This window comes from Halorussus salinisoli (assembly GCA_005239435.1).
GTDB lineage: Archaea > Halobacteriota > Halobacteria > Halobacteriales > Haladaptataceae > Halorussus > Halorussus salinisoli.
On sequence record SZNP01000001.1, the window covers coordinates 1120047 to 1342662 of the forward strand.

Sequence of the window (222616 nt, forward strand, 5' to 3'; positions counted from 1 at the left end):
GCCCCCGTGGCAGTTGGCACTACAGTTTTCCGAGGGAAACCGCGGCGTTGAATGTCCTCCCCGAGTAGGGTACGGTATGAGCGACGACTCCTCCGACGAGTCTCACGACCATCACGACGAGGAACACCACAAACCGCACCGCGAGGAGTTCCACCACGACCCCATCGCCCACGCCGAGGTCGGGTCCGGGATGACCGTCGGCGAGTTGGCCGACTCCTACGGCGACGCGGGCATCGGCGCGGCCGACGTTCACCGGGCGGTGGACATCTACGCCGAGATGCTCGGCGACGACGACGTGACCAACTTCTTCGGACTCGCTGGCGCGATGGTACCGACCGGAATGCGGAAAATCGTGGCCGACCTCATCCGGGACGGTCACGTCGACGCGCTGGTGACGACCGGCGCGAACCTGACCCACGACGCCATCGAGGCTATCGGCGGCAAGCACCACCACGGCACCGAAGACCCGGGCGAGGACCGGAGTCTCCGGGACCACGACGAGCAGTTGCGCGACGAGCAGGTGGACCGCATCTACAACGTCTACCTCCCCCAGGAACACTTCGCGCTGTTCGAGAACCACCTGCGCTCGGAGGTCTTCCCCGCAGTCGAGGGCGACGGCGCGGTCAGCATCCAGCGCCTGACGGAAGCGTTGGGCCGAGCGAACAGCGAGGTCAACGAGCGCGAGGGCGTCGAAGAGGGCGCGGGCGTCGCGGCCGCGGCCTACGAGAACGACGTGCCCATCTACTGTCCGGCGATTCAGGACTCCGTCCTCGGGTTGCAGGCGTGGATGTACTCCCAGACCGCCGACTTCACGCTCGACGCGCTGGCCGACATGACGACGATTACCGACCAGGCGTTCGAGGCCGAGAAGTCGGGCGCGATGGTGGTCGGCGGCGGCGTGCCGAAGAACTACGTCCTCCAGACCATGCTGGTCTCGCCGGAGGCCTACGACTACGCGGTCCAGTTGACGATGGACCCGCCACAGACCGGCGGTCTCTCGGGCGCGACGCTGGACGAGGCCCGGTCGTGGGGCAAACTGGAGAAGGCCGCACGGAACGCGTCGGTCTACGCCGACGCGACGATTACGCTCCCTCTCGTGGTCGCGGCGGCCCGCGAGCGAATCGAGACCGAGGAGTGAGCGGTTTTCGTCGCTCGTTCGCTCGGGGCGACGAACTCCGAGTTTGCGCTCGGTAACACGAACACCGACGACCGCCCGGGGACACGAAGCACCGTCCGGGGACTGAAGGGGCTAGATCGGGTCGTCTGGGTCGTGTTCGTCGGCTATCCGCGAGGCCTCGGCCGCGTACTGCTCGCGCTCGTCGGGGTCGTCTACGCTCCCGAGGTTGTCCTCCGACACGTCGAGCGCGGCGGTAGTGTCGCGCTCGTCCGAGAAACTGGTGAGCGCGCGCTCCTTGCGGAAGTAGCGTTTCCCGTCGGTCGTGGCGTACACGAGGATGACGAGGTTCTGCTCGTCGTCGGAGTAGGTGCGCTCGACCAACCAGACTCGGACCTCCTCGTCGGCGTCGTCGTCCGCGTCGACGTCTGTCGCCATGACTGACCGGACGACCGACGCGTGCTTAGTCGTTCGGGAAACCCTCATGAGGGAGGCGTTCGTCGGGGCCGCCAAGGAGACTCCAGCGTGTCCGACTCCCACCGTCTCTCGCCCGACGACGGCCCCGAGAAATCGCCGACGGTCCGGGCGCTGGCCCACGCCGAGACCCACGAGGAGTTGATTCTGGGGTCGCGGGCGTACTGTCGGGAGGCGGCCCGCAGGTACGACTTCGACGTGGAGTTCACGCTGGTCGAGTGGGACGTCTCGACTCGCGCGAAGCGCCGGGCCGCCGCGGTCAAGCGCCCGAAGATTCCTGACGCCGAGGTCGGCGACCCGGTGGACTGGCGGGCCGCGGCCGAGCGCGTGGGGACCACGCCGTCGGACCTCCGGACCTGCACGCTCTCGCTGACGTGGGCCGCCTTCGACTCGTTCGACGTGGGCGAGTGGACGACGACGCTCCGTCACGAACTGATTCACGTCGAGCAGTTCCAGCGCTACGGCACGACAGACCACGGCCCGGCGTTCCGAGAGCGCGCCGAGACGGTGGACGCGACGGTTCGATGTCCGCCGTTCGCCGACCCGAAGTACGTCCTGACCTGTGCCGACTGCGGTGCGGTGGTCGGACGGCGCTACCGCGACTGTAAACTGGTCCGGAAGCACGACCAGTATCGGTCGTCGTGCTGTGGCGCGTCGGTGGCGTGTTCGGGACCGGACGGCGAGTGACAAATGTATTTATGTCTTAAAGACGTATTCTTATTTCTTTAGGTATCTCGAAGATTGTTCTAACTACTCCGGCGCGTGCTGTCGCGGCGCTCACGAGCGCCGCGCCAAGGCGCGCGAGGGCCGAGGACCGCAGCGTAGCGAGGACCGCAGGCGGTTGGGGAGGCGTGAGGTCCGCGGTCGCGGTTGCGGTGCTGTGCAGTGCGGGGCCGTGCGGGAGACTCCTCGGTTCAAGAAGTAGCTAGCTTCTCGCTACCTTCGAACCAGTGTCACAAGCCAATAGCTACAGAAGTAGCTTCTCCCTCTCCGTCACGACTCCCCGTCAGTAGTCCGCCCTGAGCCGCCGCCAGTCCAGTCGCAGGTAGTGATACAGCGTCCCCGTCAGTCCCGACTGCGCGACTCGCCGTCCGGAGGTCTTCGCCAGCACGTCCGGATGGTAGTCCGTCGCCCACTCCCGGCCCAACTCCCGACTGAACGCGGTGTCCTCGTTCGGGACGTTCGGAAAGCCGCCCGCCGCGAAGTAGGCGTCCCGGCGGACGAAGCAGTTGAACCCCGGCAGGACCGGCCGGTCGAGTCGCGGGAACGCGTGGTTGATGGTCGCTTCTACCAGTTTGGCCCGAATCGGGCCGACCATCCGACACCGCGAGGACGCCGCGGCGAGGTCCTCTCGGCGCGCGAACTCCAGCATCGAATCGAGGTACTCCGGCCGGAGTACGGTGTCGGCGTCCACGAACGCCAGCCAGTCGCCGTCGGTCCGCTCCGCGCCGCGATGGCGTGCATCGCCGATGTTCGGCACGAAGTCGTCGCCGCCGTCGGCGGCGGGCCGGGGTTGGTGGACCACTGCGGCGTCGTAGCGCCGGGCGACTGCGGGAGTGGCGTCGTCGCTGTCGCCGTCCACGACCACTACCTCGTAGTCGCGGGCGGTGCGCTGGTCGCGGATGCTCTCCAACGTCGCGGGGAGCGAGGCCTGCTCGTCTTTCGCGGGCACGACGAAACTGACCGCAGGGTCTGGCATGATTGTCGAGAGGCAGACGTTTTACCGAGTCGTGGTGTTCGCCGGGAAGGAGTAAGGGTCTTTTCACCGGAGCCGATAGGTCGAGGTGGCCGATGACGAGGCACGCGCTCCGAACTGGTCTCGGCAACCAGTCGTGACGAGCCCTATGAGTGCCGAGGCCCCATCTTTGGTACCAAAGACCATCGGGTGCGCCCCCGACCTCGTATCTAGTAAAACTAACTGTTCTGGAACAGTGCGATCTCGTGACTTCCATCGAACTCCTGCTCGCGTGGGTGCTCGTCGCTGGACGCCTAGCAATTACACGGGATTACGTGGACAGAGTACAAGCCCAATGCAGTCTGGCTCTCGAAGCGTGTCCGCCGCAGCAACAAGCCATCCCGGGAATTCGAAGACTACGCTCTGGAATTCCTCCACGACTGGCTCTACTCAAATCCCGATTCACTCGTCGATAATGGATGACTCGAGAACAGGAGCTGAACCGCCGCAACAATACTATGACGTCGCGGGTTTCCCGGGGCGCGCCCGTGGTCGCCGTCACGGACGGTCAAACTGATGTGAGTCAGTTCACCGACCACGTCCTTGATACCCCCGCGACCCTCCCCTGACGCACGCCAATCCTCGTTTCCTTCAATACTGAATCTAGATTCAGTATAGTAAAAATATAAGTGGGTGATGTGGCTAGTAGAGTCCGACATGGAGGATGAATCTGGAGACCAAGTGAACTCGGTCAGCCGTACGTTTGATATTATCGAGGCACTGAAGAAGTTGAACGGTGCTGGCGTTTCCCAAGTCGCTGAACATGCGGGGATTCCGACGAGCACCGCCTACAACTATTTAAATACGCTTCAAGCCCGGGAGTACGTCGTGAAAGAGGGTTCGGAATACCATCTCGCGAACCGTTTTATTCATTTGGGAGATTTCGCAAAGAACCGTTTGCAGCTCGTCAACGTCGTCAAACGGGAAATCGAACCCCTCCTTGAGGAGACCGGTGGGACTGTGAACGTCGTTGTTGAGGAGTTCGGCCTTGGTATCTACGCCTATAGTCGTACGGCGGCTACCGGTCTCCAAAACTTTGCACACGTCCGAAAGCGAGAGCATTTGCACAGCACCGCTGCTGGTAAGTCGATACTTGCAAATCTGCCCGACGGGCGCGTCACGGAGATCCTTGAGACGAGAGGCGTCCCTCAGAAGACGTCGAGCACAATCGTGGACGAGGAGGAACTCTATGAGGAACTAGCGAGGATCGAAGAACGCGGATACGCGCTCAATGATGAGGAGAATACGCCGGGTATCCGGGCTGTCGGCGCACCTATTAGGACCGGCGAAGAGACGTGTGCAGCGGTGAGTGTCGCTGGTCCCCTCAACCGGTTCACGGACGAAATGTTCTACGAGGAATTGCCGGGTCTCGTCCGGAATACGTCCAAGTCTGTCGAGGTTGACATAATGAGCTAATCTGAATCCGCATCCAGATATGCGAAAAGCTGTTTCAGCACTTCTACCCTCTGTTTTCGGCGTTTAAGCGGGTTGTTATACCGCCAGCTTTATTAATGAAATAGCTGGACATGTGTTAGCATGGGATTCGGTGACTATGCTGCAAAACGGCTACTGTTAGCAATCCCCGTGTTACTGGGAGTTTCAGTAGGCGTATTCCTCCTTATCAAGCTCTCGCCGGGGGATGTCGTATCCGCAATACTGCCGCCACAACAACGCACCCCCGAGAACATCCAGCGACTCCAGGATCGACTTGGATTAGGACAGCCGTTGTACATCCAGTACTTCGAGTGGCTGAAACATGCACTCCAAGGCGACCTCGGACAGTCGTATGCGCTTAACAATCAGGTGACGGAACTGATCCTTGATCGCGTCTGGCCCACAGCGCAACTGGCCATCGTCTCTCTGCTCATCGCTATGCTGATCGCCGTTCCTGCTGGCCTTCTTAGCGCCGTCTACAAGGATACGTGGATTGATCACGGGAGCCGGATCTTCGCATTTCTTGGTATCAGTATCCCCCCGTTCTGGCTGGGAATCATGCTCATCATGGTGTTCGTTCTCTTCTGGAAGGGATGGTTTGGCGCACCATTACTCCCAATCAGTGGCTACGTAGCGCCAACCGAGCAGCCGGTGCAATGGGCGAAGAGCATTATCGCTCCCGGGATCACGCTCGGCGTAGGGTACGCTGCGCTCACTGCGCGGATGACCCGTTCTGCCATGGTCGAAGTGATGAACGAGGACTACGTGCAGACCGCTCGGTCGAAGGGCGTGAAAGAAAGCGTGGTAATGCTTGTGCACACCTTTCGGAACGCTCTCATTCCGGTCGTCACCGTGCTCGGACTCCAAATCGGGTTCCTGTTCAATGGCTCTATTGTCGTTGAACAGATCTTCAAGTGGCCAGGTATCGGACGTCTTCTCTATAACGCTGTGTTAAACCGTGATTTGCCATTAATCCAAGGAATCATCCTATTCGTAGCCATGGTGTTCGTGCTCGCAAACCTCTTTGTGGATTTACTCTACGCGTATCTGGATCCGCGAATCAAATACGAGGGATAACAATGGCAGCTGAATCACAGACATTGGCTCGTGACGACATCGCAGATCGACTAGCGTGGCTGGAGAATCTGTACGGGCGATTAGACCTAGCCGCACAGATCTCCCTTTGGGCTATCATCAGTCTCATACTCATCGCCGGTGCGGCCCCCATTATCACGCCGTACAGTCCATCGGCACAAGATTACGACGCCTCACTGGCCGGGCCGTCGATCGACCATCCGTTCGGGACGGACCTCACTGGCCGTGACGTCTTCACTCGACTCGTCTTTGGTGCACGTGCGTCACTCCTCGTCGGTCTCGTTGCTGTCGGGTTGGCTATCGCTGCGGGAGTGCCGCTTGGAAGTATCGCCGGCTACACCGACCGATCTTGGCTTGACGAGTCGATCATGCGGCTGATGGACATGATTATATCGGTACCGGCATTGGTTCTTGGACTGGCACTTGTCGGAACACTCGGGGCGAGTCTGGAGAACGTAATCCTCGTTATCGGCATTGTCTACGCCCCTCAGTACGCTCGGGTAATCCGGGGGCAAGTGCTGAAGGTGAAAGAAGAGGAGTACGTAGAAGCAGCGAAGAACACCGGCCTCGGCCATATGACAATCCTCAGAAAGCACATCCTGCCGAACGCATTCGCGCCCGTACTGGTACAGGCCACGTACCACATCGCGACCGCGATCATTATCGAGGCATCACTGTCGTTCCTTGGCCTCGGTGTTCAGCCACCGACTCCAACATGGGGACGAATGATCGCGAACGGTCGTGGCTACCTCCCGGACGCTTGGTGGATTTCAACCTTCCCTGGTCTCGCCATTATGATCACCGTCCTCGCATTCAACCTACTGGGAGACGGCCTCCGCGATGAGTTCGATCCGCGGTCTGTCACGGAGGAGGGTAACGCATGAACGAACACGCAGACGCCACGTCAGTCAGTAACGACGCATCGAACGAACCCACTGATGAAACGGAATGGGAGTTGATTCGCCAACACGAAGAACCACTGCTTTCGGTGGAGAATCTCCACGTCAGATTTGACACCGAGGAAGGGGCTGTGCAGGCAGTTGACGGCGTGTCACTTGAGATTCAGGCGGGCGAAATAGTCGGCCTCGTTGGCGAAAGTGGATGTGGTAAAAGCGTAACCAGCCTCTCACTCATGGATCTCGTTGAGTCACCCGGAACCATCCAAGAAGGGTCGATCCAGTTCAAGGGTGACGAACTCTTGGAGATGTCTGACGAGGAGATTCGGTCCGTCAGAGGTGACGAGATATCGATGGTCTTCCAGGAGCCGTCCTCCGCGCTTAATCCCGTGTTCGATGTCGGGTGGCAAGTCGGTGAACCGCTCCGCGTCCATCGAGGGCTCAGCGAGAGTGCCTCCCGGCAACGGGCAGTCGAACTAATGACCCGTGTTGGGATACCGAGTCCCGAAGAGCGGGTCGACGATTATCCCCACCAGTTCTCCGGTGGGATGAAACAGCGCGCGATGATTTCGATGGCGCTCGCGAACGAACCCGATCTCCTCATTGCGGACGAGCCGACGACAGCGCTGGACGTGACCATTGAGGCGCAAATCCTCGATCTGATCGAGGAACTCAACGAGGAGATCGGAATGGCGGTGCTTCTCATCACGCACGATCTTGGCGTCGTCGCGGAGATTTGTGACCGCGTCGCGGTGATGTACGCAGGTCGGATCGTCGAGTATGGCGACGTTGAGGATATCTTCCTGGATCCCCGCCATCCGTACACGAAGGGACTCGTAAGCTGTGTCCCTGACCCGACGACGAGTGAGAAGGACCTCAAGCCAATCGAGGGACAGGTTCCAGACCTTGCGAACACACCGGATGGCTGTAATTTCGCGCCACGGTGTCCGTATGCCACCAAGGAGTGTACGGTCGATGATCCACGGCTTCGCGATGTCGCAGATGACCATTTCAGCGCCTGTCTCTGGGAGGATCCACAATGAGTAGCGACACATCTACGGACGTCGAACAACCGGCTATAGAACTCACCGGATTGGAGAAGTATTTCACGGAGAACGACACGGCCCTGAACCGATTGCTCCCAACCCGTAAAGTGAAGCAAGTGAGGGCTGTCGATGGAGTCGATTTGACGGTACCGGAAGGGGAAACAGTCGGACTCGTCGGTGAAAGTGGCTGTGGCAAGAGCACGCTCGCTCGGACGTTGCTCCGACTCCTCGAACCGACTGGCGGGTCTGTTCACATTGAGGACGAGGAGGTGACCGACCTCTCCACCCAAGAGCTCAAGGAACTTCGCGGCACGGCCCAGATGATATTTCAGGATCCATTCTCCTCGCTCAATCCCCGGTACACGGTGAAAGAGACACTTGTCGAACCCATGAAAGTCCATGGTATCGGCGAATCTGCCGCAGACCGTGACAAACGCGCCCGGCAACTCCTTGATCGCGTTGGTCTAGGAGACGAACACCTAGAGCGGTACCCGCACGAATTCTCGGGCGGGCAGCGTCAGCGAGTGGCGATTGCGCGTGCGCTCTCCGTGGAACCGGATGTCATTGTGGCGGATGAACCGGTATCGGCACTTGACGTCAGCGTGCAGGCTCAAATCCTCAACCTCCTCAAAGAACTCAAAGAGGAGATGGACCTAACGATGCTGTTCATCTCTCACGACCTCTCCGTTGTCCGTCAAATATGCGATCGGGTCGCTGTCATGTACTTGGGGAAGATTGTCGAGGAAGCGCCAACCGATCGACTGTACGAGAACCCACAGCATCCCTACACGGAGGTGCTTGTTTCTAGCATCCCGACACCGGACCCGACAGTTGAGCGTAACCGGATGCGCCTCGAAGGGAGTGTTCCGACGCCCATCGACCCACCGAGTGGATGTCGGTTTCACCCTCGGTGTCCGAAAGTGATTCCTCCAGATCGGTGGTCCGGAGGACAATCCGCTTGGCGGCGAGTCCTGCAATTGAAACATCGGGTTTCGAACGGTGAAGTCGCTCCGGACGCGATGCGCGAGCAACTTCAGGAGGAGACCGACGGTTCCGTGTCCGACGACGATGTCGTTGAGGAACTCTACAAAGAGCACATTCTCGCGCCTGAGGTGGCTCAAGCCGAGGATGTCAGCCTCCCCCCGGAACACGACGAGGAGGTTCGCACCGCGCTCGAACGTGTTGTGAACGGGAACCGGTCCGAAGCTATCGAATTCCTCGATGAGCGGTTCCCGACGGTCTGTGAGCGTGAATCTCCCGAGCGAGTCGGAGTCGCTGCAGACCACCACGCAGTTTGCCATCTCAACGAGTCAGGCCAGTCGTGTCATGGGTTGGCCAGTTCGGAAACTGCAATGAGGGGGCGTGATTCATGAGTACAGCCTCACCAGAAGTCGCCCGTTCGCTCATACTTAACGGATTGCGAGATGTGGTATATGATACAGATTTAACGGTGGAGAGTGATTCACGTCGTGAGCTTGAGTCGGCGTTCTATGAGGGGACGGAATCTGTCGACCGGGGCAATTTCGTGACTGCCCTGTCTGAGCTCGAAGAGGCTGCTCCTGAGGATACACTCGACCAGGACACCCATCGGACACTTCAAGAGGTGGTCGACGACGTACTTGCCCAACTTCAGGATTCTAACACCCACCTATCAGTTACACACGAAACCGGGGTTGAGCTCCCAGAACAGGACGTAGCTCTTTACAACTTTGCACACTCACGGGACTACGAGTCGGTGGCCTCCCTTGCATTCTCCGATTCGGTTGCGGACGAGGTTCATCACGGTGCTGAGCACGCAACTAACAATGCGTTTGAGCGTGCAACGGACGCGTTTGAGCGTGCGGTGGATATGAGCGAAACCACTGAAGAGGTGGTTGCGACTCGAGTACTTGCTGCGTGGGCAGCGCATTGGTCAGGGGACGACGAACGGGCTCTCGATTATGCCGAAGAGGCGAAGCACTTCAAGATGTCCTCCTGGTCGATAGAGATGGTTCGATCTGCTGCCAGCGATGCGTCGAGTGATGCATTCCGCCGTGGTAGCCTCGAGATCGCTGCGTACCTCCGGGCTCGTGTCTCGATTCCAGAGAATGCAAATCTCAGGGTCCGTGTGGGCCGTGGGGAAATCAATTCTACAGAGTGGGGCACCTGGTCGAGGGAATTCGAATGTCTTCCGGTGAAACCTCTCGATTCCCACGTACGTGTCCAGTTCGAGCTTACCGGGCCAGTGCAGTTTCTCCCAGTTCTCCACACATATTACTGCGCGTTGGGGACTATAGAGCCGAGGAGTGCAGTTCCTCGGACGACGGATACGATACTCTTTGACGGGCCAGTGACTGCGGATGCGAGCGAATTGTTGGAGCTTGACTTACCCGACAGCTAAGGATTCGGTTTTTGTCCAGTATATCTTTTTCCCCTAATAATTTCAATTGAAATTACGTGAAAATCATAGGAAGTGTTAAGTGTGTTGTGTCCGTTGGCGAGTGTGTATGGCAAGCAATCGCAACAATCGCCGGCGCTTCTTGCGCATGGCTGGTGGCACTGCGGTGGCCGGTGCAGGATCAATGCTAGCTGGTTGCTCCAGTAGCGGCGGAAATACGAATCAAACAACAACTACTGACGAGGGACCGAAGACCGCGAACAACGTTGAAACCACAACAGCAGACGCCGAAATTCAAACTGGTGGTGATCTTGTCGTCGCGATGCAGTCCGATTTCGAGACGATCCATCCTCACAAGATTCCCGGGACAACTGGCACAACAATAGTCGAAAACCTCGGAAATGCACTTGTCAAAGCAACCCCCGAGGGTGAAGTCGTGCCTGATCTCGCCCGTGAAATGCCGGAAATTTCGGACGACGGACTGACCTACACCTTCAAAATCCATGAAGGGGTCAAATTCCACCCGCCCTACGACCGAGAAGTCACCGCAAAAGACGTCGTAGAGAATTGGCGTGCCATCCTCGACCCTGAATACGGAGCGTACGGCCGGAGTACCTATAAGGGGATCCTGACTGGAGAGAACACCTCTCCCCAAGAAGCTATCAAACAGACCGGAAAACACGAGATTACGTTCAATTTGACGGAACCCTTCGCACCGTTTCTCATCAAACAAGCGAAGATGTCGGCATTCGGTTGGTTCAACATTGTGCCGATGGAGGCAGTCGAGGAACACGGCGACAATTTCGGAACTCCCGACACTGGCGTCTGGTCGACTGGACCGTTCATGTACCAGCCTGAGGAGTCGACTGCGGGGTCAAAGTACGTCTTGAAGAAAAACCCGAACTACTTCAAGGAAGGCGAAGGTGGACAACTCCCGTATCTCGATACTCTTACTTTCCAGATCTCCCCGGAGAGTACAACGCGGACGTCGTCACTGAAGGCCGGTGAAATAGAAATTGACGAGTCCACCGCCGCGACAGACATTCAGGACCTTAAGAAAGCGGACGGTGTCAACGTCGTCTCAATGCCGAGTTCGGCGAAGACAAGTCAGTGGGTGAACCGTCGGAACTACGAACCCTTAACGAAGACGAAGGTCCGGAAGGCGCTCATGTATGCTGCTAACCGGAGAGCAATCGTGGAGACTAAGTTCCGTGGCTACGCCACAAAGGCGCACAGTCCACTCCCACCGTGGCACTGGGCCTACGACAAGGACGCCTGTGTTACGTACGACCATGATGTTGAAAACGCCAAACAACTCCTCGAAGACGCTGGTGAAGGTACCTTCTCGTTCAAGTGTGAACCTACAAATCAGCCGAAATTCGTAGACGTCGCGAAGATTCTTCAGCAGAATTATAAACAGGTTGGTGTCGACATGAGCATCAAGCCCGCTTCGAAAGGGACGACGTGGTCTCCTCTCGTTGGCGGCTGGGAAGACGAATCGGTTCCACCCGAGAGTTGGCACTCAATGATCGAGAACTACACGTGGGGGTTCTCGGCCGACGACTTCACTTACGCGACGTTCCACTCCAACCAGCCGTTCAACTACACCTACTACTCGAACGACGAGGCGGACAAGTACATGGAGAAGGCGCGAAAGACACGCGACCGCAAGGAGCGTAAGGAACACTACGCGAAGGTTCAGGAACTCATCACAGACGATATGCCAAAACTGTTTCAAGTCTGGAACAATGTGAGTCACGGCTTCCGCGACCGAGTTCACAACTTCGACGTCTACCCGACTGCCTACATGCTCTTCGAGGACGTTTGGGTGGATCCCGAATGATAATCGAGTTCGCACCGACAGCTGATCGCTTGTCAACTACCCTCCTATAGTCCAGACAATGAGTGATACTACGAACCTGAGTGACGTGCGTCGGCATACGAATCTCCGTATCCCAGTCCATGGCGATACTGTAGCAGCCACACGGTACCAACCAGTCGAGGAGACAGAGCCATCTCCTGCACTCCTGATGTACGTCCCGTACCATCAGGACGACGGAATCACATACGGCGCGTACGACCCCTTGAATCGGTATCTTGCTAAACACGGGTACGAGGTCGTCGTCGCGGATATGGCGGGGACTGGAGCCTCCACGGGATTCATCGGCGAACCGTTTACCCGTCGTGAAGGCACGGAACCCGCTGAAATCGTCCAATGGCTTGCCGACCAGCCATGGACGACAGGTCGTATCGGTATGTTCGGAAAATCCTACGGCGGCATCACTGCACTCGATGCCGCTGGCCAACAACCCGATGCTCTTGAAGCGATTGTTCCCATTCATACCCCGTATCAGGGGTTCCGGAACGCCTACACCTACGGTGGGCTCTTCGAGTTCTTGACCATCGGGATGGATTGGTTGACCTTGATGCAGGCGCTTGATGCTAAACCGTCGAGTCGGCTAGACGACGAAGGGCAGTGGAAAGACTCTTGGCTGGGGCGCCTCGAACGGATGTCCGACCGGGAACCCTGGTTGTTCCAATTTATGGAGAACAATCCGGAGGAGTCCTACTGGGAAGACAAGAATATCCCCGTGGATAACATCGAGACGCCAACACTTGCAGTCGGTGGATGGCGCGATCCATATACGGAAGATACGCTCCAATATTTTGAGGCGATAGATGCACCTAAACGCCTCCTTCTCGGCCCGTGGCGACACCAGATGCCACACCGCGGACGTGAGAGCGCTATCGACTTCCGAAAACAAGTCGTTGAGTGGTTCGACCACTTCTTAAAGGACAAAGACAACGGCGTCCTTGCCAGCCCGGAAATTCAAGTGTGGACCGAACTCGACGGTGGCGGCACGAACGCAGGTCAGTGGCGTGGTTTCTCTCAGTGGCCGACCGTCGATGATTCGTTGTCCGAGACCGTTGCATTTGCTGTCACGCCAGATGGTCTAGAATCCCCAGATACTTATCATGGGGACGAAGTGAACACCACCTACGAATTCGACCCGACGGTCGGTATTTCCTCAGCAGACCCGTACGGTGTCACGTTCGAGCCACCCGCTACGAACGACGACGATGCTCGCACGTTAACCTTCGAAACCGACCGGCTTGACAACCCAGTCGAACTTACCGGAACAGGTGAGGTCACGGTTCGCGTCCAGTCCACCGTCGCTGACCCGACTGTAGTGGTCCGCGTCGTCGATGTTGATCCAGACGGACAGGGAACGCTCGTCACAACCGGCGCTGTCAGAGGGCGGTATCGTGATGGGCTTGATTCACCCGCGGACATGGAACCGGGGAAGGAGCACGAGTTGACGATCCCACTCGAGCCGAAATCTCACATCTTCGAGGAGGGACATCAGATACGTGTGGCTATTGGGTCGTCATTCTTCCCGGTATGGCTTCCGACGCCTGAACGGGGGTCATTCACTCTCCGGTCAGATCCTGAAAACCCGACCGTCGTTCGGTTCCCTGGAAGGGCCCGAAAAGATGTTACCTTTGATGATCCGATCGAGATGGACCAACCTGACGATGTCCTTCCGACAAGTCCGACGCGAGCCGCTGGAGAGTCGTCATGGGAGACCAGTAGAGAGCGCGTTGAGGGAGAGGCTCGCGCGACGAAAGCCCACGATATTCAGGTCTCCCTTCCCCACGGAGCACTCTCTAGGGAGTCAACACACGAGGCCTCGGTCAAGGTGGACGACCCCGCCAGTGCGTCGGCACGTAACGAGATGCGGATTGAGTTCACCAATGACCTGGGCGACTTCGAGGTGGTCGCCAGTAATTACATCTCTCATTCGCTATGTCGGCTGAACACGACTGTCAAACTGGATGGTGAAACGGTGTACGAGGAGTCTTGGACAAAATAAGACGGGGTTGGACCATCCTTTCGACCGAAGTGAGAGCCGACGTATCGACAAACATTCGCCAACGTATTCAGGACCAGTAAATGACGTCTACGTACACGCCGATCCTCTTCGCGACAGTCGCGATGACGTGCTATGCTGTCTGGGCACTCTCCGCCAAAATCGCTACGCGGACACTCTCAGCAGAGATAGCCGCAACGACTACGTACTTCTCTGCTGGCGTTCTCGCGCTAGGATATGCTATGGCCAACGGTAGAACGTTGATGCCGCCGGAAAGAGGGTTCGGGGCCGCTCTTCTGGCTGGACTTTTCCTTGGAGCTGGAACGATCGGTTACTACATGGCGCTCCGCGTTGGAACAGTCAGCGTAGTGACGGCTATTAGCGGCCTCTACATAGTCCTAACAACAGTGCTCGCCGTCATCTTCCTGAATGAATCGCTCGAGTGGTACAACCTCCTTGGCGTGGGATTTGCCACAGTAGCGATTGTCTTACTCTCCTATTGATGATATCAGAATATTATGATTAGAATTGTAAATATATATTCTTATTACTTATATTTTATCTATGAGTGCCGAGGCCGGAAATCCACGACCGGATTTTCTGGGAGTTCAGTTCAGAACGCCACGCAGAGTACCACGGCGACACCGAAAGCGGGCGAGAACCGACGGGTTGGCGCGTCAGGCCAGTAGTGAACGGTTGACTGCCCAGACAGAGAGTCGAAATGATGGTTGGGATTTGTATAGAATATCAATCGTATTTCTTCGTGGGAACGAGGTGAACAGCCATGCCTTTGCCACAACGACCGGCCAGTTCGTGGACCCAAGGTCTCGATTTCCCGAGCCGACTGTTCGAGACCGGAAGCAACGATTACGAACTGTACGAAGAAGACGGCGAGTTCGTTCTGAACGGCGAAATGCCGGGTTTCGACCCCGAAGATATCAGCGTCACGTGGGACGACGGCGTGATGAACATCGCGGCCGAGAGAGACGACGAAACCCGGGGCCGACGGCAAACGTACCACCGTCGGTTCCGCTTCCCGAAGGACATCGACGACGCCGCCATCACCGCCGAGTACACGAACGGCGTCGTCGAAGTCCGCCTCCCGGCGCTCGAGGCGACGACGCGCGGTAAGACCACTCCCGTCGAAGGCTAAGGCGTCGTCGTGGCGACCGAGTCGGTCCTGATCGTCGTCGATTCCTCCGTTCGTCCCCGTTTTTTCGCGGTAGTTGCGGTGGTCGCTAGATAGACCCCCACCGACTGCGATTTTCTTGTCTTCCCCGTCGTCTTCGAGTACAGCGGAATCGATTCGAGGTGTGCACGGCGACGACGGACGAGCGCGACCGCGAGAACTTCCCCCGGTACCGGCGGGTCGCCGAACCGCTCGCGGACCGCCTGATACCCCGAGCGCCGGACCGCGTCGCGGCCGTCGCCCGAAGAACGAACCGCTTTTCCCACCATTGCGCCCAACACACTCCATGGACCGACTGCGAGAGTCCCTGCACGACGCGCCGATTATCGACAAGGACGGCTATCAGTACCTCGTACACCCCATCAGCAACGGGGTTCCGATGCTCGAACCCGAACTCCTCCGCGAAGTCGTCGTCGGCGTCACCCAGGCCGCGGACCTCGACGTTGACAAAATCGTCGCGCCCGAGGCGATGGGCATCCACATCGCCACCGCGCTCTCGCTCCAGACCGACGTTCCGCTGGTGGTCATCCGCAAGCGCGAGTACGGACTCGACGGCGAGGTGGCGCTCCACCAGACTACCGGCTACTCCGAGTCGGAGATGTACATCAACGACGTCGAGGAGGGCGACCGCGTCCTCATCGTGGACGACCTTCTCTCGACCGGCGGGACGCTGGCCTCCATCTGCGACGCGATGGGCGAAATCGGCGCGGAGATAGCCGACATCGTGGTCGTCATCCGGAAGGTCGGCGAGACGGCGCTGGACGACACGGAGTACGAGGCGACGAGTTTGGTGGACATCTCGGTCGAGGATTACGAAGTGACGATTCACTAGCGCTCGTCGGGTTCGGTTGTTCGCTCTCCACCGTTCTCGGCTGTCGATTCGACAGCGAACGATACAGCGCGTGAGTCGTACGGAACAGTACGTAGGACACCGACGACGTAAACTGGAAACCGGTAGCTACTGTGGCTTCCGACGCTTTCGATTCGCACCTCGCGTTGGGCATCCCGAGAGTCCCGCCCGCTAACGGTTTTCGGAGTCGAGTCACAGCAATCACGACGAAAACTGTGTAGAAAGCCCCGCTTATACGTAGCTGGAGGGCGACACCTTCGCGCTTTACCACACCTCACGGCACCGGCGCGGATAGAGGTCGCTCAGGCGGCTACATAGCACGCGAGCGGACGGTCCCTTTCTGCCCCCGGTAGTCTGTGTCACCGCGTGCGCTCCGGTAGTTTGCGTCACCGAGCGCACGCTGGCGTGGTAATGGTTCGGCGGGCGCGACCCCACACGTAACAATATATATCTATTCGATAGATGTAGAAAAGCGTCTAAAATACTGTTATATATTGCTTTGACCTCCTTCTGCGGAGGAACGCGCGAACGGGGACTCCTTTCCCGTTCAACCCCACAGGTCGTGCCGCACGTCTCCCTACCAGTGCGACTCTATTACACAAACTTGTATATTATGCCATCAGTGACGGCGTATATACACTCGAACGCGAAACTATTATTGAAGGGGACCCACACGTCCGGGGTATAGAATGACGACCGAAACGGACGGGGAGATCGAACTCGAATACGAACTCGACGACAAGCCACCGTGGTTGAAGTCCCTCCTGCTGGGGGTCCAGCACGTCGCGGTGATGATAGTTCCGGCGACGGCGGTGGCGTACATCGTGGCTGGCGCGGTCGGCCTCAGTGCGGCCGACACGGCCTACGTCGTCCAGATGGTCCTGCTGTTCTCGGGGCTGGCGACGGTCGTGCAGGCGTACACCGTCGGTCCGGTCGGCGCGAAACTTCCCATCGTGATGGGGACGAGTTTCACGTTCGTCGGCGCGGCGACGACCATCGGCGCGAACGCCGGACTCGCGGCCGTCTTCGGCGCGATACTCGTCGCCGGGTTCGTGGTCGAGGGACTCATCGGCTGGCAGTTCGAGCGCATCGAGCCCTTCTTCCCGCCGCTGGTCACCGGACTGGTCGTCGTCATCATCGGTCTCTACCTGATTCCCGTCGCCATCGACTACTCGGCGGGCGGGGTCGGCGTGGACGACTACGGCGCGCTACACAACGTCGGACTCGCCGCGCTCGTCCTGTTCGTCGCGGTGGTCCTCAATCTCTTCTCGTCGGGCATCACGAGGCTCCTGAGTACGCTCGTCGGCATCACCGTCGGCTACGTGGCCGCCGTCGCGTTCGGTCTCGTGGACTTCCGACCGGTGGCCGACGCCTCGTGGCTGGCGGTTCCGCGACCCGGCGCGTTCGGCGTCGCGTTCGAACCGGTTCCCATCGTCACGTTCGCGTTCCTGTTCCTGGTGTCCGCGATGGAGACCGTCGGCGACATGTCGTCCATCACGGCCGCGGAGGGTCGAAATCCGACCGACGAGGAGTTCCGCGGCGGTCTGTTCACCGACGGCCTGCTGAGTTCGGTCGGCGCGGCGTTCGGAGCCTTCCCAGTCACCTCGTTCTCGCAGAACGCGGGCATCGTCAACTTCACGGGCGTGCTGAGTCGCCACGTCGTGGGCGTCGCTGGCGTCATCTTGGCGCTACTGGGCTTCAGCCCCAAGGTCGGTGCCGCGGTCGCCACCATCCCGAGCGCGGTCTTCGGCGGGGCCGTCCTGCTGATGGCCGGGATGGTCGCCGCGAGCGGGATGCGCCTCATCTTCCTGCACACCGACCTCGACCGCCGGAACATGGTCATCGTCGCGGTCTCGCTGGGTCTGGGTCTCGGCATCGCCACTCGCCCCGAGGCGCTTCAGGGGCTCCCGGACGCCGCCCGAACCTTCTTCGGCGAACCGGTCATCTTGACCGCGCTGACCGCGCTGGTCCTCAACACGCTCACGCCGGGCGAGCAGAGTCCCCTGTTCGACGCCTCGCCCGACGGGACGCGCGCCGACTCTCGGGACCTCGCGGCCTCCAGCGAGGACTGAGAGCCGCGTGTCTCCGACTCCGCCTCGCTACTGAATCGCGTCCGTATCGACCAGTCGCTTTCCGTGATGCTCCCGGAAGTGACGGACTCGGAGTTTCCACGCGTTGTTCTCGTCGGGAGACGGCAGTTCCATCCGACAGAGCGAGCAGACGTGGGTTCCGTCCTGCCGGACGGTCACCAGCGACTCGTCGTGAATCATCTCGTAGTGGTGGAACAGCGACCGAACCCGCACGTCACGACTGCACTGTGCGCACGGATACATTCGGTCGCGGAAGGGCGTCCGACTCATATCTACTCGTTCGGGCCGAACGAGTAGGAACGTTGCGCCCGATTCCGACGACGACTCGGTAGCGATAGTCCGGTAGCGACAGTTGCGTGTCGGCCCAACTTCCTACCGGACGAGGGTCCGGAGGAACGATGCGACCCGGTAGAGGAGCGTGTCGTCCTCGTAGTGTCGCCAACCGCGGAATCCTCCCGAGAGGGTCGCCGCGTCGTAGCCCTCCTCGCGCAGGCGACTCGTTGCTTTCCTGGCGACGACGCCGGCCTTGCAGACGGTCACCACGTCCGCGTCTTCCGGAATCTCGTCCAGATGGTCGTCGAGCGCGGTCGAGTCGCCCTGCCGCAGGTCGCCGTAGACCGGTGCGTTGTAGCTCCCCTCGATGTGACGACGGTGGTAGTTTTCCCGGGGCCGAACGTCGAGAACGAACACGTCGTCGTCCGAGAGTCGCTCGCCGAGTTCCGAGGGACCGATGTTGTTCACGTCGCCCACTACTCCACCAGTCCACTTAGCACCCTCGTTGCCACGCTCGCTCGACGGGGGTTCCGGTCGAGGGCCTACACGTCGTAGAGCGCCGCCGCGACCAGCGCGACGGTGCCGACGAGTGCGAACCCCACGAGGGCGTAGTACATCGTCGGGTCGGGCGGGGCGAAGGGAGCGACACCCGCGAGCAGGCCGACCGCGGGAATCAGCGTGAGGACGACCACGAACGCGAGGAAGGCGACCCAGATGATCGTCGCCGCGGTGTCGAGTTTGTCGGCCAGCGACGACGAGTCGTCGGAGGGCGCTGTATCGGACGACGCAGTGTCGGCGGTCGAACTCGTTGCCATGGGCGGCGTAACGTGACGGAGGAAAATCGGTCTGTCGGTCGGGTCGTCGGTCGCCCCGGTCACGGTCGGGCGGGCGCAGTCGGGAGAGTGCGGTCGCGTGGGTGCAGTCGGATGGGCCCGGTCACGGCCACGTAGGCGCGGTCGAACGGTCCGGCGGCCACACGACCTAACCGCACGGCTACCGTCTGTCGATTCATGACAGAGTCCTACGAGCGACTCGGCGGTGCATCGGTCAGCGGCGACTCCTACGAGGTCCCGGTTCCTCAACAGGCCATCAACATGGAACTGCTGAAACTCGACGGCGAGGCCTACTGGGCCGTCCGCGAGGACGACGGCGCGGTACTCGTCTCGTACCTCTACGACCCACTGGAGGACGCAGAGGGCGTCCGGTTCCTCGCCAGTACCGTGGTGGACGACGAGCGACTCGTGCAGGTTCCGGACGCGGTGTTCGACCACTGGGAAGACGTGTACGGCGGTGGGACCGCGGTGGCGGGCGGCGACCGCCTTGAATTCGTGACGACCGACGAGATGGCCGACGACGAGCAGATGTTGGTCCTGCCCGAGTGGCAGGTCGAGGACGTGCTGGGAGACGAAGCCTAATCCGGACGACCCGCTCCTCGCGCTTCTCTCCGCGTTCCTCCTACTTCCCTCGCCCGTTCCGTCGCGCCCGGCCGTGTTCCTCGCAGAGAACCTCGCCGGTCTCGGTGTCGAAGAAGAACTCCTCGCCCGCTTCGATTTGCTCGTCGCCCTCGTCGCATCCGTCCTCGTGGTTCAGGAAGTACTTGCCCTCCGCGCGGCCGGTTTCGAGGCGGTCGGTCCGGCGAGCGAACTTGACGAGCGCCTCGCCGATTTGGGTGCGCTCGGGACCGTCGGCCTCATCGAAGTGGATAATCGGCATACCTGGACCCGGAGTACCACAGCGACTCGAATAAACTCTCGGCCCAAACCCTCAATCGTCCGGGCGGCGTACTCGACTTCGAGTACGGGGGTTTCCATCGCTGGCGACCCCGTTCCCGGCCCTGCCGGAACTGCTCGACCCACCAGTATCACTCGGCCCTGCCGGAACCACCCCGCCAGCGACCACTCTAAACGATGGACATCGAATCCTACGAACGCCACGAACGAATCGAGCGCGTCGAGAGCGCCGAAGCGACCGAAAACGACCTCGTGACCGTCGCGATCCCGCCGGACAAACCCATCGGCGAAGCCTTAGAGCGCGTCGAGGAGGACCGGGCGGAGGCCAAGTACATCGACACCGAGGGCGAGGACGCCGCGTATCTGGACGCGCTCGAAACCCTGCGACAGGTTCTCCAGCATCACGAGACCACGCCCGAAAACGGACTCGTCGCCTACGCTGGCGTCGTAGACGGCGAGGTGGTCGAGTACGTCTTCGACGACCTCCCGACGCCCGTCTCGGAGTTCGTCTACGAGCGCGACAACGAGTTCGAGACCGAACTCCTGGAGGGAGTCGAACGCTCGGGAAAGACGTTCGGCTTGCTCGTCGTCGAACGCGGCGGGGCGGCGCTCGGCCTGACCGAGAACGACGACGTGCAGGTGGTCGAGACGTTCGACAGCGACGTGATGGGCAAGACCAAGGCTGGCGGCCAGTCGGCCCAGCGATTCGAGCGCGAGCGCGAACGCCAGAAAGAGGAGTTCTTCGAGTCGGTCGGCGAGGAGGCCGAGCGCGCGTTTCTCGGCGAACACGACGCCGAATCGTCCAGCGCGACCACCGACGTAGACGGTCTGCTGTTGGGCGGAACGACCGTCACGGTCGAGGACTTCTTGGAGGGCGACCACCTCGATTACCGCCTCGAAGAGATGCTGGTCGGGAACCCGGTTTCGGTCGAGTACGCCTCCGAGCAGGGGCTTCGTCAACTCGTGGAGAAGGCCAGCGACCGCATCGAGGACGAGGAACGCCGGGAGATGCAGGCCACGCTCGACCGCTTCTTCGACGCGCTCGGCGTCGGGAGTTCGGGCGGCGAGGGAGGGAGCGAAACCGCCCGAGGCGACGACGAGGTGGTCTACGGCCGCGAGTCGGTAGAGGAAGCGCTGGAGTACGACGCGGTGGAGACGGTGCTGGTCTCGGAGGGACTCCCCGTCGAGGAGGTTCGGGACCTCCGAGAGCGCGCCGAGGCCGAAGGCGGCGACTGCGTGGTCGTTCCGACCGACTTCGCGCGCGGACAGCGTTTCCACGAGGCGTTCGACGGCGTGGCCGCGATACTTCGGTTCGCCATCGAGTAGCTCAGTACGTCTGATAGCTCGCCGACCCGACGTCCATCCGGACCAGCACGTTTTCGGGGTACTCGTCCGGCTCTGCGCCGTACTTCGGATTGATGCGCCCGGCGGCCTTCCGGCGTTCCTCCACGTCCTCGACCACGGTCGCGGTCCCGCGTAGCGTGACCATCCACTGGGCCTGCCCGCCCTCGTCCTTCTGGACCGACACCGCGACCCGGGGGTTCTGGCGGACGTTCGCCAGTTTCCGACCCGTGGTCAGGACCTCGATTGCTCCCTCGTCGTAGTGGTACCAGACCGGCGCGACGTGGGGGTCCCCGTCGGCGCAGGTGGCGAAGTGGGCCATCAGAGGCTCGCTGGTCAGCAGTTGCTCGGCTTCGGGTGGGACGGCACTGGTCATGGGGGAAATCGGGTCCGTGTGGTGGAAAGCGTTTCTGCCGAATCTGCGAATCCGGCTACAGTACCAGCCACGCCACCAGCGCGACGATGATCAGTTTCTTCACGACGACGACGGCGAGTATCAACTGCTTGGTCGTCATCGTGCGCGGGACCCGGACGAGTCGCCGGAGCGCCTTCGGCGACCGGGCGAGTTCCCGGGCCAGCAGTCGGAGTTCGGTCAGGAACGTCCGGCGCACCGACCCCTCGCCCTCGACGTGCGCGAGGGTGGCCTCCGGCACCCACTCGCCGCCCGCGTAGACGACCGTCAGCGTCTCGCCCTCCAGAAACGACACCTGCTCGAAGTCGAAGCTCTGCGACTCCGCGAGCGCCTCCAGTTCGAGTACGTCCCGGTCGCTGTCGAGGTCGTAGACCAGTCGCTCGGCGTCGGTCGTCCACTCGAACCCGACCGTGAAGACGACCCGACGTTCATCGACGAACACGTCCAGAATTTCGGCCTGCTCCGCGTTTCCCTCCCGCTCCTTCTTCTTGGTCCGGAGTCGCTCGTACTCGGTCTGCGTCGCGTCGGATTTGCTACCCCCCGAAGCCGATTCTCCCGCAGTCGTCCCGTCGCTGGCGGTTCGACTCATCGGTTCTCGTCCCGAAGTAGTCGCCCGACCGCCATAAGTGTGATTCGCGGTAGCACGAGTCACGCCGACCGTGGGCTTTCGAAGATAATCGGCTATTTCACCGACCCGGATGCCGTTTTCTCGAACCACTCTGACACTCGGCCCGAACGCATTCGGACGAGGCGACCCTACCCACGACCATGGCCGACTACTTGGACGATCAAATCGGCAAGCGGGTCGTCGCCCAGAGCGGCGTCGAAATCGGTTCCGTCGAGGAGGTCCGAAACGGCGACCTGTACGTGGGAGTCGAACCGGACGCCGACGACGACGCGGTGTCGGAACTCGGCTGGGACGGTCCGGTCACGCAGGACGTCCATCGACTCCCCGACGAGTACGTCTCGAATCTCACCGAGAGTACGATTCGGCTTCGGGTGTAGGTGTCTCCAGACGAACTGTATTCGGTGGTGGAGAAATAAATACCTATCTTAGATAACGGTATATGGTCCTAGTAGAATTGTATTCGTTTCTGAAAATATTCAGAATATTTCCAAGCCGGCGTTGCCCGCGAACGGAAGTGCGTCGGTTGCCGTGCCGGCGGTCCGGACGCGAAACGTCGGGTGGGCTCGCGTTTTCACGTCCGGAGTTAGCTATCCGTCTTCCTCGAAGTCCATCGCGGCCGAGTTGATACAGTATCGCTTGCCGGTCGGTTCCGGACCGTCCTCGAAGACGTGACCGAGGTGGCCGTCGCAGTTCGCGCAGACCACCTCGACGCGGTCCATCCCCTTGCTGGTGTCCCGGCGAGTCTCGATGCGGTCGTCGTCGGTGTCGTAGAAACTCGGCCAGCCACACCCGGAGTCGAACTTGGTCTCGGAGTCGAACAGTTCCGCGCCGCATCCCGCACAGACGTAGGTGCCGTCGTCCTTGCGGTCTACGTGTTCGCCCGAAAACGGTCGCTCGGTCCCGGCCTCTCGGAGGACGCGGTACTCCTCGTCGGACAGACGGTCACGCCACTCCTCGTCGGTCTCGGGCACGTCGTCGGCTTTCTCGCTCATAGCGCCGACTTGGGTCTCGGCGGGGTTATGAGTTGTGCGCGGGTTCAGTCGGTCTGCCGCCCGGTCACTTCGTCCATCACTAGTTCGTAGATGCCAGCGTCCACCTCTTCGATGGTCTCGCCGAACAGCCGAAACGGCTCGAACTGCTCGTTGATTTTCCGGTCGCGTTCCGGCGGGAGTTTCCGGAGTGCCCCCCGGACGAGGACGCTCCACGACGACCGTTCGCTCTCCTTCTCGTAGACGACCAGCGTAGCGGTCTCTGTCGATTCGAGGTAGTCCATCTTCGTGCTGTCGTCGCGCTCGCCCAGTCTGACCAGCAGTCGCTCACCGTCGTAGTGATAGCCAACCGGCACCGCGTAAGCGTCGCCAGCGTCGGCCAGCGAGAGGACGCCGACCGCGTCCTCCCGGAGGTACTCGTCCAACTCCTCGTCGGTCATCCCGAAGGTGTGGACGTACTCGACGTGTTCCATAGGCGAAGAGACGACTGCAACCGTGATAACCGCTTCCGACGGTTCACCCCAACGCGATGTCGAGATATAGCATCACGGCGACCCCGACCATCGTTCCGAGGGTCGCCACGCGCTCGTGGCCGCGGGCGTGGGTCTCGGGCACGATTTCGTCGCTGATGACGAACAGCATCCCGCCCGCGGCGAACCCCATCGCGTAGGGGAGAATCGGCGCGGCGATTCCGACCGCGAGCGCGCCGAACACCGCCAGCGGAATCTCCACGAGTCCGGCCCGGACGCCCGCGAGCGACGCGTAGAACAGCGACCCAAACCCGGCGTTGGCGGCCGCGACCGACACCGCCAGACCCTCCGGGACATTCTGAACCCCGATAGCGAGCATGAGCGCCAGCGCGTCGCTCAGGTTCCCCGACCCAAAACTGACCCCGACCGCGAGTCCCTCGGGCATGTTGTGGAGCGTGATTGCGACGATGAACAGCAGGACCGAGGCGGTTCGTGCGTCGTCGGGGTCGAGGCGCTCCCGGCCGGTCGCGGTGTCCGTCTCGACGCGGGGGTCGCCGTCGGTTCTCGTCTCGTCGCCCGCCGTCGCGTCCGCGCTCGCTTCGCTGGCCCTCGCTTCGCCGACCCCGACGCCACCTCGTCCGGTGATGACTACGTGAACGTGCGGCACCCACTGGTCGGCCCGGTCGAGCAGGAGGACGCCGAACGCGAACCCGACCAGTACGGGCCAGATGCCGCCGATTTCGATGCCCGGGAGGATGAGGCTGGTGAAACTCGCCGACAGCATCACGCCCGCCGCGAACCCCAGGGCACCGTCGAGCGCCTGCTCGGAAGGGTCGGGCCAGACGACGACCAGTGCGGCCCCGAGGGTGTTCATCACCGCGATGACGATTCCGCCGGCCAGACCCTGCATCACGGGGTCGTGGCCGACGATTCGGACGAACCACTCGGACAGCATACGGACACGGTCGTACGGCGAGCCTAAAAGTCCGCCGCCCGGAAACGGCCCCAGAAGAGCGAAACGACCGGGAGATACGCCCGAGACATTGAAACCCTCGCGTAGTCAATAGCCAGTATGCGCACCTGTGACATCTGTGAGCGGCAGAAACCCGGCGGGACGCGACTGGTCTCGCGCACCGGCGGCGACATGTGGGTGTGTCGGGGATGCATGATGCAGGCCGTCACGAACAAAGCCGACGAACTGACCTACCGAGACTGGTGAACCCCGGGCCGCCCGCCGTCGAGTCCGGGCCGCCTGCCGTGAAGTCCGAACCGCCCGGACTACCCGCACCGGCACCTCCGTCGTGTCGGTAGTCGGTCGTTTATTTCGAACCGCCGTATCTGAGAGGAATCTGCGTAGATTTATGCCACAGGTGTGTGAACGTATACCGAGGCCATGAGTCAGGCACCTAATGATTCGACGGGGGAAGAGACCAGGAACACACCACCCGGGGACGACCATGGCTCGCGCGTTCGGTCGCTCGACGCTATTTTCGAGATACTCGTGCCGGAGCGTCGCCGTCACGCACTGTACGTGCTGTACCGTCGTGGAGAACCGATTACACTCCTCGACCTCGCAGACGAGGTGGCCGCGCTCGAAGACGCCGACGTCGAGCGCGTGGCCACGTCGCTTCACCACGTCCACCTCCCGAAACTCGCGGAGACGGGCGTCGCCGACTTCGACGCCGAAGCCGAGACCGTACGTCTCGCCGACGACTCCGACCGATTCCGGAAGTACCTCACCGCCGCTGCCGAGGACGAACGCCGACCGCTCCGACGGTCGTCCGAGAGCGCCAGGCTCTCGGAGTTCTAATCGGTCCTCTTTCGGTCGATTCGCCACTCGCCGTCGTCTCGCTCGACGCTCGATAGCGCCGCCAGTGCCGGGCGAATACAGGTGTTCCACCACGTCTCGGCGTCGTCGTGCCCCGCGGGATACGTCGGATACACCTCCTCTCGAAGCGTCTCGGGGGTGGCCGGGCCGTACTCCGACACGTAGTAGCAGGTCGCGTAGATGGCGGCCCGTTCACGTTCGTTGGGGGCCGAGAGCGTCGAAATCTCGTTTTCGAGTTGCCGGGAGAGACCGCCCTCGTACTTGTAGGCCGTGCCCGGGCGCGGCCCGCTCCGTTCGTCGGTTCCGGTGTGGCCCGGCAGCCACCAGACGGTCTCGTCGCCGACCGACTTGCGTTCGAGGACGCCCTCGCTGGCGAGTCGTTCGAGTTCCTCGGCGGTCGGGATGCGCCCGAACGAGACCGTATCGCGGACCTCCTCGGTCGTCAACACCGGGTCGTCGGTCTCGCGGAACGGCGCGAGGAGCGCGTCGTCGGCGAGGGAGGGGATTCCCTCGCGCGCGTCGAGCGTCGAGTCGTTGGAGTCCCGAGTCACATCGATAGCAGGGTCGTCACGGGCAAAAGGACTGGTGGCCCTCCGAAAACCGCCACACTTCGCCACAGTTACGTCGTCGCGGCGTTCACCGTCGGGCATGTTCAGGCCCGGTCACTACGGCGTGGCGCTCGCGCTGTACGCCCCCGTCGGCGGCTGGCTCCTCGCGCTCGGCCACCCGACGGCCGCCGTCGCGGGCGGTGCGGGCGTCCTCTGGTTGACGATGCTCCCCGACTGGGACACACGGATTCCGTTCGTCTCTCACCGCGGGCCGACGCACACCCTACCGTTCGCGGCGCTGGTCGCGGGCGGCGCGTGGGCGGTCGCAAGCGCGGCCGCGACGGCGACCGGTCTCGGCGGCCACGCGGTGGGGCCGGTGTCGCTCCCGGCGTTCGCGGCAGGAATCGCGGCGCTCGCCGTCCTCTCGCACCTCGCGGCCGACGTGCTGACGCCGATGGGCGTTGCGCTGTTGTGGCCCGTCTCGGGCCACCGCTACACGCTGTCGGTGACGCCCGCCGACAGCACCCTCTGGAACTACGCGCTGTTCGCGCTCGGTGTCTTCGCAACCGCCGTGGCGGCGTCTCTCGGCGTGGAACTGCTGACCGGCGCGTCGGCGTCGTTCTGAGTTCTCGACTGACGTTCGCCCGTCGCACGCAGAAACCGGTTTGGGTTCGGAGACCTTCGGAGGGAGTATGGACGGACAAACTGCGGTCGTGACCGGCGCGAGTCGCGGCATCGGCGAGGCGGTCGCCCGGCGGTTCGCCGCCGAGGGCGCGCGGGTCGTCGCCTGCGCACGCGAGCAAGACGCGCTCGACGAGACGGTCGAGAGCATCGACGCCGACGGTGGCGACGTCGAAGGCATGCGGGCCGACGTGCGCGACGAGTACGACGTGGAGCGCCTGATGGAGACCGCGGCCCGGGGGAGCGACGGCGGCATCGACGTCGTGGTCGCCTGCGCCGGGGTGTACCACGGCGACCCCGGCGAGACGCCGCTGGCCGACGACGCCTACTCGGCGTTCGACGACTCGTTCCGGACGAACGCTCGCGGCGTCTTCGTCGCGGTCAAAGAGGCCGTGCCGCACCTCGCCGACGACGCGCGAGTGCTGGTCCCCTCCGGGTCGGTCGCGCGCGACCCGAAACCGGGCTACGGTTCCTACGCGGTCTCGAAGGCGGCGGCCGAGGCGCTCGTCCGGCAGTTCGCCACCGAAATCGACGCGACAGTGGGCGTCGTGGACCCCGGCACGGTCGCCACCGACCTGACCGGCGGGCAGGGTCGGGACCCCGCCGACGCCGCGGACCTCTTCTACTGGGTCGCCACCGACGCGCCCGCCGAGGAAGTCGACGGCGTCGTCATCGGCCTGAAGGAGTTCAAGAAAGCGACCGCGTGAGTCGGTAGCGTGGGCAATCGAATCCGCGATTCGGAGGAGGACCGAGCGCGTATCTATCGGAACGGAGGCCCCCGAAGCGGTTCGGAACAGGCCTCCTTTCGGTGCGGAGGTTCAGTCCCCGCCCGTAGTGACGCTGTTGGGCCGAATCTTCAGAATCACTCTCGCGCCGTCCTCCTCGCCGAGTCGGGGGTACTCCTCGACGCCCATGTAGTGCCGGGCGAGTCGGTTGACGTGTTCGACCGCGCCGTCCTCGGTCAGTTCGACGACCTCGCCGCGGACCGTCAGGAATCGGTAGGGATCGTCGGGGTCGGTCATCGAGACGGCGACGTGGGCGGTCTCGCGGACGTTCTGCTCCTTGCGCGACCCCCTGACGGTGTTGACGAGCAGGTGGTTCTCGTCGGCGTCGTAGTCTATCCACACCGGGACGGAGTGAGGCGTCCCGTCGGGCAGGAGCGTCGAGAGGTGGGCGAACGTCTGCTTCTCGAACAGGTCGCGGAACTCCTCTGGTATCGTCGTCACGACTCGTCCCACGACGGCCAGTCTGAAATCGCTACCTGCTCTCAGGCCCGGAACGGCGACCGAACCGTGAGCGTCGCGCTCGGCGTGTACCGGACCACGGGGTCCTCGGCGGGCGCTGGCAGGCCGACCGACTCCAGCAGGGCGACGGCGTGGACCGTCGCCTCGGCCGGACAGAGTCGCCATGGGTCGTGTTCGACTCGTGCGCACCAGACCGTCCGAGTGCCCGCGTCTCCCCTCCCCGCGTCGCCTCCGCTCCCATCGCCTCCTCCACTCTCGGCGCTCCCACCTCGGACGAGGTAGAGTCGGTATCGCTCCGCGAGGAACGCCGAGAGCGAATCCGGGTCGGCGTGGGTCGGCCTGCCAGTCGGCCGGTACTCGGCCGCGAACCGGGCGGGCGACTCGTCGGTGTGGACCCGCTGGCAGTCGAACCGGCGAACGTCGCCCGCCGTCTCGAAGTCGATTTCGGCGCGGTGGTACGGCAGGCCCCAGAGCGCGCGGGCGACCCGAACGCCGAGCGCGGTCGCGGCGTCCAGACTCAGGAAGTAGACGCCCGGCCGATTCTCGTGGCGGACGTAGGTCCGGAGATTGACCTGCGGGAAGGTCACGCCGACGCGCTCGGGCAGGAACCACGGCCGACTCGCTTCCACGACCGACGGGAGGGCCGACACCCACGCGGTCCCCTCGCGGGTGTCCACGTCGAGTTCGTCGGGGACCAACGGTCGGACCCTGGAGGGGTCGAGCGGCCAGTGGGCGAACAGGCCCTCGCGCCACGTGAGCGACAGTACGGGAACATCCCTCATACCGGAGACAGACGCGCTCGACCGGCATATACGCCGGGGCGGAAGCTCCGGCGATTCGGATGCGCGAGGGCTGGCCGACCACTCCACCGCGAGCGCGCGGGGCTTTCTTCCCCGTTTTCCAGCATCGAGTCCCGCACCGACTCCATCGATCGAATTCGCAGAAACGCGGGCGACCGACGGACTTATTAACTGGAACAATCTCGTTAACAACATGCGCCTCTCCCGTCTCGGACTGCTCGGTCCGGTCGCACTCGTCGCACTCACTCCGTTCGCACTCCGGGCGGGGTTGACCAAGGTCGTCGGCATCTCGTGGGTCGCGTTCGCCGCGATGGGTGGCGCGGCGTTCGTCGGCGAGCGAACCGGAGCGTCGACCGACGCCGGACGCCTCGTTTGGGGCTACGGTCTCGCCAGCGGCGCGATGATAACCAGCGCGGCCGTCTTCATCGTACCGGGGGCCATCGGCCACCATCCGAAGTTCGGCGGGTTCGGCATCGCGTTCGGCGTCCTCGCAGGTTTCTCGGCCCACACCCTCGGCCACCGAGCGATGCACACCGACCTGCCGTTCGACCACACTGCGGTCGAACTGACCGCCCACTCGTTCGCGGCGGGAGCCATCATCGGTATCGTCTACGGCAACATGCCGAGTCTCGGACTCCTGCTCGGACTCGCTATCGTCTCCCACAAGGGACCGGCGGGCTACGCCGCGGCCGACCGACTCCGACGGGCCGACAAACCGGTCTCGGTCCTCCTGCTTCCGGCCGCGGGCGTCGGCATCACCGCGCTTCCGGCGTCGCTCCTGACGCTTCCGAGTAGCGACCCCGTGAACGCCGTCGTCTTCGGGTTCGCGGCGGGCGTCTTCCTCCACGTCGCCATGGACTTCCTCCCGCGATGCGAGCTGGGCGGCGAGGTCTACGAGGTAGCCCAGATCACCGACGACGCTCACGCCCTGCTGGACCGCCTCCGCGCACAGGCCGTGGCGAGTACGGGTCTCGGTGCCGTCGCCGTGTTCGTCGCGTGGCTGATTCTTCGCGGTAGTGCGTGACGCGGGGTCGAGCGGAAGCGTTAGACGCCGGGACCGACGAACGGGCCGCTGGAAGTCGGAGACCGACGAGACCGAGTGAGCCGTCTGCCGGGGCCGACCGAGACTCGATGAACACTTTACGCTCCGACCTAGTAGCATCGCGTATGGAACCGGCCGACAATCACGAGTACTGGGCCAATCGCTCGAAGGAGTTCTCGCCGTCCTACTACGCGGACATCGGACAGAACGAGGTGACGGAAACGCTCGCCGCCGTGTTCGACCACTACGCCGCCGACGACGCCGCGATACTCGAAGTCGGCTGTAGCTCCGGTCGCCACCTCGCTCACCTTCTGGACGACGGGTTCGAGGACCTGACCGGAATCGACATCAACGAGGATTCGTTCGACGTGATGGCCGACCACTACCCCCGACTCGCCGAAACGGGGACGTTCCACGCCGGTGCTATCGAGGACATCGTCCCCGATTTCCCCGACGACGCGTTCGACGTCGTCTACTCGGTCGAGACGCTCCAACACGTTCACCCCGAAAACGAGTGGGTGTTCGAGGAGTTAGCTCGCGTCACCTCCGACCTGCTGATTACTGCCGAAAACGAAGGAAACAGCCCCAAACGCGGCCGCAAAGGTGCCGAAGTGAGTTGCGTCCACGACGACTTCCCGCTGTACCACCGCGACTGGAAGCAGGTGTTCTCTGATCTCGGGCTCGCCCAACTCCTCTGTGAACCGGGCAAGCGCGACACGGTTCGCGTGTTCCGCGTTCTCTGATAGTTCCGGCCGGGTCCGCTACCCCGTCCTTCGACGCACCGCTGGAAAGTGCCCTCGTCGGCCCAAATTGATAACCGCTCGTTACTCCTCTAGCGAACATAGTGTTCACCGTCGATCTACACTCCCACACCCGATTCTTCCACGGGTTCCCCGGTCTCGGACGCGCGTTCGACCCCGTAGGCGCACGCCTGCTCGCACGGACGGCGGAGTACCGCGGTCTCGACGGGGTGGTCACGACCAACCACGACTACTACCGCGACTTCGGACTCGGCGACGAGTCGTTCGCGGTCCTGCCCGGCATCGAGGTGACGACGACGAAGGGCCACGCGCTCGTCGTCGGCCCGAATCCGCCCGAGCGCACCCCGAAGGGCGAACTCACGCCCCAGCAGGTGGTCGAGATGGCCCACGACCGCGGGTGTGCCGCCATCATCGCCCACCCGTTCCGCAACAGCACGGTCCGCGAGGCCGACGCCGAGTTCGACGCCATCGAGGTCAACGGCAAGGGGACCGACCCGGCCGAGTGGGTCGAGCAGTTGGCCCGCGACCGTGACCTCCCGCTCGTCGGCGGGAGCGACGCTCACTACCCGGTCGAGGTCGGCCGAGCGTACACCGAAGTCGAGGCCGACGAACTCACGCCCGAGAGCGTCGCGGCCGCGATTCGGGACGGCCGAGTGACGCCCAGAGTGGACCGGAGTCCGTCTCAGCAACTGCTCCGCCGGGCGTACGCGGCGATTCACAGCCAGAAGGGATGGTTAGAACACCCCGCGCCCGAACCGCCGGGACTGGGGACGCCGCCCGGCGAGGAGGAGAACGCCCCGCCGCCGCGCGAGGCGGAGACACGTGATTCTAGCCGTTAACATATTTTCTTTCGTTCCTAAAGAAAGAATTCCGTTTCCTAAAGACATATAATTCTATTCCGCCGCCAGTCCCGATTGCCTCGCTTCCGTCACGACTGGGAGTCACACACGGGGGATACTTTTTTGTCACTATCGGCGGAAGTCGGCGACGCATGTCGAACACGGCGTGACGCTCCGACCGTAGCCCCGACGACGCGGTGCCGCCCAGTGGCGGGTCCGAGACCGGCGACTCCCGCGGCGGCGACCAGCGTTGCGACTGTTTCCCACGTCACGCCAGATGTTCCGACACTCCACTCGCAGTTCGGACCGACAGCATCGATTCGCTAATCGACCGCCGAGTGGCTTCGTCCGTCGAGCCTCGGGTCACTCCACTTTCCGATTCCCGCGCCAGTCCGCCCGTCGGCACCGCCTCGGGAGGCGATTGCGGTGAGCGACCTCCGCCGGGCGGTGTTGACCTACTACGCCTACCGCTGTATCAGTGCCATCGGCTTCATCGCACCGTTCCTGAACGTCTTCCTCGTGAGCCGCGGCGTGACCTTCACCGACCTCGCCTTGGGCGGGTCGGCGATGGCCGCCGTCACCGTCCTCGGCGAGGTGCCGAGCGGCTACGTCGGCGACCGTCTCGGCCGCCGCCGGAGCCTCCTGCTCAGCCAGACGCTGTTCGCCGTGAGCATCTCGTCGTGGGCGTTCGCGCGTTCGACCACCGCCGTCGTGAGCATCTTCGTCGTCTCCGGGGTAGCCTCGGCCTTCCAGTCGGGGAGCACCGAAGCGTGGCTCTACGACGTGTTGGACGAGGCCGACGAGGCCGAGCGGTACACCGAGATCGAGAGCCGCGGGTCCGCGCTCCGGCTCTGGGTCACCGCGACGACGATGGTCGCCGGAGGTCTGCTCTACGTCGTCGGCCCGATGATTCCGTTCGCCTGCGCGGCCGCGCTGAGCTGGTCCGGGGTAGGAATCGTCGCTTCGCTCCCGGCGAACGCCCGGTATCGGGGCCGCGACGGTCGGGCCGACGACGATGACGCCCCGCTCGACCCCCGGCGCGCGCTCGCGGTCGTCCGGCGGTTCCTCGCGCGGCCCGGCCTCCGGGTCGTCGTCGGCGTCGTCGCGGTCTACACCGGGGCCTCGGTCGCGGCGGGCGACTACCTCCAGCCGGTCGTGGTCGCTGTCCTGCCCCGGACGACCGCGACGGTCGCCGGGGTCGCGCTCCCCGAGTTCGTCGTCCTCGGCTGTCTCTACGCCACCTTCACCGCGTTGTCGGCGGTCGTAGTGGACCGGGCCGACGCTCTCCGGAACGCGCTCGGGGCCACTAACGCGCTGCTCGCGCTGGTCGGCCTCGGCGGGGTCGCGATGGCGGTTCCGCTCGTCGCCACCCGCGCGCTCGGCGGGTCGGCCGTGGTCGCCGCGACCCTGACCGCGGTCGTCGGATTCCGGACGTGTCAGGACGTTCTCCACCCGATTCACAGCGCGTACCTGAACGACCGCGCGGAGTCGGTCGGCCGGGCGACGACGCTCAGCGCGGTCGCGTTCGCCTACGCCCTCGTCCGCGTCCCCTTCCTGCTGGTCGGCGGCCGGGTCGCGGACGCGACCGAACCGGTGGTGGCGCTCGCGCTCGTCGGAGTCGTCGCGGTCGCTGTTGCGGTTGCAGTCGGCATCGCGGTCCTGTCTCGGCGTTCCGAGTCCGAGGCGTCGGCGACCGGAACAGCAGACGACTGATTCAGTTGCGATTTCGGCAGACACCAACCTTTCCGCCATACCGAGATTTATACCCCCGTATCGCTACGCTCTATCCATGAAAGTCGCCGTACTCGCACACGAGAAGTTCCCCGACCGCGCCAAGACTGCCGTCGGCCTGTTGCGCTACTCCGACTACGAGGTCGAAGCGGTTCTCGACCGCGACAACGCCGGCAAGCGAGTGTCCGACTTCCTGCCCGACGTGCAGGACGCTCCGATCGTCGCCGAGATGGCCGACGCGCCCGACGTGGACGCCCTTATCGTCGGTATCGCGCCCATCGGCGGCGGGTTCGACGAGTCGTGGCGCTCGGACGTGACCACCGCCTTGGAGCGGGGTTGCGACCTGATTTCGGGCCTCCACTACTTCCTCGAAGACGACGCTGAGTTCGCCCGACTCGCCGACGAGAACGACTGCGACGTCTGGGACGTGCGCAAGCCCCCGGAGGACCTGACGGTCGCGCAGGGCGCCGCCGACGAGGTGGACGCCGAGGTGATTCTGACGGTCGGCACCGACTGCTCGGTCGGGAAGATGACCGCGACCCTCGAGCTCCTCGAAGCCGCCCGCGAGCGCGGCGCTGACGCCGGTTTCATCCCGACGGGGCAGACCGGAATCATGATCGAAGGGTGGGGCAATCCCGTCGACCGCGTGGTCAGCGACTTCACCGCGGGCGCGGTCGAGGAGATGATTCTGGAGCGCGGCGACGACTACGACTACCTCTTCGTGGAGGGACAGGGGAGCATCGTCCACCCCGCCTACTCCGCGGTCACCTGCGGCATCCTCCACGGGTCGATGGCCGACAAACTCGTCCTCTGCCACGAGGCGGGCCGGGAGGTAGTTCACGGCTACGAGAGCTTCGACCTCCCGCCGATTGGCGACTACGTGGACCTCTACGAGAACCTCGCTCGGCCGGTCCACGAGACCGAAATCGTGGCCGGGGCGCTCAACACCAAGGAAGTCGCCGACGACGCCGCGGCCCGCGACGCCGTGGCGACCTTCGCCGACGAACTCGACGCGCCCGTGACCGACCCCGTTCGGTTCGGCGACCCCGACGGCGACGAACTCGACGCGGTTCTGGAGGCGATTCTGTGAGCCTCGAAACCGACTTCGAGCGCGTCTCGCTCCCGCTCGAAAACGCCTTCACCATCTCGCGGGGCACCCAGGAGACCGCCGAGAACGTGGTCGTCCGAATCGAGGACGACGAGGGCACGGTCGGAGTCGGTGCGGCCGCCCCGTCCGAACACTACGGCGAGACCGCCGCTACCGTGGAAGCCGTCCTGCCCGACCTGCTCGGAGTCGTCGAGCAAGTCGGCGACCCCCACCAACTCGACCGCATCGAGCGCCGACTCCGCGAGACCGTCGAGCGCAACCCGGCCGCCAGATGCGCGGTCAGCGTCGCGCTCCACGACCTGGTGGCCAAGCGCACGGACCTGCCGCTGTATCGCTACTGGGGACTCGACCCCGAGGAGGCCGTCCCGACCTCCTACACCATCGGCATCGACTCCACCGAGCGAATGGCCGAGAAGACCGAGACCGCGGTCGAACGCGGCTACGACGTGCTGAAGGTGAAGGTCGGCACCGACCGCGACGAGGAGATAATCTCGACGGTCCGCGAGCACGCGCCCGGCGCGACTATCCGCGTGGACGCGAACGAAGCGTGGTCGCCGCGCGAGGCGGTCCGGAAGATAGACCGCCTCGCCGAGTACGACCTCGAGTTCGTGGAGCAACCGGTCTCGGCGGACGACCCCGAGGGACTGAACTTCGTGCGGGACCGCGCGGTGCTCCCCATCGCGGCCGACGAGTCGTGCGTCACGCTCCCGGACATCCCCCGAATCGCCGACAAGGCCGACATCGCCAACCTGAAACTGATGAAATGCGGCGGCCTGCGCGAGGCCAAACGGATGATTCACACCGCACGCGCCCACGGACTGGAGGTCATGCTCGGGTGCATGATAGAGACGAACGCCGCCATCGCGGCGGCCGCCCACCTCGCTCCCATGTTGGACTACGCCGACCTCGACGGGGCGCTCCTGCTCGAATCGGACGTCTACGAGGGCGTCCCGATGCCCGAGGGAGACATCGACCTCGCCGGACTCGACCGGCCCGGAACCGGCGCACGGGGCGGGTAGTGCCGTTCGGTTTCGCCGAGAATCTCCTGCCCTCCTCCGTTCGGTAACGCCTGAGCGATACGTATCAGACGATTTTCTGTAATAGGATGCAGATAACACCTATTGCGGTTCGGGTGCAGATAATTGACGCATCTGTAGCAGGTTCGTCGGCTATGCGACGCGTAGTGGATGCACCAGCGGAATGGGGAGATACCGATGCCAGCACCTGATGCGGAGACGACCGACGAATCGACCAGTAAATCGTTCACCGAACGGCTCGGCGTCGAACGACGACCGCTACTGAAAGCACTCGGCGTCGGGGCCTCGATTCCGTTCGTTAGCGGCGTTACGGTCGCTTCGGGCGAGGAGTCAGACGCTCAGGACAGCGCGGAGGCCGCTCAAGAGATCGAACCGATGATAGACCCGGTCTTCGGACATCCCATGAAGGAGGCCGAGAACGTTCCGGACATCCTCGGACCGGACCACGAAGTCGAGTTACACAGAGATTTTCCCGAAGATATTCAGAATCCAGACCATCCGTCGTTCTTCCACTTCGAACCGACCGGGCTTCGGGTAGACTCCGGGGACATCGTGCAGTTCACGTTTACCAGCCCCAACCACACCATCACGGCCTACCATCCGGGGCACGGCTTCCAGCGGCGAGTCCCCGAGGAAGTCCCGGCGTTCTCGTCACCGCTCGTACAGAAGGACGGAGCGTGGCTCTACCAGTTCATGCACGAGGGGCTCTACGACCTGTACTGTGGCGTCCACTCGGTGCTCGGAATGGTGATGCGAATCGTCGTCGGCGACTTCAGCGAGGAGGACGTCCCGGACTACGCGGACACGTTCGAGGCCGAGCCACCGCTCTTCGCGCCGGTCAGCGAGCAGTTCCTCGAACACGAACTCGAGGCGACGAGCGAGCAGAACGAGAACGTCGATTGGACCTGGCTGACAGCACCGCAGGTCCTCAAGACGGATGCACTGGATCCGATGAGGATTCAGGAGGCCGGTACGGTGTCGTTCGAGACGGTCGCCGACGAACTCGGAGTCGCCTTCGACCCCGAAGACGGCGAGTAGCGGTTCCCCTTTTTCGCCGGTAGAGGTGAACAGTTACCTCAGTGTCGGGCGCGCCGAGCGCGAGCGAACTTCGCCCGGTGCGTTGGCCCGAATTCCTATACCCAGTTATCTGTAAGTAAACGTACGGATGAGCAACGGGGAGACACCTACGGAAGCGGCCCGCGAGACGGGTGAGTCGGTGTACGACGAACTTCTGAGCGTACTGATAACTGGTATCGCCATCATCGTCCCGCTCGTAGTGACTATCTGGGTGCTGGCGACGATAATCGACTTCATCGCGGGGGCGTTCGCGCCGGTCGTCGCGGTCCTGGAGTGGACCGGCCTGGTCGATTTCCTCCGGTCGCTGTGGCTCGCCGGGTTCTTCGCCGAGCTAGGTATCTACAGCGAGGTGTTCGAGTTCGTCCCGGAACTCATCGCCGCGACGATTCTGGTGGGAAGTATCGTGGGCGTCGGTACCCTCGCCCACGTCAGATACGGCGAGCGTCTCGTTGTCGCCATCGACGCCGCGCTCGCGGACATTCCGGGCGTCGGCACGGTGTACAAGAGTTTCCGGCGGGTCGGTGACGCGATGCTCGGGAGCGAGGCCGAGAACTTCGAGGACGTGAAGATAGTCGAGTACCCCCGCGAGGGGTCGTACATCCTCGGCTTCGAGACGGCCGAGTCCCCCTCGGCTATCGGCGAGGCGGTCGGCGAGGACGACCTCGTGGCGATGTTCCTCCCGTTCGCGCCGAACCCGGTGATGGGCGGCTATCTCGCCCACATCCCGGCGGATAGAGTGTACGACGTGGACATGACCGTCGAGGAAGGAATCCGAACCATCATCACCAGCGGCATCGCCTCGGGCGAGGACGACGGCGACTTCGCGGTGGGGAACATCCCCGGCGTGGAACACGACCGCGACAGTCCGGCGAAGGCCGATTGAGAGAACGTCAGTCCGTGCCGGGACTGGACAGACGGATTCAGTCGTCGGCCGACGTGGCCGTCGGTGCGTCGGCGGCGTCCTTCCGGGTCGTCGCGTGCCCGGTCAGCGCCATGGCGAACAGGATGAGCGGCGAGAGGAAGGCGAAGAAGTAGAACGGGAAGTACGCCATGGTCGAGACGCCGAAAACGCTCGCCATGTAGACTCCGCCCGCGTGCCACGGGATGAGCGCCCCCGTGGGCGTGCCGGCGGCCTCGACCGCCCGCGAGAGGTCACTGCTCTCCAGGTCGTACTCGTCGTAGAGGTTCCGGAGCGTCATGCCCGGTACCACGATAGCCATGTACTGCTGTGCCGAGAACAGGTTGACCAGAATCGCCGAGATGCCGGAACTCACGACGAGTCCGGTCGCGCTTCGGACGCCCTGCGCGAGGTAGTGAGCCAGCACCGCGAGGACGCCGATTCCTTCGAGGAGACCACCGAGCGAGAGCGCGGCGACGACGACCGCGATGGTCCACGCCGACCCCGCGATACCCCCGGCGGCCAACAGGTCGTTGACGAGTTGGGTTCCGGTCTCCGGGGCGGTCCCGTTGAGGAACACGCCCCACGCGGCCGTGAAGGCGACTCCCTGTACCGCGATGGTGGTGAACACGCCAGCGAAGACGCCCGCCACGAGCGACGGGAGCGCCGGATAGCCGTAGAGCGCGAGACCGAAGGTGACGACCAGCGGGAGGAAGACCAGCGGTGAGAGGTTGTAGGTGCCCGCCAACGCACCCTGAATCTCGGCGACCTGGCCCTGCGGAATCGCTCCGCCCGCGCGGAGACCGAGGAGCGCGTAGAGGACCACCGAGATGCCGAGCGCGAGGGCGGTGCCCGTCCGCATCGCCCGGATGTGGTCGTAGAGGTCGGTGTTCGTGACCGCGGCCGCGAGGTTGGTAGTGTCCGAGAGCGGCGACTGCTTGTCGCCCGCGTAGGCACCGCTGAGTATCGCTCCCGCGGTCATGGGTTCGGGGATGCCGAGTCCCGACCCGATGCCGATGAAGGCGACCCCCAGCGTCCCGGCGGTGGTCCACGACGACCCGATGGAGAAGGCGACGACTGCCGCCAGAATCGCGGTAGCCGGGAGGAAAACCTCGGGCGTGAGTATCGACAGGCCGTAGTACATCAGGCCGGGAATCGTGCCGGAACTGACCCACGTGGCGATGAGCGCGTAGATGGTGAACAGGATGAGAATCGCCTGCAACCCCATCAGCAGGCTGTCGGCGATACCGTCGTAGAGGTCGTCCCACGAGAGGCCGATCCAGTAGTAACCGACCAGTCCGGTCAGGACGATGCTCCAGAGGAGCGGGCCGTGAGGTGCGAGTTTGAGATACCCCGACCCGATTCCGAGGAAGACGATGACTCCGAGCACGGGCACGAGCGCCTGTGCGAGCGTCGGTCGTCGCTCGGGTTTCAGTTCCCCGTACGTGAGCGGTTCGAAGTCGAGTGAAGCCATGTGCCCCGAGATATTACCTGAGCGTATTAAACATCCACGATTTTATTCGTATAAGGAATATTCAAAATGCGGTTTGGTATCAGCAGTCACGGACGAAGACGGTCGAGAGAAGCTGTAGGCGGAAAATCGGAAAGTTCGGCCGACGCCTCGGTTTCGGTCGGCGAAGTACGTCCTACCGACCCGTGAAGTGTGGGTGCTTGCTGACGTGCTTCGGCAGGTATCGCTTCTTCTTCGGCAAGTCGCCGACGTCGGCAATAACTGCCTCCTGCAACTCCTCGAAGGTCATCTCGCGCTCGTCGCCCTCGCCGCGGACGGTGACCTTGAAAGCCTCTTCGTCGTCGCCGTCGTCTGCGTCCATCTCGCGGTCGCCGACGACCACGTAGTAGGGCACCCAGTCGGTCTCGGCTCTGGCGATTCGCTTGCCGACCGACTCGTCGCGTTCGTCCACGTCGGCCCGGACGCCCTCGGATTCGAGGTCGTCGGCGAGCGCGTCGCAGTACTCGACGTGGTCCTCGCCGACGGGGACGAACCGAACCTGGGTGGGCGAGAGCCACGTCGGGAGGCGCGGGGTCTCGCGCTTGGCGGCCGCCTCCAGCAGGGCGGCCAGCACGCGCTCGATACCGCCCGACGGCGAGTAGTGCAGGATGGGCGGGTGGCGGGTCCCGTCGCCCGTGCTGTACTCGATGTCGAACCGCTCGGCGCTCTCCACGTCGATCTGGACCGTCGGGTTCTCGATGGGTCGGCCGAGTTGGTCGATGGCCGCGAAGTCTATCTTGGCCGACCAGTAGTGGTGGCGCTCGGGCAGGATTTCGAGCAGTGCGGGCTTGTCGAGGTCGTCCACGAGCGACTCGACCCACTCCCGGTTGTCGTCGTAGAACTGCCGAGTCATCCGAATCGCCGGCTCGTAGTTCAGGCCGAGGTCCTCGCTGGTCCGGAGGGAGAGTTTGGCCTGGGCTTCGAGTTCGTCTTTGGCCTGCTCCAGGTCCCGGGTCGCGGTGTGCATGTCGGGCATCGTGAACGCGCGCTGGCGCTTCAGTCCCATCACTTCGCCTCGCTGTTCGCGCCGGAACGAGTAGGTGGACATCTCGTAGATGCGAAGCGGGAGGTCGCTTTCGGCGACGTGCATGTCCCGCATGATGGAGAACTGGCCGAAGCAGGCCGCGAACCGCAGCATCATCCGGCGGTCGCCCGACTCGAAGCGATACTGGCGCTCGCCGAACTCGTCGGCGTGTTCGCGGATTGCACGCACGCCGAGGTCGTACATGACGGGCGTCTCGACCGGCATCCCGCCGTAGTCGACCACCAGGTCGTTCACGTACTCCATCAGCGAGTCACGGACCAACTTGCCGCGAGGGTACCACCGGAGGTTGCCCACGTCGCTGAGTTCGTCGTAGCCGACCAGTTCCTTCTCCTGCATGAGTTCGACGTGCGGCGGTCGTTCGCCCTTGCTGGCGGTCTCGCCCTCCACCTCGTCGGTGACGAAGGCGCGCATGTCGTCGCTCACGCGGTCGGCGTCCTCGGCGTCGAGAGACGAGATGGCGTCGGTCTCGGGGAGGGGCACGGTTCCGCCGTCGGGAAACGACAGCCGCCAGTCGCTCGGCGCGCGTTCGGCCTCGGCGGCATCCTCGCCGCGGTCGGGCGTGACGTGCCGGGAGAGTTCCGAGAGGGGATGGCCCTTACAGGAGACCTCGAACGCCTTGTACCAACCGAAGGGCGCGCGCAGGACCTCGAAGTCGGCTTCGAGTTCGGATTCGAGATTCCGGAGGACGGTCTTGGCGCTCTCCGGCCCGGCGAGGTCGTCGCTCAGGTGGGCGTAGGGGTAGAGGACGACCTTCCGGGTGTTGAGCTGTCGGGTCACGTCCCGGAGTTCGTCGGCGGCGTTCTCGACCACGGCGTCGAGGTCGGTCTCGTCCTCGCTCTCGACGCTGACGAACGCGGTCACGCAGTCCTCCATCCGGCCCTCCATCGGGACGCCCTCGGTCTCGGCGAGTCCCTCCCCGGCCTCGGTGGTCGTCTCGAATTCGAGGTGGTCGGAGTGGACGAACAGGAGTCGCATAGGGTGATTGACCGTTTCTGCGGTGAAAAGGATGCCGGGACTCGGGGGTCGTTCGCGCTCGGGTGTCGGCGGATTCCGGACTCTCGGACGATCCACTTCGCTTGCCGGAACGATTTCGTCGGGCTTCGAACTCACGCGGCCGGGCTCGACGCCGTTAGTGTCGCGCCAGTACGCGCCGGGCCAGAGATAAGAATATTTCTTATACCCATACGTACACACTTTTAGAAATTGTTTAATTAGGTCTTCGTCAGACCACTTCCGACTGTCGGCGCTCCGACGATGCGCCCTCCGGTCGCGCGACGGCCGACCAACCGCTGTGACGCCCTCTATGGCTTCGTGGAACGGACCACGCGCGGGTACGCTCGGTGAAGTAACCGCCGCGGGTGGCGCGGCGGTTGGTGGATACCGTGGCCGCGCGGGGCTTTCGTGACGTTCACAGTCTCGGTTACTGTCGGACCTGTAGCAATGCAGAGCGAACAGACGAAGATTTCACCGATTTACGACTCGGAGAACACCAAATCTGCGTAGCAGTAGGCACCTAAAGCGTTTTACGGCGTGAACGACTATTCGGAGGCAAGAACGAACTGATGTTCAAGCGCGCACTGATAGCACTCCTACTCATCCCGCTCGTGGACGCGCTGTTCCTCGTCTTCGTAGCGACGCAACTCGGGGCCGTCCTCACGGTCGCGCTCGTCGTCCTGACCGCGCTGGTCGGGACGCTGTTCGTCCGCGCCGAGGGCCGCCACACCGTCCGGCGACTCCAGGAGACCCTCGGCGAGGGCGAGGTCCCGGCCGACGAACTGACCGACGGCGCTCTGCTCATCGCGGCGGGCGCGTTCCTGCTCACGCCCGGTCTCGTCACCGACGCCGTCGGGTTCCTGCTCGCGTTCCCGCCCTCGCGCATCCTCGTGCGCGAGGCGGTCCAGAAGTGGGTCGTCAAGCCCTACGTCGAGAAGAAGACCGGCGGGTTCGCCACCGGCAACGTCTACACCTTCGGGTTCCCGAACGCCGAGGACGTGGGCGCGAGCGGGTCCGGTACCGGCGCGGGCGCAGGCGGGTCGGGCGCAGGCGGGTCGGCGACGAGAAGCCAGTCCGACTCCTCCGACGACACCTACCGCGTGGACGACGACTCCTACGACATCGAGTTCGAGGACAGCGACGACGACGATTAGTCGGCCCGAACCGGTGGAGTAACCGGACGCTTTCGCCGGGAAACTCCGTGAGGGCGTCCCGAACCGCCGTCGAAAGGAAACGCTTAAACATTCAAGGGCGCAAGCAGTGAATGCGCCCGAACGGGCCAATAGCTCAATCAGGTTGAGCGCTCGGCTGATAACCGGGAGGTTCGCGGTTCAAATCCGCGTTGGCCCACTTCCTTTGCGATTTCTGTGAGGGACTTGGACTTTCCTGGCGCTATATTTTCGTCATTTCGTGGTGGTGATGAACAACCGGAACAAAGGCTCGCAGTAACGTTCGGATTACTCCCCGGCCAACTCTCGCACACTCCACGAAATCCCGATTCCCGCGACCAACAACACCACCAGATTGAACGCCGCCCGGAACAGCGGCCGATACTGGTGGGAGATGAACGTGTTGATGGTCGCGTTCACGCTGGCGTACAGTTGAATCACCGCGACCACAGCCAGCAGGGTGAACAGCCCCAGCGCGGCCCGGTAGAGGTTCGTCCGAATCTCGAAGTCGGTGGTCGATTCGTCGGGTATCTCGGCGTCGGTGTTGGCTTCGCTCATGAGTTGCTCCGTCTTCGTGCGAGGAGTAGCGCGCCGGCCAGCGCGAGGGCGGCCACGCCCGCGCCGAATCCGGGCACGCCGCCGTCGGCCGCCGCACCCTCCTCGATGGTCGTCTTCTCGTAGTCTCGCTGTTCGTCCGCGCTGTCGCCTTCGAAGTCGCTGACCTCCAGACCGACCTCTCGGACGGTCTCGTTGGCTTCGACGGTCTCGGTCGGGTTCAGGTTCGCCACGCTCCGGGCCGTGCCGACGATGACGCCGTCCTTCCACAGCACCGCGTCGAGGTAGTAGTTGTAGCCGTCGGGCACGTCGAGTTCGACGCTCGGGGTGGCGGTCCGGCCCGGTCGGACGGTGCCGACCTCGGCCGAGGCGCGGTCGGCGACGATGTTCGAGTCGGCCTGCCGGGCGGTGAACACGACTCGCAACTCCTCCGAGGCGGCGTCGCCCTCGTTGGTGAGGAACGTCGAGACGTCGAGGGTCGTCCGGTTGTCCGAGGCGCTCTGGACGGTGTACTCTATCGGCGGGAGACCGTCGCCGCCCTGCCAGTGGAACCGGACGCTGGTCTTGGCGTACTCGGGCGTCAGGGTGCCGACGCCGCTGACCTCTTTGCTCCCCTGAGCGATTCGCTCGTCGTCGCGGTACACGATGGTCTCGACGCGATAGCCGCCCGCCCGTTCGACCGAGACGTTCTGGAGGACCGAGACCTCTCGGTCGCCCGAGACGGGCGGGACGGCGGTCTGTTTCGTCGTCTCGACCAGTCCGGATTCGAGGTGGACCGCCCGAACGAGGACGGTCACGTTCTCGGAGTGACCTCTGGAGTGGGCGAGGCGGGTGTCGACTTGCAAGGTCGCGGTGCCGCCCGACACCGTGCCGGGCGCGATGGACACCTCCTGGATGTCGAGGTGGCCGGGCCGAACTGGGTCGGGTTCGGAGTCGGCTATCGCGCCGGGGACCGCGGCGACGGCGAGGACGGACACCGCGACGACGAGGGCGATTCCGCCGGCCAGCATCGTCTCGCGGTTCATGTACCGTAGCTCACAGGTGGGTATAAAGTGTTTTGTGGTGTGAGGCGTTTCGACGATGAGGATTTCGACCGCGCGAATCGAGACACATCGACGCCGTGAAGCGCCCCGTAGTCCGTGACGGGTTCTGAAACTCGAACGGTTCCGCCCGCGAGTCCCGACTGCGAACAGACCCAAGGTGACCGAGTCCTAACGCTTCGTCGATGTACGCAGGCACGATCGAGACGCCCTGCTGTCTCCGTAACGACGTCACTCGTACCACCGACTCCGCGGACGGTACCGGTTCGGCGCGCCCGGCGGAGGCGAGCGACCGATGACGGTCCGAAGCGTCGTCCTCGACGCGGACGGCACCCTCGTCCGCGGCGACGAACCGATACCGGGCGCAATCGAGGCGGTCGACCGACTCCGCGAGCGCGGCCTCGACCTCCTCGTGCTGTCGAACAATCCGACTCGAACTCCGGCCGACTACGCCGACTGGCTCGCCGAACTCGGGTTTGCCGTCGGTCCGGACGACGTGGTCACGTCGGGGTCGCTCACGGCCGACTACGTGGCCGCCGAGTATCCCGACGCTGCGACCTACCTGCTCGGTGAAGCGGGCCTGCGGGAGATGCTGGCGGCCCGCGGGGTCACGCTCGTCGCCGACCCCGACGCCGCCGAAGTCGTCGTCGCCTCCATCGACCGCGAGTTCACCTACGACCGACTCCGGGAGGCCCTCTGGGCGCTCGACGGTTCTGCCTTCGTGGCGACCGACCCCGACCGCACGATTCCCGCGCCGGACCGACCAGTGCCGGGGTCGGGTCCCATCGTCGCCGCCGTCGCGGAGGCCGCGAACCGCGACCCCGACGCGATGCTCGGCAAGCCGGCCCAGACCGCCGCGGAGGCGGTCGAATCCCGGGTCGCCGGACGGGGCAGGGAGGTTCTGGTCGTCGGCGACCGACTCGACACGGACGTCGCCTTGGGCGAGCGCGCGGGCATGGCGACCGCGCTCGTCTGCTCGGGGGTGAGTACGCGCGCGGACGCGGAGGTCTCGGACGTAACTCCGGATTACGTGATCGACTCCGCGGCGGACGTGGAGTCGCTGTTGTAACTCACCGCGCCCGGCCAGTCCTCGGACTTCTTCGATGCGCCCGCGGCGTCCACCACGCGGGGTTCGTCGTCGGAGGCGTCGACGTGGTCGGTGAATGCACCTCCGACGGTCGCCCCGTCGGTAACCGTGAACCAACCGCCAGAGGCGATGCGGAACGGTCTTTACCGGTACGGCCGGAAACGGGCCATATGGACACCTACGAACTGGACGAGGTGGACAAAGGCATCCTCTACTATCTCCAGCAAGACGCGCGCAACACCACCAGTACCGAGATGGCAGAGGAGTTGGACATCACGGCCAGCACGGTCCGTAATCGGCTCACCAACTTGGAAGAGGAGGGCGTCATCGAACAGTACGTCCCCCAACTCGACTACGAAAAGGCGGGGTTCCAACTCAGAGTGTTGTTCGTCTGTACGGCACCCGACGAACCCGAGAACTTCGCTCAGGACGTGCTCGAACAGGAAGGCGTCGTCGCCGTCCGCGAACTGCTCGCCGGGGCCGAGAACCTCCACGTCGAGGCGGTCGGTACCGACACCGACCACCTGACCGAAATAGCGGACTCCCTCCGCGAGATGGGTCTCGAAATCGTCCGGTCGGACGTGCTGAAAGCCCAACTCCACCAGCCGTTCAATCACTTCGGGACGTCCGTCAGTGACGACTAGAGTCGGACGTGACGAAGTTACGGATACGTTTCACTTCTGCTAACGTAGCAGTTCCACGAGGAGTGGTAATAGCAGTCCCTGGGTTGCCAAATTAGCAGTGAACTCTCATTCTAGAGGACATGAGGATATTCTTTCCACCATATTTTTGCGTCTATGTCCGCATTTCTCGTCCAGATGAGCGACGAGTCACGCCCGATCAGCGAAAAAGTAATCGCGGAAATTGCGGACCGAAAGAAGGTAAAGTCGACGGAATTGCGCCCGCCGCTCTACGAGACCATCGATTTGGAAGCTTTGGACGCCCTCTTCTCGCCCGGTCACGACGGTGGAGTAAGGGACTGCGACGGACACGTCGAGTTCACGTACGATTCGTATCGGGTTCGGGTCGAAAGCGACGGGTCCGTCGTCGTCAGTTCGGGTGAAGCGTAATGACGCGGTTTCGATTCGACTGCGCGTACTGCGACGAACTCGTCGTGACCGATACCGTCGATGCGGTGAAACGGGAGGCTAAAGCGCACCTCGAAACCCACCGTACCGAACTGAAAGAGGTGTTTACCGTCGCGTTCGGCGGGACTAACTGCTACAACGACTGCGGATTCGTCTTCCCGGAGGAAGTCGACGACGAGGTCGGCTTCGACTGTCCCGCGTGCGGTCACGACAACTTCCCGCCGTTCGTCCATCAGTACGTCTACTGGCGGATAGAGAAGACGCCTCGCGTGACTTCGTCCGAAGGCGAATCCGACGGTGGGCGTTGAGTGCACCCCTCCGACGTTCGGCACGGTCGCTACTCCTCGACGTCGCGCGCGACCGACTCGCGGCGCTCGCCTGCATCGCCGTCCTCGACCTTCTGCCCCCAAAAACCGGGATACTTCACGACTTCCACGTCGCCCTGCACGCGAGTTTGACACGAGAGCCGAAGCCCCGAGTCCACGTCGTGGGGCGGTAGGGAGAGGCGTCTGCGCTCGTCGTCGTCCATCTCGCTCACGTCGCCACGAACCTCGACTGCGCAAGTCCCGCAGGTCGCGTGTCCCCGGCAGTTGAGGTAGTCGGCCGTCCCGTTGTGCGGGGACAGACCCGCGTCGAGCAGGGCATCTCGTAGTATCTCGCCGTCTTCGCACCCGATTTCGTTCCCCCGGAAGTGAATCGTCGGCATGCCACCGACGTACGACGGGAGAGTTGTTAGGTGTTAGCACTCCAAGAGCGGTCGGACGCGCTTGGCGGGCGGGCCGTCGAACGAGTAACCGCGACGGCAACGAGACGATGCAGACACATTGGAGAAATATATACTTTGGTTTAGACAATATGCATACACGAAATGTAATTCTATACTTCGTCCGTCGGATGCAGGAACGTCTGGAACTCCACCGCGCGCCCGTCGGGGTCCTCGGCGAAGAACTGGTATATCTCGTACCGTTCGTTCTCGTGGGGTTCGTCGCGGGCGCGCTCGGACAACTCCTCGTACATCGCGTCCACGTCCTCGCGGTCGGGGTAAACGAAGGTCACGATGCCCTCGGTGTCGGCCTCGTCGCGCTCACAGAAGCCGAGAAGTTGGTTGTCGTACTTCAGAATCGTGCAGTCGGGTTGTTCGAGCCACACGTCCGCGCCGACGGTCTCGGTGTAGAAGCCGACGACGCGCTCCAGGTCGGTGGTGGCGAAGAACGTAATCGCGCTCACGGCCGGGTAGTCGGAGGCCGACGGCAAAAAACCGCCGCTCAGACGAGGTGGCCTGCGACCACGGCGACGACCCACAGCGCCGCGCCCGCCCGGAGTACGGGCGTCCACCGACCCGCTGTCGGTTCACCGGCCGTGGAGTCGCCGCGCGACCCCGCTCCGGCCGCGAGCAGACCGACCGCGGCCACGACGACCGCCCTGTGGGCCGCGACCGGAATCGGGAGGACGGCCACTCCGAGGGAGGCGTAGTCGAGAACGAGTCCGGTTCCGAACCCGACCGCTGCGAGCGCACCCGCCTCCGCCGCGGGAAGTCGCCGACCGAACAGGTAGGCCGCCAGCGGGACGCCGCCGACCAGCACCGGATACCACAGCGCCACCACCGCGTCGGGCGACAGCCACGGGAGATGTCGCTCGCAGAGGATACCGCCGAACCGAACGACGAGCGGGAGCGCCGCGAGCGTCCCCGCGAGCGTCCCTCGTCGGCGATTCCGTCCGGCAGCGAGCCTTCTAAGGAAACTGCGCGCGTTTCGGCCGAGGAGAGGTGCCAGCGCCATCACGACCACGGTGGTCCAGCCGTCGGCGTCGTAGGTGTCGCCGTTGGCGTAGTACACCCGTTTGACCGCGAACTCTGGTTTGCCGAGGAACGCCGCCTCGACCCGCCGCTGGGCGTCCTCGACGCTATCGACGGTGTGGGTGATGGTGAACCAGTCCCAGTGTTCGGCGTGGGCTTGCACTGCGGTCCAGTCGCCGTCCGGGGGACCGTAGGCCCGGAGGTGGTCGCGCGCACCGAAGTAGCTCCCGTGGTGGAGTTGATACCGTTCCGACACCCAACCTCGGTCGGCGACGTAGGCGTAGCGCGACGCACCGGGCGCGTCACGCCACGGGACGCGCTCGTCGGCGACCACGGTGGTCTCGTCCGGTGCGTTCTCGACCCACTCGGCGTCGCTCCGGTTCCACCCGTGCCGACGTGTCAGATACCCCCGGACGCGCTCGGGGTGGTTCCGAACGACGACGTTGATGGAACTCGCCCGCCGGTCGAACGACCGGTCGGGACCGACGTACGGCCATATCTTCGCGTCGCCGACCCGAACCAGCGTCGGGTCCGCAGAGTCGGCCACCACGCTCGCGCCCGGTCCGACCAGAATCGCCACGAACGCGAGCGCGACGAACGTCGCGGCCGCGATATGTCGCATATCCCGGGGTTCGCAGGGGCCGAATAAGTAACTGTGGTCGGGTCGTGGAGGGTGTTCGGAGCAGTGGGGAGGATTCCGTACGAGCGATTTACAGTTCGCGGACGGCCCGAAAACGAAGACTGAAGCGGTAGAGTCGGGGTTTCAGTAACTGTACTCCGTGTGTAGGCTTCCGGTGTCGTCGTAGAGGTAGCAGGTGTCGCCGTCGTTGTTCCAGATATAGGAGTCGCCCCAGTAGAGGTCGGTGCTGGAGTCGGTGCCGTCGCCCGAGTGGAGACGTACCGCGTCGCCCGCACCGAGCGAGAAGCCATCGGGGAACTGGTAGCTGTTGCCGGCCTCGTCCTCGACGGTCCACCCGGTCAGGTCCTCGCCGCTCGACCCAGTGTTCTCGAAGTCCACGTACTCGTCGTTGAGGGTCGAGCCATCCTCACTGAGTGCCTCGACGACGATTTTGCTCTCGGAACCGTCGTTGTTCGGGTAGCTCTTCTCGGCGGCGAGATTCGAGTTGTCGTCGTAGAGGTAACAGGTGTCGCCGTCGTTGTTCCAGACGTAGGAGCCGCCCCAGTAGAGGTCGGTACTGGAGTCGGTACCGTCGCCCGAGTGGAGTCGCACCGTCTCGCCCGCGCCGAGCGAGAAGCCGTCCGGGAACTGGTAGGTGTAGCCCGCTTCGTCCTCGACCCGCCAGCCGGTCACGTCGAGACTGCTCGACCCGGTGTTCTCGAAGTCCACGTACTCGTCGTTCAGCGTCTCGCCGTCCGGGCTGATGGTCGGGATTGAGACCGAGTAGTCAGAGGCCGTGCCGGGTGTGTAGGCGTCGAACAGCGGGAAGGAACCGTCGAAGACGGTCGTCTCGGGGACCTCCTGGCTACTGCCGACGTTGTTTGTGTCGTCGACCACCCAGTCGGCGTTGACCCGGAGGTCGGTGCCCAGTCCGCTGGCGAGGTCGTTGATGTTAGCTCGCGCGTCGGCCGTGGTCTTGCCGCTACCTGTCAGAATCACTGCCCCGCCGTTGGCGGCGAAGGTGTCGAGCGCGTCGATTTCGCTCGTGGTGAACGCCTCGGGCGGCGTCGTGACGACGACCGCTCGCGCGCCGTCGAGGGTCGCGCTGGTGAACTCGTTGACGCCTTCGAGGCCGACGTCCTGTCCTTCGAGGTAGCGCATGTAGTAGGCCGTGTCCTCGGCGGAGAGACCGTAGTCTGCGCCGAACTGGCCGTGGCCGCCGTCGATGAGCACGTCGCCGGAGGTGTCGGCGAGGTAGTCCACGAGGTTCGTCAGGAAGGGGAAGTTACCGTAACTCGACGTGTCGGTGCTGTAGCCCTCGTTCGACTCGTAGCTCTCGTCGATGAAGGGAGCGCCGACCACGCCGACGTTGGCCGCCTCGTCCACGGCCACGAGCGGGACGTCGCCGCTGTAGCTGTAGCCGCCGTCGAGAGACTGGGTCGCGGTGGACTCGGCGTAGACCGGGACCTGCGAGTCCGGAACGCCGCCGGTCGTCGTCCGGACGCTCGCGGTCTCCGGGAAGAAGAGGTCGTCGACCGGGTTATCTCGTATCTCCGAGGAGTTGTCGGGGTCGCTTTCGGCCCAGACCTGCGTCCCGTTTGCTCTCGCGGTCTCCTCGGAACTTCTGAACGCCGTGTGCTTGGCGAACGACGAGTCGTACACGCGAGCGTGGCCCTCCTCGACGAGTCGATGGTTGTAGTTTGCGTCCCGAGCGCCGTCGCCGTCCGCGTCGTAGTAGAGATAGCCCAGCACGCGGCCGAAGGCGTCACGAACTGGCTCGTCGTCGTCGAACACGAGGTTCACGGTCTTGCCGCCGAGTTCGTCCTTGCCGAACTGTGTGGCGTCGTCGGCCTCGGCTTCGAGGTAGGTGTTGGACTCGATGCCCTCCCACTCCTGGACGCGCTCGTACTGGCTGTTGGCCGACTTCTCGGGCGTGTCGGTCCCGAGGACGCGGACGTTCTCGGTCGTGCCGTCGTCGAACTCGACCGTCACCGTGTCGCCGTCGAGAACCTCCGTGACCCGCACCGAGTACGTCTCGTTCGGGTCGAGACCGAGACCCTCGCGGTCGCCGAAGTAGGGGAACGCGGTGTTGAACTGGGTCGTGACCGGCTGATAGGGTTCGCCCCCGTTCTGGTACTCGTCGGTCACCTGGTCGTCGTTGAACCGGAACGCGAGTTCGAGGTAGCCCGCGAGGTCGTTGAGATTGGCCGTCTCGTCGTAGTCTCCGTAGTCCGACTGGTCGTGGAGGAACAGCCACCCGCCGTTCGACACGAAGTCGCCGATGGCCGAGAGTTCGCTCGACGTGAACGAGTCGCTGGGCGAGGTGACGACCGCGGCGTCGGCACCCGAGAGGTCGGACGCGAGCGAGGTGGTCGCGTTCACGGTGTAGCCGTTGTTCTCGGCGTAGCTCTCGAACTTCGAGAACTCCGAGAGGGCGTAGTACTGGCTGTGGCCCTCGTCCCAGAGGACCGTGCCGGACCCGCCGAGTGCGTCGTCCCAGACGTTGAGGACGAACTCCTCGTTGCCGGTCTGCCAGTTGGCGTCCGAATCCGTGACCAGCATCGACCCGAATCCGACGACGTGCCAGTCGGTCGCTACGACCGGAATCGGCGCGTTCTCGCCGTACGAAACCGCGTCGGAACTGCTGTCGGCGTCGCCGTTGGTCGCCGTGTCCTCGGCCCAGACGGCGACCGAGGAGTCGTCGGTGAGCGGTTCGTAGTCGTAGTTCACCAGACTCGACGTGGAGTACGCTTCGAGTTCGGGTATCTGGCCGGACGCCGCCCGAGTTCGGTCGGTGAGTTCGATGCCTGCGGCCGAGCACCCCGCCGCAGTCGTAAGTGCTGACAGGAACGCGCGTCGATGCATGCAAAAGGACCTCCGTTCGCACTATATAAATCAAGGCATTCGTCCCATATTGTTACTGATAGAGTTAGTAAATAAAATCGGTTGACAGGTCTCTCAGGATTCGCCCGTCGGCCGACCGGAACCGAGCGTTTGACCTTGGTCGAGTCCCTATTCGGGAGCATGTCCCTACGGAACGACGGTGGTCGCTGATGGGCCGCGGCGAGAAGGTCCGGTTCGGGCTGGCGCTCGCGCTCGGAGTCATGGTACCGGGACTGCTCAAGTACGCGCTGAGTACCAACGGGTACGAGGCGCTCGGGACTGCAGTCTGGGTCAGTGGCTACCTCACCGCCGTGCTGGTCATCTGGTACATCTGGGTACGGCCGCTCGACCTCCAAGGGGCGGGCGGCTGAGTCGGCGCGCGGACGACCGCGGCATAGCGGAACTTTAAAGGGTATTTCGCGGCGACTTTCGAACAACGATGATAGAGTTCGTGCCAATGCCCCTCATCGACGACTTCCTGCTCAACTACAACGTCGGGCAGGCGCTACTGCTGTTATTCGTCCTGTCGGTGCTGGGGGCAATCCCGCTCGGCTCCCGGAAGGTGTTGTCGCTGAACGCCATCACGTTCGGACTGCTGTTCGTCCTGACTCCGGCGAGTCTCGCGCCGCTCCACTACAAGTTCCTCGGTATCGCCCTGCTGGTCGTCGCGCCGTTGCTGTACGTCACGGCGAGTCGATAGAACTACGATTCACGCACGAGCGCGACACTCAACAGTTTCTCACCGCCGGTCACGGTCGCTTCTCGGGTCAGCGAGTAGAGGATACCCCCGCGGTCGGTCTCGACTTCCTGTAGCACCTCGTAGGTCGTCGGGTCGTAGAGCGTCCCGATCCGCTCGCCGGGTTCGACGCGTTCGCCGACTTCGCGGTCGGGGTCGGCGTGAAACAGGCCCGACTCGTCGGCCGTGACCCGGCCGAGGTGGTTGCGCGCCAGCGTCGGGTCGACGTCGGTCGGTTCGCCCGCGAGCAAACCGAGGTGCCGGAAGGCGTCGAGCGTGCCCGACACGCCCGCCTCGATCGCGTCCTCCACGAGTTGCTTGTTGTGCGCCAACTCGGGCGTGATGGTCGGGATACCCTCGCGGGTCGCCGCGACCCGGAGTTTCCCGCCGAAGTCGCGCTCGGCCCACTCGGTGTCGGCGTCGTCGCCCGCTTCCTCGGAGAGCAGGAGGTCCGTGCCGAACGCCTCCGCGAGCGCCCGGGACTCCTCGTGGCCCTCCATGAACACGACGTGGGTCAGCATGTCGGCGCTCCCTGTGTGGAGGTCGAGAACGGCGTCGGCCTCCTCGACGTACTCCCAGAGCGTGGCGGCCATGCGCTCGTGGAGCGTCCCGTCGGCGTCACCCGGCCAGACCCGGTTCATGTTGGGGTTCACGCTGTCCAACTGCTCGGGCGTCGTGTACGACACCCGGTCGAACGTGAGAGGGTCGGCGACCGGCACGGCGACGACCCGGCCCGCGAGGTCGGCGTCCCCGACCGTGAGGTGGTCGTGGACCCGCCGCAGCGTCTCGGTCCCGTTTATCTCGCGGCCGTGCTGTGCGGCCTGCACGTAGACGGTCGGGCCGTCCTCCGCGCCGTCGTAGGTGTGGACCGTCGTCTCGATTTCGACGCCCGAGGGGAGTCGCGCGAGCGTGACGCGCTCGGTCGTGTGGTTCATGCGTGTTTCTCTCGGGCGCAGAAGTTGAAGCTACTGCCTCCTTCACTCGGTCGATACGAATCGTGGACGACCGGAACGGTTGGTCTTCTCGTTTCCGCGGCAGTTGTCGTGAAGAACGGGTAGAAAGCCCCCGCCCGCTCGACGGCCGGGACTCGCTGCGCTCCTCGGCAGGGTGCAGAGCGCCCTGCCTGCGGTGCTTACGTCGTCCGGGCACGGTCGAGCGGTCACCGGAAGACGTTCCTGCTCGGCCTCCGGCCTGCGCGGGCGTGCGACTTCCGAGGTCACACTCGCTCGTCCGCGTGACCGGCCCCTTTCAGTCCCACCCCGTCGGTTGTCGCGCCGAGCGCGTTCTGGTTGTCTGTGGGGCCGAGCGCAGTTCCATGGGTACAACGCCCGTTTGACCCACCAGTGGGTACTAGTACGGCGCGCGACACACGTCGGGTATATGACCAGTCCCTCCAGTTCGCGCAGTTCGACCCGACGTCAGGTCCTCGCTGCTTCGGGCCTCCTCGCCGGAGCGGTCGGAATCGCGGGGTGTCTCTCCGGCCCGAGTAGCGAGAGTCCGACGAGCGACGACACGGCAAACGAGACCGAGACGACCGCCAGCGACTCGGCCGGCGAGACGGCCGACGAAACCGCCGAAGCGAACGCGGTGGGGTCGGCGTCGTGGACCCAGTTCGGGTACGACGCTCGCAATTCGGGCCACGCGCCGTCGGCCAGTGGACCCGCGTCGGACGCAGAAGTGTCGTGGCGGTTCGACGGAGGGACGCCGACGATGAACGCCTCGCCCGTGGTCGCCGACGGTACCGTCTTCGTACCGGGGAGCGGCGACCCCGGGTACGTCCACGCAATCGACGCCACGACCGGCGAGTCGGAGTGGCGATTCGACCCCGACGGCTACGCCGCGTCCGCCCCGGCAGTCGCGGATGGCGTCCTCTACGTCGGGACGTGGGGCAAGAAGTTCTACGCGGTGGACGCCGAGACCGGCGAGAAACTGTGGGAGAACGACGTCGGCCACCGATTCGGGTCGTCGTCGCCCGCCGTGGCCGACGGCACGGTGTACGTCGGGACGAACGGCGACGGCCCGCTGGTCGTGAGCGGTTCCGAGGACGAGGAGCAGTACGAGTCCTGCGCGGTCCTCGCACTCGACGACGCGACCGGCGACGAGCGGTGGCGCTACGACGACTTCGGCGAGAAGGACAACGTCGATTCCTCGATAGCGGTCGCCGACGGCCGGGTCTACTTCGGCGGTGAGTCGGCCGTCTACGCGCTCGACGCCGACTCGGGGTCGGTCGCGTGGTCCCGCGAGATCTCGACCCACCCCGACTCGTCGCCCGCGGTCGTGGACGGCACCGTCTACTACGGCGCGCCGTTCGACGGCGGCGAGGGCGGCGACCCCGCCCGCCTCTGGGCGCTCGACGCCGCGACCGGCGAGACGAGTTGGACCGCCGGAATCGAGGACGCGAACCTCCGGACCTCGCCCGCGGTCGCCGACGGCACGGTGTACGTCGCGGCGTCCTCGATGCGCGTCTGCGCTGGCGTCGGCGGCACCGGTACCGAAGACGGCGAGTCGAACTGCTCGGGTCAGAACCGCGGCCAGCTCTACGCCGTCGACGCCGCGTCCGGCGACCGGCAGTGGACCGCGGAGTTTCGGACCGACGCGCGCTCGTCCCCGGCGGTCGCTGGCGGCGCGGTCTACGTGGGCAACGACGACGGCATCTCTGCGGTGACGACCGACGGCGAGAGCCTGTGGCGTATCTCCTTCGAGGGCGACCGCGAGGACGGGCCGTACGTAGATTCCTCGCCCGCAGTGGCGGACGGTCGGGTCTTCGTCGGCGCGTCGGACGGCCACCTGCGCGCCATCGGTGGGAAATAATCTCTTCGTTTAGAGAACTAATTTCATTTCTTTAGAAAATGTATATATTTCCGGCAATTGTATCCGAATTGCCGTCCGTCCGCGAAAGCCTCCGCGACCGTCTCGACCTCGTCCGTCCCGCTTCGAGTCAGGTGGGCATCCTGAGCGCGTAGAGGATACAGCCGAGTCCCACCAGCGTACTGCTGTTCGAGACGACCACGAACACCGTCGCCGCGGCGGGGTCGTCGCCGAGCAGAAGCATCGGACCCAGTAGCACGAACGGGAGACCGACGGTGAGCGCGAACCCGATCGCGATGAACAGCATCGGTCTGCTGTCGTTTCGTCGGTAGCCCCGGTAGGCCTGATACGCGATGAGGAGACCGACGAGCGCGGCGACGAGGTTCATTCCCTGCGACAGCAGTCGCACCCAGTTCGGCACGTCGGGCGGCGTAATCTGGAGCGGAGTCGGTATCGCGGGGAACACGTCACATCCCCTCCACGAGGTCGGTGAACCTGTCGGCGATGTCTTCGTGACGTTTCACCTCGACCGTGAGCGACCCCTCGACCAGTTCGACGGTCACGCGCTCCAGTCGCGGGGAGTACACCTTGTGGTGGTGGCCCGCCGTCGGATCGAGTTTGGTCCGTTCTTCGAGGAGGTCGCACGCGCGCAGGTCCTCCAGTCGCCGGTAGATCGTCGGCTCCGATGCGCCGCATCGTTCGCTCAGTGCGTTGGCTGACATGGGTTCGATACTCGTTTCTGTGAGGATCGTGCGGACGGTCTCGTCTTCGAGGAGCGCGGCGATGTCCTCGACGTCACAGTCCTCACTCACTGTTGCCAGTTTAATTACGGAACCGATATAAAAGCGTATCGACAGCTTCAGCGCGTGAAGCTCCGGGTCCCCGGCTAATAGTGGCGGTGTCGTAGCCGAAACCAAGATGACGACTTCGTTCACCGCGCCCGAGATTCGCTCGCCCGACGTGACCGCGCTCGCGCTCCTCGCGCTCACCATGGCGGTCGGAATCGCCTCTTACGGCGACCTCCCCGCCGAGATGGTCGTTGGTTGGCACGTCGGACTCGACGGGGACGTTCGACTCACGCACGCCCCGCGGCAGGTGGCCGCCTTCGCAGTTCCCACCGCGGCGACCGGCACGTATGCGGTCCTCCGAGCGGTCGAATCGGTCCTCGATATCCGCGAGGAGTTGGCCGATTTCGAGTCCGTCTACGACGTCGCCGTCCACCTCCTACTGGTCGGCCTGTTCGCGTTGCAGGCGGTGGTCGTCGCGGCGAACCTGTGAGGGAGGAAAGGCGGAGAAGAGCTAGCTTACTCGTTCTGCTGAGCGTCGACCACCGCGACGCCCGCCAGATTCACGATGTCCTTGACCTCGTCACCGCGCTGGATGACGTGGACCGGCTTGTCCATGCCGACCAGCATCGGGCCGATGGCGTCCGCGCCGCCCAACCGCTGGAGGAGTTTGTAGCCGATGTTGCCCGCTTCGAGGTTCGGGAAGATGAGGACGTTCGCGGGGTCGTCGAGTTCCGAGAACTCGTAGGTGCCTTCGAGGATGTCCTCCACGACCGCGGTGTCGGCCTGCATCTCGCCGTCGACCGGGAAGTCCACGTTGGGGTCCGCGCGGAGCGCCTTGGCGGCCTTGCGGGGCTTGCGCGTGCCCTCGTTGTCCACGCTCCCGAAGTTCGAGTACGACAGCATCGCCGCACGCGGGTCGACGTTGAACCGGCGGGCGAGGTCGGCGGTGTGGCGGGTGATTTCGGCCAGCACGTCCTCGTCGGGGTCCTGATTGACCGTGGCGTCGGCACAGAAGATGACGCGGTTCTTGAACGTCAGCATGTAGACGCCCGCGGCGTAGTCGGCGTCGTCGGCCGTGCCGATGACCTGTAGCGGCGGTCGGAGCGCAGATGGGTAGTGGTGGGTGAGACCGGTCAGCATCGCGTCGGCGTCGCCCTGCTCTACCATCACGCTCCCGAAGTAGTTGCTGTCCTTGTTCACGAGGTCGGCGGCCTCGCTCTCGGTGATGCCTTTCCGGCGGCGGAGCTGGTAGAGTCGTTCGCCGTACTCCTCGTAGTCGCCGTTCGTGGGGTCGGCGATTTCGGGGTCGAAGTCGAGTCCGAGGGATTGGGCGGTGGCCCGAATCGCGTCGGTTTCGCCGATGAGGACCGGGTTGGCGATGCCCTCCTCCTGCATCTGGTAGGCCGCCCGAATCATCTTCTCGTCGTCGCCTTCGGCCAGCGCCACGCGCTTGGGGTCGGACTTGGCCTTGTTGAGGACCACCCGCATCATCTCGCGGGACTTGCCGAGGCGGGCTTCCAGCGTCTCGACGTACTCGTCGGTGTCGAGTTCGCTCCGGGCGACTCCCGACTCCATCGCTGCGTCGGCGACGGCGGGCGCGACCTGGAAGAGGACGCGGGGGTCGAGCGGTTTGGGGATGATGTACTCCGGACCGAACTGGAGCGGTTGGTCGCCGTAGGCCTTGACCACGGCGTCGGGCACGTCCTGCTTGGCGAGATCGGCGAGCGCCTCGGCGGCCGCGATTTTCATCGCCTCGTTGATTTCGGTCGCCCGCACGTCGAGCGCACCGCGGAATATGAACGGGAACCCGAGGACGTTGTTCACCATGTTGGGGTAGTCCGAGCGCCCGGTCGCCATGATGACCGTGTCGTCGCGGGCCTCCTTGGCATCCTCGTAGCCGATTTCGGGGTCGGGGTTCGCCATGGCGAAGATGACGGGGTCGTCGGCCATCGACCGGACCATCTCCTGGGAGACGATGCCACCGACCGAGAGACCGACGAACACGTCCGCTCCTTCCATGGCGTCGGCGAGGTCGCCTTCGGGCACGTCGCGGGCGAACTCCGACTTGTACTCGTTGACGCCACCGTGTTCGGCGCGGTTCTGGGTGATGATGCCCGAGGAGTCGCACATCAGGATGTTCTCCTTCTTCGCGCCGAGCGAGACGTAGAACCGGGCGGAGGCGATCGCCGACGCGCCCGCGCCGGAGAAGACGATTTTCAGGTCTTCGAGGTCCTTGCCGTTGATTTCGGTGGCGTTCAGCAGGGCGGCCCCGGAGATGATGGCCGTGCCGTGCTGGTCGTCGTGGAAGACAGGAATGTCGATCTCCTCGCGGAGGGTCTCCTCTATCTCGAAGCATTCGGGCGCTTTGATGTCTTCGAGATTGATGCCGCCGAAGGTGGGTTCCATCGCCTTCGTCGTCCGGATCACGTCCTCGGCGTCCTCCTGGTCGAGTTCGATGTCGAACACGTCGATGTCGGCGAATCGCTTGAACAAGACGCCCTTGCCCTCCATCACGGGCTTGGACGCCTGCGCGCCGATGTTACCCAGTCCCAGCACTGCGCTCCCGTTCGACACGACGCCGACGAGGTTTCCCTTCGCGGTGTACTTGTAGGCGTCGTCGGGGTTCTCGTCGATCGCGCGGCAGGGCGCGGCCACGCCCGGCGAGTACGCCAGACTCAGGTCTCGCTGGGTGTTCGTCGGCTTGGTCGTCGAAATCTCGATCTTCCCCGGCGGTTCTTCGCGGTGATAATCGAGTGAATCCTCGTCTAGTCCCATGGTCGGGGCAACCGTCCCCGAGGGTAAAAAGCTACTCGAACGCGTCGAATTTAGCTTCGACAAACGACGAAACTACCTCGGCTCTCAGGCCTCGTCGTCTTCCTGCACCAGCACGTCGGGTCGCTCCAGCACGGCGTCGTAGTCGTAGGCGTCCACGGCGGTCGTCGGCCACCGACCGGTGTCGGTCAGTACCTCGAACCCGTCCTCGGTGACGAGCACGGTGTCCTCGCTCTTCGCGCCCTGCACGGTCGGATTCCACGCGTAGGCCATCGGAGTCGTGACCTCGGCCGCGTCGTCCATCTCGGGTGTGGCTATCCACTCCCGGCCCGCGAACCCGGCCGCACCGCCCTGATGGTGGCGCTTCCACTCGTCGGCGTAGCCGAGATGTTCGTAGGCGGCCTGGATCGCCTGAAAGACGCTGGTCGGGTCGCCAGAGAGGTCCGCGATAGTCCGGGTCGCGCCGAGCGCGGTCGTCTCCACGGTGCGGGCGGTGTGGTGACGTTCGCCGAGTTCGTTCAGGTCCGCGTCGTCCATCTCGGACTCGAACGCGACGGTTCGGGTCGTGCTGGCGTGGAGTCCGTCGCGCTCGGCCGTGACCGAGACCAGCGCGTACTCGCCGAGTGGCGCGTCGGTCGGCGTGTAGTGGCGATACTTCCGGGCGCGGTCGGCCCCGCCGACGAGCGCCACGGGAACCTCGATACCTCGCGCCGAGAGCGCGACCCGGAGCGCGGACGCGACCTCCGACTCCGCGTCACCGGGTTGGAGTTCCCGGCAGACCGCCTCGACCGCCTCGGCGGTCTCCCGACCCAGTTCCCGGTACGTCTCGACGTCTTCTTCGGTCAGCGGTTGGCGGAGTGGCGAGGCGTCCAGCGATTCCATCCCGGGCACCTCGAAGTCCGCCGCGGCGGCGTCGGGACTGTGGTCGCCGACCGCCTCGGCCAGCGACTGGTCGTGCCAGTCGAACTCGGTGACTGTCACCTCCTCACGCAACTCCTCGTCCCGAAGGCGGTCGGCCTCGATGTTGTTCGTCACGACTTCGAGACCGTCCCCGTCGTAGCCCACCGCCGCCACGCCCACGTCGCCCTCGCGGTCCACGACGTTGTTCCCGCCGGTCAGCCACGCGAAGGAGTTGGGTCGCGCGAACCAGACGGCTTCGAGGTCGTTCGCCGCGAGGTAGGCGTCGAGGCGCTCCTGCTTGGTCATGTCTGGTGGGTCGTGGCCGATATCCTTGAAGGAGACGGATTCGGTGATTCTTCGTCCGACCGATCGTTCGTTTCGTGGGACTCACCAGGTCAGGGGATGCGCGGGCGCCGGCGTTGAGGTTCAGGGGCGGGGTTGCGGTGCCCTGCGGTCTTCGTTGGCGTCGGCAGTCGCTCGCTTCGCCGCAGTTTTCGTCACGAGTCGGGTCGCCGCCGTTCCGTCGCTCTCGCAGAGAAGCAGTCGAACAGACCTAAGTACGACCGGCCGAAAGCACCGTTAAGGGAGTTCCAACCGTGCAAAACCACACGCTCCGACTCGCGTCGGGAGGTGCGCGCTGATGGTCCGATTCCGTCACCTCGCGGCCACGACTACCGCCCTCACCTTCGCGCTCATCCTGCTCGGGGTCTACACCGCCGCGATGGGTGCGGGCCTGTCCTGCTCGGCCCAGTGGCCCTTCTGCGACGGCGGCCTGATTCCGCAGACGTTCCCGAGTTTCGTGGAGTGGTTCCACCGCCTGATAGCGATGATAACCGGCTTCTTCATCCTCGGGACCGCCGCCGGGTCGTGGAAGTACCACACCGAAAGGCGGATTCGCGGTGCGGCGACCCTCGCGCTGGCGGTCACGCCGCTCCAGATAGTCCTCGGCGGCGCGACGGTGTTCGTCTACACGCCCGCCGTGCAGGTCGCCCACCACGCCGCCGCGCTCGTCATCTTCGGGTCGCTCGTGGCGACGACGCTGTGGTCCTACGAGGCCGAACGCGCGCCCGACGCTCGCGGGGCCGACGCGACGACCGGCTATCCGAGCGACGACTGACCCTGATTTTAGCCGCTCTATCCCCCAAATATGGGCGCTTCGAGCCAACGATTATATGCTATCGCGTAGACGTGACGTTGGGGGAAAACACATGGACATCGACAGGCGGTCGTTTGTCAAGGGGAGTGCAGGAATCGTCGGCGGTCTCGCGCTGGGGGGCGTCTCCGCAGCGCAGGACGAAGAAGTGGTTCGTATCGGGTCGGACATCCCGTACAAGCCGTTCGAGTACCGCGAACAGGACGGAACGTTGGTCGGGTTCGACGTGGACTTGGCCGGAGCCATCTTCGAGGAGTTGGGCCGGGAGTACGAGTTCGTGCAGACCGGGTTCGATACCATCATCCCGAGTCTCAACAACGGTAACTTCCGAATCATCATGTCGGCGATGACCATCAACGACGAGCGCGCCGAGAGGGTCGACTTCTCGAATCCGTATTTCCTGGCGTACCAGACCGTCGCTATCCTGGAGAACAGCGACATCAGTCAGGTCTCCGACCTCGAAGGTCAGACGGTCGCGGTCCAGAAGGGCACGACCGGCGAGGCCGCGGCCGAGCAACTCAAAGAGCAGTTCGACGGCAACCTCACCATCGACAGCTACGACCTGATTACCGGTGCGTTCAACGCACTGCTGAACAATCAGGCCGTCGCGGTCATCAACGACAACACGGTCAACGTCCAGTACTCCCAGGACAACGACAACGTCGTCCTGCTGGAGGGTGAGGGCGTGGCCGCAGACGAGTTCGAGAGTGCCCCGCCGTATCTCACACTCACGGTCGAGCGATACGGCATCGCGTTCCGGAAGGACGACGACGAGTTCCGTCAGCAGGTCAACGAGGCGCTCGATGCGGTCATCCGGAGCGGTCGGTACGAAGAGATATACGGGGAGTACTTCAGCGGGCAACCGCCAGCGAGCATCCTCGAACGCGCCCAACGGTCGGGCGGCGAGACGACGACCGGGAACGGAACCGCGACGGGCAACGCCACCACGACCGAAGCGGCGAACTCGGTCGACTTCTAAAACTTTCGCAATTTTTGCGCGTCTCGGGACGATTCGTGCCGAGAGAACGGTGGCAGCTAGTTGAATGGTTAGAACGCTTGCTCAAATACGTGCGAATCAAAAAGAGTAAAGCCGCCTACGGCAAACGTGCCCTTATTACACCTATGAAAAGGCGCACGTTCGTGAAAGGAAGTGCAGGTATCACTACGGGACTGACCCTGGCTGGCTGTATGGGTGGTTCCGGCGACGAGCAAGACGACGAGACCACCGAAGCGAGCGAAACCACGTCGAGCGGAACCACGGCGTCCGAGACTTCCTCGGAGGAACTCAGCGTCGAGGAACCGGTCGTCATCGGTTCGGACATCCCGTATCCGCCGTTCGAGTACCGCAAGGAGAACGGCGACCTGACCGGATTCGACGTGGACATCGCGGAGGCGGTGTTCAAAGAGGAGATGGGTCTCGACTACGAGTTCAAGAAGACCGGCTTCGACACCATCATCCCGAGTCTCAACAACGGCAACTTCCGGACCATCATGTCGGCGATGACTATCAAACCCGAGCGCGCGGAGAAGGTGGACTTCTCGGACCCCTACTTCACGGCGTATCAGACGGTCGCCATCCTGGATAACGGCGAGATCAGCAAACTCGAGGACATCAAAGGCAAGACGGTCGCAGTCCAGAAGGGCACGACCGGCGAAGGCGCGGCCGAGCAACTCAAAGAGCAGTTCGACGGCAACCTCACCATCGACAGCTACGACCAGATTACCGGTGCGTTCAACGCACTGCTGAACAATCAGGCCGTCGCGGTCATCAACGACAACACGGTCAACGCCAAGTACGTCAAGGAACAGGATAGCGTGGTCTTCCTGGAAGGCGACGGCGAGGCCGCCGACCAGGGCAAGAACGCCCCGCCGTATCTCACGCTCACGGTCGAGGAGTACGGCATCGCGTTCCGGAAGGACGACGACGAGTTCCGGAAACGGGTCAACGAGGCGCTGGCCGCTATCAAGGACAGCGGTCGGTACGACGAAATCTACGGCAAGTACTTCGAATCGTCCAGCAACTGACGACCGAGGCAGGATTTTTGGTCGTTGACGACTCCGTGATACACATCGATAATGGCGGGAACATACTCAGACGAAACGACCGTCGAAGAACCCCAGACCGACGACGGGCTGCTGACCGACCAGCGGGTCAAGTGGTTCGGCATCGCAGTCGCTGGACTGTTCACTTTGGCGGTTCTCTACCTGTTGTACCGAATACTGACCGACTTCGTGGACTACGAACTGATGAGGGCGGTGTTCCCGCGGTTCGTGGACGCCTACGTGCTCGTACTCCAGATTTTCCTGATATCGAGCGTGCTCTCGCTCATCGCTGGCACGTTGGTCGGTCTCGGACGAGTCTCCCGAACGTCGTTCACTCGCTCGATAGCGACGAGCTACGTCGAGTTCTTCCGCGGAACACCGCTTCTCTTCCAGCTTTTCATCATCTACCTGGGTATTCCGGCGTTCTGGCGGAGTTCGCCGCAACCGTTCCCGATCGAAAACTGGAGTTTCGCGGCGGCCATCATCGGCTTGACGCTCAACCACGCGGCGTACTCCGGCGAGGCCATCAAAGGCGGGATTACGTCTGTCCCCGACGGTCAGATGGAGGCCGCCCGGTCGCTCGGCATGTCGTACATCGACTCGATGCGCGAGGTCATCTTGCCCCAGGCCGCCCGAAACGCGCTCGCGGCGCTCGGCAACGACCAGGTCATCCTCGTGAAGGACACCTCGCTGTTGACCGTCCTCGCCGTGCCCGAAATCATGAGCGTGTTCCGGAACGTCAACAGTAACACGTTCGACGCCTGGACGCCAATCATGCTCGTGGCCGTGGCGTACCTCGCCATCACGCTCCCGCTCGGGAAAGTCGTCCGCTACTTCGAACGCCGATCCGAATGGGGTGAGACCGATGCGTGACGTTCCGGCCGTGGAGTTCGACGGCGTGGACAAGTTCTTCGGCGAGACCCACGTCCTGAAAGACATCGACCTCTCCATCGAGGAGCAGGAGGTCGTGGTCATCATCGGACCGAGCGGGAGCGGGAAATCGACGCTCCTGCGGTGTGTCAACCGACTCGAAGAGATTCAGGACGGCGAGATTCGAATCCAGGGGACGCCCATCACCGACCCCGACGTGGACGTGAACCGCCTACGCCAGCGCATCGGGATGGTGTTCCAGAGCTTCAACCTCTTCCCCCACAAGACCGCGCTCGAGAACCTCACGCTCGCGCCGACGAAAGTGCGGGGACTGTCGAGTTCCGAGGCCGAGGACCGCGGACTCGACCTGCTCTCGGAGGTCGGACTCGCCGACCAGGCCGACTCCTACCCGAACCAACTCTCGGGCGGCCAACAGCAACGGGTCGCCATCGCCCGGGCGCTGGCGATGGACCCGAGCGTGATGCTGTTCGACGAAGTGACCTCGGCGCTGGACCCCGAACTCGTCGGCGAGGTGCTGTCGGTGATGCGGACGCTCGCCGATGAGGGGATGACGATGCTGGTCGTCACTCACGAGATGGGCTTCGCCCGCGAAGTCGGTGACCGAATCGTGTTGATGGCCGACGGTAACGTCGTCGAGACCGGACCGCCCGAGGAGTTCTTCGAGAACCCGTCGACGGACCGCGCCGAGCAGTTCCTGACGCGAGTCGAGTAGCGACTCCCGGCGACGTCGAAGTCGGATTTAGGTGGTCTTCTCGCTCGAATTCGTTCTCCGAAACGCTTCGAGGCCGTCCGCGACCGAGCGCGCGTCGATTCTTTTCCGTTCGCAAGCGGTGCCTATCCCGTATAAGACGGGGTTTGCGAAGAACCCGTATCGCGGGCTAACCTTCCGTCGTTAGACAGTTTCTGTATAACTAAATGATATAAAGTTGGTGGCCGATGTATGGGCAGTCGTCGAACCAGATCAGAACCGAAGGTGGTCGTCCCCGCCATCGATACGGCGAGTAGCACCGCCGCCCTCCGTTCGCTCGGTCAGCGAGGCGTTCACACGATTGCGATTTCGGAATTCGAGACGCCACCGGGGTATCGTTCGAAGTACTGTGACGAGGTCGTCACCGTTCCGGACCCGACCCAGGACCTCCCGGCCTACGAGGAGACGCTACTCGCGCTCGCTCGACGCGACGACGTGGAGACCGTCCTCCCGTTTCGTGAATCGGACGTGTACGTCCTCTCCCGGAATAGGGAGGCGTTCGCCGACCACGTCGGAACGCCGTGGCCGTCGCTCGACGCCCTCCGAACGGCCCAGGACCGCGTCGAACTCTTCGACGCTGCGAGCGCCGCCGGCGTGGCCGCTCCCACGACGAAGCGACTCGACGACTGGGACGACTGGGACCGCGAGGTCATCGTCAAGCCACGGTACACGGTCCACGCGACCGAGTACTCCGACCGGTTCGACGAGAGCCACACGCAGTGGAGTTCGACCCGATACGTCGCCTCGGACGAGACGCCCGACCGGGACGAACTGGTCGGCGAGATAGGCCACGTCCCTCTCGTTCAGGAGTACGTCCCCTCGGCGGACGAGTACGGGTTCTTCGCGCTGTACGACCACGGCGAGGCGGTGGCGACCTTCCAGCACCGCCAACGACGCGGCTGGAAGTACTGCGGCGGGCCGAGCGCCTACCGCGAATCGGTGGATATTCCCGAACTGAAAACGTCGGGCCGGCGACTGCTCGACGAACTCGACTGGCACGGAGTGGCGATGGTCGAGTTCCTGCGCGACCCCGAGACCGGCGCGTTCGAACTCATGGAGGTCAACCCCCGGTTCTGGTCGTCGCTCCCGTTCACCGTGCAAGCGGGCGTCGATTTTCCCTCGCTCTACTGGCGGCAAGCTACCGGAGACCCGATAGAACGTCCGCCGGACTACGACGTCGGGAGGGCCGGACACCTCTTGCGGGGCGAACTTCTCCACCTCCACAGCATCCTGTTCGAGGACTACCCGCTGGTCGAGCGCCCGTCGTTCGCCAGAACCGCGTTCGACGTCGTCACGTCGGTCCTCCGCGACCGGCGATTCGACTACCTCGACCCGGACGACCCCGGCCCGTTCGTCCGTGACGTTCGAAACGCGCTCGACGGACCGTACGGCGAGCAAGCGGTGGCGTCGTCCGAACTGTCGAGACTCCGCGCGACACTCCAGACGCTCCTGACGTGGCGGTGAGAGCGTCGCGTTCTCGCATCACGTTACGTTTCTTTCGGCCCGCTAAACGTTTTCAAAGCACCTAATTTCGTTTCTGAAGGAAACGAATACGTTCCTCAGTGCGCCTCGTTCGACTTCGGGTTTCGGCTCGCGTTCGACAGTGTGCTCTCGTTAGCCAGCGCCTCGCTGGTCAGCGTCTCGTTGGCGACTTCCCGTCCGATTTCGGTCTCGAACTGGTAGAGGTCGTGGGCCTGCTCGCTCAGGTTTCGGACGTGGGTCACGTTGACCCCGTTGCGCTCGCGCACCCTCGGCGACAGGTCCGTGGCCGCTCGCGCGGTCTGGTTGGCCCGGCGTTCGACGGTTCGCGCCCGAATCACGAACTCCGACACCGACGCGCGATACTCGCCCTCCGACAGTTCGCCGTCGGCCCACGCGTCGGTGAGATTCGTCCGGACCGCGGCGAGACCGTCGAGGTACGCTTCGAGCGTCTCCGTCTCGTCGGCGACCACCTCGGCGCGCTCGGCCGTGGTGGTCGCCGCCGCCAGTCGTTCCGAAAGCGTCCGGTTCCAGAGGTCGCCCTCCAACGACGCGCCCTGTGCGCCGACCGCGCCCGCGAGTCGTTGGCCCGGCGAGACGGTCGTCGTGTTGCTCTCGTTGGCCGTCGTGGTGTCGTCGCCCGGCCACGTCGGGCCGCTCTGACCGCCGTCGGCCGCGACCACTCCCGTCGCGCCGAGGAGGGCCACCGCGACGAGTAGCAGGACGAAGGTGGGTTTCATCTACTCGTTTCCACGCGCTCCACGGGCAATAAGCCGCCGTTACTGAACCCGGATTCAGCCGAATTAAGGGGGTTTCAGGGCTCTTGTTGCTCCTTCGGAAGCGCGAGTACGTTCTCCCTACCGAGCCTGAAGCTCTCTATCTTGCCCTGCTCGCGGAGGCTCCCGACGACCTGACTCGTCTTGGCCTCGGTCCACCCGAGTTCGTCCACCACGGCTTTCTGCTTGACACGACCGCCGCGGCGTTCGAGCAGTCGGAGGACGCGCTCCTCGTTGCTCAGCAGACCCTCGGGCGGTTCGTCGGTCGGCCGGTCGTCGCGCTCGTCGCGGTTGCGGTAGAGCCACGCGACGATGCCGACGATGGCGGCGAGAACCGCGAGCGCGCCCGCCGCGGCGGCGACGGCGTTCCACGGAACGTCCGGCCCACCCGCCCCGGGCGCGTCGAGGACGATTCGGGGTTCGTTGCCCGCGAACTCGATGGGGCCGTTCCAGACGACCGCCTGGTCGCGCTCCTCGTAACCGGTTTCGGGTTTCGGCTGTATCGTCGTCGCCTCGTACTCGTCGGGCCACTTGACCAGCAGTCTGGTCTTCTCGTTGAGAATCAGTCCCGACAGCGAGTCGCCGATTCGGATCTCCCCGTCCGAGACGGCGGCGAACCCGTGCCACTCGAACGAGTAGACCACCACGCCGTATCGCTGGGGGAACTCCCGGATTTCGGCCCGAACGGAGTAGTTCCTCCCCGCCATCTCCCGGCCCGTCGACTGCTCGGCGCTCCGAAGCGTGCTGTTCATCCGGCCGACGAACTGCTGGCTGTACCGGGTCGAGTTGTTCTCGATGTCGGACTTGTACCCCCGGAACGCCGCGGTCGTCTCGGAGTCGTCGAGGCGGGTTCGGTAGACGACTTGCCACTCCGCGGTCCCGTTCCCGTGGACTCGAACGTCGAGAACGACAGTGTCGGGCGTGACCTGTTGCATCTGGGCCTGGGCCGTCGCGCGGTCGGTCGCCCGCTCGGTGAGGTCGGACTCCGCTTGCGCCGCGCCAGTGGCGCTCGTCGCTACACCGGCGGCTGTGCCGACCGCGGCCACGAGACAGAAGACCGCGGCGAGCATCGCTACGAACTGTCGCGGCCCCATTCGTCCGTACGTCCGACGCGCAAGGAAAAAGGGGTTGCGTCGTTTTGGGTCGTCTTACCGCGTAGGCGACCGTTCCACGGCTCGTTTCTTCGGCGTAGGGCATCGTTACTCGGGTTACGACCGACTTGCGACGTTTAACTCGGATTAATTCGGTCCCAACCCGTCCTCAGGCCCAGCAATCGGCTTTCAGAGTTTGGGGGCTTGAAGCACCTGTCCGCCCTCGTGAGAGGTGGCGAGATAGCATGTCGAAGACGGAAACGCACACGGTCGACGCGGTGGAGTACGAGAGCGAGACACCCCTGCGCGTGCAGGCAGACTGGTCGGGCACCGAGACCCTGGATTCGGCGATAACCTGCGCGATTTCCCGGGCGACCGGAGTCTCGGTGACCGAACTCGCACCCCTCTACGAGTACATGGACCCCGACGCGCTCCACGAGTTCGTCGCGTCAATGCGCGACCGCGAGACGGAGACGAGTATCACGTTCCAGTACGAGGGCCACGACGTGACCGTCCGAGGAGACGGCGAGATACTGGTGTGGCCGCCGCGGTAGGCGGGTCTGGGCGTTGCGGTCCGGCGAGTCGGTCGGCCCCCTTCGTCCGGAGTCGGCCGATTCAGCCCTCGTCCGGAATCTGTTTCCCCGGCCTTCCTTCGAAGTCGGCCCAGCCCTCGCTCGAAATCGGTCGGTCCGGTCCTCACCCGAAGTCGGCCAGTCCGGCCTGACTGTCGTCGGTGTCGTCCCCGCTGGCCTCGGCCTCCGAGTCCCGGTCCCCGTCCGCTTCGGCCTCCGAGTCATCTTCGGCGGTCTCTCCGCCGTCGTCGTCGCGCTGGGACCCGAAACTCCCCTCGAACGCGCCCCCGGAGTGTTCCACGGCCGCCTCCTCGCGGAGGTTCTCGGCCTCCTCCACGACGTTCTGAACCTTGTTGGTGTCTTTCCCCGACCCAGTGACGAACGAGACGTGTTCGGCTTCGAGGTCGTACTTCGCGGCCATCGCTATCGTCATCTCGCGGTTCTTGCAGTGGTGGGTCATCGCCGCGAGGAACGGGAGTATCTCCCGGCGGGCGGTGGACATGCTCACGCCGTCGGTCTCGGCGATTTTCCGAGCCACGTAGTCGCGCTTCTTCCGGTTGCCCTTCGAACTCCCGAGCTTTCGCCAGTAACTCGGCGGGCCGTACCGGGTCCACCCGCCCTTGTCGCCCTGCCGAGACGCCGCGACTCCGGCCGCGATGTTGTCGGTGGCGTAGCGCCACATCGAGTAGTCCTGCGTGGCCCGAACCCGACCCAGCCACTTGTCGGCGTTCGAGAGGAAGTCGTAGGCAGTCGCGAGTTCCGCGCCCTCGTAGTCCTTGGGCACGTTGTCCTCGACCCAGTTCAGCAGGTCGTCGGGCGTCTCGTCTACGTCGTAGGACTCCTGGAGCGCGCCCTGGGCGTCTTCCTCCTTGAAGAGTGCGTCGAGGAAGTCGAAGATGCCGCTGGTCCGGTCGCGCTCGCCCGTGACGGTCACGTCGTCCTCGGTGAGTCGCTCGCTGGTCTCGGCGATGGCTTGCAGGTCGTTGACCGCCGACCGGAGATCGCCGTCGTTCTTGTCGGCGATGGCCCGGAGCGCCGCTTTCTCGTACTCGACGCCCTCCTGCTTGCAGATGTGACGGAGGGCTGGCACGATGGACCGGGCGGCCACGTCGCGGAACTCGATGGTCTCGCAGTTGTTCCGCAGGGTCTTCGACATGTCGTAGAACTCGTTGGCGATGAGAACCATCGGCTGTCCGGCGTCCTTGACGACGTCGGTGATGGCCTTCGACCCGCCCCTGTCGACGTTGCCGTGGAGGTTGTCGGCCTCGTCCATGATAACGAGTTGCCGCCCGTCGGCGTTCCCGGTCAGCGCCTGATTCTGGGAGGCTCCTCCGGCGAGTTTCTCCACGACGTCCGCGGTCCGAGTGTCGCTCGCGTTCAGTTCGATGGTCGGCCACCCCATGTCGTTGGCCAGCGCGTGGGCCGCGGAGGTCTTTCCGACGCCAGGACTGCCGTGGACGACGACGGCGTCTCGGTGGTCGTCCCACGTCTGGGCCCACTCCCGCAACTGGTCGCGGGCCTTGTTGTTCCCGCGAATCTCGGAGAGGGAGGAGGGCCGATACTTCTCGGTCCAGTCGGTCATTGTGCGTCAGTAGGGGTGAACGGCGTTTAGTGGTTGCGGAGAACTACTCGTCTTCGACGAGCGACTCGTCCGGAAGTAGCGCTCGGATTCCCCGGTCTCGACCCGGACGACCTGACCGGTCGGAAAGAGACGAACGCGGGTACTGGACGCTCCCCGCGACCGGTTCACACGCGCAGGCAACGTTTTTAGGGTGAGCCTACGATGCTCCTGACATGTTCCCGGAGCGAATCGAGACCGACCGATTGGAACTGACCGCGCTCACGCCCGAGAACGTGGACGTGTTGGAGTACTACGACATCGCCTCCGGGAACTCCGGCGACGACGTCGAAGCCATCACCGAGTACCTGCCGTGGGAGCCACACCACACCCCCAAGGAGACGAAGGATTTTCTCGAAGGCCTCGCCAAACGGCGCGAAGCGGGCGAGAACGCCGAGTTCGTCGTTCGACCCGAGTCGGACGACCGCATCGCTGGCGCGGTCGGTCTCTGTCCCGACTGGGACCGCCGGACGGCCGAACTCGGTATCTGGCTCCGCGAACCCTTCTGGGGCCGGGGATACTACGCCGAGGCGTTCGGCGAACTCGCCGGAGTCGCGTTCGACAGCCTCGACCTCCAGGTAGTCGAAATCGTCCACCGCCACGGCAACGAGAACTCCCGGCGCGCGACCGAGAAGTTCGTCGAGCGACTGGGCGGCAGACACGAGGGCCGCCTCCGGAACTACTGGGTCGGTCCCGGCGGCCCGGCCGACGCCCATCGCTACACCGTCACGCGGGCCGAGTACGAAGCGACGAAGGGGGACTGACGAGAACCGACCTCACATGACCGACGAGCGATTCGACGTTCACGACCATCGACACGCACTGAAACTCCACAGAGACACCGGCGAGACCCAACTCTGGGAGAATCGGAAGGGTCTCGACTGCCCGGCCTGCGAGGAGTCGTTTTCGGACCTCCTGGTCTCCGAGAAGCGGTACAACGGCTTCAACCCGCCCGACGGCCGGTTCTGCGTCGTCCGAGAAGAAGGTCGGATTCTCGTCTTCACTCACTGAGTTCGCCGACGCCGCCGACGCCGAACGCTTCTCCCGCGACGACTTCGCCGCCCTTGACGACCGTCTCCGGGTCGCGGAGCGTCCCGAGGTCTTCGAGCGGGTCGCCTTCGACCACGAGGAAGTCGGCGAAGGCTCCGGGTTCGAGGACTCCCGTCTCGTCCAATCCGATCACCTCGGCCGCCCGGCCGGTCATGGCGACGAGCGCGTCGTGAGGGTCCATGCCGTACTCGACCATGAACGAGAGTTCGGTCGCGTTCGCGCCGTGGTAGTTGAAGGGCGTCCCGGCGTCGGTGCCGCCGACGATTTCGACGCCCGCTTCGACCGCGGCCGCGAACGAGTCGAGGTGACGCTCGTAGACGTCGTTGGTCTTCTCGAGCGCCTCGTCGGTCGCGTGGTCGGCGTTCCGGACGATGTGGTAGGGTGCCGAGAGCGTCGGCACCAGCACCACGTCCTCGGCCACGAGCAGGTCGATGGTCGCCTCGTCGAGGAAGGTGCCGTGTTCGACGGTGTCCACGCCCGCCTCGACCGCGGCCTGCACGCCCTCTGCGCCGTGTGCGTGGGCCGCGACGTGGACGCCGCGGCGGTGGGCCTCGTCCACCAGGGCGTCCATCTCCTCGTCGGTGAACGCGGGCGAGTTGGGGTCGGTCCCGGGCGTCGTCACCCCGCCGGTCGCCATGAACTTGATGAACTGCGCGCCTCGCTTGACCTGCTCGCGGACCGCCTTCCGGCACTCGGTCGGCCCGTCTACTTCCCGACCGAGGTGGTGGCCGTGCCCGCCCGTGATGGTGATGGAGCGACAGTTGGCGGCCATCCGCGGGCCGGGCACGTCGCCGCGCTCGACGTGTTCGGCCAGCACCACGTCGAGGTCGCGCGCGCCCATCGCCCGGACGCCAGTGACCCCGGATTCGAGGGTCTTGCGCGCGTTCTTCGCCTCGGTCAGCATCAGTTCGGCGTCGCTCGTCGTCACGACGTCGGCGACGCTGGCCTCGCCGGACAGCGAGAAGTGGACGTGAGCGTCCACCAGTCCCGGTACGACGGTCTTCCCCGAGAGGTCGTAAATCGGTTCGTCGTCTCTGGAGTCGGCGTCGCCGACGGCCTCGACCCGTCCGGAGCCGGGGTCGAAGCGGAGCGAAGCGTCCTCGAAGCGTTCGCCGGTCCCGTCCAACACTCGGACGTCACGTAGAATCATTTGGTGGACATTCCCATTCTGCTCCCTTGAATCCCGCGAATACGCTCTCCGTCGGGCGCGGCGTCGGCCGAGGTGTCGCCGCGCAGTCGTCGGGCCACAAGATACTCTAATCGGCAGTGGGTCGCTCCGGACATGACCACGGCAGAAGAAACGACGCTGGCGAGCGGCGGACTCGTCCGCCGCGCTACGCTCGCCCGCGGCGCTATCGCGGGCGTCGGCGCGTGGTTGCTCGGCTATCTGGTCGCCTACGTCTGGAAGTCCGAAACCGTCGTGGAGGCGTTGGAAGGCGTCGGTTTCGTCTCTCGACTGCTCGGCGGCGAGGCGATTCCGGCCTGGAAGGGCGTGACGTGGCTGTTCCTGAACGCTCACTTCGTCGCCACGCGGTTCCCGACCATCGCGGGCGGAACTCGCACGACGAACGTCGTAACCGGCGAAGAGGGTTCGACCCTCCTACTCGCGCTCCCGGCGCTGCTGTTGGTCGTCGCGGGAGTAGTTGCGGCTTACGGCCGCTCCGGACTCGCCGAGCGAGTCGCGGCAGGTGCGTCCGTCGCACTCGGCTATCTCCCACTCTCGGCCGGGGCCGCGTTCCTGACGTCCCACGCCATCGGCGACACCGAGGCGGCTATCTCGGCCGACCCCGTGACCGCGATTCTGCTCGCTGGCGTGGTCTATCCGGCAGTTTTCGGGGCATTCGGCGGGGCCGTCGCCGGGCTACTGGAGTAACCGGCGCTGGCCGAGACGGATTGATTGCGCCACGTCACCGACGAATGATACTGGCGTTTCGAGGTTCTAGTCCGCCGTTTAGGACGGTATTAGCGTTTTGTAGTCGGTGGGGCAGTTCTAACAGGACGTTAGGAGTCGAAGGCGGCGTGCGATTGGATATACGGAGTGGCTTACGAACGGCGAGGAGGCGATTACCGCTCTGGAGGGACGGCTTGGAGGTGGAAACAGTGCAAAACGTTCGCACGCCTCAAAAGGTTCGGGAGCCAACTAATTTTCGATGGAAGATTGGTATGACTTCTGTGGGCAGGAACAGCGAATCGTGAAAACAGTCTCGTGGCAACCGAACATGTGCCGCGAGTGCGGGAACTCGATAGAAGCGACGTAGCCGCGTTTCGCTGGCTTCGTTACTCCAACTTCCGGGCGACCATCTCGCCCCAGTGTTCGAAGCCGTGACGTTCGTAGAAGGACCGGGCGCGGTCGTTCTCGCGGTCCACGTCGAGGATGAGTCGGTCGAGCGGCAGGTCCTGGTCGTGGGCGAACGCGACTGCGGCGTCCATCAGGTCGTCCGCGACGCCGGCCCCGCGGTACTCCGGTCGGACGTAGATTTCGTTCAGGACCGCGGCGTCCCAGATCATCGCCAACTGCTGGGGTAGGACGAAGACGTAGCCCGCGAGCGCCGGGCCGTCCTGCTCCTCGGACTTATTTCCGTTGCTTTCAGCACTACTTGTATTTCCCTCCGGAATGTCTTCGTTGCTCTCTGCGACGTTCGAGTCCACGTCGTCGGGCCGGACCTCGGCCACGGTCAGACACCGCGGGTCGTGCTTCGTACACCAGAACACCCAGTCGAGGTATCGCTCGCCGTACTCGTCGGTGAGTTTCCCCTCGTAGGTCGCCTGCTTGTCGTCGCCGCCCGTTCCCGACCCGAGACCCAACTCGAAGCCTCGTTTGAGGTCCCACAGGTCGCGGGGGTCGCGGTCGGGGTCGTAGGGTCGAAGTCGGATGTCGTCGCTCATACCCGGCGCTTGGCGGACCGGGATGTTAGCGGTTGCGTGTTCGGTCGTGGAGCGAGCCTCGGAGGTCGACGTGGAACCGGCCGTGAGTTCGGGAACCTCCCGGTTCGACTTCCTCCGGTTCGACTCCGACCGTCTCAGTCGCGGCGTTCCATCCAGACCCGGAGACCGACCACCGAGTAGCCAGTCAGCGCGAGCAAGGCGCGCTCGCCGGTGTACGCGATGGGGAAGAGTCGCTCGACGCTCCCGTCCTCCGCGCCCTTCTGGGGGTCCACGCCGGTGCTGTAGTGGGTGTTCTCGGTCGTCGGCGCGGGGTCGGAGTCGCCGCCGGTCGCTCCGTCGCCCGACTCCGCTCCGCCGCTCGCCTCCGGCCCGGGGTTCGCGCCGTCGGCCGGCAGGAGGGCGTCGGTCAGTGCCTCGAAGTCGAGGCTCACGAGCGTCTGGACGAACCCTTCTTCGGTCGAGTAGAACACCTTCCCCGAGAGGTCGTAGAACCGGTCGTGGACCGGGTAAAACAGGTTCACGCCGTTGAAGAAGGCGTCGAGACCGATGCCCGCGAAGGTGACGGCGACGATGCTGACCCACGCGACTCTGACGCCGCGCGCGCCCCACCGCGAGCGCACGAGCGACCGGTCCCGCCGTTTCACGTCCCACCACAGCACGACCCCGCCGAACAGGGGCAGGAGGAGGGTGTGGAACGCCGCCCGATGGGCACCGTCTATCCAGAAGCCGACGAACACGTCGAAGTCCACCAGCGCCACGGCCGCCATCACCACCGCCACCGCCTTCCCGTCGAACTGTTCGGCGAGCAGCGCCGTCCCGACCAACCCCGCGAGCGCGACGTGAACCACCGTCGATGGCATGGATGGTATTTGGGACCGATAGGCATTATCAGTTTCCCGGCGTGTTCGGCGAACGTCGAACCCCGATTTCGATACGTTTTTCCGAACGACCCGCCCACTCCGGACCATGACCGATGCGACCGACCCCCGCGAGGACCTCGCCGAGCGCATCGCGGGCGAGATAGCTCTCAGCGACGACCCCGGCGCGACCCTCCGGAAGTGGCGGACCGACTTCGGCGTCTCCCAGACCGACCTCGCCGACCACCTCGAGGTGTCGTCGTCGGTCGTCAGTGACTACGAGAGCGGGCGGCGCGAGAGTCCGGGCATCGGCGTCGTGTCCCGACTCGTGACCGCCCTGCTCGACATCGACGAGCGCCGCGGCGGCGACCGAATCCGCCAGTACGCCCGGGTCCTCTCGGCGGGATTCGAGAGCGACATCGTGAACGACCTCAGAGAGTACCCGACTCAAGTTTCACTCGACCGATTCTACGACGCGGTCGGTGCCACCGAACTCGCGGGCGGCGAACAGCACCACGTCACCGGACACACCGTCATCGACAGCATAGAAGCCATCACGCGACTCTCCAGCGAGGAGTTCTACCGACTCTACGGCCAGAGCACCTCCCGCGCCCTGATGTTCACCAACGTCACCCGCGGGGAGTCGCCGCTGGTCGCCATGCGCGTGGTGAATCCCACGCCGAACGCGGTGGTCCTCCACGGACTCGAACGCGACGACCTCTGGGACCACGCCGAGAAGATGGCCCGCCTCGACGGGTTCTCGCTGGCGATTACGAACGAACCTATCGACGACGTGCTGAAGGCGCTCCGGGAGTTCCCGTAGTTTTCCCCCGATGGTCTCGCCGATTTCCGTCGGACGCTAGTCGGACCTTCGGTCCGCACCCTCGGCTAAAATATATTTTAGCTAACACTTTTCGGTGGCTGGCCCCTACGGAAGTTCGATGTCAGACGCCAACTCCCAATCGACGTTCGGCGCCGGGAACGGCCCCGGTTCGTCGCCCGAGTCAGACCCCGAACTAACGAAGACCGGAACCACGACCGTCGCAGTCGCGGCCGAGGACGGCGTAATCGTGATGGCCGACCGGCGCGCGAGTGCCGGCGGTCGGTTCGTCACGAGCAAGAACACACAGAAAGTCGAGCAGGTCCATCCGACCGCCGCCGTCGCTCTCTCGGGCGCGGTCGGCAGTTTACAGGACTACACCCGACGACTTCGCTCCCACGCCGACCAGTACGAAATCCGGCGCGGTCACCCGCCGAGCGTGGACGCATTCGCCACGTTCGCGGGTAATCTCCTGCGCCGCGGCCAGTACCGGATGGTCCGGCCGGTTCTCGGCGGCGTCGATAGCGAGGGACCGCACGTCTACGACCTCGACGGCGGCGGTGCGGTCATCGAAGCACCCTACGCCGCGAAGGGGAGCGGGACCCAGTTCGCGCTCGGCGTCCTCGAACGCGAGTTCCGACCCGGGTTCGGCGCTGAGGCAGCGACCCACGCCGCGGCCCGTGCCGTCGAGAGTGCCATCGAGCGCGACACCGCCAGCGGAAACGGCGTCACCGTCGCCGAAATCACGGCCGAGAGCGTGACCATCGACGCCTACGACGACCCCGCCGAAATCTACGGGAGCGGACCGAACGCGACCGAGGACGCCGGCGACGGGGAGGTGGCCTGATGCAGGGCGACCAGCAGGCCTACGACCGGGGCACCAGTATCTTCTCGCCTGACGGTCGGCTCTACCAGGTCGAGTACGCTCGAGAGGCGGTCGAACGCGGGAGCGCCAGCGTCGGGGTTCGGACCTCCGAGGGGGTCGTCCTCGCCGCCCGGCGACGAGTCCGTTCGCCGCTGATGGACCCCGAGAGCGTCGAAAAACTCCACCAGGTAGACGACCACCTCGGAGTCGCCTCGGCAGGCAACGCGGCCGACGCCCGCCAACTCGTGGAATTCGCGCGTCAGACCGCCCAGCGCGACCAACTGACCTACGACGAACCGATGGGCGTCGAACCCCTCACGAAGGAGGTCGCCGACCACGTGCAGGACTACACCCAGTCGGGCGGGGCGCGACCCTTCGGGACCGCCCTGCTCGTCGGCGGCGTCACGGACGGGACGCCCGCGCTCTACGAGACCGACCCCTCGGGGACGCCCTCGGCGTGGGACGCCGCGGCGGTCGGCCGCGAGAGCGCCACGATCCGGGAGTTCCTCGAAGCCGAGTACGTCACGGACGCCGAGCTCGATTCCGGCGTGGACCTCGCGCTCGCGGCGCTCGCGGCCCCCGACGAAGCGACGTTCGCTGAGGCGGACGTGACGGTCGCCACCGTGACGGAGGACGCGGGCTATCGCGCTCTCGCGGCCGACGAGCGCCAGAACGCACTCGACGCGCTCGGACTGCTCGACGAGGGCGGCGAACCGCAGGCGTCCTGACCGACCGCCGCACGAGTAGGGTCGCGGCAACAAGCTACTACTGTCGGCCTCCTGTACTTGATTCGGAATGTACACAAAGGTACTGACAGGAGCGGCGACCGCAGCGAACGCACCACCGGAGCGTGGAAGGGATGGCTGACGAACAGTCCCCGCTGAGCCAGGCCGACATCGAGGAGCGAATCGAGCAGATCGGGCGGTATTCGAAGGTCGTCAAAACCGGCCTCGGCGTGATCGTGGGCGCGTTCGTGCTGGCCGCAGTCGCAGTTCTCCCCGCGAATCTCGACAGCGTCACCTCGGCCGTCGACGCGATACTGCTCCCGCTCATCTTCGTGGGGATGGGGCTGTTGCTGTTCGGAATCGGGATGCACCTCCACCTCCTCCATCTCAACCTCGTCCACCAACTCCGCAAGCAACGCGACCAAGCCCCGCACGCGACCGAACGGGACGCCGAATCGCAGTCGTAAATCGGGGTCGGTCGGGAACCGGTTCGATTCCGGTTCGGCGTCGTTCTTCGCGGAGTCCGGGCGCCCGGTCCGACGGTACCGGCGCGCCGTTCGTCCGGTCCGAGTATCTTCGTCGCTCGAAGACTGGTCGAACCTTAATTTGATATCGCATATATCGGTTTACTGCGAGATGTTCGACGACTCTCTCCCTTCTCGAAACAACTCCGAAGTCGTTCGTCGCGGCGGAAATCACCTGAATCGGTAGTCGAACGAAAATCCGAGAGGGACCGTCCGGAGTTACGACGCCTGCCGAATCTCGTCTGCGGACCGCCGCCGCGTCCCGGCCACCGAGCAGTCCCCGGCGACGAACAGGTCCAGCACCTCGTCGCCCAGTTCCACGCTGACGCGGACGCACCACGGGTCCTCGGAGACCACAGTCTCGCGCCACTCGTCGCCGACGTTCCAGATTGGTCGGTCGCGCACGTTCGACGCGTGGTCGTGGAACAGCGAGACGACGGCGGGGTGTTCGAGAACCGCGAGAGTCACCGGAGCGTGGAGACGACAACCGCACTGCTCGCAGTCGAGGCGGACCTGCGCGCGCCGGGCATCGCTGTCGGGGAGTCGCTCGGTAACGGACGCCGGAGGACGCGCCAGTGTGGCGTCCATCGTCGCGGCGCACTCGGGGCAGACCCCGTCGGACATCACCGAGAGGCGGTGGCGGTGGTGACGGTCGAACGCGTCGAGCAGGCGCTCGGGGTCCCGGCCCCGGCGCGCGCCCGGCGGGAACGGGAGCGTGAGGACCCCGCGCTCGCAGTCCTCGCAGGCGACGGTGACGTAGTTAGCTTCGCAGGTCGCCGTCAACTCGCCCGACTCGCAGAGCGGGCAGGGGTCGCCGGTCGGCACCGGACCGAAGGAGACCCGGTCGGTGTAGGTCCCGGCGACGATGGCGCGGGCGACCTCCAGTCCGGCGTAGGTCAGGGCGTACTCGTCGTCCTCGTCGCCGGTTTTCCGGAGGAACAGCCCCGTCAGTTGACGGAGGTGGTAGGCGAACCCAGCGCTGGTGTCGGCGGGACTCGCCTCGAACAGTTCCGAGAAGGTCATGGTTCGGCCCGCGAGGGGTTCGTCGCCTCCCTCGCCGCCGGAGTCGTCCACGAGCGCACGGAAGACGGCCATCCGGACCTCGTTGCCGAGCGCCTCGAAGGCGTCGCTGGCCTCGCTCGACTCGACTTCCGGGTCGAGCGCGGCGGCCTCGGAGTCGTCGACCGCGGAACTCTCGGACTCCGACTCGGCGACCTCGACGCTCTCCGGTGGTTCGGCCGGAGTTGCGCTCCGGGTGGGGTCGCCCGCGTCCTCCGTGCCAGCGTCACTCATGCCTGGCTAGTCGGTGGTCCTCGTTTATAAGCTCTCGGACCGAGACGGGTTCGACCGTTCTCCGGTGTTCCCTGCTCGGGCGCACGGTGAAATACGTCTCTTCGCGGTGCTTGCTCGGTGCGACCAGGCGACGAAAACACTGCTCGCCAGACAACGGAAAACCCGCGAAAACGATAAAAAACCCCGCTTCGGGCCGGTTATGCCACGTAATCGTAGAGGCGCTCGTTCATCCGGCCGCGACCCGTGAAGACGAACTCTTCCTCCGGCACGGTGAAGTCCTCCATCTCGATGGTCTTGTCGTGATTGTGGCGGTCGTGGACGTTCTCGTACTCCTCGAACGAGAGGTCGTAGCGACTGTCGATCTGGTCGTCGACGTTGAGCTGTTCGATTTCGTCTTTCCAGCCGTCCTGCACGGTCTCGGCGTGGATTTCGGCCTGCGCACCCGAGCCGTAGGAACCCACGAGCAGGCGTTTGTCTGCGAGGTCGAGTCCGGCCTCGGCCGCGCTCTTGAGCGCGGAGGCGCGGGCGATGTGGACCGACCCGGTGTACCAGTTGCCGACCTGTCGCGCGATGGAGAGGGTCGGCTCGATGACTTCGCCGTACCACTCGCGGTACTCGGCGGTCGATTTGAGGTCGTCCATGTGGTCCCGGATGGCCTCCTCGTAGGCCTCGCGGTCCTCGTAGTCCTCTTCGCGGGGCTGGAGACCGATTTCTTCGGCGAGTTCCTCCTCGACGGTCGTGTTCCGAATCATGTGACGGTAGCCCAGCAGGCCCGCCTTCCGGACCATGCCGGGGAAGGGCGTGTGGAAGGGGATGTAGGCGAAGTCGTCGGGGTGGGAGGCTCCCGCGACCGACTCGTAGTCCTCCAGCGCCTCGCGCATCCGGGCCAGATACACCTGCATCGAGCGCTTGCCGTCCACGCTCGGGAACTGCTGGTTGGGCTTGAGGAAGTCGGTCTCGTCGGCCGACCCGTAGCCCTGATCGGTCGAGAGTTCGACGAGGCTCGGGTCCTCGGAGATGAGCATGGCGACTGCGCCCGCGCCCTGCGTGGCCTCGCCGGGGTCGCCGCGGGCGTAGAGCGCAGTGTCGGTGGCGACGACGAGCGCCGACCGGCCGCGATTCCGCCCGGCCTTGATCCAGTTGTAGGCGTCGTCCAGGCTCTGGGTACCTGCGATGCAGGCGAACTTGCGCTCGCCCTTGTTGGCGTGGTGGAAGTCGCCGTCGTAGACCTGTTCGAGACACCCCGCGATGTAGGTCGAGACCGGCTTGGAGTTGTCGAACGCCGACTCGGTGGCCACGTCGATGCGGCCGATGTCGTCGGGGGTCAGCCCTTTGCGGTCCATGAGGCGCTTGGCCGCGTTCGCGCCCATGGTCACGATGTCCTCGTGGGCGTCCGGGAACGAACTGGCGTGCAGTCCCAGTCCCTTGGTGTACTTCTCGGGGTCCTCGCCCTTCTCGGGCGCGAACGTCTCCGCGAGGTCGAGTTTGAGCTTCCCCGTCCAGATTTCGATGGCGTCGATACCGACGGCTGTCATGTCCCACACTCGGACGACGGGCTATAAGGTTTTGTCGATAGCCGTTTCGACGCACGTCGAAACAGAGTCGTCAACAACTACTGACTGTCTCGTCGTCGTCGCCGTTTGCAGGTCCGACGGCTTTCTTGCAGGCCTCGTTTCCGCTGTTGTCGGTCGCGACGATTTCGATTTCGTAGGTGTCGTTGTACGTACCCTCTTCTTCCTGCTCGAATTCGACCTCGCCATCGGCGGGTTGGTCGGTGTAAGTCGTTTCCGCGCTGGTGTTCGTGTTCGTCACGGTGACGGTCACGTCCTGTACGTTACCTTGGGGGTCGCTCGCGCTCCACGAAATTTTATATCTCACTTTGTCTGGAAGGGGCACACTCTGGTCGTCGATGCTCACCGACGAAATTGTCGGGCCGGTGTTGCCGTTCCCGGGTTCGCCTTCGTTCCCGTTTCCCGGACCGTTCCCGTTGCCCGGCCCGCCCACGCTGTAGACCTGCAGGTCGAAACTCACGTTCTCCTTGGCCGCGGCGTCGAAGTCGCTATTCGGTACGTCTTCGATGCTCACGTTCACTTGCTCCTCCCGGGTGTTCCCGTCGAATTCACCTGCCTCGAACTGGACCGCGACCCGCCCCTCCGAGTCGGTACGGAGGTTCGAGAAGCTATCTTCGGACTCGCCGAGGTAGGTGAGTGTGTCGTCGGGTTCGTCGGAGTTCAGCGAGAGGTTCACTCGCGCGCCCGAGACCGGGTTGTTGTACCGGTCTCGAACTTCCACGACGACCTTCTGCGTTCCGCCTTCGGGAACGCTGGCGTCGTCGCCCTGAACGTCGGTGGCGTAGTGCGGTTCGACCCCGCTGACGTCGGTCCCGACGCCGACCTTCGCCAGACGCAACTCGTAGACCCCCGGTTCGAGCACGATGCGGACGGCCTCCCGCCCGTCGACGTCCTCGACTGCCGAAACGTGGTCGCCGCGGCTCGTCCCCGACGGGTCGAGTTCGCTTTCGAGCAGTCCCTCCCATTCGGCGGCGCTCAAGTTCGTGGGGACGACCAGCGTCACTTCGTCGTCGGGCGTCTCGTTGCGAACGGTCACGGTCCTGGTCGCGGGACTGACCGCCCGCAGGCCCACCGAGGCGGTTCCGCTACTCGACTTCGAGAGACTCCCGTTCACCGCGACGAGCGAGATGGTGTTGCCCCGCACGAGTCGCTGGCCCGCGACGACGCGGTCGGCGTCGTCGAACCGGTTGTAGAGGACGCCGTTGCGATAGACGGTGGTCGGCGGGTTCTGATAGACGTGGTAGACCGGGTCGTAGGTCAGTCCGCGGGTTCGGAACTCGCGGGGACTCCCGTCCCAGTAGTCGCCGGTTTCACCCACGGCCTCCGCGTTGTGGAGGCTGACTTTCGCGGGCGGCGTCGTCCGGAGCGTCCCCGACGGCGGCGCGGGGTTGACGAAGAACGCCCGGACGGGGTACCGGGTTCCGAGCGCGACCGACGACGACCCGTCGCTTCCCGTGACGGCGGTCCGGAGGAGTCCGTCCCGGAGGTCCTGCAACTGGCTCTGGACCTGCTGGTTGTGGTTGAACTCCACCTGCTCGTTCTGTTGGGGGACGACCGAGGCCTGATACGTCGAGAGCAGGACGACGAGTACCGCGAACAGCAGTACCGTCCCGATCTGGACCGTCACCCCGCGGTCGTCGGTTCGCAGTCGCACTACCCGGTTCCTTTCAGGGATGGAAGTTAAAAATAGCGCCTGCGAGGTCCTACTCGTCGGCTTCGTCTTCCTCTTCGACCACTTCGGGGTCGCTCATCGCGCTCTGGAGGCTGTCGAGTCCGTTGACCCACTCGGTGACGAGACCGTATTCCAGTTCCTCCGTGACCTCCATGTCGAGTTCCTCGCCGTCGATAATGCGCGTTCCGGCGGCCGCGACCAGTCCGAGCGCGGAGTCGAGGTCCTCGGCCTCCTCCGCGCGACCTGCTTCCACGACGTACTCTTCGACGGCGGCCTCGTCGGCCGGGCCGTCGGCGACGTACTGCTCGGCCGCGTAGAAGACGCAGACGAGACTGGTCTGGACGCCGTCGATGAGCATCGCTTTCTCGTCGTTCTCGAAGGCGACTTCGTCGAGAACGACCTCACGAATGTCGGTGAGTTCGTCCAACGCTTCCTCCTCGTCGATGTCGCCGTCGTCGTAGGCGGTCACTATCTTGGCGACGGCGATTGCGACGTCGTCCTGCAAGTTGAGGAGTAGGCGGGCCGAGTCCTCGTCCTCTGGGTCGATCTCTTCCTCCCGGATTCGGTCGAGCCAATTCTGCCAGCGTTCGTCGGAGTAGAATTCCTCCGGAGGCGCGCTCATGTCTCTTCGGAGTGTTGCGCGCTTCATAAATCCTACGAGGCGGCTTTCGTGTCGGGAAACGGCAGTTTCGGGAGCCGTACCGCCTCGTCCGGGCGACTCGGCGGTCAAGACGTCCGACGAAGTGACGTATTTAGTATAGCTTTCGGTTCGCGTCCTCGAATCGACCGAGCGCCGCCGAGGCGTTCGCTCATCGCTGGAGGGTCGCCTCGGTGTCGAGTCCGTACACCAGCTGTGGCGTCTCGACGTGCGCGTTCCGAATCGCCTCGTCGTAGCCTGCGTCCCGCATCCACCGGACGCGCCGGGGCACCGTCTTGGGCCCCATGACCGCGCCTGGTCGGTCGGGGTCGTCCACGAAGTCGGTCTCCATCAGGAACGGGTCGCCGCCTTCGGCCGCGACTTCGAGGCGGTCTTTCTCGCTCATCACGCTCGGCGTCGGTCCCGCGAGCGACCCGCCCGCGTAGTGCTTGACGACTCGCTGAGGGTCGAGTCCGGCGTCCTCGGCCCACGCGGCGATGTCGGTCAGGTCCTCGCTGGCCTCGGTGTGGAGTTGGACCGCGCAGTCGTTCGCCGCGCCCAGCGCCAACCCGTGCCGGAGGACCGCGTTCGAGGCGTCCCACACTGCGTCGGTGGTGTCGTAGTGCGGGCGGCCGGTCTTGAGCGCGACCGCCTCGCCCGGTTCGACGGTGTCGCCGTCCGCGACGTACTCCGCGGCGAGGTCCAACCCGGCCTGCATCAGGTCACGGGCCTCCGCGGGCGAGAACCCGCGGTCGTCCACCAGTTTCGAGACGAGACCGGGGTGGACCCCGAGGACGGGCCACGCCCGACCGTCCAGTATGTCGTTCGTGCGCGCGACTACTTCGAGAGTCGTCTCGAAGACGGGGCGGAACTCCTCGCCGGTCTCGGGTTCGACGCCGAGCAACCACGAGGGCTTGTTGACCACGAGCAGGTGCGTGCCGCCGCTCCGCGCGAAGTCCTTCACGGCCTCGATGCCCCGTCCGTGGTCGGGGTCCAGATGCAGGTGGTTGTCGAGTACCGGCGTTCCGAGGTCCTCGCTCATGGTCGTCGGTTCGCGTGAGAGCGAGAAAACGTCGGCGGTTCGCACTCGGCCAGTACTCGACAGTGGTCGTCGCGGTTGCGGTGTCGGTCGGTGTCGTGCGTTGCCGTGCGGTGTAGTTCGGCGACGCCGGGCGAATCGAACAACGCCGCGACCGACCGTCCGATTTCGAGCGCGGCGCGAATTTGAAGATGGTTCGCCTCCGAGGGTCTGCTATGGCGGACGACCCGCGAGCCATCCAATCACTCGCAGTCACGGCCGACGACGTCGTGGCGGCCTACGAGGCACGGCGTCGGAGTTCCCGCCGACCGGTCCTCCGGGTGACGGCGCCGTTCTCGGGTCGAATGCGGGCGCGACTCCACGACCCCGGCCCGTCGGCGGTCGAGTCCTCCCCATCGGCGGTCGAACGCGAGGAGGGCGAACGGGGGACGGACGACGAACGCGGAACGGACGACCTAGACGCCGAGACGGGCGCGCTCCACGTTCCGCCCGCGCGGTTCGTCGCCGAGGAGGACGTGCCCGCGTATCCGACGCCCGACGAGACCGAGGACGCGCTCCGCGAGGACCCAAACGTCGAGTTTTCGGTCGAACGCCACCGCGAGCGCCACGTCGAGGCGGTCGAGGCGTGGCGCGCGACGGTTGCGGACGCTATCGAGGAGACGGCGGTGCTTCGCCTCGGCGAGGAGACCCACCGGGTCGAAGTCAAGACGTTGGCTGGTTCTTCCGACGGATAGTTTCGGTGGCGTCCGAAGCGACCTACTTTTTCGGGAGTCGAGTGGGGAGAGCGAGGGAGGTGTTCCCGGCGCTCACTCCTCTACGACGAAGGCGTCGTGGGCCGCGTTCCGGAGGGCGTCCGACCGGCCGTACTCGCCCGGTGCGACGGCGACCGTTCGGACCCCGTTCCGGGCGGCTTTCTCCAGCACGGGTTTGAAATCGGTGTCGCGGGAGGCGACAGCCAGCACGTCGATGTCGTCGGTCAGCGCGAACTCGGTCGCGTCCACCGCGAGTTTCACGTCCACGTCGCCGCTGGTGATGGTCACCTCGAAACCGCGGGCCTCGGCCGCCTGAATCAGTCCCGGCGTGGCGTGTTCGTCGAGATAGAGTCGCGCCACCGAGAGTTGGCCGAGGTCCTCGGCCACCGAGCGCACGTCGTCCAAGTCCACGTCGAACTCTTCGCGTAGAACGTTAGGACCGTCCACGAACAGCGCGACGGTCGTCTTCCCGTCGAAGAGCGAGCGCAGCGATTGCATACCCTGCCGTAGCGGACGTCTCGGTTTAGCCGTGCCGGTCCGGAACGCGCTCCAAATTTCCACTCTTAGCAACTATCTTCTCGTTTGTGAACGAGGTAACTATAACCAAATAACACTTTATTACAGAGAGAAACTAAGGTTTAAATAACTCCTCCACATGGAATAGAATGTAGCATGTCAGACGACAGCACGCAACGATTCAACCGTCGTACGTTCCTCAAGGCGACCGGTGTGGCTGGCGCAGCCGCCGCCACTAGTGGTATTACAGCAGCGACTCCCGGTCGGGAGCCTGGTCCGAAAGAAGACGAGGTCCTCGTCGGCGTTTCCGCCGGTAAGGGCGACATCGAGCAGACGGTCTCCCAGTACGTCCCCGGCGACGCCGAGGTCGTTCACAAGAACGAGAACCTCCGCTACGTCGCAGTCAAGTTCCCGAGCGCGAACTCCACGGCCCAGCAGAACTTCATCGACGCCGTCACGAAGAAGGACGGCATCAAGTACGCAGAGGTCAACGAGACGCTCGAAAGTCAGTACACGCCGAACGACCCGCAGTTCGGCGACCAGTACGCGCCCCAGCAGGTCCAGTCCGACGACGCGTGGGACACCACGCTCGGTGACTCCAGCGTCACAATCGCGGTCGTGGACACGGGTGCCCAGTACGACCACCCCGACCTCTCGGGCAACTTCGAGTCCGACCCCGGCTACGACTTCGTCGACAACGACTCGGACCCGTACCCGGACGTACCCTCGGACGAGTACCACGGTACCCACGTCTCCGGCTGTGCCGCGGCCGTCGTCGACAACGACACGGGCGTCGCCGGTCAGGGTAACACCTCGCTCATCAACGGTCGCGCGCTCGACGAGGACGGCTCGGGTTCGACCTCCGACATCGCCGACGCCGTCGAGTGGGCCGCAGACCAGGGTGCCGAGATCATCAACATGTCGCTCGGTGGCGGCGGTTACACCGACACCATGAAGAACGCGGTCAGCTACGCCAGCGACAACGGTTCGCTCCCCATCTGTGCGGCGGGTAACGACGGCACTAACTCCGTCTCCTACCCCGCGGCCTACAGCGAGTGTGTCGCCATCTCCGCGGTCGACTCCAGCGAGAACCTCGCGTCCTTCTCGAACTACGGCGACGAGATCGAACTCGCAGCGCCCGGTGTGGACATCCTCTCGACCACGACCGAGACCCGCGGCTCCTACGAGAAGCTCTCGGGTACCTCGATGGCGACCCCCGTCACGTCCGGCGTCGCCGGTCTGACTCTCGCCAAGTGGGACCTCACCAACTCCGAACTCCGCAGCCACCTCAAGAACACGGCGAAGGACATCGGTCTCTCCTCGGACAAGCAGGGCAGCGGCCAGGTCAACGCCTACAACGCGGTCACCACCGACCCCTCGGACGGTGGCGGCGGTGGCGGCGACGGCGACTCCACGACCAGTAGCGTTTCCGGTACTCTCGATGGCTACTGGGACTACGACGACTACTCCTACGGCTGGGAGTACAGCAGTCCGAGCAAGGTCGAGGTCGTCCTCGACGGCCCCTCGGACGCCGACTTCGACCTCTACATCAACACGGGCACTACGGAGAACGCCTCCCCGAGCAACTACGACTACTCCTCGACCAGCACGGACAGTCAGGAGTCCATCACCATCGACAGTCCCGACGACTCGACGGACATGCAGATCGACGTCGACTCCTACAGCGGGTCTGGCGACTACACCCTGACCGTCACCGAGTACCAGTAATCCGACCGTTTCGGTCTAGTTGCTCGTTTTTCTTTCGACCACCCGGAGTGAAGTTCGGGGCGGCTTTCGACGTGCGAGGGCCGTGGACGTTTAATGGTCGCACGCGCCTATTCGATATCATGGTCGCAGCGACTGGAATCGCGGCCGAACTCATCGACTTGCTCTCGGTGTTCGTCATCGCGGCAGGCGTCGGCGTCTTCGTCGCCAAAATCGGCCGATTTCCCTACACGATTGCGCTCCTGCTCGCCGGACTCGCGGTGTCCGTTCTCGGCATCACCATCGACATCGAACTCTCCCACGACCTCATTCTGCTGGTGTTCCTCCCACCGCTGTTGTTCGAGGGCGCGGCGACGACCGACCTCGAACACTTCCGGTCGAACCTCTCGCACGTCCTCGTCCTCGCTGTAGTGGGGCTGATATCCGCGATTCTCTTGCTCGGGGTCGTCGGCCACTTCGTCTTCGGCTTCCCGTTGCTCGTCTCGCTGCTGTTCGCGGCGATGATTCTCCCCACCGACCCCGTGTCGGTGCTGGCGCTGTTCGAGGAACTGGGCGCGCCCGACCGTCTCTCGGTGCTGGTCGAAGGCGAGAGCCTCGTCAACGACGGCGTGGGTGTGGTCATCTTCTCGACGCTGTTCGCGCTCGTCCTCGAATCCACCGAGGCCGGGACCAGTCTCGCGGAACTCGCCACGCTCGGCACTGTCGCCGACGCATCGATAGACATCGCGGTCGCGAGCCTCGGCGGAGCGGTCGTCGGACTGGTCGCGGGCCTCGCGGTGTATCAGGTCATGTACCGACTCGACGAGCACACGACCGAAATCGTGCTGACGCTCGTCCTCGCGTACGGGAGTTTCCTGCTGGCCGAACACACCCTGAGCGGCGTCGTCGGCGACTTCTACTTCAGCGGCGTCATCGCGACGGTCACCGCTGGCCTGCTCATCGGGAATCCGGGTGCCGAGTACGCGATGAGCGCCCAGACCAAGATTTCGGTGTTCAACACGTGGGACACCGCCGCCTTCCTCGTCAACACGCTCATCTTCCTGCTCATCGGCGCGAAGACGCCGATACATCAGGTACTGACCCACGGCCGACTCATCCTGCTCGCCATCCCGCTGGTCGTCCTCGCACGCGCGGCGGTGGTCTACCCCATCACGTCGCTCGTCAACCGATTCGCTCCCGTACCCGTTCCGTTCGACTACCAGCACGTCATGGTCTGGGGCGGTCTCCACGCCTCGATTCCCATCGCGCTGGTGCTGGGGCTTCCGCCGAACTTCCCCTTCCGAGAGGAACTTCGAGCGATGGTGTTCGGCGTCGCGGCGTTCAGCCTCGTCGTGCAGGGACTCACGATGGGCCGGGTGATGAACGCTCTCGACATCGTGACTCGCTCGGAGGCCGAGGAACTCTACGAACTGCTCGTCGGTCGCGCCCGCGCGGTGGACGCCGCGCTCGAATCGGCCGACCGACTCCACGACGCCGGCAACCTCTCGCCGTCGGTCTACGAGGACTTCCGCGGCGAGTACGAGCGCGAGAAGCGGGACCTGAGCGAAGCCATCTCCAACCTCCTCGAGAGCAACCCGGAACTCCGACGCGAGGAGTTACTCATCGGCGAGCGTCAGGTCCTCAAACAGGAGAAGAGCGCCCTACTGGACGCGATGCGGACCGGCACGGTCAGCGACGACGTAGGCCGTCGTCTGATGGAGGAGGTAGACCTCAAACTCGACCGCGTGCAGTCGGGCGAGAGTACCGTCACCGACCGCCCCGAACAGGAGGGGTACGAGGAGTTCTGGCGCTCGCGCGCCGCGGAGTTCGGCCTGGAGATGAAACTGGAAGCGCAGGAAACCGGCGACGACTGAGGGCGCGAGACCGACCTGCTCGAGCCCGTCGGCGGATTCGACCGGGCGTGTCGTCCCGAACCACCCTCCGGCGCGCTTCTCCGAACTAACTACCCGGCGCGTGCTGGCGCGGCGCGACTGTGCGCCGCGCCAAATGCGCGCGAGGGACGAGCGAAGCGAGTCGGTTGGGGAGGGTGTGGCCCGCTGTTGCGGTGCGGGGCCAGGTGCTGTGGAGCGGTTGCGGTCCTCCTTGGTTCAATAGGTAGCTAGCTTCTCTGCACCGAGGGAACGAAATATACCATTATGATAATCAAATTTATAGCTCGAAGAAATAAAAAACCACTTCTACCAAGGTTCAAATACGATAGCGCACCAGTTCTGCCCGACCGGCGCGCCGAACGCACCTGCCGGTCCAACGACCATGACGCACTGCTACAACTGCGGTCACACCGGTACGTTCGTACTGCTCGTCCAACTCGCGCTCGCGGTTCCCGGTCCGGTCGAGAACCGAGACGCGGACGCATCCGTCGCGGACTGCGACTCCGAACTCGATCTGGCGTCGGGCGACTGCTCGCTGGCGGTCCAGTGTCCGGCCTGCGACAGCACCGACGTCGGCGTCGCGGCCAGCGACCTGCTGGCGCGTTACGGGTCGAGTACCACGTCGTAGCGGTCTTCGACCGCCTCGCTATCTCCGCCAGTACCGTCGTCTTCGCTCGCCCAGACGACCAGCCGTGCGGACGCACGGCACGCAGTGGCGGCGAGTCGGCGTTCGAGCAGGTCGACCACGCCGTCGCCCCACCACGACCGAATCTGGTCGCGCCCGCAGAGCCACACCGCTCGGGGGTCGCGGTCGGCGGTCAGGTCTGCCGCGCAGTCGGCGACCGCGCTGACGTCCGGGCCGTCGTACTGCCGGACGGTCCGGCTGCTCGGTGCCTCGGCGGTCACGTACAGCGGCGCGCGTCTTCCGTCGGGACCGACCGACGCGGCGACGCCCGGTTCGACCGTCACGGTCTCGGGCGGCCGCGGCGGCGGGGCCGCGCCGCGGACGAGCGCGGTCCGCGAACCGCTTTCGTCCAAGCGCGAGCGGAGTTGGTTCATCTCCACTGTAGCCATTTTAGTCAATATAGTCGAAATAGCTAACAGTCCATAATAGTACCGGTATCGGTAGCGTGCGGGGCTACTCCCGAGCGAACGGTCCGCCCGTCTCACGACCGGGTACAATCCGTGGGTTCGAGGACCCGACGGCACCCGATGACCCTGAACAGGCATCGAACTGTCGGAGATGCCGACGAGGAGTTAACTACCTCACTTCGTTAGTCGAGATAGTCGAAATAGCTAAGAATCCATAACAACACCGATACCAAAGACGGCCGTAGATGAGTTCAGACGAATCAGAAGAGAAGATACTCGGCACGACGACAGTCACCCAGCGATGGCGAATCAGCCTGATCAAGGCCGTCCGCGAGGAGTTCGCCGAAGACGGACTCGACGTGGAGGAGGGCGACCGCCTCGTCTACAAACTCCGCGACGGTCAGATCGTCATCGAACCGGCGTGAGCGCGAGAATCCGCCGGTTCCGGCTTCCGCCCGCAGACGCTCGTTTACTCCAAATCGAATACCAATGAAGCGTCCGGAAGACAAAGCATTACGTGCCGGGCGTCCAACCGTCCTATCATGACGCTTCGGAAGCCGCCACTGCGCGACGTTCACGCCGGTGAGGGAGCGACGTTCACGGAGTTCGGCGGGTGGGACATGCCCGTCGAGTTCGACTCCATCAAGGCCGAACACGCCGCGGTCCGCGAGGAGGCGGGCATCTTCGACGTGTCCCACATGGGTCAAATCGAGGTGGCCGGACCTGACGCCGACGAACTGATGCAGAAACTCACCACCAACGACGTGACCGAACTCGGCCACGGCGACTCCCACTACTCGATGATAACAGACGAGGACGGGACGATTCTCGACGACACCGTGGTCTATCGGCTCCCCGAAGACGAGAACACCGAGTTCCTCTTCGTCCCCAACGCTGGCCACGACGAACAGATGTACCGGCGGTGGACCGACTACCGCGACGAGTGGAACCTCGACGCCACCGTCGAGAACGCCACCGACGAGTACGCGATGTACGCGGTGCAGGGTCCCGACGCGCCGGACCTCGTGGCGGACGCCGCCTCCGACTCCGTAACCGACCTCTCGAAGTTCGACGGCAAGTACGCCGAGTTCGAGGGCGTCGATTGCTGGACCGCCCGAACCGGCTACACCGGCGAGGACGGCTTCGAGATTATCGTTCCCACCGAGGCGGCCGAAGCGGTCTGGGAGTCGTTCGACTGCCAGCCCTGTGGTCTCGGCGCGCGCGACACCCTCCGCATGGAGATGGGTTTCCTGCTCTCCGGGCAGGATTTCGACGCGGAGGACAATCCCCGGAACCCCTACGAGGCGGGCGTCGGGTGGACCGTGAAACTCGACACCGAGTTCGTCGGCCGGGACGCGCTCGAACAGGTCGACGCGGAGGGAACCGACGAGGAGTTCGTCGGCATCAAACTCGTGGACCGCGGCGTCGCCCGCCACGGCTACGACGTGACCGACACCGACGACCACGTCATCGGCGAGGTGACGAGCGGGACGATGAGTCCGACCCTGAACGAACCCATCGCGCTCGGCTACGTCCCGACCGAGTACGCAGACGCCGGGACGGTCGTCCGCGTGATGGTTCGCGGCCAGTCGAAAAAAGCAAAGATTGCGAACACGCCATTCCTGAGTGACTAACAATGAGCTTCGAAGTTCCCGAAGACCGGAAGTACAGTAGCGAACACGAGTGGGTAGAGACGACCGACGGTACCGCGAGAGTCGGCATCTCCGACTTCGCGCAGGACGAACTCGGCGACGTGGTGTTCGTCGAACTCCCGAGCGAGGGCGACGAACTCACGCAGGACGAGGAGTTCGGCGTCGTGGAGTCCATCAAGGCGGTCTCGGACCTCTACTCGCCCGTCAACGGCACCGTCACGGCCGTCAACCACGCACTCGAAGACCAACCGGAACTCGTCAACGACGACCCCTTCGGCGAGGGCTGGATGCTGGAGATAGAACTCGCCGAGGATAGTGGACTCGACGAACTGCTGTCGGCCGACGAGTACCGCGAGCAAATCGAGTAGCGCCGGAATCACGGTTCCCACTTTCTGTTCCTGACGAACGACAGCGAGGGTAGCGACCGCGAGTGCTCGGGGGCTCTTTACGTGTTCCTCCCCGTGTCCTCTCCGTCGGCAACTTCGCTGCTTACGTCTCGTCAGTTAACCGGACAGCGTAACCGAATACCCCTATCTTAAAACGATACACTCCTTAACTCCGTTTACATGAGCGGACGACACGAGACAGGGGACCGGGGAAGCCCGTACGCACCCCACACTGCCGACGAGACCGCGGCGATGCTCGACGCGGTCGGCGCGGACGACGTAACGGAACTGTTCGACATTCCCGAGTCGGTCGCGTTCGAGGGGGAGTTCGGCATCGAAGCCAGAACCGAACAGGAGACCGAGCGCCACGTCCGGGGCCTGCTCTCGCGCAACGACGACCTGACCGAGTTCCTCGGCCGGGGCCACTACGAACACTACGTGCCCTCGCTGGTGGACCACCTCTCGCTCCGGTCGGAGTTCCTGACCTCCTACACCCAGTACCAACCCGAAATCACGCAGGGATTCCTGCAAGCCCTCTTCGAGTACCAGTCGATGCTCGTGGAGTTGACCGGTCTCGAAATCGTCAACGCCTCGATGTACGACCACGCCACCGCGCTCGCGGAGGCGGCCCTGCTCGCCGCGCGCGTCCGGGCGACCGACGGCGACCGCGTGCTGGTTCCCGACTACCTGCTCGCCGAGCGCCGGGACGTCCTCGAAAACTACACCGACGGCGCGGGCCTGTCGGTCGAGACCTTCGCCACCGACGACGGGAACGTCGATACCGACGCGCTCGCCGGGACCATCGACGACGACGCCGTGATGGTGTACGCCGAGAACCCGACCACTCGCGGGACCGTCGAGGAGAGCCTCGCCGAAATCGGTGATCTCACCGACGACCACGGCGCGTTGTTCTGCCTCGGTTCGGACCCCGTTGCCCTCTCGGTGCTTCGGGAACCCGAGTCGGTCGGTGCGGACGTGGTAGTCGGCGACGCCGCGACCCTCGGTCTCCCGACCGCCTACGGCATGGGTCTGGGTCTGTTCGCCTGCCGCGACGACTTCGTGCGGCAGGTGCCCGGCAGACTCGTCGGCGCGAGCGAGGACGCCGCCGACAAGCGTACCTACACGCTCACGCTTCAGACCCGCGAGCAGCACATCCGCCGGGAGCGCGCCACGAGCAACATCTGCACGAATCAGGCGTGGGTCGCGCTTCGGACCGCCATCCACGCGGCGTACCTCGGCCCAGACGGACTCGTGGACCTCGCCAACGACTGCGTGCGACTAGCGAGCGACCTCGCGGGCCGACTGGACGACGTGAAGGGCGTGCAGGCTCCGGTCCACGACCGCCATCACTTCCGGGAGTTCGTCGCCCACACCGACCAACCCACCCGCGCGGTCGCCGCCGACCTCGAAGCCGAGGGGTTCGCGGTTCACGCCGTGGGGGAACACGAGGTGCAGGTCTGCATCACCGACAGTAACGTTCACGCCGCCGACGAACTCGTCGCGGCCTTCGAGGAGGTGGCCTGAAATGCGATACGACCAGGCACGCTGGACCGACGACGGCGCGGAGGGCGACGAAGGTGCGGACGAACGGTACGAACCCCTGCTCACGGAGAAGAACAGCGAGGAGGTCGAAGTCGATTCGCCGCTTCCCGACGACCTGACCCGCGACAGCCTCGAACTCCCCGCGCTCGAAGAGCCACAACTCGCGCGCCACTACACCCGGCTCTCGCAGATGAACTACGGCGTCGACTCCGGCCCGTACCCCCTCGGAAGCTGCACGATGAAGTACAACCCCAAGTTCACCGAGGACGTGGCCGCGCTCCCCTCGGCCGCGGTCCACCCGGACCGCTCCGAGCGGAGCGTGCAGGGAAGCCTCGCGCTCATGCACGGGCTACAGGACTACCTCGCGCGAATCGGCGGCATGGACGCCGTGAGCCTCCAACCTCCGGCGGGTGCGGCGGGCGAGTTCACAGGTATTCTGGTCGCCAAGGCGTTCCACGAGGCCAACGGCGAGGGCGACCAGCGCGACGAAATCATCGTGCCCGACAGCGCCCACGGCACTAACTTCGCCAGCGCGGCCCTCGCGGGCTACGAGGTCGTAGAACTGCCCTCGGGCGACGACGGCCGAGTGGAGGTAGAAGCGCTCGAAGCCGCCGCGAGCGACCGGACCGCGCTGTTCATGCTCACGAACCCGAACACGCTCGGTCTCTTCGAGCGCGACATCGAGGAAATCGCCGAAGTCGTCCACGACGCGGGCGGGCTGCTCTACTACGACGGCGCGAACCTCAACGCCCTGCTCGGACAGGCCCGGCCGGGCGACATGGGCTTCGACATCATGCACTACAACGTCCACAAGACGTTCGCCACGCCCCACGGCGGCGGCGGCCCCGGTGCCGGACCGGTCGGCGTCGTCTCGGACCTCGCGGAGTTCCTGCCCGCGCCGCGCATACGTGAGGCCGAGCAGGGTGGCGGTTACGAACGCTTCGACCCCGAGTCCACCATCGGGAAGGTCCACGGGTTCCAGGGCAACTGGCTCGTCCTCGTGAAAGCCTACGCCTACATCGCACGCCTCGGCGACGAGGGTCTCACGGACGCCTCGGCGAAGGCGGTCCTGAACGCCAACTACCTCGCCAGCCAGATAGAGTACGAGGTTCCCTTCGAGCCGTTCCACCACGAGTTCGTCGCGTCGGCGGGCGACCAGGACGCCGCCGACGTGGCGAAGCGCATGCTCGACTACGGCGTCCACCCGCCGACGACCAAGTGGCCCGAAATCGTCTCGGAGGCGCTGATGACCGAACCGACCGAAATCGAGAGCAGGGACACCCTCGACCAGCTAGCCGAAGCGTTCGACGCGGTCGCGGCCGAGGACGACGAGACGCTGGCGAACGCACCCAACCGGACGACCGCCAAGCGAATCGACCAGACCAGCGCCGCGCGAAATCTACGGTTGTCGTGGCAGTCGCTCGAAGCCGAGGAGTAGCCTTCGAAACGGTTATTTTTGCGCCGAGAGTCGAATAGCAGTCCATGCGCAAACTCCGACTCGGCGACCTGCCGAAGCACTCGCCGTGGCCCGCCCGCCTGCTCGGACTCGACGACTGGGAGGAGGAACCGGGCTACGGCGGAATCGGCGTCTCGACCTACGACGAGGTGTACGGCAACCTGCTCGCGCTCGCCCGCGAGAACCCCGAGATGGACTTCCGGGAGGTCCAGCGCTCGGCGAACCACTACGCCGAAGAGAGCCCCGTCCCTATCTCGCGGGCCGAGGACCTCTTCCTCGTGGACGTGGACGAGAAGCAGGAGCTACAGGACGAGGCGCTGGTGGCCTCGCTAGCGGGGTCGCTCTCGGGCGGCGAAACGGTCGTCGCACTCGGGTGTGGCTGGGGGTACGAACTCGGCGTCCTCGCCGACGCCTACCCCGACTGCGAGTTCGTCGGCGGCGACCCCACCGAGAACGGCGTGGCGCTGGGCCGCGAACTGTTCGGCGACCACGACCGAATCCGAATCGAGCCTTTCGACTTCCGAGACGACCGGTGGAACCTGCTGGAGAGCGTGCTGGCCGACGAGGAAGGGAGCGAGGACGAGGGCGACGCCGAAGCCGACGACGTGGTGCTGTTCACGCAGGGGTCGCTGACCGCGCTTCCGAGCGTTCGAGAAATCGTTTCCGAGACGCTAACTCGGTACTCCGACCGAGTCCAGGTCGGCGTCCACCTCGAACACGTCCGCGAACTCCACCCCGAAGACTCGCTCCTCGGTCAACTTCGGCGCAGTTATACCGATCGTCGTGACTACAACGACGACCTCCTCACGTCGCTCCGGGACGCCGACGAACTCGACGTGACCGCGACGACCTACGACGTGGTCGGCGGGAATCCGCTCCATCCCCTGTCGGAGGTTCGGTGGGAACCGGCGTGAGTCGGTGGAGTAGGAACTATCGTGAGTCGGCGAAACCTCGGTCGGCTCAGCGAACGGCTACGAGTTCCGACAGGACGTCCTCCGGTTCGAAGGGCTTGGGCCACTCGTCGACCGCAACCTAAATATACCAGGTCATAATCACTTCTCGTTCGGCTCGGGCGAGAGAACCCCGAAAAGAGTTCGCGCTACTCCAAGAACGTCGGCTCGATGGCCTTGGCCTCGATTTCTGCGTCGAGGTGGTCTCGGAAGGTTTCGACGTTCACGTCGTCGCGCTCGCGTTCCTCACGGTCCCTCACCGAGATGGTCCCGGCCTCCTCCTCGTTGTCGCCGACGACGAGCATGTAGGGCACGTTGTCGTCGTGGGCCTGCTGAATCTTCTTGCCGACCGTCCACGACCGGTCCTCGATTTCGACCCGGAAGTCGCCGAGGTACCGGTTCTGGAGCTGTTTCGCGTAGCCGATGTTGTCGTCGCTGACCGGGAGGATGCGGACCTGCTCGGGCGCGAGCCACGTCGGGAAGTTGCCCTTGAAGTGTTCGATGATGATACCCATGAATCGCTCGAACGTCCCGAGCAGCGCGCGGTGGACCATCACCGGGCGGTGAGGTTCGTTGTCCTCGCCCGTGTAGGTCAGGTCGAGGCGTTCGGGGATGTTGAAGTCGAGTTGGACCGTGCCGATGGTCCATTCCCGGCCGATAGCGTCCACGGCGTTGATTCCGATTTTCGGGCCGTAGAAGGCGGCCTCGCCCTCTTCGACGTCGTAGTCGAGGCCTTCCGAGGAGAGGGCGTCCTTCAGAGCGCCGGTCGCTTGCTCCCAGATTTCGTCGCTACCGACCGCGTCGTCGCCCTTCGTCTCTAGCTTGTACTGCACGTCGAGGTCGAAGTGGCCGTAGATGTCGTCGATAACGTCGAGGACCGACAGAATCTCGCCCCGAATCTGGTCCTTCCGGATGAAGGCGTGGCCGTCGTCCTGCGTGAATCCGCGAACCCGGAGCAGGCCCGAGAGTTCGCCCGACTGCTCGTTGCGGTAGCAGGTGCCGAACTCCGAGAACCGAACCGGCAGGTCACGGTAGGAGTACTGATGGACGTCGTAGACGTGGGCGTGGTTCGCGCAGTTCATGGGCTTCAGGCCGTACTCGGTGTCGTCCTGTTCCCACGCGAACATCTCTCCCGCTTCCTTGAACGTGTCGTAGTGGCCCGTCGGCTTCCAGAGTTCGGCCTTGTTGAGTTCGGGCGTCCAGACCTCGTCGTAGCCCAACTCGTCGTTCTTCGACCGGATGTAGTCCTCCAGTTCGCGGCGAATCGTCATGCCGTTGGGGTGGTAGTGGGCGCAGCCCGGCGAGTGGTCGGGGATGGAGAACAGGTCCATCTCTTGGCCGATCTTCCGATGGTCGCGCTCCTCTGCCTCCTCTCTGCGCTCCAGGAACTCCTCTAACTCCTCCTCGCTCTCGAAGGCCGTGCCGTAGACGCGAGTCAACATCTCGTTGTCCTCGTCGCCGCGCCAGTAGGCACCGGAGATAGAGAGGAGCGCGAACCCGCCGATTTCGCCGGTCGATTCGACGTGCGGTCCTCTACAGAGGTCCTCGAACTCGCCCTGTTCGTAGAAGGAGATGGACTCCTCGTCTGCGGCCTCGTCGTCCAGAATCTCGCGCTTAAAGCGGTTGTCCTCGTAGACCTCGAACGCCTCCTCGCGGTCGCGCTCGAACCGTTCGATGGCGAGGTCCTCGTCGATGATGTCGTAGGCCTCGTCCTCGATGGCGGCGAGGTCCTCCTCGTCGAGTTCGACGCCGTAGATGTCGTAGTAGAACCCGTCGTCGGTCCAGGGGCCGATGGTCAGTCTGGCTTCGGGGTAGAGTCGCTGGAGGGCCTGGGCGAAGACGTGGGCCGCCGAGTGGCGGAGCACGTCGAGGTACTCGTCGCTGGAGGGCGTGACGATCTCCAGTTTCGCGCCGTCGTGGAGTTCACTCGCTTTGTCCACGAGGTCGCCGTCCACGACTCCCGCGACGGTGTCCCGGCCGAGACCGGGACCGATTTCGAACGCCGCGTCCTCGACCGTCGCGCCTTCCTCGAGTTCGAGTTCGGAACCGTCGGGAAGAACGACCGTAATCTGGCTCATGTTTCGTTTACGGTCCCGGTGCATCCATAACCCTTTCTACACGCGGGTTGGAGACGACCGGCGATTCAGTTCGACCTCTAGGACGACCCGCGATAGTCGGGTCGAGCGGAGCGGTTCAGCAGAACGTCGGCACCGCGGCCGAAACGAACCGTGTGCGAACATCCGTCGGACAGGAACGTAGAATCCGTCCGGTCGAGTGCTTCAGAGTCCGCTTCTGTGTAGCGAAGCCCCTCCGCCGTGAACGCCGCCGCTGGCCGTATTCTCTATACCGAGATGTGATTTATCAGTGCTGGTCGGGCCGCCGTCTCGGTGGCCGTTCGCCCTCGCCAGCGTGAATCGAGAATTCGATTCGGACGTCGAACCCGGGAATTCGAGCTCCGCGTTCGGAAGCGGCGTCCTTCGGAACGCTCCGACTTCCGCACTCACGAGGAACGGCGAGACCGGCGACGAGGTCACTCGTCGGTGGACTGAACGCGGTCACCCTCACAGAGGCGCAGACCCCGAGGCCGCCCGGCCGGGTACCCCTTCACCGCTCGCTCGGCGAGATTCCCTCGACCATCGACCGCCAACTGGGCTTTTCGTGGGAGAACAGCCAGATCCAGAGATCAGTGGCGGCGCCGCGGTTGGCGGGTCGCCGACCGAGGTTCCACCTCCGAAGGAGGAAAATGCGGCTTAGAAACAATTTTTGTTGTTCCTAAACATGGTTTTTATTCCTCGAGAGATTATCTTGAGTTCGAGGTGGAACGACGGTGGGACGTGAGCGTTTCCGACGCCCAGTAGTAGACGACGCACGAACGCGCGGAGGTACCTGCCAGTCCCGAGAAACGGGGACTACCATCCAGCGAAGCGGTTCCGTACTGGTGAGAGAAGTCGGCGAGCAGTCGCTAGTGAGCGAACCGAGTAGCAGAACCACTGGATAGCGCCACTACCGAAGGAGAGAGCGCCGTCAGGCCTCGGCCGAGTCGATGTCGCCGTCGATGCGCACGAATCGGAAGTCACACTCCGGACAGCCCCACTTGGTCTTCAGGCCGAGGTGGAGGTTCGTACTCGCGGTACGGTAGAACGTCCGTTCGGTGCCACACTGGGGGCAGTCGTGGTCGAGTTCCTGAGCCATGTTCGAACGTCGCTTCGCGTCGCATTTGAGGATACTGGTTTGGGCCGGGCGTGCAATCGAGTACGCAAACGGTCTGCGCAGTTGCGTCGAACCCCGGGACGTACGAGTTCCATTCCGCTCGATTCGAAGTTCGAGGGGCGGGACGCTTACGACCCCTCAATAAACCTTATACCGATATATTAATTCTCGTAGTGCGTCGTACCTCCGACGTAGCGAGTAGACGGCCCGACGGCGGGCGTATGGCCGGAGCCCGTTACCCTTCTGGTGCTACCGAGACGGACCCCGCTCTCGTGGTCTCGGCGTCCGACGCCATCCGCGGCGGTTCAGTCGTCCAGCCAGTCGTGGAACGTCCCGGTGACGAGCGTCTCGGACTGTCGCCGGACGTACGACGCCTGCATCTCGCGGACGGCACCCGCGATCGGCTTCCCGTCTTCGACGTGTCGGCGCAGTTCGCGGCGTTTCCATCCTGCCGGAGTGATGCCCCCGGTGACTCGAGTACGGAGCAGATCGAGGTACTCGTCCGCTTCGGCCTCCGAGAGACCGCGCAGGGTGAGACCGTCGCGGGCGTACGCCAGCAGTTCGGTCAGTATCTCCTCCGTGTCGTCGGTATCCTCGCCCTTCGCGGTTATCCATTGGAAGTCGGCGTCGAGACCGTCGCGCATCGCGGCGTAGAAGTTCCGGCGGGCGGCGTCCCAGTCGAGCGCCAGCACGGGATGGTCCCGCCGGGGGAGACTCTCCATGAGTCCGGCGAACGCCGCGACGAACGCGAGGCTGTCCCGAATCGTCGGCTGAGCCGGGAGCGCCCGGAACTCGATGCGGGCGTTCGCCGACGAGGTGGTCGCGCCCTCGAACACCGGACGAACCCACCGCCAGAAGCTCCCGTGCTTGTGTTCGAAGTGGCGGAAGGCGTCGTCGAACCGACCCTCGGATTCGACCCGCATCGGTACGAGCGGTGGGTCGGCCGCGATGCGGTCGACGGCTTCCTCGACGGTCGTCACGTCCGCCGGGAATCGTACCTTCTCCTCGCCGCTCTCGGGGTTGAGTACGTCCTCGAAGACGGGGATTCGATTCTCCATCCAGTGGTCGTCGAGGACCACGTGAGCGTCGTCGGTGTCGTACAGTTCCGGCGGGAAGAACGGTGAGTTGACCCCGAGCGCGAGCAGCGGTCCCGCGACCCGGAGCGCGTACCGGAAGCGCTCGGGCAGGTCCGGCGCGTGGGGCACCTGATAGTGGGGCTGGATGGAGGTAGTCAGGCTCTTGGGCATCACCACGTCCGTCGAGAGGTCGACGTGCGGCGTCTCGATTCTCGTCTTCGGCGCGTACGTGTCGGCGTTCGCCATCGCCTGATACCTGGTGTCGTCGGCCACGTTCGTCGTGATGCGCACGCCGTCGCGCTCGACGCTGTCGGTCAAGTACGTCCGGGCCGACTCCCCCGCTGGCGGTACGGTCCAGAGGCCGTCGCTCACGAGCCGTATCCGCTCGGCTCGCGCCCTCGTCTGGGCCGCTTCGAGTCGGGACTGGGCCTCGGTCTGTTGGGCGCGTAGCCCGAACTCGTTGAGTGGTTGGGGATTGGTGTGGAACTCGGCGTTGTGCAAGCCGAGTTCCCCCTCGAAGTTGACGAGTTCCAGAAGCGGCCGCGGCATCCGCCGGAGGCTGGCGTCGGCCTCGGCGACGCCGTACAGTTCGTATTCGAGGCCGACGATAGCCTGCGGGTTGTCGAACGTCCCGTCGCGGATTTCGTCCTTGAGCTGTTCGGCTTCCCGTTCGACCGTGGCTGCGAAGTCCTCTTCGGAGACGGTCAGTACGTCCTGCACCGAATCGACTAGTTCGGTGCTCATGGGCGACAATTTGACTTCCTCCGACGTGAATCTAACTCCCGGTACCGCTTCCCCGCCCGACCACTCGCTCGGCATCGATTACTCGTCCGGCATCAACTACTTGCCCGGCGAGGGCGAACCCTTGCGCATGTCCGTGAAACTCTACGCACTCGACGGCTGTCCGTACTGCGAGACGGTCCACGACGCACTCGACGACCACGGCGTCGAGTACGAGACGCGCTGGGTAGAGGCGCTCCACTCCGAGCGCGACGAGGTGAAGCGTATCAGCGGCCAGCGCGGCGTTCCGGTCCTGGTAGACGAGGACGCGGGCGTGACGATGGCCGAGAGCGAGAAAATCGTGGAGTACGTCGAAACGTCGCTGGCCTGAAATCGCGGCGAAACCGGGGCCAGTCGTTCGGGACGAGAGTTAAGTACGGTCGGTCGGAACTCGAAGGCATGAAGATTTACACCGGTCGCGGCGACGAGGGTCAGACCGACCTCCGAGACATGTCGCGGGTCTCGAAGGCCAGCCCTCGCATCGAAGCCTACGGGACGGTAGACGAGGTGAACGCGCTCGTCGGGCGGGTTCGACCGACGGGTCACGACGACGTGGACGACCACCTCCGGGAGATACAGAACCACCTCCACGTGGTACAGGCCGACTTCGCCAATCCCGACCCCGACGAGGGCGACCCGGTGGTCTGCGAGGAACACGTCGAGCAACTGGAAGATTGGATGGACAGCTACGACGAGGAACTCGAACCCCTGGAGTCGTTCATCCTGCCCGGCGGCGGCGACGCCGGCGCGCGACTCCACCACGCCCGGACGGTCTGTCGGCGCGCGGAACGCCGCGCCGTGGCGCTCGAAGCCGACGAGGACATCAACGACTCCGCGGTCACGTACCTCAATCGCCTCTCTGACGCCCTATTCGTCTTGGGCCGGGTCGTCAACCAGCGCGACGGCGTGCCCGAGGAATCACCGACGTACTGACCGCTGGATTGCTTTTCCGCGGCTTTCGACCCTCCCTTCCGACTTTTTCCCGGTCTCGGCCGACCGGCCGACAGGATGCGCTCGGTGTAACAACCGACAGTCTAGGTGGACTGAAAGGGGCCGCCCGGTCGCGTTCGGTGTAGTCGTCTGAGCAGGCGACTATTCGAGCGTCGAACGAAGTGAGACGCGAGAATATCCTGCTCAGCGACCGCGACCGGGCGGGGGCTTTCTAAACCGAAGTTCCGATCCGTCCGGGAATGTCATCAGTTCTGTCTTTTCCAAGGAGTAGCCGAGACCGACACGTTAATTCTCTCTCGGTCGCATGAGACACGTAAGCATGCGGATACGCGAGTGGAAGGACATCGTCGATGACGTGGTCGAGAAGGACGTGGACTCCGACGACTGGCGGGCGGTCGGCGGGTCCCGAGCCGACGGCGTCGGCGAGGACCTCTACCTCGGCCACCCGCGAGGAGGCGTCTACCTCCTGAAGACCTACGCCAAGAACCCGTACGAGGTGAAAGGCGTCGGTACGCAGGTCGCGCGCAAACTCGACGACGAAATCGGCTCGTTCCTCCCCGAGCAGGAGACCGGGGGCCGCTTCGCTGTCCAGAACCCGCCCGAGAGCGAGGACGACGCCGAGGAGAAGGCCCGGCACCTCGAAGCGGTCGTCGAGGCCCACGCCGACGCGCCGACCACGCCGAACGATTTCTTCGACGACGTGATGGACGCGCTGGACAGTCCGGCGTTCGGTCCCATGGACTTCGACCAGTACGGCCGCCCGGAGTCGGCCGACGAACTCTCCGAGCGATTCGAGGAGGCCGAAGACCTGCTGAACGAGGAACTGGAAGACCTCATCGACGATGACGACGTGGGTAGAGCGTTCCAGTAGCCGCGTCGGTCTATTCTGTGGCCGCGTCGGACTACTGTAAATCCTGTTTCCGGCGTTCGTCCCCTGGTTTTCCGGCGTTCACCCCGTGATGTCCCGGCGCTCTTTCAGCGGCTTTCGGTGCGGACGAGTAGGCTTAAGCGAATTCGCCGACACCGGTTTTCCATGAACCCGACCGAAACCGTCGAGGACTACTACGAGGCGCTCCGGCGGAGCGACCCTCTCTCGCCCTTCTTCGCCGAGCGCGACGACGTGGTGAAGTTCGGCATCAGCGAGCGTCTCGGAGGCTACGAATCGGTCGCCGAGGGACTCCGCGAACAGACCCGGGCGACGGAGGATTGGCAGGTCGAGAGCCGTGCCTTGGAGGTCGTCGAGCGTGGGTCGGAAGAAGTGGCCGGACGTAAGTCGGAGGAAGCGGTCGGAAGTGAGTCGGAGGAAGCGGTCGGAAGTGAGTCGGAGGAAGCGGCCGGAAGCGAGTCGGTGGCGTGGTTCACCGACGACGTGGGTCTCTCGTGGATAGACTCGGACGGAGAACGCCAGTCGTTCGACACGCGGTGGAGTGGGGTTCTCGAAATCGAGTCGGGACGGAGCGGAGCCCACGAAAGCGAGTCAGACGAAGGCGACGAGCGACGCTGGCGATTCGTGCAGATGCACGTCAGCGCGCCGCACGACCTCTAACGATGGTCGGCCCTGCAACCGACGAAGAGAAGCGAGACGCGATGAACGTGCTCAAAGCCAGTATCGTCGTGCTGGTCGGTGCGTCGGCCGGACTCATCACGCTCTCGGGCGGCGGGTCGCTGGTGCAGGTCGCGGTCGCAGTCGTCGCGGGGTCAGTGGTCGGAGCGGTTCTGCTCGCCTACCTCGTCTATATTCTGTAGCGCCGCGGATATTATGGATTCTCCGCAGTATTAGGGATTCTCAGCAGCATTAGTGCTTCTCCGCAGTATCCGGGTTTCCCGGACCAATCAGGAACTCTCCGTATCGATCAGGGATTCACTCGGGTCAGCCAACGCTGAGGAGCGTCCAGTTCCGCGTCGGTCGGCAGATTCTCGGGACGGTCCCAGACCACGCTCGCACCTTCGATGCCGCGCTCGGCGGCGACCGCCTCGAAGAACGCTTTGCCGCGCTCGTACTGCCTGCGCTTCAGGCCGAGACCGAGCATCCGGCGGACGAGTCGGGAGAGCGGGTCGCCGCCGCGTCTGCGGGCCTCCATCTTCTCGCGGAGGTCGGCGTACTCGTCGTCGAACGCGCCGTCCATCAGGAGTTCGGCGTACCCCTCGACCGCGGTCATCGCGGCGTCGAGTTCGCGGAACGCCTCCCGGTCGAGTCGTCCCTTCGCCAGCGCGTCGATGCCCGACTCCATCCGCGCTTCGAGGTGACCCGAGAGCCACGGGGCCGCGCCGAACTCCGCGGCGTGGGTCACTTCGTGGAACGCTATCCAGCGCCGGAATCGGTCGTAGTTCACGTCGAGTTCGCGGGCGATGCGGTCGATGTTCGGCCGGACGAAGTAGAGGGCGTGTTCGTCGCTGTCCGCCAACAGGAGCGGGTCGTACTGGCCGAGGACGTTCTTGGCCAGCACCGAGAGCATCACCGACATCGTGCCGGTGTTGATGGTGCGGGCGACGCCCGGCATGACGGCGGGACCGTGTTCCTCGACCGGTTTCATCACCCGCCGGAAGGTGTCGATGTTGGCGTCGATCCAGTGATGTCGGTTCTGGACTTCGATAGTGTTAGGCACGTCGAACTCCGCGCCGGAAACCTCGCGTACGCGAGTACGGGCGTCCCGCACGTCGGCCGCGTACCCTTCCTGCTCGGTCTCGGACAACTCGAGCGAGCCGGGAGACGTCACTGCCTTCGCTGCCTCGGCGACCGCTTCCCAGTCGATGGGTCCGTCGCCCGACGCGTCGGCGATTGCCCGGACGCTACGATAGAGACTCACGGCTTTCAGTTGGGGACGGGTGGTCAAAATCTTTCTGCCGCGTTTGGGTGGGTCTGGCTGCCGCGTCTGGGTGGGTCTCGCCCGCCGAGATACGCTCTCGTCCGGATGGTGGGGTTACCGTTTCGTTCGGTGGGGCGAACCGTCGTCGTGAACCGGACGGATTCGTGGACCCTACTCACGCGCCCACAAGGTGAGTAGGCGGGTGGGGGCACACCACCGTCGCGTTTGTAAGCGGGGGAGTCGGGTGTTGGGTGGGTCGGTGGCTTTGTCGGCCCCTGACACCACTGTCGCGGATGTATTCGGGAACTACTAAACAGAACAACATTGGAACCCTCATATTCGTGTTATAGGGGATTTACTCATCGATAACGCCATATTTACATTCGAGATGGTGGTGTGTGTTCTTCTTCTAGGTTCGTCTGTCGTTACAGACGCGATGGGGGTGTGTCACTCCTTCACTATTTTATGTCTCTCGTTGGCGTCTCCCGTCTCATCTCACGTCGTCTTTTGCGTCTTCTCCCCTTCGCCCTCACTTGTTATCATTTCCCACAGCAACTGCGTCTTCCAACCCCACCTCCCCTCCACTTACATCCGCGAGGTAGGTGTCTGTCCAACCCGTCTACCTTCTCTGCAACCCGTTCGACAGTCTCGCCTGCTGGAACGTCCACACCGGCAGAACGTCCGCACCGCCAGAACATCCGCGATGGTACTCCGAGAGCATGGTTCCTGCGAATTGGTTTCAAACCCTCCTATTTGGTCGTTGGTCGGGAAGATACATCCGCGACGATACCCCCTCCATTTATATTCTGAAGTACGAAGGCACTCTCATCAGATGGCTACCGACGACGACGTAGACCGCGATCCGCTCTTCCGGTACGACGAACCGATATTCGCGGACGAGGACCTGCTTCGCATCTCTCACCTCCCCGGACCGAACCGAATCGTCGGGCGCGACGAACACATGCAGAAGGTCGCCGAGGCTCTCAACCCCGCCATCTTCGGCCAGGAGCCGACCCACCTCTTCATCTTCGGAAAGACAGGGACCGGCAAGTCGCTCATCTCCCGGAGCGTCTCCAAGCGCGTCGAGAACGAGGCCCGTACCGAGGACGTGGACGTAGAGACGGCCTTCATCGACTGTGGCGAGCAGACGACCGAAGCCTCCGTCATCAAGACGGTCGGCAGGGAACTCAACGAACCGAACGAGACCGGCATCACGGTTCCCCAGCGGGGACTCGGCACCGGGGACTACTACGACCGCCTCTGGCAGATTATCGACGCCTGTAGCGACGTGGCAATCGTCATCCTCGACGAGATAGACATGCTGGAGGACGACGAGGTACTCCGGAAACTCTCGCGGGCGGGCGAGAATCGAAGAATCACCGACTCGACCATCGGCATCATCGGCATCTCGAACAAGATCGACTTCCCCGACGAACTCAACGAGCGCGTCAAGTCGAGTTTCGCTCACGACGAACTCGTCTTTCCCCCGTACGACGCCCACCAACTGGTGGACATCCTCCAGAACCGGGCCGACGCCTTCCGCGACGAGGTGCTCTCCGACGACGCCGTCCCGCTCACGGCCGCGCTCGCCGCGCAGGAACACGGCGACGCCCGGAAGGCAATCGACATCCTCCGCAACGCCGGGCGAATCGCCACGAAGGAAGAAGACGAAGAGGTCACCGAGGAACACGTCTACGCCGCGAAAGAGAAGACCGAGGCCGACCGCTTCGCCGAACTCATCGACGGCGCGCCCACGCAGGCGAAGGCGATTTTGCTCGCGCTGACCGTCCTGACCGAGAACAAGCCCCGGGACCAGTTCCCGACTCAGCAAATCTACCGGCAGTATCAGTCCATCGCGCGGAAACTCGACATGGACTCGCTGTCCGAGCGCCGAGTCCAGGAGATTCTACAGGAACAGGACTTCCTCAACGTCATCAACTCCGAGACGAAGGGCCGGGGCCGGGGACGCGGAGTCCACACCAAGCACCGACTACTCGAAGAACCCGAAATCGTGAAGAAGGTCCTCAATCGGGACTCCCGAATCGCGGACCTCGGTATGTGAACCCGCCTCGACCCATCTCTTCCGCGTCTCGTCCCCCGCCTCGGCCAATCCCTTCCGCATCTCGTCCGTCTCTCCGTCTCTGGTTTTCTCCTGCTCCAGCACTTTTTTCGCCCTTCGTTCTCTCCCCTTCCTGAAGGTACCTCGACAGTCTAGAACATATTAGGGGAATATTACCTCAACTTAGGTATATTAAACATATCTGGGAAGAGTTTATACGCCAAGACGTCCCGACAACAGCCATGTCAACTGCAACGACGTGGAACGACCCGAACGACTGCCCGTTCTGCGGTAACGAACTTCAGAACCCCGGCGCAGGCTTCATCGACCACATCGAGGCGAACCCGGACTGCGAAGAGGGATTCGAGACGTGGCGGAGCCAGATAGCCGACGATATCTGCGGCGGTTGGTCCGGATAATCCCTTCGCTGCTGGTCCGAACAGTAGTCAACTGTTTTTCTAGACTACTCAAGAACTACCGAGCACGTCGCTCGGTGTGTTCGAGTACCGTATTCCGTAAGCAGAGGTCAGCGACGAGTACGTCACGCTCGCCCGAAAATATAATAGGTTACCTAATATCAATAATATCTAATTGAGGCGTCTTATAGGAAGGCTTATCACTCCGTCTCGGCTACCGACTTCTACGATGAGATGCCCCCAATGTAGCGGTGAACTCGTAGTTGCACACGGCTACGAGTCGTGTTCGAAGTGCGGCCACATCCCGCCACACGGTTCCGACTGACGGTCCTACGAGTTCCACGAAGCGGTATCGTTCGCGACGACCACCATACCCCGTATTTTGAACCGCGTTCCATCCGGGACCGACGGGTGCCGCATGTCGAATTTCGACCGTCTGCGACCGGCGGGATTTTTCTACCGTCGGGCGCTACCACTGTCTCGTGAACGTCCGGGGAGAAGTCGTCGAAGTCGGAGACGTCCGAACCGTCAGCACGCAGTACGGCGAACGCGACCTCGTCGAGGTCACGGTCCGCGCGGACACCGGTCCCAAGCAGGCTACAGGCCGCGAGGCTACCGACCTCGAACAGGTCACGCTGTGGGGCAAGTGGACCGAGAGCGCCGACCTCCTCGAACCGGGGATGGAACTGCTCGTGACCGACGTCGAGGAGAGCGAGTATCGAGGCGAGACGACGTACTCCACGGGCAAGGACTCGTACGTCGTCGTGGAACCGTCGTTCCTCGTGGACGTGACCGACGTTCGGTCGTGGGTCCAGTGCCCGCGGATGTACTACCTGAACAAGCTATCGGGGATTCCGCTGGCGTATCCCGTCGTCAAGGGGACCATCGTCCACGAGGTGTTCGGCGACCTGCTCCGCGGACGCGATCTGGACGACGCCATCGAGGAGCGCGTCGAAGAGGCCGGACTCGAACTCGGTCTGCTCGGCCGGGATCGCGACGAGGTGGCCGAGGAAGTCCGCCAGAACGCGGCGGCCATCGAGGGGTGGCTTGCGCAAGGTGCCCTCACGGAGGAGGACGACTGGCGGAGCGAGCAGACGCTCATCAGCGAGCGATTCGCTATCAAGGGTCGGGCGGACGCGCTCCGGCGCGGGATGCCCGTGGAACTCAAGACCGGCAAGAACCTCAAGCGCGACCCGCGGTTTCAGGACAAGATTCAGGCGGCGTGTTACGCCCTGCTCCTCCAAGAGAAGGGCGTCCCAGCCGACACCGGCACTTTACTCTACACGAAAAACAGCGCACTGGACAGAAACGAGGAGTCGGGCGACCTCTCGCCAGCCAAGGAGTTCTCCATCGGCGACGGCCTGCTGGACTTCGTGGTGCGCACGCGCAACGAAATCGCCGCGATGGAGTACGAGGCGGTCGAGTCGACGGAGGACGGCGCCGGCGTGCCGACCGGCTACGAGGCCGACGCCAAGTGCGAATATTGCTTCGAGCAGGACACCTGCATGGTGGTCTCCGGCCGTCTCGACCAGGAGTCGAAGGCGGGCCAAATCGGCGACGCCATCCCGGAAGAGGAACGCGACTACTTCGACCGGATCTATCGACTCGTCGAGGAGGAGCGCCGGGCGACCCACGCCGAGTACGCCAAACTCTGGCAGCAGACCGCCGAAGAGCGCGCCGACGACGATCGGGCGCTCGTCGACCTCGAACCCGCGGGTCGCCGCCAACTCGACGGCGGCCGGTGGGAGATGCGGGCCGAGCGCGTCGGGGGAGCGGTGTCCAAAATCCGAGAGGGCGACGTCGTACTCGCCAGCGACGGCGACCCCGTGAACGGCCACGCCGAACTGGGTCGCGTGGAGCGACTCGACGAGGAGGTCGTCGTCACGGCCGACGAACCGGTCGAACTCCGCCGTCTGGACGTCTACCCCTCGGAACTCTCGGCCGACCGGATGCTCACTGCTCTGCACGACTTCCTGCTCAAGGGCGACCCGCGCCGGAAGGACGTGCTGTTCGCCCGCGAGGGCCCGGAGTTCGAGGACGCTCACGAAACGTACGTCGACAACAACGAGGCCCAGAACGACGCGGTGAACCTGGCGGTGAACGCCGAGGACTTCGCGCTGGTCCACGGTCCGCCGGGCACGGGCAAGACCTACACCATCGCGCGGACCATTCGAGCCTTGGTAGACCGAGGGAATCGGGTCCTGCTCTCCGCCTTCACGAATCGCGCGGTGGACAACGCCCTCGAAGCCCTGCGGGACCAGGGCTTCGAGGACATCGTGCGCGTCGGCACCGAGAGCGGCGTCCGCGAGGACATGCAGGACCTGCGACTCGAACAGGCGGGCGACCCCGGCGAGCGCGTCGCGGAGTTGCGGGACGCGGGCGTCGTCGCCGCCACGACCGCGACCTGCGGGTCCCGAATCATGCGCGAGCAGTCGTTCGACGTGGCGCTGGTGGACGAGGCGTCCCAACTCACGGAACCCAACACGCTCGCGGCGGTGAACCTCGCCGACCGGTTCGTCCTCGTCGGCGACCACCAGCAGTTGCCGCCGGTCGTCAGAACCGAAAACGACCTCTCGACCTCGCTCTTCGAGCGTCTCATCGAGGAGTGTCCCGAGGCGGGCGTGATGCTCGACCGCCAGTATCGGATGAGCCAGCGGATTCAGGCGTTCGCGTCCCGCGAGTTCTACGACGGCGACCTTCGGCCCGCCAGCGGCGAGGTGGCCGCCCAGCGCCTCTCGGACCTCTCCGACGTGACCGAGACGGCCCTCCCCGACGACCTGCGCGGCGGGGGCGGCGTCTCCTTCGTTAACCCCGACGGCCACACCGACGGCAACACCAACCCGGGCGAAGCCGAGCGCGTGGCCGAGGTAGTCGAGGAGTTCCTCGCGGCGGGCGTCGCCTCCGACGAAATCGGGGTCATCGCGCCCTTCCGCGCACAGGTCGCCGAAATCGGTCGCAGGGTTCCGGACGACGTGACCGTGGACACGGTGGACCGGTTCCAGGGGTCGAGCAAGGAGGTCGTCGTGGTCTCGTTCGTGGCGACGGAGGACCTCGACAGTCCGATCTTCGAGGACTACCGTCGAGTGAACGTGGCACTCACGCGAGCGAAGAAATCGCTGGTGCTGGTCGGCGACGAGGACGCACTCCGGAGCGACGACCTCTACTCGCGGATGGTCGATTGGGCGTCGTGAATCGGGCCGTTCCGACGCGCTACCTTTCAATCGAACGACCAGATGTCGAAAGTTTCCCCAAAGGCGCGTTTCCGGTACGTTTAAGGCTCCGACGGATGCCGATACTGTATATGAGTGGACGACCGCTCGACGTGCTGGAAGCCTCTCTCAACGAGCAGGTAACGGTACGATTGAAAGGCGGCGAAGAGTTCGAGGGCATTCTCACCGGCTACGACCAGCACATGAATCTGGTGCTGGAAGACACCGACGAGGAAGACACAACCATTATACGCGGCGATAACCTCGTGTCGATAAGCCCATGACTGGAGCAGGAACCCCGAGCCAGGGGAAAAAGAACAAGACGACGCACGTGAAATGTCGTCGCTGTGGCGAGAAGTCGTATCACGTGAAAAAGGAGAAATGTTCGAGTTGCGGTTTCGGCAAGTCCGCTAAGCGCCGCGACTACGAGTGGCAGAGCAAATCTGGCGAATAAGCCGCGTCGCACACTCGATTCTCCCTTCTCTCTGGAATCGTTCTGGTAGCTACTTCTAAATGCATATTTTTGAAATGCAGAATACACTACGTGAGATAGATTTAGTGATGTGCTCTCTATAGGCTTCCACAGCCAGTTCAGGTACTAGTCATCCATGTCGATATACTGTGCGAAATCGTGGTAGCCCATAGTCCCATCGTCACCGTAGTATCCCACTTCTGTATCTTGCTTATACAGAGTATCCTGCAAGCCCGGAGACGTGTCTGCCGCTATTTCTGTTCCCGTTTCGAAGGTTGATGAGTCCTCACCGTTATCGAAATCATCCCAGTACCAACTGTAGGCGATGTTGTCTCTATTTACATCGAGAGTCCGGTCAACATCTCCACCTTGACTGTAAGTCCAGTTGATCGACACACCGCTGTACGAGATGGATAGACCGATGCTGTTTTCCTCGTTGCTGGACCCATCCGCGGGCTGTCTGTCGACTATGTCTAAACCGCTTCCGCCGTAGTAGCTCCAATCGTGGATCGAATCTGCATCGTAGATTTCGTCATCGTACCCATCACCTGGAGTACAGCTTAGCGTCTGGTGAGAACCCCATCGGGAGTAGTTCGTATCATCGCCCGACCACCAGTAGACTTTCACGTCCGAGACCGTGTCACCGTAATCCTCGTATCGACTGTACACGTCGTCAGACCAGAGCTCCCAAGGTTCGTTCACTTCGGGCATCTACAGTTCCTCCTCGAATTTTTGAGCGTATTCATGGACATCGTCGTGAACGTTCGGGACTTTCGACGTGGACTGGGTAGAACCAATGTATCGGCGAGTTTGTCCTTCTCTGTTCACTGCCGCCACGGCACCGACTATGTTTGTGTCATCTTCATCTTCGACTCCGCCCACGGCGAACGGTTTGTCTTTGACGAAACTCGCAAACTCCTGTGCCTGCATGCTTACCAGTTCTCCATCTGAGAGCGGGTTGTCGATTGAGCGGGTAAACTCGATCACTTTCACGTCGTCCTCAGTTGCAGATGTAACTCCGGTCGCACCCAGGGCAACTGTCGATCCAAGGCCTTTCAGTACCGCGCGTCTTTTTTACATCGCATATTAGTTAACAAATAGTATGTAAATAAACATTTCTACCATAATATTATATTATATAATATATTATAGTTATTAATATAAGTAATAGTTTATAAATATATCTATCTACATACGGCAATAGAAATACTCTAGTGTATCGAGCTATAATAGCGGATATGTCAAATAAAACCTACCAATTCGGTCTTTTAATAACGGTATTTGGTGGATTCTTATCACTCAACGGTTCGCATTTCGGAGATCTAAGCTCGTTATTTAGGAGTTTTGGAATATTTATCCTATCTTTCGGTATGGTAATCGGTGTAATTGGGCTCTTAGCGACGACTGACTGAGAAACGAGACGAGCTCTAGTTAGAAGTGTTGAGGGGGATCAGTACCACGAACGTGCATACTTCTCTCCGAGAAAGATAAAAAGTCGGCACGATAACGAGGGTTTTTACTACGCTGGCGCAGTACCTCCGACTATGCCAGACGGCCGGGACCCGGTCCCCAGTAGTCCGACCGAGAACGCCCTCTCCGGGCCGACCGAAAAGTGCGGCGTCGTCGGGGTCTCGCTCACCGAGCGAGACGCCGCGCGACCGCTCTACTACTCGCTGTACGCGCTCCAGCACCGCGGGCAGGAGTCGGCGGGCATCGTCACCCACGACGGGTTCCAGCAACACGACCACGTCGAGATGGGACTCGTCGGCGACGCGTTCGACGAGGACGACATCGAGAGTCTCCGCGGGAGCGCGGGTATCGGCCACGTTCGCTACCCCACCGCCGGGAGCGTGGACAAGTCCTGCGCCCAACCGTTCACCGTCTCGTTCCGGAGCGGGGCCTTGGGTCTGAGCCACAACGGCAACCTCGTCAACGCCGACGACGTGCGCGACGAACTCGCCGCACAGGGCCACGCCTTCACCTCCGACGGCGACACCGAGGTCATCGCCCACGACCTCGCACGTAACCTGCTGGAAGCCGACCTCGTGCGAGCGGTCAAGCGCACGATGGGGCGGATTCACGGTTCGTACTCGCTGGCCATCATGCACGACGACACCGTGCTAGGGGTCCGCGACCCCGAGGGTAACCGTCCGCTCTGCATCGGCGAACTCGAAGACGGCTACGTCGTCGCCAGCGAGTCGGCCGCTATCGATACGCTCGACGGCGAACTCGTCCGGGACGTGCGACCCGGTGAACTCGTCGTCCTCCGGCCGGACGGCGAGGGTTTCGACTCCTACCAACTGTTCGAGCGCGAACACACCGCCCACTGCTTCTTCGAACACGTCTACTTCGCCCGCCCGGACAGCGTCATCGACGGCAGTCTCGTCTACGAGGTCCGGCGCGAACTCGGCCGCAAACTCTGGGACGAGAGCGGCATCGACACCGACGTAGTCATGCCAGTTCCCGACTCCGGGCGCGCCTTCGCCAGTGGTTACGCGGAGGCCGCCCAAGAGGAAGACTCGAAGGTCGAGTTCGCCGAAGGGCTGATGAAGAACCGCTACGTCGGCCGGACGTTCATCATGCCGACCCAGGACGAGCGAGAGCGCGCGGTCCGCCTGAAGCTAAACCCCATCAAGTCCACCGTGGAGGGCAAGACCGTCACGCTCGTCGACGACAGCATCGTCCGGGGGACTACCTCCACGCAACTCCTCGCCCTACTCCGGGACTGCGGCGCGGCGGAGGTCCACATGCGAATCGGTGCGCCGCCCATCGCCGCGCCCTGTTACATGGGCATCAACATGGCGACCCGCGACGAACTCATCGCCGCCGACAAGTCCACCGAGGAGATCTGCGACGAGATAGAGGCCGACAGCCTCGCGTACCTCTCGACCGAGGCGGTCGCCGACGCGCTCGGCGAGGAGCGCGACGACCTCTGTATGGGTTGTGTCACGGGCGAGTACCCCTACGACATCGAGGGCGAGGAGATGGATTCGGCCCACGCAGCGAACCCGAAACCCGAACTGTAGCGGCCTACGGCGCGAATACCGTCTCGGACCCAGCGACCTCACGCCGCGTCCCTCACGCGAGACGGTCGGCCACAGTCGCTACCCGTCTCGAACTCGAACTACCCCCATGGTCGAAGAAGACCTCGGAGAGGCGACTATCACCTACGAAGGACCGGACGGCGAGACCGTCGAACAGACGGTCGAGAACGAACACGTCGCGTACTTTCAGGACCACTGGATAGTCAAGACCGGCGAAGACGACCGCGGGCGGGACCTCGTGCGCCGCATCCCCGCCTCGCGCGTCTACCACGTCGAGCGGACGGTCGAACAGTTCGAGCGAGAGGTCGAGACGGTCCGAGACCAGGTGCAGTCGGTCGCCGACGACCTCCGGACGAAACTCCTCGGCGGCGCGAGCAGCGGCACCGACCGAGGAAGCGAGAGCGAGACCCTCCACATCGACGTAGAGAGCGGCGAGTCCGACGACAGCGACGACCGGGACCGATAGCGTCCCCGTACCGCGTCGAAGATTCCTGGCAGCACGAAGAACATTTCTTAAAACATCGATAACAAGTGTTAAACAACTTCCTTTCTCTCTTATCCGAACTTTTCTCTAACCGAACCCCTCTCTAACCGAACTACGTCGGGCGTCCCCGAGACCCCGACCGCCTCTCTCGGCCAACCGCGCCCGGCAGAACGGGCAAAACAGTTAATCGACGACGGGCCGTGGGAATCGAGGATGGCTTCGGGTCACGACGCGGGCGACCGACGCGTGCGCCGCGAAAGGGGGAGCGAAGGCGACGAGGAGAGCGTGGGCGAGGAGGGGGCAGAGACCCACCCGCAGCCCGAACTCCGGTGGGTGCGACTCCGAGAGCCGAGACACGCTATCGAAATGGGGCCGAACGGCCGGATCCTCGACCACCGGTACCACGAGGGGTACGACGCGTGGGAGGTTTTGCTGGAGACCTACGAGGGGGAACTCGGTTAGAACAGATACAGCAGGAGGTAGACCACGACGCCGAGCGCGAACGAGGTCAGCCACAGCGAGGCGGCGACCCGGCCGACCCGCGGGTGATTCGTCGCCGAGAGTTCCGACACGGGCCGGGTCAGCGCCAGCAGGAGGACGTAGTAGAGGAGCGGGATGCAGACGACCGCGAGCAGGACGTGAATCCCGAGAATCGGATAGAAGACGAACTGCTCGACCACCTGCGGCCCCTCGAAGTGGGTCGGGCCGAGGAGCGCGACCCGGTAGAGGTACAGCGTCAGGAAGGCGGCGAACAGCACGACGCCCGCGAGCATCCCTCTGCGGTGGCGCTCGACCTTCCCCTGCCGAATCCAGCGCCACGAGGCGGCGACGACGCCGAACGCGACGACGCTGATGGCGGCGTTGACGTGTGGGATGGCCGCCAGCACGGGGTCGGGAGCGCGCGGGAGCGTGCCGGCGGGCACGACGCGGAGCACGGCCGCGAAGACGAGTGCGAGCGAGACGACGGTCAGGAGGCCGGTCAGCGCGGGGACGTGACGCTCGGCGAGTCGCTGCATGGGTGGGCGTAGGGAACGGAGTAAAATACACCTTGCCGTGTGTGGCGGTGCCGTCCCGGAGTTGAAACGAAAGGCATTTTATCCGGGTAGTGTCTACATCTGAGTGTAGAGAAAGACCCAGCGAGCGTGGGTAGCCAAGCTAGGCCAACGGCGCAGCGTTGAGGGCGCTGTCCCGTAGGGGTCCGCCGGTTCAAATCCGGTCCCACGCATCGCACGCGTGGCTTTGCCACGTTTAGGATGCAGGTGGAGTCCCTTGGGACTGCACCCACGCACAATTCCTTTCGGACGCCAACTCCCGAGCGATAGGTCCGTTCTCTTCCGAGCGATAGTTACGTCTGATCTCTTCCGTGAATAGCGAGCGTTTCGGCGAGTTCCTACTCCGTGCTCGCGTTCGTCGGGCGGAATCGAACCGTCTTCAGTCGTCCCGACGGGACGCCGCGGACCTCCACGACGCGATACGTCCGGGACGGAGAGAGATCACACTGCGGGCCGACCAGTAGCGTCGTCGAACTCTCCTCGACGTGGACCGCGACTGCTCGATACATCTTCGTCGGTCCGGGGTCGTCGTTCGGACGCCGGACCAACGTCGCGCCTCGGCGTGCATATTCGCGCGGCAGGAGACCACAGATGGTGGCCTCGCAGTCCGATACGGGACTCTCGGCGTGAGTTTCGTCATCGAAGTCGTTCACCGCGCGGCGATTCCACCGACGCCTAAATAAACGGTGACGACGGTTCACTCCGAAACTGCTGTCGCGGTCGGAACCGCGAGCGATAAACGATTCACCTGCGATACGAACGGTTCGCGCGCCGAGGAAAGCCGCGATTACAGTCCTTCGAACTGTCGTATCTGCTCGCGCCACGCGTCGGGAATCGGCCGGGAGGACTTGGTCTCCTCGTCGACAGCGACCTGTACCGTCTCGCCGGTCGCCGCGACCGTTCCGTCGGCGCGGACTTCGTACTCCATCGGAATCGACGACGTGCCGAGTTCGGGGACCCGCAGTGCGACCGTCACCTCGTCGTCGATTTCGACCGGTCGGCGGAAGTCGATTTCCAGACTGGCGAGGACGGACTCGATCTCGTGGAGGGGAACGTCGAGCACCTCCTCGAAGTAGGCCACGCGCGCCTGCTCGAAGTACGAGGCGTAGACCGCGTTGTTGACGTGGCCCATCGTGTCGAGGTCCCGATAGCGAACGTCTACGTCGACGGTAAACGAGTCGTCGGTCATCGTTGCCACGTCGGAGTGCCCCGTAGTTCCGTCTATCGCTTTCCGGCGTCCCGTCGACGTGGCCGGGGTGACTCTCGGTCACTCGGACGGCGCGTCGAGAATGCTAACTATCGCTCGAACACTCCCGTCACGACGGCATCGTCTCGGTCGAAACGGGAATCACCCGTAGGTCTCCCGCAGGTAGCCCTCGATGTCGGCGACCAGTTCGGGGTCGTAGGTCCAGAATCCGTGGAAGGAACCGGTGTCGCTCTCGACTTCTTCGGCGACGAGCGCGGAGGTCTGCTGGTCGTCACCGCCGCCGTCGAAGACGACGAACCAGAACGCGCCGATTTCGTCGGTTTCCTCGGCGTGGACCGTCGCACCCGGTACGTCTATCGAGCGGTCGGGTTCGCCGTACACGTGAACGTCGAGGCGGGTGTCTCCAGCCAACGTCTCGTACTTTCCGCGCTCCGACGCCAGCCTCGAAAGCGACTGAAAACCGCTCCGGAGCGTGCCGGTGGCCTGTCGGTAGGCCCGGTCCTCTATCTCCCGAGTCACCGCGAGCATCTGGCGCTTGTCGAACGAGACGAACGTGGTGTCCGCGAGCAGGTTCATCGGGACTCGAATCGCCTCGTTCGGAGCGAGTTCGCGCTTGGCGACCGTGGGCGAGACGAGTTCACGCACGGCGTCCGCACCGACGCTCCCGACGAACTCCCCGTCCGCGGTCACGACGACGAACCCGCCCGAACCGGTGTCCGGGAGCGGTTCGTGTTCGACCGTCACGTTCCGGGCTTCGAAGTAGCGTTCGAGTTCCTCGTCGGGCTCGGGCGCGTACACCGTAATCGTCCGTCGGTAGGACGCGACCTCGTTCACGAACTCGCGGAGCATCACTGGCCCTCCCTGTCCGGCCCGTCGGTTTCGTCGCTGGTGCGACGTTCGGTCGGGTCTCCGCGCTCGGCCGTTCGCCGCTCGAAACTGAGCGCCGCCGACAGGATACTGTCGAACGTCTCGGGCATCGAGTCGAGCGTGACCTCCCCGGAATCGGAATCGTATCGGACGAATCCCTCGTCTTCGAGTTTCGGGAGGTCGACGTGATGGAGAGACACCTGCACTCGCTGGCGGTCGTCGGGCGTCACGATTTCGACCTCGTTCTCGTGGACCTGCAACCATCCGGCCAGAACTGTCGCCAACTCCTCGACCGTGGCGGTTCCCCGGTCGTGGAGGTAGTAAAGCAGGTACCGACGCTCGGTGCGCGAGAGGGCGTCGAATATGCTCCCTATCGTCTCGGACGAGGCGTCGGGTTGGTCCTCGACCATCGTTCACGTATCGTCGGACGCTTGCGGTAAAGAGTGTTTTGTAACTGGCACCACTTCATCCGTAGGTCTCTCGCAGGTAGCCCTCGATGTCTGCGACCAGTTCGGGGTCGTAGGTCCAGAATCCCCGGAAGGAACCGGAGTCGCTCTCGACTTCTTCGGCGAGGAGCGCACAGGCCTGTCGGTCGTCACCGCCGCCGTCGAAGACGACGAACCAGAACGCGCCGATTTCGTCGGCGTCTTCGGCGTGGACCGTCGTGCCGGGCACGTCGGGCGACCAGTCGGGTTCGCCGTATACGTGAACGTCGAGGAGGCCCTCGGACCCGAGGGTAGCGTACACGTCGCGCTGGGCTCGCAGTGCCGACAGCGACTGGAATCCGGTTCGGAGCGTGCCGGTGGCCCGTCGGTAGGCCCGGTCCTCTATCTCGCGGGCCGCCATGAGCATCTGACGCTTGTCGAACGAGACGAACGTCGTGTCTGCGAGCAGGCCGAGCAGTGCCCGAGTCGGGTCGTCGGTGCCGGGTTCGAGGTCGGCAGCGGTCGGCGATACGAGGTTCGCGACCGCCGACCCGCCGACGCTCCCGACGAACTCCCCGTCCGCGGTCACGACGACGAACCCGCCCGAACCGTCGTCGGGGACGTACTCGTGTTCGACCGTCACGTTCCGCGTCTCGAAGTGGGATTCGAGCGCGTCGTAGGGTTCGGGAGCGAACACCGTGATGGTCTTCTCGCGGTCGGCGACTGCGTCGAGGAGTTCGCGGAGCCCCATCTTCGTCATCCCACGCCTCGGTCGAATGCTGACCTGTCGGCCCGTTTGGACGCGTCGCGGCGCTGGTCGAGCGAGCGGTCGAGAACCTTCTCGGCGAGTTCCGGGAGCGATTCGAGCGTTACCTCGCCGGAGTCGGCGTCGTATCGCACGAACCCCGCGTCCACGAGTCGCGGGAGATGGACGTGGCGGAGCGAGACCTGCTCGCGTTCGAGGTCCGCGGGCGTGACCACGTTGCCCTGGTCCTCGCGGGTCCCGAGCCATCCGGCGAGAACGGTCGCCAACTCGTCGAGCGTCGCGCAGTCTCGGTCCCGCAGGTAGTAAAGCGCGTATCGCCGGTGAGCGTCTGCGAGGACGCCGAACACCGCGTCCACTTCCGCGGTCGCGTCGGCGTCCCGTGTGTCGTCGTTCATGCTGTCCCGCAATGTATTGATCACGAACGTGTATTAACCATTTGGCAGAGACGTCCGGCCACGATCGGACGGGGAACGGCAAGCGGGGTATTCAAATGTGTCGTGCCCTAACTGGTTCCCACATGGCTAAGTACTCGACTGGCGGGTCGTCTGGCGGCGGTAACAGCGGCTCGTGCGAACTCTGTGGCAAGTCGAGCGACTCGCTGACCGAAGCCAACGTGGCCGGAGCGCAGTTGCAGGTCTGCTCGGACTGTGCGTCTTCGCACAACGATAACGCCAAGACGCAGTCGTCGGACGACGGTCGCGAGCGCGACCGCAAGCGCAAGGCCGCCCAGAACACGGCGAAGGCCAGCGGCGTCTACGACGGCGATTCGAGTCACTGGGAGGAAGAGGGTACCAACTACGACGACGACCCACTGCCGTATCTGGTCACCGACTACGGCGAGCGAGTCGAACAGGCCCGGCGGGACGCCGGACTCCAGCGTGACGAACTCGCCGACGAACTCGACGCATCCGAGAACGACCTCCTCGCGGTCGAACAGGGCCGGGCGAATCAGGCCAACGTCGGCGGGGGCCTCATCGAGGCCCTCGAAGACCGCCTCGACGTGCAACTCGCCGAAGAGCGGTAGGTTTCGCCGACGTTTCCGGTCCCGTAATCTTATTCACTACGTTCGTAGTGAGTAGGAACGTATGGATATCGGCGTTCACACACCACCACTGTACGGAGAGTCCCTAGAAGACGCGATGGCGTACCTTCACGGCATCGGCGTAGATGCAATCGAACCGGGCGTCGGCGGCCACCCCGGCGACACCCACCTGCCGCGCGACGAGTACCTCGGCGACGACACGGCCCAGAACCACCTGTTCGACCTCCTGGACGAGTACGAGATGCGGATTTCGGCGCTGGCGACCCACAACAATCCGCTCCACCCCGACGACGAGACGGCCGAGCAGGCCGACACCGAACTCCGAGAGGCAATCGAACTCGCGGACCAACTCGACGTCGACGCGGTGACGTGCTTCTCGGGGCTTCCGGCCGGGAGTCCGAACGACGAGACGCCCAACTGGATCACGGCACCGTGGCCCGACGAACACGCCGAGGCCCACCGATACCAGTGGGAGGAGGTCGCCATCCCCTACTGGTCGGACCTCGCGGAACACGCCGCCGACCACGGCGTGAACGTCGCCATCGAGATGCACCCGAACATGCTGGTCTACGAACCCTCGGGTATGCTCCGACTGCGGGAAGAGACCAACGAACGCATCGGCGCGAACTTCGACCCCTCGCACCTCTACTGGCAGGGCATCGACGTGACCGACGCGATTCGCTTCCTCGGCGAACACGACGCCATCCACCACTTCCACGCCAAGGACACCAAGGTCTACGACGCCAAGGCGCGCTACAAGGGCGTCCTCGACACGACGCCCTACGACGAGGAACCCGACCGCTCGTGGCTGTTTCGCTCGGTCGGCTACGGCCACGGCGAGGAGCATTGGAAGGACATCGTGAGCACGCTCCGGATGGTCGATTACGACGGCGCGCTCTCCATCGAACACGAGGACTCGCTCACCAGTTCGAACGAGGGTCTCGAAAAGGCGGTGTCGATGCTCCAGCGCGCGGTGTTCCGCGAGCAACCCGGCGAGGCCTACTGGGCCTAATCTACGGGGAGAAACGAGCGCTTCGGTGTAGAGCGTATCGTTATCTTCGCCGAGGTCGGAGACCGATTGCCGGACCTATCGATTCCTTCGTCCGATTCCTAGAGTCGATTCCCATCTCCCCGTAACGCCAACAGCACTTTTCGTATTGTAGGTGGAAGTGCACGGCATGGGGGACGTAGTATCAGACGACCTCGCAGACCAGTTAGTCAGTGCTTGCCGAACGAGCGTCGGCGACGAACTCCGGAGCGTGACGTACTTCACCGAGGACGACGAGGAGCAGGTCTACCTCCGCGAGGGCCTCGAAGCGGAGGCCGACCTCGTGGGATTCACGGACAACGAGCGACTCGGTTTCCGGACGCAGGCAGTGTATCACGACACCGAACTCGGCGAGTACCTGTTCAACATCCGCGTGTTCGAACGCGGGTATCTCACCCGGGTCATCGTGGACGACCACGGCGCGTTCGTGACGACGGACGAGATGGAGATAGACCTGTTCAAGGAACTCGCCTCGGCAGTCCGGACCGTCCTCGCCGAGGAGTAGCGTGCCGGAACTGTAACGAAAAATCCTACGAAGCGGACGACTCCTGAAATACTAAGCATCTCCCCGGAGTACGTCCGACGACATGACCGTCAAAGTCGGCGTTCTCGGCTACCGATTCATGGGCAAAGCGCACGCCAACGCCATGGCGCGACTACCGATGTTCTTCCCGGACGCCCCGGACGTAGAGCGCCACGTCCTCGTCGGGCGCGACGAAGACGCGCTCGCCGACGCGGCCGACCGCCTCGGGTTCGAGAACACGGCGACCGACTGGGAGGCGGTCGTGGACGAGGTGGACGTGTTCTACAACCTCGGGCCGAATCACGTCCACGCAGAACCCTCTATCGCCGCGCTCGAAGCGGGCACGCCGGTCCTCTGCGAGAAGCCGCTCGCCAACGACCTCGAAAGCGCCGAGCGAATGGCCGACGCCGCCGAGTCGGCGGGGGTTCCGACCGCCGCGGCGTTCAACTACCGGTACGTCCCGGCCATCCAGTACGCGAAGAACCTGATCGAAGACGGCGCTCTCGGCGAGATTCACCACTTCCGGGGGAAGTACTTGCAGGACTGGCTCGTGGACCCCGAGGCCCCGTGGTCGTGGCGCAACAGCGAGGAGATGGCCGGAAGCGGGGCACTCGGCGACCTGGGGGCCCACACCATCGACCTCGCGCGCTTCCTCGTCGGCGACGTGGAGCGGGTCTCGGGCCACCTCCAGACCTTCGTGGACGAGCGACCGGTCGAGGGTTCCGACGAGACTCGACCCGTCACGGTGGACGACGCCTACTCCGCGCAGGCCGAGTTGGAGGGCGGCGTGATGGCGACCCTCGAAGCCTCTCGGTTCGCGAACGGGCACAAGAACGACCACTCCATCGAGATTCACGGCTCCGAGGGGAGCCTGAAGTTCTCGCTGGAGCGCCTGAACGAACTGGAGGTCCTCCGCGGCGACAGTCGGGGTTACGAGACCGTTCTCGTCACCGACGAGGACGACCCCTACGTCGACCACTGGTGGCCGCCGGGCCACGTCATCGGGTGGGAACACACCTTCGTCCACGAGAACTACGAGTTCCTGTCCGCGGTGGACTCCGATGAAGAGTATCACCCCAGTTTCCACGACGGACTGGCGGTCCAGCGCGTCCTCTCGGCGATTCAGGAGAGCGACGAACGCGGCGAGTGGGTCGACGTAGACTGAGAGATCTCGCGGTCAGAACTCGTGGATGCCCTCGTCCGTGACCACCGCGTCGAGGAGGTCGGTCGGCGTGGCGTCGTAGGCCGGGTTCTCCACCGAGAATCCCTCGGCGGGTTCCAGCAGGACCTCGCTGGGCGACCGGAAGTCGTTCTCGAACCGGAACCCCTCGCCGACGAGTTTCGCCGACGACCCGACGACCGTGACCGGAACGTCGACGTTCTCGGCGGTCGCGGCCAGCGGGAAGGTACCGATTCGGTTGTAGAGGGTGTCCTCCACGATGCAGTCCATGCCCAGCAAGACGCGGTCGCACTCCGACAGGTAGTGGCCGCTGGCTCCGTCCACGATGAGGTGGGCGTCCACGCGGTCCATCTCCGCGAGGACGCGGGCGGTCTTGCGCCCGAGGTAGCGCGGTCGGGCCTCGGTGACGTACACGGTCAGGTAGCGACCGTCCGAGACCGCCTGCTCGATGGCCTCCAGCACCGTCGAGGAGTAGTCGTGGGTCAGAATCGTCGCGCCGTCCTCCACGAACTCCATGGCGTTCCCGGCAGCCCGGCGCTTGGCGGTCTCGACCTGCTCTACCACGTCGTCTACGGCCTCGCCGAGCGCGTCCTTCGCGTCGGCGACCGTCTCGGTTTCGACGTCCTCGACCATCGAGACGATGGCGCGTTGGGTCGTCACCAGCGAGGCGTGGGAGGGGTTCGCCCGCCGGAGGGCCGACGAGTTGCGTTCGAGGTCGCGCTCGAAGTCCTCGATAGAGGCGAACTCGCGTTCGACCAGGTCTTCCAGCGCCCGGGCGGCCTTCACGGCGACGACGGAGGAGCTGTGGGTCTGCATCTCCCGAATCTCCTCGACCGTCTCGTCTATCATACCCGTACCGTCTCCACCGCGGGCCAAAGGTCTTGCTTCTCGCGGTGCGAACCGGGTGTTCGTGCGGTCCGAACGTTCGCAGAGGGGGACCGTTCGCGGAGTCGGAACCGAGGTACTTCTCGAAGAACCAACCACCCCAAATCCCCCTAGACGACAGTCGAAAGTACGCCCCTCCCGTACCACCGACCATGACCGAGGTTCGCTACTACTGCCCGCGATGCGGGGCCATCGCCGCGCTCGACCGCGAGGGGTATCTCGCCGACAAGTGCGTGACGCCCACCCCGCTCGACGGGTGGGAGTACGCCGACGCCTACGACGACTTCGAGGATAGCGCGGACGGCGTGAAAATCGTCTGCGGGGCCGACGAAACCGAGGGCGAAGGCTGTGGCGAGGTGTACTTCCTGAGTTTCGTGAAGTACGAGGACGGCGAGGAGATAGACCCGAGAGACCGGTCGTTCGTGCCGCCGACGGTCGAAGGCCCCACCATAGACGACTCGGAGGACGACGACGGACCGCGATTCGACTTCAGGCCGTAGCTTCCTCTTCGGATTCCGACTCCTCGCGCTCCTTCAACCACCTGTCGAGGAGTTCGCGTATCGCGGCCTCGCGGTTGTCCCGGTGGTCGGCGAACGCGATGTCGTCGATCCGTTCGAGCTCCTCCTCGTCGAGTTCGAGCGTGACCGACTCCATGTCGAGGTGGTCCTGGTGCATATGGGGAATCCACCGAAGAGCGAACACAAATAAATTCGTCAGACGGGCGGCCGACGCGCGTCGAAGTAGTCGAAAAGAGGGGGAAAACGGTAACGGAACGGAAGATAGCAACAGAACGAAGCCAGAACGCAGGAGGGAGAAAGAGAAGCGAGGAGACGAGAGCCGAGATATATAGTCTATTTACTGCTGGACGGCCGAAGTCGCGGGCGAGTTGGTCGGCGTCCGGACGAACATCGCGTGACCGATCATACCGACCGAGACGGTCCCTGCGACCGGAACAGCGGTAGTGAGACCGAAACCGAAGGACGTGAAGAGGGCAGTCAGGCCGAGGAGTGCGAGCGGGATCAGACCGAGAATAAGGTCGTAGTAATTCATCGTACTATATACTACGCTCTATAGGTATATAAATCCACAGGGTTACAAACGAGCTGGATTGGCGTATGATACACATAACTTATACTTGGGTATCACCGGCGGCTCTCCGGAGAGAGAAGACGGCTCCGCTTTCCGCGTCTCACAAAGGTTATGGTTTCCGAAAGAAATAAAATTATTCCCGGGCCGGGCGGCGCTCGACCACGACTTCCTTCGTCTGCTCGGCGTCGATACCGAAGAGGAACCCGGAGATGAACAACAGTTCGTTACCGAGATAGTATCGGTCGATAATCTGGCTTACGAGACCGATTTCGAGCGTGGTGACGCCGAGGACGGCGAGGACGAGCGCCACGAACGCAGCGAGACCCGCGAACCAGCGCACCACGGTTCCGGAGAGCAATCCGACGACGAAAATCACGACCGCTTCGAAGAGCGCCATTACGTGTTCGCTCGACCGGCGAACACATTAATCCCGGTCGTATCGACCTATCCTGCTCGCTAAACTCTCGATTCAGTTGACACTCCGAGAAATGCATATTAGACTTCGGGTCGAGAAGTACGTATGACCGAGGAAGGCGGTACGTCTGCGCCGAACTCCGAGGAAGTCATCGTCCACCGCGAACTTTTCGAGGGGGAGCAACCGGACGCCGACGACGATCCGGAGATCGACATCGTACGAATCGTCGCGGACCTCGAAGGCAAGGAGGCGACTGAGATCTCGTCGCTGTACGACACCATCGACCGCGTGGTCGAACACCTGTACTCGAACCCGCCGCCAATCGAGGCCCAGGCCGAACTCGAATTCACCTTCGAGGGGTACCGGATCACGCTCGTACAGGACGGCACGGCGACGTTCATGAAAATCGCCGAGTAGCGGGGTCAGCGACGGAGCCGAGATTCTGGTTTCGAGAGGCCCGCTCGCTACGAATCGTGATCGCTAGTACTGGTGCCTACCCCTTGATGTTGCAGACCGGGAACGTCCGGGCCACCTTGTCGCCGATGCCGAGGGCGTCCGAGACCCGGACCACCTCGTCCACGTCCTTGTAGACGCCCGGGGCCTCCTCGGCGACGGTGGCACCGCTCTGGGCCTTGACGTAGATGTGCTCCTGCTCCAGTTCGTCCTGCACGTCGCCGCCCCAGTAGTCCTGCTTGGCCTGCGTCCGACTCATGGTCCGGCCCGCGCCGTGGGCCGTCGAACCGAAGGTGAGGTCCATCGACTCCTCGCCGCCGCGGAGGACGTAGCTTCCCGCACCCATGCTCCCGGGGATGATGATTGGCTGGCCCACGTCGAGGTACGCGCCCGGGACCTCCTCGTGGCTCGCCGGGAACGCCCGCGTCGCGCCCTTCCGGTGGACGAAGAGTTCGCGCTCCTCGCCGCCCTCCACGGTGTGGGTCTCCTTCTTGGCGATGTTGTGGGCCACGTCGTACAGCAGGTCCATGCCCATCGACTCCCAGTCGTCGTCGAACACCTTCTCGAACACCTGCCGGACGCGGTGCATGATGAGTTGGCGGTTCACCCACGCGAAGTTGATGCACGAACACATCGCGTCGTAGTAGTCCTCGGCGAGTTGGCTCCCGGCGGGCGCGGCCGCGAGTTCCTTGTCCGGCAACTGCGCCAGCAGACCCGCGTGGGCCTTCTCGATGTCCCGGAGGTAGTCGGTACAGACCTGATGACCGAGTCCGCGACTCCCGCAGTGGATGAGGACGACGATTTGGCCCTCCTCCAACCCGTAAGCGTCGGCCACGTCGTCCAGGTACGTGTCGGTCACGCGCTGGACTTCGAGGAAGTGGTTTCCCGACCCCAAACTGCCGATCTGGTTCTTCCCGCGGTCCTTGGCCTTCTGGGACACCTTCGAGGGGTCGCTGTCGTGGCGAACGCCCTCGTCCTCGCAGTGGGCCAGGTCCTCCTCGACGGCCCAGCCCTCTTCGAGCGCCCACTCCATCCCCCGGTCGAGGATGGCGTTCACGGTGTCGACGTCGCCCTCCACGACGCCCCCGCCGCCGAGACCCGAGGGGACGTTCGCGAAGAGGGCGTCCACGAGTTCCTCCTCGCGGCCCTGCACGTCCTCGTAGGAGAGGTCGGTCTTCAGCATTCTGACGCCGCAGTTGATGTCGTAGCCGACCGCTCCGGGCGAGATGCACCCCTCCTCGGCGTCTATTCCGGCCACGCCGCCGACCGGGAAGCCGTACCCCTGATGGCCGTCGGGCATGCAGACGTTGTACTTGCGAACGCCCGGCAGGTGAGTGGAGTTCTTCAACTGTTCGAGCGTCTTGTCGTCGGCGATCTGGTCCAGCAGGGTCTCGCTGGCGAGGACGCGCGCGGGAGCGCGCATGTCGCCTTCCTGCGGAATCTCCCAGACGTAGTCACGGACCTTCCGAAGCGTGACGTCGCCCGCGTCGTAGGTGGTCATACTCGTTGGTTCGGCTTGGACGCCGAAGACGTTTCGCCATTCGTCTCTGTGCGTGACCTGTCACCAAACTCGGACGCGCGAAGCCAGTCGTCGGCTGCGAGGGGACCCGACCCCGTGATGAACAGCATCGACACCATCCCGAAGAGTGTGACGTGGGCCAGAACCGGGTCGTCGGGCAGGCCGAACAGCGTCAGGGTCAGCATCGTGAAGGCAGTGGCCGCGGTCGCGCGTGTGAAGAGACCGACGAACAGCGCGACTCCCACAGCCATCTCGGTCAGTCCGGCCCCGACGACCCAGAGACCAGCGTCGACCGGCACGACCGACGTGAGGTCGTACTTCTCGACCACCGCGAGCGCCGGGCCGGGTGCGAACAGCTTCTGGGTGAATCCGAGATAGAAGAAGTTGAACCCGAGCGCCAACCGAACCAGTGTCGGCGCGAATCGGTCGTAGGGGTCGGTCCGGGCGTTCAGCCGCGACGCCGCGCGATGAATCGGGTCGAGGCGGCCGTACAGCGTCCCCTCGGCGTCGGAGACCCGCTGGAGCATCTGGTCGGCGCTCGGTCGGCCGCCGCCGAGGAGCGCGATGGCCAGAAAGCCGCCGACGTACTCGCTGGCCAGCAGGAGGCTCGGTTCGCCGAGTAACCCGACCAGATACGCCAGCAAACCGACCAGTGCTACGACTCGCGTGGCGAGTCCGAACAGGAGGAGAAAGCCGACCGCGACCTGTAGGATTCGGGCCTCCGCGTGGACGATGGGACTGAAGAAGTACCCCGAGAACCCCGCGCCGACCAGCGGAAGCCCGACCGATAGCCGGAGCATCCACGGCACGAGGTCGTCGTAGCCCGCGAGCGTCTCGCGCAGGACCGCGAAGTCGCGGGCCGCTGGCTGGAACCAGAGATACGCGAGCGCGACGACGACGACCGCAATCGCACCGCCGCCGACCAGCGCGGCGTTCACCGGTTCCGAGAGTACGTTTACGAGAAACTGGAGTGCGCTCGCCACGTCTTCGGCGCTATCGACGACGTATCGGACATGGGCACTGGCGGTCCCGGAGACCGCGAGTAGAGTTCCGAAGACGAGGGGCGGAACCCTTCGACGCCAGTTCATGTCGGAAGACACGACGCGACGGGCCGTAAGTGTTCACACGTCTAATACTACGTAGGCTCGCCACCCCTCGTCGGTCTCCTCCAGCGCCATCTCTGAGTAGGTGACGGCCTTGACTTCGCGGGCCGAGATCTCCTCGAGCGGGACGCCGCGGGCGCTCCCCTCCAGCACCCACTCGCCGGTCTCGTCCCTTCCATCTTCCTCCCGCCTCTCGGCCTCTCGGTCTTCCTCCCGCCTCTCGGACCCTCCGTCCTCCTCTCGAACCTCGGCTTCGTTGTCCACGGGGAGGACGGCGCGGACGTCGCGCTCGTAGATGAGTTCGTCCAGATAGTCGAACAGCAGTGCTTCGCGGCCCTCTGCCCGGACTTCGAGTTCGAATCGGTCGCCGCCCTCCTCGGGAATGGTCTCGCACATCGCGGCCGCCATCCCGTCGGCCGCCGCGGCGAAGACAGACCCGAGCGTCCGTCCGGTCGCCTCGACCGCAACGTCTGCGGTGTGGTCGCGGAGTTGATAGCCCATACCGGCACCCACGGACCGCCGGGGGAAAGGTTTCGCTATCTCGGCGGCCACGGTCGCTCTCGGTGACTCTCCTCGCCGACGGTAATCGCTGGCTGCTGGTCTCGACGACGGACGGAGAGGCCGGTCGGCACAAACGGCGGGGCGGTGGAATTATATTGACCACGGGCTTACGCCAATCTAGTGAGCGTCAACGTCGACATCGAAATCGCTCGCCCCGGCGACGACAGTTACGTCGAGGCGGCGTGGGAACTCAAAGAGCGCATCCGGCAGACGGAGGACGTCCTCAAACAGCGGAAGGGCTTCTTCACCGACGCCTATCGGCGCTCGACCGTCTACCTCCTCGTTACCCGCGACGGTGCCGACGAGCATCTTATGGGATTCTCCGCAGTTCGACGTGACGGCTACATCCTCTTTCTCGCAGTCTCGCCCGAGTTCCGCGGCGAAGGCGTCGGCAAGCGCCTCGTAGGACAGGTCGCGGAGAACCACGACAGCATCACCTGCCACGCCCGCGCGAGCAACCAGAACGCGCTGGGGTTCTACGAGCATCTCGGGTTCGAGGTCGAACGCCACATCCAGAACTACTACGAGGACGGTGGCGACGCCTACTACCTGAAACTGGGCGGAAGCGGCGGTCTCACCGAGAAACTCTCGGACTTCATGCGCGGGTGACCCTGGAATCGTCGCAGGTCACTCGACCGGCCACCGGAACGAACGTTCAGTTCTGCCGACGTTTGCCGAGAGGTCCCGTCCCACGACGCCGATAGCCAGCGTTTTAGTCCCGGCCCGAGATACCCCGACAGCATGGAAGAGCGCACCCGAGCGTACCTCCGTGGTCGGTTCCGCGACCACTATCGCCGGACGGAGTTGACCACGCCGCCGGACCCGCAAGCGCGCGAGTGGGGGTACATCCCGTGGACTGCGGGACCGACGACGATGGTCCGCCACCAGTCGCTACTGGAACTCGGCGAAGTCGGGGACTTCCTCCAGCGCGAGCGCCCGCGCCACGTCTACTTCTCGGCCGGGCGCTACGACGACCCCGGCGCCGACGACATGGACGCGAAGGGATGGCTCGACTCCGACCTCGTGTTCGACATCGACGCCGACCACCTGACCGGCGTGGACCCCCAACGGGACTCCTACGGCGAGATGCTCGCGGAGGGCAAAGCGGAGGTGCTGAACCTCGTCGACCTTCTCGAAGACGACTTCGGCTTCTCGGAGTTGACCGTCGTCTTCTCGGGCGGTCGGGGGTATCACGTTCACGTCCGCGACGAGAACGTCCGTGGTCTCGACCGGGACGAGCGCCGGGAGGTCGTCGACTACATCCGCGGCGAGGGCATCGAACTCGACGCCATCCAGCGCACCGAGATGGGCGGCACCGCGACCCGGCGCGTCCTCAAGAAAGACGGCGGGTGGGGTCGGCGGGTTCACCGCGAACTCCTCGCGCTGGCCGACGAACTGCTGGCGATGGACGAGGAAGACGCCCTCGACCGCCTCAAGGAGTTCGACCGCATCGGCGACGGCCGGGCGAAGACCATCCTCGGAGCGGTCTCGGAGGACTACGAGAAACTCGAAAGCGGCAACATAGAGCGCGGCGGGCCGGGAATCCGCCAACTGGCGAAGGTGATGACCCAACAGGTCGTCGCCGACCAGTCGGCCGCCATCGACGAACCCGTGACCACCGACCTCCGGCGTCTCATCCGCCTGCCGGGGAGTCTCCACGGCGGCACCGGCCTGGCGGTCACGCGCATCCCCCGCGACGAGGTCGAGGCCTTCGACCCGCTGGTGGACCCGGTCCCCGAGACGTTCGAGGGCCACGACGTGACGGTCGAAGTGACCGACCCGGGACCGGTGGAACTGAACGACGAAAGTTTTACCCTCCCGGACGGCGACGTATCGCTTCCCGAATACGTGGCCGTGTTCCTGATGGCTCGTGGCCGGGCCGAGAAGGGACGAGAATGACCGCCGCCGGACCCACGCGCCGGGAAAATCGACCGGCGCGACGGCCACGCCGCCGACCGCGCGACGAACCGACGACCGACCAACCGACGCGACCGACGAGACGAACGTGACAGGACGACCATGACAGGAAGACGATGAATCTGGACGAACTCCGCACGGTACAGAGCAAGGAGCGGTCGAAAGACAGCCTCCAGCATCTGCGCGAGTCGTTCTACGCCGACGTAGCCGACTACATCTCCGACCTCAAAGACCGGCGAGAGCGCGCGGCCGACGACGCCGAAAGCCCGTTCGACGACCCGGAGGTCAACCGCCTGACCGACGAAATCAACACCGCCGAGGACGTGGTGGAAGCGGTCTACGAGCGCCGCGTCGGCAAAATCGTCAAGCGGGCAAGCCTCGCTGCGGCGGGGATGCCCGCCGACGAGGAGGGGTTGACCGGCGAAGAGCAGGAACTGTTCGCCGAACTGGTGGAGCGCATCGAATCGAACAAGGAGGAGGTGCTGGACGTACTCGCCGGCGAGGCCGACGGCCCGACCGGGTCGTCGCCGACGCCGACGCCCGCCGATTCGGCAGGTGGCGAGTCGGCATCTGCGTCCCCGAACGGGACACCTGCCTCCCCCGATGCTTCGACCGCGACCGACGCCGCGCCGAATTCCGGTTCCGGCGGCGCGGCCGCACCGGGCGGCGCGTCGGACGAGGACGTGAGCGCCGCGGACGTGATGGGCGGCGGGGACGCGGCATCCGACCCCGCGAACGGCGATTCGACGCCCTCCGACGAGACGAACGCGGACGGCCCGCGCCCGGCGGCGGCGGAGGCGGCCGCAATCGCCGACGGTCCCGACGAGGAACCGGCGACGGGCGCGCCCGACGGGGAGTCGCCCGATGGGGAGGAGTCAACGCCCGAGTCGGGCGCTAACCCCGACGACCCTCTCGCGGGTCTCGGCGAACGGACGACCGTCCGTCTCACCGACGACGTGGGCGAAATCTTCGGGGTGGACGAGCGCACCTACGAACTGGCGACCGAGGACGTGGTGACCCTGCCCGAGGCGAACGCCGAACCCCTCGTGGAACGCGGCGCGGCCGAGAAACTGGAGTAGCGAGGACGGAGATGGATTTACCGCGGTTCGTTCGAACGGCGTAGCGGCGTCTTTCGGAAATTGAAATGCATGTAATAGAATTAAGAATGTTTCCATAAGAAGTGAAAATGTGGTCGCGGCGTGGGTACGATAACGCTCCGGTCACACCGCAGTTCGGGAAACAGTTCCGACTCCGCTCCCGCAACGAGATTTCTCCGTTCGGAAATGCCGGGAGCCGCGTGCCCTACGATTTAAGTTTAACGAGTGACACTGTCGATTCGAGATGGTGCTACCGGTTCCGAAGTGCGCGCTCCGCTGTTTCTCCGGCGTCTTCCTCCGGTCGGTCTCGGAGACGCTAGACGTGACGGGTGTAGTTCCGGGGGCTTGAGATGTCGTCCGAACGGTCCCGTCGACGGGCGCTCGAACTCGCCGGGACGACGCTCTCGCTCGGTCTCGCAGGATGTACGGCCTCGGTCCGCTCGACCGACTACCCCACGCTCCGGGTCTCGAACGAGGAGGTACCCGCGGACTTCGCGGACGTGAGCGCCACGGTCGTTCGGCAGTTCGGCCACGACGCTCCGGCCGAAATCCGCATCGGGTTCACGAACACCACCGACGCCGAACGAGAGTTCTCGTTCAGCGCGTCGCCGCCGTTCTCGGGACTCGCCGGTCGGCACGACGACCGAGACGCCTTCGCGCTCCTCGTACCACTCGAGAGCGAGGTCCACGTCGCCGCGGCGATAGAGGGACTGCCCGCGCCGACCGAGGTGATTCCCGACCGGCCGACCGACGGATGCTGGCAGGCGAAAGCGAACCTCAGCGCCGACCCGGTTTCAGTGTCGCGGCGACTCGCGCCCGGCGAGACGCTGGCCGAGACCTACGCCCTGCTCGCGGCACCCGTGGGCGAGGAGCCGTGTCCGCTGTCGGGCGAGTACCGATTCGAGAGCAACAGCTACTTCGAAGAGAGGTTGTGGGGCTTCTCGGCAATTCTGGACTGAACGACCGAAGAACAGTCGACGACTGGGTTCGCTCGGCGGAACGACAAAATGGTTACACTCCGAGCGGACCGAGGAACCCTCGACGGAGGAGCGAAGCGGCTTCTCCGCTTCGCCTCCGAGGGGGTGACGCCGCGTCGTCGGGAACGAAGTGACCGACTGCTCGGAAGACGCGGTTCGTCTTCCGGCGTTTTTCGTGAACGCTTGGCCAGGGAGAGCGCGCCTGTGGCGCGCTCGACCGCGGCAAAAGTTTCTACTGGAACGTGCGTCCGAGTTGGTCCTGTTCGGTCGCGGGTTCGGCCGTGTCGAACTCCTCTTCGATCTCCTCGTAGCGTTCCTTGGTCCTCTCGGTGACGCTCGGCGTCACTTCGTCGAGCGCCTGCTCGAAGTGTTCCTTGCTGATGCGGACGTTGCCGACGCTGTCGCCGATCTCCTCGGGGTCCACGCTCTGGATGAACTCCCGGGAGGCAGCCATCGAGGCCTCGCGGGTGACGGCTTCGATGTCGGCACCGACGTAGCCCTCGGTCTCTCCGGCCAGCCAGTCGAGGTCGACGTCGTCGGCGACGGGTTTGTCGCGGGTGTGGACCTCGAAGATGGCCTTGCGGGCCTCCTCGTCGGGCACCGGCACGTGGACGTGGCGGTCCAGGCGTCCGGGCCGCAGTAGCGCGCTGTCGATGAGGTCGGGCCGGTTCGAGGTGGCGATGACCACCACGTCTTCGAGTTCTTCGAGGCCGTCCAGTTCCGTCAGCAACTGGGAGACCACGCGCTCGCTGACCTGCGAACCGCCGCCTCCGCCGGAACCGCGCTCGGTGGCGATGGAGTCTATCTCGTCGAAGAACACCACCGTCGGAGCGTTCTCGCGGGCCTTGCTGAACACTTCGCGGACGCCCTTCTCGGACTCACCGACCCACTTCGAGAGGAGTTCGGGGCCCTTGATCGAGATGAAGTTGCTGTCGCTCTCGTTGGCGACGGCCTTCGCCATCAGGGTCTTGCCCGTGCCGGGCGGGCCGTACATCAGTACGCCCTTGGCGGCCTGCATGTCGAGCGCGTCGAACACCTCGGGGTAGTCCAGCGGCCACTGGATGGTCTCCCGGAGGCGCTCTTTGGTGTCTTCGAGTCCGCCGACGCGGTCCCACGTAACGTCGGGGACTTCCACGAACACCTCGCGGAGCGCCGAGGGTTCGATGCCCTTCAGCGCCTCCTTGAAGTCCTTCTCGGTGACCTTCAGCGACTCCAGCACGTCGGCCGGAATCTCCTCCTCTTCGAGGTCGATTTCGGGCCGGATGCGCCGGAGCGCGTTCATCGCGCCTTCCTTGGCGAGATTCTCGAGGTCGGCGCCGACGAAGCCGTGGGTGTTGTCGGCGTACTCTTCCAAGTCCACGCCGTCCGCGAGGGGCATCCCTCGGGTGTGGACCTGCATGATTTCGAGGCGGCCCTCGCGGTCGGGCACGCCGATTTCGATTTCGCGGTCGAACCGGCCGGGCCGACGCAGGGCCTGGTCCACGGCGTCCACGCGGTTGGTCGCCGCGATGACCGTGACCTCGCCGCGAGATTCGAGGCCGTCCATCAGCGAGAGGAGTTGGGCCACGACGCGGCGCTCCACGTCGCCACCGGCCTCCTCGCGCTTGGGCGCGATGGAGTCCAACTCGTCGATGAAGACGATGGCCGGAGCGTTCTGCTCGGCCTCCTCGAACACTTCGCGGAGTTTCTCCTCGGACTCCCCGTAGTACTTCGACATGATTTCGGGGCCCGAGATGGTCTGGAAGTGGGCGTCGATCTCGTTAGCGACGGCCTTCGCCATCAGGGTCTTGCCGGTCCCCGGCGGGCCGTGGAGCAGGACGCCCTTCGGCGGGTCGATGCCGAGGCGACTGAACAGTTCGGGGTGGCGCATCGGCAGTTCGATCATCTCCCGAACCTGTTCGAGTTCGCTTTCGAGACCGCCGATGTCCTCGTAGGCCACGCTGGGCGTACCGTCGGGGCCGCCCGCTCCGCCCTGTGCGATTTCCTCGGCGGCGCGTTCGCTGATGTTGATATCGGTCGAGTCGGTCACGACGACCGTCCCCTCGGGGTCGGTGCTGGCGACCTTCAGCGGGATGGACTGGCCGGAACCCATCCCCATCAGGCCGAAGCCGAACGGGACGTTCTGGCCCTGCGTGATGGCCTGCCCGCTGAGCTTGTCCCGGATGTGCGGGGTGATGTCGCCGCGAATCTGGAGGTTCTGCGGGAGAGCGATGGTCACGGAGTTGGCGGGCTTGACGTCCGCCTTCTCGATGGTGACTTTGTCGTCGATGCCGACGCTCGCCTCCTGTCGGAGCTGTCCGTCGATACGGACGACTCCCCGACCCTCGTCTTCGGGGTAGCCCGGCCAGACGCGGGCGACTGCCCGGCCCTGATTCTTCCCCTCGATGACGATGTAGTCGCCGTTTTCGACGCCGAGTTCGTGCATCGACTGGCGGTCGATGGCGGCGAGTCCGCGACCGGCGTCTTTCTGTTTCAACGGCTTGACGGTAAGCTTCATAGTCCCACCTCGATAGTGAGGACGCCGTTGGTGATAAACGCTTCCGCCCCACCGTCGGGGAGTTGGAGTTCGATCTGGCGCGCCTCGTCCTCGTCCTCGAAGACGACGATAGCCGCGTCGTCGAGAACGTCCACGGAGGCGTCGTTTCCGACGCCGAGGTCGGCCACGAGGACTTCCGCGTCGTCGTCGTAAACGTACCGGCGAGCGAACACGTCTTCTCGGTCGGCGATGTGCTTCAGTGACATTTCAATCCTAACCAAACGTTAGTCTTCACTATATTTAAACCTTCCGATGAATAAACGCCGTACTGCGTCGGGGTACACCGATAACTGACGAATTGCGGTTCCGGTCGTCGCACGACCGGAGGTTTTTGTCTCGCGCACACGTTGGTTCCGACATGGAACAGGTCACGCACCGCGGCCGAACGACGGCCTACCGGATCGCCGACCGCAGTGGCGAGGGTTCGCCACTCCTCGCGGTTCACGGGTCGGGCGGCACGCACGACGTTTGGAAGGGACAACTCGGCCGACTGGCGAGCGAGCGACCGGTCGTCGCGCTCGACTTGAGCGGACACGGCGAGTCGGAGGACTTCGACGCCGACCCCGGTTGGGAGACGCTCTCGGCTTACGCCGACGACGTGCTGGCGGTCGCCGACGAGACCGACGCGGGCGTGCTGGTCGGCCACTCGCTCGGCGGCGCGGTCGCACTCCAACTCGTAACCGAGCGCGACCACGACTTCGACGGTCTCGTCCTCGCCGGGACGGGCGCGAAACTACCCGTACTGGCCGACCTCCGGCGATGGCTCGAATCCGACTTCGACCGCGCGGTCGAGTTCCTCCACGGCGAGGACCGCCTCTTCCACGACGCCGACTCCCGGTACGTCCAGCTTTCGACCGAGACGATGATGGAGGTCGGTCAGCGCGTCACCCGCCGGGACTTCGAGTCCTGCCACGAGTTCGACGTGCGGGACCGACTCGACGACGTCGCGGTGCCGACGCTCGCGCTCGTCGGCGAACACGACAAGCTGACGCCGCCGGAGTACCACGAGGAACTGGCCGACGCGATTCCCGACGCTCGGTACCGCGAGGTGCGCGGCGCGGCCCACCTCGCCATGCTGGAGGAGCCCGAGGGGTTCAACGCCGCCGTCGAGGAGTTTCTGTCGGACGTCGGGGTTTAGCCACGGTCACCGTTTCCGACCGCTCTAAACCGATACTCCTCGCGGATTCAGTGTATCATATCGAGGAGGAAGATGAGGAGGAATCCGGCGAAGAACAGCGTCGTCGACGTCGGCGTTTCGGGCACTTTTTGAGCCTTCACGAGCAGTTCCTCGGTCACCAGATACAGGAGCGCGGCCGAACCGAACGCGAGTATGAGCGCGATCGGTGTCCCGGTAATCCCGTCGAGCGCGAGGATTCCGACCGTCACACCGACGACCAACAGGAGTCCGAAGCCCGTCGGGACGGCGAGTTTCTTGAGCGTCCCCATCTTCTCCGGGAGTGCGATGACGCCGGTCACGCCGAGAAACAGAACTTCTATCGCCAGCGCCACGGCGATCAGAACTCCGGTGGCCGCCTCCGCCAGGAACGAGACGCCGATCAGTACGCCGTCGATGAGCATGTCGATGCTCACGGTGATGAGCAGGCTGGAGGCACCGGCCAACTTCCCGCCGATACCCCGCTTTTCGACGTACTTGCTGAGTCGGTGAATGCCGAGCATAGCGACGACGCCGAGCGCGAATCCGACGACGACCACGCTCGGTGCGCGCGTGTGCACGTCGGGGAGGAGTTCGGCGGCGACGGCCGCGAAGACGACGCCCGCCGCGAAGTGCTGTACGTTGCTCTCCATGTGCGGCCCCGGCGGACGGTAGACGGCGACCAGTCCACCGACCAGCGCGGCTACCACGGCCAACATCGTGTACGAAAGCGCCTGAATCAGAGTTTCGGCCATCTCCCTGTCGTTTCGGCCTACACACAGTTGAGTGCTGTCGCCGTCGCATTCGGCAGCGACAACGAGTGACTAACGCAGTCGGCTGGCACTTCTATAAATAGCACGACAGTAACTCGACGGTGTATCCCGCGTTCGGTTTCAGCGAAACCGCGACGTTGCCTAACGCTCGGGGAACCACGAATCAGTAGATGTCGTCTATCTCGTCTTCGCTGTAGCTGTGTTCCTCGGCCGGGAACTCGCCCGACTCCACCGCCTCGCGGAAGCCAGCGACCGCCTGCTCCATCTCGGCTTTCACGTCGCCGAACTGCTCGGAGAAGTAGGGGCTCCGGTCGCTCAGACCGAACACGTCGTTCAGCACCAGGACCTGCCCGTCGGTGTCCGGTCCCGCGCCGATGCCGATGGTCGGAACGTCGATGGCGTCGGTAATCTGGGTCGCGACGTTCGACGGGACGTGTTCGAGGACGAGCGCGAAGGCTCCGGCCTCCTCGTGGGCTTTCGCCAGTTCTAGCATCTCTCCGGCGCTCTCCTCGTCGGTGCCCTGCCGGAAGTAGCCCCCGAGTTGGTTGAACCGTTGGGGCGTCAGGCCCAGATGAGCCATCACGGGGATACCCAATTCGACGAGTCGCTCGGTCAGGTCCACGGTGTGGGGGCCGCTCTCCAGTTTGACCGCGTTGGCCTCGGCCTCCTTGAGCATTCGACCGCAGTTCTCGACTGCCTCGCTCTCGTCCACGCCGTAACTCAGAAACGGCATGTCCGCGACTACCATCGCGTCGTCGGTCGCCCGCGCGACCGCCGCCGTTCGGCTCTGCATCTCCTCGACGGTCACGGGGAGCGTCGAGTCGTAGCCGAGTACCGCGTTGCCCATGCTGTCGCCCACCAGAATCAGGTCCACGCCCGCCTCGTCTACGATTCCGGCGGTCGGCGCGTCGTACGCGGTCAACATCGTTATCTCGTCCTCGCCCGCCATCTCCGCGAGGTCTTGAACGGTCGTCGCCATACCGGAGTCTCTCGACCCCTCGGTTAAACGTATTCGGTTCGAGTCGTTCGTGAAGGTTCTCGACCGGTCGGCTCTCAGAGCGAATCGGAGTCGTTCCGGAGTCGCTGTGCGCGCTTCTCGAACTCCTCGTCGTCGATTTCACCCCGAGCGTACCGCTCCCGGAGTTCGGCGAGCGCGGGGTCATCGCCGCCGAATCCGGCGGTACGACTTCGCGCGTCGTCAGAACGTGTTTCTCCGTTGCCCGAGAACGCACGCACGAGAAGGTAGCCGACCGCACCGAGCAGGAGGACCATCACCGCGAGGCCGACGAACCCGTAGCCAAAGCCCCATCCTCCCGGTCCCATTCCGTTCCCCATCTGACCGCCGCCCATCTGGAGGACGGCGAGCGAATTCACGTTCATCACTGGAAAGTTGGAGCCGGAGCCGTAAGTATTGTGCGACTAATCCAATACTGCTATCCGCCGGTGTGGACTCCGACCGAGACCGGAGCGGCCAGAGAATCCAAGTCCGGGTCGCGGCTAGGGCGGACGCTATGGCCTCTGGAGAGCGAACCGACTCCGAGACGCTCGAGGGGTACGTCATCGACAACGGATGCGTGCGCAAGAACGCGCGTGACGACCTGCTGGAGGCGGCCCGGACTCACACCCGCGACTGCGCGCTGATGGGCCACTGCGTCGAGAGCGGATACAGCCTCGTGAACGAAGGGGAGAGGATGGTGATGCTCGACGCCGCGGCGACACCGAAGGTGGTCCACGCCGTCGAGGAGAGCGACCGCGAGGAAGGAATCCGGTTGCGAGTCGAGCGACACCGCGAGGACGACCGGATGCGGACCGATTCGGTCGAAGAAAGCGAGTACTGAGGAACGCCTCGAATCTGCAACGTTTAAGCACCGAGCGTCCCGCACTCGAAACGTGCCCGAACCAGTCGAGACCCACGACCCCGAGGGCGTCGATTACGGGTGGGTGATGCAGACCACCTTCGTCCTCACCATCGTCGTGGGCGCGCCAGTGGTCGCCCTCGTCTCGTGGCTCGTCGGAGTCTCGCTCCCGACGTGGGCCGCGCGCGCGGAGTTCGCCATCCGGGTCGGCGCGCTGGTCTGGTTTTTCGTGGCTGTTGGAGTGTTTCTGTACGCGAGGCGGACGGAGGACGCGTCCTCGGACGCCGAGAGCTAAACCCGCTCGAATCTGGTCCCCGCCCGTTCCGCCGTCTCCTCGTCACTCGCGGAATCCCCGACGAAGAGGACCTCCTCCGGTTCGACGCCTAACTCATCGACGACCGCCAACAGCGCCCGCGGGTGGGGCTTGCGCTTCGGCACGGTCCCTCGGCCGACCACGCTCTCGACGTGCCCGGCGAGGTCGTGGCGGTCGAGCGCGACGTGGACCGCCTCCTCGTGGTTGAGCGAGCAGACGCCGACCGGAATCTCGCGCCCGAGGAGTTCGTCGGCCAGCGGCAGGCGCTCGGACGCGCGGGCACCCTCGCGCTCGGCCGCGGCGATGAGTTCGTCGGCCTCGTCGCCGACGCCCGCCTCCTCGGCGGCCGAGAGGAGGTCCCACGCGCTCAACGGGTCGGCGTCCACGCCCTCGCGCTCCAGCAGGTCGGCCAGTCGGCGCTCCACGTCTTCCCAGTCTACGGCGAGTCGGACCAACGTGCCGTCCAGGTCGTAGACGACCGCCCGAAGTTCGCCCGCGTCGTCTCGGGTCACGCCCTGCGGTTGGGTTAGCGCGGAAAAAGGAGTGTCGGTCGCGCCAGCGGAAGGTCGCGATCAGTCCAGTTCGGCCTCGGCCGCGTCGACCACCGCCGTCACGTCGGTCTCCGGGTCGACCGTCAGGAACAGGCCCTGCTGGCCGACGAGAATCCGGACGAACGTCACGTCGTCCATGTAGGTGACGAACGACCGAACCTCGCCCGCCCCGCGGAAGATGTCGGCGAACAGGTCTCGCTCCGTGAAGTCGACGTGGACGAACGAGTGAACTTCCTCGAAGTGGTCGGCCATCTCCTCGCGGTCGTCGCCGTACAGCGCCATCGTGATTTCGTCGGCGTACAGCGTGTGGAACTCTTCGGGCGTGTACTCCACGCAGAGGCGCACTGCCCCGTCCGACGCCTCGTGGGCCGCCGATAGCGCGGCGTCCGCGTCGAAGTCCACGAGTGAGGAAGATTCGGAAACGGCCATCTCATTTACCCCCGTTTCAATCGGGCGTGATAAGTGTGGCGACTGTTTCGGCTCTTTTAGACTCCTCCGTCGTTATTCCAACAGCTTCCTGGCGATGACTTTCTTCTGGATTTCGGAGGTGCCCTCGTAGATGGTCGTAATCTTCGAGTCGCGGTAGAGGCGCTCCACGTCGAAGTCGGTGGTGTAGCCGTATCCGCCGTGAATCTGGACCGCCTCGTTGGTCACGTCGACTGCGGCCTCGCTGGCGAAGTACTTCGCCATGCTGGCGGCCATCTCGACGCTCTCGCCGCGGTCGTCCTTCCGGGCGGCGTCCCTCGTCAGGAGGCGGGCGGCCTCCAGTTGGGTCTTCATGTCGGCGAGTTTGTGCCGGATGGTCTGGATGTCGGCGATTGGCTGGTCGAACTGCTCGCGGTCCTGGGCGTACGCGACGGCCTCGTCCAGCGCGGACTGCGCGAGACCCACAGACTGGCTGGCGATGCCGATGCGTCCGCCCGTGAGGATGTGGAACGCCGCCGAGAGTCCTTTGCCTTCCTCGGTCAGTCGGTTCTCCGCCGGGATTCGCACGTCGTCGAAGACGAGCGAGGTCGTGTCGCTCGCCCGGAGACCGAGTTTGTCCTCCTTCTTGCCGACTTCGAGACCGTCGGCGTCCTTCGGAACGACGAACTGCGTGACCGACCGCGGGTCGTCGCGGTCGGTCTTGGCGAACAGGACGACGACGCCTGCGCGCTCGCCGTTGGTAATCCACTGCTTCTTGCCGTCGATGACGTACTCGTCGCCCTCGCGCTTCGCTTCCGTCGTCATCTCGGCCGGATTGGACCCGGCCTGTGGCTCCGAGAGCGCGAAGGCCCCCACGGGGCGGCCCTCGGTCATGTCCGGGAGCCACCGCTCTTTCTGGTCCTCGTCGCCGAACTCCGCGATGCAGGAGGTCGCCAGCGAGTGGACAGAGAGGGCGGTCGCCACCGAGAGCATCCCGTAAGCGACTTCCTCGTTGACGAGGCTGTACGTCAGTCGGTCCACGTCGAGACCGCCGTACTCCTCGGGGACGGTCATGCCGGTGACTTCGAGGTCGGCGAGACCGTCCCACACCTCCTCGGGGAACGTCTGGTCTTCGTCGCACTCGGCCGCGGTCGGGCGTATCTCTTCGACCGCGAACTCGCGCACCACGTCGCGGATGGCCCGTTGCTCGTCGGAGAGGTTCATGGTGGAGTTGTTGAGGAGTGCGTGGAAAAAGTTGCCTGTTCTGCGTTCGGGGTTCGGATTTACTCCCCCGAGACGAACTCCACGTCGGTGAACTCGAATCGCGCGCCGCCCGTCCCGCTCTCGGTCGCTTCGTACGTCCACCCGTACACATCGGCCAACTCTTGGACGAACGCCAACCCCAGTCCGGTCCCCCCTTCGCTGGCCGCCGTCGTGAATCCGGCTTCGAACACCGCGTCACGGTCCTCGGGCGGAATCCCGTCGCCGTCGTCGGCCACGTAAAACCCGTCCGGCAACTCCCCGACCTCGACAGTAACGTCCGGGCCTCCATGTTGTACTGCGTTCTCGAACAGATTTCTGAACAGGTGCTGGACGTAGGTCTCGTCGGCCCGCGTCACCTCGTCGAGTTCGACTTCGAGCGTCGCGTCGGGCGCGTCCACCCCTTCCCACGCGTCCCGCGTGACCTCCGCCAGCGACAACGGACTACTTTCGCCGACCGCGTCCCGGCCCCTGGTCAGAATCAACATGACGTCTATCATGTCCTCGATTCGGTCGAACGCTTCCGTGACGTACCCGACCGTCTCCGGGGCCGACTCGTCGGGAAGCTGTTGGGTGTAAATCTGACCGATGGTGACGGGATTCCGAAGTTCGTGGGCGAGCATGCTGGCGAAACTCTCGAGTCGCTCGTTCGACTCTTCGAGTTTCTCGACGGCCTCTTCGAGTTTCCGTTCGCGCTCGACCTGTTCGGTGATGTCCTGCATGAAGCTAAGCCCGGCGAAGATATCGCCGTTCGCGTCGCGGAGCGGTGTCGCCCACACCTGCCAGACGCTCCCGCCAAACTCGAACTGGTCCCTGCCGGTCTCGCCCTCCTCGACGGCGGACCGTAACAGCGGGTCGAGATCCTCGACGATGGACTCGGGGTACACGTCCGCGACCGTCCGTCCTTCGATTCGGTCCCGACTCGGCAGCGTCTCGCCCAACACGGAACCCTGCGTCAGTTCGATGCAGAGGTTCTCGTCATACACGGAGACTGCACCGTTCGGGAAGTTCTTGGCGAGCGTCCGGTACCGGCGCTCGGACTCCTCGAGTTTCCGCTGGTACTCCCGGCGGTCGGTGACGTCCCACGACATCCCCAGCGCGGCGAACACGTCGCCGTCGTCGTCGCGGACCGGCACCATCTGGAACTCGAAGATGCGGTCGTCGTACTCGGCCTCGAACGAGTTGGATTCGCCGTCGAGCGCCGCCTCGTAGCGCGGAGCGAGTTCGTCGGCCAACGCTTTCGGTAACGCTTCCCGGACCGGACGGCCCTCTATCTCGCCGGCCCCGACGTTCGCGACGTCGCGGGGGTTGCCGCCCACGGTCCGATAGCGGAGGTCGTCGTCCACGAGCGCGACGGCCCCGTTCGGGAAACTCTCGACCAGCGTCCGGTACCGACGTTCGCTCTCCTCGAGTTCGCGCTCGCGCTGTTTGCGCTCGGTGATGTCCTGAAAGTACACGGAGAGTCCCGTCTCGGAGGGGTACGCGTGGACCTCGTACCACGCCTCCAGCGGTTCCGGATAGTAGAACTCGAAGGAGGTCGGCTCCTGGGTCTCCATCGCGGTCCGGTACTCCTCGCCGAGTTCCGAGTCGGTGGCCCACTCGAACACCTCCCAGAAGTCCTCGCCGACGAGACCCTCGCCCTTGTAGTCGATTAGCTCCTCCGCGCGCTCGTTGACGTGCGTGAACCGCCACTGGGCGTCGAGCGCGTAGAACGCGTCCGTGACCCGTCCGAAAATCTCGCTCAGTTCGCTCTCCAGTTCGCGTTCGCGTCGCTTGATGTCGGTGACGTCCTCGCCGGTCGTGACGACCCGGTCGATATCGCCGTCGTCGGACAGGATGGGTTCGGCGCTGACCGAGAGCCAGCGACGCTCGCCGTCCGGGTGTTCGACCTGTAGCAACCGGTCGTAGACCGGTTCCTCGGTCTCCAGCGTCTGTGCGAAGGGATGCTCGTCGACGGAGACGGGTCGCCCGTGTTCGTCGTAGACGGGTCTATCGGAGGGGAAAAACGTCTCTCGTTCGTTTTCGGAGATATCGAGTATCTCCCTGGCCCGCTCGTTGGTGCGAGTGACCGTTCCGTCGCTGTCGAGGACCACGACGCCGACCGGACTGGACTCGACGATTTCGTCGGTCAGGTCGCGGGCGCGTTCGAGTTGGCGTTCGCGCTCGCCGAGTTCCCGTTCGGTCCGCTTCCGGTCGGAGACGTCGCGAATCACCCCGATGGTCCCTCGAAACGCACCGTCCTCTACGAGCAGATTCAATCGCAGTTCGCAAGAGACCCGGTCGCCGTCGGCGGTCTCCACTCCGAGTTCGAACGTCTCACGTCCACCGTCGGCACCCGATAGCTGTCGCTCGATTTCGCGCTCGATAGCCGCGACGTCGTGGGTATCGAGGAGGACGGAGACGTGTTCGCCGAGGAGTTTATCGCGGGCGTACCCAGTCATCTCGACGATGACGTCGTTGACCGCGACGAACTGCCCCTCGGCGTCGAGTTGGTAGATTCCGTCGTCTATCGCGTTCACGACGGTCCGATAGCGTCGAAGGGCCTCGCTCTCGTCGGCGTCCTCCCAGAAATCCGTTTCGGAGGCCTCTGCCCGCTCGCTCATAAGAGCGGTAGTGAACCTAGTGGAATAAGTCTTCATGTGGTCACTGTTTTTAAATAACGAGACGACGGTCCCTCGCTCCGATACTCCCTCGTCGGAGTTTCGCTCGTTGGAACGTTGCGATGGCGGGCGGAAATATTAGATATTTGTCTCGATTGCGACTTTTGCTCACGTAGACCTCAACGCGGTTGGCGCGGCACGCGAGCGCGCCGCGCTAACTTATCTGAACGAAATAAACACCTCCAAGAGAAATAAAAATACACTCAAGATAATAGTATAGTTGTCTTATTCACTTCTGTAGATACGTCACGACTTCTTTCGGATTTGCGTCGAGACCGCCGCCCTGCGCGAACGTCGGACTGCCGCCGCCGCCGCCGCCGAACTCCGCAGTCACTTCGTCTACCACGTCGCCCGCCTCCGGTTCTCCGCCGGTCGCCGCGACCACGAACGTCGCGCCGTCCTCGCCCGCGAGGACCACTGCGTTGGGTGCGTCTCCGTCCCCGTCGCCGTTCGCGAGTTCTCTGGCGCGGTCGGCGACCTCGTTCGGGCCGAAATCGGCGACCGTCCCGACCAGCCACTCGTCGCCGTCGCGCTCGACCGGGTTCTCGCGGAGTTCCGCGAGACGGGCCGACAAGACCGCCTCCTTCGCGTCGCTCAGGTCTGCTTCGAGTTGCTCGACCTGCTCGCTGACTCGCTCGGCGGCCTCGGGAAGTTCCGAGACGCCCACGTCGAGCGTCCGGGCGGCTTCGCGGGCGGCGCGCACGTCCGCGGCCCGGCGGCGGATCGCGGTCGGTCCCACCGCGAACTCCACGCGGGTCAGTCCCTCACCGGGGTTCGACCGGTCGAGGACGGTCACGGGGCCGATTTCGCCCGTGTCGGCGACGTGCGTGCCGCCGCAGGCCGCCCAGTCCCAGCCGTCGATACTGACCACGCGCACCGTGTCCGAGTCGCTCATCACGCCCTCCTCGGTCTTGGTGTTGAACGCCACCTCGTCGCGCTCGCGGGCCTCCTCCTCGGGAATCTCCTCCCACGACACGTCGAGCGAGTCCCAGACCGCGCGGTTGGTCAGACGCTCCAGTTCCGCCAGCGTCTCGTCGGTGATGTCCGTCGACGTCGTGAAGTCCACCCGGACCTTGCGCTCGCCGATGTCGAACCCGCCGTAGCCCAGTTCGTCGAGCACCTTCCGTCCCGCACCGTAGAGGGCGTGACTCGCGGTGTGTGCCCGCATACAGTAGGTCCGAAACTCGTCGTCGATTTCCGCGCGGACGGTCTCGCCGACCGAGAACTCGGGGTCGTCGGCGAGGTGGTGGACGATTTCACCGTCGCCGTCGCGCTTCTGCACGTCCTCGACGCCCACGCCGCCGAGGGTCCCGCGGTCGGCCGGTTGGCCGCCGCTCTCGGCGTAGAAGTACGTCTCGTCCAGCGTGACTGCGCCGCCGTCCACGTCCGCGACGGTCGCCTCGAAGCTCCGCACCTCGGGTTCGCGTGCCGCCAGTTGACTCATACCAACCGGAAGACGGCGGGCGGACTAAAAGCTCTCGTTGCCCGGAGTTCAGATGGCACCTCTCGGACACGGTACTGAAACGCAGTACAGTCCGACCGACTACAAAAACATAATTCAGATTACTATTATTGCGCTCCGGCCCCGAGTACTACGTGTGGGAAACGAACGCATGAGATTCGACTGCGAACGCCGACCCGAAACCACGGACCGACTCGCCTGCCGTCGCCGAAAACTCCGACTGAACGCGATAGCCGCGGCGTCGGTGGCGTAGCGACCCGACCGTCGCACCGACCGCGCCGGTCTGTTACGCCGACACGTCGCCGGAGCGAAGGTCGGCCTGCACCCGCGCCTTGAGGTAGTCGAGCGCGGCGATGGCGGCCGGTCCCGACAGGCAGAACCCGGCCAACAGCGCCCGGTCGCGCGGGCCGAGGTCCACGCCGAGCGCGGCCATGGCGACGACGAACAGCGCGGCGGCCGCAGCGACGCCGCCGACCCGCCGACTCGCGCGCGTCCAGTCGAACCGCTTGGCTGGCCGCCACAGCAGATTCTCGGCCGCGACCGCGAGACCGATGCCCTCGACCGCACCGACGACCGCGTAGGCTCCGGCGGGGTACGCCGGAAGCGGGTCGGGAAGCGCGACTACCGCGAAGACCGCGGCGACGCCGAGCGCGCCCGCGACCCGACTCCGGATAGCTCCGAGCAGTCGCGTCGCCAGCGAGGACTCCTCTCGCAGGGAGTCGTCGAGCCGATACATACCGACGAGTTAGGCGATTCGTGTTATCAATCTTCTCGGCGAGACTCTCCGCGCGTCGAGCGGCGATCCTCGGAAAACGTGAGAAAGCCTATCTTCCACGAACACGACGCCGATCGTATGCCCTCCCGACGGACGTTCCTCGCCGCCCTCGGAGCGACGACGCTCGCCGGATGTACGACGCTGGCAGGGTCGACACCGGACGAACCACCGGAACCCGGCGTAGACGAACTGCCGACCCCGGAGAAACACGTCTACGGCGCGAACGGCGACTGGTCGAGTTTCGGATGTAACGCCGGAAACACCCGCGCGGTCGGGGACGGAAAGGCCCCGACCGACGGCGTGACAGAGCGGTGGCGGGTCGAGATTCCCCAACTCCGCCAGCACGAACCTATCGTGGCGGGCGGCCGCGTCTACCAACTCTCCGACGGTCTCCGCGTCCTCGACACCGCCGACGGGTCCGAACTGTGGCGCAACGCCGAGATTCGGACGCTCCCGCTCGTTCGAGAGGGACGGCTGTACGCCGGGACGACCGACGGCCTCGTAGCACTCGACCCCGAGACCGGTGAATCGCGCTGGAAGCGGACGTTCGGCGAAAACGCCTCGGTGCGAGCGCCCGCGACCTACGCCGGAGAACGACTCTACGCTCCCGCGGACGAGACCCTCTTCGCCCTCGACCCCGAGACGGGCGAGGTCGACTGGTCGCGCGAACTTTTCGGCCGACTCCTCGGGTCGCCCGCCGTCTACTCCGGGCACTACGTCGCGGTCGCCAGCGAGGCCGGGAAACTGTTTCTCGTCGGACCGGACGGCGTCGGCGCGGGCGAGTGGAATCTCCCCGCCACGCCGAAGGCCCCACCGACGGCCGATACCGATGCGGTGTACGTCAACTGCCTCGACGGCCGGACCTACGGTATCGTCCTCGAAAACGCACCGCGACGGGGTATCGACTGGAAGACGGAGACCGGGTGGGCGAGCGGCGGTCTGGCCGCGAAGAAGTACTTCTACGCGAACGGAACGAGTGGCCTCCACGCGCTCGACCCGGACACCGGCGAGAAGCGGTGGCGGTTCGACACCGGCGACTGGCGACACACCGCCCCGGCGCTCGGCCGCGACACGCTGTTCGTCGGCGGCGACGCCCTCTACGCGCTCGATCCGACGCCGAAGTCGGTGCCGCTGGCCGACGGTCCCGCGGTCCGATTCGAACGGAGCTTCCACGGTCGAGTCGGTCCCGGATCGACGCTGGACGACGGCGTCCTCTACGTCGTCGCCCAGACCGGGGAGTCGGCGTATCACCTGTTGGCCCTGGAGTAGCGAATCGAGGAGAGTAGAACCGCGAGAGTCGAAAACGAGCGAAAGACCGGCGAGAACCGCTCAGGCCACGTCCTCGACCGCCGTGCGGAAGAGGTCGAACCCGAGTTCGATTTCGCGCTCGGTCACGTCGAGCGGCGGCAGGAGTCGAAGCGTCTTGTAGCCACAGCCGAGGGTGAGCAGGCCGCGCTTCAGCGCCGCCTTCACGACGGCCTCGCGGCGCTCCTTGGTGTCGAACTCCACCGCGAGCATCAGGCCCCGGCCCCGGACGTCGGTGACGTTCGGCAGGTCGGCGTCTTCGAGCAGTTCGGTCATCTGTCGGCCGCGCTCGGTGGCGTTGTCGAGCAGGTCGTACTCGTGGATGGCGTCGATGGTGAACACGCCCTGCATCGAGTCCACGATTTTGCCCGCGCCCCAGGTCGAGGAGAGGCGGGCCTTCTCCTTGGGGAACAGGTCGGAGTTGGCGACCGTCGCGCCGGCGCGGAGTCCCTTCGCCGAGGTGATGACGTCGGGTTCGAGGTCGAGGTGGTCGATGCCCCACATCTCGCCGGTCCGACCCATCCCGGACTGGATTTCGTCGGCGATGACGTTCACGTCGAAGCGCTCCCGAATCTCGGCGAGGTCGCTGACGAAGCCCTCGTGGGGAATCCGGTAGCCGCCTTCGCCCTGCACGGGTTCGAGGATGAGATAGGCGACCTCCTCGGGGTCGATGACGCCCTGGTCGGGGTCGAGTTTGTCGGCGACGACGTTCCCGCCGGGACCGTCGGTGAGCCACTTCTTCTCGTAGGCTTCCCGCGTCGAGGGGTAGGGAACCGAGACCACGCCGCCGATTTCGGGGTAGCCCTTCCGATGGTTCACTTTCGAGCGATTCAGCGAGAGCGCACCGAGCGTCCGGCCGTGGAAGGCCCCGTCGAAGGTGAACGCGCGGTGGCCGCCCTGTGCGTAACAGATTTTGATGGCGTTCTCGATCGCCTCGGCACCCGAGTTCGAGAGGAAGACGGTGTCGAGGTCGTAGTGGGTGGTGAGGCTGGTCAGCCGGTCCATGAGCTGCGTCGGTCCCGGCAGTTCTGGCTCCTCGGGCGGCCAGCCACCCGCGGCGTAGAAGTCCTGTCCCGCGATTTTGAGGGGGTCGACGAGATCGAACTCCTCGAACTTCTCCATGATTTTGGGGTTGTTGTACCCCAGCGGCGCGGCCGCGACGTGGCTGGTGAAGTCCATCAGGACGTTACCGTCCACGTCGGTACAGAAGGGACCCGCCGCCTCCTTCGTGAAGTCCCACACGAAGTCGTAGACGTAGGTACTCGGAGCGGAGAACTGGTGGTGATAGTCGGCCCACTCTCGGGCCCGTTCTCCGGGCATGCTATCGACCACTGGTTCCGTGGTGTCTCGGTCCATGACACGGGGTATGGAGAGACACCCTTTAATTGAATTGGTTCGTTGCGCTTCCAGCAAAAATTGCAACAGATTCGAGTTACCGCGCCGAAAGCTACACTATCGCCAACACCGCGGCGATGGCCGACCCCGCGAGCAGGACGCCGCTCCACGCCGCGACCCGGTAGCTGAACGACCGGTTCGGTCCGGAGATGGTCAGCGCGGCCTTCACCGTAATCGAGGAGGCGGTCGCCAGCAGAATGCCGAACACGGCGGTCCCGTGGCCGATGGTCCCCGCCCGGTAGAGCAGGACCGCCGAGGAGGTCGCGCCCGCGCTGGAGACCAGCCCCGACAGCAGGGCCGTCACGTAGAACCCCGCCGACCCGAACTGCTGTTGGGCGATTGCGCCGCCCACGATGACCAGCAGGAAGATCGCCCCGAACCCGAGGGCGTTCCGTAGCGAAAAGGGGCTCTCGAGGTCGATATCGACGTGTTCCGACCAGTCGGCCGTGTAGGCCGCGATGGCGACGCTCCCGAGGATGACCGCCCCGAGCGGAAGCACTGCGCCGTACAGAATCGGCTTCTCGCGTCCGACGGAGAACGCCAGCGCGATGCCCAGATTCCGGACCGCCATCGCGGCGTCGGCCAGCAAGATCGCCGCCACGCCGTAGGAGGCCGCTTCCGGGCGCTGGCGCACGTGGTCGAGCATCGTCCCGACGACGGCGGTCGAGGACGCTAGCCCGCCGAAGAAGCCGGTGACGGCGATGCCGCGCCCGCCGTAGGTCTCCACGACGGCGTAGTTGACGATGCCGATGGCCGCCACCGTGACGACCATCAGCCAGACCACGCGGGGTTCGACGCCGAAGGCCAACTCCTCGTCGGGGAGCAAGGGGTAGATGACGAACGCGAGGATGGCGAACTCGACGGCCGACCGGAGTTCCTGGCGCGACATCCCCCACGCGAGACTGTGGAGTTCACGCTTGAGGACCAGTAGCATCGACGACAGCACTGCCACCGTGACGCCGACGAGGATGAACCCTTGCATCACGAGCGCGCCGACGCCGAACGCGACCAGCATCGACACCGAAGTCGTCAGCGATAGTCCTTCTTCCTCCTCGTCGATCAGCCCTTGGACCGCGAGCAGGACGCCCTGTACGATGACGAGCAGGCCCCCGAGCATGAGAAGCACGTCGCGGTCGAGCAGCGTGAACACCGCACCGAGCAGGCTGATGAGGGTGAAGGTCCGAATCCCGGCGGGTTTGTGTGACCACTCACGCTCCAGTCCGAGGAACAGTCCGAGCGCCGCCGCGAGGGCGATGCGGACGACGTTACTGTCCAGGGGCACTCTCGTGAGGAAGTCGACGATACTCGGCACTTCCCTTACTAAGTACACGTAAGTATAAAATATCTCCCCTGGATAGTCCGGTTTCGAGTTCCAGTTCGGGGCCGGATTCGGGGCTGCGGCCGGAGTCAGGACCGAGACTCCGCTCGAACGACGCGCCGCGAAGTCGGCGGGTCGAAACCCTACTGACTGCGAACATTTTTACCACAGCGCTACCGTGCCATGGGTATGGTCGGCGGTTTAGATATCGACCGGGCGCGCGCCGGTTGGTGGTTCGTCGGACTGGTACTCGGCGTAGCCGTACTGTTCGTCATCTACTCGTTCGTCGGCACCTTCGTCTTCGGCGTCTTCCTCTACTACGCGACTCGGCCGGTGTACAAGCGTCTCCGCCGGCGCGTCCGCCCGGCGAGTCTGGCCGCCGCCACCGCGCTGTTCGCGCTGGCGCTCCCGGTGTTGCTGTTGATGGCCTACACCGGCGCAATCGCGCTCCAGGAGTTCGACAGGATAGCGAACCGGACCGACGTCGACGGTCTCCAGACGACGATTCAACCGTACATCGACGTCTCGTCGCTCGCCCGGAGTCCCGAGGAACTGCTGGCGAATCCCGACCCCGCGCTGGTCGGCGAAATCGGAAAGTCGGCGTTCCAGTACGTGGGCTTCATCGGCAACGCGGTGCTCCACCTGTTCGTGATGATCGCCATCGCGTTCTACCTGCTCCGGGACGACCACAAACTCTCGCGGTTCTTCCGGCGGCAGTTCGGCGACGAGGGCGGTGTCGTGGAGGCGTACGTCCGGGCGGTCGACAGGGACTTCAACAGCATCTTCTTCGGCAACATCCTGAACGCCCTGCTCACGGGAACCATCGGTGCGGCCTCGTACAATGTCATCAACATGATCGCGCCGACCGAACTCGTCATCCCGTACCCGACGCTGCTGGGTCTACTGACCGGAGCGGCCAGCCTCATTCCCATCGTCGGGATGAAACTGGTTTACTTCCCGGTTTCGGCGTATCTCGGCCTGGAAACGGTGTTGGCCGACCCGGCGTACCTCTGGTTCCCGGCGCTGTTCTTCGTCGTCTCGCTCGTGGTCGTGGATACGATTCCGGACCTCGTGTTGCGACCGTACGTCTCGGGCCGGAATCTCCACGTCGGTCTCGTGATGCTAGCCTACATCTTCGGTCCGCTGTTGTTCGGGTGGTACGGTATCTTCCTCGGCCCGATGATACTCGTCCTGGTCGTCCACTTCGTCCGCGTCGTCCTCCCGGAACTGGTCGCTGGCGAGGCCATCCGACCGTGGGCCGTGGACCCGACCTACCTCTTCGACCGCGAACCGTCGGCGACCCGAACGACCGAGGAGTTCCGCTCCGGGAAATCCTCGGCAGACGCGGGGGAGACGGACGGTGGAGTGACGGACGCCGAGGAGGTGGCTGGCGGACCGACCGACGCCGAGGGGACCGACAGCGAAGTGACCGACGCCGAAGCCCCCGACCGCTGACCGACCCTTCGGCTATATAGGAGACCTCCGTCGAACGTGTCCGAGAGTGGTGCGGGGACCGACCGTCGCCATCCCGGGTGGACCGCTCAGGCTTCGATGTTCGGGTCGGTGTACTGGGCCTCCCACTCCCTGCGGGCCTCGATTTCGCGGTCGCCACGCCGAGTCAGCGTGTAGAAGTTGGTTCGCCGGTCCCGCTGGCCCTTCTCGACCAGTCCCTTGTCGACCAACGTGTCGAGGTTGGGGTACAACCGACCGTGGTGAATCTCTTTTTCGTAGTAGTTCTCCAGTTCGTCCTTGATAGCGAGTCCGTGCGGTTCGTCCAGCCCGGCGATGACGTACAGCAGGTCGCGTTGGAAACCTGTCAGGTCGTGCATCGGTAACGTACCAATTATGAGAGCGAGGGAAATGAAGATGACGGCCCTTCGTGGCCGACTCTCGGCGTGTAACCGAGGTGGCACGTCTCCGGTACGTCTCGGGGTGGGCACGGACTTCTCCGGCCAGCGTCAGGACGCACGGGCGGCGAACTTATGCGCTTCGCCACTCAATCGGTACGTATGCCAGAAGAAGTGCTGTTCGAGACCGAACGCCGAATGGACCGAACCGACGTCGCGAACTACCTCCGGACCGTCGCCGAGAAACTGGAGTCCGGCGGTGACATCACCCTGTCTGCAGGCGACCAGTCGGTGACCCTCGACCCGCCCGCGCAACCGACGTTCGAGGTGAAGGCCGAACGCGAGACGCCGAGCGGCGGCGGGTCGGGCGAACTGAGCATCGAGTTCGAACTCGAGTGGGACGAGGACGGCGGCGACGGCGGAGGGACCGACGCCTCGCTGGACATCCAGTAACACCGCCGAGACCGACGTTCTACGACGAATCCGAACGTAACAGTATCCGAGCGAAACGGTATCCGGACGAAGCGTCAGCTAACTACTCGTGGTCACTCTCGGAAAGTGAATATGGAAAGGAAAGCGGAACACGCGGGGGTGAAAAAGCCCCGCGAACCGCTTGCCGCCCTGAATTGGTCCCCGCTGACGCTTCGGCCCTCCAAGCGAAGCGTCACCTGAAACAAAACGCCCTAACAACTTAAACCTAACGCCGTCGGAACCTTGCACCGGTACCGGTAGATATCACCACTTTCAGAACCTTTCGCTCGTAATTTTCCGGGGTGTTAGGTGGGCTATATGTGCTATATGTGCTCTTCCTCCAGGACCCACCCGAGCGCCCGCTTGTAGTACGTGAACATCTGCCTGACGCCCTCGTGGCGCATGTTCTCGTCGTCGAGGTGCTCTTTCAGGAACTCGTACTGCTCGCGGATCTCCTCCTCGTCTCTCATGTGCAGGTGGTTTGGTTTCGTGAGTAATGAGTTCGGTGGGAAGAGCGTGGGGCGCGATTCGGTCCGAACCTCGAACGTCTCCTGGCGCCCTCCGGTCACTCGTTCGTCCACCGGCAGACAAACGGCGTCTGCCGAGTCTGCACTCGCTTCGCTCGCGCAGACACCGGAGGACGACCCGCGTCCTCCGGCCGTCGGCGCTCCGCGCCGACGACCTCACGCGGTTGGCGCGGCGTAATAGCGCCGCACCAGCGGGTACCGATGTGGGAAGGAAATGTATCTCTGCCTTCTAGCAAGCTATAAATACATCAAACAATGGAAAATATAACTCTACGCCACTTCCTGCTACTTCCGGTCGAGCCGCGACAGGCCGTGCCAGATGGCGTCCACCATCCGGTCTTCGCCGTCGCCTTCCGCGTCCTCCCACCCGCGGGCCAGCGCGTCCTCGACGACCGCGAGGTCGTGATTCTCGAAGTTGTTCATCCCGCGGAACGCTTCGAGCGCGTCGCGCTCCTTCGGACCGAAATCGGAGTCGGGGACGCTCGCGGTTTCACCGCTCGTTTCCGAGGCGCGTTGCGCCTCGCTCTCCTCGTAGAACCCGAGATCCGCGAGCGTCGCCGTGACCTCCGCCGCGGTCTCGCCCGAGAGTTCCCGTACCTCGTCGGGTTCCTCGCGTTCGAGCAGGGTCACGTCGTAGATTTTGAACACCCGTTCGAGTTCGTCGATGGGTGCCTCGTGGTCGTCCACGCGCACGTCTATCCAGTGGTCGTTCTTGCCGTCGTAACCGCCCTCGGGCTTGACGACGTAGAGTGCCGCGCTCTGCTCGCCGCGCTTGTCGCCGCCCGCCTCGTTGCCCGCGTGAAGTGCCGCGACGAGTTTCTCGGGGAGGCCGCCCTCGGTCTCCTCGTACGCGTCTTCCATCGCGTCCAAGGTGTCCTCGTTTTCGAGGATGTTGCCCTGCACGGTGTAGGTCTCGCCCTGCCGGTCGTCGGCGAACTCGAAGCACTCCGCGCCCGTGAACCCGGCGACGGAGCCGTCCTGCCCGACGACGCCGACCTGTCGCTGGGCGGCTTCGGGGTCGTCGTCGGTCAGTGACGCGACGACTTCCTCGGCCGACTCGCCTTCGCGCAGGCGGTCGAGACCGTCCGGGCCGTAGGCGACGTTGGCGAAACTCTGCGTGGCGATAGCTCCGGCGTCGGCGCTGGCGAACGGGACGACGGAGCCGACGCTGACGAACTTCGACTGGACCGCCACGCCGACCGCTTCGGTGTCCGGGTCGTGCGCGACGATGGAGAACGTCGATGGTCGCGGTTCCATGTCCGACTCGTCGGAATCGAGGGCGAAAAGCGTTCGCCCGGCGGCGTCAGTCTCCGGTTTCACCTCCGGAAGACGGGCGCTTTCGCGCCGTCAGGGGCTGGCGCTTCGCCAGTTCGCAGTCGAAGGCCGGATGCTCTGCGAGGTGGTGGACCAGCATGTGTCGCCGACCGCCGGTCAGTCCGGTTCGCTCGACGTCAGCGGCGGTGAACTCCCCGGGCAGTCGGTCGTAGAGTCGCCGGAGTTCGGCGAAGCTCTCGAACACCTTCCGGTGGCCCGCCGACTCCGCGCGCCTGCGGGAGACGACGTAACTACCGTCCTCGCGGTGGCTGCCGACGGTGCGCACGAACTCCCGCCGCTCGGTCAGCGCCTCGCCGAGCGCCTGCCGTAGCTGGTCGGCCTCGGCTCTGGTGAGCTCGTGGGTCTCGCCCGCGACGGTTACTACGACCGTCTCGTCGGGGTTGGTACGCTCCGGGTCGGAACGGTCCGGTTCAGAACAGCGGTCAGACTCCGCACGGAATTTCTCGACCAGCCGCCGACTGGCGACTTACTCTATCCTCGGACGCCTCGGTGAGGCCGTGGCTCGACATAGCGTGACAGTGTAGTGCGAGCGGGGTGATAAATGTCCGGAACGGTCCGAGCGACTCACCGCTTCGCCGCGATGAGCGCCGCCACCACCACGTTGTAGACCACCAGACCGGCTAGTACCGCCCCGGCTGATAGCCCGACGAACGTCGCGCCGACGACCACGCCGTCTCCGAGGTCGCGCGCGGCCAGCACCGTCACCGCCGACAGCGCCACCATGAGCAGTCCGAGCGGGACGCCGTACTCGTGCCAGTAGTCGTCGGCGACCGGTACGCGAAACGCGAGGGGTCGGCGTTTCCCACCCTCTTCCATGCGCTATTTTAGGTCGCTTTTCAGTATAAGCTTTGAGGTGAACTCCGGGTCGCTCTCCGCAGCGTTCGCTGGCGCGAGTCTCCTGTCGTGGCGTTCCGTGTGCGAGCGTCTCCGAGTCCGCGAGCATTTTGTGTCCCGCGGCCGAAGTGACCGACATGAAGGTTCGCGGCCAGCGCGAGTGCAAGGACTGCGGCGCGCGGTGGTCCTACTACGAGACCGGAAGCGTCGAGTGCCCCGACTGCGGCAGTCTCCGGAGCGTCGGCGTGGACGCCGAGCGCAGGCTTCACACCGACGGTCCGGCCGAATTCGACCTGACCGAGGTCCGGGAAGCCGTGGACGCCCGCCCGCTTCGGGAAGTCGCCGACCGCGCGGGCGAGACCGCTCGCGAGTACGTCCGCAAGCGCGGGTTTGTCCGCGGCGGCGACCTCCAACCGCTGGACGACACCTACCTCGCGGCCCAGGAACTCCGCCACGCCGCCGACGTGGTACGCCGCGGACTGGACTTGAGCGACGACGAGGAGTGGTACTTCCTCGCGCTCCTCCGCGGCGCGGACGCCCCCGACGACGAGACCGATCAGCGTCCCGCGCCCGACGAGGTTCCGAAGTCCATGCACCCGATTCGGGGCTTGGCCTACGCCGACGCAGTGGACGAGTACCGCCGCGAAATGGCCGACTGGGCCGACGAACGGGACTCCTCGGCTCTCGGCGATAGCGCTCGGGACGCGCTCGAAACACTCGACGAACACGTCAAGCGCGTGCAGGCGCTCGACGGCGACGTGGACGCCGACACCGCCGAACTGCTCGTGGCGGCCGCCCGCGACGTGAGCCGATTCCTCCGCGAGGACGACGCCGACGCGCTGGCGAGCGCGCGCGATCGATTCGACCGACTCGCGGCCTGAACGTCTCCGCGGGCAACGCTTTTGTCACTTGCTAACTTGCCTCTAGGCATGGCGACCAAAGCAACCTCACGGTTGCGTCAGGCAGTCAAACTCGCGGTCGTCCTGCTCGTCGTCGCCCCGGTACTCGTCCAGTGGGGGTTCGTCGGCGCGGACTTCGCGTCGGCGGCCGACCTCGTTCCGAGCGTCGACGCCGCGCTGCTCGTCCGGTTGGGCGGACTTGCCGTCCTGTCGGTCGTCGTCGCGCTCCTCGTCGGGCAGAAGCGACGGTCGCGCGGCCAGCGGTCGTCGGCCGACGCTCCCGAAGAGGCCGAGGACCGACGAGTCGAGGGAAGCGGCGAGACCTACGCGCCGTACGCGTACAACAATCAGCAGAAAGCGAGGCGGGAGGGCGAGCGCATCCGGGAGCGGGCCGAAGATATCGTGGACGCCGACAGACGCCGGTAGCGTCGAGCGACCTCAGGGGAGGTCTACGTCCACGCCTTCCTGACGTCCGGCGGCCTTGACGGCGTTGTAGAGGAGCATCGCGCGGGTCATGGGGCCGACGCCGCCGGGGACCGGCGTGATGGCGCTCGCCTTCTCCTTCGCGCTCTCGAAGTCCACGTCGCCGACGAGTTCGTAGCCCTTGTCGTTGTCGGCGTCCACTCGGTTGACGCCCACGTCGACGACCGTCGTGCCCTCCGAGAGCATCGACCCGTCGACGAGTTCGGGGACGCCGCAGGCCGCGACGACCACGTCGGCCTGTCGGGTCTTCGCCGCGAGGTCGTCCGTTCGGGAGTGACACACCGTCACGGTCGCGTTGCCGTCGTCTGCCTTCTGCATCAGGAGGTTGGCCAGTGGCTTGCCGACGATGTTCGACCGGCCGACGATGGTCACGTCGGCACCTTCGGTCTCGACGCCCGCCGACTCCAGTAGCTTCAGAACGCCGTGCGGCGTACAGGGCCGGTAGCGAGCGTGACCCGCGACGAGACGGCCGACGTTCTCGGGGTGGAAGCCGTCCACGTCCTTCTCGGGGTCGATCGCGCGGAGAACCTCCCGTTCGTCTACGTGGTCCGGGACGGGCATCTGGACGAGGATGCCGTGGACCTCGGGGTCGTCGTTCAGGTCCGCGATGGTGTCGTGGAGGTCCGACTCGGGAGCCTCGGGGTCCAACTCGACGTGAATTCCCTCGATGCCGACTTCCTCACAGTCGCGCTGTTTCATCGAGACGTAGGTCTCGCTGGCGGGGTCGTCGCTCATCAACACCGTGGCGAGGCCGACCTCGACGCCCGCGTCGGCCAGCGCCTCGATGCTGTCCTGCAGGTCGGCGCGAATCTCCTCGGCGACGGCGTCGCCGTCGATTACCTCTGTCATCGTTCGAAGGAGGAACGCCGAACCCCTTCAACCCTCGGGTTCGTGCGTATTTCCTCTCGTTCTCGCACCGTTTGATACACGTACTTGCATCGAACTGGCTCGTACCGACGCTGTCCGGACTCTCCAGTCTGATAGTCTCGACCGGAAGTGAGATAAGAAAAGATACGATAACTGCGTTAATTTCCGATTACGGGGCCAGCGAAGTTCGGTCTACTCGTACAGGGGGTTCGCCTCGCAGAGTTCCTGCACGTCCTCGGCGACTTCGGCCTTCACGTCCTCGTCGTCCACGTTGTTCACGACGCGAGCGATGAGGTCGCCGACGTACCGGCAGTCCTCCTCGTCGAAGCCGCGAGTCGTGAGCGCGGGCGTTCCCGCTCGGATGCCCGACGTGACGAACGGCGAGCGAGTCTCGCCGGGCACGGTGTTGGCGTTCAGGACGATGCCGACGTCTTCGAGGGCCTCCTCGGCGTCCTTCCCGGTCACGTCCTCGTGGGACTCTCGGAGGTCCACCAGCACGAGGTGGGTGTCGGTACCGCCCGAGACGAGACTGAAGCCGTTCTCCTGTAGGCTCTCGCCGAGCGCTTCTGCGTTCGCGGCGGTCTGAGCCGCGTACTCCTCGAACTCCGGTTCGAGCGCCTCGCCGAACCCGACCGCCTTTCCGGCGATGTTGTGCATCAGGGGACCGCCCTGCATCCCGGGAATCACGGCCGAGTCGATGTCGTCGGCGTACTCCTCGTCGCAGAGGACTATCCCGCCGCGCCCCGCACGGATGGTCTTGTGGGTCGAACCGGTCACGAAGTCGGCGACGCCGACCGGCGAGGGGTGCTCGCCCGCGGCGACGAGTCCCGTGATGTGCGCCATGTCCGCGAGGTGGTAGGCGTCCACCGCGTCGGCGGCCTCCTGAATCGTCTCCCACTCGACCTCGCGGGGATACGCCGAGTAGCCCGAGACGACGATGTCGGGGTCGAACTCCTCGGCGTGGTCGCGCAGGGCCTCGTAGTCTAGATACCCCGTCTCGGGGTCGACCTCGTACTGCTCGACGTCGTACAACTGCCCGGTGAAGTTGGCGTGGTGGCCGTGGCTGAGGTGGCCACCGTGGGTCAGGTCGAGCGACAGAATCTTGTCGCCGGGTTCGAGCATGGCGAAGTAGACCGCCATGTTGGCCTGCGTGCCCGAGTGAGGCTGGACGTTGACGTGTTCGGCCCCCCAGAGTTCCTTCGCGCGCTCGATGGCCAACTCCTCGACCGTATCGACGTGTTCGCACCCGCCGTAGTAGCGCGACCCGGGGTACCCTTCGGCGTACTTGTTAGTGAAGACGCTCCCCTGGGCCTCTAACACGGCCTCGCTGACGTGGTTCTCGCTCGCAATCATCGCCAACGTGTCGCGCTGGCGGTCTACCTCGGCTTCGAGGGCATCTGCGACCTTCGGGTCTACATCACGAACGCGGTCGTACTTCATACCAAAAATCGGTGCGTCCCGGAGTATAAGCTTACCTTTCGAGGGGACGACCCCGGGCGACAAAAATATAAAGACCGGGTGAGACACGTTGTACAACGCCGACATGATAGAGTGGGAGGAGACTGACGCCGGGTTGCGGGTGTTCGACCGCACGAAGACGGAGGTGTCTATCGAAACCGACGCGTGGGAAGCGGTCGACGCGGGTTACGACATCGAACGCCCGCTTGACGAGACGGTGTCGGGCTACGTGTCCGAGATCGGTTTGCCACCGGCCCTGGTGAAGGCTACCGGACTCGACTCCGGGGAAGAGTACAAGCACGGCGGTGACGCCGACTCGCTCGACCTTCCCGACGGCGACTACCTACTCAACGTCAGTCTCAACGTGAAGACGTACCTCCGGTTCTCCGGCGCTGTGACGATTTCGAAGACCGACGACTACAACGAACTCCACGTCTCCTTTCCCGAACCGACGCTCGTGACGTTCGGGTTCCGAAGCCATCACGAAGAACCTGTGGACACAGTCACCGTCCCGCCGACGCCCGAAGGCGTGGCGACGGCGGTCACGAACCTCTCGTCGTCCCACAAGGTCACGGGTCCTGACCGGTCGTATCCGACGCTTCGGGGCCACCCACCGCGCCTCGAACTCGGCGAGGAGACCGACATTCCCGACCCGGTCCGGGAGGAGCGTTTCGACGTGGGTATCGAACTGGTCGTCCCCGATAGCTTCGAGTACGCGTTCGTCGCGGCCCCGCTCGCCTACTACCTGCAGGCTGAGATGCGGGTTGAAGACCGGCGGTCGCCCGTGTTACGCGCTCCCGAATCGGGAGTCGAGTACCGGTTCACCCCGCTTCCGGGGTTCCAGCACGAAGTCACTGACGTGCTCTGCCGGGTGTTCTTCCTCGACTGCCTCGTCCGAAATGCGGGCGAGTACAGCTGGGACCTGACCGAACTCTCGATGCTGGACGCGGTCGGTATCGACGCCGAAGCCACCTACGAGGCGACCCCGGCCGAACAACTGGCGACGTATCTCGATGCGCCCTACGAACGCATCGACGACGAGTTGCCGGAGTGGCACTTCGCCATGCACATCAGCCCCCGCGCAGACAACGCCACGTCGCTTCCGTACTTCCTCGATACCCTCAGCCTCGTCTACCTCCCCGAGTCGACCGACTTGGAGAAAGACGAACTGCTAAACAAGTCTATCGACGACTTCTATCGCGCGGCCCCTCCGGAGAGGCAACCGCCGAAGCCCACTACCGGGATGGCCCGAAGAGGCCCCGGTCCGGTGAAGTCAGTCGACAGGCGCGACCCCGTCCTCTACGAGGGGCAGGTCAACGGGTGGCTCGCCGACGGCGTACCGATAGACGTGTTCAAAGCCATTCCCGAGGCCTACGAAAACCGCTTCAAATACCTCGACGAGGGCGGCGACATCGACGTGACGGTCATCCTCAACGACGAGGAGATGGTGGGCGAACACGAGACTGTCGCCGACATCTACGAGGAACGCGCGAAGCATCTCCCCATCGAGGTGACGGTCCACGAACACCTCTCGAAAGCCGAACTCGCCGAGGTGTTCGAGTCGCCACACGACTTCGTCCACTACATCGGCCACTGCGAGAAAGACGGCCTTCGGTGCCGCGACGGGAATCTCTCGGTCTCGGACATCGAGGAGAGCAACGTCCAGACGTTCTTCCTGAACGCGTGCGGTTCGTACTACGAGGGCAGGGATCTAGTGACGAAAGGAAGCGTCGCGGGCGCGGTGACGTTCACGAAAGTTCTGAACAAGCAGGCCGCGAAGGTCGGTGTGGCGTTCTCCCGGTTGCTCATCAACGGCTACGACATCGCCCACGCTATCCAACTCGCCCGCCGTCGCATCATGATGGGGAAAGACTACGCGGTGGTCGGCGACGGAACTCACCAGTTGACCCAGTGCGACAATCGGTATCCGGCCATCGCAACCCTCGAAGAGAGCGGCGACCGGTACGAAGTCGAATACAAGACACTCTCGATGCCGAACGTCGGCGGGATATTTCAGGTGTATCGAGATGGAGACGAGAAACCTCGACTTCACGGAACCGAGTCGACGTTCGTGCTCGACCGGTCGGAACTTCTTCCCTTCTTAGAACGCGCGAAAACGCCGTTCGTGTACGACGGCGATTTGTTCTGGTCGGAGGAACTCTCCGACCAAATCAGAAGCTCTTAGGGACCGCTGGTCGCGCCAGCCGCTTCCTGCATACTGAGTTCCCAGAAAACCGAGGTACCGAACATCATCACGTACGCTGCGTCCATCGCTCGCGGGTTGTCAACGAACCACTGTCGAATTTTGCCTTGCATGGCGTGTTTCGTGTTATACAACACCACCTCTTTATTGTTTCGTATCTTTCATACGCCAGTATACGGAGAATAACACAGGAAACGCGTCATTAATCCTACCTCCTTCCATCTCGAATCCGGAATAAGGCTCACTAATCGCCGCTCCGTCTTCCGATTTCTCCTCGAGCTATTAATTAGAGTGCGAGTACCCGTGGAACCCAAAACCGATTTCGGTCTTCGATTAGAATTGTATAACTGACCACCACGTCTTCCCGGATAATCCGTGATTTCCCCCCGTTACTAACGTTAAAATTAAGTAGGGGTAAAACGTTTGTCGGTACATGGAGACCGAATCGAATTTACTCGACCAAGAAATCGCCGAAATCCTTCGGACGGTCATCGACGAAGCGCCGGACACGATGCTCGTGGTCAATCCGTCGAAGGACGCTATCGAACAGTTAATCAACGTCGCTACCGACTACGAAGGCGACCTGCCGACCTTGCGCATGCTCGCGCAGTCGGGGACGCTGAAAGACGTCATGGAAGACTTCATCGTCGCCAGTAACGCCGCCGACCTCATCGACGCGGGGTCGCTCGAACTGCGTACCACCGACGAAGTGCCGAGCAACTCCCTGCTCGTCACCGACGAAGTCGTCATCGCGCTCGTGACGGCCGACGACCGCGTGGGCGGCCTCACGGCCGACGACGCCGAGTTCGTCTCGGAAGCCAACGACTCCTACACCGAGCAGTTCGAGTCGGCCGACGAGTTCTCGCTCCGCACGCCGCCGCTCTCGCGCGTCCGCGACACGCTCGGCGAGGAGATCAGCCCCGAAGCCCAGGAGGACTTCGACGAGGTGCTGTCCTCGATGGAGACCGCGCGTGGCGACGGCGACGGACTCGACGAAGTCACCATCAGTCTGCTCGTGGCCGCGAAGAACGAGGCCCTGCTGTACGACATCAGCAAGTGGGGCGAAGACGTCGGCATCGCCAGCAAGGCGACGTTCTCGCGCACGAAGACCAAGCTCGAAGACATGGGTCTCATCGGCACCGAGAAGGTCCCCATCGACGTGGGCCGACCGCGCCTGCGCCTGAAGCTGGCCAACGACGACCTTCGCAACGCCGAGACCGACCAACTCGCGAGTGCGGCCCAGAGCCTGCTGCACTGACCCGGCGAACTCGTCACTTTTTCGCGAAGTAGCTCCCGAACGATAGCACCGCGCTTTTCCGGTCTCCCCCCTTCGATGCCGTCATGAGTACACCGACCGTCGGACTCGTCGGCGCGGGTCCGGCAATCGACGCCGTGACGACGGCGCTCGCCGACGTGCAGGTCGAGACCGTCGAGTGTGATTCCCGGCGCGTCGCGGCCAGCGATTTCGCCGTGGTCGCAGGTGAGACGGACGACGACGCCTTCGCCGAGGCGAATCGCGCGGCGCGCGAGGCCGGTACGCCGTGGCTCGCGGTCGAAATCGGCGGCGTGGGCGGTCACGGGATTGCGGGCGTCGAAGCCGCCGTCTCGGGGTTCGCTCCGGGAACTGCCTGCTGGAACTGTCTCCAGGCGCGAGTCGCGGCGAATCTGGACGACGAGCGAGACGCAGACCGAGATGCCGATACCGAACTCACGCCCACGAGCGCGCGTTTCGCAGGCGCGCTCGCAGGCCGAGAAGCCGCGACCCTGCTGGCTGGCGGCGACTCCTCGGCTCTCGGCGGTGTCGTGGAGGTGCCCCACGCCGAGCGTACCCTGCTTCCGATGCCGGGCTGTGCGGTCTGCAGCGAGAGGGCCGGAACTAGCGCGCAGGCCGACCCGGCCCTCGACCGCGCGTACGCAGACACCGACTTGGAGGACGCGCTCGCTCGGGCCGAACGGGCCGTGGACGAGCGCGCGGGCGTCGTCTCGGCTATCGGCGAGGCCGAGTCTTTCCCCGCACCGTACTACCTCGCCGAACTCGCCGACACCACGGGGTTCAGCGACGCACAGGCCGCCGAACAAGCCGCGGGCGTCTCGGCCGACTGGAACGAGGCGCTGATGAAGGCGCTCGGCGAGGCACTCGAACGCTACGCCGCGGGCGTCTACCGCACCGAGGAGTTCGAGACCGCGCGCCCGGCCGACCTCGATTCGGCGGTCGGACCGGCGGCGTTCGTCCGGCCCGACGGATGGGCCGACGCTGGCCCGGACGAAGAACTGGCGTGGCGAGACGGCCAGAACCTCCGGACCGGCGAATCGACGCATCTTCCGGCGGAGTTCGTCCACTTCCCGCCGCCCGAGGTCCGCTACAAGCCCTCCATCACGACGGGTCTGGGCCTCGGCAGTTCGACCGTCGAGGCCCTGCTGTCGGGTCTCTACGAGGTCGTCGAGCGCGACGCAACGATGCTCTCGTGGTACTCCACGTTCGACCCGCTCGGACTCGCGGTCGAGAGCGAGCGATTCGAGACCTTGCGGTCGCGCGCACGCGCCGAGAATATAACTGTAACGCCGCTGCTGGTCACGCAGGACGTGGACGTGCCCGTGGTCGCGGTCGCCGTGCATCGGGACGGCGAGTGGCCGCGGTTCGCGGTCGGTTCGGACGCCGACCTCGACCCGGACGCCGCGGCCAGTAGCGCGCTGGCCGAGGCGCTCCAGAACTGGATGGAGTTGCGGTCGATGGGCGAGGACGCCGCCGCCGACGCCGAGGGCGCAATCGGTCGGTACGCCGACTTCCCGGAGGCGGCCCGGGAGTTCGTGACGCCCGAAACCACGATTCCCGGCGCGAGCGTCGGCCCGGCCGACCCGCCAGCGGGGAGCGACGAACTCGACGCCGTTCTCGACCGACTCGCCGACGCCGACCTGTCTGCCTACGCCGCGCGCCTGACGACCCGCGACGTCGAGCAGTTGGGGTTCGAGGCGGTTCGGGTATTGGTGCCCGAGGCCCAACCGCTGTTCACGGGCGAGTCGTTCTTCGGCGAACGCGCCCGCGATGTGCCAGCGGAGTTGGGCTTCGAGTTCCGGCCCGACCGCGACCTCCATCCGTATCCGTGACGGCGCAGCCCTGCGGTTTTCCGTTGCGGTAATCGGAACCGGAACCGAAACCCACTACAGCAGTTGCTCGACTACGGGTGTGCGTGTACGCGCCGATTCGTCTCGCAGGCTAGCCGTACTGTTGCTCACGCCGGTCGCGTTGCTCGTCCGCGCGCTATTCGGTGGCGGCGTCACGGCGGCTATCGTCGGTCTCGAAAGCGGACTGGTTCTCGCTGGCGGTGTCGCGGCGGCGACCGAACGCGAACGCGCGCTCGGTGCGTCGGATGCCCCCGAACTCGAACGAGGAGACGCTCTGGACGCGCTCGCGGTACTCGTCGCAGCAGTCCTCACCTACTGGCTGAGCGTCCACGCCGGTCTCGGGCCGGTCGTCGCCTCGGCGTTCGTCGGACTCGTCGCGGGTCTCGGCTTCCCTGCGATTCCGTCCGGATCGGGCGAGACGCTGGCCGTGGTCGCGTTCTGCGCGTCGTTCGTCGGGATGTCCTCGACCGAGCGACTTGGCGGCGAGGGGAGGGTCGCGCTCGCAGGCGCGGTGTGCGGACTGGTCTTCCTGGCGGTGGCGGCCGCCTTCCCCGGAGCGGGCGGGAAACTCGGCACCATCGCGTTCGTCTCCTGCGTCACGACCGCCGGTGCGGAGGGACTGCTCGCTACCGAGTACGCATCCCCGACCGACTCGACGTCGCGTTGAGACGCAGTTTCGATCATCTACGGTTCGTACGCGTTCGCCAGCCACGCCAACTGCTAAGTCGAACTGCTTCGAAGAGCGACCATGGACCGCGAAGATCTCGCCGACCACTTCGAGTGGTTCGCCGACTGGTGCGACGGGGGCACGTCGCCGCTGTACGAGCGACTCGCGCGCGGCGTCGCCGACGACCCCGACCTCCTCGACCTCGCGGCCGAGGCGCCCGAGGGTCGGTCACCCAGCCACCTCCTGTTCGCGTCGGTCCACTACCTCTTGCTCTCGGGCCGAGACACCCCGCTGGCCGACTACTACCCCACGGTCGCCGACGACCCTCTCGACCCCGAGGGGAGCGACCCGTTCCCGGCCTTCCGGGAGTTCTGCCTGTCGAACGCCGACGATATTCGGAAGCTCTCGAAACGTCGCCGGACCCAGACCAACAGCGTCCGGCGGTGCGCGGCGCTGTTCCCGGCGTTCGAGGAAGTATCCCGACGCGCGAGTCGCGGACGTACTGGTCGAACTCGCGCGAGTCGCGGGAACTCGCGCGAACCGCTCGCGCTGGTCGAGATAGGGCCGAGCGCGGGCCTGAATCTTCTCTGGGACCGCTACGAGTACGACTACGGGGAGGCCGGTCGGTACGGCGACCCGGACTCCCCCGTCCGCATCGAGTCGTCGGTCCGGGAGGGGAGACCCCCGTTCCCCGACGAACTGCCGCCGGTCGCGTCGCGGGTCGGCGTGGACCTCGATCCGCTGGACGTGACCGACGACGAGGACGCCCGGTGGCTCCGGTCGCTGGTTTGGCCCGAGCACGACGACCGTCACCGACTGCTCCGGGCGGCGCTGGACGTGGCCCGCGAACGACCGCCGGACCTCCGGGAGGGCGACGCACTCGAACAGCTTCCGGAGGTGGTCGCCGAGATTCCCGACGACCGACCGGTCTGTCTGTTCGACACCCAGGTCCGCTACCAACTGGACGAGGTGGACCGCGAGCGACTCGACGACCTGATAGCCGAACTGGGCGCGGACCGGCGACTCTACGTCCTGTCGGGCGACGAGGCGTCCGACGAGTACGAGCAGGCCATCGACCTCACGCTGACGGCCGCGGGCGACGGCCGGACCGAACGCGTCGCCGTCTACCAACAGCACGGCGAGTGGATCGCGTGGGACGGGAGGTGAGCGTGGATATTTCGGCGGTCTTACTAAGCAGGGGTTTTATATCGAACGACGGTGTACGTGCTAACGTATGACAAAATTTATACTGACTGATTACTGGGGGGTACGTCGATGACTTCGGAGTTCGAACTCGACTGCGCGACCTGCGGCACGTCGCTGACTCGGCGGGAAGTGGCCGCGGACGCGCTCGGTCTCGGCGCGTCCGAGTCGCTGGAGGTGGCGGAGTGTCCCGACTGCGGCGGCCGGTACTTTCCGGAGACGACGCTGGAGCGACTTCGAAGTTAGAACGGTGGTTCGGTCTCAGATACCGAAGGTCGCCCGGAGCATGTCTCGCGTGCCGGGACCGAGACCGACCGCGACGATGGCGACGAGTAGCAGGATGGCGTAACGCGGACTCTCCTCGAATATCTGCTCGTCGAACACCCAGACGACGAACACCGCGGCGACGATTTTCACGACGAGGAAGGGCCACGCCGTGCCGACGACCTGTTGGACCGCCTCGGGGAACTGTTCGCCGACGCCGATGAGCGCGCGGTTGACGGGGTGCTTGGGTACGAGGTCGGCGGGGAGGCCCAGTTCCTTCGCCCAGTCGATGCCGACGACGTTGGCCACGCCGTCCACCGCGTGGGCCCAGAGAACGACGAGACCCATCTGGCCGGTCCCGCGGTTGATTTCGGGGGCGTAGCGTTTCACGGCCTCCCACGTGAGCAACGTGACGAGGGTCGCGCCGACGAGGACGACGACCGTAATCTGAGGGAAGAAGTCCACGTAGTCGGTGGTGAACGCCAGTACCGAGAGGTAACCGACGGTCACCGCGAGCAGTAGTGTGCCCACGCCCGCGAGGGGGTACTCGTAGTCGTCCACCGCGCCCGAGTCCCGGAGCCAGATGCTCCCGAGCAGGGCGGCCAGCGTGATGGCGAACATCGTGAAGTAGATGACCGGGCTGATGATGAGGGTGTTCCACGGGAACGTGATGGCGGCGTCGGCCGCCGACAGTCCGTCGAAGGCGTCCTCGACCACGCGCAGTGCCCCGCCGAACAGCATGAAGGGGAACAGCGCGTAGAACAGGCCGCGGTCCTGTCCGACGCCGAGACGCCGGAGCATGAAGACCACGCCCAGAAGTGCCAGCAACAACGTGAGTGCGTAGCCGACCTCCGAGACCAGCGTGTAGCCGGGGTAGGCGACCGGTTCGGCCGCGGCCTGACACGCCGCGGCGTCGTAGTGGTACGTCACCGACCCGTCGGCGTAGGCCGCACACTGGGCGCTCTTGGCGTCGGCGACGACCGGCCCCCAGAAGTAGTGCCAGACGAATCCGTAGTAGACGCGCTCCGGGAAGACGAGTACGCCGCCGATTAGCGCCGTCAACAGCGCCGCGACCGTGCCGCCCCAGAGGCGTTCGGTGTCCATGCCTTCGGTTACGGTGCTCATGTTTTCCATGGCGGAACCGGGCGGTTTTACGGTTCCGGTCTCGGCCGTGGCTACGCAGTCGTTCCCAATCGTTCGGCACTGTCGTTCGGCCACAGTAGTTCGCACGGGGTTCCGGTCGCTGTCGGGTCGACACGGCCGGTGAGTCGCTATCGTCTCGCGCGACCGCTCAGACTTCGCTTCCGTCAATCGGGAGTTCTTCGGTCTCGTACGGCGTGCCGAGAATGACCATCGTCTGCGAGCGGGCGAACCCGTCCATCTGGGCGATGTTCTCGAACATGAGTTCGCGGAGGCGGTCGGCGTCCTCGGCGTACACGCGCATCAGAACGTCCCACGACCCGGTGGTGAGGTGGACCTCCTGCACGCCGGGGATGTCCTCGAGGCGATCGAGGGTGTCCTGTTCCTGTCCCTGTTCGACCTGGAGGCCGACGACCGCGGAGATACCGTAGTCGAGCGCCTTGGGGTCGACTTTGGCGTGATACCCTTCGATGACGCCGGCGTCTTCCATTCGGTTCACGCGGTCGTGGACGGTCGCGCTCGACATGTCGATTCGGCGAGCTATCTCGCTGAACGGGGTTCTGGCGTCTTCTTGTAACGCTTCCAAAATCGCGCGGTCGGTATCATCGAGTTCCATATCCTACACCAGATTCTTTCAGACTAAATATCCTTAGAATTCATCTCGCCAAAACTGGGGTATTCTGTGTTTACTTCGGCGACACGTTCCGACTCAGGCGACGTTTCGGAGCGCGGCCACGAGTTCGTCGTGGGCCTCGCCGTTCGAAGCGACCAGACTCTCGGAGTCGTGTCGCCACGGGTCGCCGTGGAGGTCGGTCACGGTGCCGCCCGCCTGCCTGACCATGTGGACTCCCGCTACCGTGTCCCACGGGTTCGGGTCCACGTTCGTCACCGCGCCTTCCAGCGACCCCGCCGCCACCATCCCGAGCGTGACCTGCGCCGACCCGAACCGCCGGATGTCGGCGAACCGCTCGACGAGTTCCCGGCAGATAGCGGCGTACTCGTCGCGCCGGTCGAACCCCCACCAGATAGTCGGCGCGACCGTGAACGTCTCGGGGTCGGTCCGGTCGCTGACCGAGACGGGTTCGCCGTCGCGCCGGACGCCGTCGGGACCCGCGACGAACGTCTCGTCGAGCGCGGGGCAGTCGTTGACCGCCGCCACGGGGTCGCCGTCCCGGACCGCGGCCACGCTGGTCGTCCAGACCGGAATCGACCGGACGTAGTTGTTCGTGCCGTCGATGGGGTCGATGACCCACGCGTCGCCCTCGTCGGGGACTTCCTTCAGTTCGTCCTCCTCCTCGCCGACGATCGCGTCTTCGATGAACTCCTCCCGAATCACCTCGATGACTCGTTGCTGGGCCTGTCGGTCGGCCTCGGTCACGACGTCGGTCTTCCCGGATTTGGTCTCGACTTCGATGCCCTGGCGGAAACTCTGCTCTGCGACTCGACCTCCTGCTCGCGCCGCGCTCTCGGCGACCGCGAGGCGCTCTTCGGCGTCGTCTGTCATATCGGGTGGTCGGCCGTCGCGGGAAAAGTGTTATCGGTTCGGCGTCTTCGGAACGGGGTCGCTGGTTGCGTCGTTGCACCCCGGCACGCGCTGGCGTGACCCGCGGTTTGGGTCACGCCAAGACGCGCGAGGGAGGCGGCCGCGGATGCGGCCGCCGAGGATGGGGAGGTGTGAGGTCCGCGGTCGCGGTGTCGTGCGGTGTCGTACGGTGTCGTTGCGGTGCTGACCGGTTCCGATTGGCTCACGGAGTCGATAGCCTCACACTTCTCTCCGTTCGTTTACTCGGAGTCGAGACTCACGTACCATTATGAAACATCTATCTACAACGTTCTAAAATGGGAATACACTGCTAAAGAAAACGGAACGCTGTCCCGTCCTCGACTACTCCGCCGCTTCCCGCTCGCCGTCCGGACTCCCCGCTCGCTCGCCGCTCTGCGGCGCGTCGGCGTTGAGTCGTCCGAGGCCGCAGTCGAGACAACACACAACCTCGCCGCCGTCCTTGGCGGTCCTGCCGTCGGCGTCGGATCGGGCGAGTCGAACGTGGCGCTCGGACCCGGCGTCCAGCGACGTGCCGCAGTCCGCGCAGGTCGTCGTCGCGTCGTCGCTCGCGGAGGGAGCCACGTCGCCGCTCGCGGTGACCGCCGCGTCGGACGCCGCCTCGTCGGTTACCACCCGAATCGAGTCGGTCTCCTCTGCGTCGTAGCCGTGGGCGTGGAACGACCCGAGGCAGTTGTAGAGACCGCGCTCGTAGATGTCCGGTTCCTTGCTGATACCGACGTGAGAGCCGATTTTGGCGTCGGCCCAGTAGGCGCTGTGTGGGCCTTCGAACAGGCGCTTCAGGAGTCGAGGGTCCACGTCGAGTTTCACCCACCCGTCGTAGTCGTCGGTGTCGGCGTCGGCGACGTAGCGGTAGCCGTTCCCGTCCATCGAGAGTTCGAGACAGACGTCGCCGACCAGCGAGAGGAGGACCGTGGTGTCGCTGGCGAAGCCGATTTTCTCGCGCTTGTCCTCCAGATTCCGGTAGGCGTACGGGACGTACGACCGGAGTTCTCCGAGCGTGGGCGTGGGGTCGGCCTCGTAGTCGAACTCGCGCTCCGCGAGGACCTCCTCGACGTACTCCCGCTTGGCCTCGCGGTCCACGGGTTCGAACTCGGCGGACTTCTCGCCCGACGCGAGGTCGATGTGCTCGCCAGAGTTGAGGAAGACGCACTCGGACTCGTCGCGTGCGTGCTCCTCGAAGAACGCCTTGGCCTGCTCGCGCGGCGGGTTCGCGGTGTACTGGTTCAGGTCCGCGAGGTCGCCAGCCAGCACGTACTCGCCCGCGAACGGCATGTAGTAGTCGGGTTCGAAGAGGTCGATGAAGCCGAGCGCCAACTCGTGTTTCTCCCGAATCACCCGGTCGCGCTCGCGGATCTTCTCCTCGTGGTCGTAGTTGGTCACGGCCTGCGGGTAGAACTGGGCCGCGCTGTACTGGTGACACAGCATGTCGATGTCGCCGTACTCGTGCTTTATCTTCCGGCAACTCGACTCGGCGATGGGGTACGGACAGTCGTTGGTGTTGACCAACGTGAACTCGCCGTTGTCGATGACCGCCATCGAATCGACCTGCGTCGAACCGGTCTCGTCGGCCTTCTCGTCGTACCACGAACAGCCGAAGAAGTTGCCACAGAGCTCCGGGTCGCACCCGTCGGCCGCGAGGACGTTGATGTACGTGCCGCCGCCGAGGTGGGTACGCTCGCCGTGCGGGAGTTCGATTGCCTCGAAGCCGAGGTCTTCGACGGCCTCTTTCAGGTAGTCCCACCGATAGTCGTGAATGAGGACCGGGATGTCCGAGTCCATGCGCTCCAGCGTCGCCGGGTCGAAGTGGTCCGGATGGATGTGGGAGATGTAGATGTAGTCCACGTCGTCGAAATCCTCCGGCTCGAAGTCGGGGTCGGGATAGTGTGCCCACGACCCGTAGTAGGCACCGTCCACGAGCCACGGGTCACAGAGTATCTTGGTGTGTTCGTCCTCCACGAGGACGGCGGCAGACTCGAGATACGTTACGTCCATGTGAGCGTTCGTCAACACGTTTGCCTTTCGTTATGCACTTCGTACGCGCCGATTATACCCCGCGTACGGCCGGAGTAGACGGTTCCTGCGCCGAAACTGGAATGTAACTGAAAGTACGCAGGAGTCTCCTACGAATCGTGAGGCCCGAGTCGAAGACCGGGACCTCTCACGACGCCGAATCCGACACCGTAGGAGGTTTATATAGCCGCCTCTTTAGGAGGAAACGTCAGGCTGAAAGCCCGAACGAAACCCGACCGCGTGCGAGGGTAGCCAAGCCTGGCCAACGGCGGCGGACTCAAGATCCGCTCCCGTAGGGGTCCAAGGGTTCGAATCCCTTCCCTCGCACTCGCGGCGTGGCCTCGCCACGTTCAAAAGTGCAGGAAGACCGCTTCGGAGCGTTCTTCCCTCGCAAAAATTGACGGCCCACGCGGGCCCTCGCAACACTTACCGACGGCGCATCGATTGGATAGCGATTGCTGTAGCGATCTTTCTCCGATGTCCACGACCTGCCATCGTCGGAGGTGAGACGGTTTCGAAAGCGCCCGCCCGGTCGCGTTCAGTCCCCCTGAGGTCTGTGACACCGAGTGCATCCCGGTGGTTCGTGACACCGGGTGCGCCCCGTTTGGAAGACGACGCAGTGCTACCCACCAAAACCTAACACCCTACGAGTCGTTCACACGCTGATGCGCTGGAAACGACGGCGGGACCTCGAAGGGGGTAAAGAACTCGGAATCTGGCTCCTGGTGGACGTCGACGGGAGCGTAGACCGAGAACTCTACGTCGAGACCCACGAGTACCGTGGCGGGAACTTCGACGTGTACACGACGGCCGACGACGAGTGGAACCACGAGGGCGAGTTCGACTCCGTCGAGCAGGCGTTCACGCGGGCGCGAGAGGTACTCGAAGAGAGTTCGCATCCGGTGGATGACGAGACCACTTCGTGACGACCGCGTGGTCGTCTGTTGCCGGAGTGGGTTCGCGGAGACCGCAACTGAAAACGAAGTGACTGCTCAGTCGTCGGCGGGCGTAGTCTGCGGGTCGCCTCGAACGTCGGCGTCGCGCCACGTCCCGCGCTTGAACCAGAGGAACGCAACGACGGCGCCGACCACGTTCGAGACGAGGAACGCCATCCAGATGCCCTCCGGGCCGAAGTTCTGCGCGCCGACCCACGCGACCGGCAGGCGGACGATTCCGAGCATGAAGATGGAGATTGCCGCCGCGACCAGCGTCTTGCCTGCGCCGCGGAACCCGCCGGTGTAGGCCCGCATCACGCCGATGAAGCCGAAGGAGGGCGCGACCCACCGGAGGAAGTTCGCACCGACCTCGATTACCTCCTGGTCGTTGGTGAACACCGCGACGACGCCCTGCGCGCCGAGGAAGATGACGACGCCCATGGCCGCGAGGACGCCGAACATCACCTTCGCGGCGAAGTCGTTGGCCTCGGCCGCGCGGTCGGGTTTCCCCGCGCCGATGTTCTGACCCGACATGGTCTCGACGCCGCGAGCCACCGCAATCGCGGGCAGGAAGATGACCGAGAACACCCGCGTCCCGATTCCGAACGCCGCGACCACGGTAGTCGGGAACAGCCCCACCACGTACAGCAGGAGGTTGACCGACAGCGCGCGGCCGGTCCCCTCGATGGAGGCCGGAACCCCGATTCGCATGAGTTTCCTGAAGAAGCCGAAGTCGGGCACCATCTGGGACGAGTGAATCTGGACGCCGCGATTGCCCCGGAACATGATTCCGAGGCCGACGACCATCGCCATCGCCCGCGAGAAGACGGTGGCGATGGCCGCGCCCTCGATGCCGAGCGTGGGGAACGGTCCCCAGCCGAAGATGAGGAAGGGGTCGATGACGACGTTGACCGCGACGGTGCCAGCCATCACCAGCATCGGCGTCACGGTGTCGCCGTAGCCTCGCATGAGCGAGACGAAGACGAAGAAGCCGAACATGAAGGCGATGCCGAGCGAGATGACCTGCATGTACGCCTCGGCGCGCCAGAGTACGTCGGGCGAGGCTCCCAGAAAGGCCAGAAAGTCCCCGACGAAGGTGTAGCCGAGCGCACCCAGTACCACCGACGCGAGCAGCGAGAAGGCCACGGTCTGGGAGGCGGCGTACTCGGCTTCCGCCTCCTCGTCCGCGCCGACGTGCTGGGCGACCAGAATCGACCCCGCGACCGACAGCCCCATCCCGAGCGAGATGAGCAGGAACACCATCGGGAACGCGAAGCTAATCGCGGCCAGCGCCTTCGTGCTGTACTGGCCGAGCCAGAAGGTGTCGGCGAGGTTGTAGGCGGTCTGGAGCAGGTTGGTCACGACGATGGGCAACGAGAGGTAGAACAGCGGCCACCCGATACCGCCCTCGGTCAGGTCGAGGTCGGACTGGTCCTTGAACGTACCGCTGAGGTTCTCACGGAGGCCCCCGACTCGTTCGCGGAGGCTCACGAGAACTCGACCTCCCGGTCTACCTCGTCGGCCAGCAGGTCGCGTTCCACGTAGTCGGCCAGCGACTGGCGTGCGGGCGACAGCCCTCTATCGGTCGAAATCGCGCGGGTGTGGGCTCCGTCGAAGACGGTGGCGAAGAACTCCGCGGTCGCCTCGGGGTCGGCGTCGGACCGGAACACGCCGGTCTCCACGCCGTCGGCGACGATGGTCCGGACGCGCTCGCGGACGTGGTCGTCGAACTCGGTGAGTCGCTCCCGGAACGCCTCGTCGTAGGGCGCTTGGGCCTTTATCTCCAGCATCGCGGTCCGGAAGTCTCGCCGGGCCTCGTCGTCGGACTCGTCGAGCGCCTCGTCCACGATAGCCCCGAGTCGGTCGAGGGGGTCGGCGTCCGGGTCGGTCTCGAAGCGCTCGGCGAAGGAGTCGAAGAGGTGGTCCAGAAACGCGAGCAGGAGGTCGTGCTTGGTATCGTAATGGTAGTGGAGTGCGGACTTGCTGGTCGACGACCGGTCGGCGATGTCCTGCATCGTCAGTCCGGCGTATCCACACTCGCAGAGCGCGCAGTGGGTCGCCCGCATGATGTCGTCGGTAGTTTCGTCCGCTTTACTCGCAGTCACTATCGGAACTAACTGACTGGTCAGTCAAAAGCGTTCGGAAGTCGGAAGCGGCGTCCTCGACGGCGCGAAAATCAGTCGAACAACCGAATCGGTTCGGACTCGCGCTCGGCGAAGAACTCCTCGAACGCCGCCTTTCGATTCGGAATCTCGTCGGGTTCGTGGGAGTCCGACCCCGTGACGAACTCGACGCCGCGCTCCCGGAGGGCGGCCCGGAAGTCGGGCGCGGGGTGGTACTCGCCGTACCCTCGGAGGACGCGCCCGGCGTTGATTTCGGGAACCGTCCGCGACCGGCGGAAGGCGTCGGTGACCATCGCGTGGTGGTCCGCGGTGGTGTAGCCGCGGAGTTCCGGCGTGCGCTCCACGAGGTCCACGTGGGCCGCGATGGCGAACAGTTCCGACTCTACGAGGTCCACCAGTCGCTCGTAGTAGTCGTCCACGAACGCCCGGCGCTCGCGCTCGGACATCCCGGTGAAGGGCGTGCTACTCTGGACGTTGGTGCCGTCCACCCGGTGGACGCTTCCGATGGCGTAGTCGAAGTCGACCTCGTCGAGGAACACCGCGATGTCGTCCTCGTCGCGGGGCGCGTAGTCGAGTTCCACCGCGTCGAAGATTCGGAGGTCGAACTGCTCGCTGAGTCCCTCGATGCCGTCCCGCCGGAGCGGGTAGGTCTGGTCCAGGTTCATCCCGTACTCGCGCTTCTCCCGCATCAACCACTCCCGGGCGGAGACGTTGCAGTGGTCGGCGATGCCGACGCCCGCTAACCCCGCGTCGGCCGCCGCCGCGACCATCTGGCGCAGTACCGTCCCGTCGGAGTAGTTCGAGTGGACGTGATAGTCGTGGGTCACTGACACGGCCGACTGTTCGCGCTCCGTGGGCGTATCTGTTGGGATTTTGGGAGTTGTCCGCGGGTGAATACGATAGTTCGGAGTAGGAAACGATTTTACGTTCCAAAGAACCGAAAATATTTCTATCGGCGCGAGTTCGAGGGTCGGCGTACCCGACCCACCGACGAAGTTACACGGCTTCGGGCGCTCGTTCCCACATGGACGACCACACCCGCGACGAGTCGGTCGGACCACCGCGACGGGGGAGTCCGACCGGGTGGCTTCCGTCCGAGGGCCACTGGGAACACGACACGCTCCGGCGCGCGACCGCCCACGGCGTCCGCCTGTTCAACGTCGGCGAGTTCCACGAATCGCACGATTGCTTCGAGGACGAGTGGTACAACTACGGGAGCGGCACGACCGAGAGCAAGTTCCTCCACGGGATGGTCCAGGTAGCGGCGGGCGCGTACAAGCACTTCGACTTCGAGGACGACGGCGGAATGCGGTCGCTGTTCGACACTGCGTTACAGTACCTCCACGGCGTGCCCCGGGACTACTACGGGGTGGACTTGCTGGACGTGCGCGAGACGATGACGCGGGCGCTAGACGACCCTACCGTCCTCCACGGGTGGCAGATCGAACTCGACGGGACGGTCCCGACCGCCGACGATGCTGATTTCGCCTACGCCGAGTCGTTAGAGTGACCCGAACCGAAGGCTCCCCGGGGTTCTCTTCGGATTCCGTAGTTTGCCTCCGTTCTCGAACACGTAATCAACGCGAATCGACAACTTATATACCTGCCCCGGCGATGGTCTATCCAGAGTGGTCCCCAACTGCGCGCGCGGCACACTCCCCGAACAGGAGGTCACCACATGACTACGACCGACTCTCGTCCAGACTCGACGGCGAACGCCCGACCGCACAGCCCCGAGCGCGTCGCTTCGCTCGACGCCACCTTCGACGCGCTCGCGGACCGGCAGTGTCGAGTCCTGCTTCGGCACCTCGACGAGAGCGACGACGACACCCTCTCGGTGGCGGACCTCGCTGCGCGACTGACCGACGCGGCCGACGGGACCGACGCGAAAACTGCGGAGAACCGCCTGCTCGCAAGCCTCCACCACACCCACCTGCCGAAACTCGCCGACGCGGGCCTCGTGAACTACGACGCCGACAGGGGACTCGTTCGGTATCGGCCCGAATCCCGGTTCACGGCGATGGCTTCGACTATCGAGTCGTTCGAGTCGGCCGACTATCCCGTCTCGCTCGACACGGTGTTCGGCCTGTTCGCCGACTTCCGTCGCCGGACCGCGTACGTCACGCTCCTGCGACACGACGACCTGTCACTTCCGGACCTCGCCGACGAGGTGGCGGTCGCAGAGCGCGACGAACACCTCCCGAACATCGACCCCGACGACGTGTTGGAGGTCTACCTGTCGCTGTACCACACGCACGTCCCGAAACTCGCCAGCGCAGGCCTCGTGAACTACGATCAGGAGGACGACTACGTGCGGCTGACCGACACCGGCCGGGCGCTCGAACCCCCGGTCCGGGCGCTGTGCGAGTCGTCCGACGACTGAGAGTCGAAACTCTCAAGTCCGAGCATTCCGGTTCTTCCTCCGATGCGAATCGAGCAGTTAGGTGAGGGCACGCCCGAGATTGCGGTGGTCGCGGCCGTTCACGGCGACGAACCGTGTGGCGTCCGAGCCATCGAGCGCGTTCTCGCCGAGTCGCCCGCCGTCGAGCGCCCCGTCAAGTTCGTCGTCGCGAACGAAGTGGCCCTACAGCAGGGCGTTCGGTACGTCGAAGAGGACCTCAACCGCGCGTTTCCCGGCGACCCGGACGCCGACACCTACGAGCGACGGCTCGCCGCCGACCTCGCGCGCGAGGTGCGCGACTGCACCACCTTGTCGCTGCACTCCACCCAGTCGTACGCCGAACCGTTCGCGCTGGTCGATACGGTCGACGCGGTCGCGCGCTCGGTCTGTCCGTACCTCCCAGTCTCCGTGTTGGTCGAGACCGAGGCGGAGAGCGACGGCAGGCTCATCGAGTACCCCCACGTCGTGGAAGTCGAGTGCGGCCTGCAAGGCTCCGAGGAGGCGGTCGACAACGCCGTCGAACTGATTCACAGTTTCCTCGAAGCGACCGGCGCACTCCTCGACGACGAACCGGTCGCCGGCTACGACCGCGACGAGGTAGCCGTCTACCGCCTCGGCCGACCGGTGCCCAAGAACGGGGCCGACGAGTACGAGGTGTTCGCCGAGAACTTCGAGCGCGTCGCGGCGGGCGAGGCGTTCGCCGCGGCCGAGGGCAACGAACTGGTCGCCGAGGAACCCTTCTACCCCGTCCTCATGTCGCCGTACGGCTACGAGAACGTCTTCGGCTACCGCGGCGAACGCGTGGGCGTGCTGGACAGCTAAGGAATATATTTGTTTCTTTCAGACTCACTTTCACACCCTTCAGAAACAGATACGATTGTTTAGTGATGGTTCTCGAACGTCTGGATAGCCACCGCGCGCTCGGTGATACCTTCCACCGGGTAGCGCTCGGTGACGCAGAAAACGGTCTGGTGTCTGTGCCACCGGACGGGGCTTTCTGAAAAGAAGTTACTTCGACCGGTCTCTCGACAGCGGCGACTATCGTCGAGCCAACGAGATAGCACGGCGAGCGCGAGCAGTCACCAGCAGTTCAGAACGACCGGACGCGGAGAAGCCGCTACTGACCGTCTAAAACCGCGGGAAAGAAGGGTAGCTATTCCTCTTCCGGCTCGTCTTGGCTCTCGCCGCCGTCGAGCAGGTCGAGTTCGGCGAGGTACTCCTCGGTCTCGTCGTTCGAGAGTTCGAGGAACTCCTCGCTCTCGGCGTCGATGGTGGCGATGCCGACGCCTTCCGGGCTGAGGTCGTCGTCGTTGACCGACCCCAGTGCGCGGAGTGCGAGTTCGATGCCACCGTCGAGGTCCATCGCCTCGCTGTAGTTGTCTTCGAGGTACTCCTGAAGCTCGCCGCGGTCCGCGCCGACCGCGAGCGCCTTCCACTCGTAGGGCGTCCCCGAGGGGTCGGTCTCGTAGAGGCGCGGCTCGCCGTCTTCGATGCCGCCGATGATGAGCGCGACGCCGAACGGGCGCGCGCCACCGACCTGCGTGTACTGCTGGATGTGGTCGGTGACTTCCTTGGTCAGCGTCTCGACGCCGATAGGTTCGCCGTAGCGCAGGCGGTTGACCTGTGCCTGCTGTCGGGCGAAGTCGATGAGCTGGCGGGCGTCGGCGACGTGGCCCGCGGAGGCGATGCCGATGTGGTTGTCGGCCTTGTGAATCTTCTCGACGCTGGTCCGCTCCATGAGTTCGGAACGGATGCGCTTGTCCACGGCCAGCACGACGCCGCCTTCCGTGCGGACGCCGATACTCGCCGTGCCGCGTTTGACGGCCTCGCGGGCATATTCGACTTGGTAGAGCCGTCCGTCCGGGGAGAAGATGGTAATCCCACGGTCGTAGGCCTGCTGTTGGGCTTGTCCCTGCATAGTATCACTCGAAATCGAGTTCCGTCGTGCCCGCGAACGCGCCGTCGGTTCGCACGTCGAGGAGTCCGTCTCGCTCGACGGCAGACCGCTGGGCGTCCCCGAACACGACTTTTCTCTCGTCACGAATTTGGCCGTCTGCTCCTAAATACTTTTCTTCACAGGCACGGACCGTACCGCTTTTACCGCGGACGCGCAGGCCTACCGGGTCGTTTCGGATTTCGTCCACGCAGGCGAGCGCGGCGCGGGCCTCCTCGACGTGCCCGTGACGCACGCGGACGATGGCCTCACCGGTGGCGTCGCCGAAGTCGAACTGGAGAACTTCGAGGTCGGCGTCGGCGCTCCCGGCGTCGCCGAGCAGGTTCTGTGCGGCGAACCAGATGCTCCGCTGGAAGTCCCGCCGGTCGATCTCGGCGTCGGGCCACGTTTCGAGACCGACGGCGAGGTAACGCCAGCGCGGTCGGAGATGTTTGGGGAGGTGCTTCATTTGCTGGTCGTTGGTCGGGAAGTGGCTTGAAAGGCAGGTTGTCGGACCAATCGCGGCCCGGCGCTCGGGAGTTTATCACTCGAAGCTACGGTTCAATTTTAGATGTTGACGCTGGTGGGGTACACGCGGATGCCCTCGGCCGTCGGAGAGCCGTACGAGAGCGAGGAGTAACGGAGGAACTTCAGTTCGCGGCGCAGTTGTTGGGGCCGAGTTCGAGTTCCTCGGCGTTCTGGGTCAGCGCCTCCTTCCCCCAGTTGATGGACTTGATCTGGTTGTAGTTCGCCGGTTCGTCCGAGAGGCTCTCGACGATGGTCTCGACGAACTGCTCGCGGTCGTCCATGCCGAAGAGTTCGTTGGTGTCTTCGAGTTCGCCGAGCGTGGTGGCGAGCGGCCGGACCGTCTCGTCGTCGAAGTGGCCCGGCAGGGCGAGCGCGTCGTCGGACAGGTCGGCGAGGCGGTCGAGACTGTCGAAGAGGCGGCGCGCTCCCTCGCGCACGTCCGTCTCGGTGTCGCCTTCGAGGTCGGGTCGGCCCACGCTGTCGATGAACAGCGTGTCTCCCGAGAGCAGGGCGTCGCCGACGTGGAGCGAGACGCTGCCGGGCGTGTGGCCGGGCGTGTGGAGCACGTCGAGACTCCGGTCACCGACCGTCACTGTGTCGCCGTCGGCCAGCGACTCGTACACGCCGAGTTCGCCGGCGTCGGCTTCGTGGAGGTGGTACGGAACGCCGTGTTCGGCCGCCAGAGTTCGCCCGCCGCTGACGTGGTCGGCGTGGGCGTGCGTGTCGACTGTGCCCACGATTTCGACGCCGTACTCGTCGGCGAGGTCGAGGTACTCCTCGACGTACAGGCTCGGGTCCACGACAACGGCCTCGTCGCCGTCGTGGACGAGGTAGGAGACGCAGCCAGTACCGGGCCGGACGACCTGCACTACGCCGTCCACGCCCTCGACCTCGTACGAGACGTGAACGCGCCCCCAGCCGTTCATGCCGTCGGCGACCGACTTGGCGTCGTAGCCTCGGTCTTGGAGGAATCCCGCAGCGGAGTCCGAGGTGATGCCAGCGACGCAGACGACGGCTATCTCCTCGTCCTCGGGAATCTCGTCGAGCGACTCCTCCAGACCGGAGAGGTCGCCGTCGAGCAACTGGTCGTAGATAGGGAGATTGTAACTTCCGTCGATGGCCCACTCCTCGTAGTCGTCCTCGTTGCGAACGTCGAGGATGAAGAGGTCCTCGTCGTCTCGTCGGTCGGCTACCTCTTCGGGACTGATGGTCGGGCTCTCTTGTGCTGTCTTGCTCATTACGGGCAATACTATTTGGCGGAGACCGATAAACCTGATGGGGGAATTCGCGCAGTCTGTCGAAACCGATGACAGCTGCTTCGTATCCGGATGCGTCGGCGGGCTATCTTCTCCAGATGTGTTCTCCTCGGGAAGAACCAGACGTAGCCGTCTGGTGGGGAACGTTGACCAGTTCGATATTGTTTTGTTGGGACAAGACGAACTGGTCGGGGTATCGACGCTGTGATTGGAGAACCGTCGGCTTCGACGAAGAACAGCGAGCGCAAGAAGACGGAGACACAGAGAGACAGATGATAGAAACCTATAGATAGTTAATAGAAACCTATTGGTGGGTGATAGGTATATATGGGAAGTTATCAGATACCTATGGGAAACTTTAACCCCGCCAGAAATCGACCGACGAACTACTCCTCGACCGATTCTCCGCGCTCGGCCACCAACACGCCGACCTGCTCGTGAACTCGCTCCACCGCAGTCAACGCGAACCCGGCCTCGGTCAGTACGTCGGCGAGATGCCCGACCGTCGAGGGGTCGTCCACCTCGGGACTGTAGAACGGTTCGTCGGGGTTCGGTTCGCCGAAGAACATCACGTCGCCCAACACGAACTTCCGCGGCCCGAGTTCCGCGATAGCTTCGACGGCCTCGCGCTTCTCCCCGTCGCTGAGGTGGTGCATGGCGAAGTTCGAGACGGCGATATCGGCGCTCTCGACGTTGGGTTCGCGGAATCGCCCCTCGCCGAACTCCACGTTCTCGATGCCCTGCTCGTCGGCCTTCTCCCGCGCTCGCTCCATCATCCCCTCGCTGATGTCCCGGCCGACGACCTCGCCCGCGTCGTCGGCGAGAGCGAGCGCGATGGCTCCGGTGCCGGTTCCCAGGTCCGCCACGGTGTCCTCGGGACCGGGGTCCGCGTGGTCTACCACCAGCGAGACGCAGGCGCGGTACTCCTCGGTGTCGTTCTGGCTGTCGTCGTACTCGCCCGCTACGTCGTCGAAGCGAGAGGCGTGCTCCTCAAGACTCTTCTTCATATTTACCGCGTTTGACGCCCGGTGCAATGAACTCGTCGGACATGCGCTCGCGGTTGCGCTCGGCGAGGACGACCCACGCTTCCAGACCCTCTCGAATCTGTTCGGCGGAGAAGCCGATGGTCTCGCCCACCGCGGCGAGTTCGCGCGGTGCCCGCAACTGGAGGTGCGAGTGGGGGTTCGCGCTGACGACGAACGGCGCGTCGTACTGCTCCACTATCTCCCGAAGCTTTCGGAGGTCCTGTAGGGCCTGCACGCGCGGCCCGCCGTCGTCTCGGAGGACGCGCGAGAGGTCGAACTCCACGCGAGTCCCGTGTTCGGCCGCGGCCTTCGCCAGCACGTGGTTGAAGTCGCCGCGACCCCGCATCGGGTGGGCCAGCACGTCCACGCGGTCGGACTCGACCGCGAAGCGATTCAGCGCGTTGGTCCCGCCGTGGACCGCCAGAATCGTCTGCTTGGGTCGGTAGTTGCCGACGTGGCCGGCCGCGACTTCGGGGTCGTCGGCCCGGACTTCGATGGCCTCGACCACGTCCACGCCGTACTCGTCGCCGATTCGCTCCGCGTCGTAGTCGGCAGTCGCGTCGCTGTGGTTGCGCACGACCACGCCGTCGAAGTCGTACTCGGCGGCGGTGGCCGCGAAGCGCGCCACGGTGCTGTCGCCGTCGGGGTGGGCGTGGACGCCTTCGTAGAGTGGCATGTGTGGCTGTTCTCTCGTCGTGGCTGTTCTCGCGGCGTCGGTTTGGGTCTGTCCCTTCGACTTCGGAACTCGTCTGCGACGGAGGCCTCACGTTCGGTCGGCAAGACGATTCACGAGTCCGTGTTCGGTGAGAAGTCGTGAAACCGTGGTCGGTGGTCCCACCGGATTGGTGCGCGACCGATTCAGAACTGATACCGTCGGTCGTCCTTCTGCTGTTGCTGGGGGAACTGGTTGCCGCCGGTCATCTCGTCGTAGGTCATGCCCGAGAGATACTCGTCGTAGGTCACGTCGTACTCGCTCCGGAGGTGGAAGTCGAGGTTCCCCGTGTCGACTGCCGTCTGAAACAGCATGTGGACCGCACGCCGGAGGAGCTCCTCGCCGTCCTCGGGGTCGAACGCGGCGTTCAGCATCGCCAGTTCGTTTCGGGTCTCGCGGTCGAGCGACACCGAAATATCGTCGCCGAGGTCGGTGTACTCGCCCTCCAACTCGTCCTGTAGGTCGTCGAGACTCATGCGCGGAAGGTCGCCCCCTGAGCGGAAACGCTTTTCGACTGGTCGAATCCGGACTTCTTTCGAGCGAGTGTTCGGGTAGTATTGTTGGGAACGTTCAAGGCTCTCTGCGGTCTATCTCTACGTTGGAGGTGAGATGATGCAAAAGAACGTGGGTGGATTCGACCGAACCGTGCGGTTGGTGATCGGCCCGGTGCTCCTGGTAGTCGTCCTCGCGTGGCTACTCGGCGCAATCGCGCTCGACCTGTGGCTCGTCGTGGTCGCACTGCTCGTCGGCGCGATTCTGACCGTCACCGGACTGACCCAGAAGTGCCCGGCCAACAGCGTGCTGGGGACGAACACGCTCGGCGAGGTGGGCGAGACCGAGGACGAGTCCGCGGGGGAGACGCCGCGCTGAACCGAACTATTTTCGTCACACCGAGTCGGGAGCGCCTCGCATCGGATTCGATAGGCCCACCGGCACGGAACCGCCGACCCTTTATCCGACTCGTCCCTACCTCGTGCTAATGAGTCGATCGGACGCCGAATCGGACTCCGACTACTCGCTCCCCGACGACCTCCCGGCGGTCCGCGACGCCCTGGTCTCGTGGTACGAGGAGGACCACCGACCGTTTCCGTGGCGCGAGACCGACGACGCCTACGAGATTCTGGTGTCAGAGGTCATGAGCCAGCAGACCCAACTCGGTCGGGTCGTAGAAGCGTGGGAGGCCTTCCTCGACAACTGGCCGACCCCGTCCGACCTCGCAGACGCCGACCGGGCCGACGTGGTGGGGTTCTGGACCGACCACAGCCTCGGCTACAACAACCGGGCGAAGTACCTCCACGAGGCCGCCGAGCAGGTGGTCTCGGAGTACGACGGCGAGTTCCCCCGGACTCCCGACGAACTCCAGAACCTGATGGGCGTCGGTCCGTACACCGCCAACGCTGTCGCCTCGTTCGCGTTCAACGACGGCGACGCCGTGGTCGATACCAACGTCAAGCGCGTCCTCCACCGCGCCTTCGACGTGCCAGACGACGACGCCGCGTTCGAGGCGGCCGCCAGCGAGGCGATGCCCGAGGGCGAGTCTCGCGTCTGGAACAACGCCATCATGGAACTGGGCGGCGTGGCCTGCGAGCAGTCGCCCAAGTGCGACTCGGCGGGATGCCCGTGGCGCGAGTGGTGTCACGCCTACGAGACCGGCGATTTTACGGCCCCCGACGTGCCGACGCAGCCGAGTTTCGAGGGGAGCAGGCGGCAGTTCCGCGGCAAAGTGATATCCGTCCTGAAGGAGTACGACGAACTTCCGCTGTCGAAACTCGGCCCTCGCGTCCGAGTCGATTACGCGCCGGAGGGCGAGTACGGCCGGGAGTGGCTCGGAGGACTACTCTCCGATTTGGCCGACGACGGACTGGTCGAAGTCGAGGAGAGCGACTCGGAGTCCGAAAGCGAGACGGTCGCGCGACTCCGGCGATAACACAGTTTCGACCGTCCGACCGTAACTGAAACGCCCGCTTCACCCTACAGAAAGCGTTTATCCTCGCCCGTAAAACGACCGAGTATGACCCTCCGACGCCGCGAAACCCTCGCGCTGACCGGTGCCCTCCTCGCCGGACTCGCGGGATGTACGGGAAGCGACGACCCGCAGACGACCGACACGACCACCGCTACGACTCCTGGCACCACCGCGGGCGAACCGCCGACCGACGGGACGACCGAAACGACCACCAGTTTCGAGGACCTCGACGCCCCACCGTTTCCCCGAATCGACCCCGTGACCGACCCCGAGGTCTCCGAGGACCTGCTCGCCGACCAGATCCGGGGCAACGTCGGGTTCGCGCTCGACCTCCTCGCGGTCCTGCGCGACCAGCAGGACGACCCCAACCTGTTCGTCTCGCCGTACAGCGTCTCGGTCGCGCTGGCGATGACCTACGCTGGCGCTCGCGGGACTACCGCCGAAGAGATGGCCGACGCGCTCAACTTCGTCCTCGGGCGGGACGACCTGCATCCGGCGTTCGGGTCGCTGGAGACCGAGTTCGCGCGGCGCAACGAGGACGGGCAGGAGGCGAACGTCCGGACCGCGCCCGACGACGACGATTCGGACCCCGGCCCGGCGTTCGAGTTCACCACCGCGAACTCGGTGTGGGGCCAAGAGGACTACCCCTTCCGCGAGGAGTTCCTCGACCTGCTCGACGCCTACTACGGCGCGGGCCTGAACCTCGTGGACTTCGAGGGCGACTCCGAGGCGGCCCGCGAACGAATCAACGAGTGGGTCGCCGAGCAGACCGACGACCGAATCGAGGACCTGCTCCCGCAGGGGTCCATCGACACGATGACCCGCCTCGTGCTGACGAACGCCATCTACTTCTCCGCCCGGTGGCAGTACCCCTTCTCCGAGGAGAGCACCGAACCCCGACCGTTCACCGCGCTGGGTGGGTCGACGGCGGAGGTGCCGACGATGCACCAGTCGGTCGAGACCCAGTACGCCCGAATCGACGGCCACCAGTTGGTCGAACTCCCCTACGCCAACGCCGAGACGAGCATGGTCGTCGTCCTCCCCGCCGAAGGCGAGTTCGAGGCGTTCGAGGAGTCGCTCACGGTGGACCGCCTCGCCATCATGCTCGACCAGACGACCACGGCGCTGGTGGACCTCGCGCTCCCGAAGTTCGAGGTCGAGTCGGCGTTCAGTCTGGTCGAGGCGATGAAAACCCTGGGCATGACGGAGGCGTTCACCGGGGCCGACTTCGGTGGGATGGCAGAGGGCGGCGACCTGCAAGTCAGCGATATCGTCCACCAGAGCTTCGTCTCCGTGGACGAACGCGGCACCGAGGCCGCGGCCGCGACGGCCGTGATAATGGAGGAGAGCCTCCCGCCCAAGCAGGTCGAGATGACCGTCGACAGGCCGTTCTTGTTCTACATTCGGGACCGCCCGACCGAGACGCCGCTGTTCTTCGGGCGCGTGACCGACCTCTCCGGTCAGTAATCGACTCGTTTCTCCGAAAAATAACCGACCGCACTTCCCGCCCCTGACCCGGCGCATTGGCGTTCGTCCGAGCAAGCAAATCCCTAATTCTCTTGGCGAATCGAACCCAATGCGCCCGCCGTCTCCGGAGTTCGCTTCGCTGGCGTCGGCGATTCGGTGCGAGCGTTCGCTACGGCCAGAGACCTCTGCTCGCTTTCGCTTCACCGACGCGTCCGAGCGCGACGACGTAGGCGGCGTCGCGCCAACTCACGTCACCCGCTTCGACCTCTCGGCGAACGTCGTCCCACGCCGAGAGCATGTGGGATTCGAGTTCGTCGTTGACGCGTTCGAGCGACCACTGGCGGCGGTTGATGTCCTGCAACCACTCGAAGTACGAGACGGTGACCCCGCCCGCGTTGGCGAGGATGTCCGGAATCACGGGAACGTCGCGCTCTTCGAGGATGGTGTCGGCGGCCGAAGTGGTCGGGCCGTTCGCGCCCTCCACGACGATGTCGGCCTGCACGTCGTCGGCGTTGTCCGCAGTGAGGACGTTCCCGATGGCGGCCGGAATCAACACGTCTACGTCGAGTTCGAGGACTTCCTCGTTCGTGAGCATGTTCGGCGCGTCGTACTGCATCACGGCTTCGGGTTGCTCCTCGTGGGAGGGAACCGCGTGGGTGTCGAGACCGGTGGTGTCGTAGGCCGCGCCGTTCACGTCGCTGACGGCGACCACGTCGGCACCCCAGTCGTCGAGCAGTCGGGCGGCGTTCGCGCCGACGCTCCCGAAGCCTTGCACCGCCACCGTGGCCTCGTCGACGTCGATGTCGTAGTACTGCAGGGCCTCCCGTGCGATGATGGCGACCGAGCGACCCGGCGCTTCCTCGCGTCCCTCGCTCCCGCCGATGACTGGCGGTTTCCCGGTGACGACGCCGGGGATGGTCTCGCCCTCTTGCATCGAGTAGGCGTCCATGAACCACGCCATCGTCTGGGCGTCGGTCCCCATGTCCGGCGCGGGGATGTCCCGTTTCGGACCGATGGTGTCCCGAATCTCCTCGGCGAACCGGCGGGTCAGGCGCTCTTTCTCGCCGGTACTGAGGTCCTTGGGGTTCACGACGACGCCGCCCTTCGCGCCGCCGAAGGGCAGGTCCATGACCGCGCACTTCCACGTCATCCACATCGAGAGACCGACGCACTCCTCGGCCGTCACGTCGGGGTGGAATCGCAGGCCGCCCTTGTACGGGCCGCGCACGTCGTCGTGCTGAGCGCGGTAGCCCGTGAACACCTCGACCGACCCGTCGTCGCGCTTCAGCGGGACGCCGACTTCCACCACCCGGGTCGGGTGTTTGAGGCGTTCGATGATGCCGTCGTCCACGTCCACTTGCGTGGCCGCCGCCGAGAGCTGTCGCAGGGCCGTTTCGAGCGCCGATTCGGTCTCCGAGTAGTCGTCTTCCTCGCGGTCGTCGAGGGTATTGGTTGCCATGGATACAGTTACTCGCAGGGCATCCGTCGATTGCGCATCGTGGTCCCACAGTCGTCGCAACCGCCGGGGTGACTGCTGGCGCTCACCGTCACGCCACAGTTGAGACACTCGTACTCGTAATCTGCGTCCGCGTCGTAGTCGGGGTCGCGGTCTCTCATTCGGTAAATATTGCTAAGGAACTACGGCACCATGGTCTGGGTTGTTTAATAGTAACCCGTGACTATCGACTCCCCGGTTTACTATTCAACCTTCGTCGGCCGAGACCGGTTCTCGAACAGCGACCCGAACAGTTTCCGCTGGATTCGGCGGACGTGGTCGTAGAACGCCGTGTGCGAGATGTCCAACATCGACGCCACGTCCCGACCAGTCACGTCGCGCTTCGAGTCGAAGAACCCGGCGTGGTAGGCCATCTGTGCGACCTCGAGTTGTCGCTCGGTGAGGTCGTCCAGGAGGCGACCGGGGCGGCCCTTCGTGTCGAGCGCCCGGGTCTGCTCGCGCTGTGCGACCGGTTCGGCCCCGTCGTAGGTGTTCGAGACCACCTCGTCTATCGACCGCGTCGTGACCGAGTCGGGCACGTCCACGGTCAGCGAGAGACCGTCGGGCGTCGCTCGCATCCGGCGGAGGACCGCCCCGTGGTCGGCGAGTACCGTCGTCACGAAGTCGCCTCGGACCCGCAGACCCACGAGACCGCCGTCGTCGGTCTCACGAATCGGTTCGGCGTCCACGATGCCGACGAACTCTTCGACCGACGCTACCACGCGGTCGAGTTCCGCGCCTTCGACGATGGCGAACACCAGCGTCGTGCCGTCGTCTCGCACCACGTCGCCCTCGACTTTCAGAGATCCGCCGGTCTCGCTCGCGAGTCGCTGGAGAACCGCGCTCGGGTCCGAAATCCGGTATTCGAGTTCGACCACCGTGTCGCTCCGGAGGGCCTCCTTGCGCTGGACCGCGTTGATGGCCGACGCCACGGTGTCGCCGAGTTCGCGGAGTACCGACCGGACCATCTCGTCGAAGGCGTCCGGTCGGTCGGCGTAGACGTTCAGCGTCCCGAACAGCACGTCGTCGTACACGAGCGGAATCGACAGTACCGACTGGAAGTCTCGGGACACCGCTTCCTTGCACCACGTCCCCGTCCGGAGGTGTTCGGCCACGTTCGAGACGAGCGTCGCCTCGCGGTCGTCGGCCGCTCGGACGCTCGGTTCGAGAGTATCGGCGTCGGGACCGAACTCCAACGGTACGCTGTCGAGATACCCCTGCTCGTCTCCGGCCCACGCCCGCGGACGAAGCGTCTGGTTCAGCGTCGCGGTTTCGCCGATCCACGCGAACCGAAACCGGTCGTCCGCGGTCAGTCGCTCGCAGACGTCCGCCTCTATCTTCTCGCGGGACTCCGCGCCGACCAGCGCCTGGTCTATCTCGCGGATGAACTCGTTCACCCGATTGAGTTGCGAGAGTCGCTCGTTCTGGCGCTGGAGCGTCCGGTCGCGCTCCCGGAGTTCGCTCTCGCGCTCGACGCGGTCGAACGCCGCTTCGGTCGTCGCCGCCAGCAGTTCCGCGACCTCTTCGCCGACCTCGTCGAAGGTCTCGTCGTCGGCCGCGGCCGCCACGAAGACGCCGTGGTCGGCCAGCGGAACGGCGACGTAGTCGCTACAGGACGAGAGGAGCGCCTGCTGGCGTCCGGTCGGGTCGCTCGGGTCGTCCTCGCACGTTCGGGTCTCGTCTTCCACGAAGGCCCGACTGACGACGGTGCCCCGGTCGAGGCGGAGGTCGGGGAGCGACCCGAGCAACTGGTCGAACTCGTCGGACACCGCGGTCGGGTAGAGGACGTTCTCCTCGCGGTCGAACTGGTAGACCGCCGCCGCGGCCGACGGGAGAATCGAGGCCGCGTCCGACACGATTCGGTCGGCGATTTCGGGTTTCGTCTCGGCGTAGAGGAGGCTTCGACTGGTCTGGTGGAGTTGCGTGAGCGCCCGTTCGCGCTGTTTCCGCTTGGTGATGTCCCGGCAACTGTACAGGGTCGTCCCGCCCTGAATCGAGACCCGTCGGACGTTGACCAGCAGGGTGTGTTCCCGGCCGTCCTCGTCGGTCGCGGTACATTCGATGTTGGTGAGGACGCCCTCGGAGTCGAGTCGCTCGCGGTCGAAGAGGTCCTCGCCGAGGAGCGCGTCGATGGTTCCGAGGTCGTGAATCTGTTCCGCGCTGTAGCCGAAAATGAAGTGGACGTTCGGGCAGACGTAGGTGAACTCGCCGTCGTCGTCGGTGACGAGGACGGTGTCGGTCATGTTGTTCAGCGTGACGCGGTGGAGTTCCTCGGACTCGCGGAGTTCCTCTTCGAGTCGGACGCGCTCGGCGACTTCCCGCCCCTCCACGACGAGGCGAACGACCTCGTCGGCGTCGTCCGTGACGGGACGAACCGTGAACTCGAACCGGACGTCGCCCGCTCCGTCCGGCAGTCCGGCCTCGAACTCGGCGTACTCGCCCCGGCGGGCGCGATGCACGGCCCGCTGGAGGTCTCGGTGGGAGTCGTCGGTGCCGGTCCAGGGGAGCCCCCAGAACCGCTTTCCGAGGACGCTACTCTCGTCGGTTCCCAGAACCCCGAGCGCGCCGCGATTCACGCGGACGACGGTTCCGTCGGTGTCGAGGACGGCCGTGAACTGGTCCGGCGTGGCGAAGAACGACTCGAACTGGTCGGCTTTCGCGCTCCGTCGGCGCTCCTCGTCTCGTCGCTCGACCGCCTCTCGGCACCGACGCCGGAGGTCGGCCGGGTCGGCGTCCGTCGGAACGTAGTCGGCGACGCCCGCCGCGATGGCCTCGCTCGCGAGCGATTCGGTCCCGTCGTCGGGTGCCAAGACGAAGGCGGCGGCGACTCCGCGCGACCGGAGGTTCGACAGCAGTTCGAGACCGGTCGTCCCGTCGAGTCGATGCGCGGCGACGACGCAATCGACGTCGGCGCGTCGGTCGGTCGCCCGCGCTATCGCCTGTTCGGCCGTCGAGACGGCCCGTACGGAAAGTGCGTCGTCGGCCGCCAACTTCGGTCGAATCCTCTCGCACCACCGGTCGGGTCCCGCGAGGAGGACGCGGTCGGTGGCAGGTCGAGAAGACCGATTCGTATCCATCGTCGCCGTCTTGGTGCTGTGAGCGAATAAGAATGTCCGTTGTCGCCGACTGGTAGCGTGCGGATACGCGGTGGAACGAGAGTTGCGTTCTCGAAAGCCAACTGGAAACCGGTCGCGCGTATCTGAACACCGCCACCGACTCTTCACCGCCACTGACTCTCCACAGCCGTTGACTCCCCCGAGTTGGCCAGACTGGTGTCGAGAACAACTATATCGTTGCTTATATTGTATTTATATTTGTATATAACGCAAAAATACTGCTGAAGCCGGTAGCGAGCGAATCGGCGAGTACGTCGATGGAACGACGCGCGAACGCCGACCGGCACCCAGCTATTTGTCGCTCGCCTCCGACCAACCTCGTATGCCAGAAACACCGCACGTCGTCGCGATCTGCGGAAGCCTGCGAGACGAGAGCGTCACCAGAGTCGGGCTTGAACACGCCCTGGCGGGCGTCGAAGAGGCGGGCGGAGAGACCGAACTGCTCGACCTGCGAGGGTACGAGTTGCCCGCGTACGACCCGGACGTGGACGACGAAGACGCGGGCGATGCCGCCCGACTCGCCCGCGAGGTGCGGGAGGCCGACGCCGTCCTGCTCGGGTCGCCGATGTACCACGGGTCGTACTCGTCGGTGCTGAAGACCGCGCTCGACTACTGCGGATTCGACGAGTTCGAGCACAAGACGGTCGGCCTGCTCGCGGTCTCGGGCGGGAGTTTCCCCATCACGGCGCTCGAACACCTCCGGTCGGTCTGCCGGGCGCTCGACGCGTGGGTCCTGCCTCATCAGGCCGCGGTGCCGCGCTCGCACTCCGCGGTTCGGGACGGGACGTTCACCGACGAGAGCGTCGAGGAGCGCGTCCGGGAACTCGGCCGGGAGGTCGTCCACTACGCCAACATCGAACCGAGTCCGCCGACGATGGAGAGCGAGGAGAACGTCGGCGCGGTAGAGTAGCGACCGCTCGTCGCACCCCTCCCGTCCCGACCGTCTCTGCCCCTACCGCAGGCCCCTTCCGGGTGGCGGTCCTCGGTGTGGGTATGCCGGAGACTAACCGGAAGTACCTACTGGCGAAGCGTCCCGACGGCAAACCCGACCGAGACACATTCGAGTTGGTCGAGGAGGACGTGCCGGAACCGGGACCGGGCGAGGTGCTGGTTCGCACGCTCTACCTCTCGGTCGACCCCTACATGCGGGGACGGATGGACGCCGGGGAGTCGTACGCCGACCCGTGGGAGGTCGGCGACCCGCTACGGGCGGGGGTCGTCGGCGAAGTCGTCGAGTCCAACGGCACGAACTTCGAGGAGGGCGACGTGGTGACGGGCAACCTCCAGTGGGCCGACTACGCGACGGCGCGTGGCAGCGACCTCCAGTCGGTGAACCCCGACCTCGGGCCGATTTCGACCGCGCTCGGCGTCCTCGGGATGCCGGGCCGCACCGCCTACTTCGGCACCCGCGAGGTCGCACGACCGAAGGCCGGCGACACGTTCGTCGTCACGGGCGCGGCGGGAGCGGTCGGCTCCGTCGCGGGCCAGATCGCGAAGCTCTCGGGCGCTCGCGTCGTCGGCTTCGCCGGGTCCGACGAGAAGGTCGCGTTCCTCGAAGACGAACTCGGCTTCGACGCCGGCATCAACTACGAGGAGACCGACGACTACCGCGCGGCGCTCGACGAGGCCGCTCCGGACGGGGTCGATAGCTACTTCGACAACGTGGGCGGTCCCATCACCGACGCCGTCTTCTCGAAACTGAACGTCGACGCCCGCGTCGCTATCTGTGGCCAGATTTCGCTGTACAACGCCGAGGAGATGCCGACCGGACCGCGAAAGCTCGGAAAGCTCATCGAGACGCGGGCCAGGGTCGAGGGCTTCCTCGTCGGAGACTTCGCTCCGCGGTTCGAGCAAGCGACGCGGCAACTCGGCGAGTGGGTCGCCGAGGACGAGATTCGGTACCGCGAGACCGTCACCGAGGGACTGGAGAACGCTCCCGACGCCTTCCTCGGCCTGTTCGAGGGCGAGAATATCGGCAAACAGCTCGTGCAGGTCGGCGAACGCGAGGCGTAGCGCTCTCCGGGCTGTTCTCAGCGAGGCGTAGCTCACTCCTCGGCGACGACCTCGACGCGCTCGCGCAACCACGCCGCGGCCTCGGCGACCGCGTCGGGGTCCGAACCGGTCAGCTTCAAGCGGTTCCGGTCGTCGGTAGCGGGGTAGCTCCCGACCGTCACGTCGAAGCGCTCTCGCACGCCAGCCACCGCGTCCAGCAACGACGCCTCCGGTTGTGGCGTGTACAGCGTGGTCGAGACGACGTCGCCGCCGAACTCCCCGGCCACCTGCTCGAACAGCGCCCGCATCTCCGCCGGGACGCCCGGAAACGCGTAGACGTCGTCGAGGACGCAACCGGGACAGAGGCCCTCGGGATTTATCAGCGCGCGGCACCCCTCCGGTAGCGCCGCCCACGCGTCCACGTCGAGGTCGAGGTCGTGGGCTTCGACCGTTTCGGGGTTGGCGTCCCGGTACGCCGCTACGGTCCGTATCACGTCTTCGCGGACGGCGTCCTCGACGACGAGACCGCGGCCGAACGCGTCGGCGATTGCGTCGGCCGTCACGTCGTCGTGGGTGCCGCCGAGTCCGCCCGTCACGACGACCGCGTCGAACGCATCGGCCCACTCGCGGACGGTATCGGCGATGAGTTCGCGGTCGTCGGGCACGGTGAGGATGCGCGCGACTGTCGCACCGACGTCGGTGAGTCGGCCCGCGAGCCACGTCGCGTTCGTGTTCTCGGTGTCGCCCGCGAGTACCTCGTCACCGACCGTGAGAATGGCGACTTCCATCGAGGGGACGGACGCTGGCCGCGGACAAAAGGGGTGCGGTCGTGACTGCGTGCGCTCGAATCGTTACGCTTCCGAGGCGGTAACGAGAGGACCTCCGAACGCTAGCGCCGCGCTCGTCACGAAAGCGATAGTAAACGATATTTTGGTCCAGCGCATTACCGTCTGGTGAGAAGGTGGTACCATGCCTGTAGTCCCGCACTACCCCTCCGACGAATCGAACCGCGAGCGAGACGCACCGGACTTCGGAGAAATCGTCGACGAGATTCTGGAGCGCGACGACCCGTCGCCGACTCCCGTCGCGTGATTCGATTTTCACCGATTCGTCTCTCGTCTATCACGTCACACCGACCGGAATCGGCAACCCTTTTGACGCTCCCTTGAGCGCAGAACGGACATGCACAAGATAACCAACAGCGGGTGGGTCGAGGTCGTAACCGGATGTATGTTCTCCGGCAAGACCGAAGAACTCCTCCGGAGGCTTCGCCGGGCCGAAATCGCGGGCCAGGACGTGGCCGCGTTCAAGCCCTCGCTGGACGACCGGTACGGCGAAGGGACCGTGGGGTCGCACAACGGTCGCCAGTGGGACGCGACGGTCGTAGACCCCGACGAGGGCGTCTGGGACATCCCGGAGGAACTCAACGGCGAGGAAGTTGTCGCCATCGACGAGGCCAACTTCTTCTCGGCGGAACTGGTCGAAGTCTGCGAGTTCCTCGCGGCCGACGACCGCCGGGTCGTCGTCTCGGGCACCGACCAGACCTTCCGCGGCGAACCCTTCGAACCCCTGCCGCGACTCGTCGCGCTGGCGGAGTACGTAGACAAGTACCAGGCCATCTGCGCGCAGTGTGGCGAACCCGCGACCCGGAACCAGCGACTCATCGACGGCGAACCCGCACACGTCGAGGACCCGACCATCATGGTCGGTGCCGACGAGTCATACGAAGCGCGATGTCGGAACTGTCATACTCTCCGGACCGACTAGTTCGACCGTGAGCAGACCGTGGTGAGACGACCGTGACCCAAATCGGGAGGCGAACAGCGTGACGCAGTGGGTCGAGAACCCCACGGGCGGGCGTGACCGTGGTCCTGCGGCGCTCGCTCGCGCGTGGGTCGAAGTCCTCGTCAGCCCTCGCCGGTTCTTCGAGCGCGGTATCGCGCCGGGCGACCAGGCCCCGGGTCTGGTCTTCGCCGTGACGGTCGTCCTCGTGGAGGAGGCGACTCGGTTCGCGCTGGTTCCCGGCGCGGCCCCGACCTTCGGCGGGCGGCCCGCGCTCTCGGCGGTGTTCGGACTGGCGCTGGCGGCGCTGTTCGTCGCGCCCGCGGTCCTCCACCTGACCGCCGCGCTCCAGACCCTCCTCCTGATGACGGTCGTCCCTGACCGCGCGGGCACCAGCGAGACGGTGCAGGTCGTCGCCTACGCCACCGCGCCGTGCGTGTTCGCCGGGATTCCGAGCCCCACGCTCCGGGCGGCCTGTGCGATATACGGTGCAGGGCTGTTCTTCGTCGGCCTACGGACGGTCCACGACGCGTCGTATCTGCGGGTCGCGCTCGCTGGTGCGATTCCGGCCGCACTCGTCTTCGGCTACGCCTTCCGGGGTTTCGCCGCACTGGAGGACGTGGTGGTTTGGAACGGCGGCACAGTGTGCCTCCGGGTCGTGGAACTCGGTGCGGAGGTCTGTATCGCGCTCGGGTAGTTTCCGGCCGGGACTCGGCAGGAACGCCGACCGATGGTCGTCTCGAACACTATCGACTTCACCATCCGTCGCGTGCGAGCAACGCGGGCGTGTGGGCAGGCACGAGGCTGTTTTGATGCTGTGCGGGGCGGTCTTCAGTGGCTCACGGAGTAGCTAGCCGCGGTACGTTTCGGTCCTGCCGAGTGTCCAACGCTCCCCGCGACCTACTCGAAAACCGGACTGTCGTCTTCCATTGCCTCGATGTCCTGGGCTATCTCTCGGACCTGCTCGGGGAAGAGCGCGACCTGTACCTCGTTGCCCTCGCCGTCTTCGCAGACGATTTTCACGCGCTTGTCGCCGAATTCCCGGGCTTCGGCCGACTCCACGTCGAACAGTTTCGCGGTGCCGGACTTGTTCGAGGGACCGACGTTCTTGATGACTCCGTCCTTCAGTTCGACCATGAAGTCGTCGAGAACGAGATTGAGCATGTGACTGGAGTTCGGCGGGCAGGGTCTTATAAGTGGGAGAGTCGGAAAGCCGGAGCCGATTTTTCGACGAAACGTAGCTGACGATCCGCGATTCCGATGGCTGAACTCCCGCGGTCAACTTTCAAGGTGTTCGACGTTGGCCCTCTATCGGATGGCATCCGACGAGGGGAGCGATTCTCACGAGCGCGGCGACCCGGAGAAGGCCGACCACTACCGTCACGGCGACGGCACCGACGAAATCGTCTTCGCCGTCGAAGAGGGTCACGTGCTGGCGATTCGGGAGTATCGAAGCGTCGAGGATTTCGAGCGAGCGGTCGGAGACGCCGAGTTCGTCGGCGTCCACGAGGGGGTCGAGGACATGCCGGGAGTCGAGGCGTTCGGGGACGAGGAGACGAGCGAGTAGTCAAACCAGTTTCGACAACAGTTTTAGGCCGGGGCTATTTTGCTCGCGTATAAGATGGGTTCGTGTATAATCTGCGGGACTCCTGCCGACGGCGCGATTTGCGAGAGCCACGAGCAGGACGTCCTCTTCGAATTCACCGGCGACAATCCGAATCAGTTGACGCCGGGACGGTACTACAATGGAACTGTCGACGGCTTCGCCGAGTTCGGCGTCTTCGTCAACGTCGGCGATAGCGTCACCGGGTTGCTCCACAAGAGCGAACTCGACCAGCGACTCGACTCGCTCGACTGGGACGAGGGCGACGAGGTGTTCGTCCAAGTGACGGGCGTCCGCGATAACGGCAACGTGGACCTCGGCTGGTCGATTCGCCAATCGGAGCGCGAGTTCCGAGGAAAGCTGGTCGACGACCCGGAACGCGGCGCGGTCCTCCCCGAGGAAGCCGACGCGACCGACGAGGGCGACGACAGCGACGACCAACAGGCGACGACCGACGGCGCGGGTACGGTCGACCCCGCGGGCGAGCGAGACGCCAGCAGCGCCGAGTCGGAAGCGGAACCGACCTCCGAATCGGAAGCAGACTCGGCGTCCGAACCGGAAGCGGAACCTGCGTTCGAGTCCGAGTCCGAGTCTGAATCGGAAACGGAGCGCGCCCGCGTCAAAATCGACAGCCTGAGCGACCGCGTGAACGACGAGGTTCGCATCGAGGGCGAAATCGTCGGTGCGCGCCAGACCAGCGGCCCGACCGTCTTCGAGGTCCGCGACGAGACCGCGACGGTCGACTGCGCCGCGTTCGTGGAGGCGGGCGTCCGCGCCTACCCCGAAGTCGAGACGGGCGACTTCGTCCGACTCGACGGCGTGGTCGAACTCCGCAACAACGAGTTGCAGGTCGAGACCGACGACCTGGAGAAACTCGACGGCGACGACCGACGGGCCGTCGAGACCCGACTCGAAGCCGCGCTGACGAGCGAGGCCCGTCCCGACGACGTAGACCTGCTGGCCGACCGGGAGTCGGTCGCCGCGGTCCACGGCCGAATTCGGGACGCCGCCGAGGAGATTCGGCGTGCAGTCATGGAGTCTCGGCCGGTCATCGTCCGACACAACGCCACCGCCGACGGCTACGTCGCTGGCGCGGCCATCGAGCGCGCGGTCCTGCCGCTCGTCCGCGACGAACACGCCAAGAGCGACGCCGAGTACCACTTCTTCGACCGGCGACCGCTCGAAGACGGCGACTACGACATGGCCGACGCGACCAAGGACGTGACGACGATGCTGGACAATCGGGAGCGCCACGACGAGAAACTCCCGCTGTTCGTCGTCGTCTCGGCCGGAAGTACGGCCGAATCGCGCGACGGCTTCGAGTTGCTCGACATCTACGACGCCCCGCGTGTCGTCGTGGACGCGGCCTACCCCGACGAGGGCGTGGCCGACCTCGCCGACGTGGCGGTAAACCCGCACCTCGAAGACGCCGACGCGAGCGACGTGACCGCGGGCGTCCTCGGTGCGAACGTCGCGGCCCACGTCAACGCCGACGTGCGCGACGACGTCTCGCACCTCCCGGCGGTCAGTTTCTGGGAGGACGCTCCCGAGGCGTACACCGACCTCGCCAACGAGGCTGGCTACGACGCCGACCACACGACCGCACTCCGAGAGGCGGTCGCGCTGGAAGCCTACTACCAGTCCTACGAGGACAAGCGCGAACTCATCACCGACCTCCTGTTCGAGCACGAGAAGCGTGACCTAGCCGAACACGTCGGTGAACAGTTCCGTCAGAAACTCCAGACCGAACTCGATACGGTGGAACCGAACCTCTCGATCCGCGGCGAGAACGACGTCTCGTTCACCGTCCTCGACACCGAGGCGTTCACGCACCGATTCGACTTCCCGCCGACGGCGCTCCTGCTGGACGCCATCCACCGCCAGAAACTCGGCGCCGAGGCCGCGCCGGGCGACGACCACGTCACTCTCGGCGTGGACGAAGACGAGATTCACGTCCGGAGCGACGGCCGGGTCAACGCCCGCGACGTCGCCGCGGCCGCCAGCGAGGAGGCCGAGAAGGCGGGCATCTCGGCGAAGGGCACCCGCGACGGAGCCATCGAGTTCCTCTCGGGCGAGCGCGACGAGGCGCTCGACGCCGTGGTCGCCGCCATCAGCGAGCGACTCTAATCGGTCTCGGCTGTCGTGCGGTTGTTCGGTTCTTTCGTTCTCCCTTTCGACTTCGGCGCGCCGAGACGCGTCTGGACGACGGAGACGCGCTCGGCCGACGGAGACGCGCTCGGCCGACGCCGCTCTCACTCCGGGATGGAGGAGTCGGCCGACGGTCGGCTTCCCGAGTCAGACAGCGGCGTCCCGACGAGAGCGAGCGCTCCACCGCCGACCAGCAGGACCGCCCCGAGGGCCGCCAGCATCGTCGGAAGCGCAGATACCGCGAGCGCGCCGGCCGCGATTTTGAGCGGCGCGACCGCGACCGACCGGAGCATCGAGACGGTGCTGAGGACCGAGGCCCGACCGCGGGTCTCGATTTCGTCGTTGATGTGGCCGTCGGCGAGCGGTCGGGAGGTCACGGCGAGCGCCCGCAGGACGAAAAAGAGCACGAGCGCGAGCCACGGTTCGACCAGCACCGCGAGCAGTCCACCCGCGGCGAGGAACGGCACGACTCGGAACCACCCGGCGACCCCGACGGCGGCCTTCAGCCGCCCGGTCTGGCTCGCGGCGGCGGCCGAGACTAGCGTCAATCCCGCGTAGACGACGCCGAGTCGCTCGGGCGCGATGCCCAGCACGTCCACGCTCACTGGCTGGACGAACAGGAGCGCCGAGGCGGTGACGCCGAGAAAGAGGGCGGTGTAGGCCACGAACGACCGGAGACCGGGCCGGACGAGCGCGGTCCGAGTGACCGCGACGGCCTCCGAGACTGTGAGGTACTCCGGAGCGTCGGCACTGGACTGTTTCCCGTTTCTTTTAGAATCCTTTGTATTGTTTTTAGAATCATATACATTTGTCTCGGCACGGTCGGACGGCACCGTGACGACCAGCAGACCGACGCCCGCCATCAGCGCGGCGGCGTCGAGCGCCCACGGCAGGACGTGACTCGTGCCGTAGGCCCAACTGCCGACGACGGCCGCGCCCGCCTGTCCCGCGAGACCGAGCGCGCGGGCGTGGCCGGAGACCCGCGCGAACTCGGCTTCGGCGTCCTCGTCGGCCAGCATCTCGTAGAGCCACGCGTCCGACGCGCCCGACGAGAACGTCGCGCCGACCGCCCGGACGACCACCGCCGCGAGGAACGCCGGGAAGGAGTGGGCGAGCGCGTAGCCGACCGCCCCGAGCGCGCCGAGCGCGTTGGCGACCGCGAGACCATTTCGGCGGCCGATTCGGTCCGAGAGGTAGCCGGTCGGAAACTCGAACCCGAGAACTGCGACGGTGTAGGTGGCCTCCAGCAGACCGAACTGGGCCAGCGAGAGGCCTCGCGCTTGGTAGAAGACCACGTAGATAGGCACCGTGAACGCCAGCGACCGCGAGACGACGTAGCAGTAGAAGACGAGGACGGGACGCGGGGGTAGGCGGTCTTCGACGGACTCGCGGAGTTCGCTCGAACGGGGGGTTCTCGCCATGTGGTGTGACAATTGTCACACAACGATTTGAAGTTTATTTGAGATGCTATTGCATCACATTCGAAGCGGTCGAGGCCGACACTCCCGAGCCTAGGGTCCCGACTGCCACTGCGGTTTTGCCGCGCGAGGTCGTAGTTGGTTCCGACATGAGCGTGCTCGATACGGCGATGGAACTCTACCCCTACGTCTTCCACCCCGCGGTGATGGTCGGTGCGGGGGCGCTCGTCCTGATTCACCACGAGTGCGCGCGACAGGACGCCGACAGGTCGGCGCTCGCCCGCCGCCTCGGCGCGTTTCTCGTCGCGGGCGTCCTCTCGCTCATCCCGACGCTGGTCTACGCCCTCGTCACGGGGCAGGGGCTGTTCGAGGTCACGAAAGGCAACGTCTGGCAGGTGGACGCGCTGGTCGCTGGCGGCATCTTCTTCACCGCCGGGGTGGCGTGGTTCCTCTGGCACCGATACGACTGGGGGTCGCTCGTCCCCGGCTACATGGAAGCGCTCGTGGCCGCGACAGTTCCCTACATCGCACTCTCGCCGTTCTGGAACTTCTCGGGTCACGTCACGATGGCGCTGATGCCGACGCTCTACCTGACGCTGGTGGACCGGAAGTTCTGGCCGACGCTGGCGATTCCGGTCGTGATGATTCCGAATCGAGTGTATCTGGAGGCCCACGACTGGTCCGAATCCGTCGTCGCGTTCCTCGTCGTTTCGGCCGTCGTGGTCGGGGTGTTCTGGTGGCAGACCGGTGGGACGCTTCGCTCGGAACCGGATTCGACTGTTTCGTGACTCCTCCGCAAACCACCGTGGGTAGATGAAGGGGCCGGTCGCTCGCGTGACCGCGAGCGACCGAGGGCTTTCTGAACTAACTCCTCCGCCGAGTCGTCGGCGCTCTCGGAATCACTTTCGACGAGACGTAGCTTCGTCAGTCGCGTAGTCGTAGACGACACCCTTATCCCGCCCAACCGACCAAATACCACGTAATGAGTACCGAGACGCCGGACGCCACCGAGACCGAGGCGTTCGAGCGAGTCTGCGAGGAACTCGTCGAGCGCATCCTCGACGGCGACATCGAGCGCGACGAGTTGGAGAGCGAGAAGCTGTCGGTCTGCTCGGAGTTCTCCTCCCCGAAGGTGCCGAAGAACTCCGAACTCTTCGACTACGCGCCCGAGGACCGCCGCGAAGACTTGCAGGAGGTCCTCCAGCGCAAGCCGGTCCGGACCGCCTCGGGCGTCTCGCCGGTCGCCATCATGACCAGCCCCCACCAGTGCCCCCACGGCAAGTGCCTCTACTGTCCGGGCGGTCCGGGGTCGGAGTTCTCCTCGTCCCAGAGCTACACCGGCCACGAGCCTGCGGCCGCACGCGGGGTCCAGAACGACTACGACCCCTACGGGCAGGTCACGCTCCGACTCGAACAGTTGCGCGAAATCGGCCACCCCGTGGACAAGGTCGAACTCATCCTGATGGGCGGGACGATGACCGCGCGCTCCCACGACTATCAGGAGTGGTTCGTCAAGCGCGCGCTGGAGGCGATGAACGACTACGACACCGACGAGTCGCCGGAACCCGCCGAGGGCGAGAGCTTCGCCGAGGACCCCGAGGAGGTCGATTTCCGCTACCTCGAAGACGTTATCGCCGAGAACGAGACCAACGAGATTCGGAACATCGGCACTACGTTCGAGACCAAGCCCGACTGGTGCGACCCCGAGCAGATCGACCGGATGCTCGACTTGGGCGGTACGAAGGTCGAGGTCGGCGTCCAGACCACCTACGAGCGCATCAACCGCGAGATGCACCGGGGCCACGGCGTGCAGGCCTCCATCGACGCCAACCAGCGCCTACGCGACGCCGCGTTCAAGGTCGGCTTCCACATGATGCCCGGCCAACCCGGCATGTCCAAGGAGATGTGCCTGGAGGACTTCCGCCGCCTCTTCGAGGACGAGAAGTGGAAGCCCGACTACCTCAAGATCTACCCGACGCTGGTCGTCCGGGGCACCGCGACCTACGACTGGTGGCACCGCGACGAGTACGAACCCCTCCAGAACGAGGAGGCCGCCGAACTCGTCGCCGAAATCAAGTCGATGATTCCGAAGTACACCCGCCTCCAGCGCGTCCAGCGCGACATCCCCGCCGACTTCATCGACGCCGGAGTCTGGAAGTCGAACCTCCGGCAGTTGGCCCGCCAGAAGATGGACGACCACGGCTGGACCTGCGACTGCATCCGGTGTCGCGAGGTCGGGATGAACGACGAAGACCCCGAGAACGTCGAACTGGACGTGATGACCTACGAGGCCGCCGGCGGCACCGAACACTTCATCAGCTACGAGGACCCCGAGAAGGACCTCCTCATCGGGTTCTGCCGCCTGCGGTTCCCCGGCGACCCCGTGCGCCGCGAACTCCGAGACGCCGCGCTCGTCCGGGAACTCCACGTCTACGGTCCGATGGTGGAAGTCGGGGACGAGAGCTACGACTGGCAGCACAAGGGCTACGGCAAGAAGCTCCTCCGGAAGGCCGAGGAACTGGCCGGAGACGCGGGTTACGACAAGGTCAGCGTCATCTCGGGCATCGGCGCGCGGGAGTACTACCGCGAGAAGCTGGGGTACCATCAGGACGGCCCGTACGTGAGCAAGCGACTGTAAGTGCCGGACTGCGGGTGCTGCAATCGACGGGTACAACGGTCGGACGAACTGCCAGTATCGGCGACTTTATACGGATGCTGTCTCGTGATTGGCTATACGAACGTGACTAAGAGATGAGTAACGCACCACAATCGGAGGAGGCGGAGGACATCCTCGAACGACTGTTCCGGAGCGGTCGAACGAACGCCCTCCTGTCGTGGCTGTTCGTCGGCGTGCTCGCGCTGGTGTTCGTAGAGAGCGCGCTGGATTTCGACCGCCAGTGGATCGCGTTCGTCGCCGTCGCGGGAGTGATAGTCCTCGTCCCGCCGATCGCGCACGGCGACTGGCGCGTGATGTTGCCGTGGGAGTTGCTCGCGCTGGCGCTCCTGCCGATCCTCGTCCGCGGGCTATCGGGTGGCGAACTCGGCCTGTTCGCGTACTACCTCTCGGTCGCCGGACTCGCGCTGGTCGTGACCGTCGAACTTCACATGTTCACGTCGCTGAGCGTGACCCACTGGTTCGCGGTCGTGTTCGTCGTCATGACGACGCTGGCGTCGGTCGCGGCGTGGTCCATCGTCCGGTGGAACTTCGACCGCACGTTCGGTACGTCGTACCTCTCGACGAACGAGGCGTTGATGACCGAGTTCGTCTGGGTGACGCTGGCCGGATTCGCGGCCGGCGTCCTGTTCGACGCGTACTTCAGACGACGCGACCGCCAACTCTGGCGAGCGATCAACTGGATGATTCGCCGATGATGCTGTTACCGCGACCCTCGACCTCGAATCAGCGACGAATTACGCGAGCGATGCAGTTGGTGTTGCTCGGCATCGTCGCCTACGGCGTCGTCGGTGGCCAGCCGAAAGCTATCGTCAACGGCGGCATCGCCCTCCTGATAACGATCCTCCCGGCGGTGCTCGAACGCAACTACGAGATTCCGCTGGACCCGTGGCTCGGGCTGTGGATCACGACCGCCGTCTTCCTCCACACGCTCGGGTCGGCGGGACTGTACGGACAGATCGGATGGTGGGACCACCTCACTCACGCGTTCTCGGCGTCGCTGGCCGCGGCGGCCGGATACATCACCGCCCGGGCACTCGACCTCCACCACGACGAAATCAGCATCCCGACCCGGTTCGCGTTCGTCTACATCCTCGTGGTCGTGCTGTCCTTCGGCGTCGTCTGGGAACTGTTCGAGTTCGCGCTGGACGTGGCGGCCGACGAGACCGGTCTCACGATGCCGCTGGCCCAGCACGGCCTCGACGACACCATCCGGGACCTGATGTTCAATTCGCTGGGCGCGCTGGTGGTCGCGTTCTTCGGACAGGTCCACCTCACCGGCGTCGCCGAGACGATACGACAGGAACTGTTTGCGCCGGAGTAGGAGTCGGGCGAACGACGGCGCTCGCTCACCCGCCGGTGGTCCTTTACCGACTGATGGGGTAGCAAGCGTATGGAAATTACTCTCTTAGGTTCGGGTGGCGACTCCCAGACGCCGATGCCGACCTGCGATTGCCGGGTCTGTGAACCCGCCCGCGAGAAGGGCGTGCCCCACGCCAGATACGGTAACTCTACGCTCGTCCGCGACGCCAACGCCGTCGTGGACGCGCCCGAATCTATCTGGGCGATGCTCAACCGCGAGGACGTGATGGACCTCGATTACATCTTCGTCTCACACCACCACGTGGACCACGTCGGCGGCCTGCGGGTCGTGCAGGCCATCGGGCGGCCCGACTACCCCCTCGAAAATTGGGACAACGTGGACCCCGCGACCGTGGTGATGAGCGAGACGACCTACGACCGCATCGCCGAGTCGCTCGACATCGAAGCCCAGTACGACGACCGGGGCTACGCCGAGTTCGAGTTTCTGGCCGACGGCGAGACGATGGCCCTCGACGGTGGCGTCGAAGTGACGGGTGTCGGCGCACCCCTCGACCCCAGCGGACCCGAGGACGCCGCGATGGGCTACTGCTTCTCCGATGGCGAGTCGAAGGCGCTGGTATCCCCCGACGAGACGACCTTTCTCGACCTGACGAAGGTGCCCGACGACCTCGACCTCTGGGTCAAGGAGTGCGGGATGTTCCGCGAGACGCCGGACGGCGACCCCATCCTGAGCGACGAGTTGTGGTCCGAGGAGCGCGACCACCAGACCACCTTCGACCAGACGCTCGAACAGATTCGGACCGTCGAACCCGACCGCACCGTCTTCACCGAAATCGAGGAGATCTACCGGCGGCGGCCCGACGAGTACGCCGAACTGGCTCGGGAGTACGCCGACCTCGGCGTCGAATTCGGCCGCGACGGGATGAAAATCGAGGTTTGATTCCCCGGTCATTCCATCACGCCGACTCGGCGGTCGTCCGGTCACGCGGGCGACCTCGGTCGAGGCGACTCTCTCCGGAATCTCCGACGAGCGACTGCAGTCCGCGTTTCCGTCGGTCGGTGGGTCGATGGGGGCGCGATAGAAACCGGCAAATAATTCGGGTAGTTCGTGGCCGCGCTAGTACTCGCCGAAACGCTACCTTAGTAATCCGTGGCGAACGTCCCATTCGACGAACGCCCTCGGTATACGTTAGCGCCCCACGGTGCGACGCGAGGGACGGAGAGTATCTATGAACACGGTCGAACGATGGAAACAGCGCAAGCATCCGCTCGACGTTATCGACGACGTAGCGACGTACGCCGAGGAGGGGTTGTCGTTCGACGAAATCGAGGCTCGGGAGGGCGAGGGCGAGTGGGAACGGTTGAAGTGGGCCGGACTGTACACTCACGGAACCCACCGGGGGTACTTCATGCTCCGAACGAAGGTACCCGGTGGCCGACTCACGCCGGAGCAGGCCGAGGTCGTCGGCGAGGTCGCCGACGAGTACGCGACCGCGCCCGAGGAACACGGCGGCGCGGAGCAGAACGACCTCTGGGGCGACGCGTTCCTCGACGTCACCACCCGTCAGGACGTCCAGATGCACTGGATAGAACTCGAGGACGTCCCGGAGATATGGGACCGCTACGACGAGGTCGGACTGACGACCGTACAGGGTTGTGGCGACTCGGCCCGAAACGTTCTGGGGTGTCCCGTCGCTGGCGTGAGCGACCACGAATGCTTCGACGCTCAGCCGGTGGTAGACGCCGTCTCGGAGTTCTTCACGGATAACCGGGAGTACGCTAACCTCCCGCGGAAGTTCAAGATGACCGTCACCGGCTGTCGGGCGGACTGCGCGCAGTCCCAAATAAACGACGTGGGGCTGACCCCGGCGCGCCGCACCATCGATGGGACCGAGTACTACGGCTTCCACGTTCGGGTCGGCGGGGGCCTCTCCGACGGGCCGCGCATGGCTTCGCCGCTCGACGTCTTCGTTCCGCCCGAGGACGCCGTGGAGTTCTGCCGGGCGGTCGCCCAGACGTTCAAGGAGTTGGGAGACCGCCACAACCGCGGGGTCTGCCGGATGCGGTATCTCGTCGAGCAACTCGGTCCCGAGACGTTCGAGGAGGCCGTCCGTGAGCGGTGCGCGGTGGCCCTCCCGACCCGAGGCCAGGACCTGACCGAGGGGTACACCGGCGACCACGTCGGCGTCCACGACCAGACGCGGGACGGACTGAACTACGTGGGATTCAACGTCGTCGGCGGGCGGATGGGCGGCGACGAGTTCGCCGAGATGGCACGGGCCGCCCGCGAGTTCGGAACCGAAGAGGCGACGGTCAGACTCGCCACCGACCAGAACGCCCTCGTCACGCACGTCCCCGAGGAGAGCGTGGACGACCTGCTCGCCGAACCGTTCGCCGAGGAGTACCAGCCAGACCCCGGCCCGTTCTCTCGGGGCGCGGTCGGCTGTACCGGCAGCGAGTTCTGCAACTACGGCATCGTCGAGACGAAGAAGCGGGTCAAGCGCTGGGCGCGGGCACTCGACGAGCGAATCGACACCCCCGACGACCTCGAAGTCGTGCGGATGCACATGTCGGGCTGTTCGGCTTCGTGCGCCCAGCCCCAAATCGCCGACGTCGGCTTCCGAGGCGAGACGGTGCAGTTGGACACGGACGCAGACGGCGACGCGGAGGACCTCGTCGAGGGGATGGACGTCGGTCTCGGCGGGAGCCTCGGGACCGACAACGAGTTCCTCGACTGGGTCGAGACCGCGGTTCCGGCCGACGCGGTGATTCCGGCGCTCGACGAACTGTTCTCGGTCTACGCCGACGAGCGAACCGACGGGGAACGCTTCTACGAGTGGACGCGCCGGGTCGAGAACGACCGGCTCCGGACCGTCATGCGAGGGGCCGAAGCCCCCGTCTCGAAGGGGGTGGCGACCGATGACTGACGAGCGCGAGGGCGACGAATGCGAGAGGGACGAACCCCGCGAGCCACTTCCCGACGTCCCCGACGTCGATACGGAGACGGACGCCGACCGGACGGTCCCGCGCGCGAAGGGCGTCCGGACCCACCGGCCGGCGACCGAACACGGGACGATTCCGGGCGACCGAATCGGCCCCGCCGACGAGTCGCGGGCTTTCGCTGGCGGCGGAAGCGACGGCGCCGAACCGGTAGCGGACGGCGGAACGACGCCCGCGAACGTAGACGCCGACGGTACTCTCGGCGACGTGTTCTTCACGCCGCCCGCCGAGGGCCAGAGTCAGGACGTCGAAAACGGCGACCCGGCCGAGCGCGTGGGCGTCCCCGACGACGCGGACCTCGACACGCCGGGGTACGGCATTCGGTCGGAGATGAACGACATCGAGACGCCCGACGACAAGACCTGGTTCATGGAACTCGACGAGGCGGTCGTCGAGGAGGACCGGTGCATCCAGTGTGGCACCTGCGTGGCCGCCTGTCCGTCCGACTCCATCGGCATCAGCGACGACGACCTCCCGGAACTCGTGAAGATGTGTACCGGCTGTTCGCTGTGCTGGGACTTCTGTCCCCGGGGCGGCCTCCGGTACGAGCGCCAGTGGAAGATAACCGGCGGCGAGGACAACGTGTCGGGCGCGGGCGACCCCATCACGGAGTTCTCCGCGCGCGTCGAAGACGGGTGGCGCGAGGGCGCGCAGGACGGCGGCGTGGTCACGTCGGTCCTGAGCCACCTGCTCGACGCCGGCGAGATAGATGGCGCGCTGATAGCGACCGAGTCCGACGAGGAACCGTGGAAGGCCGAGAGCTTCCTCGCCACGACCCACGAGGAACTGGTCGCCAACGCCGGGAGCTTCTACAACCAGACGATGGCCCTGGGGAACCTCGACCTCGCGCAGTGGGAGCACAAACTTCCCGACGAGGACGCCGAGGACCTGAGTCTCGCGCTCGTCGGGACGCCCTGCGAAATCGAAGGCGTCCGCGCCCTGTCAGACTTCGAGTGGGACTACCAGTCCCAGAACGCGATGGTTCGGGCGGTGGAGTACACCATCGCGCTGATGTGCACGAAGAACTTCAACCATCAGCGCCTCGTCGGCGAGCAGTTGGAGGCCAAGCGCGACGTCTCGCCGGAGGACATCGGCAAGCTCGACGTGATAGAGGGCGAGATGCGGGTCTACGACCGCGACGGCGACCCCGTGCTGGCCGAGGACATCGAGAACTTCCACGACGCCGCGCTGAAGGGGTGCGACGAGTGCGCCGACTTCACGGGCTACTGCGCCGACCTCACGGTGGGTTCGGTCGGTAGCTCCGACGAGTACTCGTCGGTCATCGTCCGGACCGAAACGGGCCTGACAGCGTGGGAACTGACCGAACCCGACCTCGACTACCACGACCTCGAAGACCGCAGCGCGGTCGGCGGGTTGCAGAATTGGGACAAGAAGAAGGCGTTCGAGTCGCTGGAGCGGCCCTTCGACCCGGACGCCCCGCGGTTCATCGATTACACCGACCACGCCGAGGACTACGGAACCGAACGCAATCCCCACGAGGCCGACCACTGAGCGATTCCGACGGAGACGACCACTGAGCGATTCCCGGCAGGCCGACGCTGGGCAGTTCAGTGGTTCCGACGACGCTGGCCGACTCACCGTAACGATACGCCTTTCCCCGCCGATAGAGAACACGTATCCATGGACCAGAAGCGGGAACTGTCGAGCATCGACCTCGCCGCCATCGTAGCCGAGTTGGGGGCCTACGAGGGAGCGAAGCTCGACAAGGCATACCTCTACGACGACGACCTCCTGCGGCTCAAGATGCGGGACTTCGACCGCGGCCGGGTCGAACTCATCGTGGAAGTCGGCGAACTGAAGCGCGCTCACGTCTCGGACCCCGAGAACGTCCCCGACGCTCCGGGCCGACCGCCGAACTTCGCCATGATGCTCCGGAATCGGCTGTCGGGCGCGGACTTCGCGGGCGTCGAGCAGTACGGGTTCGACCGCATCCTCCAGTTCCACTTCGAGCGCGGCGACGAGGACACGACCATCGTCGCCGAACTGTTCGGACAGGGGAACGTCGCGGTGCTGGACGAGAACCGGGAGGTCGTGGACTCGCTGGACACGGTGCGTCTCAAGTCGCGGACCGTCGCGCCGGGGAGCCAGTACGAGTTCCCCGACGAGCGCATCAACCCCCTCGAAGTCGATTACGAGGCGCTGGCGGCACACATGGAGGAGTCGGACACCGACCTCGTGCGCACCCTCGCCACCCAACTCAACTTCGGGGGTCTGTACGCCGAGGAGGTCTGTACTCGCGCGGGCATCGAGAAGGGGAAGTCCATCGACGACGCCGACGAGGACGACTACGAGGCCATCTACGACGCCATCCAGCGCCTCGCTGAACCGGTCCGCGCCGGGGAGTTCGACCCGCGCGTCTACCGCGAGGACGACCGCCTCGTGGACGTGACGCCGGTCCCGCTCGAAGAGTACGACGACCTCGACGCCGAGGCGTTCGACACCTTCAACGAGGCGGTGGACTTCTACTACGCCAACCTCGACCTGGAGGGCGAGGACGGCGGCGGAGGGGCCGAAGTCGGCGACCAGCGACCCGACTTCGAGGCCGAAATCGAGAAACAGAAGCGCATCATCGAACAGCAAGAGCAGGCCATCGAAGGGTTCGAGGAACAGGCCGAGGCCGAGCGCGAGAAGGCCGAACGCCTCTACGGCCACTACGGACTCGCCGACGACATCCTGACGACAGTCCGGAACGCGCTGGACGAGGGCACCTCGTGGGAGGAGATCGAGGCGCGGTTCGCCGAGGGCGCCGAGCAGGGCATCGAGGCCGCCGAGGCCGTGCAGGGCGTCGACCCCGAGGAGGGGACGGTTACGGTGCGAATCGACGGCGTGGACGTGCCCATCGACGCCTCGATGGGAGTCGAGAAGAACGCCGACCGACTCTACACCGAGGCCAAGCGCATCGAGGAGAAGAAGGAGGGCGCGCTGGCCGCAATCGAGGACACCCGCGAGGACCTGGAGGACGTAGAGCGCCGCAAGGAGGAGTGGGAAGCCGACTCCGAGGAGTCCGACGACGGCGAGGACGACGAACAGGAGGACGTAGACTGGCTCTCGGAACCGTCGATTCCGATTCGCAAGCAGGAACAGTGGTACGAGCGATTCCGGTGGTTCCGGACCAGCGACGACTTCCTCGTCATCGGCGGGCGCAACGCCGACCAGAACGAGGAGTTGGTCCAGAAGTATCTTGACGGTAACGACCTGTTCTTCCACGCGCAGGCCCACGGCGGTCCCGTGACCGTCCTCAAGACGTCCGACCCCAGCGAACCCTCCCGCGACGTGGACGTGCCAGACGGGAGCAAGCGCGAGGCCGCCCAGTTCGCGGTCTCGTACTCGTCGGTGTGGAAGGACAGCAGGTTCGCCGGGGACGCCTACATGGTCACGCCCGACCAGGTGAGCAAGACGCCCGAGAGCGGCGAGTACCTGGAGAAGGGCGGGTTCGCAATCCGCGGCGACCGCGACTACTTCCGGGACGTGGAGGTCGGCGTGGCGGTCGGCATCGCCTGCGAACCCCACACCCGGGTCCTCGGCGGTCCGCCCTCGGCCATCCGTCCGCAGGTCGAGACCCACGTCGAGGTCGAACCCGGCCGATACGCCCAGAACGACATCGCCAAGCGCATCTACCGGGCGTTCCGCGAGCGGTTCGAGGACACCTCGTTCGTCCGGAAAGTGGCGAGCGCCGACCTGATTCAGGAGTTCCTGCCGCCGGGCGGGAGTCGGATGAAGGAAGAGTAGCGACAGTCGAACCGCTCCACTGGTTCGAAATCGGAGGCTCCGTCGGCGGCTGGCAAACGTATACGAATAGTAAAGAAACAAAAATAGTTCTTAGAAGGATGTACGTATTGCCGTATCGCGTGCGGCTCTCACCGAGCGACCGGCGACTGGGACACGACGCTGCAGGCGTCCCCCGCAACTGACCGACGAAGAGGACCCGCTGGTTCACGGGGGAGTTCGCGCTACACTGGATCACGGAACGATTAAGCCGGCAGAGCGCGTCTCTCTGTCGAGCTTTCTCTATCGAGGCGTCTGCTCTGGAAATCACCATGTTCGAAACAGCACTCAAATACCTCGCAGAAAGCGACGACGGCACGGAGACGATACTCTTCGGTGGGCTACTCACCCTGTTCTCGTGGCTCCTGATTCCGGTGATACCGGTCGCGGGCTACCTCCAGCGCGTCCTCGTCCGAACGAACGCGGGCGACCCCGCGCCCTCGTTCGACGACTGGGGCGACCTGTTCGAGAGAGGGCTCGAGGCAATCGCCGTCGCGCTGGCGTACTTCGCGGTTCCTGTCGCGCTGCTGACTGCGGTACTGGCGAGTCTGCTCGTCTTTTCCGTCGAGACGACGGTGAGCGACTCCGGCGTCCCGGCCGACCCCGCGAGCGTCGCCGAACCCGTCACGAACGTCGGACCCGACCCTCTCGGCGTCGTAATCGCCCTCGGCGGACTCGCACTCGCCGCGATTACGTCGCTCCTCGCGTCGTACGTTCTCCCCGCGGCGCTCGCTCGACTCGCAGTCGAAGACCGTCTCGGCGCGGCGTTCGAGTTCCGGAAGCTCCGGACGGTCGTCACGAACGGGTCGTACGCCACCGGTTGGCTGGTCGCGCTCGTCGTCCTCGTGGTCGGCGGCGGTCTCGTCGGTGGTCTGGCGTCGATTCCCCTCGTCGGGTGGGTGCTGGCCCCGTTCGCGGCCTTCTACCTGAACGTCGTCGCCTTCGCGCTCTACGGGCAGGCGTACCGCGAGGCGACCCGGACCGGTCGCCGGGAGACCGCCGACGGGGACCGCCGGACCACGACGTAACCCCACCATCGACGTCGAGTAGCCAGACCTAACTTCTCGCGTCCGAATCCTCGGTCATGCTCCGCGAGGCGCTGACCTACCCGGTCCGAGGCGAGAACGCCGAAGAGACCCTGCTCGTCGGCGCGATTCTCGCCGTCGCGGTCGGACTCCTCGCCCGACTCGGTGTTCTCGCAGTCCTCGCGCTCGCTCCGGCCGTCGTGCTGGCCGGGTACGCGCTGGCCGTCCTCCGGACCACCGCCGAGTCGTCCGGCGGCTCGTCCGCGACTGCGGACGCGCCGCCTCGATTCGGCGGCTTCCGGGCGCTCGCGGTCGACGGCGTGCGGGCGCTCGCCGTCGCGTTCGCGTACCTGCTCGTCCCCGCGGCCGCGCTCGCGGTCACGGTCGGGGGTGCGAACGCGGGCGGGCGACCCGAGAACTTCGCCACGACCACGTTCGTCTTCGCGGCGGGAACCGTCGTCCTCTTCGTCTCGCTCTCGTTCGCCTACCTCCTGCCCGCGTCGCTGGCGGGAGTCGCTCGGGCCGGGCGACTCTCGGCCGCGCTCGACCGGGGCCGCCTGCGCCGGACGGCCGGAGACGTCCGGTACTTCGTCGGCTGGGTCGCGGCCCTGCTCGTCGGTGGCGTCGCGGTCGTCGCTCTCGGGTCGCTGGCGGCGCTCGGGCGCGTCGGCGAAGTGGTCGCGCTCGCGGTCGGCTTCTACGCCGCGGTCGTGGTCGCGCGCCTGTTGGGTCGGGGTATCTCGGGATAGCCGACCGCAGGTGACTTATCTGACGGCGAACCACATCGAACTATGAGAGTGAAGAACCGCCAGCGGGTAGAAGGGGACCGCGAGCGCATCACGCTCGTCCCCGAGAGTCTGGACGACCTCTGGCATCTCACCTACGTCCTCGAACCCGGCGACTTCGTGTCGGGCGACACGACCCGGCGCATCCAGCGCAACGACGACCAGATGCGCGATACCGGCGGCGAGCGCGAACACATGCACGTCACGTTGGGAGTCGAGGAGACCGAGTTCCACAAGTTCTCCAACCGCCTCCGAATCAGCGGGGTCATCGAGGACACCTCGCGCGAGGACCAACTCGGCATGCACCACACCCTCAACGTCGAGGAGAACAAGGAGATCGCCATCGAGAAGATCTGGAAGGCCGACCAACTCGACCGCCTCGAAGAGGCCGAGGAGGCCACCGAGAACGCCGACGTGGCCATCGTCACCGTCGAAGAGGGGAAGGCTCACATCCACACGGTCGCCCAGTACGGCACCGAGGAGTACGCCGAGTTCACCGGCACCACGGGGAAGGGCGAGTACGCCCGCGGTCGGGACGAACTGTTCGCGGAACTCACCGGCGCGCTCTCCCGGATGGACACCGACGCCATCATCCTCGCCGGGCCGGGGTTCACCAAGCAGGACGCCTACGACTACATCGAGGAGGAGGCCCCCGACCTGACCGAGAAGATAACGACCGTAGACACCAGCGCCGTGGGCGACCGCGGCGTCCACGAAGTGCTGAAGCGCGGCGCGGTCGAGGAGGTCCAGAAGGACACCCGCATCGCCAAAGAGGCCGAACTCATCGACGAACTCACCAAGCGCATCGGCGAGGGGCCGAAAGTCGCCTACGGTCCCGAGCAGGTCCAGAAGGCCGCCGACTTCGGGGCCATCGAACACCTCCTGATTCTGGACGAGCGCCTGCGCGAGGAGCGCGGTACCGACGGCGAGTGGGGGTTCGACGTGAACGAGCTCATCACGACCGTCGAGCGGAAAGGCGGCGACGTGACGGTGTTCTCCAGCGAGTTCGCGCCCGGCGACCAACTCTCGGGGTTCGGCGGCATCGCCGCGCTCCTGCGGTACCGACTGGAGTGACCCGAGAGTGAGTCTCGTGGACTTCGAACGCTGGCTGGACCACGTGTTCTTCGCCGGACTGGAGATATCGACGCTCTCGATTCCGGCTCTCGTCGCCCTGCTGTACGCCACGCCACGAGGCCCCATCGCGCTCGCCGCCCTGACCGCAATCGTGGTCTCGACCTGCGCGGCGGGGACCCTCCGCGGCGAGTGGGTGGACCTCGGCGATTGGCCTCGGCCGGGCGACCCCTACACCTTCCCGGCGCGGTCGGCCTACTACAGCGCGACGATTGCCGGGGCGGCCTACATCGGGGCCGTCGTCCACGTCGCGCTCGGCGCGTCGATTGCCGGAGTCGCCGTCTCCGCGGTCGTCTCGCTCGGTAGCATGGCCACGCTCCCCCGCGCTATCGGCGGATTTCGGTCGCTGGCGAACAGGATAGCGTCCGCGGAGTTCTGAGACTCTATCCCTCGCTGTCGGCGCGCGCTGGCGCGACCCAAACCACGGGTCGCGCCAACCGCGCGAGGGACGACTGAGCGAAGCGAAGGAGGCGGTTGGGGAGGCGTGAGGTCCGCAGTCGCGGTGCTGTGCAGTGCGGTTACGGTACGATTGGCTCAAGGAGTAGCTAGCTTCTGCTCCCTTTCACCTCTCTCCTCTTTCTGCACCTGAATGTTCTAAAAGCCGACTCGAAACCGAGAACTCCAACGCCAACTCAAAACCGACGACTCACTCAATCGAAGCAACGTCTTCGACCAGATTTCGGACGTACTCCATCTCCTCCTGATTTATCCCGTGACCCATCCCCTCGTAGATGCGCTCGGTCACGTCGCCGCCCAAGTCGTCCAGCACGTCCCGGGTCTCGTGGACGCGCTCGACCGGGATGTGGGGGTCGCGGTCGCTACACCCCAGAAAGACCGGCGTCCCGTCCAGACTGCCCTCGTACTCTCGCGGAGTCCCGTCCGGTCCGATCAGGCCGCCGCTCAGCACCGCCAACCCGCCGTACTCCTGCGCGTTCCGGGCGAGGAACTCGCTGGAGAGGCAGGCACCCTGCGAGAAGCCGACGAAGCAGGTTCGGTCGGTCGGAACCTCGGCGTCGGCGACGCGCTGGCGCACCCTGCCGAGGAAACTCAGGGCCGACGAGAGACTCGGTTCGTTGTCGTCGATTGGCGCGAGGAAGGAGTTGGGGTACCACGTCCGGCCGCGGGCCTGCGGCGCGAGGTAGGCCACGCCCTCGGCGTCGAACTCGGTTGCCATCTCCAGCATCCCCTCGGCGGTCGCGCCGCGGCCGTGGACGAACACGACCGCGGCGTCCGCGTCCGCCAAGTCCGCGCCCGCGGTGGCGACCTGCTGCCCGGCGTGGGGGTCCGACTCGCCGGCGTGGGGACTGCGGTTCGCAGTCATCGCTGGCTCGACACCTCCACGAACTCGCTTCCCGGAACCTCCTCGTCCACGGCGAAGCCCGGTCCCTCGGTACAGATTTCGATGGTCAGGCCGTCGGGGTCCGAGAGGTAGATGCTCTCGAAGTAGGTCCGGTCTCGAACCTGCGAGACCCGGACGCCCCGTTCTTGCAGGTAGCTCTGCCATTCGCGCAGGGTCTCGCTATCCTCGACCCCCAGCGTGAAGTGGTGGGACGCGCCGGGACCGGGCGTCCCCTGCGAGTTCGGATACTCGAAGTAGGAGATGACGGTGCCGGGTTCGCCCTCGGGGGTCGGCGAGAAGTAGTAATGAGGCGTGCCGGGGTCGTCGTAGTTTTCGGTCATCTTGACGGTGTGAAACCCCAGTACGTCCTCGTAGAACTCCTGGGTCCGGTCTATGTCGGTGCAGACGTTCGTGACGTGGTTGACGTTCGAGAGTGGCGGCGTCTCCGAATCGCTCATACCCCCTCTAGCCGAACTGCGGCCTTGAGCCTTGTCGGACGGATGGGTAAGCAGGTGACGGGAGCGTAACCGATTGGTATACGACCCGAGAAGCCCGCGTGAGACCTATAGCCCGAGGATATCGCGTGCCTCGTCGGGAGTCGCTGGCTGGCGTCCGAGCGTCTCGGCCAGTTCGACCGTTCGCCGGACCAACTGCGCGTTGCTCTCGGCGAGTTCGCCCCGCCCGAAGTAGGCGTTGTCCTCCAGTCCGACCCGGACGTGGCCGCCGAGCAGGATGCCCATCGTCGTGAGCGGAAGCTGATGCCTCCCGAATCCGAGCGTGTTGAACAGCGCGCCGTCGGGCAGGTTCTCGACCGCGTTCAGCAGGTTTCGAGGCGAGGGCGGCGAGGTGGTGCCGCCGCCGAAGATGAGCGTCGCGTAGACGGGGTCGTCGAGTTCGCGCCGGTCCAGCAGGCCCCGAACCTCGTTGAGATGGCCGTCGTTGAACACCTCCAGTTCGGGCTTGATTCCCCGCTCGGCCATCTCGTCGTAGAGCGAGTCCACCATGCCTCGGGTGTTCTCGCTCGTGAGGTGGCGATACCGATTCAGCGGTCCCATGTCGAGGCTGGCCATCTCTGGCGGCGGGTCGGTCCGGAGCGACTGGCGGCGGGCGTCGAGCGACGCGCCCGTTCCGCCGGTCGAGTGCTGGACGACGAGGTTCGTCCGCGAGCGCACCTCGTCGGTAATTCGCTGGAAACGCTCGCGGTCGAACGACCGCTCGCCGCTGGGGCGCCGGGCGTGGAGGTGGACCACTGCGGCCCCTGCTTCCTCGCACTCGGCGGCGGCCCGCCCGATCTCGTCGGGCGTCTCGGGCAGGTTCGGGTTGGCCTCCTTGCCGTGGACGCCACCCGTGAGCGCCGCGGTGACGATAACCGATTCGCCGTCCAGGTAGTCGTCGTAGGTCATCCGTCGGGTCCCTCTCCGGCGGTCGTGGCTGTCTCGTCTTCGGCGTCCTCGCTGTTCTTGCCACCGTTCGGGACCTCGGAAAGCCCCTCGTGGTCCCGGTAGATTTCACAGTCGGTCTCGTGGTCGAGGTCGTACCGGTCGTTGCAGATGTCGGCGCGCATCGGCTGGACGAACTCGTGGGCGGCGGTGCAGTACGCGCGGGGTTCGGCGGTGTCGGTGTCGGTGTCGTCCGAACCGGCTCCGTCGGACAGCGACCGGTATTCAAGATACGGGCAGTCTTCGGACACGGGCTACGGAACGAGAGGTCGGCGTAAAACAGTTCGGCGCGGGGTCGAATCTGCCGGGAGTAGTCCGCCGAGTTTGTCTCGGACCTTCTCGGTGCCGACGAGCCCGGGAGCGACCGCGTCCGCGAGCGCTTCGACGTCCTCGCGGTCGGTCGCGTCGCACTCGACCGGCTGGACCTCACCGGGGCGGTCGCTCTGGGCGATTTCCTCGGCGACGGCCTCGACGTCGGTCAGCGTCCGGGAACACGCCACCGCGTCTGCCCCGTCGGCCGCGAACAGTTCCGTTATCGTCCGGCCGATACCGCTCGACCCGCCGGTCACGACTGCGGTCTGGCCGTCGAGTCGAAACCGTTCCAAACTTAGCGGACTGGTCGAGTCGTCTGTCACGCTTTCGCGTCATGCCGTTCCCCGTATCACGCCTGCGGCACCTCCCGGTTCTGCCGCGACCGGTTCGGGAACGCGTCTCTCCTACAGTTCGATAGTCTGCAAATCGTCCGGAAACCGCACGTCACCGTCGTACGCCGCCCTGATGGATTTCAGCATCTCCTCGTGGCGACCCTCGGTGTGGGGGTAGAGATGGGTCAGGTACACCGTGTCGATGTCCGTGCCGGACCCCGCCAGCGCCTCGCCGAGTTGGGTCGGCGTCGGGTGGTTGTCCACGTCCACCTCGTCGGGGAACGAGCAGTCGTGGGCCAGCGCCTCGCACCCGTCGGCGAAGTTGGCGAGTCCCTCGAAGGCCTCGCTGTCGCCGCTGAAGGTGAACTCGTCGCCGAATCGGTAGGCCAAGCAGGGGAGCGAGTGGCGGGTCTCGTAGCCCTCGACCTCGAACCCGGCGATCTCGAACTCGTGGGCACCGACCTCTCGAATCTGTAGGTCCACGCGGCCTTTCAGGTAATCGTGGACGTCGAGGAGGTCGTCCATCAGCGACTTGGTGCCCGAGGGGCCGACGACTTCGAGGTGTTCCTCGCCCGCCAGCCACCGTGCCTTGAGCAGGGGCAGGACGTCGGCGACGTGGTCGAGATGGTGGTGGGTGAGCAGAACCGTCGAGACGTTCTCGTAGCCGATATTCGACTGCTGGAGCCGGTGGAGGACGCCGCTCCCGCAGTCCACGAGGACGCGTCGGTCTGCCTCCTCGTCTTCGACGACGAGGCCGGTCTGGTACCGCTCGCCGGTCGGCATCGCGCTTCCGGTGCCGAGAAACGTGACCTGCATGTTGGATTCGCGGGGCCGAACGGTGTTAATGGCTTGGATGCCGATTCCCGCGCATCTTCCGGCGTGGCCGGAGTTCCGGGGAGTGGACCTTCGACGAGACGGAATCGTGGTACGACGACGCCGGACGATTTATATCTGACTTCGTTTCGAGAAACGGACGCCGACACACGGTACTACGCTCTGCGCGACCGATTACACTTTCACTGGGTGGCAAAGAGATAAGTCCGAACTTCGCCCGAATTTTCGCCAGCAGTCGTCCGCGCCGCCCGTCGGGTCCGCGGCCGGGACCCGCCCACCCGCTAAACTCACCGACCGCCGAACGCGCTAGGCCCACGGAACCCCCCGACCCCGACGCGGACGCCGAACTCGCCCGTTTCACTTTCACTCCGGTGGCCAAACCGTCTTAAGTTCCCGCCCCTAACGGACCGCCAAGATGGGAGCGCGCGACCTGCTGGCGCGCGGAGAGTTCGACTTCGACGCCGAGTCGGTCGAGGTAGACGACGCCGCCGTCCTCGAATCGCTGGAACCCGAAGTCAGGGAGTGGTGGGTCGAGCAGTTCGGCGAGTACGTCCCGGAGAACGGCGGCCTGTTCACCCCGCCACAGAAGGAGGCCATCCCCCTCGTCCGTGAGGGGACCAACGCCCTCGTCGCGTCGCCGACGGGGAGCGGGAAGACGCTGGCGTCCTTCACCGCGATTCTGAACGAGTTGTTCCGCCGGGAGCGCGAGCAGGAGTCGGGACTGGACAACTCGGTCTACTGCCTCTACGTCTCGCCGCTCAAGTCGCTGGCCAACGACATCCACCGAAATCTGGAGGTGCCCCTGGAAGGCATCCGCGAGAAGGCCGAGGCCCGCGGCGGGGAGGTCGGCGAGGTCCGCCACGCCATCCGCCACGGCGACACCGACGACGCGGCCCGCCAGAAGATGCTGAAAGAGACCCCGCACATCCTCAACACGACGCCCGAGACGCTGGCAATCCTGCTCAATTCCCCGAAATTCAAGAAGAAACTGGAGACGGTCGAGTACGTCGTCGTGGACGAGATTCACAGTCTGGCCGACGGCAAGCGGGGCACCCACCTCGCGGTGAGTCTGGAGCGACTGGAGAACTTGGCCGAGACGTCGCCGACCCGAATCGGTTGTTCGGCCACCGTCGAACCCCTCGAAGACATCGCGGACTTCCTCGTGGGCCGGGAGTCTGCTGGCGACGAGTCGAGCGCCGGACCCGCCCGCGACCGCGAAATCGTGGACACGCGGTTCGTCCGAGAGTTCGATATCGAACTACAGTGCCCGACCGACGACCTCATCGACACGCCCAGAGACGTGGTGAACGAGCGGTTCTACGACCGACTTCACGACCTAATCGGCGACCACACCAACACGCTCGTCTTCACCAACACCCGGTCGGGCGCAGAGAGGGTTCTCCACAACCTCCGGGAGCGATACGACGCCTACCACGAGGAAAACTCCGGGTGTCACCACGGCAGTCTCTCGAAGGAGGCCCGCCAGTCCATCGAGCAGGACCTGAAGGAAGGCACTCTCGACGTGGTGACGACCTCGACCAGCCTCGAACTCGGCATCGACATGCCCCACATCGACCTCGTGGTGCAGGTCGGGTCGCCGAAGTCGGTGGCCTCCCTGCTCCAGCGCGTCGGGCGGGCGGGCCACCAACTCGGCCAGACCGTCGCGGGCCGGGTGATCGCGCTCGACCGCGACGAACTCGTGGAGTGCGCCGTGATGTTGAAGAAGGCCGAGGAAGGGTTCGTGGACCGCGTCTTCGTCCCCGAGGAGGCCTACGACGTGGCGGCCCAGCACGTCTACGGGATGGCCATCAACGCGGTCCGGCCCGAACAGGAGGTCCGGGACACGCTCCGGCGGGCCTACCCCTACCGCAACTTCTCGGACGACCAGTTCGAGACCCTCTTTCGGTATCTGACCTCCGACTACGAGGGGTTGGAGGACAAGAACGTCTACGCCAAAATCTGGCGCGACGAGAACGACCCGCCCGACGGCGAGTATCACTACCCCGAGTTCGACGTGGGCCGACCCCTCGTCGGGAAGCGCGGCAGATTGGCGCGAGTCATCTACATGACCAACATCGGGACGATTCCCGACTCGTTCACCTGCGACGTGTTCACTCGCGGCGACAACGAGTGGGTCGGCGACCTGGACGAGTCGTATCTCGACACGCTCGAAAAGGGCGACGTGTTCGTCCTCGGCGGCCAGCACTTCGAGTTCGAGTACCGCCGAGGGTCGAAGGTGTACGCCGACAGGACGAACGCTCGGCCCACGGTCCCCTCGTGGTTCTCCGAGCGCCTGCCCCTCTCCTACGACCTCGGCAGGTCCATCTTGGAGTTTCAGGGCGACCTGCTCGAAACGTTCCGGAAGCGGGGCAAGCCCGCGGCCAGGGTCTGGCTCCGTGAGTTACCGCTGGACGAGAACAGCGTCCGGGCGATCGCCCGGATGTTCGACGAGCAGATTCGATACGCCGGACCCGAGAGCGTCAGCACCGACTCCCGACTGGCGGTCGAGATCGAACTCGACCGCGACGAGTACGAGCGCCACTACTACGTCCACTCGAACTACGGCCGGAAGTTCAACGACGGTCTCTCGCGACTCGTGGCCTATCGATGCGCCAACGCCGCCAACACCAACGTCTCGGTCGCCGTCGCCGACCACGGATTCACGGTCTCGATGCCGCTGAATCGGAAGGTGGACGTGGCCGAGATTCTGCGCGACATCGACCCCGAGGAGGTTCGCCCGGACCTCCGGGCGGCGCTCGACGGCACCGAACTCCTCCAGCGGTACTTCCGCATCAACGCCACCCGGTCGCTTATGATCCTGAAGCGGTACAAGGGCTACGAGAAGTCGGCCAGCGAACAGCAGGTCTCCAGCGAGATGCTGTTGGGGTTCGCTCGGGACCTGGAGGACTTCGCGGTCATCGAGGAGACCTACCGGGAGATCATCGAGGACAAACTCGCGGTCTCGGCCATCGAGGACGTGCTGGGCGACGTGCAGGCCGGGGACGTGACGGTGGTCCAGAACCGCGTGGACACGCCGACGCCGAAGGCGTTCGGTCTCGCCACGCTGATGGCCAGCGACGTCGTGCTGGCCGAAGATGAGAGCGCGGTTCTCCAGGAGTTCCACGACCGCGTGATGGACGAAATCGGCGACGAGTACGAGAGCGCGGGCGGAGCGTCGGCGGCCCGATAGCGTGAACGACGACCCGGACCAGCGGGCGAGTCGAAGGGGTTCACGGACCAGTGTCCGGATATTTATAAGAGGCCGACGTGATGGGTACGTTCGATGGGAGACCCGAAGGACGTCGACGTTTCGAACCTCTCGCCGCTCGCGTGGCGCTTGCTACGGGTCGCCGCGGGCTACGAACAGCGGGCTATCGAACGCGAAGTCGACGAGTTGGTGCAGGCACACGTCTCGATGCTCGAAAGCGGTACGCGGGCGCTTTCGCTGTCTCGGCGACGATTGCTCTTCGAACTCTACGCCGCGGAACTCGACGACGAGCAGGTTCGGGCAATCGCCGAACACTTTTAGCTCCGTCCGATTCCCCTGTTCACTAATCGTAAGATATTAATCGGTACATACCATCGCGTGAACGTGTATCAATGATACAGGGGTTGTCGTCGGCACGTAGACGTGTCGTGATGTTCGCTCTCGCACTACTGGGGACCGCCGTCATCGCTGGCGCTCCGACTCCGAACGGCCTCTCGGTGCGAGGGCAGTTCGCGCTCGCCACCATGTTCTTCGCGGGCGTGCTCTGGGTAACTGGGACGTTCCCGCTCGCAGTGACCGCACTTTCGATACCCATCTTGCTAACCACCTTCGGGGTGTATGCCGATCTCGACGAGGCGCTCGTCGGCTTCGCCGACCACCTCATTTTCCTGTTCATCGCCGGATTCATGCTGGCGAACGCGCTCCAGAAGTACGACATCGACCGCCGAATCGCACTGTGGATGATGTCGACGATGGGGACCTCGCCCCGGCGACTCGTACTCTCGGTCATGCTGGCGACGGCGTTCCTCTCGATGTGGGTGTCGAACACGGCGACGACGGCCATGATGACGCCCATCGCGCTGGGCGTACTCACGCAGGTCATCGGCCGCGACGGCGTCGAAGCGGCCTCCGCAACTGCGGACGAGGTGAACTCGGACGTGGCGGCGGACGGCGGTGCGGCATCGACCGCCGAGTTCGCTGGCGATGGTGAGTTCAGCAACATCCAAGTGTCGATGCTTCTCGGCACCGCATACGCCGCGAGCGTCGGCGGCGTCGGCACGCTCATCGGGACGCCACCGAACGCGGTGCTGGCGTCGCAACTCAACCAGATGTTGGGGTACGAGATCGGGTTCGCCCAGTGGTTGCTCATCGGCCTCCCGGTCGTCGTCGTCACGCTCCCTATCGTCTGGTACATGCTCACGTACGTCCTCTACCCACCGCAGGTCGAGGACGTGAGTGACGCCCGCGAGGAGGCCAGCAGGTACCTCGCGGAGGAGGGGTCGCTCGACCCGCGGGGCAAGCGCGTCGCGGCCATCTTCACCGGCACCGCGCTGCTCTGGGTCCTCGGCGGCCTCGGAGACTTCGTCGCTCCCCTCCTCCCCGACGCGTGGGCGGTGACGCTGTTCGGCGGTGAGGGGACGAGCGTCTTCGGCGTCGACGGTCATCAGGGACTGTTCTACTACGTCGTGGTCGGACTGATGTCCATTCCGGCGCTCGTGCTCGCCGACACGATGGAGTGGGACGAACTCGCCGACATCGACTGGGGGACCATCCTCCTGTTCGGTGGTGGTATCGCGCTCGCCGACGCGCTCGCCGCGACGGGTGCGACCAAGTGGATCGCCGACACTATCTTCAAGTCGCTAACGGGCGCGCCAATCCTGCTGGTGGTCGCAGTCGTCGTCCTCCTCGTCATCTTCCTGACGGAGATGACCTCGAACACGGCCACCGCGACCATCATCATCCCCATCCTCATCAGCATCGGTGGAGTCTTCGCGGCCACGCTCGGCCTCACCGACGTCGCCGCCGCCGTCTTCCTCTCGGTGTCGGGCGCTATCGCAGCGAGTTTCGCGTTCGCGCTCCCGGTCGCAACGCCGCCGAACGCCATCGTCTTCGGGAGCGGATACCTCAAGCAGAGCCAGATGATGCGCGCGGGAGTCGTGCTGAACCTCCTGATGACGGTCGTCCTCACTGGGTTCATCTGGTTGCTCTTCCAATTCGTCTGGCCCTACGTCCTCTGGTAGTCGAGCACCGCCGCAATCGCCGCCCTACTCCTCCTCGGCCGCGTCCCAGTCGTCGCCGATTCGGTCGTAGCCCATCATCTCGGGACCAGCGTGCTGGGTGAAGACGACCTTCGCGTTCGGTTCGGGTACGCCCCATCGCTCGTTCGCGGCGTCCATCACCGCGAGTGCGAACTCTCGTCGTTTTTCGACTGGACGGCCCTCCCGTACGTCGGCGTTCAAAAGCAGTATCGGACCCGACTCGGCGCGTCCGAGATGGAGGTCGGCATCGCTCCGGTCCCGAAGCGTGACGGCGACGTGTTCCGCTGTCGTCTCCATAATGTCTGTGTAGAGTCGAGTCACCTCGTCCGCGAACGCGTCTTTCTCGTCGGCGCTCGCGTCGTACGTCACGTCGAACTGTAGAAGCGGCACGCGTATCGATTCGGACCGGGGAACCGTTAGTGGTGCGGACTGGTCTGTTCGTCGGGCACTCACTCCGCCACCAGCAACGTGTCGAGCGCGTCCGGCACCACCAGCACGTCGCTCCCCGGTTCGACGGCGTCTTCAACCGACTCACGGGCGTGCATCAGA

General features: G+C 64.8%; 236 protein-coding genes, 3 tRNA genes and 1 pseudogene (1 of these 240 running past the window's edge). 131 read left to right on the forward strand and 109 right to left on the reverse strand.

The genetic code is table 11. From position 1 onward, the window contains the following. Positions 1-76: 76 nt before the first annotated feature. Complete coding sequence (locus E2484_RS09955; protein WP_137285038.1) at positions 77-1138, forward strand: deoxyhypusine synthase; 1062 nt, start codon at positions 77-79, stop codon at positions 1136-1138. A 111-nt stretch (positions 1139-1249) separates the two neighbouring features. Here the strand turns inward: E2484_RS09955 and E2484_RS09960 are convergent, their stop codons facing one another. Continuing rightward, positions 1250-1552 (reverse strand): hypothetical protein, encoded by a 303-nt coding sequence (locus tag E2484_RS09960; protein WP_137285039.1) that lies wholly within the window; start codon positions 1550-1552, stop codon positions 1250-1252. Positions 1553-1702: 150 nt separating this feature from the next. Here E2484_RS09960 and E2484_RS09965 point away from each other — a divergent pair, with 150 nt between their 5' ends. Further along, complete coding sequence (locus E2484_RS09965) at positions 1703-2275, forward strand: SprT-like domain-containing protein (RefSeq protein ID WP_170977309.1); 573 nt, start codon at positions 1703-1705, stop codon at positions 2273-2275. Positions 2276-2594: 319 nt separating this feature from the next. On the opposite strand, the gene E2484_RS09970 is transcribed toward E2484_RS09965, so the two are convergent. Beyond that, positions 2595-3287, reverse strand: a complete 693-nt coding sequence (locus tag E2484_RS09970; protein WP_137285041.1) for a glycosyltransferase family 2 protein — start codon at positions 3285-3287, stop codon at positions 2595-2597. Between the two features lie 693 nt (positions 3288-3980). Between E2484_RS09970 and E2484_RS09975 the strand changes: the two genes are divergently transcribed. The 10 genes from E2484_RS09975 (at position 3981) to E2484_RS10020 (ending at position 15196) form a co-directional block, all read left to right on the forward strand. After that, positions 3981-4739 carry an IclR family transcriptional regulator gene (locus E2484_RS09975; RefSeq protein WP_170977283.1) on the forward strand — a complete coding sequence of 253 codons (759 nt, stop codon included), beginning with the start codon at positions 3981-3983 and terminating at the stop codon, positions 4737-4739. A 120-nt stretch (positions 4740-4859) separates the two neighbouring features. Continuing rightward, a complete protein-coding gene (locus E2484_RS09980) occupies positions 4860-5834 on the forward strand; it encodes an ABC transporter permease (RefSeq protein ID WP_137285043.1) in 975 nt (324 codons plus the stop codon). A gap of 2 nt (positions 5835-5836) precedes the next feature. After that, entirely contained in the window at positions 5837-6736 is a 900-nt protein-coding gene (locus E2484_RS09985) for an ABC transporter permease (RefSeq protein ID WP_137285044.1), read from the forward strand. Continuing rightward, a complete protein-coding gene (locus E2484_RS09990; RefSeq protein WP_137285045.1) occupies positions 6733-7791 on the forward strand; it encodes an ABC transporter ATP-binding protein in 1059 nt (352 codons plus the stop codon). Before E2484_RS09985 ends, E2484_RS09990 begins: the two co-directional genes overlap by 4 nt. Beyond that, the gene (locus E2484_RS09995; RefSeq protein WP_137285046.1) at positions 7788-9167 is read left to right on the forward strand and encodes an ABC transporter ATP-binding protein; all 1380 of its coding nucleotides are present in this window, start codon (positions 7788-7790) and stop codon (positions 9165-9167) included. The genes E2484_RS09990 and E2484_RS09995 overlap by 4 nt, the downstream gene beginning before the upstream one ends. Then, positions 9164-10174: a hypothetical protein gene (locus tag E2484_RS10000; protein WP_137285047.1), complete on the forward strand. Its 1011-nt coding sequence runs from the start codon at positions 9164-9166 to the stop codon at positions 10172-10174. The genes E2484_RS09995 and E2484_RS10000 overlap by 4 nt, the downstream gene beginning before the upstream one ends. Before the next feature lie 106 nt (positions 10175-10280). After that, the gene (locus E2484_RS10005) at positions 10281-12014 is read left to right on the forward strand and encodes an ABC transporter substrate-binding protein (RefSeq protein ID WP_137285048.1); all 1734 of its coding nucleotides are present in this window, start codon (positions 10281-10283) and stop codon (positions 12012-12014) included. A gap of 58 nt (positions 12015-12072) precedes the next feature. After that, positions 12073-14046: a CocE/NonD family hydrolase gene (locus E2484_RS10010; protein ID WP_137285049.1), complete on the forward strand. Its 1974-nt coding sequence runs from the start codon at positions 12073-12075 to the stop codon at positions 14044-14046. A gap of 80 nt (positions 14047-14126) precedes the next feature. Beyond that, positions 14127-14546 carry an EamA family transporter gene (locus E2484_RS10015; protein WP_137285050.1) on the forward strand — a complete coding sequence of 140 codons (420 nt, stop codon included), beginning with the start codon at positions 14127-14129 and terminating at the stop codon, positions 14544-14546. 281 nt (positions 14547-14827) lie between these two features. Continuing rightward, a complete protein-coding gene (locus tag E2484_RS10020; protein WP_137285051.1) occupies positions 14828-15196 on the forward strand; it encodes an Hsp20/alpha crystallin family protein in 369 nt (122 codons plus the stop codon). Here the strand turns inward: E2484_RS10020 and E2484_RS10025 are convergent. Next, positions 15193-15501, reverse strand: coding sequence for a hypothetical protein (locus E2484_RS10025; RefSeq protein ID WP_137285052.1), 309 nt, complete (start codon positions 15499-15501; stop codon positions 15193-15195). The two genes, E2484_RS10020 and E2484_RS10025, sit on opposite strands and share 4 nt — an antisense overlap. Positions 15502-15518: 17 nt before the next feature. On the opposite strand from E2484_RS10025, the gene hpt reads away from it, so the two are divergent. Further along, positions 15519-16064, forward strand: a complete 546-nt coding sequence (hpt, locus tag E2484_RS10030; protein WP_137285053.1) for a hypoxanthine/guanine phosphoribosyltransferase — start codon at positions 15519-15521, stop codon at positions 16062-16064. A gap of 707 nt (positions 16065-16771) precedes the next feature. Then, positions 16772-18154 carry a uracil-xanthine permease family protein gene (locus E2484_RS10035; protein ID WP_137285054.1) on the forward strand — a complete coding sequence of 461 codons (1383 nt, stop codon included), beginning with the start codon at positions 16772-16774 and terminating at the stop codon, positions 18152-18154. Positions 18155-18181: 27 nt separating this feature from the next. Here the strand turns inward: E2484_RS10035 and E2484_RS10040 are convergent, their stop codons facing one another. The 3 genes from E2484_RS10040 to E2484_RS10050 form a co-directional block, all read right to left on the reverse strand. Further along, positions 18182-18442 (reverse strand): hypothetical protein, encoded by a 261-nt coding sequence (locus E2484_RS10040; RefSeq protein WP_137285055.1) that lies wholly within the window; start codon positions 18440-18442, stop codon positions 18182-18184. Between the two features lie 102 nt (positions 18443-18544). Next, on the reverse strand, positions 18545-18913 hold the full coding sequence (locus E2484_RS10045) for a rhodanese-like domain-containing protein (RefSeq protein WP_137285354.1): 369 nt from the start codon (positions 18911-18913) through the stop codon (positions 18545-18547). A 74-nt stretch (positions 18914-18987) separates the two neighbouring features. Then, positions 18988-19260: a hypothetical protein gene (locus tag E2484_RS10050; protein ID WP_137285056.1), complete on the reverse strand. Its 273-nt coding sequence runs from the start codon at positions 19258-19260 to the stop codon at positions 18988-18990. Positions 19261-19455: 195 nt separating this feature from the next. Between E2484_RS10050 and E2484_RS10055 the strand changes: the two genes are divergently transcribed. After that, entirely contained in the window at positions 19456-19860 is a 405-nt protein-coding gene (locus tag E2484_RS10055) for a hypothetical protein (RefSeq protein WP_137285057.1), read from the forward strand. A 40-nt stretch (positions 19861-19900) separates the two neighbouring features. Here E2484_RS10055 and E2484_RS10060 read toward each other — a convergent pair whose 3' ends face one another. Next, positions 19901-20158: a hypothetical protein gene (locus E2484_RS10060; protein ID WP_137285058.1), complete on the reverse strand. Its 258-nt coding sequence runs from the start codon at positions 20156-20158 to the stop codon at positions 19901-19903. Positions 20159-20352: 194 nt separating this feature from the next. On the opposite strand from E2484_RS10060, the gene E2484_RS10065 reads away from it, so the two are divergent. Then, the gene (locus E2484_RS10065; protein ID WP_137285059.1) at positions 20353-21501 is read left to right on the forward strand and encodes a Vms1/Ankzf1 family peptidyl-tRNA hydrolase; all 1149 of its coding nucleotides are present in this window, start codon (positions 20353-20355) and stop codon (positions 21499-21501) included. A 1-nt stretch (position 21502) separates the two neighbouring features. Here E2484_RS10065 and E2484_RS10070 read toward each other — a convergent pair whose 3' ends face one another. After that, positions 21503-21892, reverse strand: a complete 390-nt coding sequence (locus E2484_RS10070) for a pyridoxamine 5'-phosphate oxidase family protein (protein ID WP_137285060.1) — start codon at positions 21890-21892, stop codon at positions 21503-21505. Between the two features lie 55 nt (positions 21893-21947). Continuing rightward, positions 21948-22517 carry a hypothetical protein gene (locus tag E2484_RS10075; RefSeq protein WP_137285061.1) on the reverse strand — a complete coding sequence of 190 codons (570 nt, stop codon included), beginning with the start codon at positions 22515-22517 and terminating at the stop codon, positions 21948-21950. 179 nt (positions 22518-22696) lie between these two features. Between E2484_RS10075 and E2484_RS10080 the strand changes: the two genes are divergently transcribed. Beyond that, positions 22697-22933 (forward strand): hypothetical protein, encoded by a 237-nt coding sequence (locus tag E2484_RS10080; protein WP_137285062.1) that lies wholly within the window; start codon positions 22697-22699, stop codon positions 22931-22933. A gap of 210 nt (positions 22934-23143) precedes the next feature. Here E2484_RS10080 and msrB read toward each other — a convergent pair whose 3' ends face one another. Genes msrB through E2484_RS10095 form a run of 3 tightly spaced genes read right to left on the reverse strand, consistent with a single transcriptional unit; the run spans position 23144 to position 24970 of the window. Beyond that, the gene (msrB, locus tag E2484_RS10085; RefSeq protein ID WP_137285063.1) at positions 23144-23548 is read right to left on the reverse strand and encodes a peptide-methionine (R)-S-oxide reductase MsrB; all 405 of its coding nucleotides are present in this window, start codon (positions 23546-23548) and stop codon (positions 23144-23146) included. A gap of 44 nt (positions 23549-23592) precedes the next feature. Continuing rightward, on the reverse strand, positions 23593-24018 hold the full coding sequence (locus E2484_RS10090) for a pyridoxamine 5'-phosphate oxidase family protein (protein ID WP_137285064.1): 426 nt from the start codon (positions 24016-24018) through the stop codon (positions 23593-23595). 43 nt (positions 24019-24061) lie between these two features. Continuing rightward, on the reverse strand, positions 24062-24970 hold the full coding sequence (locus tag E2484_RS10095; protein ID WP_137285065.1) for a ZIP family metal transporter: 909 nt from the start codon (positions 24968-24970) through the stop codon (positions 24062-24064). A 117-nt stretch (positions 24971-25087) separates the two neighbouring features. Here E2484_RS10095 and E2484_RS24890 point away from each other — a divergent pair, with 117 nt between their 5' ends. Continuing rightward, the gene (locus tag E2484_RS24890) at positions 25088-25234 is read left to right on the forward strand and encodes a hypothetical protein (RefSeq protein WP_170977284.1); all 147 of its coding nucleotides are present in this window, start codon (positions 25088-25090) and stop codon (positions 25232-25234) included. Between the two features lie 174 nt (positions 25235-25408). Then, positions 25409-25825: a DUF7344 domain-containing protein gene (locus tag E2484_RS10100; protein ID WP_137285066.1), complete on the forward strand. Its 417-nt coding sequence runs from the start codon at positions 25409-25411 to the stop codon at positions 25823-25825. Here the strand turns inward: E2484_RS10100 and E2484_RS10105 are convergent. Next, positions 25822-26394, reverse strand: coding sequence for a hypothetical protein (locus tag E2484_RS10105; protein WP_137285067.1), 573 nt, complete (start codon positions 26392-26394; stop codon positions 25822-25824). The two genes, E2484_RS10100 and E2484_RS10105, sit on opposite strands and share 4 nt — an antisense overlap. A 97-nt stretch (positions 26395-26491) precedes the next feature. On the opposite strand from E2484_RS10105, the gene E2484_RS10110 reads away from it, so the two are divergent. Both E2484_RS10110 and E2484_RS10115 read left to right on the forward strand, forming a co-directional pair. Further along, positions 26492-27016, forward strand: coding sequence for a metal-dependent hydrolase (locus E2484_RS10110; RefSeq protein ID WP_137285068.1), 525 nt, complete (start codon positions 26492-26494; stop codon positions 27014-27016). Between the two features lie 67 nt (positions 27017-27083). Then, positions 27084-27779 carry an SDR family NAD(P)-dependent oxidoreductase gene (locus tag E2484_RS10115; RefSeq protein ID WP_137285069.1) on the forward strand — a complete coding sequence of 232 codons (696 nt, stop codon included), beginning with the start codon at positions 27084-27086 and terminating at the stop codon, positions 27777-27779. Positions 27780-27890: 111 nt separating this feature from the next. On the opposite strand, the gene E2484_RS10120 is transcribed toward E2484_RS10115, so the two are convergent. Beyond that, complete coding sequence (locus tag E2484_RS10120) at positions 27891-28298, reverse strand: pyridoxamine 5'-phosphate oxidase family protein (RefSeq protein ID WP_137285070.1); 408 nt, start codon at positions 28296-28298, stop codon at positions 27891-27893. Between the two features lie 41 nt (positions 28299-28339). Next, positions 28340-29098, reverse strand: a complete 759-nt coding sequence (locus E2484_RS10125) for a YqjF family protein (RefSeq protein WP_170977285.1) — start codon at positions 29096-29098, stop codon at positions 28340-28342. A 211-nt stretch (positions 29099-29309) separates the two neighbouring features. Here E2484_RS10125 and E2484_RS10130 point away from each other — a divergent pair, with 211 nt between their 5' ends. From E2484_RS10130 to E2484_RS10165, 8 genes are all read left to right on the forward strand, one after another. Then, positions 29310-30140, forward strand: a complete 831-nt coding sequence (locus tag E2484_RS10130) for a ZIP family metal transporter (protein WP_137285072.1) — start codon at positions 29310-29312, stop codon at positions 30138-30140. 143 nt (positions 30141-30283) lie between these two features. Next, positions 30284-30901 (forward strand): class I SAM-dependent methyltransferase, encoded by a 618-nt coding sequence (locus tag E2484_RS10135; RefSeq protein WP_137285073.1) that lies wholly within the window; start codon positions 30284-30286, stop codon positions 30899-30901. 101 nt (positions 30902-31002) lie between these two features. Then, positions 31003-31758 carry a CehA/McbA family metallohydrolase gene (locus tag E2484_RS10140; protein WP_137285074.1) on the forward strand — a complete coding sequence of 252 codons (756 nt, stop codon included), beginning with the start codon at positions 31003-31005 and terminating at the stop codon, positions 31756-31758. A gap of 426 nt (positions 31759-32184) precedes the next feature. Continuing rightward, positions 32185-33471, forward strand: a complete 1287-nt coding sequence (locus E2484_RS10145) for an MFS transporter (RefSeq protein ID WP_137285075.1) — start codon at positions 32185-32187, stop codon at positions 33469-33471. A 76-nt stretch (positions 33472-33547) separates the two neighbouring features. Further along, entirely contained in the window at positions 33548-34579 is a 1032-nt protein-coding gene (locus tag E2484_RS10150) for a DUF1611 domain-containing protein (RefSeq protein WP_137285076.1), read from the forward strand. Then, positions 34576-35616 carry a dipeptide epimerase gene (locus tag E2484_RS10155; protein WP_137285077.1) on the forward strand — a complete coding sequence of 347 codons (1041 nt, stop codon included), beginning with the start codon at positions 34576-34578 and terminating at the stop codon, positions 35614-35616. The genes E2484_RS10150 and E2484_RS10155 overlap by 4 nt, the downstream gene beginning before the upstream one ends. 195 nt (positions 35617-35811) lie before the next feature. Then, positions 35812-36672 (forward strand): cupredoxin domain-containing protein, encoded by an 861-nt coding sequence (locus tag E2484_RS10160; RefSeq protein WP_137285078.1) that lies wholly within the window; start codon positions 35812-35814, stop codon positions 36670-36672. 127 nt (positions 36673-36799) lie between these two features. Then, positions 36800-37594, forward strand: coding sequence for a DUF502 domain-containing protein (locus E2484_RS10165; RefSeq protein ID WP_137285079.1), 795 nt, complete (start codon positions 36800-36802; stop codon positions 37592-37594). Positions 37595-37631: 37 nt separating this feature from the next. Here E2484_RS10165 and arcD read toward each other — a convergent pair whose 3' ends face one another. Next, positions 37632-39083 (reverse strand): arginine/ornithine antiporter ArcD, encoded by a 1452-nt coding sequence (gene arcD, locus E2484_RS10170; protein WP_137285080.1) that lies wholly within the window; start codon positions 39081-39083, stop codon positions 37632-37634. 172 nt (positions 39084-39255) lie between these two features. Then, entirely contained in the window at positions 39256-41139 is a 1884-nt protein-coding gene (locus tag E2484_RS10175) for a threonine--tRNA ligase (RefSeq protein WP_137285081.1), read from the reverse strand. A gap of 587 nt (positions 41140-41726) precedes the next feature. Between E2484_RS10175 and E2484_RS10180 the strand changes: the two genes are divergently transcribed. After that, positions 41727-42311, forward strand: coding sequence for an FxsA family protein (locus E2484_RS10180; protein WP_137285082.1), 585 nt, complete (start codon positions 41727-41729; stop codon positions 42309-42311). 122 nt (positions 42312-42433) lie between these two features. Further along, positions 42434-42507: transfer RNA gene (locus E2484_RS10185), tRNA-Ile, on the forward strand. A 107-nt stretch (positions 42508-42614) separates the two neighbouring features. Here the strand turns inward: E2484_RS10185 and E2484_RS10190 are convergent. Further along, positions 42615-42884, reverse strand: coding sequence for a hypothetical protein (locus E2484_RS10190; protein WP_137285083.1), 270 nt, complete (start codon positions 42882-42884; stop codon positions 42615-42617). After that, complete coding sequence (locus E2484_RS10195; RefSeq protein ID WP_137285084.1) at positions 42881-43906, reverse strand: DUF7490 domain-containing protein; 1026 nt, start codon at positions 43904-43906, stop codon at positions 42881-42883. Before E2484_RS10195 ends, E2484_RS10190 begins: the two co-directional genes overlap by 4 nt. A 310-nt stretch (positions 43907-44216) precedes the next feature. Here E2484_RS10195 and E2484_RS10200 point away from each other — a divergent pair, with 310 nt between their 5' ends. The 4 genes from E2484_RS10200 to E2484_RS10215 all read left to right on the forward strand — a co-directional run bounded on the left by E2484_RS10200 (position 44217) and on the right by E2484_RS10215 (position 46404). Further along, positions 44217-44990, forward strand: coding sequence for an HAD-IIA family hydrolase (locus E2484_RS10200; protein ID WP_137285085.1), 774 nt, complete (start codon positions 44217-44219; stop codon positions 44988-44990). A gap of 188 nt (positions 44991-45178) precedes the next feature. After that, positions 45179-45652: an Lrp/AsnC family transcriptional regulator gene (locus E2484_RS10205; protein ID WP_137285086.1), complete on the forward strand. Its 474-nt coding sequence runs from the start codon at positions 45179-45181 to the stop codon at positions 45650-45652. A 174-nt stretch (positions 45653-45826) separates the two neighbouring features. Further along, on the forward strand, positions 45827-46078 hold the full coding sequence (locus E2484_RS10210) for a HalOD1 output domain-containing protein (RefSeq protein ID WP_321112300.1): 252 nt from the start codon (positions 45827-45829) through the stop codon (positions 46076-46078). Continuing rightward, complete coding sequence (locus E2484_RS10215; RefSeq protein ID WP_137285088.1) at positions 46078-46404, forward strand: hypothetical protein; 327 nt, start codon at positions 46078-46080, stop codon at positions 46402-46404. Before E2484_RS10210 ends, E2484_RS10215 begins: the two co-directional genes overlap by 1 nt. Positions 46405-46433: 29 nt before the next feature. Here the strand turns inward: E2484_RS10215 and E2484_RS10220 are convergent, their stop codons facing one another. From E2484_RS10220 to E2484_RS10240, 4 genes are all read right to left on the reverse strand, one after another. Then, the gene (locus E2484_RS10220) at positions 46434-46802 is read right to left on the reverse strand and encodes a 2Fe-2S iron-sulfur cluster-binding protein (protein WP_137285089.1); all 369 of its coding nucleotides are present in this window, start codon (positions 46800-46802) and stop codon (positions 46434-46436) included. Positions 46803-46972: 170 nt separating this feature from the next. Beyond that, positions 46973-47323: a VOC family protein gene (locus tag E2484_RS10225; RefSeq protein ID WP_137285090.1), complete on the reverse strand. Its 351-nt coding sequence runs from the start codon at positions 47321-47323 to the stop codon at positions 46973-46975. 38 nt (positions 47324-47361) lie between these two features. Next, a complete protein-coding gene (locus tag E2484_RS10230) occupies positions 47362-48513 on the reverse strand; it encodes a hypothetical protein (protein ID WP_137285091.1) in 1152 nt (383 codons plus the stop codon). A gap of 141 nt (positions 48514-48654) precedes the next feature. After that, positions 48655-51375, reverse strand: coding sequence for a DUF4350 domain-containing protein (locus E2484_RS10240; protein WP_321112304.1), 2721 nt, complete (start codon positions 51373-51375; stop codon positions 48655-48657). Between the two features lie 188 nt (positions 51376-51563). Here E2484_RS10240 and E2484_RS10245 point away from each other — a divergent pair, with 188 nt between their 5' ends. Then, complete coding sequence (locus E2484_RS10245) at positions 51564-51764, forward strand: hypothetical protein (RefSeq protein WP_137285092.1); 201 nt, start codon at positions 51564-51566, stop codon at positions 51762-51764. A 68-nt stretch (positions 51765-51832) separates the two neighbouring features. Then, positions 51833-52093, forward strand: a complete 261-nt coding sequence (locus tag E2484_RS10250) for a hypothetical protein (protein ID WP_137285093.1) — start codon at positions 51833-51835, stop codon at positions 52091-52093. Positions 52094-52095: 2 nt separating this feature from the next. On the opposite strand, the gene E2484_RS10255 is transcribed toward E2484_RS10250, so the two are convergent. Further along, positions 52096-53064, reverse strand: coding sequence for a succinylglutamate desuccinylase/aspartoacylase family protein (locus tag E2484_RS10255; protein WP_137285094.1), 969 nt, complete (start codon positions 53062-53064; stop codon positions 52096-52098). 445 nt (positions 53065-53509) lie between these two features. Here E2484_RS10255 and E2484_RS10260 point away from each other — a divergent pair, with 445 nt between their 5' ends. Next, on the forward strand, positions 53510-54940 hold the full coding sequence (locus tag E2484_RS10260; RefSeq protein ID WP_137285095.1) for an outer membrane protein assembly factor BamB family protein: 1431 nt from the start codon (positions 53510-53512) through the stop codon (positions 54938-54940). 127 nt (positions 54941-55067) lie between these two features. Here the strand turns inward: E2484_RS10260 and E2484_RS10265 are convergent, their stop codons facing one another. Together E2484_RS10265 and E2484_RS10270 are read right to left on the reverse strand one after the other, a co-directional pair. Then, positions 55068-55403 (reverse strand): DUF7521 family protein, encoded by a 336-nt coding sequence (locus tag E2484_RS10265; protein ID WP_137285096.1) that lies wholly within the window; start codon positions 55401-55403, stop codon positions 55068-55070. 1 nt (position 55404) lies between these two features. Next, positions 55405-55749 carry a helix-turn-helix domain-containing protein gene (locus E2484_RS10270; protein WP_137285097.1) on the reverse strand — a complete coding sequence of 115 codons (345 nt, stop codon included), beginning with the start codon at positions 55747-55749 and terminating at the stop codon, positions 55405-55407. A 106-nt stretch (positions 55750-55855) separates the two neighbouring features. Here E2484_RS10270 and E2484_RS10275 point away from each other — a divergent pair, with 106 nt between their 5' ends. Next, the gene (locus E2484_RS10275; protein WP_137285098.1) at positions 55856-56215 is read left to right on the forward strand and encodes a hypothetical protein; all 360 of its coding nucleotides are present in this window, start codon (positions 55856-55858) and stop codon (positions 56213-56215) included. A 26-nt stretch (positions 56216-56241) separates the two neighbouring features. Here the strand turns inward: E2484_RS10275 and E2484_RS10280 are convergent, their stop codons facing one another. Together E2484_RS10280 and E2484_RS10285 are read right to left on the reverse strand one after the other, a co-directional pair. Beyond that, positions 56242-58500, reverse strand: coding sequence for an NADP-dependent malic enzyme (locus E2484_RS10280; protein WP_137285099.1), 2259 nt, complete (start codon positions 58498-58500; stop codon positions 56242-56244). Between the two features lie 84 nt (positions 58501-58584). Then, entirely contained in the window at positions 58585-59703 is a 1119-nt protein-coding gene (locus tag E2484_RS10285; RefSeq protein WP_137285100.1) for a M24 family metallopeptidase, read from the reverse strand. A 334-nt stretch (positions 59704-60037) separates the two neighbouring features. On the opposite strand from E2484_RS10285, the gene E2484_RS10290 reads away from it, so the two are divergent. The 6 genes from E2484_RS10290 (at position 60038) to E2484_RS10315 (ending at position 65696) form a co-directional block, all read left to right on the forward strand. Continuing rightward, complete coding sequence (locus E2484_RS10290; RefSeq protein ID WP_137285101.1) at positions 60038-60514, forward strand: COX15/CtaA family protein; 477 nt, start codon at positions 60038-60040, stop codon at positions 60512-60514. Between the two features lie 97 nt (positions 60515-60611). Beyond that, positions 60612-61529 (forward strand): transporter substrate-binding domain-containing protein, encoded by a 918-nt coding sequence (locus E2484_RS10295; RefSeq protein ID WP_394347904.1) that lies wholly within the window; start codon positions 60612-60614, stop codon positions 61527-61529. Between the two features lie 143 nt (positions 61530-61672). Continuing rightward, entirely contained in the window at positions 61673-62575 is a 903-nt protein-coding gene (locus E2484_RS10300; RefSeq protein WP_137285103.1) for a transporter substrate-binding domain-containing protein, read from the forward strand. 51 nt (positions 62576-62626) lie between these two features. Continuing rightward, on the forward strand, positions 62627-63466 hold the full coding sequence (locus E2484_RS10305; protein ID WP_137285104.1) for an amino acid ABC transporter permease: 840 nt from the start codon (positions 62627-62629) through the stop codon (positions 63464-63466). After that, positions 63459-64196, forward strand: coding sequence for an amino acid ABC transporter ATP-binding protein (locus E2484_RS10310; protein ID WP_137285105.1), 738 nt, complete (start codon positions 63459-63461; stop codon positions 64194-64196). Before E2484_RS10305 ends, E2484_RS10310 begins: the two co-directional genes overlap by 8 nt. Before the next feature lie 228 nt (positions 64197-64424). After that, positions 64425-65696: a carboxylate--amine ligase gene (locus tag E2484_RS10315; RefSeq protein WP_137285106.1), complete on the forward strand. Its 1272-nt coding sequence runs from the start codon at positions 64425-64427 to the stop codon at positions 65694-65696. Between the two features lie 95 nt (positions 65697-65791). Here the strand turns inward: E2484_RS10315 and E2484_RS10320 are convergent, their stop codons facing one another. Together E2484_RS10320 and E2484_RS10325 are read right to left on the reverse strand one after the other, a co-directional pair. Beyond that, the gene (locus E2484_RS10320; protein ID WP_137285107.1) at positions 65792-66451 is read right to left on the reverse strand and encodes a hypothetical protein; all 660 of its coding nucleotides are present in this window, start codon (positions 66449-66451) and stop codon (positions 65792-65794) included. A gap of 74 nt (positions 66452-66525) precedes the next feature. Further along, positions 66526-67581 (reverse strand): helix-turn-helix transcriptional regulator, encoded by a 1056-nt coding sequence (locus tag E2484_RS10325; RefSeq protein ID WP_137285108.1) that lies wholly within the window; start codon positions 67579-67581, stop codon positions 66526-66528. 242 nt (positions 67582-67823) lie between these two features. On the opposite strand from E2484_RS10325, the gene E2484_RS10330 reads away from it, so the two are divergent. Then, positions 67824-68132 (forward strand): HalOD1 output domain-containing protein, encoded by a 309-nt coding sequence (locus E2484_RS10330; protein ID WP_170977286.1) that lies wholly within the window; start codon positions 67824-67826, stop codon positions 68130-68132. 142 nt (positions 68133-68274) lie between these two features. On the opposite strand, the gene E2484_RS10335 is transcribed toward E2484_RS10330, so the two are convergent. Then, the gene (locus E2484_RS10335; protein WP_137285109.1) at positions 68275-69732 is read right to left on the reverse strand and encodes a replication factor C large subunit; all 1458 of its coding nucleotides are present in this window, start codon (positions 69730-69732) and stop codon (positions 68275-68277) included. A gap of 212 nt (positions 69733-69944) precedes the next feature. Between E2484_RS10335 and E2484_RS10340 the strand changes: the two genes are divergently transcribed. Both E2484_RS10340 and E2484_RS10345 read left to right on the forward strand, forming a co-directional pair. After that, entirely contained in the window at positions 69945-70532 is a 588-nt protein-coding gene (locus E2484_RS10340; RefSeq protein WP_137285110.1) for a GNAT family N-acetyltransferase, read from the forward strand. A gap of 16 nt (positions 70533-70548) precedes the next feature. Beyond that, positions 70549-70779: a DUF7385 family protein gene (locus E2484_RS10345; protein WP_137285111.1), complete on the forward strand. Its 231-nt coding sequence runs from the start codon at positions 70549-70551 to the stop codon at positions 70777-70779. On the opposite strand, the gene E2484_RS10350 is transcribed toward E2484_RS10345, so the two are convergent. Beyond that, positions 70769-71968 (reverse strand): metal-dependent hydrolase family protein, encoded by a 1200-nt coding sequence (locus E2484_RS10350; RefSeq protein ID WP_137285112.1) that lies wholly within the window; start codon positions 71966-71968, stop codon positions 70769-70771. The two genes, E2484_RS10345 and E2484_RS10350, sit on opposite strands and share 11 nt — an antisense overlap. 132 nt (positions 71969-72100) lie before the next feature. On the opposite strand from E2484_RS10350, the gene E2484_RS10355 reads away from it, so the two are divergent. Next, positions 72101-72691, forward strand: coding sequence for a transporter (locus E2484_RS10355; RefSeq protein ID WP_137285113.1), 591 nt, complete (start codon positions 72101-72103; stop codon positions 72689-72691). Between the two features lie 404 nt (positions 72692-73095). On the opposite strand, the gene E2484_RS10360 is transcribed toward E2484_RS10355, so the two are convergent. Then, positions 73096-73704, reverse strand: a complete 609-nt coding sequence (locus E2484_RS10360; protein ID WP_137285114.1) for a GNAT family N-acetyltransferase — start codon at positions 73702-73704, stop codon at positions 73096-73098. A gap of 134 nt (positions 73705-73838) precedes the next feature. Then, the gene (locus E2484_RS10365; protein ID WP_137285115.1) at positions 73839-74564 is read right to left on the reverse strand and encodes a metal-dependent hydrolase; all 726 of its coding nucleotides are present in this window, start codon (positions 74562-74564) and stop codon (positions 73839-73841) included. A gap of 106 nt (positions 74565-74670) precedes the next feature. On the opposite strand from E2484_RS10365, the gene E2484_RS10370 reads away from it, so the two are divergent. From E2484_RS10370 to E2484_RS10385, 4 genes are all read left to right on the forward strand, one after another. Continuing rightward, positions 74671-75384, forward strand: a complete 714-nt coding sequence (locus E2484_RS10370) for a helix-turn-helix domain-containing protein (RefSeq protein ID WP_137285116.1) — start codon at positions 74671-74673, stop codon at positions 75382-75384. A 118-nt stretch (positions 75385-75502) separates the two neighbouring features. Continuing rightward, on the forward strand, positions 75503-76228 hold the full coding sequence (locus E2484_RS10375) for an Ntn hydrolase family protein (RefSeq protein ID WP_137285117.1): 726 nt from the start codon (positions 75503-75505) through the stop codon (positions 76226-76228). Then, positions 76228-76974, forward strand: a complete 747-nt coding sequence (gene psmA, locus E2484_RS10380) for an archaeal proteasome endopeptidase complex subunit alpha (RefSeq protein WP_137285118.1) — start codon at positions 76228-76230, stop codon at positions 76972-76974. The genes E2484_RS10375 and psmA (E2484_RS10380) overlap by 1 nt, the downstream gene beginning before the upstream one ends. A 131-nt stretch (positions 76975-77105) precedes the next feature. Next, on the forward strand, positions 77106-77438 hold the full coding sequence (locus E2484_RS10385; protein ID WP_137285119.1) for a hypothetical protein: 333 nt from the start codon (positions 77106-77108) through the stop codon (positions 77436-77438). Positions 77439-77714: 276 nt separating this feature from the next. Here E2484_RS10385 and E2484_RS10390 read toward each other — a convergent pair whose 3' ends face one another. The 5 genes from E2484_RS10390 to E2484_RS10410 form a co-directional block, all read right to left on the reverse strand. After that, entirely contained in the window at positions 77715-78788 is a 1074-nt protein-coding gene (locus tag E2484_RS10390; protein WP_137285120.1) for a winged helix-turn-helix domain-containing protein, read from the reverse strand. A 197-nt stretch (positions 78789-78985) separates the two neighbouring features. Then, positions 78986-80323 (reverse strand): hydroxymethylglutaryl-CoA synthase, encoded by a 1338-nt coding sequence (gene hmgB, locus E2484_RS10395; RefSeq protein WP_137285121.1) that lies wholly within the window; start codon positions 80321-80323, stop codon positions 78986-78988. Positions 80324-80393: 70 nt separating this feature from the next. After that, entirely contained in the window at positions 80394-82013 is a 1620-nt protein-coding gene (locus E2484_RS10400; protein ID WP_137285122.1) for a hypothetical protein, read from the reverse strand. A gap of 49 nt (positions 82014-82062) precedes the next feature. After that, the gene (locus E2484_RS10405) at positions 82063-82653 is read right to left on the reverse strand and encodes a DUF2150 family protein (protein WP_137285123.1); all 591 of its coding nucleotides are present in this window, start codon (positions 82651-82653) and stop codon (positions 82063-82065) included. A 187-nt stretch (positions 82654-82840) separates the two neighbouring features. After that, positions 82841-83710, reverse strand: a complete 870-nt coding sequence (locus tag E2484_RS10410; protein ID WP_137285124.1) for a TatD family hydrolase — start codon at positions 83708-83710, stop codon at positions 82841-82843. A gap of 212 nt (positions 83711-83922) precedes the next feature. Here E2484_RS10410 and E2484_RS10415 point away from each other — a divergent pair, with 212 nt between their 5' ends. After that, positions 83923-84441: a hypothetical protein gene (locus tag E2484_RS10415; protein ID WP_321112320.1), complete on the forward strand. Its 519-nt coding sequence runs from the start codon at positions 83923-83925 to the stop codon at positions 84439-84441. 72 nt (positions 84442-84513) lie between these two features. On the opposite strand, the gene E2484_RS10420 is transcribed toward E2484_RS10415, so the two are convergent. Further along, positions 84514-84957, reverse strand: coding sequence for an NYN domain-containing protein (locus tag E2484_RS10420; protein WP_137285125.1), 444 nt, complete (start codon positions 84955-84957; stop codon positions 84514-84516). A gap of 174 nt (positions 84958-85131) precedes the next feature. On the opposite strand from E2484_RS10420, the gene E2484_RS10425 reads away from it, so the two are divergent. From E2484_RS10425 to E2484_RS10435, 3 genes are all read left to right on the forward strand, one after another. After that, positions 85132-86703, forward strand: a complete 1572-nt coding sequence (locus tag E2484_RS10425; RefSeq protein WP_137285126.1) for a S8 family serine peptidase — start codon at positions 85132-85134, stop codon at positions 86701-86703. Positions 86704-86822: 119 nt separating this feature from the next. Beyond that, positions 86823-88553, forward strand: coding sequence for a cation:proton antiporter (locus tag E2484_RS10430; protein ID WP_137285127.1), 1731 nt, complete (start codon positions 86823-86825; stop codon positions 88551-88553). Between the two features lie 400 nt (positions 88554-88953). Further along, on the forward strand, positions 88954-89199 hold the full coding sequence (locus E2484_RS10435) for a hypothetical protein (protein WP_137285128.1): 246 nt from the start codon (positions 88954-88956) through the stop codon (positions 89197-89199). On the opposite strand, the gene E2484_RS10440 is transcribed toward E2484_RS10435, so the two are convergent. Next, on the reverse strand, positions 89175-89645 hold the full coding sequence (locus tag E2484_RS10440; protein WP_137285129.1) for a hypothetical protein: 471 nt from the start codon (positions 89643-89645) through the stop codon (positions 89175-89177). The two genes, E2484_RS10435 and E2484_RS10440, sit on opposite strands and share 25 nt — an antisense overlap. Positions 89646-89908: 263 nt before the next feature. Here E2484_RS10440 and E2484_RS10445 point away from each other — a divergent pair, with 263 nt between their 5' ends. From E2484_RS10445 to E2484_RS10470, 6 genes are all read left to right on the forward strand, one after another. After that, positions 89909-90088, forward strand: coding sequence for an AbrB/MazE/SpoVT family DNA-binding domain-containing protein (locus tag E2484_RS10445; protein WP_137285130.1), 180 nt, complete (start codon positions 89909-89911; stop codon positions 90086-90088). A 117-nt stretch (positions 90089-90205) separates the two neighbouring features. Next, positions 90206-91297 carry a glycine cleavage system aminomethyltransferase GcvT gene (gcvT, locus tag E2484_RS10450; protein ID WP_137285131.1) on the forward strand — a complete coding sequence of 364 codons (1092 nt, stop codon included), beginning with the start codon at positions 90206-90208 and terminating at the stop codon, positions 91295-91297. A 2-nt stretch (positions 91298-91299) separates the two neighbouring features. Beyond that, a complete protein-coding gene (gene gcvH, locus E2484_RS10455; protein WP_137285132.1) occupies positions 91300-91683 on the forward strand; it encodes a glycine cleavage system protein GcvH in 384 nt (127 codons plus the stop codon). Positions 91684-91881: 198 nt separating this feature from the next. Continuing rightward, positions 91882-93225: an aminomethyl-transferring glycine dehydrogenase subunit GcvPA gene (gcvPA, locus tag E2484_RS10460; protein WP_137285133.1), complete on the forward strand. Its 1344-nt coding sequence runs from the start codon at positions 91882-91884 to the stop codon at positions 93223-93225. Position 93226: 1 nt separating this feature from the next. Next, positions 93227-94681: an aminomethyl-transferring glycine dehydrogenase subunit GcvPB gene (gene gcvPB / locus E2484_RS10465; RefSeq protein ID WP_137285134.1), complete on the forward strand. Its 1455-nt coding sequence runs from the start codon at positions 93227-93229 to the stop codon at positions 94679-94681. Positions 94682-94725: 44 nt separating this feature from the next. Continuing rightward, positions 94726-95613 (forward strand): class I SAM-dependent methyltransferase, encoded by an 888-nt coding sequence (locus E2484_RS10470; RefSeq protein WP_137285135.1) that lies wholly within the window; start codon positions 94726-94728, stop codon positions 95611-95613. 185 nt (positions 95614-95798) lie between these two features. On the opposite strand, the gene thrS is transcribed toward E2484_RS10470, so the two are convergent. The 3 genes from thrS to E2484_RS10480 form a co-directional block, all read right to left on the reverse strand. Beyond that, the gene (thrS, locus tag E2484_RS10475) at positions 95799-97727 is read right to left on the reverse strand and encodes a threonine--tRNA ligase (protein WP_137285136.1); all 1929 of its coding nucleotides are present in this window, start codon (positions 97725-97727) and stop codon (positions 95799-95801) included. Between the two features lie 946 nt (positions 97728-98673). Continuing rightward, a complete protein-coding gene (locus E2484_RS24895; RefSeq protein WP_170977287.1) occupies positions 98674-98841 on the reverse strand; it encodes a DUF7838 family putative zinc beta-ribbon protein in 168 nt (55 codons plus the stop codon). A 323-nt stretch (positions 98842-99164) separates the two neighbouring features. Next, the gene (locus tag E2484_RS10480; protein ID WP_137285137.1) at positions 99165-100679 is read right to left on the reverse strand and encodes a hypothetical protein; all 1515 of its coding nucleotides are present in this window, start codon (positions 100677-100679) and stop codon (positions 99165-99167) included. A 127-nt stretch (positions 100680-100806) separates the two neighbouring features. Here E2484_RS10480 and E2484_RS10485 point away from each other — a divergent pair, with 127 nt between their 5' ends. From E2484_RS10485 to E2484_RS10505, 5 genes are all read left to right on the forward strand, one after another. After that, positions 100807-101046 (forward strand): glutaredoxin family protein, encoded by a 240-nt coding sequence (locus E2484_RS10485; RefSeq protein ID WP_137285357.1) that lies wholly within the window; start codon positions 100807-100809, stop codon positions 101044-101046. Positions 101047-101114: 68 nt separating this feature from the next. After that, positions 101115-101648 (forward strand): cob(I)yrinic acid a,c-diamide adenosyltransferase, encoded by a 534-nt coding sequence (locus tag E2484_RS10490; RefSeq protein WP_137285138.1) that lies wholly within the window; start codon positions 101115-101117, stop codon positions 101646-101648. Between the two features lie 337 nt (positions 101649-101985). Continuing rightward, positions 101986-102537, forward strand: coding sequence for a hypothetical protein (locus tag E2484_RS10495; protein WP_137285139.1), 552 nt, complete (start codon positions 101986-101988; stop codon positions 102535-102537). Between the two features lie 162 nt (positions 102538-102699). Beyond that, on the forward strand, positions 102700-103212 hold the full coding sequence (locus E2484_RS10500) for a hypothetical protein (protein ID WP_137285140.1): 513 nt from the start codon (positions 102700-102702) through the stop codon (positions 103210-103212). Positions 103213-103214: 2 nt separating this feature from the next. Further along, positions 103215-103412 (forward strand): hypothetical protein, encoded by a 198-nt coding sequence (locus E2484_RS10505; protein ID WP_137285141.1) that lies wholly within the window; start codon positions 103215-103217, stop codon positions 103410-103412. A 107-nt stretch (positions 103413-103519) separates the two neighbouring features. Here E2484_RS10505 and E2484_RS10510 read toward each other — a convergent pair whose 3' ends face one another. Beyond that, positions 103520-104473 (reverse strand): zinc-dependent metalloprotease, encoded by a 954-nt coding sequence (locus tag E2484_RS10510; RefSeq protein ID WP_137285142.1) that lies wholly within the window; start codon positions 104471-104473, stop codon positions 103520-103522. An 832-nt stretch (positions 104474-105305) separates the two neighbouring features. Between E2484_RS10510 and E2484_RS10515 the strand changes: the two genes are divergently transcribed. The 5 genes from E2484_RS10515 (at position 105306) to E2484_RS10530 (ending at position 110611) form a co-directional block, all read left to right on the forward strand. Continuing rightward, a complete protein-coding gene (locus tag E2484_RS10515; RefSeq protein WP_137285143.1) occupies positions 105306-106535 on the forward strand; it encodes a Cdc6/Cdc18 family protein in 1230 nt (409 codons plus the stop codon). 239 nt (positions 106536-106774) lie between these two features. Further along, positions 106775-106951 (forward strand): DUF7501 family protein, encoded by a 177-nt coding sequence (locus E2484_RS24900; RefSeq protein ID WP_170977288.1) that lies wholly within the window; start codon positions 106775-106777, stop codon positions 106949-106951. Positions 106952-107430: 479 nt separating this feature from the next. After that, positions 107431-110139 carry an AAA domain-containing protein gene (locus E2484_RS10520; RefSeq protein WP_137285144.1) on the forward strand — a complete coding sequence of 903 codons (2709 nt, stop codon included), beginning with the start codon at positions 107431-107433 and terminating at the stop codon, positions 110137-110139. Positions 110140-110249: 110 nt separating this feature from the next. Beyond that, a complete protein-coding gene (locus tag E2484_RS10525) occupies positions 110250-110441 on the forward strand; it encodes an LSM domain-containing protein (RefSeq protein ID WP_137285145.1) in 192 nt (63 codons plus the stop codon). Beyond that, positions 110438-110611, forward strand: coding sequence for a 50S ribosomal protein L37e (locus E2484_RS10530; RefSeq protein WP_137285146.1), 174 nt, complete (start codon positions 110438-110440; stop codon positions 110609-110611). Before E2484_RS10525 ends, E2484_RS10530 begins: the two co-directional genes overlap by 4 nt. Positions 110612-110755: 144 nt before the next feature. On the opposite strand, the gene E2484_RS10535 is transcribed toward E2484_RS10530, so the two are convergent. Further along, entirely contained in the window at positions 110756-111340 is a 585-nt protein-coding gene (locus E2484_RS10535; RefSeq protein ID WP_137285147.1) for a hypothetical protein, read from the reverse strand. Beyond that, positions 111341-111622, reverse strand: coding sequence for a hypothetical protein (locus E2484_RS10540; protein WP_137285148.1), 282 nt, complete (start codon positions 111620-111622; stop codon positions 111341-111343). Positions 111623-112173: 551 nt separating this feature from the next. On the opposite strand from E2484_RS10540, the gene purF reads away from it, so the two are divergent. The 3 genes from purF (at position 112174) to E2484_RS10555 (ending at position 114619) form a co-directional block, all read left to right on the forward strand. Continuing rightward, positions 112174-113655, forward strand: coding sequence for an amidophosphoribosyltransferase (purF, locus tag E2484_RS10545; protein WP_137285149.1), 1482 nt, complete (start codon positions 112174-112176; stop codon positions 113653-113655). Positions 113656-113761: 106 nt separating this feature from the next. Next, positions 113762-114139: a hypothetical protein gene (locus E2484_RS10550; RefSeq protein WP_137285150.1), complete on the forward strand. Its 378-nt coding sequence runs from the start codon at positions 113762-113764 to the stop codon at positions 114137-114139. 231 nt (positions 114140-114370) lie between these two features. Continuing rightward, complete coding sequence (locus E2484_RS10555) at positions 114371-114619, forward strand: hypothetical protein (RefSeq protein WP_137285151.1); 249 nt, start codon at positions 114371-114373, stop codon at positions 114617-114619. Here the strand turns inward: E2484_RS10555 and E2484_RS10560 are convergent. Continuing rightward, positions 114616-115173, reverse strand: a complete 558-nt coding sequence (locus tag E2484_RS10560; protein ID WP_137285152.1) for a DUF420 domain-containing protein — start codon at positions 115171-115173, stop codon at positions 114616-114618. The two genes, E2484_RS10555 and E2484_RS10560, sit on opposite strands and share 4 nt — an antisense overlap. Before the next feature lie 124 nt (positions 115174-115297). Between E2484_RS10560 and E2484_RS10565 the strand changes: the two genes are divergently transcribed. After that, positions 115298-115382 (forward strand) — tRNA-Leu (locus E2484_RS10565). A 165-nt stretch (positions 115383-115547) separates the two neighbouring features. Here E2484_RS10565 and E2484_RS10570 read toward each other — a convergent pair. The 6 genes from E2484_RS10570 to E2484_RS24910 all read right to left on the reverse strand — a co-directional run bounded on the left by E2484_RS10570 (position 115548) and on the right by E2484_RS24910 (position 118869). Next, entirely contained in the window at positions 115548-115862 is a 315-nt protein-coding gene (locus E2484_RS10570) for a hypothetical protein (protein WP_137285153.1), read from the reverse strand. A 134-nt stretch (positions 115863-115996) separates the two neighbouring features. Then, on the reverse strand, positions 115997-116398 hold the full coding sequence (locus E2484_RS10575) for an acyl-CoA thioesterase (protein WP_137285154.1): 402 nt from the start codon (positions 116396-116398) through the stop codon (positions 115997-115999). 159 nt (positions 116399-116557) lie between these two features. Then, the gene (locus E2484_RS10580; RefSeq protein WP_170977289.1) at positions 116558-117265 is read right to left on the reverse strand and encodes a DICT sensory domain-containing protein; all 708 of its coding nucleotides are present in this window, start codon (positions 117263-117265) and stop codon (positions 116558-116560) included. Further along, the gene (locus E2484_RS24905; RefSeq protein ID WP_170977290.1) at positions 117265-117693 is read right to left on the reverse strand and encodes a DUF7344 domain-containing protein; all 429 of its coding nucleotides are present in this window, start codon (positions 117691-117693) and stop codon (positions 117265-117267) included. Before E2484_RS24905 ends, E2484_RS10580 begins: the two co-directional genes overlap by 1 nt. Before the next feature lie 55 nt (positions 117694-117748). Beyond that, complete coding sequence (locus tag E2484_RS10585) at positions 117749-118468, reverse strand: DICT sensory domain-containing protein (protein WP_170977291.1); 720 nt, start codon at positions 118466-118468, stop codon at positions 117749-117751. Continuing rightward, positions 118465-118869, reverse strand: a complete 405-nt coding sequence (locus tag E2484_RS24910; protein WP_170977292.1) for a DUF7344 domain-containing protein — start codon at positions 118867-118869, stop codon at positions 118465-118467. Before E2484_RS24910 ends, E2484_RS10585 begins: the two co-directional genes overlap by 4 nt. A gap of 122 nt (positions 118870-118991) precedes the next feature. On the opposite strand from E2484_RS24910, the gene E2484_RS10590 reads away from it, so the two are divergent. The 4 genes from E2484_RS10590 (at position 118992) to E2484_RS10605 (ending at position 122252) form a co-directional block, all read left to right on the forward strand. Then, a complete protein-coding gene (locus tag E2484_RS10590) occupies positions 118992-119498 on the forward strand; it encodes a helix-turn-helix domain-containing protein (protein ID WP_137285157.1) in 507 nt (168 codons plus the stop codon). 61 nt (positions 119499-119559) lie between these two features. Further along, a complete protein-coding gene (locus E2484_RS10595) occupies positions 119560-120528 on the forward strand; it encodes a sugar phosphate isomerase/epimerase family protein (protein WP_137285158.1) in 969 nt (322 codons plus the stop codon). Positions 120529-120694: 166 nt separating this feature from the next. Then, positions 120695-121069, forward strand: coding sequence for a DUF7522 family protein (locus E2484_RS10600; RefSeq protein ID WP_137285159.1), 375 nt, complete (start codon positions 120695-120697; stop codon positions 121067-121069). Positions 121070-121151: 82 nt separating this feature from the next. Further along, the gene (locus tag E2484_RS10605) at positions 121152-122252 is read left to right on the forward strand and encodes a Gfo/Idh/MocA family protein (protein ID WP_137285160.1); all 1101 of its coding nucleotides are present in this window, start codon (positions 121152-121154) and stop codon (positions 122250-122252) included. Positions 122253-122264: 12 nt separating this feature from the next. On the opposite strand, the gene E2484_RS10610 is transcribed toward E2484_RS10605, so the two are convergent. Next, the gene (locus E2484_RS10610) at positions 122265-123116 is read right to left on the reverse strand and encodes a translation initiation factor eIF-2B (protein ID WP_137285161.1); all 852 of its coding nucleotides are present in this window, start codon (positions 123114-123116) and stop codon (positions 122265-122267) included. Positions 123117-123304: 188 nt separating this feature from the next. On the opposite strand from E2484_RS10610, the gene E2484_RS10615 reads away from it, so the two are divergent. Then, positions 123305-123652 carry a hypothetical protein gene (locus E2484_RS10615; protein ID WP_321112340.1) on the forward strand — a complete coding sequence of 116 codons (348 nt, stop codon included), beginning with the start codon at positions 123305-123307 and terminating at the stop codon, positions 123650-123652. Here the strand turns inward: E2484_RS10615 and E2484_RS10620 are convergent. From E2484_RS10620 to E2484_RS10630, 3 genes are all read right to left on the reverse strand, one after another. After that, entirely contained in the window at positions 123642-123827 is a 186-nt protein-coding gene (locus tag E2484_RS10620) for a ribbon-helix-helix protein, CopG family (RefSeq protein WP_137285162.1), read from the reverse strand. The genes E2484_RS10615 and E2484_RS10620 overlap by 11 nt on opposite strands. Before the next feature lie 180 nt (positions 123828-124007). Continuing rightward, entirely contained in the window at positions 124008-124202 is a 195-nt protein-coding gene (locus E2484_RS10625) for a hypothetical protein (protein WP_137285163.1), read from the reverse strand. A gap of 172 nt (positions 124203-124374) precedes the next feature. Beyond that, positions 124375-124638, reverse strand: a complete 264-nt coding sequence (locus E2484_RS10630; RefSeq protein WP_137285164.1) for a hypothetical protein — start codon at positions 124636-124638, stop codon at positions 124375-124377. Positions 124639-124761: 123 nt separating this feature from the next. Between E2484_RS10630 and E2484_RS10635 the strand changes: the two genes are divergently transcribed. Beyond that, positions 124762-125073: a HalOD1 output domain-containing protein gene (locus E2484_RS10635; RefSeq protein WP_170977293.1), complete on the forward strand. Its 312-nt coding sequence runs from the start codon at positions 124762-124764 to the stop codon at positions 125071-125073. Positions 125074-125149: 76 nt separating this feature from the next. Here E2484_RS10635 and E2484_RS10640 read toward each other — a convergent pair whose 3' ends face one another. Genes E2484_RS10640 through E2484_RS10650 form a run of 3 tightly spaced genes read right to left on the reverse strand, consistent with a single transcriptional unit; the run spans position 125150 to position 128232 of the window. Next, positions 125150-126610, reverse strand: coding sequence for an RtcB family protein (locus E2484_RS10640; protein ID WP_137285165.1), 1461 nt, complete (start codon positions 126608-126610; stop codon positions 125150-125152). Then, complete coding sequence (locus E2484_RS10645) at positions 126607-127716, reverse strand: DoxX family protein (protein ID WP_137285166.1); 1110 nt, start codon at positions 127714-127716, stop codon at positions 126607-126609. Before E2484_RS10645 ends, E2484_RS10640 begins: the two co-directional genes overlap by 4 nt. A gap of 33 nt (positions 127717-127749) precedes the next feature. After that, the gene (locus tag E2484_RS10650; RefSeq protein ID WP_137285167.1) at positions 127750-128232 is read right to left on the reverse strand and encodes an archease; all 483 of its coding nucleotides are present in this window, start codon (positions 128230-128232) and stop codon (positions 127750-127752) included. 180 nt (positions 128233-128412) lie between these two features. Here E2484_RS10650 and E2484_RS10655 point away from each other — a divergent pair, with 180 nt between their 5' ends. The 4 genes from E2484_RS10655 (at position 128413) to E2484_RS10670 (ending at position 132265) form a co-directional block, all read left to right on the forward strand. Then, positions 128413-128901: a GNAT family N-acetyltransferase gene (locus tag E2484_RS10655; protein WP_137285168.1), complete on the forward strand. Its 489-nt coding sequence runs from the start codon at positions 128413-128415 to the stop codon at positions 128899-128901. Positions 128902-129033: 132 nt separating this feature from the next. Next, entirely contained in the window at positions 129034-130191 is a 1158-nt protein-coding gene (priS, locus tag E2484_RS10660) for a DNA primase small subunit PriS (protein WP_137285169.1), read from the forward strand. A 134-nt stretch (positions 130192-130325) separates the two neighbouring features. Beyond that, on the forward strand, positions 130326-131288 hold the full coding sequence (locus E2484_RS10665) for a hypothetical protein (protein WP_137285170.1): 963 nt from the start codon (positions 130326-130328) through the stop codon (positions 131286-131288). Between the two features lie 368 nt (positions 131289-131656). After that, positions 131657-132265, forward strand: a complete 609-nt coding sequence (locus E2484_RS10670) for a hypothetical protein (RefSeq protein WP_137285171.1) — start codon at positions 131657-131659, stop codon at positions 132263-132265. A 250-nt stretch (positions 132266-132515) separates the two neighbouring features. Here E2484_RS10670 and E2484_RS10675 read toward each other — a convergent pair whose 3' ends face one another. Further along, the gene (locus tag E2484_RS10675; protein WP_137285172.1) at positions 132516-134780 is read right to left on the reverse strand and encodes a CDC48 family AAA ATPase; all 2265 of its coding nucleotides are present in this window, start codon (positions 134778-134780) and stop codon (positions 132516-132518) included. Further along, a complete protein-coding gene (locus E2484_RS10680; protein ID WP_137285173.1) occupies positions 134777-135025 on the reverse strand; it encodes a DUF7127 family protein in 249 nt (82 codons plus the stop codon). The genes E2484_RS10675 and E2484_RS10680 overlap by 4 nt, the downstream gene beginning before the upstream one ends. A gap of 152 nt (positions 135026-135177) precedes the next feature. Here E2484_RS10680 and E2484_RS10685 point away from each other — a divergent pair, with 152 nt between their 5' ends. Beyond that, a complete protein-coding gene (locus E2484_RS10685) occupies positions 135178-135957 on the forward strand; it encodes an alpha/beta fold hydrolase (protein WP_137285174.1) in 780 nt (259 codons plus the stop codon). A 47-nt stretch (positions 135958-136004) separates the two neighbouring features. Here the strand turns inward: E2484_RS10685 and E2484_RS10690 are convergent, their stop codons facing one another. The 3 genes from E2484_RS10690 to E2484_RS10700 form a co-directional block, all read right to left on the reverse strand. Beyond that, positions 136005-136727, reverse strand: coding sequence for a ZIP family metal transporter (locus tag E2484_RS10690; RefSeq protein ID WP_170977294.1), 723 nt, complete (start codon positions 136725-136727; stop codon positions 136005-136007). 181 nt (positions 136728-136908) lie between these two features. Next, positions 136909-137724, reverse strand: coding sequence for a 3-methyl-2-oxobutanoate hydroxymethyltransferase (gene panB / locus E2484_RS10695; protein ID WP_137285175.1), 816 nt, complete (start codon positions 137722-137724; stop codon positions 136909-136911). A gap of 74 nt (positions 137725-137798) precedes the next feature. Then, positions 137799-138125: an SHOCT domain-containing protein gene (locus E2484_RS10700; RefSeq protein WP_137285176.1), complete on the reverse strand. Its 327-nt coding sequence runs from the start codon at positions 138123-138125 to the stop codon at positions 137799-137801. Between the two features lie 131 nt (positions 138126-138256). Between E2484_RS10700 and E2484_RS10705 the strand changes: the two genes are divergently transcribed. After that, positions 138257-138583 carry a hypothetical protein gene (locus E2484_RS10705; protein WP_137285177.1) on the forward strand — a complete coding sequence of 109 codons (327 nt, stop codon included), beginning with the start codon at positions 138257-138259 and terminating at the stop codon, positions 138581-138583. Between the two features lie 52 nt (positions 138584-138635). Next, entirely contained in the window at positions 138636-138896 is a 261-nt protein-coding gene (locus E2484_RS10710) for a DUF5822 domain-containing protein (protein WP_137285178.1), read from the forward strand. On the opposite strand, the gene E2484_RS10715 is transcribed toward E2484_RS10710, so the two are convergent. From E2484_RS10715 to E2484_RS24915, 6 genes are all read right to left on the reverse strand, one after another. Further along, positions 138893-139426 carry an HAD family hydrolase gene (locus tag E2484_RS10715; RefSeq protein WP_137285179.1) on the reverse strand — a complete coding sequence of 178 codons (534 nt, stop codon included), beginning with the start codon at positions 139424-139426 and terminating at the stop codon, positions 138893-138895. The genes E2484_RS10710 and E2484_RS10715 overlap by 4 nt on opposite strands. Before the next feature lie 60 nt (positions 139427-139486). After that, a complete protein-coding gene (locus E2484_RS10720) occupies positions 139487-139894 on the reverse strand; it encodes a hypothetical protein (RefSeq protein WP_137285180.1) in 408 nt (135 codons plus the stop codon). 72 nt (positions 139895-139966) lie between these two features. Continuing rightward, a complete protein-coding gene (locus E2484_RS10725) occupies positions 139967-141094 on the reverse strand; it encodes an acyl-CoA dehydrogenase family protein (protein WP_137285181.1) in 1128 nt (375 codons plus the stop codon). A 59-nt stretch (positions 141095-141153) separates the two neighbouring features. After that, positions 141154-143733 carry a PAS domain-containing sensor histidine kinase gene (locus E2484_RS10730; protein WP_170977295.1) on the reverse strand — a complete coding sequence of 860 codons (2580 nt, stop codon included), beginning with the start codon at positions 143731-143733 and terminating at the stop codon, positions 141154-141156. A 286-nt stretch (positions 143734-144019) separates the two neighbouring features. Beyond that, positions 144020-145234, reverse strand: a complete 1215-nt coding sequence (locus E2484_RS10735) for an alanyl-tRNA editing protein (protein ID WP_137285183.1) — start codon at positions 145232-145234, stop codon at positions 144020-144022. A 304-nt stretch (positions 145235-145538) separates the two neighbouring features. Further along, positions 145539-145988 (reverse strand): hypothetical protein, encoded by a 450-nt coding sequence (locus E2484_RS24915; RefSeq protein WP_170977296.1) that lies wholly within the window; start codon positions 145986-145988, stop codon positions 145539-145541. A gap of 117 nt (positions 145989-146105) precedes the next feature. On the opposite strand from E2484_RS24915, the gene E2484_RS10745 reads away from it, so the two are divergent. Further along, positions 146106-147296 carry a PQQ-binding-like beta-propeller repeat protein gene (locus tag E2484_RS10745; protein WP_137285184.1) on the forward strand — a complete coding sequence of 397 codons (1191 nt, stop codon included), beginning with the start codon at positions 146106-146108 and terminating at the stop codon, positions 147294-147296. A gap of 60 nt (positions 147297-147356) precedes the next feature. Here the strand turns inward: E2484_RS10745 and E2484_RS10750 are convergent, their stop codons facing one another. Beyond that, a complete protein-coding gene (locus E2484_RS10750) occupies positions 147357-148688 on the reverse strand; it encodes an aminotransferase class III-fold pyridoxal phosphate-dependent enzyme (RefSeq protein ID WP_137285185.1) in 1332 nt (443 codons plus the stop codon). A gap of 91 nt (positions 148689-148779) precedes the next feature. After that, entirely contained in the window at positions 148780-150039 is a 1260-nt protein-coding gene (locus tag E2484_RS10755) for an MgtC/SapB family protein (protein ID WP_137285186.1), read from the reverse strand. A 195-nt stretch (positions 150040-150234) separates the two neighbouring features. On the opposite strand from E2484_RS10755, the gene E2484_RS10760 reads away from it, so the two are divergent. Further along, a complete protein-coding gene (locus E2484_RS10760) occupies positions 150235-151500 on the forward strand; it encodes an AI-2E family transporter (protein ID WP_137285187.1) in 1266 nt (421 codons plus the stop codon). A gap of 86 nt (positions 151501-151586) precedes the next feature. On the opposite strand, the gene E2484_RS10765 is transcribed toward E2484_RS10760, so the two are convergent. Beyond that, positions 151587-151874 (reverse strand): PadR family transcriptional regulator, encoded by a 288-nt coding sequence (locus E2484_RS10765; RefSeq protein ID WP_137285188.1) that lies wholly within the window; start codon positions 151872-151874, stop codon positions 151587-151589. A gap of 180 nt (positions 151875-152054) precedes the next feature. On the opposite strand from E2484_RS10765, the gene E2484_RS10770 reads away from it, so the two are divergent. Beyond that, positions 152055-152345 carry an amphi-Trp domain-containing protein gene (locus E2484_RS10770; protein WP_137285189.1) on the forward strand — a complete coding sequence of 97 codons (291 nt, stop codon included), beginning with the start codon at positions 152055-152057 and terminating at the stop codon, positions 152343-152345. Positions 152346-152686: 341 nt separating this feature from the next. Here the strand turns inward: E2484_RS10770 and E2484_RS24920 are convergent, their stop codons facing one another. The 4 genes from E2484_RS24920 to E2484_RS10785 form a co-directional block, all read right to left on the reverse strand. Continuing rightward, complete coding sequence (locus E2484_RS24920) at positions 152687-152833, reverse strand: hypothetical protein (RefSeq protein ID WP_170977297.1); 147 nt, start codon at positions 152831-152833, stop codon at positions 152687-152689. Positions 152834-153175: 342 nt separating this feature from the next. Beyond that, positions 153176-154147: a DUF1028 domain-containing protein gene (locus E2484_RS10775; RefSeq protein WP_137285190.1), complete on the reverse strand. Its 972-nt coding sequence runs from the start codon at positions 154145-154147 to the stop codon at positions 153176-153178. 46 nt (positions 154148-154193) lie between these two features. Then, a complete protein-coding gene (locus tag E2484_RS25980) occupies positions 154194-154676 on the reverse strand; it encodes a DUF7528 family protein (protein WP_394347905.1) in 483 nt (160 codons plus the stop codon). 113 nt (positions 154677-154789) lie between these two features. Beyond that, on the reverse strand, positions 154790-155041 hold the full coding sequence (locus tag E2484_RS10785; RefSeq protein ID WP_137285192.1) for a hypothetical protein: 252 nt from the start codon (positions 155039-155041) through the stop codon (positions 154790-154792). A 155-nt stretch (positions 155042-155196) separates the two neighbouring features. Between E2484_RS10785 and E2484_RS10790 the strand changes: the two genes are divergently transcribed. Both E2484_RS10790 and E2484_RS10795 read left to right on the forward strand, forming a co-directional pair. Continuing rightward, the gene (locus E2484_RS10790; RefSeq protein ID WP_137285193.1) at positions 155197-155940 is read left to right on the forward strand and encodes a DUF7117 family protein; all 744 of its coding nucleotides are present in this window, start codon (positions 155197-155199) and stop codon (positions 155938-155940) included. A gap of 48 nt (positions 155941-155988) precedes the next feature. Beyond that, a complete protein-coding gene (locus E2484_RS10795) occupies positions 155989-156384 on the forward strand; it encodes a hypothetical protein (RefSeq protein ID WP_137285194.1) in 396 nt (131 codons plus the stop codon). A 12-nt stretch (positions 156385-156396) separates the two neighbouring features. Here the strand turns inward: E2484_RS10795 and E2484_RS10800 are convergent, their stop codons facing one another. Both E2484_RS10800 and glyA read right to left on the reverse strand, forming a co-directional pair. Further along, on the reverse strand, positions 156397-157290 hold the full coding sequence (locus E2484_RS10800; RefSeq protein ID WP_137285195.1) for a bifunctional methylenetetrahydrofolate dehydrogenase/methenyltetrahydrofolate cyclohydrolase: 894 nt from the start codon (positions 157288-157290) through the stop codon (positions 156397-156399). 210 nt (positions 157291-157500) lie between these two features. Beyond that, entirely contained in the window at positions 157501-158748 is a 1248-nt protein-coding gene (gene glyA, locus E2484_RS10805) for a serine hydroxymethyltransferase (protein ID WP_137285196.1), read from the reverse strand. Between the two features lie 103 nt (positions 158749-158851). Here glyA and E2484_RS10810 point away from each other — a divergent pair, with 103 nt between their 5' ends. After that, the gene (locus E2484_RS10810) at positions 158852-160951 is read left to right on the forward strand and encodes a hypothetical protein (RefSeq protein WP_137285197.1); all 2100 of its coding nucleotides are present in this window, start codon (positions 158852-158854) and stop codon (positions 160949-160951) included. Here the strand turns inward: E2484_RS10810 and E2484_RS25500 are convergent. Beyond that, positions 160948-161082: a hypothetical protein gene (locus E2484_RS25500; RefSeq protein WP_321112357.1), complete on the reverse strand. Its 135-nt coding sequence runs from the start codon at positions 161080-161082 to the stop codon at positions 160948-160950. The genes E2484_RS10810 and E2484_RS25500 overlap by 4 nt on opposite strands. Positions 161083-161402: 320 nt before the next feature. On the opposite strand from E2484_RS25500, the gene tbsP reads away from it, so the two are divergent. The 5 genes from tbsP to E2484_RS10835 all read left to right on the forward strand — a co-directional run bounded on the left by tbsP (position 161403) and on the right by E2484_RS10835 (position 166208). Next, on the forward strand, positions 161403-162227 hold the full coding sequence (tbsP, locus tag E2484_RS10815) for a transcriptional regulator TbsP (protein WP_137285198.1): 825 nt from the start codon (positions 161403-161405) through the stop codon (positions 162225-162227). 83 nt (positions 162228-162310) lie between these two features. After that, positions 162311-164074 (forward strand): YcaO-like family protein, encoded by a 1764-nt coding sequence (locus tag E2484_RS10820; protein WP_137285199.1) that lies wholly within the window; start codon positions 162311-162313, stop codon positions 164072-164074. A gap of 79 nt (positions 164075-164153) precedes the next feature. Continuing rightward, a complete protein-coding gene (locus E2484_RS10825; protein ID WP_137285200.1) occupies positions 164154-164759 on the forward strand; it encodes a hypothetical protein in 606 nt (201 codons plus the stop codon). An 81-nt stretch (positions 164760-164840) separates the two neighbouring features. Then, on the forward strand, positions 164841-165926 hold the full coding sequence (locus E2484_RS10830; protein WP_137285201.1) for a DUF2332 domain-containing protein: 1086 nt from the start codon (positions 164841-164843) through the stop codon (positions 165924-165926). A 108-nt stretch (positions 165927-166034) separates the two neighbouring features. Beyond that, positions 166035-166208: a zf-TFIIB domain-containing protein gene (locus tag E2484_RS10835; RefSeq protein WP_137285202.1), complete on the forward strand. Its 174-nt coding sequence runs from the start codon at positions 166035-166037 to the stop codon at positions 166206-166208. Positions 166209-166223: 15 nt separating this feature from the next. Here E2484_RS10835 and E2484_RS10840 read toward each other — a convergent pair whose 3' ends face one another. The 4 genes and pseudogenes from E2484_RS10840 to E2484_RS10855 form a co-directional block, all read right to left on the reverse strand. Continuing rightward, positions 166224-167351 (reverse strand): DUF63 family protein, encoded by a 1128-nt coding sequence (locus tag E2484_RS10840; protein WP_137285203.1) that lies wholly within the window; start codon positions 167349-167351, stop codon positions 166224-166226. 166 nt (positions 167352-167517) lie between these two features. Beyond that, positions 167518-167982: an Lrp/AsnC family transcriptional regulator gene (locus E2484_RS10845; protein ID WP_137285204.1), complete on the reverse strand. Its 465-nt coding sequence runs from the start codon at positions 167980-167982 to the stop codon at positions 167518-167520. A 93-nt stretch (positions 167983-168075) separates the two neighbouring features. After that, on the reverse strand, positions 168076-168870 hold the full coding sequence (locus E2484_RS10850; RefSeq protein WP_137285205.1) for an inositol monophosphatase family protein: 795 nt from the start codon (positions 168868-168870) through the stop codon (positions 168076-168078). Positions 168871-169566: 696 nt separating this feature from the next. Continuing rightward, positions 169567-170922: pseudogene (locus E2484_RS10855) on the reverse strand (MBL fold metallo-hydrolase); the annotation flags it as partial. Positions 170923-171182: 260 nt separating this feature from the next. On the opposite strand from E2484_RS10855, the gene E2484_RS10860 reads away from it, so the two are divergent. Both E2484_RS10860 and E2484_RS10865 read left to right on the forward strand, forming a co-directional pair. After that, positions 171183-171267, forward strand: a tRNA-Leu gene (locus E2484_RS10860). Positions 171268-171605: 338 nt separating this feature from the next. Continuing rightward, a complete protein-coding gene (locus E2484_RS10865) occupies positions 171606-171866 on the forward strand; it encodes a hypothetical protein (RefSeq protein ID WP_137285207.1) in 261 nt (86 codons plus the stop codon). Positions 171867-171932: 66 nt separating this feature from the next. On the opposite strand, the gene E2484_RS10870 is transcribed toward E2484_RS10865, so the two are convergent. The 3 genes from E2484_RS10870 to E2484_RS10880 form a co-directional block, all read right to left on the reverse strand. Beyond that, a complete protein-coding gene (locus E2484_RS10870; RefSeq protein WP_137285208.1) occupies positions 171933-173366 on the reverse strand; it encodes an MATE family efflux transporter in 1434 nt (477 codons plus the stop codon). Beyond that, positions 173363-173941 (reverse strand): TetR/AcrR family transcriptional regulator, encoded by a 579-nt coding sequence (locus tag E2484_RS10875; protein WP_137285360.1) that lies wholly within the window; start codon positions 173939-173941, stop codon positions 173363-173365. Before E2484_RS10875 ends, E2484_RS10870 begins: the two co-directional genes overlap by 4 nt. A 110-nt stretch (positions 173942-174051) precedes the next feature. Further along, positions 174052-174831 (reverse strand): PHP domain-containing protein, encoded by a 780-nt coding sequence (locus E2484_RS10880; RefSeq protein ID WP_321112365.1) that lies wholly within the window; start codon positions 174829-174831, stop codon positions 174052-174054. A 191-nt stretch (positions 174832-175022) separates the two neighbouring features. On the opposite strand from E2484_RS10880, the gene E2484_RS10885 reads away from it, so the two are divergent. The 3 genes from E2484_RS10885 to E2484_RS10895 all read left to right on the forward strand — a co-directional run bounded on the left by E2484_RS10885 (position 175023) and on the right by E2484_RS10895 (position 177221). After that, positions 175023-175508 carry a DUF309 domain-containing protein gene (locus tag E2484_RS10885; RefSeq protein ID WP_137285209.1) on the forward strand — a complete coding sequence of 162 codons (486 nt, stop codon included), beginning with the start codon at positions 175023-175025 and terminating at the stop codon, positions 175506-175508. Between the two features lie 168 nt (positions 175509-175676). Then, entirely contained in the window at positions 175677-176381 is a 705-nt protein-coding gene (locus E2484_RS10890) for a DUF7344 domain-containing protein (protein ID WP_137285210.1), read from the forward strand. A 42-nt stretch (positions 176382-176423) separates the two neighbouring features. After that, positions 176424-177221: a M14 family metallopeptidase gene (locus tag E2484_RS10895; RefSeq protein ID WP_137285211.1), complete on the forward strand. Its 798-nt coding sequence runs from the start codon at positions 176424-176426 to the stop codon at positions 177219-177221. Between the two features lie 331 nt (positions 177222-177552). Here the strand turns inward: E2484_RS10895 and psmA (E2484_RS10900) are convergent, their stop codons facing one another. The 6 genes from psmA (E2484_RS10900) to E2484_RS10925 form a co-directional block, all read right to left on the reverse strand. Next, positions 177553-178317: an archaeal proteasome endopeptidase complex subunit alpha gene (psmA, locus tag E2484_RS10900; RefSeq protein ID WP_137285212.1), complete on the reverse strand. Its 765-nt coding sequence runs from the start codon at positions 178315-178317 to the stop codon at positions 177553-177555. A gap of 4 nt (positions 178318-178321) precedes the next feature. Continuing rightward, positions 178322-178801: an Rpp14/Pop5 family protein gene (locus E2484_RS10905; protein WP_137285213.1), complete on the reverse strand. Its 480-nt coding sequence runs from the start codon at positions 178799-178801 to the stop codon at positions 178322-178324. Positions 178802-178982: 181 nt separating this feature from the next. After that, entirely contained in the window at positions 178983-180098 is a 1116-nt protein-coding gene (locus tag E2484_RS10910; protein WP_137285214.1) for an MBL fold metallo-hydrolase, read from the reverse strand. Positions 180099-180502: 404 nt separating this feature from the next. Beyond that, the gene (locus E2484_RS10915) at positions 180503-181123 is read right to left on the reverse strand and encodes a class I SAM-dependent methyltransferase (RefSeq protein WP_137285215.1); all 621 of its coding nucleotides are present in this window, start codon (positions 181121-181123) and stop codon (positions 180503-180505) included. Continuing rightward, on the reverse strand, positions 181107-181817 hold the full coding sequence (locus E2484_RS10920) for an RNase P subunit p30 family protein (protein WP_137285216.1): 711 nt from the start codon (positions 181815-181817) through the stop codon (positions 181107-181109). The genes E2484_RS10915 and E2484_RS10920 overlap by 17 nt, the downstream gene beginning before the upstream one ends. 182 nt (positions 181818-181999) lie before the next feature. Further along, positions 182000-182329 carry a hypothetical protein gene (locus E2484_RS10925; RefSeq protein ID WP_137285217.1) on the reverse strand — a complete coding sequence of 110 codons (330 nt, stop codon included), beginning with the start codon at positions 182327-182329 and terminating at the stop codon, positions 182000-182002. Positions 182330-182465: 136 nt separating this feature from the next. Here E2484_RS10925 and E2484_RS10930 point away from each other — a divergent pair, with 136 nt between their 5' ends. The 3 genes from E2484_RS10930 (at position 182466) to E2484_RS10940 (ending at position 185286) form a co-directional block, all read left to right on the forward strand. Next, entirely contained in the window at positions 182466-182723 is a 258-nt protein-coding gene (locus E2484_RS10930) for a YgaP family membrane protein (protein ID WP_137285362.1), read from the forward strand. A 109-nt stretch (positions 182724-182832) separates the two neighbouring features. Then, entirely contained in the window at positions 182833-183780 is a 948-nt protein-coding gene (locus E2484_RS10935) for an HhH-GPD family protein (protein ID WP_137285218.1), read from the forward strand. 84 nt (positions 183781-183864) lie between these two features. Then, positions 183865-185286 carry a serpin family protein gene (locus E2484_RS10940; RefSeq protein ID WP_137285219.1) on the forward strand — a complete coding sequence of 474 codons (1422 nt, stop codon included), beginning with the start codon at positions 183865-183867 and terminating at the stop codon, positions 185284-185286. Between the two features lie 169 nt (positions 185287-185455). On the opposite strand, the gene gdhB is transcribed toward E2484_RS10940, so the two are convergent. The 3 genes from gdhB to E2484_RS10955 all read right to left on the reverse strand — a co-directional run bounded on the left by gdhB (position 185456) and on the right by E2484_RS10955 (position 189858). After that, complete coding sequence (gene gdhB / locus E2484_RS10945; protein ID WP_137285220.1) at positions 185456-186745, reverse strand: glutamate dehydrogenase GdhB; 1290 nt, start codon at positions 186743-186745, stop codon at positions 185456-185458. An 8-nt stretch (positions 186746-186753) separates the two neighbouring features. Next, a complete protein-coding gene (locus tag E2484_RS10950) occupies positions 186754-186903 on the reverse strand; it encodes a rubrerythrin-like domain-containing protein (protein ID WP_137285221.1) in 150 nt (49 codons plus the stop codon). An 81-nt stretch (positions 186904-186984) separates the two neighbouring features. Further along, the gene (locus E2484_RS10955) at positions 186985-189858 is read right to left on the reverse strand and encodes a bacterio-opsin activator domain-containing protein (protein WP_137285222.1); all 2874 of its coding nucleotides are present in this window, start codon (positions 189856-189858) and stop codon (positions 186985-186987) included. Between the two features lie 361 nt (positions 189859-190219). On the opposite strand from E2484_RS10955, the gene E2484_RS10960 reads away from it, so the two are divergent. Beyond that, positions 190220-190807 (forward strand): NADPH-dependent FMN reductase, encoded by a 588-nt coding sequence (locus E2484_RS10960; protein ID WP_137285223.1) that lies wholly within the window; start codon positions 190220-190222, stop codon positions 190805-190807. Between the two features lie 83 nt (positions 190808-190890). Then, positions 190891-191910 (forward strand): NADP-dependent oxidoreductase, encoded by a 1020-nt coding sequence (locus E2484_RS10965; RefSeq protein ID WP_137285224.1) that lies wholly within the window; start codon positions 190891-190893, stop codon positions 191908-191910. A gap of 32 nt (positions 191911-191942) precedes the next feature. Here the strand turns inward: E2484_RS10965 and E2484_RS10970 are convergent, their stop codons facing one another. Beyond that, the gene (locus E2484_RS10970; protein WP_137285225.1) at positions 191943-192677 is read right to left on the reverse strand and encodes a competence/damage-inducible protein A; all 735 of its coding nucleotides are present in this window, start codon (positions 192675-192677) and stop codon (positions 191943-191945) included. A gap of 181 nt (positions 192678-192858) precedes the next feature. Between E2484_RS10970 and E2484_RS25505 the strand changes: the two genes are divergently transcribed. The 3 genes from E2484_RS25505 to E2484_RS10980 all read left to right on the forward strand — a co-directional run bounded on the left by E2484_RS25505 (position 192859) and on the right by E2484_RS10980 (position 194368). Next, a complete protein-coding gene (locus tag E2484_RS25505) occupies positions 192859-192981 on the forward strand; it encodes a hypothetical protein (RefSeq protein WP_321112374.1) in 123 nt (40 codons plus the stop codon). Between the two features lie 90 nt (positions 192982-193071). Beyond that, positions 193072-193656 carry a thymidine kinase gene (locus E2484_RS10975; protein ID WP_137285226.1) on the forward strand — a complete coding sequence of 195 codons (585 nt, stop codon included), beginning with the start codon at positions 193072-193074 and terminating at the stop codon, positions 193654-193656. 58 nt (positions 193657-193714) lie between these two features. Continuing rightward, a complete protein-coding gene (locus E2484_RS10980; RefSeq protein WP_137285227.1) occupies positions 193715-194368 on the forward strand; it encodes a YIP1 family protein in 654 nt (217 codons plus the stop codon). Between the two features lie 203 nt (positions 194369-194571). On the opposite strand, the gene E2484_RS10985 is transcribed toward E2484_RS10980, so the two are convergent. After that, entirely contained in the window at positions 194572-194835 is a 264-nt protein-coding gene (locus E2484_RS10985; RefSeq protein ID WP_137285228.1) for a hypothetical protein, read from the reverse strand. A gap of 151 nt (positions 194836-194986) precedes the next feature. Between E2484_RS10985 and E2484_RS10990 the strand changes: the two genes are divergently transcribed. Then, entirely contained in the window at positions 194987-195238 is a 252-nt protein-coding gene (locus tag E2484_RS10990) for a hypothetical protein (protein WP_137285229.1), read from the forward strand. 54 nt (positions 195239-195292) lie between these two features. Next, a complete protein-coding gene (locus E2484_RS10995; RefSeq protein ID WP_137285230.1) occupies positions 195293-197401 on the forward strand; it encodes a DHH family phosphoesterase in 2109 nt (702 codons plus the stop codon). Positions 197402-197526: 125 nt separating this feature from the next. Here E2484_RS10995 and E2484_RS11000 read toward each other — a convergent pair whose 3' ends face one another. Beyond that, a complete protein-coding gene (locus tag E2484_RS11000; RefSeq protein ID WP_137285231.1) occupies positions 197527-198843 on the reverse strand; it encodes an MFS transporter in 1317 nt (438 codons plus the stop codon). A gap of 146 nt (positions 198844-198989) precedes the next feature. On the opposite strand from E2484_RS11000, the gene E2484_RS11005 reads away from it, so the two are divergent. The 12 genes from E2484_RS11005 (at position 198990) to E2484_RS11060 (ending at position 212943) form a co-directional block, all read left to right on the forward strand. Next, positions 198990-199628 (forward strand): phosphoesterase, encoded by a 639-nt coding sequence (locus E2484_RS11005; RefSeq protein WP_137285232.1) that lies wholly within the window; start codon positions 198990-198992, stop codon positions 199626-199628. 194 nt (positions 199629-199822) lie between these two features. After that, entirely contained in the window at positions 199823-201478 is a 1656-nt protein-coding gene (locus E2484_RS11010; protein ID WP_137285233.1) for a tRNA uridine(34) 5-carboxymethylaminomethyl modification radical SAM/GNAT enzyme Elp3, read from the forward strand. 113 nt (positions 201479-201591) lie between these two features. Further along, complete coding sequence (locus E2484_RS11015; protein ID WP_137285234.1) at positions 201592-202212, forward strand: hypothetical protein; 621 nt, start codon at positions 201592-201594, stop codon at positions 202210-202212. After that, positions 202209-202838, forward strand: a complete 630-nt coding sequence (locus tag E2484_RS11020) for a hypothetical protein (RefSeq protein ID WP_170977298.1) — start codon at positions 202209-202211, stop codon at positions 202836-202838. The genes E2484_RS11015 and E2484_RS11020 overlap by 4 nt, the downstream gene beginning before the upstream one ends. A 69-nt stretch (positions 202839-202907) precedes the next feature. Continuing rightward, the gene (locus E2484_RS11025) at positions 202908-203777 is read left to right on the forward strand and encodes an MBL fold metallo-hydrolase (protein ID WP_137285235.1); all 870 of its coding nucleotides are present in this window, start codon (positions 202908-202910) and stop codon (positions 203775-203777) included. A gap of 289 nt (positions 203778-204066) precedes the next feature. Then, entirely contained in the window at positions 204067-205764 is a 1698-nt protein-coding gene (locus tag E2484_RS11030) for a nitrite/sulfite reductase (RefSeq protein ID WP_137285236.1), read from the forward strand. Continuing rightward, a complete protein-coding gene (locus E2484_RS11035; protein ID WP_170977299.1) occupies positions 205757-207349 on the forward strand; it encodes a Coenzyme F420 hydrogenase/dehydrogenase, beta subunit C-terminal domain in 1593 nt (530 codons plus the stop codon). The genes E2484_RS11030 and E2484_RS11035 overlap by 8 nt, the downstream gene beginning before the upstream one ends. A gap of 129 nt (positions 207350-207478) precedes the next feature. Beyond that, positions 207479-209587, forward strand: a complete 2109-nt coding sequence (gene rqcH / locus E2484_RS11040) for a ribosome rescue protein RqcH (protein WP_137285237.1) — start codon at positions 207479-207481, stop codon at positions 209585-209587. A gap of 308 nt (positions 209588-209895) precedes the next feature. Further along, entirely contained in the window at positions 209896-210651 is a 756-nt protein-coding gene (locus E2484_RS11045; protein ID WP_137285238.1) for a DUF4013 domain-containing protein, read from the forward strand. A 56-nt stretch (positions 210652-210707) separates the two neighbouring features. Beyond that, a complete protein-coding gene (locus tag E2484_RS11050; RefSeq protein ID WP_137285239.1) occupies positions 210708-211397 on the forward strand; it encodes a DUF4013 domain-containing protein in 690 nt (229 codons plus the stop codon). 42 nt (positions 211398-211439) lie between these two features. Beyond that, a complete protein-coding gene (locus E2484_RS11055) occupies positions 211440-212507 on the forward strand; it encodes an mRNA surveillance protein pelota (RefSeq protein WP_137285240.1) in 1068 nt (355 codons plus the stop codon). A 7-nt stretch (positions 212508-212514) separates the two neighbouring features. Then, positions 212515-212943, forward strand: coding sequence for a hypothetical protein (locus tag E2484_RS11060; protein ID WP_137285241.1), 429 nt, complete (start codon positions 212515-212517; stop codon positions 212941-212943). A gap of 267 nt (positions 212944-213210) precedes the next feature. On the opposite strand, the gene E2484_RS11065 is transcribed toward E2484_RS11060, so the two are convergent. From E2484_RS11065 to E2484_RS11090, 6 genes are all read right to left on the reverse strand, one after another. After that, on the reverse strand, positions 213211-213885 hold the full coding sequence (locus E2484_RS11065; protein ID WP_137285242.1) for an alpha/beta hydrolase: 675 nt from the start codon (positions 213883-213885) through the stop codon (positions 213211-213213). Then, positions 213882-214361, reverse strand: coding sequence for a VOC family protein (locus E2484_RS11070; protein ID WP_137285243.1), 480 nt, complete (start codon positions 214359-214361; stop codon positions 213882-213884). Before E2484_RS11070 ends, E2484_RS11065 begins: the two co-directional genes overlap by 4 nt. A gap of 105 nt (positions 214362-214466) precedes the next feature. Further along, the gene (locus tag E2484_RS11075) at positions 214467-215306 is read right to left on the reverse strand and encodes a beta-keto acid cleavage family enzyme (protein ID WP_137285244.1); all 840 of its coding nucleotides are present in this window, start codon (positions 215304-215306) and stop codon (positions 214467-214469) included. Then, positions 215303-215593: a hypothetical protein gene (locus E2484_RS11080; RefSeq protein WP_321112386.1), complete on the reverse strand. Its 291-nt coding sequence runs from the start codon at positions 215591-215593 to the stop codon at positions 215303-215305. Before E2484_RS11080 ends, E2484_RS11075 begins: the two co-directional genes overlap by 4 nt. A 3-nt stretch (positions 215594-215596) precedes the next feature. Further along, positions 215597-215947 (reverse strand): SDR family NAD(P)-dependent oxidoreductase, encoded by a 351-nt coding sequence (locus E2484_RS11085; RefSeq protein WP_394347902.1) that lies wholly within the window; start codon positions 215945-215947, stop codon positions 215597-215599. A 111-nt stretch (positions 215948-216058) separates the two neighbouring features. Further along, complete coding sequence (locus tag E2484_RS11090; protein WP_137285246.1) at positions 216059-216802, reverse strand: MBL fold metallo-hydrolase; 744 nt, start codon at positions 216800-216802, stop codon at positions 216059-216061. A gap of 433 nt (positions 216803-217235) precedes the next feature. On the opposite strand from E2484_RS11090, the gene E2484_RS11095 reads away from it, so the two are divergent. The 3 genes from E2484_RS11095 (at position 217236) to E2484_RS11105 (ending at position 222049) form a co-directional block, all read left to right on the forward strand. Then, a complete protein-coding gene (locus E2484_RS11095; protein ID WP_137285247.1) occupies positions 217236-220010 on the forward strand; it encodes an ATP-dependent helicase in 2775 nt (924 codons plus the stop codon). A 93-nt stretch (positions 220011-220103) separates the two neighbouring features. After that, a complete protein-coding gene (locus E2484_RS11100) occupies positions 220104-220349 on the forward strand; it encodes a hypothetical protein (RefSeq protein WP_137285248.1) in 246 nt (81 codons plus the stop codon). Between the two features lie 71 nt (positions 220350-220420). After that, positions 220421-222049 carry an SLC13 family permease gene (locus E2484_RS11105; RefSeq protein ID WP_137285249.1) on the forward strand — a complete coding sequence of 543 codons (1629 nt, stop codon included), beginning with the start codon at positions 220421-220423 and terminating at the stop codon, positions 222047-222049. 24 nt (positions 222050-222073) lie between these two features. Here the strand turns inward: E2484_RS11105 and E2484_RS11110 are convergent, their stop codons facing one another. Continuing rightward, the gene (locus E2484_RS11110; protein ID WP_137285250.1) at positions 222074-222457 is read right to left on the reverse strand and encodes a tautomerase; all 384 of its coding nucleotides are present in this window, start codon (positions 222455-222457) and stop codon (positions 222074-222076) included. A 59-nt stretch (positions 222458-222516) separates the two neighbouring features. Then, positions 222517-222616 carry the end of a lactate racemase domain-containing protein gene (locus tag E2484_RS11115; RefSeq protein WP_137285251.1) on the reverse strand. The gene runs 1139 nt beyond the window's last position, so only the last 100 of its 1239 coding nucleotides appear in the window; its start codon lies off the right edge, out of view — the gene reads right to left on this strand; the stop codon is at positions 222517-222519.

Coding starts and splice junctions, on each gene's coding strand:
- E2484_RS09955 (WP_137285038.1), top strand. CDS start 77: ATGAGCGACGACTCCTCCGACGAGTCTCACGACCATCACGACGAGGAA.
- E2484_RS10470 (WP_137285135.1), top strand. CDS start 94,726: ATGCGCAAACTCCGACTCGGCGACCTGCCGAAGCACTCGCCGTGGCCC.
- E2484_RS10035 (WP_137285054.1), top strand. CDS start 16,772: ATGACGACCGAAACGGACGGGGAGATCGAACTCGAATACGAACTCGAC.
- gcvPB (WP_137285134.1), top strand. CDS start 93,227: ATGCGATACGACCAGGCACGCTGGACCGACGACGGCGCGGAGGGCGAC.
- tbsP (WP_137285198.1), top strand. CDS start 161,403: ATGGAGACCGAATCGAATTTACTCGACCAAGAAATCGCCGAAATCCTT.
- E2484_RS10070 (WP_137285060.1), bottom strand. CDS start 21,892: ATGACCAGTGCCGTCCCACCCGAAGCCGAGCAACTGCTGACCAGCGAG.
- E2484_RS10790 (WP_137285193.1), top strand. CDS start 155,197: ATGAAGGTTCGCGGCCAGCGCGAGTGCAAGGACTGCGGCGCGCGGTGG.
- E2484_RS10970 (WP_137285225.1), bottom strand. CDS start 192,677: ATGGAAGTCGCCATTCTCACGGTCGGTGACGAGGTACTCGCGGGCGAC.
- E2484_RS11005 (WP_137285232.1), top strand. CDS start 198,990: ATGAGCGTGCTCGATACGGCGATGGAACTCTACCCCTACGTCTTCCAC.
- E2484_RS10515 (WP_137285143.1), top strand. CDS start 105,306: ATGGCTACCGACGACGACGTAGACCGCGATCCGCTCTTCCGGTACGAC.
- E2484_RS10920 (WP_137285216.1), bottom strand. CDS start 181,817: ATGCCACTCTACGAAGGCGTCCACGCCCACCCCGACGGCGACAGCACC.
- E2484_RS25500 (WP_321112357.1), bottom strand. CDS start 161,082: ATGCAAGGCAAAATTCGACAGTGGTTCGTTGACAACCCGCGAGCGATG.
- E2484_RS10590 (WP_137285157.1), top strand. CDS start 118,992: ATGGCTAAGTACTCGACTGGCGGGTCGTCTGGCGGCGGTAACAGCGGC.
- rqcH (WP_137285237.1), top strand. CDS start 207,479: ATGGACCAGAAGCGGGAACTGTCGAGCATCGACCTCGCCGCCATCGTA.
- E2484_RS10420 (WP_137285125.1), bottom strand. CDS start 84,957: ATGCAATCGCTGCGCTCGCTCTTCGACGGGAAGACGACCGTCGCGCTG.
- arcD (WP_137285080.1), bottom strand. CDS start 39,083: ATGGCTTCACTCGACTTCGAACCGCTCACGTACGGGGAACTGAAACCC.
- E2484_RS10275 (WP_137285098.1), top strand. CDS start 55,856: ATGACGACTTCGTTCACCGCGCCCGAGATTCGCTCGCCCGACGTGACC.
- E2484_RS10905 (WP_137285213.1), bottom strand. CDS start 178,801: ATGAAGCACCTCCCCAAACATCTCCGACCGCGCTGGCGTTACCTCGCC.
- gcvH (WP_137285132.1), top strand. CDS start 91,300: ATGAGCTTCGAAGTTCCCGAAGACCGGAAGTACAGTAGCGAACACGAG.
- msrB (WP_137285063.1), bottom strand. CDS start 23,548: ATGAGCGAGAAAGCCGACGACGTGCCCGAGACCGACGAGGAGTGGCGT.
- E2484_RS10415 (WP_321112320.1), top strand. CDS start 83,923: ATGGCGGACGACCCGCGAGCCATCCAATCACTCGCAGTCACGGCCGAC.
- E2484_RS10600 (WP_137285159.1), top strand. CDS start 120,695: ATGGGGGACGTAGTATCAGACGACCTCGCAGACCAGTTAGTCAGTGCT.
- E2484_RS10525 (WP_137285145.1), top strand. CDS start 110,250: ATGAGTGGACGACCGCTCGACGTGCTGGAAGCCTCTCTCAACGAGCAG.
- E2484_RS10770 (WP_137285189.1), top strand. CDS start 152,055: ATGCCAGAAGAAGTGCTGTTCGAGACCGAACGCCGAATGGACCGAACC.
- E2484_RS10700 (WP_137285176.1), bottom strand. CDS start 138,125: ATGAACGTGAATTCGCTCGCCGTCCTCCAGATGGGCGGCGGTCAGATG.
- E2484_RS10690 (WP_170977294.1), bottom strand. CDS start 136,727: ATGGCCGAAACTCTGATTCAGGCGCTTTCGTACACGATGTTGGCCGTG.
- E2484_RS10610 (WP_137285161.1), bottom strand. CDS start 123,116: ATGATAGACGAGACGGTCGAGGAGATTCGGGAGATGCAGACCCACAGC.
- E2484_RS11000 (WP_137285231.1), bottom strand. CDS start 198,843: ATGGCGAGAACCCCCCGTTCGAGCGAACTCCGCGAGTCCGTCGAAGAC.
- E2484_RS10430 (WP_137285127.1), top strand. CDS start 86,823: ATGGTCGCAGCGACTGGAATCGCGGCCGAACTCATCGACTTGCTCTCG.
- E2484_RS11045 (WP_137285238.1), top strand. CDS start 209,896: ATGTTCGAAACAGCACTCAAATACCTCGCAGAAAGCGACGACGGCACG.
- E2484_RS10915 (WP_137285215.1), bottom strand. CDS start 181,123: ATGAAGAAGAGTCTTGAGGAGCACGCCTCTCGCTTCGACGACGTAGCG.
- E2484_RS10890 (WP_137285210.1), top strand. CDS start 175,677: ATGACTACGACCGACTCTCGTCCAGACTCGACGGCGAACGCCCGACCG.
- E2484_RS10580 (WP_170977289.1), bottom strand. CDS start 117,265: ATGCTCCGCGAGTTCGTGAACGAGGTCGCGTCCTACCGACGGACGATT.
- E2484_RS25505 (WP_321112374.1), top strand. CDS start 192,859: ATGCCTGTAGTCCCGCACTACCCCTCCGACGAATCGAACCGCGAGCGA.
- E2484_RS09980 (WP_137285043.1), top strand. CDS start 4,860: ATGGGATTCGGTGACTATGCTGCAAAACGGCTACTGTTAGCAATCCCC.
- E2484_RS10365 (WP_137285115.1), bottom strand. CDS start 74,564: ATGCCATCGACGGTGGTTCACGTCGCGCTCGCGGGGTTGGTCGGGACG.
- E2484_RS10725 (WP_137285181.1), bottom strand. CDS start 141,094: ATGAACCTCTCCGACGAGCAACGGGCCATCCGCGACGTGGTGCGCGAG.
- E2484_RS10635 (WP_170977293.1), top strand. CDS start 124,762: ATGACCGAGGAAGGCGGTACGTCTGCGCCGAACTCCGAGGAAGTCATC.
- E2484_RS10150 (WP_137285076.1), top strand. CDS start 33,548: ATGAAAGTCGCCGTACTCGCACACGAGAAGTTCCCCGACCGCGCCAAG.
- E2484_RS10015 (WP_137285050.1), top strand. CDS start 14,127: ATGACGTCTACGTACACGCCGATCCTCTTCGCGACAGTCGCGATGACG.
- E2484_RS10250 (WP_137285093.1), top strand. CDS start 51,833: ATGATAGAGTTCGTGCCAATGCCCCTCATCGACGACTTCCTGCTCAAC.
- E2484_RS10555 (WP_137285151.1), top strand. CDS start 114,371: ATGGCTTCGGGTCACGACGCGGGCGACCGACGCGTGCGCCGCGAAAGG.
- E2484_RS10100 (WP_137285066.1), top strand. CDS start 25,409: ATGAGTCAGGCACCTAATGATTCGACGGGGGAAGAGACCAGGAACACA.
- E2484_RS11100 (WP_137285248.1), top strand. CDS start 220,104: ATGGGAGACCCGAAGGACGTCGACGTTTCGAACCTCTCGCCGCTCGCG.
- E2484_RS09970 (WP_137285041.1), bottom strand. CDS start 3,287: ATGCCAGACCCTGCGGTCAGTTTCGTCGTGCCCGCGAAAGACGAGCAG.
- E2484_RS10505 (WP_137285141.1), top strand. CDS start 103,215: ATGGTCGGCCCTGCAACCGACGAAGAGAAGCGAGACGCGATGAACGTG.
- E2484_RS10925 (WP_137285217.1), bottom strand. CDS start 182,329: ATGAGTCTCGACGACCTACAGGACGAGTTGGAGGGCGAGTACACCGAC.
- E2484_RS11015 (WP_137285234.1), top strand. CDS start 201,592: ATGAGTAACGCACCACAATCGGAGGAGGCGGAGGACATCCTCGAACGA.
- E2484_RS10760 (WP_137285187.1), top strand. CDS start 150,235: ATGGTCGGCGGTTTAGATATCGACCGGGCGCGCGCCGGTTGGTGGTTC.
- E2484_RS10230 (WP_137285091.1), bottom strand. CDS start 48,513: ATGCGACATATCGCGGCCGCGACGTTCGTCGCGCTCGCGTTCGTGGCG.
- E2484_RS10350 (WP_137285112.1), bottom strand. CDS start 71,968: ATGATTCTACGTGACGTCCGAGTGTTGGACGGGACCGGCGAACGCTTC.
- E2484_RS10500 (WP_137285140.1), top strand. CDS start 102,700: ATGAACCCGACCGAAACCGTCGAGGACTACTACGAGGCGCTCCGGCGG.
- psmA (WP_137285212.1), bottom strand. CDS start 178,317: ATGCAGGGACAAGCCCAACAGCAGGCCTACGACCGTGGGATTACCATC.
- E2484_RS10910 (WP_137285214.1), bottom strand. CDS start 180,098: ATGAGCAAGACAGCACAAGAGAGCCCGACCATCAGTCCCGAAGAGGTA.
- E2484_RS24890 (WP_170977284.1), top strand. CDS start 25,088: ATGCGCACCTGTGACATCTGTGAGCGGCAGAAACCCGGCGGGACGCGA.
- E2484_RS10830 (WP_137285201.1), top strand. CDS start 164,841: ATGGACCGCGAAGATCTCGCCGACCACTTCGAGTGGTTCGCCGACTGG.
- E2484_RS10490 (WP_137285138.1), top strand. CDS start 101,115: ATGAAGATTTACACCGGTCGCGGCGACGAGGGTCAGACCGACCTCCGA.
- E2484_RS11105 (WP_137285249.1), top strand. CDS start 220,421: ATGATACAGGGGTTGTCGTCGGCACGTAGACGTGTCGTGATGTTCGCT.
- E2484_RS10625 (WP_137285163.1), bottom strand. CDS start 124,202: ATGAATTACTACGACCTTATTCTCGGTCTGATCCCGCTCGCACTCCTC.
- E2484_RS10310 (WP_137285105.1), top strand. CDS start 63,459: ATGCGTGACGTTCCGGCCGTGGAGTTCGACGGCGTGGACAAGTTCTTC.
- E2484_RS24910 (WP_170977292.1), bottom strand. CDS start 118,869: ATGAACGACGACACACGGGACGCCGACGCGACCGCGGAAGTGGACGCG.
- E2484_RS10055 (WP_137285057.1), top strand. CDS start 19,456: ATGACAGAGTCCTACGAGCGACTCGGCGGTGCATCGGTCAGCGGCGAC.
- E2484_RS10550 (WP_137285150.1), top strand. CDS start 113,762: ATGGTCGAAGAAGACCTCGGAGAGGCGACTATCACCTACGAAGGACCG.
- E2484_RS10210 (WP_321112300.1), top strand. CDS start 45,827: ATGAGCGACGAGTCACGCCCGATCAGCGAAAAAGTAATCGCGGAAATT.
- E2484_RS10810 (WP_137285197.1), top strand. CDS start 158,852: ATGATAGAGTGGGAGGAGACTGACGCCGGGTTGCGGGTGTTCGACCGC.
- E2484_RS10200 (WP_137285085.1), top strand. CDS start 44,217: ATGACGGTCCGAAGCGTCGTCCTCGACGCGGACGGCACCCTCGTCCGC.
- E2484_RS10095 (WP_137285065.1), bottom strand. CDS start 24,970: ATGCTGTCCGAGTGGTTCGTCCGAATCGTCGGCCACGACCCCGTGATG.
- E2484_RS10445 (WP_137285130.1), top strand. CDS start 89,909: ATGAGTTCAGACGAATCAGAAGAGAAGATACTCGGCACGACGACAGTC.
- E2484_RS11020 (WP_170977298.1), top strand. CDS start 202,209: ATGATGCTGTTACCGCGACCCTCGACCTCGAATCAGCGACGAATTACG.
- E2484_RS10820 (WP_137285199.1), top strand. CDS start 162,311: ATGAGTACACCGACCGTCGGACTCGTCGGCGCGGGTCCGGCAATCGAC.
- E2484_RS10640 (WP_137285165.1), bottom strand. CDS start 126,610: ATGACCACCTACGACGCGGGCGACGTCACGCTTCGGAAGGTCCGTGAC.
- E2484_RS11070 (WP_137285243.1), bottom strand. CDS start 214,361: ATGAGCGATTCGGAGACGCCGCCACTCTCGAACGTCAACCACGTCACG.
- gcvT (WP_137285131.1), top strand. CDS start 90,206: ATGACGCTTCGGAAGCCGCCACTGCGCGACGTTCACGCCGGTGAGGGA.
- E2484_RS10215 (WP_137285088.1), top strand. CDS start 46,078: ATGACGCGGTTTCGATTCGACTGCGCGTACTGCGACGAACTCGTCGTG.
- E2484_RS10160 (WP_137285078.1), top strand. CDS start 35,812: ATGCCAGCACCTGATGCGGAGACGACCGACGAATCGACCAGTAAATCG.
- E2484_RS10020 (WP_137285051.1), top strand. CDS start 14,828: ATGCCTTTGCCACAACGACCGGCCAGTTCGTGGACCCAAGGTCTCGAT.
- E2484_RS10800 (WP_137285195.1), bottom strand. CDS start 157,290: ATGACAGAGGTAATCGACGGCGACGCCGTCGCCGAGGAGATTCGCGCC.
- E2484_RS10110 (WP_137285068.1), top strand. CDS start 26,492: ATGTTCAGGCCCGGTCACTACGGCGTGGCGCTCGCGCTGTACGCCCCC.
- E2484_RS10645 (WP_137285166.1), bottom strand. CDS start 127,716: ATGAACTGGCGTCGAAGGGTTCCGCCCCTCGTCTTCGGAACTCTACTC.
- E2484_RS10345 (WP_137285111.1), top strand. CDS start 70,549: ATGACCGACGAGCGATTCGACGTTCACGACCATCGACACGCACTGAAA.
- E2484_RS10480 (WP_137285137.1), bottom strand. CDS start 100,679: ATGAGCACCGAACTAGTCGATTCGGTGCAGGACGTACTGACCGTCTCC.
- E2484_RS10750 (WP_137285185.1), bottom strand. CDS start 148,688: ATGGACCGAGACACCACGGAACCAGTGGTCGATAGCATGCCCGGAGAA.
- E2484_RS10325 (WP_137285108.1), bottom strand. CDS start 67,581: ATGGGGCCGCGACAGTTCGTAGCGATGCTCGCCGCGGTCTTCTGTCTC.
- E2484_RS24905 (WP_170977290.1), bottom strand. CDS start 117,693: ATGGTCGAGGACCAACCCGACGCCTCGTCCGAGACGATAGGGAGCATA.
- E2484_RS10615 (WP_321112340.1), top strand. CDS start 123,305: ATGACCGAGGTTCGCTACTACTGCCCGCGATGCGGGGCCATCGCCGCG.
- E2484_RS11055 (WP_137285240.1), top strand. CDS start 211,440: ATGAGAGTGAAGAACCGCCAGCGGGTAGAAGGGGACCGCGAGCGCATC.
- E2484_RS10320 (WP_137285107.1), bottom strand. CDS start 66,451: ATGAAACCCACCTTCGTCCTGCTACTCGTCGCGGTGGCCCTCCTCGGC.
- E2484_RS11075 (WP_137285244.1), bottom strand. CDS start 215,306: ATGACCTACGACGACTACCTGGACGGCGAATCGGTTATCGTCACCGCG.
- E2484_RS10355 (WP_137285113.1), top strand. CDS start 72,101: ATGACCACGGCAGAAGAAACGACGCTGGCGAGCGGCGGACTCGTCCGC.
- E2484_RS24915 (WP_170977296.1), bottom strand. CDS start 145,988: ATGTATCGGCTCGACGACTCCCTGCGAGAGGAGTCCTCGCTGGCGACG.
- E2484_RS09975 (WP_170977283.1), top strand. CDS start 3,981: ATGGAGGATGAATCTGGAGACCAAGTGAACTCGGTCAGCCGTACGTTT.
- E2484_RS10595 (WP_137285158.1), top strand. CDS start 119,560: ATGGATATCGGCGTTCACACACCACCACTGTACGGAGAGTCCCTAGAA.
- E2484_RS10135 (WP_137285073.1), top strand. CDS start 30,284: ATGGAACCGGCCGACAATCACGAGTACTGGGCCAATCGCTCGAAGGAG.
- E2484_RS10180 (WP_137285082.1), top strand. CDS start 41,727: ATGTTCAAGCGCGCACTGATAGCACTCCTACTCATCCCGCTCGTGGAC.
- E2484_RS10125 (WP_170977285.1), bottom strand. CDS start 29,098: ATGAGGGATGTTCCCGTACTGTCGCTCACGTGGCGCGAGGGCCTGTTC.
- E2484_RS10040 (WP_137285055.1), bottom strand. CDS start 18,442: ATGAGTCGGACGCCCTTCCGCGACCGAATGTATCCGTGCGCACAGTGC.
- purF (WP_137285149.1), top strand. CDS start 112,174: ATGCCAGACGGCCGGGACCCGGTCCCCAGTAGTCCGACCGAGAACGCC.
- E2484_RS10665 (WP_137285170.1), top strand. CDS start 130,326: ATGAATCTGGACGAACTCCGCACGGTACAGAGCAAGGAGCGGTCGAAA.
- E2484_RS10535 (WP_137285147.1), bottom strand. CDS start 111,340: ATGCCCGAAGTGAACGAACCTTGGGAGCTCTGGTCTGACGACGTGTAC.
- E2484_RS10720 (WP_137285180.1), bottom strand. CDS start 139,894: ATGGCCGTTTCCGAATCTTCCTCACTCGTGGACTTCGACGCGGACGCC.
- E2484_RS10680 (WP_137285173.1), bottom strand. CDS start 135,025: ATGTCACTGAAGCACATCGCCGACCGAGAAGACGTGTTCGCTCGCCGG.
- E2484_RS10735 (WP_137285183.1), bottom strand. CDS start 145,234: ATGAGTCAACTGGCGGCACGCGAACCCGAGGTGCGGAGCTTCGAGGCG.
- E2484_RS10745 (WP_137285184.1), top strand. CDS start 146,106: ATGCCCTCCCGACGGACGTTCCTCGCCGCCCTCGGAGCGACGACGCTC.
- E2484_RS10965 (WP_137285224.1), top strand. CDS start 190,891: ATGCCGGAGACTAACCGGAAGTACCTACTGGCGAAGCGTCCCGACGGC.
- E2484_RS10370 (WP_137285116.1), top strand. CDS start 74,671: ATGACCGATGCGACCGACCCCCGCGAGGACCTCGCCGAGCGCATCGCG.
- E2484_RS10425 (WP_137285126.1), top strand. CDS start 85,132: ATGTCAGACGACAGCACGCAACGATTCAACCGTCGTACGTTCCTCAAG.
- E2484_RS10605 (WP_137285160.1), top strand. CDS start 121,152: ATGACCGTCAAAGTCGGCGTTCTCGGCTACCGATTCATGGGCAAAGCG.
- E2484_RS10300 (WP_137285103.1), top strand. CDS start 61,673: ATGAAAAGGCGCACGTTCGTGAAAGGAAGTGCAGGTATCACTACGGGA.
- E2484_RS10165 (WP_137285079.1), top strand. CDS start 36,800: ATGAGCAACGGGGAGACACCTACGGAAGCGGCCCGCGAGACGGGTGAG.
- E2484_RS10885 (WP_137285209.1), top strand. CDS start 175,023: ATGGACGACCACACCCGCGACGAGTCGGTCGGACCACCGCGACGGGGG.
- E2484_RS10495 (WP_137285139.1), top strand. CDS start 101,986: ATGCGGATACGCGAGTGGAAGGACATCGTCGATGACGTGGTCGAGAAG.
- panB (WP_137285175.1), bottom strand. CDS start 137,724: ATGGCGACGACCGTTCAAGACCTCGCGGAGATGGCGGGCGAGGACGAG.
- E2484_RS10685 (WP_137285174.1), top strand. CDS start 135,178: ATGGAACAGGTCACGCACCGCGGCCGAACGACGGCCTACCGGATCGCC.
- psmA (WP_137285118.1), top strand. CDS start 76,228: ATGCAGGGCGACCAGCAGGCCTACGACCGGGGCACCAGTATCTTCTCG.
- E2484_RS10305 (WP_137285104.1), top strand. CDS start 62,627: ATGGCGGGAACATACTCAGACGAAACGACCGTCGAAGAACCCCAGACC.
- E2484_RS10560 (WP_137285152.1), bottom strand. CDS start 115,173: ATGCAGCGACTCGCCGAGCGTCACGTCCCCGCGCTGACCGGCCTCCTG.
- E2484_RS10340 (WP_137285110.1), top strand. CDS start 69,945: ATGTTCCCGGAGCGAATCGAGACCGACCGATTGGAACTGACCGCGCTC.
- E2484_RS10010 (WP_137285049.1), top strand. CDS start 12,073: ATGAGTGATACTACGAACCTGAGTGACGTGCGTCGGCATACGAATCTC.
- E2484_RS10865 (WP_137285207.1), top strand. CDS start 171,606: ATGCGCTGGAAACGACGGCGGGACCTCGAAGGGGGTAAAGAACTCGGA.
- priS (WP_137285169.1), top strand. CDS start 129,034: ATGGAAGAGCGCACCCGAGCGTACCTCCGTGGTCGGTTCCGCGACCAC.
- gdhB (WP_137285220.1), bottom strand. CDS start 186,745: ATGGCAACCAATACCCTCGACGACCGCGAGGAAGACGACTACTCGGAG.
- E2484_RS10960 (WP_137285223.1), top strand. CDS start 190,220: ATGCCAGAAACACCGCACGTCGTCGCGATCTGCGGAAGCCTGCGAGAC.
- E2484_RS10245 (WP_137285092.1), top strand. CDS start 51,564: ATGGGCCGCGGCGAGAAGGTCCGGTTCGGGCTGGCGCTCGCGCTCGGA.
- E2484_RS10440 (WP_137285129.1), bottom strand. CDS start 89,645: ATGGCTACAGTGGAGATGAACCAACTCCGCTCGCGCTTGGACGAAAGC.
- E2484_RS10895 (WP_137285211.1), top strand. CDS start 176,424: ATGCGAATCGAGCAGTTAGGTGAGGGCACGCCCGAGATTGCGGTGGTC.
- E2484_RS10190 (WP_137285083.1), bottom strand. CDS start 42,884: ATGAGCGAAGCCAACACCGACGCCGAGATACCCGACGAATCGACCACC.
- E2484_RS10995 (WP_137285230.1), top strand. CDS start 195,293: ATGGGTTCGTGTATAATCTGCGGGACTCCTGCCGACGGCGCGATTTGC.
- E2484_RS09995 (WP_137285046.1), top strand. CDS start 7,788: ATGAGTAGCGACACATCTACGGACGTCGAACAACCGGCTATAGAACTC.
- E2484_RS10390 (WP_137285120.1), bottom strand. CDS start 78,788: ATGAGTGACGCTGGCACGGAGGACGCGGGCGACCCCACCCGGAGCGCA.
- E2484_RS10620 (WP_137285162.1), bottom strand. CDS start 123,827: ATGCACCAGGACCACCTCGACATGGAGTCGGTCACGCTCGAACTCGAC.
- E2484_RS10000 (WP_137285047.1), top strand. CDS start 9,164: ATGAGTACAGCCTCACCAGAAGTCGCCCGTTCGCTCATACTTAACGGA.
- E2484_RS10785 (WP_137285192.1), bottom strand. CDS start 155,041: ATGGAAGAGGGTGGGAAACGCCGACCCCTCGCGTTTCGCGTACCGGTC.
- E2484_RS10840 (WP_137285203.1), bottom strand. CDS start 167,351: ATGAGCACCGTAACCGAAGGCATGGACACCGAACGCCTCTGGGGCGGC.
- hpt (WP_137285053.1), top strand. CDS start 15,519: ATGGACCGACTGCGAGAGTCCCTGCACGACGCGCCGATTATCGACAAG.
- E2484_RS10285 (WP_137285100.1), bottom strand. CDS start 59,703: ATGACCAAGCAGGAGCGCCTCGACGCCTACCTCGCGGCGAACGACCTC.
- E2484_RS10930 (WP_137285362.1), top strand. CDS start 182,466: ATGCAAAAGAACGTGGGTGGATTCGACCGAACCGTGCGGTTGGTGATC.
- E2484_RS11095 (WP_137285247.1), top strand. CDS start 217,236: ATGGGAGCGCGCGACCTGCTGGCGCGCGGAGAGTTCGACTTCGACGCC.
- E2484_RS10935 (WP_137285218.1), top strand. CDS start 182,833: ATGAGTCGATCGGACGCCGAATCGGACTCCGACTACTCGCTCCCCGAC.
- E2484_RS10795 (WP_137285194.1), top strand. CDS start 155,989: ATGGCGACCAAAGCAACCTCACGGTTGCGTCAGGCAGTCAAACTCGCG.
- E2484_RS10705 (WP_137285177.1), top strand. CDS start 138,257: ATGGCCTCTGGAGAGCGAACCGACTCCGAGACGCTCGAGGGGTACGTC.
- thrS (WP_137285136.1), bottom strand. CDS start 97,727: ATGAGCCAGATTACGGTCGTTCTTCCCGACGGTTCCGAACTCGAACTC.
- E2484_RS10670 (WP_137285171.1), top strand. CDS start 131,657: ATGTCGTCCGAACGGTCCCGTCGACGGGCGCTCGAACTCGCCGGGACG.
- E2484_RS10075 (WP_137285061.1), bottom strand. CDS start 22,517: ATGAGTCGAACCGCCAGCGACGGGACGACTGCGGGAGAATCGGCTTCG.
- E2484_RS11010 (WP_137285233.1), top strand. CDS start 199,823: ATGAGTACCGAGACGCCGGACGCCACCGAGACCGAGGCGTTCGAGCGA.
- E2484_RS10025 (WP_137285052.1), bottom strand. CDS start 15,501: ATGGTGGGAAAAGCGGTTCGTTCTTCGGGCGACGGCCGCGACGCGGTC.
- hmgB (WP_137285121.1), bottom strand. CDS start 80,323: ATGACAGCCGTCGGTATCGACGCCATCGAAATCTGGACGGGGAAGCTC.
- E2484_RS10955 (WP_137285222.1), bottom strand. CDS start 189,858: ATGGATACGAATCGGTCTTCTCGACCTGCCACCGACCGCGTCCTCCTC.
- E2484_RS10240 (WP_321112304.1), bottom strand. CDS start 51,375: ATGCATCGACGCGCGTTCCTGTCAGCACTTACGACTGCGGCGGGGTGC.
- E2484_RS09990 (WP_137285045.1), top strand. CDS start 6,733: ATGAACGAACACGCAGACGCCACGTCAGTCAGTAACGACGCATCGAAC.
- E2484_RS10975 (WP_137285226.1), top strand. CDS start 193,072: ATGCACAAGATAACCAACAGCGGGTGGGTCGAGGTCGTAACCGGATGT.
- E2484_RS10205 (WP_137285086.1), top strand. CDS start 45,179: ATGGACACCTACGAACTGGACGAGGTGGACAAAGGCATCCTCTACTAT.
- E2484_RS10005 (WP_137285048.1), top strand. CDS start 10,281: ATGGCAAGCAATCGCAACAATCGCCGGCGCTTCTTGCGCATGGCTGGT.
- E2484_RS11065 (WP_137285242.1), bottom strand. CDS start 213,885: ATGACTGCGAACCGCAGTCCCCACGCCGGCGAGTCGGACCCCCACGCC.
- E2484_RS10985 (WP_137285228.1), bottom strand. CDS start 194,835: ATGCTCAATCTCGTTCTCGACGACTTCATGGTCGAACTGAAGGACGGA.
- E2484_RS10675 (WP_137285172.1), bottom strand. CDS start 134,780: ATGAAGCTTACCGTCAAGCCGTTGAAACAGAAAGACGCCGGTCGCGGA.
- E2484_RS10730 (WP_170977295.1), bottom strand. CDS start 143,733: ATGAGCGAGCGGGCAGAGGCCTCCGAAACGGATTTCTGGGAGGACGCC.
- E2484_RS10220 (WP_137285089.1), bottom strand. CDS start 46,802: ATGCCGACGATTCACTTCCGGGGGAACGAAATCGGGTGCGAAGACGGC.
- E2484_RS10875 (WP_137285360.1), bottom strand. CDS start 173,941: ATGCGGGCGACCCACTGCGCGCTCTGCGAGTGTGGATACGCCGGACTG.
- E2484_RS10410 (WP_137285124.1), bottom strand. CDS start 83,710: ATGAGCGAGGACCTCGGAACGCCGGTACTCGACAACCACCTGCATCTG.
- E2484_RS10175 (WP_137285081.1), bottom strand. CDS start 41,139: ATGCGACTCCTGTTCGTCCACTCCGACCACCTCGAATTCGAGACGACC.
- E2484_RS10260 (WP_137285095.1), top strand. CDS start 53,510: ATGACCAGTCCCTCCAGTTCGCGCAGTTCGACCCGACGTCAGGTCCTC.
- E2484_RS10385 (WP_137285119.1), top strand. CDS start 77,106: ATGGCTGACGAACAGTCCCCGCTGAGCCAGGCCGACATCGAGGAGCGA.
- E2484_RS10585 (WP_170977291.1), bottom strand. CDS start 118,468: ATGACGAAGATGGGGCTCCGCGAACTCCTCGACGCAGTCGCCGACCGC.
- E2484_RS10330 (WP_170977286.1), top strand. CDS start 67,824: ATGTCGAAGACGGAAACGCACACGGTCGACGCGGTGGAGTACGAGAGC.
- E2484_RS10630 (WP_137285164.1), bottom strand. CDS start 124,638: ATGGCGCTCTTCGAAGCGGTCGTGATTTTCGTCGTCGGATTGCTCTCC.
- E2484_RS11050 (WP_137285239.1), top strand. CDS start 210,708: ATGCTCCGCGAGGCGCTGACCTACCCGGTCCGAGGCGAGAACGCCGAA.
- E2484_RS10575 (WP_137285154.1), bottom strand. CDS start 116,398: ATGACCGACGACTCGTTTACCGTCGACGTAGACGTTCGCTATCGGGAC.
- E2484_RS10950 (WP_137285221.1), bottom strand. CDS start 186,903: ATGAGAGACCGCGACCCCGACTACGACGCGGACGCAGATTACGAGTAC.
- E2484_RS10435 (WP_137285128.1), top strand. CDS start 88,954: ATGACGCACTGCTACAACTGCGGTCACACCGGTACGTTCGTACTGCTC.
- E2484_RS10990 (WP_137285229.1), top strand. CDS start 194,987: ATGGCATCCGACGAGGGGAGCGATTCTCACGAGCGCGGCGACCCGGAG.
- E2484_RS10835 (WP_137285202.1), top strand. CDS start 166,035: ATGACTTCGGAGTTCGAACTCGACTGCGCGACCTGCGGCACGTCGCTG.
- E2484_RS11025 (WP_137285235.1), top strand. CDS start 202,908: ATGGAAATTACTCTCTTAGGTTCGGGTGGCGACTCCCAGACGCCGATG.
- E2484_RS10335 (WP_137285109.1), bottom strand. CDS start 69,732: ATGACCGACTGGACCGAGAAGTATCGGCCCTCCTCCCTCTCCGAGATT.
- E2484_RS11090 (WP_137285246.1), bottom strand. CDS start 216,802: ATGCAGGTCACGTTTCTCGGCACCGGAAGCGCGATGCCGACCGGCGAG.
- E2484_RS10315 (WP_137285106.1), top strand. CDS start 64,425: ATGGGCAGTCGTCGAACCAGATCAGAACCGAAGGTGGTCGTCCCCGCC.
- E2484_RS24900 (WP_170977288.1), top strand. CDS start 106,775: ATGTCAACTGCAACGACGTGGAACGACCCGAACGACTGCCCGTTCTGC.
- E2484_RS10080 (WP_137285062.1), top strand. CDS start 22,697: ATGGCCGACTACTTGGACGATCAAATCGGCAAGCGGGTCGTCGCCCAG.
- E2484_RS10360 (WP_137285114.1), bottom strand. CDS start 73,704: ATGAGCGACGACATCCGACTTCGACCCTACGACCCCGACCGCGACCCC.
- E2484_RS10280 (WP_137285099.1), bottom strand. CDS start 58,500: ATGGGACTAGACGAGGATTCACTCGATTATCACCGCGAAGAACCGCCG.
- E2484_RS24920 (WP_170977297.1), bottom strand. CDS start 152,833: ATGAGAGACGAGGAGGAGATCCGCGAGCAGTACGAGTTCCTGAAAGAG.
- E2484_RS09985 (WP_137285044.1), top strand. CDS start 5,837: ATGGCAGCTGAATCACAGACATTGGCTCGTGACGACATCGCAGATCGA.
- E2484_RS10255 (WP_137285094.1), bottom strand. CDS start 53,064: ATGAACCACACGACCGAGCGCGTCACGCTCGCGCGACTCCCCTCGGGC.
- E2484_RS10850 (WP_137285205.1), bottom strand. CDS start 168,870: ATGACAGACGACGCCGAAGAGCGCCTCGCGGTCGCCGAGAGCGCGGCG.
- E2484_RS24895 (WP_170977287.1), bottom strand. CDS start 98,841: ATGGCTCAGGAACTCGACCACGACTGCCCCCAGTGTGGCACCGAACGG.
- gcvPA (WP_137285133.1), top strand. CDS start 91,882: ATGAGCGGACGACACGAGACAGGGGACCGGGGAAGCCCGTACGCACCC.
- E2484_RS11035 (WP_170977299.1), top strand. CDS start 205,757: ATGACTGACGAGCGCGAGGGCGACGAATGCGAGAGGGACGAACCCCGC.
- E2484_RS10845 (WP_137285204.1), bottom strand. CDS start 167,982: ATGGAACTCGATGATACCGACCGCGCGATTTTGGAAGCGTTACAAGAA.
- E2484_RS10765 (WP_137285188.1), bottom strand. CDS start 151,874: ATGCACGACCTGACAGGTTTCCAACGCGACCTGCTGTACGTCATCGCC.
- E2484_RS10375 (WP_137285117.1), top strand. CDS start 75,503: ATGTCAGACGCCAACTCCCAATCGACGTTCGGCGCCGGGAACGGCCCC.
- E2484_RS10065 (WP_137285059.1), top strand. CDS start 20,353: ATGGACATCGAATCCTACGAACGCCACGAACGAATCGAGCGCGTCGAG.
- E2484_RS10530 (WP_137285146.1), top strand. CDS start 110,438: ATGACTGGAGCAGGAACCCCGAGCCAGGGGAAAAAGAACAAGACGACG.
- E2484_RS11030 (WP_137285236.1), top strand. CDS start 204,067: ATGAACACGGTCGAACGATGGAAACAGCGCAAGCATCCGCTCGACGTT.
- E2484_RS10405 (WP_137285123.1), bottom strand. CDS start 82,653: ATGAGCGCGCCTCCGGAGGAATTCTACTCCGACGAACGCTGGCAGAAT.
- glyA (WP_137285196.1), bottom strand. CDS start 158,748: ATGAAGTACGACCGCGTTCGTGATGTAGACCCGAAGGTCGCAGATGCC.
- E2484_RS10485 (WP_137285357.1), top strand. CDS start 100,807: ATGTCCGTGAAACTCTACGCACTCGACGGCTGTCCGTACTGCGAGACG.
- E2484_RS10115 (WP_137285069.1), top strand. CDS start 27,084: ATGGACGGACAAACTGCGGTCGTGACCGGCGCGAGTCGCGGCATCGGC.
- E2484_RS10060 (WP_137285058.1), bottom strand. CDS start 20,158: ATGCCGATTATCCACTTCGATGAGGCCGACGGTCCCGAGCGCACCCAA.
- E2484_RS10130 (WP_137285072.1), top strand. CDS start 29,310: ATGCGCCTCTCCCGTCTCGGACTGCTCGGTCCGGTCGCACTCGTCGCA.
- E2484_RS10775 (WP_137285190.1), bottom strand. CDS start 154,147: ATGGAACCGCGACCATCGACGTTCTCCATCGTCGCGCACGACCCGGAC.
- E2484_RS10940 (WP_137285219.1), top strand. CDS start 183,865: ATGACCCTCCGACGCCGCGAAACCCTCGCGCTGACCGGTGCCCTCCTC.
- E2484_RS10195 (WP_137285084.1), bottom strand. CDS start 43,906: ATGAACCGCGAGACGATGCTGGCCGGCGGAATCGCCCTCGTCGTCGCG.
- E2484_RS10650 (WP_137285167.1), bottom strand. CDS start 128,232: ATGGGCTATCAACTCCGCGACCACACCGCAGACGTTGCGGTCGAGGCG.
- E2484_RS10290 (WP_137285101.1), top strand. CDS start 60,038: ATGGTCCGATTCCGTCACCTCGCGGCCACGACTACCGCCCTCACCTTC.
- E2484_RS09960 (WP_137285039.1), bottom strand. CDS start 1,552: ATGGCGACAGACGTCGACGCGGACGACGACGCCGACGAGGAGGTCCGA.
- E2484_RS10090 (WP_137285064.1), bottom strand. CDS start 24,018: ATGGAACACGTCGAGTACGTCCACACCTTCGGGATGACCGACGAGGAG.
- E2484_RS10050 (WP_137285056.1), bottom strand. CDS start 19,260: ATGGCAACGAGTTCGACCGCCGACACTGCGTCGTCCGATACAGCGCCC.